Raw genomic sequence first — 178,065 nt, 5'->3', positions numbered from 1 at the left:
CGGCGGCCCGTCTCCGCGTGGGGGGCACACGTGGCCGTCACCAAACCCCACCTGGAATCCGTTCGGCCCCGAAAGAGCAGTGGCCGCCCGCGACGTCGCGGGCGGCCACCGATCATCACGTGTCCCGGGTCAGAAGACGCGCATCTTCCCCGGTGACCAGAACCCGGAGCGGGTCACCACGTGGGTGTCGACCTGCGCGGGCTTGGGGAACTTGGCCTTGGCCGGGTCGGACGGATCCGGATAGAACGGCTCGTACTGCTCCAGGGAGCCCCAGTCGCGGGCGTAGTTGTCCTTCAGATAGGTCGGCACCGTCTTGGAGGCCGACAGCATCTCCGCCCAGCCCAGCGGACCGCCGAATTCCTCGGCCTGCCAGGTATTGGTGGAGCTGATGGCCAGCGGACGGTCGGGCAGGATGCGGTACTTGGGCGCTGCGTCCACCACACCGTTGCGGTGGTCGAACTGGTGCTGGCACGGGAACTGCAGACCCACGGCCCAGTCCAGCAGGATGGGCTGGGTGGAGCCCAGATAGCTGTTGAGCGACACCAGCTTCGGCACCCGAGGCGGGGTGAAGGCCAGCCACTGGTCGCCGATCAGGATCGGGTCGCGGGCGTAGATGCGGACCGCGTCGGCATTGTCGGGCAGCGCCGAGCGCGGGATGCGCAGGTTGCGCCAGGACGGGGCCGGTCCGACGTCGAGCGGGCGGTACTTGTCGAGGAAGGTGACGGTGCCGTCCGGGTTGTGGTGGCCGTACTCCAGGAAGATGTCCTGGCCGTAGGTCATATTGCCGGTGTCGTCGAACGACATCACGCGTCCGGCCGCCGAGATCACGATCAGCGGTGAGTCGTCCGAGCGCGGCGGCAGCTGGTACCAGCTGGAGGTGAGCTCGGCCGGCTGCTGCACGCCGTCCTGGTAGCTGCCCATGACCGGGGTGGTGGCCGGGTCCAGGCCGAAGGGCAGGGCCACGGTGGACCCGTTCACGCCCTGCGCGCCCTTGCCGCCGCCGGTGCCCGCGTTCTGGCCCTTCTCGAAGGCCGGGCCGACGGTCTGGGTGGAGGTGTTGCCGGTGCCCGGCTTCACCTCGACGCTGTCGGCGTCCAGCTTGTCGGCGACGCCGTTGGGGGAGAAGCCGACCGGGCTCTCACCGGCCAGCGGGTCGCCGTTCTGCGGCGGGTGGGCCGGATCGATGATGGGGGTCAGGTTGCCGCTGTTGACATTTCCCTCGACCAGCACGTCATTGGCGAGCCCGCAGGTGTTGCCGGTGACCGCGTCGATGTTCGAGCGCGCCAGCGAGTACGCCGGGTACTGCTGCACCGCGCCCTTGAGCAGCGACACCACTTCGAAAAGCACCATGAGCGCGGCGACCACGGTGAGCGGGATGGCGGCGAACTTGCGGATCCGCCGGCCGCGCTTGGTCTTGCCGCTCGCCATCGGCTTGGCGTAGCCCTCGCGCAGCGACTGCCAGGCCACCACGGCCAGCGCCAGCCCGAACAGCACCAGCATCAGGGTGTTGGACTGGAAGCCGTGCAGGGAGACGGTCTTGTCGAACCACGGCACGCCGTAGCTGGAGACGTACCAGTAGCCGTTGATGCCGGAGAAGGCGACGGCGAGGGTGAAGAGCAGCCCGGCCAGGAACACCGACCGGTTCTTCCGGGAGCGAAGTGCGGTGGCGGACACGGCGACCGCCGTCACCGCCGCCAGCGAACCCGCGATGCCCGCGTACGAGCCGAAGTGGTGGGTCCACTTGGTCGGGTTGAACATCATGAAGAAGATGGTTCCGAAGACCACGCCCATGAGCCGCCAGGTCGGCGCGCTCGCGATGCCCGGCACCTGCCGCCGGCGCAGCAGCACCAGCATGGTGGTGATCAGGCACAGGATCATGAGCAGGAAGGCGAAGCGTCGCGCCAGCGAGCCGTCCACGGTCTCGACGAACAGGTAGTAGTAGCGCAGGTAGTCCTCGTACCAGGCCAGATTCGGCCCGGTCACCTGCCGCACCCGGTTCGCCTCCATGATTCCGGCGAAGGTCTGATCGGCGAAAACTGCCACCAGCACCAGGAATCCGGCCGCCGCGATGGGGGCGAGCAGGGCCAGATCGCCGAACTGCTTGCGCCGCCGCACCACGATCCGCATCAGCGGCCGGATGCCGGCGAGCAGCGCCGCCACACACATCAGACCGGTCGGCGCCGCCGCCAGCGTGAACGCCGCCACCAGCACCGCGACCGCGGCGGGCAGCAGGCGTGAGGTGGCGATGGCCCGCTCGATGGAGACCCAGGTCAGCAGCGCGCCCAGGGCCACGATCGGCTCGGAGCGCAGGCCGTTGTCGTAGGGCAGCCAGAAGGCCAGGAACACCAGACCGCCGGTCCACAGCGCGACCTGGGACTTCGCCACCGCATTGCCCAGTCGCGGCACCACCTCGCGGCTGATGACCAGCCAGCACAGGATTCCGCAGAGCAGCGCGGGAATCCGCACCCACGGGCTGGCGGTGGAGACCTCGGCGAAGGCCTGGATGACGTAGTAGTACCAGCCGAACGGCGCCTCGGGCACGCCGAACCAGCGGAAGTAGTTGGCCAGGTAGCCCGCGTGCGGGGCCGCCCGCACCATGGTCAGGATGTAGCCGTCGTCGGAGGTGTTGGCGCCCACGAAGTGCCACAGCAGCAGGGTGCCGATGATGCCGCCGTCCGCCCAGGTCGGCTTCAGCCAGTGCGCCGGCAGGATGCGCCGGTGCCCGCGGCCGTCACTGGTGTCCAGCACCGCCAGCGCGCCCATGGCCAGCAGGGTGAGCAGGACCGCGGCGATGATGGCCACCAGCTTGATGACCGTCGGCGAGGAGGAGAACCGGGAGTCCACGGTCATGTGGAACGAAAGGCCCGCCGGCACGCCGCCTTTCATATCGGTGAACACGCCCACCACCTGGGGGCGCAGATCGCCGAGCAGGCGGCCGTCCACGGGCACGGTGACCAGTTCCCGTCCGCCGTCCGCGGTGGGCTTCTCGACGGTGCGGGTGACGCCCTCGAAACTGGCGTAGGTCTGGGTGCTGTCGGAGGTGATGACCAGCTGCGAGCACTGGCTCATCTCGGCGCGGGTGGCGCTGGCCACCACGGCATTCCGGTCCAGCACGTCCACGCTCTCGCCGGAGACGCGGACGAACAGGGCCTCCAGGTCCGCGCCCTTGCCCTGCGGCGGCGCCGTTGCCAGCAGGATGCCGCCGCGCGGATCCAGTTGCTGGACCGCGGAACACGGGATGGTGGCGTTCGCGTCTATGGGCACCTGCGACATCAGTGCCGCCTGCACCGGATCGAGCGAGCCGCCCTGTGGCCAGCTCACCTCGGCCTGGGTCTGCTGTACCGGCAGGAACGGCGTCGCCAGCGCGAACAGCGCCCCGAGCATGCCCGCGACGATCGCTATGAGCTTCGCGAAGCGATAGTCGCGCGGCGTCGCGGGGGCGGTCGCCGGGGGATTCGGCTTTGTCAGTACAGCGGAGGCGTCTGGCACGGTTGCTGATGGTATCTGTCCCCGCTGAGAGTGGCGCTGTTCACTGCGGCAGTGCCGCACGCATACTCGAGATCATCGGAAATGCCCGCCCGAAGCAGTGCTTCGATCGGGCATTTCCGGTGGTTGCTACTTGACCTTGATGGGCGAATCCTTGGCCAGGCCGGAGCGGGACCGGACGGTGACGTCCAGGGTCGGCTCGAAGTTCGCATCCGGGACATAGGGGGTGAACTTCTCGAGCGAGCCCCAGTCCCGGCTCCAGTCGTGATTCAGGTACGACGGCCGGGTCTCGGACTTGAGCAGCAATCCCGTCCAGCCCAGCGGGCCGCCGCCGATGTCGTCCTGCCAGGCATTGGAGGCGTCCTGGCCGACGCGGTCCGGCAGAATGCGCCATTCGGGCACCTCGGCCACGCCGTCGTGGTGATCGAAGGGGCGCTGGCACGGGAAGGCGAGGCCGACGTGCCAGTCCTCCAGCACCGGAGCGCTGTCGCCGACAAGGGAATTCAGGGTCTGCAGCCGGGGCAGCCGGGGCGGGGTGACGGCCAGCCACTGGCGCGGGGTGATGTCGGCGTCATTGAGCACCAGGCGAATCGCATTGGCGCCCGCGGGAATCTGGTCCAGCGGGACGCGCAGGTTGCGCCAGGACGGGCTGGGGCCGATATCGATCGGCCGGATTCGCCCGGTGTTCGTGACAGCGCCCTGGGCGTCGCGGGTGCCGTACTCGACGAACAGGTCCTGCCCGTAGGTCTCCACACCGTCCTTGTTGAAGGACCGGATGCGCCCCGCGGCCGTCACGACCAGCACCTTGTAGGCGGGATAATTGCGGAGAGTGCTCAGCTTCTCCGCGTTGTACCACTGGGTGGTGAGCTTCGAAACCTGCTGCTCGCCATCGGAGTAACTGCCCTCGACCGGGGTCTTGGCCGGGTCCAGGCCGAAGGGCAGGGCGACGGAGCTGCCGTTGATGCCGGTCTCTTCGCTCTTGCCGCCGCCGGTGCCCGCGCCGGTGGTCTTGGACGTCTTGTTGCCGGACTTCTCGTTCACCGAGTTGGCCCCGCCGGTGACCGTCTCCTCCGCGTCCGCGGTGAGGTCGGAGGCGACGCCGTTGGGCGTGAATCCGGTGCTCTCGGCGGACAGGCCGTCGGCGTCGGATCCGGTCCACGGGTGCAGCAGCGAATCGGCGGTATCGGTCTCCACCAGCACCTCGTTGGCCAGTGCGCACGAATCACCCTGCAGCGAACGCAGATTCGACTCCGCGATGGAGTAGGCCGGGTACTGGCCGACGGCCGCCTTGGCCAGCGACAGCACCTCGAACAGCACCAGCACGGCCGCCGCGATGGTGAGCGGCATGCTGGCGAACTTGTCGAAGCCGCGCGCCGGTTTCGGCTGCGTGTACGGCTCGCGGAAGTGCTGGTATGCGGCGATGAGCAGGCACAGCACCGCCAGGCCCAGGAACAGCGTGGAGAAGCCCTTGCCGGCGATGAGCGGCGCCTTGTCGAACCATGGCACGCCGTAGCTGGACACGTACCACCAGCCGTTGGGCCCGGTGAAGGTCATGGCCAGCAGGAAGAACACCGCGGCGGTGAACAGCGTCCGGTTGCGCGGCGAGCGAATACCGTTGAGCCCCACCGCGACCGCGGCCAGCGCTGCCACCGAGCCGGCCAGTCCGGCATACACGCCGAAGTGGTGGGTCCACTTGGTGGGCGTGAACATCATCAGGAACAGCGACATGAAGATGATGCCCAGGATCCGCGCCGACGGCCCGCGCGAGGTCCCGGGGATGCGGCCGTTCTTGCGCAGCATCACCATCACGCATACGCCCAGGCACAGCAGCATGGCCAGGATGCCGAAGCGGCGGGCCAGCGAGCCGTCGGGGGAGAGCATGAGCAGCGCGTCCCAGCGGGTGCGCTCGTCGAACCAGGCCACATTGGGGCCGATGAGTTTGCGTACCCGGGTCGCCTCCATGACCGAGGCGAGGGTCTGATCGCCGAAAACCACCACCAGCACCAGGGTTCCGGCGGCCACGCCGGGCGCCAGCAGCGCGCCGTAACGCACCAGCCACGATCCCCGGCCCTTGGCGCGCTTGATGACGACCATGAGCACCGGCCGCGCGCCCGCGATGAGCGCCGCGATGCAGATGAGCCCGGTCGGCCCGGCGGCCAGCGAGAAGGCCGCGATCAGCACGCCCACGGCGGCGGGCAGCAAACGCCCGGTGGCAACGGCCCTTTCGATGGAGCACCAGGTCAGCAGCGCGCCCGCGGCGATGAGCGGCTCCGGGCGCAGGCCGTTGTCGTAGGGCATCCAGGCGGCCAGGAACACCAGTCCCGCGGTCCAGATGGCGATGGTGTCGCGTCGCACCCGTGAACCCAGGCGCGGCAGCACTTCCCGGCTGATGACCAGCCAGCACACGATGCCGGCCAGCAGTGCGGGCAGGCGCATCCACGGGCTGGAATCGCTGATCTGGGTCATCCAGGCCAGCACCTCGTACGGCCAGCCGAAGGGCGCCTCGGCCACCCCGAACCAGCGGTAGTAGTTGGCCATGTAGCCCGAAACCTTCGAGGCCCGAGCCATATTCAGGATGTAGCCGTCATCGGAGGTATTGGCGCCGATGATGTGCCACACCACCAGCGTGCCCAGCACCGCGACGTCGGCGAGCCGCACCCGCCACCAGTGCGCGGGCAGGAATCGGCGCGGCTTACGGCCGTCGGAGGTGTCCAGCAGGTGCAGCGCGTAGAGGGCGAGCAGGGTGAACAGCACCGCCCCGAGCGTCGCGATGCGCTTGAGCCAGGTCGGGCTGGAGGTGAAGCGCGCGTCGATATCCACGGTGGCGGAGGCGCTCCCGAGCTGATCCCGCTTCAGATCGGTGAACAGGCCCACCACCTGCGGCCGGGTGTCCCCGCCGACCCGGCCGGCGAAGGGCGTGCCGTCCTGGCGGTGCACCCCGGCGAATTCGACCCGGGTCTCGGCGGCGTCCGAGTGCACGGTGATCGCCGTGCAGTCCTGGATCTCCGCCGCCGGCGCACTGAGCAGCGGAATCAGCCGCACCAGCACCGATACCGTGCGTCCCTTGCCGGGCTCGTCGGTGACCTTGACGACCAGGCCCTTCGACTCGGCCTGCCCCGAGGCCGCGGGCACGGTCGAGAACAGCGTGCCGGTCGGCAGTTCCCGCAGCACCTGGCACGGCAGGCTCACGTCCAGGCTCAACGGCACGTACGACACCAGCGGCGCCGCGACGTCGGCCGTATCCCCTTGCGGCCAATGCAGTGTCGGCCGGTCCTGGTTCACCGGCAGGATCGGCGTGATCACCGCCAGCAGGAATCCGAGTAACCCGGACACCAGGGCGAGGATGCGGGTGCGGTGGAACGCTCGGGAGTCTGCGTGCACGAGCACCGACTCTATCCATCGCGCGCGCGGCGGCTGCACATCTCCCGGCGTTCCGGCCGCCTCGAACGGGCTGACCTGTAGCCGAATCGGCGGATGTCCGTCAGGATGGTTGTTATCCGAACTGGGCGTGGGGCCGGGCCGGAAGACGAAGAGGAAGCATGACCGAGCTGCGACCTGGCGAAATCATCGCCGGGTATGTGATCGCGCGGCGAATCGGGGCCGGGGGTTCGGGCGTCGTCTACGCGGCGCGGCATCCGCGGTTACCCCGGCTGACGGCCCTCAAGATCTTGAAGCGGGACGATGTCGCCGAGGACGACGAGGTCTGGCGGCGTTTCGAGCGCGAGGCCGATATCGCGGCCCACTTCGACCACCCCAATATCGTGCAGGTCTACGACCGCGGCGTCGCCGAGAACCAGTTCTGGATCTCCATGCAGTACATCGACGGTGTGGATGCGGCTGAACTGCACCATGTTTCGCCGGATCGGGGCCTGCGCATCGGTGCCGAGATCGCTGCCGCACTGGATTACGCGCACGGCAAGGGTGTCCTGCACCGGGATGTGAAGCCCTCCAACATCCTCATCGCCGATCCCGACAGCGGCCGCCCCGAGCGCGCCCTGCTCACCGACTTCGGCATCGCCCGGCTGCGCGACGAGACCACCAAACACACCCATACCGGAAATATCTCCGCCACTTTCGCTTTCGCATCACCGGAGCAGGTGAGCGGTCTGCCGGTGGGCCCGCGCTCGGACCAATACTCGCTGGCCTGCACACTTTTCGTGCTGCTCACCGACCGCCGGCCCTTCCGTGCCGACAATCCGCTGGGCTGGGTGCACGCCCACACCCGGGAGCGGCCGCTGCGCCCGAGCGAGGTGAATCCCGAGCTGCCGGCGGCCCTGGACGAGGTCTTCGACCGGGCCCTGGCCAAGGATCCGGAGGACCGCTTCGACAGCTGCGCGGATTTCGCCTACGCCGCCACCCAGGCGTACTACTCCGATCCGGCCCTGGCGGTGACCGCCGCGGCCGGTCTGCTGCCGCATCCGCCGCCCCGGCACCTCCGGAGCTGGGGCCGGAAACCGCTGTGGCAGCGCGTCTTACACCGGCGCCTCCTGGTCCCGGTGGCGGTGGCCGCGGTGACGGCCGCGGGCGTGGGTTTCGCACTGCACCAGGGCGATTCGCCACCGGCCCGATCCGGGCCGGGCCTGGTGCCGGACACGTTCGTGGGCACCTGGCTGGCCACCGAGGGGCAGACCAACTACCGGCTGACCGTGCAGCAGGCCAAGATCGGCGATCCGGTGCTGTCCAATCGCGTCGACGGCGTGCTGCCCGACGGTGCACCGTTCCATTGTGAATTCTCCGCGCCACTGGACCGGGTGCCGCACGAGGGCGACCGCCTCATCATCGGCACCTCCGAGATCGTGGTCCGGGAGCCGGCCAATGCCTGCCGCGCCAACGGTCCCACCACCCTCACCCTGCTGCCCGACGGGCGGATCAGCCGCAAAACCGATGTGAGCGGGCTGATCACGTACAGCAGTGCGGATACGCTGGTCTCGTCCTGGGGGCGCGACGACGCCGCCATCGCCCGCGCCTTCCCCAGCCTGGTCGGGCAGCTCGCCTCCACCGGCACCGCGGTGGGCTGGCAGGGCGGATCCTGCCGGCCCCGGGATCCGGGTCCGGGCGAGGCGGCCCAGGGCGCGCATCGCGTGCTGTGCAATGGCGACGACGGCACCGGCCAGGTGCACTTCGACGTCTTCGACTTCGACACCCGGCCGGGCAGTTCCGTCGCCGCGATCTTCTTCGGCAACAACGCCCACGTCACCACCCGCACCCACGAGGACGTGGCGGGTGCATTGACCGTCACCACGGCTGCCGGCGTGGATCCGGCCGCCACCCAGGACACCGACGCCCATCGCGCGCTCGCCGCCGTCTCCTTTCCCGACGGTGATCCGAGATCGCGCTTCGTCATGGTGCTGCGCTGGCCCGGGCACACGGTGAACAGCCTCCTGACCGACTGGCTCGAAAGGGCTCCCCTGAAGTAGGTAGGTGCGCGACCATGGCCGATCTGAAGCCGGGCGAGGAGATCGCCGGATACGTCATCGAACGCTGGATCGGGGCCGGGGGTTCGGGCACCGTCTATGCCGCGCGGCATCCCCGGCTACCGCGCCTGGCCGCCCTCAAGGTCTTCAACCGGGACGAGGTGACCGCCGACGCCGAGGGCTGGCGGCGTTTCGAGCGGGAGGCCGACATCACCGCCCGCTTCGACCATCCGAACATCGTGTCGGTGTACGACCGCGGCCTCGACGACGGACGCCTGTGGATCGCCATGCAGTTCGTGGAAGGCCCTGATGCGGACAGTCTTTCGGGCCTGGCCCCCGAGCGGGCGCTGCGCGTCGGCGGCGGCATCGCCTCCGCGCTGGACTACGCGCACGGCAAGGGCGTGCTGCACCGGGATGTGAAGCCGTCGAACATCATGCTCTCCCCGGCCGAGGACGGCCGTCCGGAACGGGCCCTGCTGACCGATTTCGGCATTGCCCGGCTGCGTGACGAGACCACCCACGTCACCAAGACCGGGGATATCTCCGCGACCTTCGCCTTCGCCTCGCCGGAGCAGGTGTCGGGCCGCTTCCTGGATCCGCGCACCGATCAATACTCGCTGGCCTGCACGCTTTTCGTGCTGCTCACCGGATCCCGGCCGTTCCTGGCCACCGATCTGGCGGGGCTGATCTACGCGCACACCAGCACGCCGCCCCTGCACGTCACGCAGGTACGCCCCGATCTGTCGGCGGGCTTCGACGCCGTCTTCGACCGTGCGCTGGCCAAGCATCCGGACGAAAGGTTCCCCAGCTGTATGGATTTCGCCGAGGCCGCCTGGGCGGCGTGGCGAGTGGCGACCACACCTACCGTGCTGACCGCGCCGCCGACCGTGCTGACCACGCCGCCGATCGGCTTCGTCACCGATCCGGCCGCGCTGCGTTCGCCCCGCACGGATCCGACGGTGCTGCGTTCCCCGCACACCGATCCGGCCCTGCTGCGTTCGCCCCGCACCGATCCGACCGTGCTCGGTCCCGGGCGCTACTACACCGAGCCCGGCGCACCCGCGTACGGCGTGGCCTACGGTGCGAGCACCGGATCGTTCGAAGACGCCGCGCCACACCGGCATCGGGTCCCGGAACCGGCGCGGACCGGGTCCGGGGTGGGCCGCGGCGTGCTCACCGGGCTGCTGGCGGTGCTGGCCGCGACCGTGATCGCGGGTGGCGCGATCCTGGTGACGGTGGATCTGGAGAGCCACGGAAGAACAAGTGGCGCACCGGTGTCCGCGTCGGTGCCGACCGTGGCGACCGCGGTGCCCACCGGCGGGCAGACCCCGGTCGCCGCCGTGCCGCCCTCGACTCTCGCGGGCCGGGTGCCGGGCGACTTCATCGGTCAATGGGCGGGCACCAGCGACGCCAATGCCGACGACTACCGCCTGGTCATCCGGCAGGGCAACCTGAACGACGATGTGGTGACCTCCACGGTGCTGCGCGACAATCGGCCGATCTGCGTCTTCGACTATCGCCTGCTGGGCGTTCCCGGCACCGGCGACATCACGGTCGGCGCCGGCACCCTCGTCTCCGGCGGCTCCGGCTGCAACCCGCAGAGCACCCACGAATTGCTGCTGAGCAATGGCAGGATCACGCGCGCGCTCTCGACCAGCGGCTACGTCACCTACACCCGCGTCGGCTGACTACGCCGGAGCGCTCGCACCCACCAGGTCGCGCACGTCCCAGAGCCAGACGCCGTCGACGTATCGGGCGGGGAAGCCGATCAGCTGGTCGACGGTCAGGCGCAATGTGTCGCTGTTGTCGGTGGGCGGCAGCACCACCACGTCGGCCCGCCAGTAGCGCAGATCGGCCAGCGCCTGCGCCCGGGCGGCGTCGTTCACCACCGGAATCGTGTTGGACCGCTGCGCCTTCATCAGCAGGCTCGCGGTGGGCCGGTCGTCCGGGCCGTAGCGGCCCTTCTTCGAGGTGCCGGTCGGGCCGACGAAATAGCCTCCCGCGAGCGGGAATTCGAAGCCGGAGTCGGCCTGCCAGTGCAGCGCGCGGGCGTCCGGCGGGGTCGGCGGCGGCGCGACCACCACCGAACCGTGCGAAACGTATTGGCGCACCGTGCCGTCCGCGAAGAAGTCCGGGGTGGGCGGGCGCTGCACCGCGGGCAGGATGGTCGGGGTGAGCGGCAGCAGGGCGAAGGCCAGCGCGCCGAACAGCGCCAGCGGCCGCCAGTCGGTCGCCGAGACCTTCCAGTAGTCCAGGGCGCGCTGGGTGGCCAGCGCCAGGATCAGGGCGATGGCCGGAATCGCGGCCATGGTGAAGCGCGACTCCAGCACCGAATTCAGCAGCGGCACATCCTCGAGCCGCTTCCACGGCAGGGTGATGCCGGTGTTGTGATGGCCGATCATCAGGGTCGCGCCCAGCGACAGCACGGTGAACGCCACGATCACCGCGGCGGCCGCGCGCACCGCCCGCTCCCGCCACATGAGCGCCACGGCCACCGTGACCACGATCCACAGCGGCCAGCCGAAGTACGAATTCTCCTCGGTCGGATTGATGGCCACGTTCTGCCCGTGCGAGAACATCCGGCCCAGCGACTCGGACGGGAACTGGAACAGCGCCTCGAGATCGTTGTTCATCGGCCCGTGCTCGATGGACCGGTAGGACTGCGGTCCGAAGAACTGCCACCACAGCGGAATCTCGGTGAGCGCCACCGTGATCAGCGCGGCCAGCAGCACCGTCGGGGTGATGGCGCGCAGCGCGCGCCACCCGGTGCGCGGGGTGTGCAGGTGGTAGACGAGTGCGAAGACGCCGAAGGACAGCGCGAAGATGAGCAGCGGCTCCTCGCCCAGGGCGATCTGGAGGGCGACCAGCAGGCCCAGCATGACGGCGTCGCGATTGCGCCGCGCCTTGCGTACCTCGCGGGTGAGCTCCGCGCGCCGGGCCATCCGGATCAGCTGCAGCACGATCAGCGGAAGCAGCGCCAGCACCACGAAATTCGGGTGTGCGTTGGCGTGCGAGATCATGGCCGGGGCGAAGCCGCAGAACAGACCGCCCACGGCCGCCGCGAATTTCGACGCCACCAGTTCCCGCGAGAACAGCCAGTACCAGGCGAACGCGGTCCCGAACAGGCCCACGGTGAGCACCAGCACGAAGGTGACGGTCGGCCCGAACATCAGGGTGACCGGGGTGAGCGGCACGCCGACGCCGAACATGGCGGTATTGGCCATCATGTTCACGCCGTCGGGATAGTTCTGCAGCAGGGAGCCCAGCGGGTTCTCCAGATGCGCGACATTGTGGGCGGTGACCGCGAAGAACCACTCCCACATGGTCTGATCCTGGCCGCTCTTGATCAGGTAGCCGCGATCGGTGTGCAGCCACTGACCCGACAGCACCAGCACCGCCAGCGACAGATAGGCCGCGGCGACGATCAGATCGGCGCGGGCCAGCCGGATGCGGCGGGCGACGCGCTGTGGCCGAGAAAGCTTGGGGCGAGCCGTTTCCGGGGCGGCGTGGTCGAGAACCGCTACCGCCGAACCGCCGTCGTCCCCCGGGCTGGATGCCCACCCCTGTGTCACGCGCAAACTCCTCGGTGCCTTGCAACGCAAACTCTTGGGTGCCTTGCAATCAGCGGCCCACGCTACCGCGTTCGACTGAGATTGCACCGGCAAGTCATGCAGTTATCCACAGAAACCGGTGTTTATCCACAGAAACCGGAGGGTTTCTGTGGATAAGTGATCCTGGTCTCGCACAGGTGTTCAGACACGCACAACCAGGGTGAACGGACCGATATTGGTGATCCGATAGTGCGCGTCGTCGAACAGCGCTTTGGGGAAGGACACTGTGAACCGCTTCACATTCGGGTCGTTCGGGTACACGTCCTGCGAGAGCCGCAGCGTGTAGTCGTCGCCCGAACGCCGGAACAGGAAGGCATCCGGCGCACGCCAGCGGCACTGGTTCAGCGCGTCGGTCAGCTCCTGCGGCGTCTTCAGCGTGCTCCAGCGCTGGATTTCGGCGGTGCGCGCCGCGAAGTCGGCCAGCGGGTTCGCGTAATGCGAAGTGAGAGCCTGGAATCCGTAGTACGGGTAGATGGCCAGGAAGCTGGTGTCCGCGGTGAGCACCACGCTGGCGTCACGCGGCCGGCCGGTCTGCTCCAGCAGTGTCGCGTCGACCTCGCGGTAGTTCGACACCGCCGACGGCGGCCGCGTGTCGGCGCGGAAACCATTGCCGTCGGTATCGGTGTAGGCGGTGGTGATCTCCGCCGCCAGCACCGTCGGAATGCCCTGGCTGAACCCGATCGCACCGGCCACCGCGACCGCCGCCGCGGCGATCCGGAACCGCCCGGGCTCGTTCAGCGCCTGGTAGATCGCCCGCGCGCCCTCGGCGAAGGCGAACACGCCGGCGGCCGACAGCAGTGCCAGGAGCGGGGATTCGAGCCGGAACGACAGCAGCGTGGTCCCGGCCGCAGTGGCGGCCATGGACAGCAGACACCACAGATAGATGGCGACGACGCCGATGCCGAGCGCCTGTGCACGACGCGAACTCGCCGCCCGCAGCACCAGCCAGATGGTCCCGGCCAGACAGAAGACGCCGAGCAGATTGAATTCGGTCATCGGCAGCGGCAGCCGTGAGCCCGTCTCGGGCAGGTAGTGGAAGGCGGAGCCCGAGCCGAGAGATGCTTTGCCGGACAGGAACTTCAGCAGGAACGGCGTCCACACGGTGAGCGCCAGCAGGCCCGCAACCGCGCCGATTCCGATGAGCCGTACCAGGATCGGCATGATCGCCCGCCAGGTGTGCCGTGCCCGGATCGAGAGTCCCGCGGCGATCACCGCCATGAGGCACACCGCGAATACCGCGACACCGAAGTACAGGCTGTAGAAGCTGGCGGCGAGCCCGAGGAACAGGCCGGTACCCAGCACCGCTCCCCACCCGCCCGCGGTCGGTTCCGCCGCATCGCCGCCGACCTCGGCGGGCCGGTGCAGCGCACCCCAGGCCAGCACCAGCGCGGGTCCGAGCAGCAAGGTGAGCACCGCGCTGTACGCCTCGGGAGAGCCGTAGGCGAGGGTCACCGCGGTGGTCGCGGCGGCGACAGCCACCGCCCAGTCCGCCCGGATCAGGTTGGACCACAGCACAAGAGCGACAACCGCCGCCACTGCCAGGCCGATGATCGCGAAGGGCTTGAACGCCTCCCACCCGGCCATCCCGGTCAGACTGGCGAACCGGCCCCCGATCCAGAACCAGCCCGCGGGGTAGAACGGCGGCAGGTCGATGTAGTTCATGTCGTGCAGTGCCGCGCTGTCGGTCAGCCGCGTCAGATACTGCGTCCGGAACTCCTGGTCCACGGACATCCCGAACAGGTACAGCTTCGTCGCGGCCAGCGGCATGCCCAGCGTCACGGTCACGAAGGCCGAAAGCCCGGCCCAGGACAGCACTTTCGCCAGCCGGAGCCACCTGTGCAACCGCAGCAGTACCACTGCGACCACCAGCACGGCCAGGGCGACCACCTGCCCCACGGTGGTGAGCGCGCGAGTCACATTGGAGGAGTTGAAGGCCGGCCAGTGCACGGTCGCGAACGCCTCGAGCCCGACCGCAGCCACCACGCCCGCCACCACCGCGGCGAGCACCGCCTCGCCGACAGCCCCACCGGCCTGCCGCGCCAGCACCCCCATCCGTCCGCTCGCCCGCTCGCTCATCCGAACCCTGCCTCCGCATTCGTGTCCATGGACCGCGCGCCAGCCTAGCCAGTGCGGTGCACGCGAACCCGACCGCCGGGCCCAACCACCGATGTCCGGGGTCTTCGGGCCGGAACGGCGCATGCCGCGCCCGGGTGCCGGACGCGGCATGCGTATCGGTGCGAGAACGTGTCGCCTAGATGGGGAGGCGGCGGAAGATCGGGCGCGGCACGTGGCGCAGGATCATCATGACGTAGCGGAAAACGCCCGGGGCCCAGACGATTTCCTTGCCCTTCTCGGAGGCGGCGACCGCGAGGAGGGCGACGTCCTCCTTGTTCACGGTGAGCCCGTTCTCCTTGGCGTGCGCGGAGAGCCGGGTGCGCACCATGCCGGGGCGGATGACCGTGACCCGCGGACCGAACTTCGCGACCGCCTCGCCGAGACCCAGGTAGAAGCCGTCCAGGCCGGCCTTGGTGGAGCCGTAGACGAAGTTGAACCGGCGCACGCGCTCACCGGCGACCGAGGACATGGCCAGGATGCGGCCGAAGCCCTGCGCCTTCATCTTCTCGCCGAGCAGCACGCCGACGGAAACCGCCGCCGTGTAGTTGATCTCGGCCATCATGACGGCCTTGCGCTGGTCCTGCCAGAAGATCTCGCCGTCACCGTCGATGCCGAACGCGACGATGGCCACGTCGACGTCACCGTCCGCCCACGCCGCGTCGATCACGGCCGGGTGGCTGTCGGTGTCGAGCGCGTCGAAGTCGATGACCTGCACTTCGGAGGCGCCGGCGGCCTTCATCTGCGACACGGCGTCCTCGCGCAGCGGGTCACCGGGCAGGGCGGCCAGGATGATGCGCGCGGGACCCTTCTTCAGGTACTCGGCGCAGATCGCCAAGCCGATCTCCGAGGTGCCGCCCAGCAGCAGAATGGATTGCGGGTTCCCTACCGCATTGATCACTGAAGCTCCAGCCTTCTCGCCATATCGGACATGAAAACGCCTGTGGGATCCACACTTCGGCGGATCTTGATCCACTCGTCGATCCGCGGGTACATCTTGTGGAAGGTCTCCGCGTCGGTCCGTGAATCCTTGGCAGTGTAGATACGGCCACCGAACTCGAGGACGCGGCGGTCGAGTTCACGCACCAGTTCATTGAGGCCCGGTCGAATCGGGAAGTCGAAGCAGGTGTTCCAGCCCTCCATCGGAAAGCTGAGCGGAGCCTGGTTCCCGGGGCCGAAGAACTTCAGCACATTGAGCGCGGAATGATGGCCGGACGCCTGGATATCGATGATGATCTTGGTGAATTCGTCGAGGGCCTCGGGCGGCACCACGAACTGGTACTGCAGGAATCCCTTCGAGCCGTAGGCCCGATTCCACTCCGAGATCACATCCAGCATGTGGTAGAACTGCGTCAAGTTCATCAGCTTGCCGGTGTAGTTGCCGCCGAGCGCGTAATACGCCTCGCCGACCATGCCCAGCGTGAACTTGTTCACCGCGAAACTCGGGAAGATATCCGGCACCGTCAGCAGATTCGGCGCATCGAACTTCAGCGGATTCTTGCGCAGCTTCTTCGGCAGCTCATCGAGCTTCGCCAGCCGTCCGCGAGACACATTGGCGCGTCCCAGTTTCGGCGGCCCGGAGATCACATCGAACCAGGTGGAGGAGTAGGTGTAGTTGGCCTCGGACCCGTCCTTGTGGACCGCGATCGTCTCGTCCAAGTCGACGGTCTTGATGCCGTCGGAGATGAAATAGGCCGTCTCGGTCGGCGTCATCTCGATGGTGGCACGCAGCACGATGCCGGTCAGGCCATTGCCGCCGACAGTGGCCCAGAACAGCTTGGCGTTCTTCTTCGGCCCGATGGTCTGCACCTTGCCGTCGGCGGTGAGCAGATCGATGGACCGCACGTGATTGCCGAAGCTGCCCGCGCTGTGGTGGTTCTTGCCGTGGATGTCCGAGCCGATGGCCCCGCCCACGGTCACCTGCCGGGTGCCCGGCAGCACCGGAACCCAGAGGCCGAACGGCAGCGCCGCCTTCATCAGCTGGTCGAGGCTGACGCCCGCGTCCACGTCCACCAGCCGGGAGTCCCGGTCGATGCGGTGGATGCGGTTGAGTGCGGTCATGTCGACGACCAGGCCACCCGCGTTCTGGGCGTGATCACCGTACGAACGGCCGAGGCCGCGGGCGATGACGCCGCGACGCAGGTGCGCGGGCTTGGAGTCGTTGTCCTCCGCGACCATGGCGACCGCCTTGGCGATCAGCTCCGGGTCATCGGTGGAGAGCACTTCCGACGTGGTGGCTGCGGTGCGACCCCACCCGGTCAGGCGCCGGGTCTGCGTCGGCAGGTCGAACGAACCCGGTGACGCCGTGCCCGCTGTGTCTTTGCCTACGACGGGGCCCTCGCCTGCCGAGCTGGGCTCGGGGGCGGCCGCGGTGGTGGTCTGAGCTTTCGTGGACATCGGCATAGAGGCTACAGGCATAACCGTCTCGAGGCTTGTGTCCTTTGTCCCGGGCATTACTCTTCTGCGTTGTGACCGCGGAACCCCATCTGCCCCTGCCGCCCGAGCTGCCCCTCGTCGATGAACCGGGTGGTACGGAGGTTGATCTCAAGACGCAGATCATCCGATTCGCGGTCACCGGTGGCCTGTCCGCCATCGTCGACTTCGGCCTGTACACGCTGCTGTTCAAGCTGGTCGGACTGCCGCTGCCGGTGGCCAAGTCGATCAGCTTCATCGCGGGCACGACCACGGCCTACCTGATCAACCGGCGCTGGACCTTCCAGGCCGAGCCGAGCCGCAAGCGCTTCATCGCGGTGGTGCTGCTGTACGCGGTGACCTTCGCGCTGCAGGTCGGCATCAACCAGCTCTGCTATTACGCGCTGCCCGATGCGTGGTGGCGGATCTGGCTCGCCTTCTGCGTCGCGCAGGGCACCGCCACCGTGATCAACTTCATTGTCCAGCGCGCGGTGATCTTCAAGATCAACTAGGCAGCGCTGAGGTCAAGACTCGACCAGGGCGTTGGTCTCTTCCTTCGCCCGGAAGTAGTCGCCGCCCTTGGCGCGCACATTGTCGGTACCCCACTGGCGCTGCTCGCGCTGGGCCGGGACCAGGTGCGGAATGTGCTTGCGGCAGTGGATGTAGGCCTCCTCCACATCCACCACCACCCAGCGCTCCGGAATGCGGCCCCGGGTATCGGCCGGCAGGTCGGGGACGCAGCGGCGCATGAGCGCGTCGTCCACGATGCGCGCGGTGCCATTGAGGTGCAGGCCGATCAGGTCGTGCACGAAATCGATCATGAGAATGCCGACGTGGGGGTTCTCGAGAATATTGCCGAGGCTGGCCATGACGCCGTTGCCGCGGTATTCGGGATAGGCGACGGTGCGCTCGTCGATCACGTGCAGGAAGCCCGCTTTGCCGGCGCGGAAGCTGGCATCGCATTCACCGTGCTTGTCGGAGGTGGCGATGAAGGCCATGTCCATGCGCCGGATGAAATCGATCATGTGGGTATTGAGCCGATCTCGCACCTGATCGGAGTAGAAGCGTTGTGCCCGTTCCTCGGTACCGTATCGCTCCTGCAGTTCCCGTTCGCCGTCGCTGCCGTTTCTGATACCGGGCATCGTGCGCCCCCTTTGGTAGCTGAATACCGGATGGAAGAGGCTCGGCCACGAACTTCGGCCATCCGAAATCCTATACGGTTTAACTATTTTCGTGTGGCAAATGCGTGAACCGGCGTATCTGCCCTGGTGGGGCTTCCTCGACTGTTGCCGGACAAACCTTCCCGGGGGAGGATCCTCCCGGATGAAAGGGCCCACAAGGGACCTTCGGCCCTTAGCTGCGGGGATGCTGCTCGTCGTTCCGGACCGCAGGAATGCGAGATCCCCAGGGGGCGAGGGGATTTCGCATTCCTGATTTGTCCATTTCGCAGAGCTTCCGGGGTGTGGTGCGGCCGTCATCCCCCTAGGTGGCGCCGATCTTCGGTGCTCGAAATATAAATACCGAGGGGTCTTTCAGGGCACACCGGCTCCGGTCGCAACGCACGGTGTGGTCCGGCTCCGCCTCACACCCGGGTGAGCGTCACCGGCACGCCATTGAACACGGCGTTCCCGGACGGGGCGTCCACCAGTGAATCATCGGTCAGCACATTGGCATTCACCCCGGCGTGCTCACGCGCGACGGTCTGCGTGCTGTCCCCGTGTCCCCAGCCGTGCGGCAGGCTGACCACGCCGGGCATGATGTCCTCGGTCGGCTCCACGTCCACGGTCAGCGTGCCCGCCGCCGATTTCACCACGGCCTGTCCGTTCAACCCCAGCCGCGCCGCGTCCTCGGGATGAATGTGCAGCGTGCAGCGATTCGACCCGCCCACCAGTGGCGGCACATTGTGCAGCCAGCTGTTGTTGGATCGCAGCTGCCGCCGCCCCACCAGCACCATCTCCGGCCGCTCGACCCCCAGCCGGGCCCGCAGCCGGTCCAGGTCGGCCAGCAGTTCGGCGGGCGCCAGCTCGACCCGGCGAGAGGCCGTCCGCAGCACACCCGGCAGCCGGGGCTCCAGCGGACCCAGGTCGATGCCGTGCGGATTGTCCAGCAGCACTTGCAGATTCAGCTTGCCGCGCCATTCGTTCTCGTCGTCCGGCGTGGTGGACCATTCGCCGAAGGGACCCAGGCGCAGCATCAGGTCCAGCCGCTGCTCGGTGGTGTCGGTGCCGAGCAGTTCGCCGCGGCGCTCGGCCAGGCCGGCCTTGTGCAGGGTCCCGGCGATGACGATCTCGTCGACCGCACCCAGCGGATCCAGCCCGGGCTGGGCGTCCTGGCCCGAGACGGCCAGGGCCAGCCGGGCCAGCACCTCGGCCTCGGACAGCTCGTTCGCGCCGAGCGGCACCAGCGGCCGCGAGTAGCGGGCGTAGTTGTGGACCGCGAAATTGAGCAGCGCGAAATCATAGTGCGGCGACTGCAGGATGCGCGGGGGCGGCAGGATGACGTCCGCGTGCCGGGTGGTCTCGTTGAGGTAGCGGTCCACACTCACCATGAATTCCAGTCCGGCGAAGGCGGTGTCGAGGCGCGCGCCGCTGGGCGCGGACAGCACCGGATTGCCCGCCACCGTCACCATGGCCCGGATCTGCCCGTCTCCGGGCGTGCGGATCTCGTCCGCCAGCGTGGCCACCGGCAGTTCACCCATGGCCTCGGGCAATTCGCGCACCCGGCTGGCCCAGCGCGCGAGGCGGAACGGCCGCGACCGCACGATGCCCAGCGCCGCCCTCGTCGCGAACATGGCCCCGCCGGGCGAGTCGAAGTTGCCGGTGAGCACATTGACGACATCCACCAGCCACTGTGTCAGCGTGCCGAATTCCGCCGTGCAGGTGCCGATCCGGGCGTAGACGGCGGCCGTCGGCGCGGCGGCCAGCTCGCGCGCGATCCGCACGATGGTCTCGGCGGGCACCCCGGTGCGCCCGGACACCAGCTCCGGCGTGAATTCGGCTGCCGCGGCCCGCACCTCGTCCAGCCCGTTCACCTCGACCCGGACGTCGGTCAGACCCTCCGCGAACAATGTGTGGACGATCCCGAACAGCAGGTAGGCGTCACTGCCCGGCCGCACGAACACGTGCTCGTCGGCCAGCTTGGCGGTGCGCGTGCGCCGCGGATCCACCACCACCAGCCGCCCGCCGCGCTGCCGCAGCGCCTTCAACCGGCCCGGGAAGTCCGGTGCGGTGCACAGCGATCCATTGGACTCCAGCGGATTCGCGCCCAGCATCAGCAGATAGTCGGTGCGGTCCAGGTCCGGCACCGCCACGGTGAGCGGATCACCGAACATGAGCCCGCTCGACACCTGCTTGGGCATCTGGTCGGCGGTGCTGGCGGAGAACAGGTTCCGGGTGCCCAGCGCCCGGATCAGCAGCGGCACGTACAGCGCCCCGGCCACGGTGTGGGCATTGGGATTGCCCAGGTACAGCCCCACCGCCTGATTGCCGTGCGCGGCCGTCACCTGCGGCAGGCGTTCCCGGATCACTCCGAAGGCCTCGTCCCAGCTCGCCTCCCGCCAGGTGTCGGTGGCGCGGTCGCGAATCATGGGCGCGGTCAGCCGATCCGGATCGGCGTCGAGATGTCCGAGGGTGGCGCCCTTGGGGCAGATGAAGCCCCGGCTGAAGGGATCGGCGTGGTCACCGCGCACCGAGACGATGTGATCGGTGCTGTCCAGGGTGAGCTCGAGGCCGCACACCGCTTCACAGAGCGGGCAGGTGCGCAGCAATGTCCGGGGGCTGTCCGTGACGTGGGTCATACCTCATGATCGCCCGGAAACGTACCGGGCGGAACACCTCTGGCCGCCGGGAATGCCGGACGCGGGCTCCCGGCGGCCGCCAATGCCGGAGCCTCGGATTATGTCCGTTATCGCTTAATTTGCAACGTTCGTATACGGATACGGCAAAACCCGCGAGCGCCGGGGTGCACTCGCGGGTTTCGTGTAGTTGTGAGAGCCGGTGGCGTCAGGAGGCGATACGGGCCGCCTGCGGCGCTCCCTTGGCGGCGGCACGGACACCGGCGGCGATGGCGACCACCGGCGGGATCCAGCGGGCCTCGTGCGGGGCGACGCCCCAGCAGGCCGCACCGGCGGACAGCTTGGTCGGCGGCAACGGGATGCCCGCGCCGTCGGCGTAGACGACCACGCCGGACTCGCGCAGGGCCTCGATGGCGCGTTCGGCCTTGCGCAGGCCGGTGACGAGGTGGATCTCGCGGCGCTCGGCGCCCGGGATCTCGATGACCGGGCCGGTCAGGTCATTGGCCCGCAGGTAGCGGCGCACGAAGGCGGCGGTGTCGCCGGTGACCTCGATGCCCGCGATGTTCTCGTCGGTGACCAGGCACACGCCATTGGCGGTTTCGGCGACCGTCCAGCCGCGCTGGATGTAGTCCTGCGCGGATTCCGCAACGGCTGACGAAAACGTCGTACGCACTGGTTTCTCCATTCCCCGGTAGTTCTGATTCCTGCTCTGTGCCTCGTATCGGAGCGGGGGGTTCGTGGTGTTACACCTTCTTTTTCAACTCGGGTCCGGTTGTGTCCCGCAGGGGCATTCGTCCGGTTTGCTCCGACCCGATGGTGACCATGGCCCAGCTGCGACACGACCTCGAGGTAGCGGCGCTGCCTGCGGCAACACCCTCGAGGTGGCTGTCGTCGGATCCGGCGCCCAGCGCCCGCCCGTGAGCGTGACGTGTTCTACACCACACTGGCTCGTCCTGCGGCACCCCGGCGTTACCGGAGACACTGAGTCGGCCGAAAAGGTCTGCGGGAGAGGAGATCGTCGGCATGACCGATCAATCGGGCGGGAACACGGCCGAACTCGAGGAATACGACGAGTTCGACGAGATCATCACCGAGGGGCGCTGGGCCGCCTTCAAGGAGTCCGCCACCCGGCGCATGTCCCGGCGGCTGGCCGCGGACGAGGAGGCCGAGGAGCCGGTCGAACCCTTCGCCAGCCCAGGGGCTTTCGGCTCCTGGAGCGTGGACGCCGCCCGCGCCCTGCTGGACCTGCAGTTCCAGCGCGCCGCCACCCGCACGCTGCTGCCCCTGGCGTATCTGCTCGGCCTGGCGAGCGCCGTCGCCATCCCGATCGTGGGAACCATAGGGCTGTGGCGAATCTCGGCCTGGCTGGGCATCGTGTTCGCGGTGGTGTTCGCGGTCCCGCTGGGCCTGGTGATCGCCGCGGTGGTGCGCCTGCTGCTGGAGTTCGTGCTCAATGCCTCCCGGCTGGCGGCCCGGGTCGCCCACATCTCCGATATGGCCGACGATCTGTTCCAGGCCCTCTCGGATGTGGCCGAACCGGTCAATCAGCTGTCCAAAGATGTTCAGGCAGTTCAGTTCTGGCGCTTCCGCCGGCGCTCGTCCCGGAAGTAGGCCGGTCGGCGGCCGCTATCCTGGCCACGGGGCGGTGCTAAATCTGCGCCCCTGGCCGCGTCCCGCGTCCATGGATCGCTGAGTTTTCCTGTGCAACAATGCGATCGCAACACTGGTTTAGGGGGACGAATGGCTCTACCGCAGGGGATTACCGGATCGACCGTGCCGCGCCGCCAGCTCGGCCGGCACCTGCGCGACCTGCGCAATCGCGCGCGCATGACGACCCGGGTGGCCGCGCAGCGCTTGGAATGGTCCGAGGCCAAGATCTGGCGAATCGAAACCGGACAGACGTCTTTGCGCAGTCTGGATGTCGAGGCCATGTGCCGCATCTACGGTGCTCCGGAGGACGCCATCGAACCGCTCACCACGCTGGCCCGGGAGACCAAGGCCCGCGGCTGGTGGACCGAGTTCAGTGACGTGATCGACGAGGGCTACGAGGTCTACATCGGGCTCGAGGAGGCGGCGAGCCGGCTCACCAGCTATGAGAACGAGCTGGTACCAGGGCTTTTGCAGACCGAGCAGTACTACCGGGCGGTGCTGGCCGGAGCCTACCCGGGCATCTCCGCCGAACAGCTGGACCGCCGGGTCCGGGTGCGCACCGCGCGCCAGTCGCTGCTCACCCGCGCGGAATCGCCGCTGCAACTGGATGTGGTGATCGCCGAGGCGGTGCTCTGGCATCGCATCGGCGGCGACGACGTGACCCGCGGCCAGTTGGACCGGCTGCGCAAACTCACCGAACTGCCCAATGTCCGGCTGCGGCTGCTGCCCGCCGAGTGCGGCTATCACCACGGCATGGACGCGGGCCGCTTCGTGCTGCTCGAGTTCCCGACCGCCGCGGGCGAACCCACCGAGCCGCCGGTGGTGTACGTGGAAGCCCTCACCGGCTCCTCGTATCTGGACAAGGAGCACGAGGTCGAGCGCTACCGCGAAGCCTTCGCGGCGGTGAGTTCCATTGCGGTGGACGCGCTTCCGGTCATCGAGACGTTGCGCGCGGCGGTCTAGCCCAGATTCTGGGCCAGCACCTCGCGGTGCGTGGGCGCGGCCTGCCGATGCAGTTCGCGCCCTTTTTCCGTGACGCAGACGAAGATCGCGCGGCGATCCTCGGTACACAGCGTGCGGTCGACCAGTCCGTCGCGCTCGAGTCTCGCCACCGTGCGGGAGAGCGCGCTCTGACTGAGATAGATGTCATTGGCCAGATCGCTCATCTTGCAGCTGTCGCTGCCGGATTCGACGAGGCGGTCCAGGGTTTCGAATTCGCTGAGCCCGATGTGGTGGCGGCCTTGCAGTTCCTTTTCCAGAGCGCACGAGGTCGTCGCGTGCCGGGCCAGCAGATCGCGCCACTCACCCACCAGCCCTGACGCCTCCACCGGCGTGATGACGGGCCGGTCGACGGGCGCTGTCGGCTTCGGCATGCGGTCATCCTAGTCTGTCCATCGAAAGCATGCAATCGCATTAAATGCTTGTGCATTTGATGCACACGCATGTACTGTCGCTTCTCGTGACTTCCACCGAGACCCGCCCCGCAGTGAGCACCGCGGCCGACACCACGCAGTGGACCGCCCGGCTCTGGGGCATGCTCATCACCCTGTGCATCGTGCTGTTCCTGGACGGCCTCGACGTGTCGATGATCGGCGTCGCGCTGCCGTCGATCGGCACCGAACTCGACATTCAGACCTCCACCCTGCAGTGGCTGGTCAGCGGTTACGTGCTGGGCTACGGCGGCCTGCTGCTGCTGGGCGGCCGCACCGCCGACCTGCTGGGCCGCCGCAAGGTCTTCCTGATCGCCCTGGCCGTCTTCGCATTGGCCTCGCTCGCAGGCGCTCTGGTGAGCTCGCCGGCGCTGCTCATCCTGACCCGCTTCGTGAAGGGCCTGGCCGCCGCGTTCACCGCGCCGACCGGTCTGTCCATCATCACCACGAATTTCCACGAGGGACCGGCCCGTAACAAGGCGCTGTCCATCTACACAGTCTTCGGCGCCGGTGGCTACTCCATGGGCCTGCTGTTCGGCGGCCTGATGACCGGTCTCGGCTGGCGCTGGACCTTCCTGCTCCCGGTTCCGGTGGCCCTCGCCGCCCTGGCCTCCGCGTATTTCCTCGTCCCCAAGGACAAGCCCGCCGAGGAGGGCGGACACGACCTGATCGGCGCGCTGCTGTCCACCGCCACCATGCTGCTGCTCGTCTACACCGTGGTCTCCGCGCCGCAGGCGGGCTGGGGCTCGGCCCGCACCATCGGATCGTTCGTCGCGGTGGCCGTGCTGGGTGCGGCGTTCGTCTACGCCGAGAGCAAGGTGCGTTACCCGCTGGTGCGCCTCGGCATCCTGCGCAAGCCCACCCTGGTCCGGGCCAGCCTGGCCATCATCGCGGTCGCCGGTTCGTACTTCAGCTGGCAGTTCATCACCACGCTGTACCTGCAGGACGCCCTGGGCTGGTCGCCGCTGAAGCTCTCGATGGCGCTGCTGCCGGTCGGCCTGCTGGTGGTCGCCTCGGCCTTCGTCTCCGACAAGCTGGTCGACCGCTTCGGCACCGGCCCGATCATCGCGATCACCATGGTGATCATGGCCGTCGGCTACCTGCTGTACCTGCGCATCGACACCGCACCGTCCTACCTGACCGTGCTGCTGCCCGCGGTGCTGCTGGTCGGCATCGGCTGGGTCGGGTTCCCGGCCATCAATATCCAGGCCACCAGCGGCATCGACGATGACGAGCAGGGCCTGGCGGCCGGTGTGCTGCAGACCGCCATGCAGGTCGGCGCGGCCATCGTGCTCGCGGTGACCACCGCCATCGTCACCTCGAGCGTGCCGAGCAACCCGACCCCCGCGGCCATGCTCGACACCTACCGTCCCGGCCTGGAATTCGCCGCCGGCGTCTCCATCGTCGGCGCCCTGGTCGCCCTCACGGTCTTCCTCCCGAGGCTGCGGGCCCGCCGCCAGGAGGCCCGTGACCTGGAGGTCGAACTGGTTGGTTGATACGAGAGGGTGCCGCTCGCAGCTCACACGGGCGTCGCCTTCGAAAATCACCGGGGCGCACCGCATTACGCGGTGCGCCCCGGTGACGTAACAACTGATTTCGTAAGGATCCGGGTAACGCGTCGGGGACGTCCGGAGTCGGGTCGGCACCCGACCGCCGGCACGGGTGTGGGACGGGTGACGGCTCTCAGCCGTCCGCTGAAGTTCCGGGGAGGCGGGACAGCAGCTTCAGATCCGCGAGTCGCGGGGCCGCGGCGTCCTTGTCCGAGCGGACGAAGGTGAGCGGTTCGCCGTTACGGCCGACGGCCGGCCACTCGATGGCCAGGTCCGGGTCGAAAGCGTCCAGGTCCCGGTCGAATTCGGGGGAGTACTCCAGCGAGCACAGGTAGTTGACGGTGGAGTCGTCCTCCAGCGACAGCAGCGCGTGCCCCAGGCCCTCGGCCAGGAACACCGACTTGCGCTCCACATCGTCGATGACGACCGCGTCCCAGCGGCCGAAGGTGGGGGAGTCGCGGCGCAGGTCCACCACCACGTCCAGGAAAGCCCCGCGCACACAGGTCACGTATTTGGCCTGCCCGGGCGGATTCTCGGTGTAGTGGATGCCGCGCAGCACACCCGCCGCGGAGGTGGAGATATTGACCTGCAGCAGGTCGAAGGGCCGCCCCACCGCCTTCTCGAATTCCGAGGCCTTGAACGACTCGTAGAAGACGCCGCGCTCGTCTCCGTGCGGCCGGGGCGTGAACTCCCACGCGCCCGGCACCGACAGTTCCCGAATCCGCATGCCTACTCCCAGCTTCGCCCGTGGTCCAGCAGGCCCAGCAGGTACTTTCCATAGCCCGAGCGCACCAGGGGTTCGGCCAGCCGGGTGAGTTCATCGTCGCCGATGAAGCCGAGCCGCCAGGCCACCTCCTCCGGCACGCCGATCTTGAGGCCCTGGCGCTCCTCGATGGTGCGCACGTAATTGGCGGCGTCCAGCAGGGAGTCGAAGGTACCGGTGTCGAGCCAGGCGGTGCCGCGGGCCAGCACCTGCACGTGCAGCCGGCCCTGCTCCAGATAGGTGCGGTTGATATCGGTGATCTCGTATTCGCCGCGGTCCGACGGCTTCAGATCGCGCGCGATGGCGAGCACATCGTTGTCGTAGAAGTAGAGCCCCGGAATCGCGTAGTTGGAGCGCGGCGCCTTGGGCTTCTCCTCGATGGAAATGGCCCGGCCCTCGGCGAATTCGACCACGCCGTAGGCCGTGGGGTCGGAGACCCGGTAGGCGAAGACCGCGCCGCCGTCCAGGTCGTGGAAGTTCTGCAGCTGGGTGCCCAGGCCCGGGCCGTGGAAGATGTTGTCGCCCAGCACCAGCGCGGCTTTCTCGGTGCCGATGTGGTCGGCGCCCAGCACGAAGGCGCGGGCCAGCCCGTCCGGTTTCGGCTGCACCACATAGGAGATGGACACGCCGAACCGGCTGCCGTCGCCGAGCAGCCGGGCGAAGGCGTCGGCGTCCTCGGGAGTGGTGATCACCAGGATGTCCCGGATCCCCGCCAGCATGAGGGTGGACAGGGGGTAGTACACCATCGGTTTGTCGTACACCGGGACCAGCTGTTTGCTCACCCCGCGCGTGATCGGGTGCAACCGCGATCCGGTGCCCCCGGCCAGGATGATTCCGCGCATGTCACGACAGTCTGCCAGCTCGATGGCGGAGCGCGGCGGTCAGGTTCCGACTGGACTTCGAATCGATCACGGCCGTTTACGTACGCGCGGATACGGCGATATCTGTTGCGTAGGTCACGTTCTCATGGTGTTCTGAAATGACGCTATGTGAGATGTCAGCGCCGACTCTCGCGCGCCGGGTGCCGAGCCAACGTATCGGTCGCTCCGGACGAACGGCTCGGCGCGCCAACAACGAGGTAGGTGCGCGATGGCTCACGAACGGCCTGTCAGCGAAACGGCCCACGAGGACGTCCCCGTCCAGAACCCGAACCGGACCAGTGCCGCCGCCCGTGCGCTGACAGTGGTGGCTCGCACCATGATCCGTCCGGCCGGCGAGCTGGTGCCCGTCACCGTCGCATCCATGCCGGTGGCCAGCACCGTGATCAACAGCCTGGCCAAGCTGCGCCCGGCTCCGCGGGGAGTGGAGCGGGAACAGGTACGGCTCAATGGCTTCCGCATGGAGATCGTCCGGCCCGCCGGGGCCCGCAAGGCGTTGCGCGACGGCGCGGTCCTGTACATGCACGGCGGTGGCTTCTTTCTGTGCGGGCTCGACACCCACCGCCCCGTGGTCGCGGCCATCGCCCGGCGCACCGGGCTGCCGGTGGTGAGCGTGGAGTACCGGCAGCTGCCCGAGACCGATATCGCCGGATCCGTCACCGACTGCCTGACCGCCTACAAATGGTTGCTGGCGCACGGCGTCCCGGCCTCGAAGGTGGTGTTCGCCGGTGACTCCGCGGGCGGCTACATGACCTTCGCCACCGCCCTGCGCGCCCGCGACGCCGGACTGCCCGTCCCCGCCGGACTGGTCGGGCTGTGCCCCGCACTGGACCTGGACTGCACCGAGAAGCGCGCCCACCCCAACTACCGCCGCGACGCGCTGATCCCGCTGTCCGCGCTGGAGTCCGTGATCAAGCTGGGCGCCGAGGTGAACGGCCGCCTGGATCCGCGGCTGTCGCCGGTCAACAATGTGCTGGCCGGCCTGCCGCCCGCGCTGCTCATCGTCGCCGAGGACGAGGTGCTGCGTCGCGACAGCGAGATCATGGCCCAGCGCCTGGCCCAGTCCGGCGTGCCCGCCACGCTCGAGATCTGGCGCGGCCAGGTGCACGCCTTCATGGCCATCTTCCCCGCCATGCCGGAGAGCCGGGCCGCCCTGGCCCACGTGGCCCGCTTCGTCCGCGACCGCATCGAGGCCGGGCAGGTCGCCCGCACGGCGTGATCGGATGGGTGCGGCCCGATCGATTCGGGTGGGGTGCAGCCTGATTGATGATGTGGGGCTCGGGGCGCCGATCTCGGGCCCCACATCTGTTCCGCCGCCGCTGTTCCCGGAGACGGCGAAACCCCCGCCCGGATGCTCCGGGCGGGGGTTTCGTGATGCAGCGGACCGCTTACTTGGACTGGATGTGCGGCTCGTTGATGGTGGAGAAGTACTGGATCGCGGCGGCGATGGCGACCGGCGCGGTCACGAACAGCTGACCCGCCAGGGTGCCCAGGAAGCCGACGGCGGCAGCGCCACCGAGGCAACCGACGATCGGGCCGGCACCGAACAGAGCCGCGACCGGAGCGGTGGCGACGCCCGCGAGGCCGAAGCCGAGGACGCAACCGACGGCCGCGCCGCCGAGACCGCCGACCAGGGTGCCGATGGTGGCGCCGGTGGCGATGGTGTCCTTCATGCGGTTCCAGGCGGCCTGCTCACGGTCGTAGTCCGACTTCCACGGAGCCTGGTCCTCGTACGGCAGCGCGACGTCCTTGACGTTGCCCGGCGTGTAGACCGCGTGGTCCATGTCGTACTGCGGGGTCAGGGTCGCGGTGTGGTCCGAGATCTCCGCGGCGATCGGGAAGGTGAAGTCGTCCACCTGGACCTTCAGCGGCATACCGGCGACGATGTTGCCGTTGGCGGCCTTGATCTCGAAGTTGCCGTCCTCGACGACCATGGAACCGGCATCCGTGCGGATGACGGTGTTGGTTCCGGAGTTGGTGGCGGTGTAGTTGATCGGCGCGTCGTTGGCGGCCGGCGCGGCGTTCACGGTGCCGGCGGTGATGGCCACGGCCGCTACGGCCAGCGCCGCGGTGGCGGCGAATTTCCTCATCAGCATTTGTAGAAACCTCATCGGAGAGCTCGGGGGGACACGTCGAATCGAAATGGAGAACAGCTAACGAGCGGTGAACCCATCGTGTCCGTCCGTTCAAATTTTGTTCACCAAGACGATCGCGCGGTCTGCAAGGTAGTGGAAACACGCTGCAAGGGAAAGGTTTTAGCGCAGATATACGATCCGCCTGATCGTTACCCGGAGCAGTCCGTGTGATGAAGCTCACACGCGTCGTGTGGAAAGTCGTGACGCTGGTCGCACGAATATCGCGGCAGGACCGTGGAATTCCGACATTTCGACCGAGTGGCCGCGTTTCAATTACGTGCGTTTGTTTCAACCGGATGTCCGATTCCGCGCACAACGACCGCCCGGCTGGTGTAAAGGAAGCAACTTCCCGTACCCATCGCGGGCCTTCGCCCCGGCCGACGTAGTGTTTCCCTGTGCGACTGCTCGTAACCGGCGGCGCCGGGTTCATCGGCGCGAACTTCGTTCACCAGACCGTGACTGCGCGTCCCGGCGTGCAAGTCACCGTGCTGGACAAACTCACCTATGCGGGCAACCGCGCCTCACTCGACCCGGTTGCGGACCGAATCGAGTTCGTGCACGGCGACATCGCCGACACCGCGCTGGTGGATCGCCTGGTGGGCGGCGTGGACGCGGTGGTGCATTTCGCCGCCGAATCGCACAACGACAATTCGCTGGCCGACCCGTGGCCGTTTGTCCAGACCAATATCGTCGGCACCTATTCGCTGCTCCAGGCGGTGCGCCGCCATCAGGTGCGCTATCACCACATCTCCACCGACGAGGTGTACGGCGATCTGGAACTCGACGACCCCTCGGCATTCGGCGAGAACACCCCCTACAACCCGTCGAGTCCGTACTCGGCCAGCAAGGCCTCCAGCGACATGCTGGTCCGCGCCTGGGTGCGATCGTTCGGGGTGCGGGCCACAATCTCCAACTGCTCCAACAACTATGGGCCCTACCAGCATGTGGAGAAGTTCATCCCGCGGCAGATCACCAATCTCATCGACGGTGTCCGCCCCCGCCTCTACGGCGCGGGTCACCAGGTGCGCGACTGGATCCACGTGGACGATCACAACAGCGCGGTCTGGGAAATCCTGGAGCGCGGGCGCATCGGCCAGACCTATCTGATCGGCGCGGACGGCGAGCGGGACAACAAGTCCGTGGTGGAGCTGATTCTGGAGGCATTCGGCCGTGCCCCAGACGATTTCGATCACGTCACCGACCGTCCCGGCCACGATCTGCGCTATGCCATCGACGCCTCCCTGCTGCGCACCGAACTCGGCTGGGAGCCGCGGTACCACGATTTCCGTCAGGGCCTGGCGGCCACCATCGACTGGTACCGCGACAACGAATCCTGGTGGCGCCCACAGAAGGCCGGGACCGAATCCGCCTACGTCGCCGCGGGTGAAAAGGTCATCTAGCCGCTGAGGACGGCGGACTGGGCCCAGTCCTGCCGGTAGTCGGCCCAATCCTGTTGAGTGGCCGCGAAATCCACGTAGAGCGCGACCCCGAACGTCCGGCGGTCGCGCGCGGTGCGGCCCAGCCCCAGGCGCACGCCGCGCAGCGCGGCGGCGACGGTTTCGGCCGCACCGTGATGGGCCGCGTTCTCGGCCCGGAAAGCGGGCAGTCCCATGAGCAGATCCGTGCCGGGCGGCGTGACCTGCAGGGCCAGACCGGTCTGCTGCGCGACATATCCGCCGTACAGTGCGCGGGTCGGCATGGCGGTGTCATAGGACATCACGGCGATTTGATCCACGCGCCGGGCCACCTCCGCGAAATAGGCTTGCGACCACCATTTCCCGTGATCGAACAAGGCCACGCCGAGCGAATGCAATCCGGGTAGCGGATCGATAACCGGAGCGGAGACCGACAGCAGCGCGTGCCGGGCCGAAGTGACGGCGTGGACCCGATCCAGGATGGTGATGTAGCCGCCCGATCCCGAGCGCACCGGTTCGAAATCGAAGTGAATACCGTCGAATCCGAGATCGAGTACCTGCGACGATGTCGTGACGACATGATCGCGAGTCCCCGGATCATCGGTATTCAGACCGTCGAATTCGGGAGTGAGCACATCTCCGAGCCACGCCTGTACACGAATTCCGGGCAGCGTCCGATGTACGGCCTCGAGGAACCAGCGGGCCTGTGGATAGAGCTGGGGAGACAGCGTGCCGTCATTGTCGAGCGGCCCGGTGTGCACGTAGAGATCCTTGATTCCGGTCCCGGCCAGCAGCATTCCCAGCTGGGCGATATCGGCGTCGGATTTGCGGCCGTCGACCCAGGCGTGCCCCAGCCAGACGGCGTCGTGGCCGCGGGTGCGGGCATCGCCGCGCAGGGTGCCGGCGTCCTGCAGGCGCAGGAACACTGCGGCCGCCGCAACGGGAGTCAGCAGGATGGCGACAATGATCAGCAACACCATGGCAATTCGCCGCGCCCGTGACCATCGACGCCATCGGACTCCCCAGCGGGTCATCCCCAGACGATAGTCGAATACTTGATCACCGCAGCGATGAGCGCCACCGAGGTGGCCGCCACCACCGTGATCGCCGCGCCGCGCACCGGGACCCGGCCCGCGGCGCCGGTGAGCCGCAGCGGCATCCAGCGCAGCACCACCGCCAGGCCCAGTACCGCGAGTGGCACGAAGTAGCGGCCCTGCACTCCGTCGATGATGAAGTAGCCGACCGGCGTGAAGGACATGTACAGCGTCACGTAGATCATGGCCACGCTGGCCGCGATGGTCAGCAGCACCAGCCAGGTGCGCGTGCGGTCCGCGCCGCGCGCCGGGAAGCGCTCGGCCGCACCGATGCTCATGGTGAAGGCCAGCATGCTCGCCAGGATGGTGAGCGCGGGCACCTCGACGTAGGAGAAGCCGAGCTCGCCGAAGAACTGGGTGAACCAGTGCTGGTCGCGGCGGGCGATGCTGTCGCCGAATATCCGCAGGAAGTGCAACGGGTCGGTGAGGATGCCGTGCAGCTGGTCGCCCGGACGCACGGTGCCCCACTGCTTCTCGGGCCGCATCAGGCTCATGCCGTCACCGGTCGGGGCGGCGATCTTCATCCACACCGCGAACGAGATCGCGCCGACGCCCGCGGCCGCCCACGGCAGCACCCGCTGCCACACGGCGATCCGCTCGGCGCCGCCGAAGCCGAAGCGGCGCACGGGGATCAGCACGGTGAGCATGGCGATCAGGACGTAGGTCGGCTTGCACACCGGCAGCAGCACGGTGGTGGCCAGCGCGGCCACCGTCTCCGGCCGGGTCAGTCGCTCACCGAGGAACAGGCCCTTCACCACCAGCGCCGACACCAGCAGCGCCAGCGCATTGGTGACGGTGTCCGCGGTGACGGTCCCGGCCTGGAACAGCGCGATGGGCAGCACCGCGACGGTGAAGGCCAGCCACTGCACGCGGTGGCCGCGCAGCACGCGCAGCGCGAAACCGACGATCACCAGGTAGGCGATCAGCCCGGCCCAGCGGGTGGCCAGCACCATGCCGCCGACACTGAGGTCGAAGGTCTCGGCGATGCGGATGCCCGCGGCGGGCGGCAGATACGGAACCGGGGAGTAGGCCGCGGTATTGGTGAACCACACCTGCTTGGTCTGATCGGAGACCGCGGCCCCGCCCAGCTGGTCGTAGACGTGCGGATCCTCGACCATGGGCTCCGGCTCATCCGGGTTGTCCTGATAGTCGTTGAAGGCGTAGCTCATCAGCGCGTCGATGCTGACCGGCACGTCGCCGCCCCACGCCGGCCCGCGATCGTCATGGATCTTCTCGGGCAGGAAGCCGCCGTGCGCGACCTGGTAGGCCCGGCCGAACTGGGTGATCTCGTCGTGGCCCCAGAACGGGGGCGTCAGCACCGACCACACCGCACCGAAGATGCCGGCGATCAGCACGAAAACCACGGCGGCCGAACCGAACCGCCGCTCGATGCCGATCACCGCACGCCGCAGCCCGGCCGTCTTCGGCGCGGGAGCGGCCGGGGCCGATGCCGGGGCTGGGATGGTCGTGCTGTCGTTCACTTCGGTTACCACGGTGTCCGATTCTGCTTTGCCGTCGGGATTCTGCCCGGCAAGCCGCACCGTCATCGCAGCGAACCGCCCGGCCGGGCATCGGGGCCGGTCTCGCCGACCGCCGAATAACGCAGGTACATCAGGCGGGCGGCCTCGTGCCGGGAGCGGCGGATGCCGTCCAGGATCAGGCCGGCGGTCCAGGCCAGGCTGCCGAGCAGCAGCAGCGTGAAGCCCAGGAACAGCGTCGGGAACCGCGGGACCTGGTGAATCTCATAGAACTCGATCACGATCGGCGTGATGAGGATGACCGAGACGATCCAGGCCAGCGTGCCGAACAAGCCGTAGAAGGCGACCGGCCGCTCGTGCCGGGCCAGGCCGATGATCAGGCGCAGGATCTTGAAGCCGTCGCTGTAGGTGCGCAGCTTGGACTCGCTGCCCGCGGGACGATCACGGAATCCGACCGGAACCGCCGTTTGCGGGACCCTCAGGTGCTGCGAGTGCACGGTCAGCTCGGTCTCGATCTCGAACTCCCGCGACACCGCCGGGAACGACTTCACGAATCGGCGCGAGAAGACCCGGTAGCCGCTGAGCATGTCCTCGACGTTCTCACCGAAGACCTTGCCCACCACGCCATTGAGGATCTTGTTGCCGGTCTCGTGCCCGGCCCGGTACGCCGAACCGGCCTCGACCTCGCGGCGCACGCCCAGCACGTGGTCGTACGGGCCCGCCAGCAGGGTGCGGATCATCTCGGGGGCCGCGGCGGCGTCGTAGGTGTCGTCGCCGTCGACCATCAGGTACACATCGGCCTCGATGTCGGCGAAGGCCCGCCGCACCACATTGCCCTTGCCCTTGCGGTTCTCGGTCCGCACGATCGCCCCGGCCGCGCGCGCCTTGTCGGCGGTGGCGTCCGTGCTCAGGTTGTCGTAGACGTAGACGACTATGCCCGGGACGGCGGCCTTGAGGTCGGTGACGACCTTCGCGACGGCGGCCTCTTCGTTGTGGCACGGCACAATGGCGGCAATACGAAGCTCGGTGGAGTCCACCCGGTCAATCCTCTGATCGGAGGCGAATATGAACACCGGGAGGGTACCCGACCTTCACAGGCATAGGGGTGCGGCGGGTTGCGGTACCGTCGGCCGGTGCCTGCGAACGAGTCCACGGCGGTGGATGAACCCACCCCGAACGCCTCTCTGACCGGCAAGGTCCGGGCCCTGCTGCAGCGGGGCGGGGCATTTCTGGTGGTCGGCGCGATCGGCTTCGTGGTCGATGCGGGCACCTACAACCTGCTGGTCTTCGTCGGCGGCGAGGGCCCGCTGTTCCACGCCCCGCTGGTCGCCAAGATCATCTCGATCGGGGTGGCCACGGTGGTCACCTATTTCGGCAACAAGTGGTGGACCTACTCCGACCATCGGGGCGATACCGGGGCGCGGCACATCCTCGTCTACGCGCTGCTGAATGTGTTGGCCATCGGCCTGCAGCTGGGGTGTCTCGGATTTTCACGCTACGTTCTCGGACTGGACAGTCCGTTGGCGGACAACGTTTCCGGGACACTCATCGGCCAGGCGGTGGCCATGGGTTTCCGATTCTGGGCCTATGGGAAATTCGTCTTCACCGGAACACGCGAGGACGCCCGTTAGCGCGGGTTCGCGCTGCCGCGGCGAATGGCGATTGATATTCTCGCCCCGCCGAGCAAGACAGTGACAGTGGCGGTGCGACCACGTCGGATGAGCCGGTGTCTTAAGTATTCAAAGGATGTCGAGGGATTCATGGATGCGTCGGCTGGGCAGGCCGTGACCGAAACCGAGGACCGGGAGAACGCTGAGGAGGCTCCCACCACCCTGCGCGCGGAACACACCGCGCCGGAGCGACTGGTGCTGGCCCGCGGCATCTTCTGCGGACCCGCGCCGAAGATCAGCGACGACCTGTACGCGGTGGCCAAGGGCAAGGTCACCCGCGAGCGGCAGATGCTACGCCTGGAAAAGGGTGCGTCGGTCAACACCAACACCTACTTCGGGCGCTTCGCCGCCGCCTACTGGCAGCGCTGGACCAAGGTCACCGAGGTCGAGGTGGGCATGACCCTCGAGGCGACCGGCAAGGTACGGATCCGGCTGGCCGCCTCCGATATCGCCGGGCACCGCCGGGTGGTCGACACCGCCGTGGTCAAGGAGACCGGACGGGTGGTGCTGCGCGCACCGCTGGACATGTACATCGACGGCGGCGCGCTGTGGCTGGAGATCGAGGCCCTCGGCGGCGAGGCCGTGATCACCGATCTGGAGTGGACCGCGGCCGCGCCCGAGCAGGTGCGCCCGGTGGCCATCGCCATCTGCACCTTCAACCGCGCCGCGGACTGCGCCGATACCGTTGCGGCCCTGGCCTCCGACCCGACCGTGCTGTCGCTCATCGACGCCGTCTACGTGGTCGACCAGGGCACCGACCTGGTGCAGGACCAGACGCTGTTCACCGAGACCCGGCCGAAGTTCGGCGACAAGCTGCGCTACATCCGGCAGCCGAATCTCGGTGGCGCGGGCGGCTTCACGCGCGGCCTCTACGAGGTGTCGGGCGCCAACGAGCACGCCGACGTCATCCTCATGGACGACGACATCCTGTGCGAGCCGGAAACGGTGCTGCGACTCAACGCCTTCGCCAACCTGACCGTGGAGCCCACCCTGGTGGGCGCGCAGATGCTGTTCCTGTTCAACCCCGACTACCTGAATGTCGGTGCGGAGGAGACGAATCTGGACAAGCTGCGCCACGGCCAGAAGGTGGCCAAGGCGCTGCGCAACACCAGCATGCTCAAGAAGCACCAGGAACGCCGCGTGGACGCCGGCTACCAGGCCTGGTGGACCTGCCTGATCCCGGCCGAGGTGGTCAAGAAGATCGGGCTGCCGGTGCCGATCTTCTTCCAGTGGGACGACGTGGAATACGGCCTCCGCGCGCGGGAGAACGGTTTCGTCACCGTCACCCTGCCCAACGCCGCGGTGTGGCACGCCGACTTCTACTGGAAGGACTTCGATGACTGGGCGCGCTACTTCTCCTCGCGCAACTCGCTCATCGTCTCCTCGCTGCACCACGACCTGGACGGGAAATCCATTACCCGCCAGCTGCTCCGGGAGATCGGTGAGTACCTGGTCGGCATGCAGTACGGCCTGGCGCACACCACCCTGCAGGGCATCGAGGACTACCTGCGGGGTCCGGAGATCCTGCGCGACGGCGGTATCGAGGCGCTGGCCAAGGCCCGCGGCTCGCGCTCGGACTACCCGGAGACGGTCAAGCATCCGGCCGCCACCTCCCCGGTCCCGAACGCGCACCTGCACGTTCGCCGCGCCGGCGGCGAGCCGAGTCACCCGCTGCTGGTGCTCTACAAGCGCGCCCTCAACCAGTGGACCGGCCGCGTCATCCCCGGCCCGGTCGCGGTCACCCGCGAGGACGCGCACTGGTGGCACGTCGGCCTGTTCAACCACGTGGTCGTCACCGACGCCTCCCAGTCCGGCATCCGGGTCCGCGTGCGCGACAAGGAAACCGCCCGCCGCCTGCTGCTCCGCACCGTCCGCGTGCTCCGGCAGCTCCGCAAGGACCTCCCCGACCTGCAGCGCCGCTGGCGAGCCGCCATGCCGGAACTCACCAGCCGCGAGAACTGGGAACGTCTCTACGGAATCGACTAGCGGCCAGGATATTCGCCTGACCATGGCCCGGGACCCCGTGTCCCGGGCCGTGTTTCGTCTCAGCGGCGGCCGGGCTGCTCCGGACCGCCATCCTCGGTGGCAGCCCAGCCGATCACCACCCGATGCTGGACGAGCTGCCCCGCGAAGGCCGGATTCACCGGATCCACCAGCAGCGACACCACATCCACCGCCGCCGCCTCGGGCGGCTGCGCCTGCGACATATCGGTGAACCACGGCCGCGAGGCCTCGGTATCCACCAAACCCGGACAGGCCGCGCCGATGAAGACATCGCGGCCCGCCTCCCGGGCGAAGATCCGGACCGCGGCGACCTGGCCGATCTTGGACGGGTAGTTGACGGACTCCGGCCAGCCCGCCGTGCGGTCCTTGCCGTTCTCGACCAGCTCGGCGTACTCGAGCATGACCCGATCGAGGTCGTCGAGGGTCATGACGTCGGTGTCGAACAGGTGGTGCAGGCTCGGATCCAGATAGCGCAGGCTGCCGAAAGCGCTCGCCACGACCAGGAATCGCCCGCCGGGCCGCAGCAGCGGTCCGAACTCGCGGACCATGCGGGTGGCGCCGAGGTTATTGGTGTTCACGAACTCGCGAATCGTCTCGGCGTCACTGCGTTCCGCGGTGCGCCGCGCCGCCGCGTTGGACACCACGATGTCGATTCCGCCGTGCCGCTCCCGGACCAGCCGGGCCGCGGCCGCCACACTCTCGTCATCGCCGACATCCAGCACCAGCGGCGCCGCACCGGGAATCCCGGCCGCCGCCTCCGCGACCCGCTCGGCGTTGCGTCCGGTGACATAGATGGTGGATCCGGCTTCGAGCCGCTCGGCCAGCAGAGCCGCGACGGCCCGCCCCAGCCCTTGGTTCGCACCTGTTACGAGGGCAATGCTCATGTGTCCGGTCAACCACGCACGATCGCACGTATTCCCTTGTGCGCCAGCCGACCTCGGCTGAGCGAGCTCAGCCGAGGCCGCCGATCGAGGTCAGAGGAACAGGTCGGTGGTGAGCGGGCCGTCGCCGGGCACCACCCGGTACTTGTCGAGATCCGTGATCCCGTGCGAGGCAAGGACCTCGTCGTCGATGAAGAAGTTGCCGGTGGTGTCCTTGGCGGGCGAGGTGAGTACCAGGTAGGCGGCGTCGGCGTAGATGTCCGGCGTGCGGGAGGTGGCGACCATCTCCTCGCCGCCGAGCAGGTTCTTCACCGCCGCGGTGGCAATGGTGGTGCGCGGCCACAGCGAGTTCACGCCGATCCCGTACTTGTGCAGTTCCTCGCTCAAACCCAGTGTGGTGAGCGACATTCCGTACTTGGCGATGGTGTAGCCCAGCGCCGTGCCCGCCCACTTCGGATCCAGGTTCAGCGGCGGTGACAGGGTGAGGATGTGCGGATTGCGACCTGCCTCGGCGGATTCCCGCAGCGCCGGGATGCTGAGCTTGGACAGCAGGAAACTGCCGCGGCAGTTGATGTCCTGCATGAGGTCGTACTTCTTCATCGGCAGGGACTCGGTGGGGGACAGATCGATGGCCGAGGCATTGTTCACCACCATGTCGATGCCGCCGAAGCGCTCGACGGTCTGCTGGACCGCGTCCGCCACCGCCTCGTCGTCGCGCACATCGCCGAGGTACTTCAGCACGGTGCCGCCCGCCTGCTCCAGCTCGGCCGCCGCGGTATGGATGGTGCCGGGCAATTTCGGATGTGGCGCATCGGTTTTCGCGATGATGGTGATGTTCGCGCCGTCGGCCGCCGCCCGCTTGGCGATCTCCAGCCCGATGCCGCGACTCCCGCCCGACATGATCATGGTCCGGCCCGCCAGCTGCTTCGATGCGTCGGTCATAGTCCGCTCCCGTCTGCTGTGTGTCGCCCCGGGTTCGATCATCCGCGTCTCGGAGGCCGAGTGGGGCGGAAATTCTCCCAACTCGAACAGTAGGTGAGAAATAACCTATATGCAACAAGGTGCATATAGGTAGCGCTGGCACCACCTCCGCCGCGGTACCGGGCGCGACCTCGATCCGGGTGCGCGGGGCATGGGCCGCCGGCCCCCGCGTTCCTAGGCTCGAACAGGCCGGAGAACCCGGCCTGAACAGGAGGAATGCCTTCCATGAGCGCATTGCGGCGGCCGCGCGGCCGAGTCGTGCTGGCCGGTTTCGGAGTGCTGGCGGTACTCGCGGCCCAAGCGTGCGGCACCGAATCCGGCAGTGGTGAGCCGGCGCGCAAGGAGCTGTACCGCACCGTCACGCAGGCCCTCGACGCCGTGATCCGCAGCGGCTTCCCGGGCGCCCAGGTCGTCATCGACGGCCCCGACGGCCATCACGTCCTCACCGCCGGCGCCGGCGACCTGGAGACCGGCGCACCCATCCCCGACAATGCCCGGGTCCGGATCGGCAGCAATACCAAGACCTTCGTCGCCACCGTGGTGCTGCAACTGGCCGGCGAGGGCAAGGTCGAACTGGACGCCCCGATCGAGCGCTACCTGCCGGGCGTGGTGCGGGGCAATGGCAATGACGGCAACCGCGTCACGGTCCGCCAGCTGCTGCAGCACACCAGCGGCCTGCCCGACTACCTGGCGGGCGGCCGACCCGAGCCGACCCCCGTGCCCGGCTCCCCGCAGCTGACGGCCGACACCGAGGGAATCCGCTGGGGCCATTACGAACCCGCGGACCTGGTGCGCATCGCCATGACCATGCCGCCGCGCTTCGAGCCCGGCGCGCGCTCGGTCTACACCAACACCAACTACATCGTGCTGGGCATGCTGATCGAAAAGGTCACCGGTCGCCCGGCGGCCGCCGAGATCGGCAGCCGCATCCTGGAACCGCTGGGTCTGCGCGACACCTACTTCCCGGACGCGCGGGAGACCGGCATCCGGGGCCCGCATTCGCGGGGGTATCAGGAAACCGACGGCAAGCGTATCGATTTCACCGATCTGGACCCGTCCTGGGCCGACACCGCGGGCGCGATGGTCGCCACCCCCGCCGACCTGAACCGATTCTTCACCGCCCTGCTCGCCGGGAAACTGCTGCCCGCGGCCCTCTTGGACGAGATGAAACAGACCGTCCCCTGGGACCGTGGCGAACCCGGGTCCGGCTACGGACTCGGCCTGATCCACCACCCGGTCTCCTGCGGCAAGCAGGTGTGGGGCCACGGCGGCAGCATTCCCGGCTTCGGCACCCGCAATGGCGTGGCATCCGACGGCACCGCCGTCGTGGTGACCGTCAATCAGCTCGCGGCCGATGATGCCGGCTCCGACGCGGTGTCGCAGCTGTTCGATGCCGCCATCTGCGATCGCGCCACCGCGGCCGAGCCCTTGGACAGCTACTACCACCAGACGCTCACCTGGAAGTCCTGCGATGCGCCGGGCCTGGACGAGATGGGCGCGCAGTGTGCCGATGTCACCGTGCCGCTGAATTATGCCGAGCCGCAAGGCCGCACGATCACCGTCGCCATCTCGCGCATCCCCGCCACCGATCCGGCCCAGCGGCGCGGTGTCATATTGTCCAACCCGGGCGGTCCCGGCGGCGCGGGCCTGGACTACTTCGTGGAGACGAGCAAGGCCATGACCCCCGAGGTCCGCGCCCGCTACGACCTGATCGGGATGGACCCGCGCGGTGTCGGCCGCTCCTCGGCGGTGAACTGCCACTGGCCGCACGGTTTCGGCCTGCAGTTCGCCGGTATCGATGCCAAGGGGTTCGCCGAATCCGTCGCCGACCAAGCCGATCTGGCGGCGCGCTGCGCCACGGCGGAAGGAGAGCGCCTGCCGCACTTCACGACTCGCAATACCGCTCGGGACATGGACGTGATTCGTACGGTGCTCGGCGAAACCAAGATCAGCTATGTGGGCACCTCCTACGGCACCTACCTGGGTGCGGTGTACATGCAGATGTTCCCGGATCGTTCCGACCGAATGGTGCTGGACGGCAGCGTGGACCCGGACCGCTACGGTGCGGTCGGCATGGTGCAGGACATGGGCTCGCCCAACGAGGCCGCACTGGATGCCTGGGCGACCTGGACCGCACAACGCGACGACGAATATCACCTCGGCACCACCGGCGCGGCCGTGCGTGGCCTGGTCGAGCGGCTGATCGAACACGCTGCCGCCCAGCCGATCCGGATCGGCGACTACGACGTCGACGCGCATTCCCTGCCACTTGTGCTGTACATCGCCTTCAATTCACCGCACGACTACGGTCTTGCCGCGCAGCAGATCCGGGAGCTGGCCGACGCCGCCGACGGGAAACCGGTGCGGCCGGACGAGGATCTGGCGGGCAAGCTGGCCATGATGCTGCGCGCGCAGCCGCGCGACATGTCACCCCAGATGGCCATCCTCTGCGGAGATGTCGGCGCACCCCGCGACCCCGACTGGTACCGGCGCAATATCGAAGCCTCCCGCACCACCCAGCCGGTCTTCGGCGCGATGGCGAACAACATCACGCCGTGCGCGTTCTGGGCCCCGCCCGCCGAATCCCCCACCGCGCTGGGCAATTCGGTGCCGAATCTGATCATCCAGGCCACCGGCGACACCCGCACCAACTACGGCGGAGCACTTGCCATGCACCGGGCGCTCACCGGCTCTCGCATGGTCACGTTGCAGGACGTCGCCATCCACTCGATCCTCGGCCGCTACCCGAATTCCTGCGTGTACGACGCCGTGAACGCCTATCTGGCCGACGGCACCCTGCCCGCCGCCGACCTCACCTGTCGCGACGAGTGATCATCCGGCATTCAGATAGGTGAGCACGGCCAGCACCCGCCGGTGGCCCACCTCGTCGGCGAACAGCCCCAGCTTGGCGAAGATGCTCCGAATGTGTTTGAGCACAGCACCTTCGGTGACCACGAGGCGCTCGGCAATGGTCGCGTTGTCGAGCCCCTCGGCCATGAGCGCCAGCACCTCGCGTTCCCGCGGGGTCAGCGCTGCCAGTGGATCGTCGGTCTTGCGCCGCACCAGCAGCTGCGAGATCACTTCCGGATCCATGGCGGTCCCACCCTCGGCGACCCGCCGCAGCGAATCCAGGAACCGATCCACCTTCCCGACCCGCTCCTTGAGCAGGTATCCGATCCCGCCGGCCCCATCGCCGAGCAGTTCGGCGGCATAGCTGTCCTCGACCCAGGCCGAGAGCACCAGCACCGGCAGGCCGGGGTGAATCTCGCGGGCCCGCACCGCGGCTCGCAATCCGTCATCGGTGAAGGTGGGCGGCAGCCGCACATCCACGACCACGGCATCGGGCCGATCGGCGGTCACCACCGCGAGAAAATCGTCCGCATTGTCGACCGCGGCGACCACCTCGATCCCCGCCGTCTGCAGCAGCAGCGCCAGCCCCTCCCGCAGCAGGGCATCATCCTCGGCGATCACGACCCGCACGGCAGCTCCACCCGCACCACAGTAGGACCGCCCGCCGGACTGCTGAGCAGCATCCGCCCGTCCAGCGCCTCGGCCCGCCGCCGGATCCCGGCCAGCCCGCCGCCCTCGGTCTCCCGCGCCCCGCCGACCCCGTCGTCCAGGACCTCGACGGCCAGCAGCCCGGCATCGCCTCCGAGGGAAACCCGAAGATGTTCGGCCCCGGAATGTTTGGTCGCATTGGTGATCGTCTCGGAGATGACGAAATACGCGGCCGCCTCGACGGCCGCGGGCCACCGTGGTCCCGATCTGCTCGAATCCGCTATCTCGGTCGTACCCGGGCGCAGCGCGACAGTACCGCCGAGAGCGAGTTCGACGGGAATCGGGGAGCGCGCGGCCAGCGCCGAAATCGCGCTCGCCAGACCACGATCCGCGAGCACCGGCGGATACACCGTCCGCACCACGTCTCGGAGTTCGGCCAACGCGGCCTCGGCGGTGTCCTGCGCCTTGCGTACCAGGTCGGACGATGCGGCCGGATCCCGTTCGCGCAGTTGGTCGGCCAGCCCGAGCTGCATGATGACCGCCGCGATCCGCGCCTGCGCGCCATCGTGCAGATCGCGTTCGATGCGCCGCAGTTCCGCCCCGTGCGCGTCGAGCGCGGCGGCCCGGGTGGCGGTCAACTCCGCCACCCGCACCGCGAGCTCGGTGCCCGGCGCCGGACCGAGCAGCGTCCGTGCCAGCAGCGCCTGCCAGCGGGCCACCGTGGGCAGCCGGAGCACCAGGGCCGCCAGGGGGATCGCGATGAGGGCGCTGAGCCCGGCCAGCGGCCAGGAATCGACCACGAAGCCGAAGCTGTCGACGGTGCCCGGCGGCACGAGCTGCCAATACACCGGAATCGCCAGCTGATTCAGCACACCCCACGGCAGTCCGATCGAGAACAACGCCACCACCATGCCGGGCACCCCGTGCACGCACAGCCACGCGATGTCCCGGCCGTTCGCCGGATCCCGGAAGGCGCCGGCCAGCCGTTGCCGGAGCCCGCCGGTCATCGGCCGGTAGGTCACCGCGATCGGCGCGCCCAGCCGCTTGCCCGCCCGCCGCCGTTCGAACTCGGTCAGTGGGCGGATCAGCCGCAGGTATTCGGGAATCGCCGGAATGCCCACTCCGCCGAGGCTGGTGGCCGCCACCACGAGCAAACCGACCGTGGCGAATGTGGCCGCCACGCCGGTAGCGCCGCCGACCAGCAAATAGCCGATGGTCCCCGGCAGCGCCCGCAGCCGACCCGCGACCCACCGCCGCACGGCCACGGGACCGCGCTCCGGGATGGGGTCGGCACTCATGCCACCAAACCTACTGATCCGGTCAGCGCTGCTTGCCGCCGCGCTCCTTGTACATGCGGCGCTGGTCCTTGTTGATCTGCTTCCAGATCTTCGTGCGCTCGGCGCGCATGCGCGCGTCGCTGCGGGCGGCCAGCCATTCGTTCTCGCGGCTCAGCTTGCGGTAGCTGTCCAGGCGACGCCGGGGCAGCGCGCCGGATTCGATGGCCGCCAGCACCGCGCACCCCGGCTCGCTCTCGTGCGAGCAGTCGGTGAAACGGCATTGCCCGGACAGGGATTCGATATCGCTGAAGGTCCGCCCGAGCCCCTCGGCGGCATCCCAGAGCCCGACCGACCGCAACCCCGGGGTATCGATGAGGGTGCCGCCGCCGGGCAGTGGCCGCAGTTCGCGGTGCACGGTGGTGTGGCGGCCGCGCTTGTCGCCCTCGCGAACCGCGTTGGTGGCGAAGACTTCCGCGCCGAGCAGCGCGTTGGCGAGGGTGGATTTGCCCGCGCCCGAGGGCCCGATCAATGCGACCGTGCCGGAGAGCAGCGAGGTCAGCACATCCATGCCGACACCACCGGTGGCGCTGACCGCCACCACGGTGACGCCCGGCGCGGCGGCTCGGACGTCCTCGATCGGAATATCGTGCGCCAGATCGGCTTTGGTGAGCACTACGGTCGGCTGGGCACCGGATCCCCAGGCCAGCGCGAGCAGCCGTTCGATGCGCCCGAGATCGACATCCCCGTCGCCGGCGGTGCACACCAGCACGGTGTCCACATTCGCGGCCAGCACCTGATCGGCCGATTTCGCGCGGGTATCGGGCTGCCCGGACACGGCGGCCCGGACGATGGCGGTGCGGCGTGGCAGCAGGGCGCGCACGGTGCGCCCGGCGTCGATGGCCACCCAGTCGCCGGTGCACAGCCCGCTGACCTCGGAATCCGAGCGGGGGAGCCGGGCCCGCACCACGGCGGCCGCCAGGCGGCTCCGGTAGTCGGCGGTGGGAAGGGGTGCGGCGATATCGCATTCACTGCGATCCATGCGGATCACGCGGGCCGGAATCAGATCGTCACCCAGCAGCGGCCGGTAGTCGGCGGCGAGGGCGGCGTTCCAGCCATAGGGAACGAGCAGGTCGAAATCGACCGAAGCCATGTGTGGAGTCCTTTGACGGGCCGAGCCCGAATCACGGACTCAGCGAGAGGAATTCGAGGTGGATGCGCGTGGGGCGAACACTCGCCCGGGCACGGCAATCCGCACTGCCGTCGTCACGTAACTCCACCTCCCATCTCTCCTCATGCCGTCACCGTGGTGACCGCGCCGAACAAGAACGGGGACAACCTTGTCAGGCTGTCCCCGTCGGCGCAACGTATTTTTCCGGTCAGGATTTCGGCTTGTCGAACTGCTCGCGACGGCCCATCCGCTGCAGGCGCAGCCACTCCATCAGCCCGGCCGGATCCTTCTGCTGGACCAGGAAGAACCATCCGAATCGGGCGACCTCCTGCGGCAACAGTTTTCGCATGCCCGGCTGCGCCATCAGGTAGCCGCGGTTGCGGTAGGTGAAGTGCCGCTTGATCGGATCGTCCGGGTACTGGGTGTGCATGCGCCCGCCCAGGATCGGCTTGAATTCGGCCGACCCGTTCGGGTGCAGGTACGCGGTCTGCAGGCAGGTGCCGAACGGCAGCCCCGAGCGCACCAGCCGCCGGTGCACCTCCACCTCGTCGCCGCGCACGAACAGCCGAAGATCCGGCACGCCGATCTTGTCCACGGCCTCGGCCGAGATCAGCGCACCGTTGAACAGCGAGGCGATCCCGGGTAGGAAGTCCTCGTCACCCAGCTCCGACCGCAGCCGCCGCCACACCACGCCCCGGCGCAGCGGGAAGGCGAGCCGATCCGGGTCGTCGATATCGGCCACCACCGGCGACACCTCGACCAGCTCGTGCCGCTTGGCGCAATCGAACAGCTTGGCGAGCACGTCCGGTCCCTCGGGGCGGCCGTCGTCATCGGCCAGCCACACCCAGTCCGCGCCCATGGTGAGCGCGTGCAGCATGCCGAGCGCGAACCCGCCCGCGCCGCCCAGATTGTGTTCCGAACCGACGTAGGTGGTTTCCATGGGCTGCTGCTTCACCAGCTCGCCGACCTCGGCCTCATTGCCGTTGTCCACCACGATCAGGTGGTCGATCTGCCGGGTCTGGCTGCCCAGCACCTTCAGCGACTCGGCCAGCTGCTCCCGGCGTTTATGGGTGACCACGATGGCGACGATGCGCGCATCATCGCCGTACACGGGGGTGGACTGTTCACTCATGCGGGATTCCGTTCCGGTTCACGTTCACGTTCCAGATCCCGCAGCACCTGCGCCACGTGATCACCCGCCTCCGGGCCCTCGTAGGCGCGCACGACATCCTCGATGCCGCCCTGCATGCGAATCTGCCCGTGATCGATCCACATCGCGGAATCGCACAGCTGGGCCAGGAATTCATTGGAGTGGCTGGCGAAGACGAGAATGCCCGAGCGCGAGACCAATTCCTGCAGCCGGATCCGGGCCTTCTTCATGAACTCCGCGTCGACCGCGCCGATACCCTCGTCGAGCAGCAGGATCTCCGGATCGATGGAGGTGACCACGCCCATGGCCAGGCGCACGCGCATACCCGTCGAGTAGGTGCGCAGCGGCATCGCCAGATAGTCACCCAATTCGGTGAACTCGGCGATCTCGTCGATCTTGGCGAGCATCTGCTTGCGGGTCTGCCCGAGGAACAGGCCGCGAATGACGATGTTGTCGTAGCCGGAGATCTCCGGGTCCATGCCCACGCCCAGATCGAAGACCGGAGCCACCCGCCCGCGGATGCGCGCGCTGCCGCGGGTCGGTTCGTAGATGCCCGAAAGCAGCCGCAGCAGTGTGGATTTGCCCGCGCCATTGTGGCCGACCAGGCCCACGCGATCGCCTTCCTTCAGCGACAGCGTGATGTCCCGCAGCGCCTCGACGACCACCACATCGGATTGATTGCGCCCGATGGCACCGCCGGCCGAACCGAGCACCGCCTTCTTCAGCGATCGGGATTTGGCGTCGAAGATCGGGAATTCCACCCACGCGTTCTGGGTCTCGATACTCACATGGTCGGTCATTGAGCCTTCACACCCAGTAGGGGACTCGGGAACGGAACTTCTTCATAGCCAGTATCGCGACTATCCAGCCGACGATGGTGATCGACAGCACCACCACCCAGCTGCGCAGGTGGATCGGGTCGCCCAGCAGGGGCGCGCGCACGATCTCCAGATAGTGGAAGGTGGGGACGAGCTCGGCCAGCTTGGCGCGATCGCTCGCGGCGCCCGACAGCGCCGAGGTCTTCCACATGACCGGGGTGAGGACGAACAGCATGAGCGTGGTGCTGCCCAGGATCGGCGCCAGATCGCGGTAGCGGGTGCTGAAGATGCCGAACACGATCGTCACCCAGATGGCATTGAGGAACAGCAGCAGCAGACCCGGAATCGCGAGCAGGGCCGACCAGTGCAGGTGCCGCCAGATGCTGAAGGCGGCCACCATCAGCACGTAGATGATCAGGTTGTGGGCGAAGAACAGGAACTGCCGCCACACCAGGCGATACACGTGCACGCTCAGTGCCGACGGCAGCTGCTTGATCAGGCCCTCATTGGCGATGAAGACATCCGAGCCCTCGAGAATGCTGGCATTGATCACATTCCAGACGATCAAGCCGACGGTCACATAGGGCAGATAGGAACTCAGCGACTGCCCGAAGAGGGTGGCGTAGAGGACACCCATCGCGGCCGCCTGCAAACCGGTGGCGATGGTGATCCAGAACGGACCCAGCACCGAGCGCCGGTACCGCTGCTTGATGTCCTGCCAGCCCAGCGCCAGCCACAGTTCACGCTGGGAGAATCCGTCGCGGAAATCCTTGAATGCGCGACCGAAGGACTGGGAGTCCGACACGAGCGGCACCGGTTCATTGTCCGGGCGCACGTCGGTCATCGCCGAGTCGGGGGGAGCAGCAGCAGGCACAGCACCCGACCTTATCTAATTGCTATCGCATTGCGCGCAGAACCTGCCGCCGACGCGGACATCTCGGCGGCAGGGGTGCCCACGGCCACCCGTCAGAGGTACTGGCCGCCGCCCGGATGCTGCTGCCCGCGGGCGTCGCCGTGGCTCATGCCCGGGGGCAGGGCCTGGCGCATCTGCTCGAGCTGGGCGCGCGCGGCCATCTGCTGAGCGAACAGCGCGGTCTGGATGCCGTGGAACAGGCCCTCCAGCCAGCCCACCAGCTGGGCCTGGGCAATGCGCAGTTCCGCGTCGGAGGGGACGGTGTCGTCGGTGAAGGGCAGCGCCAGCCGCTCCAGCTCCTCGCGGAGTTCGGGGGCCAGGCCGGTTTCCAGCTCGCGGATGGAGGTGCGGTGGATCTCGCGCAGCCGGGTGCGGGAGGCGTCGTCCAGCGGTGCGTGCCGGACCTCCTCGAGCAGCTGCTTGATCATGGTGCCGATGCGCATGACCTTCGCGGGCTGCTCCACCATGTCGGCGAGCGACTCCTCTTTGTCGTGCGCGTCGCCCGACCCGTCCGAAAGATCCTCACCGACAACCTGTCCGGTGATCTCCAGCGGTTCCCCGCCGATCTGCGCCGCCGCTGGGATGAACAGCGGCTTTCCCTCGGGACCGATCACGACGATGGATTCCGGAACCCCATCCGATTGCGTCATGCCCCCATCCTGCCCAACTTCCCCCGAACCCGCTAAGCGCCACCCCAAGTTCGTAACACGCCGAATAAACGACACGAAGGGACAAATCGAGATGGTTCGCGGCCGTCTCGATTCTGGACTGCGGCTGGAATAGACCTCCGCCTTGGAGCGGGGGAGCGAAGCGGAGGAGCGGAGGAGGGAAGAATCGAGACCTCGGGGCCGCGAACCCGCCCCGTAGCGAAGCGGAGGGGCAAAACAAGCACAGCCCGTCCAGTTTGTACGGTAGGCGCTGGTCGTCCTGGTCCTCGTAGGTTGCTTCCCTCCCTACCGTTACCTTGTTGTGCCCTCTCCCTTTAGAGTGGCCACCATGACTTACGACGTCGCAAGGGTGCGGGGCCTCATACCGTCCCTGGGCGACGGCTGGATCCACCTCGACCCGCAAGCGGGCATGCTGGTCCCGGATTCGGTATCCCGGGCCGTCTCAACAGGTTTCCGGACCTCCGCCTTCTCGCACAGCAATCGGCACGGCGCCGCCAAGCGCAGCGCCGCGATCCTGGAGGCCGCGCGCGAGGCCGTCGCCGATCTCGTCGGCGGCGATCCGGCGGGCGTGGTGCTCGGACCCGATCGCGCGGTGCTGCTGGCCTGGCTGGCCGAATCGCTGAGCTCCCGGCTGGGTCTGGGCACCGGGATCGTGCTGTCGCGTCTGGATGACGAGGCGAATGTGGCGCCGTGGCTGCGGATAGCGAATCGCTATGGCGCGCACGTGCGCTGGGCGGAAGTGGAGATCGAGACCTGCGAGATGCCGGCCTGGCAGTTCGAAGAGCTCATCGGACCCACCGCCCGGCTGGTGGCGCTGACCGCCGCCTCACCCATCGTCGGCTCCGCGCCCTCGGTGCGGGTGGCCGCGGACCGCGTGCACGAGGTCGGCGGGCTGCTGGTCGCCGACTGCTTCGGCGCCGCGCCCTACGCGCTCCTCGACATCGACGAACTCAATGCCGACGTGATCGCACTGAGCGCCCCGGCCTGGGGCGGTCCGCAGATCGGCGCGCTGGTCTTCCGCGATCCTGCGTTCCTGGACCGGATCCCGTCCATGTCGCTGAACCCCTACGCCAAGGGCGCGGAACGGCTCGAGGTGGGCGGCCACCAGTACGCCCTGCTGGCCGGCCTCACCACCTCCATCGACTACCTGGCCTCGCTCGACGAGCGCGCCGAGGGCACCCGGCGCGAGCGCCTGGAAATGTCGATCACGTCCCTGCAGGACTATCACGACCATCTCTTCGAGCACCTGATGTCCGTGCTCGACACCATCCCCAACCTGACTGTCATCGGCCGGGCCTCCACCCGCATCCCGACGGTGAGCTTCACCATCTCGGGCATGCAGGCGGAGAAGGTCTCGGCCAAGCTGGCCGATGCCCGCATCGGCACGCTGAGCGGCTCCCACGGCGGCAGCCGCCTGCTCGACGCGCTGGGCGTCAATGACGAAGGCGGCGCCGTGACCATCGGACTCGCGCCCTACACAACGAAATTCGAGATCGACCAGCTGGGCCGCGCGCTGGTGGCGCTGGACACCTAGAGCTCGCGAATCTGCAGGATCACCTTGCCGACCGTCTCGGCGGAGTCCAGCAGGCGGTGGGCCTCGGCGGCGTCGGTGACCGGCACCTCCGCCGACACCACCGGCACGACGGTCCCGTCGGAGATGAGCGGCCACAGGTGGCGGCGCAGCTCGGTGATGATCTCCGACTTCGATCCGCGCCCGGTCTCGGGGCGCCGCCGCAGATTGGTGGCGTGAATCGATCCCCGCTTGCCCAGCAGCGTGCCCAGATTCAATTCCGCGGTGACCCCGCCCTGCATGCCGATCACCACCAGGTGCCCGTCCTCGGCGAGCGCCTGGACATTCCGCTCCAGATACGCCGCGCCCATATTGTCGAGAATGATGTCCGCGCCCGGATATTCACTGTGCAGCGTGGTCACGAAATCGTGCTCGCGGTAATTGATCAGCAGCGTCGCGCCCAATTCCGCGCACCGGTCCAGCTTGTACTGCGAACCCGCCGTGACCGCGACCCGCGCGCCCAGCGCCCGCGCCACCTGGATGGCGTGGGTGCCGATTCCGCTGCCGCCCCCGTGAATCAGCAGCAACTGCCCGCTGTGCAGGCCCGCGGTCATCACCAGGTTGGACCACACCGTGGCCGCCACCTCCGGCAGCGCCGCCGCCGCGGCCACATCCAGTCCCTCCGGCACGGGCAGCAGCTGGGTCGCGGGCGCGACCACCCGCTCGGCGTAGCCGCCGCCGGACAGCAGCGCGCACACCGGATCGCCGGCCCGCCAATCCCGCACGCCCGGACCGACTTCCGCGACCATCCCGGACACTTCGAGGCCCAGAATCTCGCTGGCTCCCGGCGGCGGCGGATAGAAACCTCGCCGCTGCAGCAGGTCGGCGCGATTCACCCCCGCGGCCACCACATCGATCGAAACCTCGCCCGGTCCGGGCGCGGGCAGGTCGTCCACCTGCGCCCATTTCATGACCTCGGGCCCACCGAAACCGTCGAGCGTCACCGCATACATGAAAACGAGCGTACGGCCGGAGCTCACCGATTACTGTCAGGCCGTCCTCGGCGTGGGCCCAGCATCTTCTCAGCATCGGCCGTCACCGTGGAGTGGAGGGATTCGAAAGGAGATTCCATGATCACCACCCTGGCCGTCCTCGGCGGCATGGTCATCCTGGCGGCTATGGCGATGTCCGGATTCATCGCGACCGATGCACCGCGTGCTCTGGTCCGTATCCGCAAGCGCTGAACCGGGGCGCTGCGTAAACCCTGATAACGCGGCACGTCCGGGCCGGAAAGGTTACGCCCGGGGAAAGTAACTTCGACCCCCTCCACGCCGGGGTGGAAGGTACTAGCGTTCCGGGGCATGAGCAGTTTCGTCGATTTCCAGAACGAGATCTATCTCTCCGGCCTCGCGGGCATCGTCCCGGCGCTACCCATGACGGCGGCGGGCCTGGAGGAGAAGGCTCGGGAGGTGCTGGATCCGGCGGCCTTCGCTTATGTGGCGGGCAGTGCGTCCACCGAACGCACCGCGCACGCCAATCTCTCCGCCTTCGAGCGATACCGGCTGCTGCCGCGCGTACTGCGCGGCGCCACCGGGCCCGGGGCGCGCGACCTGTCGGTGGATGTGCTCGGAACCCGTTTGGCCGCACCGATTCTCACCGCGCCGATCGGCGTGCTGGGGTTGCTGCACGAGCGCGGCGAGACCCTGGTCGCCGAGGTAACCCGGGAACTGGGCATCGGCATGTGCCTGTCCACCGCGGCCTCCTCCACCATCGAGGAGGTCGGGGCGCGGGCGGGCAACTGGTGGTATCAGCTGTACTGGCCCAACGACATGGAGCTGGCCCGGTCCTTCGTCGAGCGCGCCGAGGAGTCCGGCGCCAAGGCCATCGTCGTCACCGCCGACACCCCCAGCCTGGGCTGGCGGCCGCGCGACCTGCAGCTCGGGCACCTGCCATTCCTGCAGGGCAAGGGCATTGCCAACTATCTGTCCGATCCGGTCTTCCGCGCCAAGCTCAGCGCCCCGCCGGAGGAGAGTGAGGAGGCGATGCGGGCCGCCGTACTCACCTGGATCGGACTGTTCGGCAACCACGGTCTGCGCCCGGCCGACATCGCCCGGCTGCGGGACTGGACCGAACTGCCCATCGCGGTGAAGGGCGTGCTGCACCCCGACGACGCCCGGCAGGTGGTCGACGCGGGCGCGGACGCGGTGGTGGTGAGCAATCACGGCGGCCGCCAGGTGGACGGGGCGGTTGGTGCGCTGGACGCGCTGCCGACCATCGTGGCCACCGTCGGCGATCGCGCGGATGTGCTGTTCGACTCCGGCATCCGCACCGGCTCCGATGTCATGATCGCGCTCTCGCTGGGCGCCAAGGCCGTCCTCTACGGCCGCCCCTGGGCGTACGGCCTCGGCCTGGCCGGCGCCGACGGCGTGCGCCACGCGCTGCGCTGCCTGCTCGCGGATTTCGATGCGGCCATGGGACTTTCGGGCTGCACCAGCCTGCACGACCTGAGCCGGACCATGATCTCCACCTATCGCGTTTAGGCCTTCCGAGCGGAAGGCATCCTGCTGTGGGAACGCGTTCGTCCGGGCCGCGAGCTGAGGAGGAGCGATCAAACGCCGTCACAACAACGAGCCGGTGGCCGAGTCCGGAGGCCGGGCCACGGCCGAACGGCGGTGGCTCACCCCGGACCAGCAGCGCGCCTGGCGGGCCTACATGGACGGCAGCCAGCGGCTCATGACCGACCTCAACCGGCAGCTGCAACGCGACTGCGACCTGTCCTTCGCCGACTACCGCATCCTGGTGAAGCTGTCCGAGGCGCCCGGCCGCTCGCTGCGCATGAGTGACCTCGCCGACGGCGTGCTCTCCTCCCGCAGCCGGCTCACCCACCAGATCCGCCGCATGGAGGCGCAGCAAATGGTCCGCCGCATCGCCTGCGAGGACGACGGCCGCGGCGTGCTGGCCCAGCTCACCGAGGAGGGCCTGCGGCGCCTGCGGGCCGCCGCTCCCGGCCATGTCGCCGCGGTGCGCCGCTTCTTCGTGGACCTGCTCACCCCGCAGCAGCTGGCCGCCGTGGCCGCCGCCCTGGACCTGGTCAACCTGGCCGCCGACCACCGCGCCGGCGCCCGCGCGACAGCCGATCTCGACTGACCGGTCCACCCGAATCGGAAGTGGGAGGCAGACCGCACACGCCATCAGTTAGGATCGATCGCCTGGAAGCGTGGCAGAGCGGCCGAATGCACTCGCCTTGAAAGCGAGCGTCGTGAAAGCGACCGGGGGTTCAAATCCCTCCGCTTCCGCTGAGAACCCGCAGGTGGATAAGGTCTTTCGAGCCTGATAACGCCTGCGTGGTCAACGTCGTCGACGGATGAGGGTGGGTGTCGGCCCGGGTATCACGGCCTACACCCCCGGCCTGCGGGACACCTTCGACGCCGATCACATCGCCGCCATCGACAACACCACGCGAAAGCTGGTGGCGGACTGCCGAATCTGGTTTCCCTCGTGGGGAACGCGATCTCACCGCGGAGTGACGGTTCCCGGCGAATGTGGACCGACGTTGTCTGCTGAACGCTGACCGACGGTTTCTGGTAAATGTGGCGGGGTGGCCAGCCGTCGCATCGCGAGTCGCTTGTTCGGTGCCTTCGCGAGCGCTGCCCTACTGGCCGGCGCGGCGACCGTCGACGCCCCACTCGCCGTGACCGATCCACCCGTGGAGACCGGCTCCAATGAGGAGTCCGCGCCCGGCCTCGATCCGGTCCACCCCGCGCAGGCTCGCATCGAACGGGTCGAGACCGTGGCCGGGAACCTGCTCGCCGTCTTCGTCGCCTCCCCGGCCATGGGCCGCACCGTCGAGGTGCAGGTGCTGCTCCCCGCGCACCGTGACAGCCCCCGTCCGACCGTCTACATGCTCGACGGACGCAGCGCCGCACCCGATGTCAACAACTGGACCGCCCGCGGCGGCGCGCTGCCCTTCTTCGCCGACAAGAACGTGAATGTGGTCTTCACCCTCGGCGGCCCCGCCAGCTACTACACCGACTGGCAACGCAGCGATCCCAAGCTCGGCACCAATCGCTGGGAGACCTTCCTGACCCGCGAGCTGCCGCCGCTCATCGACACCCGCTTCGGCGGGGACGGCATGAACGGCCTGGAGGGCGTCTCCATGGGCGCGGAGGCGGCCATGATGCTGGCCACCCGCAACCCGGGCCTGTATCGCGCGGTGGCGGCGCACAGCGGTTGCTACGCAATGAGTTCCGACTTCGGGCAGGCGCAGGCCCGGGCCGTGGTCGGGACGTTCGGCGGGGATCCGGACAATATGTTCGGCCCGTCCGGCGATCCCCAGTGGGCCGACCACGACGTGCTGGCCCGAGCGGAAGCCTTGCGCGGCAAGGCGATCTACCTGTCGTCCGGTAGCGGGCTGCCCGGGGAGCACGACACCCCGGGCAATCCGGACCTGCGCAATGCCGTGCTGTTCGGTGGGCCCATCGAGGCGGGCGCCGACATGTGCACCCGCCAATTGGCCGACCGGCTGGCGCAATTGGCGATCCCGGCCACGGTCGACCGCCGGCCCACCGGAACGCACTCCTGGCCCTACTGGGCCGACGAACTGCCCCGCTCCTGGCCGACCATGGCCGCGGGACTGGGCATCGGGTAGCGGGCCGTTCAGCCGACGAAACGGGCGACGATCTCCGGATCCGTGGCGAAGCGCAGGAAGGCGTCGTTCTCGTGCGGGTCGCCCGCAGTGATGCGGACGCCGTCGGCGCCGTAGGGCCGGATGATGACCCCCGCCTCGGTGCTCGCCGCGCCGTACTCGGCACTGCGGTCGCCCAGCGGCAGCCAGACGAAGTTGGAGTGGCTCACCGGCACCCGGTAGCCCGCCGCGAGCAGCGCCTCCCGCATGCGATCGCGTTCGGCCACAACGGCATCGGTGCGCTCCAGCAGTTCGTGCCGCGCCTCCAGCGAGGCGATGGCCGCCGCCTGCGCCACCCGGCTGACGCTGAACGGGATGTGCACCTTCATGAGCGCGGTGATCACCTCGGGCGCGCCGACCGCGTACCCGACCCGCAGGCCCGCCAGGCCGTACGCCTTCGAAAACGTGCGCAGCACCAGCACATTCGGCCGGGTGCGCCCCAGCTCGACGCCATCGGGGAAGTCCTCGGCGGGCATCCGCAGGTACTCGAAGTACGCCTCGTCCAGCACCACCAGCACGTCGGCGGGCACCCGGTCGAGGAACTCGACGATCTCCGCCTTGCCGCGGGCGGTGCCGGTCGGGTTGTTCGGGTTGCAGACGAAGACCACCCGGGTGTTCGGGGTGATGGCTGCCGCCAAAGCGTCCAGATCATGGGTGAATTCGCCGTCCAGCGGCACCTGCACCGCCTTGGCGCCCGCCACCTGGGCGACGATCGGGTACGCCTCGAACGAGCGCCACGCGAACAGCACCTCGTCCTCGGGATGGCGGCAGGTGATCTGCACCAGCTCCTGGCACAGCGCCACGCTGCCGCAGCCGGCCGCCACGTTCTCGAGCTCCACACCCAGGAAATCCGCGAGGGCGCCACGCAATTCGATGGCGTGGTTGTCCGGGTACCGGTTCGACAGCTCGACCGCCTCGGCAATGGCCTTGGTCACCGACGGCAGCGGCGGGAAGGTGGTCTCGTTGCTGGCCAGCTTCAACGCGCCGGGGTGCGTCTTGCCGGCGACGTACGCCGGGATGGCATCGAGGTCCGGGCGAATGTGCGCGCTCACCCCTCCACCCTATGTCCCGGTCGCTCGCGGCCGCTCCGGGGTGCCGACTGGTCTGCACGATCGGGAGTCGCGTGGGACCGAATGGAACTCGGCCGGAATATCTCCGGGATATCGGACCCTGGGAAAGATTTATCTCGTTTTTACCTAGCGCAACTACAGTGGCCCTATGTCGGGCATCTATCGAGATCTCGCCCCTGTGCACGACACGACCACGGTTCCGCTCACTGTGCTAGAACCCGAGGGGCATGCGCGCGGCGGCATCGTGGTGTTGCACGAATCACGTGAATTCACCGAGCCATTGCTGGAACTCATGCGCGCGCTCGCCGCCGACGGGTGGACCGTCCTGGCCCCCGACCTCTTCCACCGCCCCGCCAACGGCAGCACCCACCCGATCTTCGGCGAGGACCTGTTCGCCGCCTTCGACGCCTGCTTCGAGTGGCTCACCGGACACGGCGTCTTCCAGGACTGCATCGGCGTGCTCGGCTTCGACTCGGCCGGTACCGCCGCCGCGCTGGTCGCCACCAATCGCCGCATCGGCGCGGCCGTGAGCGTCGCGGCGCCCGGCATCGAAACCCCGCTCACCCCGCAGGCCGTCGCGCTGCTCACCGCCGCCCCCGCCTTCCAGGCCCCCTGGCTCGGCCTCTTCGGCGAGGACGACCCGCTGACCCCGCCCGACCAGGTCGACCGCCTGCGCGAGGCTGCCGCCCACGCCGACGTCGCCACCCTCGTGGTCACCTACCCCGGTCTCCACCACCGCCCCGACCACCCCGGCTTCGACCCCGCCGCCCTCGACGACGTCTCGGTCCTCGACGCGCAAACCAGAATCTACGAATGGTTCGACTCGCACCTACGCTGACCAGCCGATTTGGCCTATTGGTCACCCGCTGTGTAATCTTCTGTCCCGGCGGTTCGAAAGGAACCGGCGCCCTCGAAGAGGGGCACCAGGAGGCGTGCCAGAGCGGCCGAATGGGACTCACTGCTAATGAGTTGTCCCTTCACGGGGACCGGAGGTTCAAATCCTCTCGCCTCCGCCACCGCCCGGTACGCCGGGTGCACATTTGAATAGCCATGCGCCCGTAGCTCAACGGATAGAGCATCTGACTACGGATCAGAAGGTTGGGAGTTCGAGTCTCTCCGGGCGCGCTTCAGCTCAGCGGCCCCACACCAGAAGGTGTGGGGCCGTTGGCTTTTGTTGCGTGACGCCGGCGGTTAGAGGCCGAGGGTCTTCAGGATGCCGCCGATGACCGGAATCGAGTCGGCGCTACCGGTACCTGCCGCAGGGGCGGTGGTCACCTGGATGTCCAGCGGACCCAGTATCGGTCCCTGTGCGGAAACAAGCATGGCGACTGCCGTGATGTGGTGTGTTCCTGTGGTCGTAGGGGTCCACTGGACCGTGGCTGCGCCATTCTTGGGCAGTACTCCGGGCGAGTCCTGCCCGGGCGGAGTGATGGCCTTGTCCGTGTCGTAGAACCACACCATCCAGCAACCCGGTACAGCGCTGACATCGGCGGTGAGCGTGTACGGCTGGCTGACATAGTGCGAATTGCCGGCAACCGAAATGCTATTGCTCGACAGGTCGGCCGATGCCGCCGGTGCTCCGGCGATCACCGCCGCCATCGCCGCGAATCCGGTAACTCCGATGCCCGCCCGACGGATTCGAGTGTTCTTCACGTAGCTTCCCCTTCGATCGAAAAGCGCCTGTTGATCGGCGCTGTCCGCGAAGCTACAACGCCCCACCGACAGTGTGAAACAAGATCATTCACAACCTTTGTCGCACGCACGCGGCCGACCGGAGGCATCCATTGCTGATGAGGCCGGCGTCTGCACTGCGTGGTCGGCCCCAGTTGGAGGCACAGCGAGTGCTGCCCGCCTGGCGTGACCAGCTGACCCAGAAGCTCCCCGCCGGGACGCGGTCCGATCCGGCCGCCGCACCGCTGACGAGATTCTGGCCCGATGACCGGCATCAACATGACCGATATCGGCATGAGCGATGCCGGCGCGGCGAGTGTCGAGATCTCTTCTGCCGGAACCGGTTTCGCGGACCTCCGGCACAACCGGGCGACCGAAGGGCGCCGAACTCGCCCACGGCAACCCGACTCGTCCGGTTACTTCCAGGCGGCGAGGTCGGGGAGGTCGCCGGTGAGGTCGGTGCCGGGGGAGCGGCCGATCAGCCAGGCGGCGAGGGCGGCGGTGGGCCCGGTGATGGTCGCGGTCGGGACGCCGACGGTGCCGGTGTAGTCGGAATCGGTGGCGGTGACCGTGAAGCCGGTGCCTTCGGCGGGCTCGACCTCGGTGATGGACTGGGCCAGGAGGCGGGCGGCGAAGTCGGCCGGCCAGTCGGCGGGGGTATAGCCGATATCGAGGTCTACGTGGTGGATCTCGACTTCCAGCAGGCGCATCCACGGGATGCGGGTGGCGGGGATCTCGCCGCCCTGGCGGTTGCGGACGAGGGTGGGCCAGCGGTCGGCGGGCATGACCCGGGCCAGGTCCAGCCACCGTTCGGCGGAGGCGGTGAAGTCCTCGAGCTGGTCGCGCAGCGGGCGGGGGGCGCCCGCCTCGATGTCGGCCTCGCGGAGGAATTGGCTTGCGTACTGCGGGGTTTCGATACCGGTGCGGGCCCACAGCAGCAGATTGACCAGGCTGTCGGCATTGCGGGAGAGGTGGGCGAGCACGTGGCCGCGGGTCCAGCCGGGCAGCAGTGAGGGTTCCACCAGGTCGGCGTCGCCGAGGGCGGCGATCGCGGGGAGCAGGCGCTCGGTCGCGGCGGCGACGGTGTCGAGCAGGGCTGCGGTGTCGGCGAGTTGCGCATCGCTGGTCACGAGTCCGACCCTACCCAGTCGGAGCGGTCAGTGACCGGATGAGCCCGTGGTGTGCCGCCGCCGGGCCGGGATTCCGGAATCCCGTTCGGCCACAACGATTTGCACCGCCAGCGCCACCAGCCACAGCGACATGGCCCCGACCTGGATGCGCTGTGCGATGCCCAGGCCGTAGTTGCCGGGCAGATTGTCGGCGATCAGCATCCACGCCGTCACCGCCGAACCGACGATCAGAATCCACAGTCCGGTGTGCCGCAGAATCGGCCAGCGCCGGTATTTGAAGGCGGCCACGGTGAACGCGATCATCGCGATGTAGATGGAGAACACCGCCAGCGTGCTGGTCAGCGCATGGATCTGGTGCAACTGCGGGAACAGGCCGGTGTCCACATACCGTTTGGGCCCGTTCGGATCGTCCGGCACGATGGGCCATTGCGCGTCCGCGATGGTGGACGCGCCGAAGCAGGCCAGCGCCGCCCAGCCGATGGTGGAGTACCGCCGCCGCGAGAACAGCAGCAGGCCGCCCAGTCCCGCCACCACCAGCAGCGCGCCGGACCCGGTGTCGCCGGTGGTGAACACCCAGCTGAACGGTGCGCCCTTCTCGGCCAGCTGGCTCAGGAAGGTGTTGGTGGGATTGCTCTGGATCGGGAGGATGAATTCCAGGACCCAGGAGGAATAGCCGAGTCCGGCGACCGCGATCAAGATCGCGATGAACCACCGCAGCACCCGTCGCCATCGCGGCTGGAGGGTGTCCTCCACGGGGGCCGCCTCGGCTAGTTTCTGCTCGGTTGGCATCACCGCGCTCGCTTTCGCTGGCCTCGCTTACTCGTACTGCCCTGCCCGCAGCTTCCGATCTGCCCGAACTGGTCGGCTGGTCCGGTCGTAGGACCATTGTCTCCCATGCGCCGGCGCGGATGTCAGACGCCGCGCGCCAAAGCCCGCATCACCAGGTCGGCCGCCGAATCCGCGGCCTCGTGTTCCCAGACCCGCACCACGGTCCAGCCCGCCGCGGCCAGCCGGGCATCGGTGTCGCGATCGCGCGCCACATTGCCCGCCAGTTTGTCGGCCCACCACTGGGCGTTGTTCTTCGGGCGTGTCGCGTGCTGCGGGCAGCTGTGCCAGAAGCATCCGTCCACATAGACCGCCACCTTCCGCCGCGGGAACACGAGATCGGCCCGCCGCCGCAGCCCCGGCAGCGGAGCCCGGTCCACGAAGAAGCGTTTTCCGCGCCGATGCAATTCCCGCCGCAGGGCCAGCTCCGGCTTCGTCCCCACGCGCCGCTGCCTGGCCATGCGCGCGCTGGTGGCCGCATCGGTGCCCGGTCGTCGCGCATCCGCCATCGGGCCATCCTCGCCGCGCCCGGCACCGCCGGCAAGGTGCCCCGGAGCTGTCATGCGGCCTCGCGCGGTGCGCCCCCCATGCGCTCGAGATGGTTCTCCACATCGTCGAGGAAGCCCTCGGGGAAGCGCAGCGAACCCATTCGGGTGCGACGCAGGAAGCCCGCGGTCGCCCGTGCGGACAGCAGCCGGGAGTCGTCGAGGAACCAGCGCAGATCCTCGTACGGCGCGTGAACGGGCCAGGTGGACACCGGAACCCGATACACCTCGCCGCGATGCCCCCAGGCCGCCGTCGGCCAGCTGCGGCGGGTCAGCGGTGCGCCGTCCGGGATCGGGTCGTCGGACGGGTTGGTGACGCGCTCGGCGATCCAGGACGCCATGCGCACGCTCACCGCATTGCCGACCAGTTTCCAGCGATGTCCCGGCCGCACCCCGGGCACGGCGAGAGCGGCTGTGGTCCAATCCCGGTCGAAGCCCTGCAGCCGCTCGGCGTCGGTGATGCCGGGCGTGACCAGTTCACCCGAGGGCAGCCGCACCGCGGGCGGGCTCGCAATGCCCAGGGCCGAACCGCCTTTCAGGGTGGGCACGGCATTCACCGCCCAGCCCAGGCCGCGGGTGCCCTCGGTCCAGTAGAAGCCGCACGGATCGTGCGCCGGGTCGCCCACCTCGCGGGGCCCGGCGTCCGTGCCGAACAGGATCGGCCGCGGATCCTCGGTGCGGGAGGCCAGCATCAGCACCCGCTCCCGCCGCTGCGGCAGCCCGAAGGCGCGGGCGTCCACCACCCGGTAGGCCCAGGTGTAGCCGAGGTCGGTGAGCGCGGCGGTGATGTGCCGCATCGCCGCTCCGCCGCCGAGCTGCAGCATGAACGGCACATTCTCGATGAGCAGCCAGCGCGGGCCCTTCTTGCGCTTGACCAGCCGGAACACCTCGTCCACCAAACCCGAACGGGCCCCGGTGATTCCGGCCGTCCGCCCGGCCTGCGACAAATCCTGGCAGGGGAAGCCCGCCGCTACCAGCTCCGTCCCCGACGGCAGCGCGCGCAGCCTGGTCACATCGGAATGCAGTGGCACATCCGGGAAATGCGCGGCCAGCACCGCCTGCGCTCCGGAGTCGATCTCGCACAGCAGTTCACTGCGCCATCCGTGCGCCGCGAGCCCGAGCTCCAGCCCGCCGATGCCGGCGAACAGGCCGACCATCCGCGCGCCCGTCACAACAGTCCCTTTCACCCCGGAGTCCCCCGTGCCCCAGAGCACGTTACTCGAGTCCCCGCACCCCCACCGTGACCAACACCCCTGCCCACCGCCGGTCCAGAGCCCCTCGCTATGACTCGGGCGGGTGAGCGTTAGTCGATGTCGTGCGCAAACAGCGAGAACCGGTCGGCACCATTGCATGTTGATCACGATGTGCCGCCGGGGCGGTGATACCGGCCGGGGATCGCGGGTGCGCGGGCGCGGGGAACTACGGTTATAGGCGTGACGGATAACGGGAGTGAGGAAGCCAACCCGGCTGCGCCGCGGTGGCCGGCCATTCTCACCTGGCGGGCGCACAACGCGTCGCGCATGGAGTCGGTGCGGGTGGTGCTGAGCGGCAACCGGATTCGCGCCGCGGGCCGCATCATCGCCGGCGACTGCGAGGACCACCCGGCCTTCAGCGCGTCCTACGACCTGGTCACCGACGAATCCGGGGTCACCAAGCGGCTGTCGCTGCGCAGCACCCTCGCTTCGGGCGAACGCCACGCCTCCATCGCCCGCGACGAGGAGAACTACTGGCTCATCGACGCCGGAAACACCCACGTGCGCTCCACCTTCGGCGGCGCGCTGGATGTGGACGTGGTGCTGAGCCCGTTCTTCAACACCCTGCCCATCCGCCGCTACGGGCTGGCCCATGCCAGTGAGGACGTGCAGGTTCCCGTCGTCTACGTGCGCCTGCCCGATCTCCTCGTGCAGGAAGCCGGCCTCGTCTACAGCAGCGGCCCCGACGGCATCCACGTGCTCTCGCCCGTCTCCAGCGCGACCGTCACCGTCGACGAGGACGGCTTCCTGCTCGACTACCCCGGCCTGGCCGAACGGATCTAGCCGGGGCCGGGCGCGCCTAGTCCAGGGTGGTCAGGACACCGCCGGAGCGGCCCGCGTCGATGAGCTTGGTGAGCCAGTTGTGGTCGCCGGGGCGGACATCGGTGATGACCCAGCGCTCGTTGTCCTCGTAGTCGTTGCGGGCGTCGTGCCCGGCTTCGGTGAGTTCGGCGATGGTGCCGTTCGCGCGCAGGCTGTCCCGGGCCTGGGTGAGGACCTCGAGGGTGTCGTCGAGCACGTCCAGCAGCGCGGCGGCGTTCGGTTCGCAGATGGCGCGGACCAGGTCGGGGGCGGTGGCGGCGACGCGGGTGCCGTCGCGGAAGGAACCGGCCGCGAGTCCGAGGGCCAGCGGGCCACCGTTGGAGCCCTCGATGGCGAGGGCCTCGGCGAGGACGTGGGGCAGGTGCGAGATGCGCGCGACCGCACGATCGTGTTCCACCGCCAGCACCGGGACCACCACCGCGCCGCAGTCCAGCGCGAGCTGCGCGACACGCCGGAAGGGGTCGGCGTGTACACCCGGATCGACGCTCACCGCCCACGCCGCGTTCTTGAACAGGTCGGGAGAGGATGCGGCCCAACCGGATTCACTGGTCCCGGCCATCGGGTGGCCGCCGACGTAGCGGGCGCCCAGTTCGTGACGCTGCACGGCCGCCGCGACCGGCGCCTTCACGCTCACCACATCGGTCAGTACGCAGTCGGGAGCAAAGGTCTTCACATCCGAGAGCACGGCGTCGATAGCGGGCATGGGCACGCCGATCACCACCAGCGCATCGCGATCGGCCGCCCGCGTGAGCACCGCCTCCACATCGCTGATCACGTCGTGTCCGTCCAAGCGTGCGGCCTTCGCGCCGACCTCGGACCGGTTGTAGCCGAACGCCTCGTACCCGGCGACGGCGGCGGCGCGCAGCACCGAACCGCCGATCAAACCGGTACCCAGGACGCAGACAGCTGGTTTCGGAGTGCCCGTCATGCGATCAGATTCGCATACGACTTCAACATTTCCCCCGAAGCGGACTACCGTTGCGGCCATGGCAGCACAGCGCTCGAGCACGAACAGGGCGGCGTCGGATGAGTTCGACGACGTGGAAGGGTTCGCAGTGGCGGTTGTCCGCGAGGAAGCCAACTGGAAAGTGACGCCCCTGAGCGACGCCTCACTGTCCAGTCTGTCCGCGGCCGAGCACGAGTTGCGGGCATTGCGAAGTTCCGGCGCGGTGTTCGGCCTGCTCGATGTCGACGACGAATTCTTCATCATCCTGCGCCCGGGTCCGACCGGCAGCCGCATCCTGCTGTCCGACGCCACGGCCGCCATCGACTACGACATCGCGGCCGACGTGCTCGAGGAACTCAATATCGAGATTCCCGACATCGACCCGGACGAGATCGACGACGTCGAGCCCTGGGAGGAGGGCGACCTGGCCGTCCTCGCCGATCTCGGCCTGCCCGAGCCGGTGCTGGCGGTCATCCTCGCCGAGACCGACCTGTACCCGGACGAGCAGCTCGGCATGATCGCCCAGCGCCTCGGCTTTGCCAACGAATTCTCCGCGGTCCTGGACAAGCTCCCGCGTTGATCGGCTCGCTCGTCTCGGACGAGGCGATGATGCGGGCCGCCATCGCCGCGGCAGCTGCCGCCGATCCGCGCGATGTCCCCGTCGGCGCGGTCGTCTTCGATGCCCAGGGCCGGGAACTGGCGCGCGCCGCCAATGCCCGTGAGGCCCTGGGCGATCCGACCGCCCACGCCGAGGTCCTGGCCCTGCGCGCCGCCGCCCGGGTGCTGGGCGACGGCTGGCGCCTCGAGGGCGCGACCCTGGTCGTCACCCTCGAACCGTGCACCATGTGCGCCGGCGCCCTGGTCCTCTCCCGTATCGGCCGCCTGGTCTTCGGCGCCTGGGAACCCAAGACCGGTGCCGTCGGCTCCCTCTGGGACGTGGTCCGTGACCGACGTCTCAATCACCGCCCCCAGGTCCGCGCCGGCGTCCTCGAATCCGAATGCGCCGCTCTCCTCGCCGATTTCTTCGATTCCCACCGCCCCTAGCCCTCTCTCCAGGCGATTTCAGGATCCGGCGGGTGCTCAGGTAAAGTCACCAGCGGTGGCGTGTCCGAGCGGCCTAAGGAGCACGCCTCGAAAGCGTGTGAGGGGTAACCCCCCTCCGAGGGTTCAAATCCCTCCGCCACCGCTGAGGAGCCCCTCACCTGTTCCAACAGGTGAGGGGCTCTTTCCATGTCCCCCATACACACGATCACCCTTTATTCGGACGACAAAACTCGGTTGAGGTCGGCCGCCCCGGATTCCTTGCGGCGCGGGACTTTCCGCGCGAGCCGCTTCTGATCCAGATCGCTGGGGATCCAGCAGAAACCCCCGCACCGGGAAACCGGTTCGGGGCTTTGTTTTTCAGGGGCGGAGGCCGTCGAGGAGAAGGTCGAGGACGCGGTTGATCGCGGCGGGGTAGGGCTCGGTGGGGGCGGCGTAGATCTGCAGGGTCATCAGGCGGGCGATGTCTTCGGGGGTGACGTCGGGGCGGAGGGCGCCTTCGGTGTGGGCCCTCGCGGTCAGTTCCGCGATGCGGTCCGTGATGGTGGTGCGGACTTCGGTGAGGGCGGGGTCGGACTTGATGTCGGCGTGGAGGGTGGGTTCGATGGCGGCGGCCAGGGCGCCCAGGCGGAGTTCGGCGCATTCGCGGAGGATGTGGGTGAGGGCTTGCCAGGCGGTGGGGGATTCGCGGTCGGCGGTGGCGGCCAGGTCGGCGAGGGCCGAGAGGTAGGAGTGGGCGGCGGCGGTGATGAGGGCGCCGCGGTCGGGGAAGCGGCGGTAGAGGGTGCCCACACCCACACCGGCGGCGTCGGCGATGTCTTTCATCGAGACGCTGACGCCCTGCTCGCGGAAGACCTGTTGGGCCGCGGTCAGGATCTGGTCGCGATTGCTACGGGCGTCGGCTCTGAGCTCGGCCGTTGTCCTCACCTCCGATAAAACTGGACGAAAATCTTCCGGTTAGCGTACCTTTTTGGAAGTGGACGAAAATCGTCCATTTGAATCGAGGGTGATGACGATGAGCAGGACGGTGCTGATCTCCGGGGCGGGCATCGCGGGATCGACCCTGGCGTACTGGCTGGGGCGCGACGGCTTCGACGTGACCGTGGTGGAGCGGGCGGGGGCGCAGCGGTCCAGCGGTAACCCGATCGACGTGAAGGGACCGGCTGTCGATGTGGCCGAGGGTATGGGCGTGATGCCGCGGCTGCGGGCGGCCGCGTCGCGGGTGGAGCGAATGAGCTTCGTCGATGCGGCGGGGCGGGAGCGATCGAGGTTGCGGCTCAGCGCTTTTCAGGGTGGCGCTGGTGACCGCGAGATCGAGCTCGCGCGCGCCGATCTGGCTGCCATTCTCCTCGACGCGGCTCGCGACCATGCCGAAATCCGCTGGGCCGATTCGATTTCCGGGATCACGCAGGATTCGGACGGCGTGGATGTCGTCTTCGAGAACGGCGCAGGTGGGCGCTATGACTACCTGATCGGGGCCGATGGCCTGCACTCGAATGTTCGTCGGCTCGTCTTCGGCGCGGAGGCCGAATTCCTCCGCCACCTGGGCATGTACGTGGCGACCCTGCCGGTGGACCGGGCCTTCGGCGACGAGCGCGAGGTGGTCATGTTCAACCGCCCGGGACAGGCCATCACCGTGCACCCTTCGAAGGGAAAGGCGGCGGCGGCCTTCATGTTCCGCCATGACGCGATCCCGGGCCTCGGCCACCGCGATCTGGACGGGCACAAGCGGCTCATCGCCGACACCTTCGCCGGGCCGATCGGCATCTTCGGCGGCCTGCTCGACCAGCTGAAGGCCGCCGACGACCTCTATTTCGACTCGGTGAGCCGAGTCCGGTTGCCGCGCTGGTCCGATGGTCGCGTCGCCCTGCTCGGCGACGCCGGATCCTGCCTCTCCCTCTTCGGTGACGGCTCCACCCTCGCCATCGCGGGCGCCCACACCCTCGCTGAGGAATTGACCCGCACTCCCGGTCGCCCGCACACCGCCTTCGCCGCCTACGAACAGCGGCACCGGAAACTGGTCGAGCCCAAGCAGCGCGGTATGCGCGCCGCATCGGCGCTCATGGTGCCCGCTACTTCCGCGGGCATCGTGGTCCGCAATGCCGTCACCCGCTTCATGCGATGAAATGAGCGGTGACACAAAAGAACTCGGCGCCCACCCGGGGAATCGGGTGGGCGCCGAGTGGATTTCGTGCGGAGGTCAGCCGACCGTGACGGGCTGCTTGTCCTCGACGGGGGTGGCCGACTGCTTCAGCTCGGCGAGCTTGGCGCCTTCCACGTCGATGTCGGGGAGGATGCGGTCCAGCCACTTCGGGAGCCACCAGGCCCACTTGCCCAGCAGGGCGAGCAGGGACGGGATGAGGACCATGCGGACGATGAAGGCGTCGAAGAAGACACCCGCCGCCATGGCGAAGCCCATGGACTTGGCCACCACGTTGTCGTCGAGCATGAAGGCGCTGAACACCGAGATCATGATGATGGCGGCGGAGGTCACCACGCGGGCGCCGTGGTGGTAGCCGCTGATCATGGCGTCCTTGGCGGACTTGCCGTGCACGTACTCCTCACGCATGCGCGTGACCAGGAAGACCTGGTAGTCCATGGCGAGACCGAAGACCAGGCCGATCAGCATGATCGGCAGGAAGCTCACCAGCGGGTGCGCCTCCACCAGGCCGAAGTGGCCCTCCTGGAAGATCAGCACGGTCGCGCCGAAGGTGGCCGCCATGGAGAGCAGGAAGCCCAACGCGGCGGTCAGCGGCACCAGGATGGAGCGGAACACCAGGAGCAGCAGGATGAATGCCGCGCCGGCCACGATCGCCAGGTACGGAATGATCTTGTTCAGCAGCGCCTGCGAGACATCCGCGTAGATGGCCGTGGTACCGGTGATGCCGTACTCCATGCCGTACCGGTCATGGAACTCGGACTCGGCATTGCGGGCGTTCTTGACCAGGTCCTTGGTCTCCTGGTTGTTCGGCCCGGACTTGGGCACGCCCATGAACATGGCGGCCTGCTTGTCCTCGCTGGGCCGGGCCAGGGTCAGGTAGTCCATGCCCGGGTAGGAGGCCAGCTTGGAGCGCAGCGCGTCGAGGGCCTCGGTGCGCTGGTTCTCCGGCGTCTTGCTGAGGTCGACGGCCACCAGCAGGGTGCCGTTGGCGCCCTCGCCGAAGCCCGCGGTCTGCAGGTCGTACGCCTTGCGGACGGTGGTGTGCTCGGGCATGGAGTCGCCGCCGGGCAGACCCAGCTGCAGGTTCACCGCGGGCGCGGCCAGCAGGCCCAGCAGCACGATGGAAATGCCCAGCGTCAGCGCGGGCGCCTTGCCGATGAGGCGGGCGAAGCGCATGCCGTTGGTGACCGAGTTCTCGTCCTCGGGATCGTGCTTGGCGACCAGCGGCAGCTTCGGCTTGAACAGGAAGCGGCCGAACGCGCCCATCAGCGCCGGCATCAGGGTGACGGCCACCAGCACCGCCATCGCGGCCGAGACCGCGCCGAAGATGCCCATGTAGGTGAGGAAGCTGACACCCACGAAGCTCAGGCCCGCCAGCGCGATGATGACGGTCAGACCCGCGAAGATGACGGCCGAACCCGCGGTGCCGACCGCGGTGCCCGCGGCCTCCTCCGGCGAATTCGACACGGCCAGTTCGTGTTTGTAGCGCGAGACGATGAACATGGCGTAGTCGATGGACAGCGCCAGGCCGATCATGGAGGCCAGGATCGGGGTGAAGGTCGGCACGGTCAGGAAGTGGGTGCCGAACATGATGATGGAGATGGCGGTGCCGACACCGACGAGCGCGGTGAGGATCGGCACGAAGGCCGCCACGATCGCGCCGAACGCGATCACCATGACCACCAGCGCCACCGCGATGCCGATCAGCTCGGAGGAGCCGTTCGAGCCGCCCGGATCCTGCGCGATCGAACCGGTGAGCTCGACCTGCAGCCCGGCCGCGCGCGCCTCGTCGCCCACCTTGTAGGCGGCGTCGCGGTCGGCCTGCTTGATGTCGGAGAACTTCGCGATGGTGAACTTGGCCTGGACCGTCGCCACCGAATCCGGGTTGGTCTTGTTCAGCACGTTCAGCGGCGCGCTGGAGCAGATCGCGGAGAAGTTCGGGTTGGAACGGTCGCTGCCGAGGCAGTCGATGCCGGCCTGCTGACCGATCTTCTCGGTGGTGTCGATGGGGTTCATCAGCGGCGACGACTTGTCCACGATGGGCAGGTCACCGAGCTTGGTCAGGAACTGCGACAGCGCGGCCTGCGGCCCGGGATCGGTCAGCTTCTGACCCTCCGGCGCGGCGATCACATAGGTGGCGCTGACGGCATTGGGGTCGAACTCCTTGGATGCCCCCGGGAAATGCGCGTCGAGGATTTCCGTGGCCCGCTCCGAAGGCAGGTTCGGCATGGTGAAGGAGTCCTGGAACGGCTTGGCGAGGGCCCCGCCGAGTCCGCCGATGACGAGTAGCGCGGCGATCCACGCCGTGATGACTATCCATTTCCGGCGGAAGGCGAACTTTCCCCACCGATAGAGGTATACGGACACGAGGGGTTCTCCTGGGCGATGGTTTGTGCGGGCGAAAACAGGGTGCTGGTGTGCGAGCGCGTAGACAGCACTGCCGCCGGGAGCTCTGCGGGCTCCCCGCCTCCACGAAACTAAAATCTGCCTACCGTGCGGTAGGTAGACTACCGAGCGGATAAGCGGAGGAACAACCTCGACTCTAGGTGGCGTTGATCGCACACCGAGCGCGGGTGAGAGGATGAGAACATGGGTGGCCAGGTCGGTTCCGGAACAATTGTCGCAGGTAGAAGCACCAAGGACGCGATCCGGGACGCCGCTCTACAGCTGTTTTCGACCAAGGGGTTCGATCACAGCAGCCTGCGCGAGGTCGCCGATGCGGTGGGAATCACAAAAGCCTCGCTCTACTATCACTACGCCTCGAAGGTCGATCTTCTGGTAGCGATCATCGAGCCGATGTTCGACGAAGTGCGCGATCAGGTCGAAGGGCTCGATGACATTCCGCACACTCCCGAGAACGTGCGCGAGATGATCCGCCGGCGCCTGCAGTCGACGCTGGCCAACCGTCAGGTCGGCGTGCTCTGCATGCGGGACACCGTCGCGATCGTGAATGCCCTCGGCAACCGCTATCCCGACATGATCGAACTGCATCACCGCATGTGCCGCTGGATGGCCGGGCCCGATGCCGACGATGACACCCTGCTGCGCGCCGCCGCGGCCATGCAGGTGCTCAGCACCGCGATGATGTCCCAGGAGATCGTGCCCGGCGCCGATGCCGATCACGTCGAGACGACATTGTTGAATGCCGCACTCAGCGTGCTGAATCCGGCGCGATAGGGTTCTCGCTCACCACCGATCTGTCTCAGGAGTTCTCGTGCACATCACCGCGAAGGTCGATTACGCGGTGCGCACCCTTGTGGAAATCGCGAAGGCACAACCGGATTCGGTGAAGGCCGACGCCATTGTGGCCGCCCAGGACATTCCGCCCAAGGTGCTGGAATCGGTGGTGGCGGATCTGCGCAAGGGCGAACTGGTGGTCAGCCGCCGCGGTCCCGACGGCGGTTATCGCCTGGCCCGCCCGGCCGCCGAGATCAGCATCGCGGATGTGATTCGCGCGGTGGAGGGTCCGCTGGCCTCGGTGCGCGGGCAGCGGCCGGAGGATGTCAGCTACCCGGGTGCGGCCGAACCGCTGCAGCGGGTGTGGATCGGGCTGCGGGTGAACATCCGCTCGGTGCTCGAGCGGATCACCGTCGCCGATATCGCCCACGATCTGCTGCCGTCCTTCCTGGACGAGCTGCTGCACGATCCGGATGCCTGGACCCGCCGTCCCCGTCCCGCGGGCGGACCGGTCGCGGCCGGATCGGCGTCCAATGGCGGATCGCCGAGCGCGCCCGCGGCGGGCGGGTGGCGAGATCTGGATCAGCCCGACATCTGAGCGAACCTGCCGAGAGCGGCCGATCCGCGCCGTGACCCGGGCCGTTGCCCGGCAGTGCCGCAAAACGTCGCGGCGAGCTCCGGAGGATGACGGTAGCCTGCCACCATCATGTTGATCCGACTTCTACGCACCTTCCTCTGGCCCTACCGCAAGCAGTTGGCGGGGGTCGTCGTGCTCCAGCTGATCTCGGTCATCGCCATGCTGTACCTGCCCACGCTGAACGCCGACATCATCGACAACGGCGTCACCAAGGGCGATATCGGCTATATCTGGTCCACCGGCGGGTGGATGCTGCTGGTGACGGGCATCCAGATCGTCGCTCAGGCCGTCTCGGTGTACCTGGGCGCGCAAGCGGCCATGGGCGCGGGCCGCGATATGCGCGCGGCGCTGCTGCACCGGGTCGGCACCTTCTCCGCGCGGGAGGTCGGCGTGTTCGGCGCGCCGTCGCTGATCACCCGCAATACCAATGACGTCGGCCAGGTGCAGCTGCTCGTGCTGATGAGCGCCACCATCCTGGTGATGGCGCCGATCATGTGCATCGGCGGCATCTTCATGGCGCTGCGCGAGAGCTTGCAGCTGTCGTGGCTGCTGCTGATCGCGGTGCCGGCGCTGGGCCTGTCGATGGCCTTCATCATCAGCCGCATGGTGCCGGGCTTCCGGCGCATGCAGGAGCGCATCGACGCGGTGAACCGGGTACTGCGCGAACAGATCACGGGCATCCGTGTAGTGCGGGCCTTCGTGCGGGAGCGGCAGGAGACCTGGCGCTTCGGGGTCGCCAATACCGAGCTGACCGAGCAGTCGCTCTATGTCGGCAAGTACATGGCCCTCATGTTCCCGGCCGTCATGCTCATCTCGAACATCACCACGGTCGGCGTCATCTGGTTCGGCGGCCACGCGATCGACAACGGGGAGATGCAGATCGGCTCGCTCACCGCGATGCTGGCCTACATCATGCAGATCCTGATGGCGGTCATGATGGCGTCCTTCCTGGCCATGATGGCCCCGCGCGCCGCCGTCTCGGCCGAGCGCATCGGCGGGGTGCTGGACACCGAGTCCTCGGTGTCGGAACCGCGTCTGCCGCAGCCGTTCAAGGGCGATCCGGGCACGGTGGACCTGGCCTTCGCGGAGTTCAAGTTCCCGGGCGCCGAGAAGCCGGTGCTGCGGGCCATCCGGTTCGATACCCGGCCGGGCACCACCACCGCCATCGTGGGCGCGACCGGTGCCGGAAAGACCACGCTGATCAACCTGATTCCGCGGCTGATCGATGTCACCGACGGCGCGGTCTACGTGGGCGGCACCGACGTCCGGCACCTGCCCCTGGAGACACTGCGCTCCGAGATCGGCCTGGTGCCGCAGAAGGCGTACCTGTTCTCCGGCACCGTGGCCTCCAATCTGCGCTACGGCAAGCCGGACGCCACCGATGCGGAGCTCTGGCACGCGCTCGAGATCGCGCAGGCCGCCGATTTCGTGCGCGAGATGCCGCAGGGCCTGGAAACGCCTGTGGCACAGGGTGGTACGACCGTCTCCGGTGGTCAGCGCCAGCGCCTGGCCATTGCCCGCGCGCTGGTGCGCAAGCCGCGCATCTACCTGTTCGACGACTGCTTCTCCGCCCTCGACGTCGCCACCGACATGCGGGTGCGCGAGGCGCTGCGGCCGGAGACCTCGGACGCGTCGGTCATCATTGTGGCGCAACGGATCTCGACGATCCGCGACGCCGATCAGATCGTGGTGCTGGAGGACGGCGCGATGGCCGGCATCGGCACCCACGAGCAATTGCTGCGCGACTGTCCCGAATACCGCGAGATCGTGGAATCGCAGTTCAGCGCGGAGGAGGTGCGATGAGGCCCGGAGCCGTCAATCCCGGTGCGCCGGATGCCAAGGCGAAGTCCTTCGGCCCGTCGCTGAAGCGCCTGCTGCGCATGCTCGCGCCCGACCGGATCTATCTGGTCGTGGTCTTCCTGCTGGCCGTGGGTTCGGTGGTGCTCAACACCCTGGGCCCGCAGATCCTCGGCAAGGCCACCAACCTCATCTTCGACGGTGTGGTCGGCAAGCAGCTGCCCCCCGGGCAGAGCAAGGACCAGCTGGTCGAGGGGCTGCGCGCGAACGGCAACAACACCTTCGCGGACATGCTGGCCAGCATGAACGTGATTCCCGGTACGGGAATCGATTTCACCGCGGTCGGCCATGTGCTGGCCTGGGTGCTGGCGCTCTATATCGGCGCCTCGGTGTTCGGCTGGCTCGAAGCCCAACTGCTGATCATCGTGATCAACCGGACCGTGAAGCGGTTGCGCGCGCAGATCGAGGAGAAGATCCACCGGCTGCCGCTGCGCTACTTCGACTCGATGCCGCGCGGCGATGTGCTCTCCCGCGTCACCAATGACGTCGACAATGTGGCGCAGACGCTGCAGCAGACCATGTCCCAGCTGATCATCAATGTGCTGTCGGTGATCGGCATCCTGATCATGATGTTCTGGATCTCATGGCTGCTGGCCCTGATCGCGCTGCTGACGGTGCCGCTGGCGGTCATCGTGACCGCGCAGATCGCCAAGCGCTCCAAGCCGCACTTCGTGGATCAGTGGAAGCTCACCGGCGAGGTCAACGCTCAGGTCGAGGAGGCGTTCACCGGGCACGAGGTGGTCAGCGCCTTCGGCCGGGTGCGGGAGGTCGGCGAGAAGTTCGACGAGACCAACGACAAGCTCTACAACTCCTCGTTCAAGTCCCAGTTCATCTCCGGCCTGATCATGCCCGCCATCATGTTCCTGGGGAATCTGAACTACGTGCTGATCGCCGTGGTCGGTGGTCTGCGGGTGGCGTCGGGCAATCTGTCGCTGGGTGAGGTGCAGGCGTTCATCCAGTACTCGCGCGGATTCACGCAGCCGCTCACCCAGATCGGCTCGATGATGAACCTGCTGCAGTCGGGTGTGGCCTCGGCGGAGCGGATCTTCGAGATCCTCGACGCCGAGGAGCAGTCGGCGGACCCGGATCCGGAGGATTCGCGGCCGGTGGACCGCGGCCGGGTGGCGTTCGAGGACGTGTCCTTCCGCTACGAGCCGGAGACGCCGATCATCGAGGATCTCTCGCTGGTGGCCGAGCCCGGGCACGTGGTCGCCATCGTCGGCCCGACCGGCGCGGGCAAAACCACGCTGGTCAATCTGCTCATGCGGTTCTACGAGGTGGATTCCGGCGCCATCACCATCGACGGCGTCGATATCACCCGCATCACCCGCGACCATCTGCGGTCGCGCATGGGTATGGTGCTGCAGGACACCTGGCTGTTCGGCGGCACCATCCGGGAGAACATCGCCTACGGCAATCCCAGCGCCACCGAGGAGGAGATCCTCGAGGCCGCCCGGGCCGCCTACGTGGACCGGTTCGTGCACGCGTTGCCGCACGGGTACGACACCGTCATCGACGAGGAGGGCTCCGGCGTCAGCGCCGGTGAGAAGCAGCTCATCACCATTGCCCGCGCCTTCCTGGCCAAGCCGTCCATCCTGATCCTGGACGAGGCCACCAGCTCGGTCGACACCCGCACCGAGCTGCTGGTGCAGCACGCCATGGCGGCGCTGCGCCGGGATCGCACGAGTTTCGTGATCGCGCACCGGCTTTCGACGATCCGCGATGCCGACACCATCGTGGTGATGGAGAAGGGCAGGATCGTCGAGCAGGGGACGCACGAGACGCTGCTGCGGTCCCGGGGCGCGTACTCCCGGCTCTACAACGCGCAGTTCGCCGCGGCCCTCACCGATGGCGAGGGCAACAATGTGGACGATCCGGAACCCGATGCCGTGGTGCTCAGCAAGAGCTGACGGCTCGATCGTCCGCTGAGGACGGTCCCTCGCCCGGCCTGGCCCGCACCCAATGGTGCGGGCCAGGCCATTTTTCGCCGGGTGAGAGGATGGCTTGCGTGTCTGCTGCTTCGGAGTTCTCGTTCAAGGTCGGTGCGCGCCTGGAAGGGCGGCACGGCCGAACCGGTGTGATCAGCACTCCGCACGGTGACATCGCGACTCCCGCCTTCATCCCGGTCGGTACCAAGGCCACGGTCAAGGCGGTGCTGCCCGAGACCATGAAGGAGCTCGGCTCGCAGGCCCTGCTGGCGAACGCCTATCACCTCTACCTCCAGCCCGGCCCCGACATCGTGGACGAGGCCGGCGGTGTGGCCGAGTTCATGAACTGGCACGGCCCGACCTTCACCGACTCCGGCGGCTTCCAGGTCATGTCGCTGGGTGTCGGCTTCAAGAAGGTGCTGGCCATGGAGTCGGTCGGCGTGCAGAACGACGATGTGATCGCCAAGGGCAAGGAGCGGCTGGCGCACGTCGACGACGACGGCGTCACCTTCCGCTCGCACCTGGACGGCTCCAGGCACCGCTTCACGCCCGAGGTGTCCATGGGCATCCAGCATCGGCTGGGCGCGGACGTCATGATGGCCTTCGACGAGCTCACCACGCTCATGAACACCCGTGGCTACCAGGAGGAATCGCTGGAGCGCACGCGGCTGTGGGCCCAGCGCTGCCTCGACGAGCACGAGCGGCTCACCGCGGCCCGCTCGCACCGGCCGTACCAGGCGCTGTTCGGCGTCATCCAGGGCGCGCAGTACGAGGACCTGCGCCGCAAGGCATGTCGCGATCTGGAGGACCTGCGCGGCGCGGCCGGAACGGGATTCGACGGCTACGGCATCGGCGGCGCACTGGAGAAGCACAATCTGGGCACCATTGTTGGCTGGTGCTGTGACGAGCTGCCCGAGGGCAAGCCGCGGCACCTGCTCGGCATCAGCGAGCCGGAGGACATCTTCACCGCGGTGGAGAACGGCGCGGACACCTTCGACTGCGTGAATCCCTCACGCGTGGCCCGCAATGCGGCGCTGTACACCGACGAGGGCCGCTTCAATATCAATACGGCCCGGTTCAAGCGGGACTTCACGCCCGTCGATGCGACCTGCGACTGCTACACCTGCGCCAACTACAGCCGCGCCTACATCCACCACCTGTTCAAGGCGAAGGAGATGCTCGCCTCGACGCTGTGCACCATCCACAACGAGCGGTTCACGGTGCGGCTGGTGGATCGGGTGCGGGAGAGCATCGACGGCGGGTATTTCGACGACTACAAGAACGAGTTCCTCGGCCGTTGGCGCGGCCGCATCAAAGCCCCTGGCCTGTAGGGGAATTCGATCCGGCCGCGCCGAAAGCCGGTCGCGTCACTCGTAGATGGCGGAGCGTTCACGCGGGCGGTACGAGGGCTCGCGCTTCTTCAGGAAGGCGATGCAGCGGTAGCTGATCGGCAGCACCATCATCTCGACGAGGGTCTTCCAGATGAAGCCCACCAGGGTGTAGTTGATGTAGTCGCCCCAGGTGTGGATGCCGATGGCGGTGGCGGCGATGGAGCAGAACACGAAGGTGTCGCCGAATTCGCCCGCCACGGTGGAGCCCAGCAGCCGCGCCCACAGGTGCTTCTCCTTGGTGCGCTCCTTGATGAGCACCAGGGTGACGGAGTTGAGGAACTGACCCACGAAGTAGCCCGCGATGCCGGCGAACGCCAGCTGCGGAGTGTGGCCGAGCACGTCCCCGAACGCCGAACCGTTCTGATCCAGGTCTCCGGTCGGCAGCTTGATGACGATCTGGAAGCAGACGATCATCAGCAGCAGCGCGCCGAACCCGTAGTAGACGATGCGGCGGGTCGCGCGGAACCCGTAGACCTCGCTGAGGACGTCGCCGATGACGTAGGCGAGCGGGAAGAGGAAGAATGCGCCGTCCATGGTGAGCGGCAGCACGGTGATGGGGCCGAAGGACACATGGTGTCCGGTGAAGAATTGGACGCCTTTGGCGACACAGACGTTCGAGATCAGCAGGACAGCGGTGAAGGCCACCGCCACCGGTGTGAAATATCCCCCCGCCGCGTCCGCGAATGCCGCGTGTTCGGGCGTGGGGTGCCCAGATCGGTCGGTGTCGACCTTTTTCTCGATGTCACTCTTTTCGATTTCACTCACGCTGAAAAGTATCCCTGCCTCGACCGATGGGTATGGACCGATGGGTTGCCCTAGGCTGAGCGAATGACGAATCCCGGCGATTCCGACGAGTGGTGGAAGCAGTACGGCGGTGAGGGCGTGACGCCCGAGACCCCGCCCGCAACGCCACAGCAGCCGGCGCCGCCCCCGGCCGGCTACACCTCAGCTCCGCAGTACCAGAATCCGCCGCTGACCCCGCCGCCGCAGCCGGTGTATCCGAATTATCCGCCGCCGCAGGCGAATCCGACGCCGTCCTATCCGGCCGCCGGGCAGCAACCCCCGGCCTACGGGTATCCGGGCTATCAGCCCTACGGCTACGGTCCGCCGGTGCAGCAGACCAATTCGCTGGCCATCGCCTCGCTGGTGGTGTCGATCATCGGCGTGCCGGCCATGTTCTTCTGCGCTTTCCTGCCGGTCGTCTCGATCGTCGGCCTGGTGCTCGGCATCGTGGCGCTGAACCAGCTCAAGAACACGCAGCAGCAGGGCCGCGGGCTGGCGCTGGGTGGCGTCTGGGTGGGCGCCATCAGCATCGTGATCGGCCTCGCGCTGTTCCTGATCCTGATCATCGCGGGATCGACCGGGTCGTCCTGACGAAAGGCTTTGCGCAGCAATGAATAAGGACTGTGCGCAGCAATGAATAAGGACTGTGCGCAGCAATGAAAAAGAGCTGTGCGCGGCAATGAAAATGGGGACGCATCCGTCGGGATGCGTCCCCATTTCGCGCTCAGCGGAGCCGGGCTCAGCCCTTCAGCACCTGGGTGCCGCCCGCGAACTTGTCGTGCCAGCCCTGCTTGTTCGGGTCCTGCTCGATGGTGACGGCGATGTAGATCGCCATGCCGAGACCGATCAGCCAGCCCAGGCACGGGATCAGCTGGACGACCACGTACAGGTTGCGCTTGGCCGAGGTGGCCGGGTCGAGCGGGCCGCCGCCGGGGCCGACCACGCGCAGGCCCAGCAGCTTCTTGCCGAGCGTCTGGCCGCCCTGCTGGGTCTCCATCAGGATGAAGTAGCCGAACAGGATGATCGGCAGCAGCACGTCCCAGGCCCAGGCGATGCTGTTGGGCAGCAGCGCCGCGATGATGCCGCCCGGGATACCGATGATCAGGCCGTCGATGATGCGGGCGGCGAACCGGATCCACAGGTCACCCGGCTGCGCGCCACCGAAACCGCCGGCGCCGAACCCGGGCTGGCCGCCGCCCGGGTAGGGCTGGTACGGCTGCTGGCCATAGGGCTGCTGCTGGCCATAGGCGTCGGACGGACCGAACGACTGCGGCTGCTGCCCGTACGGGTCGGGCTGCTGTCCGTAGGGCTGCTGGCCGTAGGGCTGCTGCGGCTGCTGGCCGTAGGGGTCGGACTGCTGTCCGTACGGCTGCTGCGGCTGCTGGCCGTAGGGGTCGGACTGCTGTCCGTACGGCTGCTGCGGCTGCTGGCCGTAGGGATCGGACTGCTGTCCGTAGGGCTGCTGCCCGTACGGCTGCTGGGGCTGATGCGGCTGCCCGTACGGCTGGCCACCCTGCGGATACTGGTTGGGGTCGTACCCACCGCTCGTCATTGTTTCGCCGTCCTCGTCGAATTCGTTCGGGATCTGGTCGAGTGCGTACGTTACGGATACGAACTGGGTTGCAACAACCCGTCGGGGTCGAGTGTCCACGGTTCACGTGGGAGGTTTTCCGGATCGAATTGTGCCAGCGAGGCGGACGGCGTAGTTGCGCCCGAGTAGCCCAATGACGCCGCGAGCAGTCCCAGCACGTGTTGCGGGGATTCGCCGAGGGCCATCCGGTCGCGCAGGGTGACGGCGCCGTCGCGTTTCGCGAGCCGTTGCCCGGAAGTGTTGAATACCAAGGGGACATGGGCGTATTCGGGTACGGGCAGCCCGAGCAGGGTCGCCAGATACGCCTGTCGTGGTGTGGAGGGCAGCAGGTCGTCGCCGCGCACCACCTGGTCGATGCCCTGCTCGGCGTCGTCGACCACCACCGCGAGGTTGTAGGCGGGGGTGCCGTCGCCGCGCCGCAGCACCAGATCGTCCACCGCGCCACGGTATTCGCCGAGCAGGCGGTCGGTGACGGTGAATTCGCCGACCTCGGCGCGCAGCCGCAGCGCGGCGGGCCGGCCCGCGTCGCGCCGGCGCTGTTTCTCGTGCTCGGTGAGGTCGCGGCAGGTCCCCGGGTAGGCGCCCATCGGGCCGTGCGGGGCGGTCACCGCCTGCTGGATCTCCTTGCGGGTGCAGAAGCATTCATAGGTGTGGCCGGCGGCGGTCAGGCGCTCGATGGCGGCGGCGTAGAGCGGTAGCCGCCGCGACTGCCACACCACCGGCGGATCCCAGTCCAGCCCGATGGCCGCCAGATCCTCCAGCTGTCGCTGTGCCGCACCCTTTTTCACCCGATCCAGGTCTTCCACCCGCATGAGGAATCCGCGGCCGGTGGAGCGGGCGAAGAGCCAGGCCAGCAGTCCGGTGCGGAGGTTGCCCAGGTGCAGGTCGCCGGACGGGCTGGGCGCGAAGCGGCCCACGCCGCGCGTGGTCGGACCGTGGCCGGGGTGGGGATCCCGACGGTCGGTTGTTGCTGTGGCGGGGTCGGTGGGCACGGTTGTCGATGGTAGTTCGCATACTTTGCAGCGCCGCTGGTCCTTCGCCTTCTTGCGGGCGCACATACCGGGTGCGGTGTGGCAGCGGGCTTGTGAATTCAGTGTGGGATTGTGAGCCGGGGCCGAAGATCGTTGTCGGAGATGGGTTTTCCCTGGTCGAGCGCGGTGAGCAGGGCGTGCGCGCGGGCCTCCAGGCCGGGTGTGTCGATGTCGTAGGGCGCGGGTCCGTATGCGGCGAGCCGCTGTGCCGCGCGCTCGAGCAGGGTGCGCGCGCCCTTCGGATTCCCGCGCTGAATGTGGGTCAGGCCAACGGCAAACTGCGCGAGACCCTGCCACAGCGATTTCTCGGCGAACGGACCGCTCTTCCAGGCGGCCTCGAGGACCTCATGGGCGTTGAAGGCCAGGCCGTCGTCGAGCAGGCGCTGGGCGTAGTCGAGGGTTTCGAGGGGCGGCAGGTCGAGATCATCGGGTATGCGGGGGATGCCGGCGCTGCCGAATGGGAGGGGTCGCCCAAAACGGTCACGAGGTCGGGCATTCCGGGCGCGTCCGTTCTCGTCGCGGTCCCGTCCGGTGTCGTCCTGGGTCGGCTGGGGCATACACTCCATGATTCCCCATGGCCGGTGCCGGCGGCGCGCGCGGAGTTTGCCTGCGGGTGCGCGAATGGCTGGGTAACGGAATTCGGACTTCTGAAATTGAATAGCCTCAAATTAAAGCAAATTCTGTGCAAATAATTAGCTGGCTAACCTTGCTGCAAATTTGCTGGTTGAAAACGAAAGAATGCGATCTCCCTATGACGAACCCTGCTAGGGTTTAGCGCGGGAACGGCCATCGGGGGTGCATTCCCATCGCGAAGTGCAGAGAACGGGTTGTACGGAGCGTTTGCGTGCGACCCGAAGCACACCTGGGATTCGTGATCAGGGATGGATCCCGAGGTCGCCAAGATCGATGCCAGCAAGATTCCAAGCTTGACGCAGAAAAGGAGCTAGTACCGTGAAGGTGGATTTCACCGGCGCCGTGTGGCGCAAGAGCAAACACAGCGGGCCCAACGGCAACTGCGTGGAGGTCGCTTTCCTCGGAGACGGCAATGTCGCGGTCCGCGACAGCAAGGACCACGGTGGCGGGCCGATCCTGGCCTTCACCCCCGGTGAATGGGATGCCTTCGTGGCGGGCGTCTCCGATGGCGAGTTCAAGCGGGCCTGACCGCTGCACCACCGGGAAAAAATTGAAGCCCCCGAGTCCCGGAGACTCGGGGGCTTCGCTCGGTGTTCAATTTGCCCTCCGCTTCGCTCCGGGCGGTTTCAGTGGGCGCGGTCTTGGACCTTGCGCAGCACCGTCAGCTGCGCGTGCTCGGCCGCATGATCGTTGGCGGCGTTGAGTTCGCGTTCCTCGGGCGCATCGGCCCAGAAGAACGCGCCGGTGCCGGGGCGGCCGGCGATCCCGAGTTCGTTCATCTTCCGGGGTACCCGGGCGCCCTGATACGCCAGGGGAATCGGGTGGCCGTGCTCGTCCGCCGGCCCCAGCGGCTGGTGCACCTCGATGTACTCGCCGTGCGGAAGTCGTCGCACCACACCGGTTTCGATGCCGTGCTCGAGCACGCCGCGGTCGGCGCGCTGCAGACCCAGGCACAGCCGGTAGGCAATGGTGTAGGCCAGCGGCGGTACGGTCAGCAGCGCGATGCGGAAGGCCCAGGTGGTGGCATTGAGCGAGATGTCGAACTTGAAGGCGATGATGTCGTTGACGCAGGCCAGGGTGAGGATCAGGTAGAAGCTCAGCGACATGGCCCCGATGGCGGTGCGCACCGGCACGTCGCGCGGCCGCTGCAGCAGGTTGTGCCGGGCCCGATCGCCGCTGAGCCGCTTCTCGATCCACGGGTAGGTGATGATCAGCGTGAAGATGAGCGGCATGAACAGCGCCACCGAGAACGCGCCCGGGACGGTGTGCCCGAAGGGATAGGCCTCCCAGGCCGGGAACAGGCGCAGGAAGCCGTCGGTCCACATCATGTAGAAGTCGGGCTGGGTGCCGGCGGAGACCTGAGAGGGGTTGTAGGGCCCCAGGTTCCAGATCGGATTGATCTGCAGCAGCCCGCCCATGAGCGCCAGCACGCCGAGGGTGAAGGCGAAGTACGCGCCCTGGTCCAGCGAGAAGACCGGCACGATGCGGGTGCCGATGACGTTCTTCTCGGTGCGGCCCGGGCCCGGGTACTGGGTGTGCTTCTGATACCAGACCAGCGCGATGTGAACTCCGATGAGCGCCAGCATGATTCCGGGCAGCAGCAGCACGTGCGCGATGTAGAGGCGCGGGATGATGATGCTGCCGGGGAAGTCCCCGCCGAACATGAGCCAGTGCAGCCAGGTGCCGATCACCGGGCTGCCCAGGGTGATTCCGGCGAAGGCGGCGCGCAGGCCGGTGCCGGAGAGCAGGTCGTCGGGCAGCGAGTAGCCGAAGAACCCCTCGAACATGGCCATGATGAACAGCAGTGCGCCGATCACCCAGTTGGCCTCGCGGGGCTTGCGGAAGGCGCCGGTGAAGAAGACCCGGCACATGTGGATGATCATGGCCGCGGTGAACAGCAGTGCGGCCCAATGGTGCACCTGCCGGACGAAGAGTCCGCCGCGGACGTCGAAGGAGATGTTCAGCGCGCTCTCGTAGGCGCGCGACATGGTGACCCCGCGCAGCGGCTGATAGGCGCCGTTGTAGGTGACGTCCTGCATGGACGGGTCGAAATACAAGGTCAAATAGACGCCGGACAGCAGCAGAATGATGAAGCTGTACAGCGCTATTTCACCGAGCAGGAACGACCAGTGTGTCGGAAATACCTTGTTGATAGATCTTTTGAGGAATGCGGCGCCTTTGTAGCGCTCGTCCATGCCATCGGCTTGTTGCGCAAGTCGACCGGCGAGCCTGCTGGTGGTTGCCATCGCGGTCACCCCGCCCCCGGGAGAATGGTAAGGCTTCTACTACAAACGGTAGCACCCGGAGCCACTGCGCCGTACGGGGTTTCGTTATGGTCATCGGGTGAAATCCCTGGCCGCCCGGGACGCCACCATGTACTGGCTGTCCGCGCGTACCCGCAACGACCTGTTCCTGCTCTACTGCTTCGCCGACACCGGCCGCGAGGCCGGCGAGCTGCGGGCGGCCGTCGCGAGCCAGGTGGTCCACATTCCGGATTTGCTGATACATGTGCTGGATACCCCTGCAAATATTGCGTATCCGATTTGGGCGACTTGCGAATTCACGAACGAGCAGTTCGTCGACCATCATCTCTCCGACGCCACGTGGGTGAATGTCACCGCCGCCGTGGGTGATCTGCTCGGCGCGGGCCTGAATGCGAACGACCGCCCGTGGCGACTGCACGTGTTCCGAAATGTCCGGGACGCCCCGGGATTCGCTACCGGTGAGTCCGCCCTGGTAGTGCTGCTCCAGCTATCCCACGCCCTGGCCGACGGCCGCCGCGCCGCCGCCATCGCGCGAGCGTTGTTCAGCAGCAGTGAATTTCCGGCATCTACCTCCGGAGTTCGCTCGGGCCGGCCCGTCGATCGGTTCCTGCCGCGCAGCCTTCGTGATGCGGTGACGAGCGCCCTCGCCGCTTCTGTTGCGCTGCCCGGCATCCCGATCGGTATGGCGCGCACCGTCGTTCGCGGTCTGGCCGCCGCCCGCGCCCAGCGCCGGCTGGCCGAGCTCACGGCGGCCGGGGAACTGCCGCCACCCGCACCCGATACCGAACCGACGGCCTTGAACGGCACCGGCGCACCGCCTGACGCGCATATCGTGCGCATGCTGGTGTGCGACAAGAATCGGCTGCGGGTACCGGACCACTCGATAACGGTGGTGACGCTCACCGCCATTTCCCTCGCGTTGGAGACCTATCTCTCGGAGCGCGGCGCCGCGGTCGCCGAGCTGCGCGCCCAGGTCCCCATGGCGATCGCCACCGCAGCAGACGGCCGCAACGGCTACCGCGACCTGTCGGTGGATCTGGCCGTCGCCGCACCCCTGCCGCGCACCCGCGCCGACCGCATCGCCGCCGACCTCGCTGCGCGCCGCACGCGCGCCGCACATCCACTCCAGGACGCGCAGGATTCGGTGACCGCCGTCCTCCCCGCCCCGCTGCTGCACCATGACGTGATGCACGCCCCGATAGACGTGCTCCCCGAACGAGTTTCGGGTCATACCGTCGTCTCCAGCGTCGACCGCGGTCCGGCGGACCTCCGATTCGGCGGCGGCGCAGCCCGATTCACGGCCGGCTTCCCAGCCCTCGGCACGGTCATGCACCTGACCCACGGCATCCACGGCCTCGGCGACACGGTCACCGTCTCCATCCACGCGGACCCCGCGGTAATCCCCGACGTGGACCGCTACAGCGCCCTGTTGGATTCGGCGATCGACGAGATCACCTGCGCATTGCGGGAATCCGGCGCCACGGGCTGACCGGAGCTGGATATGTCGCGGGGCTGGATATGCGGAAGGCTCCGGCCGGACCGAGTCCGGCCGGAGCCTTGCGGGCCCAGCAATGCTGCCTGTTTGCCCGGATCACCTCTGATGCTTTCGATCAAGCGAATGGATCGTCGAGTTCAACGGCGGATCAGACCATACCGTTGACCAGCGGATGCTCCGAGACGCCCTCGGGGACGCCCCACTGACTATGTGCTAGTGCTTCGAAAACGCAGATCAACAACAATTTTCGGGCGCGATGCCCGGAATTGACTTCGGATTCGACACCGGATTCCTGGCTGCGCATACTGACCACCGGGCCGCGCCGCGGTCCGGGCTCGGACAGCATCCAGAACAGTTCCGGCCCCATCAGTGTCGAACGTCCGCCCGTCTCGCTGAACCACCGACCGGAGTATTCGATCATCAGATCGGTGAATGCTTCGACGTTGCCGACTGCGTCGGTGAACTGTGTCATCGCACCCGATCGGTCCAGACTGTTCTGGATGATCGAAGCCAGCCGGCTCGCGATTTCCCGGAACTGATCTACTCCTTGGTCCTGCCACATGGTCATCGCCATTCTTCGCTCCAGAGAGGGTTCAGAGGTGACTGAGGGGTCGATCGAGCTGCATCCGCCATTACATTTGCGCGGCGGTCATCGAGACCTGGGGTCGTTCGACGGCGTCCGGCGCAGCTGACCTGTGCTGTGCGCCGATGCCTGCGGTCTGCCCTCGGGAATATCCGGGCCCGATGGATTCGAGCGGGTAGAGCCTGGGCTGACGCGCTGCAGAGGGTTCCGCGGAGCGCTCCAGATCAGGTGAGGCGAACGACTCGGCCTCGAGCTCGGTGGCCTCGAGGCCGGCTTCGGGCTCGACGGCCTCGAGGTCGGGCTCGCGCTCGGTGGCTCCAAGCCCGGTGGCTCCAAGCCCGGTGGCTCCAAGCCCGGTGGCCTCGAGCTCGGCTGCGAGCTCGGCTGCGAGCTCGGCCGCGACCTGCTTGCCGCGTTGCCAGAGCATCAACGTGAGGTGCACCGCGAACAGCATGGTCAGTGGCATGCCGGCGTAAATGAACATGGCCACGACACCGCCACCGATCTCGTGGGCGTACTGGATATTCCCGGCAATCGAGAGCATGGTCGAAAGAACGAACAACACGGTCGAATACCACCAGCCCACGCTCCATTGCCGGAACGAGGCGGTGGCGATGATCGAACCGATCACGAGGCCGTCGATGGCGATCGGCACATTCGAGGCCAGGTCGGGCGGCACCAGATTGCGTATCGAGAGTTGGTGCAGGGCGGCGAAAGACATTTGAAATGACTTGACTGCTACTACGCCCGCGACAATTAGCGAAGCATGTGCCAACCGGGGTCTGAACGAACTCAGTCGTCCCATGACGCCCCCCGCCCTGTGCAGCGCGGGCGCTTGCACGTCGCCATCTGTGGATCTCGCGGATGTGATCTCCATCATGGCGGCGAGGGTACTGTGCGGCCGGTCCCCGGATTGTGCACCGCGCCAGTTTCAGATTCGGTGCTGCGCGGACGCGCACAATCGTGCTCTCGACGGTTAGCCGTCGATTAACTCGAATCCCAAGGGCGGCAACACATCACGCCTGACCGCACCAATCGGGCCGGCGCAAGTACCCAACCAATAGGTGTTTCGTGCCAATCATCCGTTTTGGTCGGTCATCTCGTCGCGCCCTGACGAGAACCCAACTGCAACTTGGCCAAAGCCCATCGCATGATCTCCACCGGCGTGCCCCCGGGAGGGGCGTGCCACCACCGACACCACGAAAGTCATTGTGCCCGCGATGAACAGCGCTGATGTGGGCACGATCAGCCCCGGACACCGGCCAGTGCGGGCCCGCGATCCGTGCGAGCCGGCCGTTGAGACCCATAGCCGCGACCAGGGCGTGCCGCTGGTCCACGCTCACCAGATCTGGCACCAGAGCGCGAGGAAGGATCGAAGACCGCGGCCAGCACGCCGAGCAGCGCCGCGGCGCCAAGCATGGCGGCAATGCCGCCGACACCATGAACGGCACCGGTTCAGCGATGGCGACCGTACCCACGACCGCCGGGCCGGGATATGCGGGAGGCCCCGGCCGGACTAAGTCCGGCCGGGGCCTTCGAAGCGGAGGATAGGGGATTTGAACCCCTGAGGGCTGTTAACCCAACCCGCGTTCCAGGCGAGCGCCATAGGCCACTAGGCGAATCCTCCGCCGAGCAATATACCGGGTGCCCCCCTGGTGGAAGCAAATGCCGTGGTCGGCGGCTACTTCTTCTTCAGATTGTTGAGGGCTTTCTGGGCCTGGTCCTTGCAGACCTGGGCGATCTCGTCCTTGCTGACGTCCTGGCCCTTGGCCATGCGCAGGCGGATGTTGACCTTGACGGAGGCGTTGTCGTCCTTGACCGCGACCGTGTAGTCGGTGGTGGTCCAGTAGGTCCAGTCGTCGACCTTGGCCGACCAGTAGCCCGCCTCGCCGATGCCGTTCACGTCGCCGGCGGTGCGGCCGCTGCCGGTGGTGCCGGTGTCGGACGTCTTCCAGGTGTCGTATTCGGGCTTGTTGTAGGCCGTCGACGCGCCGCTCAGGAAGGACACGTCGAGGGTGAGGTCGGCGGTGTTGGTGGTGTACTTGTCGGTCTTGCTGGCCTCTTCGTTGCCGGCGCGGCATTCGAAGCGCCCGCCCGAGTAGTCGGTGGGCTTGGTCTCGGAGTGCTCGGGGGTGCCCTTGGAGGTGGGCACCCACTTGCTGAGCACCGAGGTGTCGATCACGCTGCAGCCGTTGGTGACACCGTCCATCGTGTACTTGCCGGCGTTCTTCTTCTTGTCGTCGCTCAGCGGCGAGGGGCCGTCGCCGCCGGAGAGGGCGACCGCGCCGATGATGACGCCGACGATCACCACCAGGCCGATGACACCGCCGACGATCCAGCCGGTCTTGTTGCCGCCCGAGCGGGGCGGCTGCGCCGGGTAGCCGTAGGCGGGCGCGATCGGCGGGGTCGGAGGCGGCGGGGCGTACTGCTGCTGGGGGAAGCCGCCGGACATCGGTTGCTGCGCATAGCCCCCGGAGGCCGGCTGCTGCGGGTAACCTCCCGGCACCGCCTGCTGCGGGAATCCTCCCGACATCGCCTGCTGCGGGAATCCACCCGACACCGCCGGGTAGCCGCCTGAGGGCTGGCCGGGCGAAAGCGGCTGGGCGGGCGGCGTGTATGGCGGGATGCCGCCGGCGTTGTAGTTCAGCATGGTCGGGTCCGTGCCCTGGACCGGTTGGCCGGCGTCGGTTCCGCTGGGCGGGGTGGCCCACCACTGCGCGGTTTCCTGGGCCTTCGCCGGGTCGTGCGGCCCACCCGATCCTGGATCGGAACTCGTCATCTCGTCTTTCCCCTCCGGAATTTCGCGGGTGACCCCGCATATCGCAGGCATCGTATCGACCCGATGGCGCACGGGGCGCGGTGAGCCGCTACACTGGCCGACGGATCCAGCGCGGCGCGCATCCTGTGAACTCCCCCAGGGCCGGAAGGCAGCAAGGGTCAACGGGCTCTGCCGGGTGCGCTGGGTCCCCTTTCATTTTCGGGGCCCGATCGGGTGGCGGCGGAACTGTATATATCCCTGCCGAATCGGAGCGGCCGCCTAGTAACGTGGTCGGTTGGGTTCGCGGTGCGCGCAACCCTGGACAAACATCCCACGCCATTGGAAAGGCTGTCAGATGCCTCGGCAGACGCAATTCGGTTTGATGAGCCATGCGGAACTCGTGACGGAACACGAGACGCAGACCGCGAACTACGCGAAGCTCAAGACCGAGAAGCTGACGCTGGACATTACGAGGGGAAAGCCCTCGCCCGAGCAGCTGGACCTCTCGCAGGAACTCCTCGAGCTGCCGGGCACCGCCGACTACCGCGACGCCAACGGCACCGATGTGCGCAATTACGGTGGCCTGCACGGCCTGCCGGAGCTGCGCGCCATCTTCGGTGAGCTGCTCGGCATTCCGGTGTCGAATCTGCTCGCCGGCAACAACGCCAGCCTGGAGATCATGCACGACCTGCTGGTGTTCTCGATGCTGCACGGCACCGCCGATTCGGTGCGCCGCTGGGCCGACGAGCCGGTGCTCAAGTTCCTGTGCCCGGTGCCGGGGTACGACCGGCACTTCGCCATCACCGAGTCGCTGGGCTTCGAGATGATCCCGATCCCGATGAAGGGTGACGGCCCGGACACCCACCTGATCGCGGAGCTGGTGGCGTCCGACCCCAGCATCAAGGGTCTGTGGGCGGTGCCGAACTACTCCAACCCGACCGGCGTCACCTTCTCCGAAGCCGTTACCCGCGAACTGGTTTCGATGCCGACGGCCGCGCCGGACTTCCGCCTGTTCTGGGACAACGCCTACGCGGTGCACCCGCTCACCGACACCGCGGAGCCGGTGCTGGACGTGCTGGGCCTGGCCGCGGCGGCGGGGCACCCGAACCGCCCGTTCGTGCTGGCCTCCACCTCGAAGATCACCTTCGCGGGTGCGGGCGTGAGCTTCTTCGGCTCGTCGACCGCCAACCTGGAGTGGTACCTGAAGCACCTGGGCAAGAAGACCATCGGCCCGGACAAGGTGAACCAGCTGCGGCACCTGCGCTTCTTCGGGGACGCCGAGGGCGTGCGGGAGCACATGCAGAAGCACCGCGCCATCCTGGAGCCGAAATTCAAACTGGTGCTACGGATTCTGGAGGACCGGCTGGGCGCCTCGAAGGTGGCGTCCTGGACCGAGCCCAAGGGCGGCTACTTCATCAGCCTGGATGTGCTGGAGGGCACCGCGAGCAAGGTGGTGGCGCTGGCCAAGGACGCGGGCATCGCGCTGACCCCCGCCGGATCGTCCTATCCGCACGGAAAGGACCCGGAGGACAAGAACATTCGCATCGCGCCCAGCTTCCCGTCCGAGGGTGAGCTGGAGCAGGCGATGGAGGGCCTGGCCACCTGCGTGCTGCTGGCCGCATCCGAGAAGCTCATGAATCTCTGAGGCGCACAACGAAACGAGCGGCGCGCACCCCGAAACGGTGCGCGCCGCTCGTGTTTCCGGTCAGTGCGGCTTGTGGGCCAGCACCGCGAAGATGGTCACCGACAGGTGGATGTCGCCGCTGGCGGCGCCGGCCTCCAGGTCGGCGAGCAGCTGGTCGCGCTGGCGCTCGGAAATGGCGCTGCGCGCGACGGCCCGGTCCGCCACCCGGGCGAGGAGCGCACCCGCACCGACGCGGCCGTCCTGCACCAGCGCGTGCGAGCCGATGTCGTCGACGACCAGCCCGGCCTTGGTGAGCTGACCCGCCAGGCGGCGGCCCGCGTAGGGATTCGTGGTGCCCGCGATCATGGTCTCGATGACCTCGTGCACCACGTGCCGGTCGCCCGGATGCACGATGGCCGTGCCCCAGTCGCTGTCCATGACCACCACGCGCCCGCCGGGGCGCAGCACCCGGGCGATCTCCCCGGCGGCCCGGGCGGGTGCGGTGAGGTGCTGGAAGACGCGCTCGCACAGCGCCACGTCGAAGCTCTCGCTGCCGACGGGCAGACCGTAGGCGTCACCGCTGACGAATTTGGCGGCGGATCCGGCCTGGGCGGCGCGGCGTTCGGCGGCGCTGCGCAGGTGCGGGTCGGGTTCGACGCCGAGCGCGGTCCCGGTGGGGCCGACCAGGTCGGCGAAGGCCAGCACCTCCGACCCGGAGCCGGACCCGATGTCGACGGCGCTCTCGCCGGGCCGGGTGGCCAGGGCCTCGTGGGCCCAGGTGCGCAGGCTCCGGATGCCCGGCAGCGCTGCCTGTAGATCGTGAACGTCGACGAGCTGGTCTTGTCCATCGCGGTCGAAACGGTCCGGTCGCAGTCCGGACCCAGCGGCAGGGTGCGCCGCGGCTCGCACTGAAGAATCAGCCATGGTGTCGGGCATGGCCGCAGCCTAGTCCTTCTGCGGGCACAGCGTGACCCGCGTCACCGCGACCCGGGATGAATGGGATGATCGATGCATGGTGAGCCGCACGCTGTGTATTGCGCAGGAATCCGATGCCGACGAGCTGCTTTCGACCGATGATTTCGCGCTGTTGGTCGGAATGATGCTGGATCAGCAGTTTCCGATGGAGCACGCATTCCGCGGCCCGTGGAAGCTCGCCGACCGCATGGGCGGGTTCGATATCCACAAGATCGCCGCCGCCGATCCCGAGGAATTCGAGGAGCTGGCCGCGACCCCGCCGGCCATCCACCGCTACGGCCGGTCCATGGGCCGGCGCGTCCAGGAGCTGGCTCGATTCGTCGTGGAGAACTACGACGGCACGACCGCGGCGCTCTGGACCGAGGGTGATCCGGACGGCAAGGAAATCCTGAAGCGGCTGAAGAAGCTGCCGGGTTTCGGCGATCAGAAGGCGCGGATCTTCCTGGCGCTCTTGGGTAAACAGCGCGGGCTGACCGCAAACGGCTGGCGCGAGGCCGCGGGCGCGTACGGCGAGGACGGTTCCCGCCGCTCGGTCGCCGATGTCACCGATGCCGAATCCCTCACTCAGGTGCGGGAATTCAAGAAACAGGCGAAGGCCGCCGCCAAGGCGAAGTAACCGGTGTCCGATTCGCCCGGATCGAATCAAGCTGGTTTTTAACCTCCAGAAACCTGGGAGGTTGCTTAATGCTTGCCGCCGACAGTTCAGTTCGCGGCAGTGGGAAGCAGTACCAGCATGAAGATGAGGAAATTCGCCGGAATCGCGGCATTGACGATCGCGGCGACCGGCGTGACCGCCGGAACCGCCTACGCCGGTCCGGCCAAGACCGATGACGGCGCGATCAGCTACACGGCCCAGACCACCGATGCCGGCACGGTCATCCGGACCGACGCCGGTTCGATCGTGGTCGAGGACGGCGCGCTGAAGATCAAGGCCGCCAATGGGACCACCGTCGCGGGCACGGAATTGAAATTCCGCGTCGACGACTTCGAGTTCCCGATCGCGGCGCAGGTCAGCGACCGCACGGCCACCCTGACGCCGCAGCTCGACGTGGACCACGCGGTCTACAAGCCGGTCGCGCTGCCCTATGAGGACCAGGCCCCCTGGAAAACCCAGTACGACCGTGAGCAGGCCGCCTGGAACCGCCTGCGCGACACCATCAGCCTGGGCGCGACCGTGGGCACGCTGGTCGGCGGCCTCGGCGGCGCGGCGCTGGGCTGCATCGCGGGCATCGGCGTCGGCCTGGTAGCCACCGGTGCGCTGGCCACGCTGTTCGGCGCGGGTCCGCTCGCGGGCTGCGTGGTGGGTGCGGCCACCGTCGGCTTCCTGGGTACCATCGCCGGTCAGTTGTTCGTCACGGCTCCGGTCGCGATTGCCGCTGCGGTGCAATACTTCACGACTATCAATCAGCCGTTCACGCCTGCCAAGTAGGCAATTTCGGCAACCGATGGGCAAAGGTTCACCGGCAAGGAACCGACGTGCCACGTTGCGTTTGAAGAGGTCGGTTTCCATCACAGCGTCCCAGGGCTACACCTGACCTTGTTGCCCTGGGGCGCATCCGCTCATCTGAAGAGGAATTCCAGAACACATGCGTCTCAAGAAATTCGCCGCGGTGTCCGCGCTGGTCGTCGCCGCCCTCGGCGTCACCGCCGGTACCGTGAACGCCGCGCCGGCCGCCGACGACAACGCGCCGATCAACTACACCGCCACCAACTCCGAGACCAACACCGTCATCCGCACGGATGCCGGTTCCATGGTCGTCGAGGACGGCAACTTCGAGATCAAGGCCGCCAACGGCAACATCGTCGCCGGCATGCCGCTGAAGGTCCAGGTGGACGACTTCACCTTCCCGATCGCCGCGGAGATCTCGGACCACACCGCGACCCTGACCCCGCAGTACGACATGGACCACGCGGTCTACACGCCGGGCAACGTCAAGGACGTCGCGCTGCCGTACGAGGACCAGGCTCCGTGGAAGTCGGACTACGACCGCGAGCAGGCCGCCTGGAACCGCATGAAGGACACCATCTCCACCGGTGCCACCATCGGCACCCTGGTCGGCGGTCTCGGCGGCGCGGCCGTCGGCTGTGTCCTCGGCTTCGGTGCCGCCGGTCTGGTCTCGATTCCGCTGGCCACCCTGTTCGGCGCGGGCCCGATCATCGGCTGCCTCGTCGGCGCTTCGACCGTTGGCTTCCTGGGCACCCTGGCGGGTCAGCTGTTCGTGACCGCGCCGGTCGCCATCGCCGCCGCGATCCAGTACTTCTCCACCATCAACGGGCCGCACATCACCGCTCCGGCTCCGGCCAAGTAAGAGCGCGGTTCTATAAGAGCGAGGGGCTCCATAGGCATCAGCAAATACCTCATCGGGACAGCCCGCTCGGCCGTATGGCCGGGCGGGTTTCCCATTTCAACTGTTCACCGCGCCAGCATCCCGGATCCATATCTCGTTCGGGTCGGCCCGTTTCGATCATTCGGTCCACACCTGCGGACTGTCTGATGAGGAAACGAAGGAAAATGCGCTTCAAGAATTTCGCCGCGACCGCGGCGCTGGTCATCGCCGCCATGGGCGTCACCGCCGGCACCGTCAATGCGGCCCCGGCTGCCGACAATGGCGTGATCGATTACGCGGCAACGACTTCCGACACCAACACCATCATCCACACCGATGGTGGCTCGATGGTGGTCGAGGACGGCACCTTCAAGATCAAGGCTGCCAATGGCACCGTGCTGGCCGGCCTGCCGCTGAACTTCCGGGTCGACGACTTCGAGTTCCCGATCGCCGCCGAGATCGCCGACCACACCGCGACCCTGACCCCGCAGTACGACACGGATCACGCGGTCTACAAGCCGATCAACCTGCCCTACGAGGACCAGGCTCCGTGGAAGTCGGACTACGACCGTGAGCAGGCTGCCTTCAACCGCCTGAAGGACACCATCTCCACCGGCGCCACCATCGGCACCCTGGTCGGCGGTCTCGGCGGCGCGGCCGTCGGCTGCATCGCCGGCATCGGTGTGGGTCTGGTCGCCACCGGCGCCCTGGCCACCCTGTTCGGCCTCGGCCCGCTCGGCGGCTGCATCCTGGGCGCGGCCACCGTCGGCTTCCTGGGCACCATCGCCGGTCAGCTGTTCGTGACCGCGCCGGTCGCCATCGCCGCCGCCTACAACTACTTCGTCACCATCAACCAGCCGCACATCGAGGCGCCGAAGTAACCATCGCGAGGATCTCCGACCCCTGTCCGGCGCCTGCCGGGCGGGGGTTTCGCATTGTCCCGCAACGGGACCGCGGCCGCGGACTTGCAATCGAGGTGAATGCAATCCTGTGGTGGCGCGTACGGCGGTGCTGAAGTGGGGTAATGGGCGAGCTGACCTCGATTCACGGCGCGGCTGCCGCGCTCACTCCGGTCGACGGGACCGATCTGCGGCGGGCCTTTTCGCATTTTCCCAGCGGGGTGGTGGCCGTGTGCGCACGCATCGGCGGGATACCGTACGGCCTGGTGGCGAGCACCTTCGTGCCGGTCTCCCTGGACCCGCCGCTGGTGTCGATCTGCATTCAGTATTCGTCGGAGACCTGGCCGCGGCTGGAGCAGGCGAGCCGTTTGGGCCTGAGTCTGCTCAGCAGCGAGCAGGAGCCGGCGGCGCGCGGGCTGAGCTCGCGGCGGGGAGACCGCTTCCGCAATGTCGACCTGCACCCCGGGAACGGGAACGCGGCGTTCGTCGCCGGGGCCACGGCGTGGCTGGAAACCTCGGTGCACGAACAGGTTCCGGCCGGTGATCACGCGGTGGTGCTGCTGCGGGTGCACCGGCTCGGCACGTACCCCGATTCGGAGCCGCTGGTCTTCCACCGCAGCGGTTTCCGCGCCCTCTACGACCCGTCCCCGGAGCGCGACGAGGCCGCGGGCTGATTTCCCCGTTTCCACCGGAATTCCGGAAAGCGACTGTCATGCAATTGAATTCACGTTGATCGGGACCGGCGACATGCGCCGTCGGAATTCGTAGTGTCGTCTACACCATCCAGAGCGATCGAGAGACCCGGCTCGCAGACATCGCAGCAACCCCCGCGCACGTGGTGCGGGTGCTTCCGCCGGGACCGATGGAGGACGAATCCATGAGTACGCTGGCGGCGCCCACGCAGGCGGAGCCCGAAGCCGAACACCACGACGGGGATCTGCCGATCGTCCGCGCCCGCCACCCGTGGCGCTGGGTCACCGCGGCGATCGCGCTGGTGCTGGTCGCGCAGTTCGCGCACGGGCTGATCACCAACCCGGGCTGGGACTGGGGAACCTTCGCGCAGTATGTCACCGCGAAGTCGGTGTTGTCGGCGCTGAAGGTGACGCTGGAGCTGACCTTCTGGGGCACCCTGCTGGGCTTCTTCCTCGGTGTCTGGCTGGCCGTGGGCCGATTGTCGAAGAACCCGGTGCTGCAGGCGATCTCGTGGACCTATGTCTGGACCTTCCGGTCGATCCCGCTGATCGTGCAGTTGCTGTTCTGGTTCAATCTGGCCTACCTGTACAAGACGCTGTCGCTGGGCATTCCGTTCGGGCCGGAGTTCGCGCGGTTCCAGACCAATGGCGTGATCAGCGGATTCACCGCGGCCGTCATCGGTTTGGCGCTGCATCAGGCCGCGTATTCGGCGGAGATCATCCGGGCCGGGATCATCTCGGTCGACGAGGGCCAGTGGGAGGCGGCCCGGTCGCTGGGCCTGCCGTGGCGGCGGCAGTTCTTCACGATCGTGGCGCCCCAGGCGATGCGCGGAATTCTGCCGAATGCCGCCAATGAGGTGATCAGCCTTTTCAAGGGCACCTCGATCGTGTCGACCATGGCGATTGCCGAGCTGTTCTATCAGGTGCAGGTCATCTACGGCCGCAATGGCCGGGTGGTGCCGCTGCTCATGGTGGCCACGGTCTGGTACATCCTGCTGACCACCGTGCTGACCGTCATTCAGTTCTATATCGAGCGGCACTTCTCGAAGAGCCGTCGTTCGAAGGCCGGTGATCGGCGATGACCGAGTTCGCGATCGAATTGCGCGGCATCCGAAAGTCCTTCGGCCGCAATGAAGTCCTCTCGGGCATCGACTTGGCGGTGCGCCCCGGCGAGGTGACGGTGATCCTGGGCCCGTCGGGTTCGGGCAAGTCGACGCTGCTGCGCACGATCAACCACCTCGAGCAGGTGGACGGTGGCACCGTGCGGGTCGGCGGCGAGCTGGTCGGCTACCGGCGCAGGGGCGGCAAGCTGCACGAGCTGCCCGAACGCGAGATCCTGCGGCAGCGGGCACGCATCGGATTCGTGTTCCAGAACTTCAATCTCTTTCCGCACCTGACAGTTCGGGAGAATGTGGCGCTCGCGCCGGTGGCCGCGCAGCGCCGCTCCAAGGCCGAGGTGAACGCCGAGGCGCTGGAGTTGCTGGCGCGGGTCGGCCTGGCGGACAAGGCGGACGAGTATCCGAGCCGGTTGTCGGGTGGGCAGCAGCAGCGCGTGGCCATCGCGCGGGCGCTGGCCCTGCGGCCGGAGGTGGTGCTGTTCGACGAGCCCACGTCCGCGCTGGATCCCGAGCTGGTCGGTGAAGTCCTCGATGTCCTCGAGGATCTGGCGCGCGGTGGTTCGACCCTGGTGATCGTCACCCACGAGGTCGGTTTCGCCCGCAAGGTCGCCGACACCGTGGTGCTGATGGACGCCGGCCGCATCGTCGAGCAGGGTCCGCCTGCGCAGCTGCTGGACAACCCGTCGCACCCGCGCACCAAAGCCTTTCTCGCGCACGTCCTCTGACGTGTTCCCACTAGGTAAGGAAAAGCCCATGTCCCTGGCGAGCCGTCGCAGACGGACCAGAGTCCTGATCGCCGTCACGCTGCTCGGTCTGCTGGTGGGCGGCTGTGGCAATGGTGATGGCGGCACCAGCGACACGCGCAGCGTGAACGGCCTTACCTATGACCTCTCACCGGAGCAGAAGGGGCGCATTCACGCCGGCCAGGTGGATTCGATTGCCGCGCAGGTCCCGCAGGCCATTCGCGACCGCGGCACGCTGGTGGTCACCGGCACTGTCGGCGCGACGCCGCCGCTCGGCTTCTACGCCACCGACGATCGGACCGTCATCGGCTCGGAGGTGGATGTCGCCACGCTGATCGCCGACATTCTCGGCCTGAAGCTGGAGCGCCGGAACGGGGACTGGTCACAGAACTTCGTGAAGATCGACTCGGGCGAGGTCGACCTGTTCGTCAGCAATGTCACGGTCACCGAGGAGCGCAAGGAGAAGTACGACTTCGCCACCTACCGCAAGGACAATATCGCGCTGGAGGTGCCCAAGGATTCGACCTGGACCTATCAAGACCGGAAGTCGCTGGCGGGCAAGAAGATCGGCGTCGGCTCAGGCACCAATCAGGAGCAGCTGCTGGTCGCCTGGAACGACCGGAACGTGGCCGAGGGGCTGCCCGAACTGGAACTCGCCTACTACCAGCAATCCTCGGACTACTACCTGGCGCTGTCCTCCGGCCGGATCGACGGCTATGTGGGCCCCAACCCGGCGGCGCAGTATCACTCCGCGACGACCGGCAACAAGGTGCTCACCACCTGGTCCGGCGCGGGAGACGCACTGCAGGCCGAGATCGCGGCACTCACCCGCAAGGACAACGGGCTCATCGGCCCCGTGCAGCAGGCCATCCAGTACGCCATCGACCACGGGACCTACAAACAGGTCCTCGACCGCTGGGGCCTCGGTAACGAGGCCGTGCAGCAGTCGCGGATCAATCCGCCCGGACTACCCAAGAAGAAGGGATGAGCGTGTCGCGCACCGTATTCCACGTCGCACAGCACGATCCGCTGGCCGCGCCGCTGCTGGCGGAGCTGGCCATCGAATACAGCAGCCGCTACGGCCGCACCCCGGGTGAGATACACGCGGATCTGACCGGCTATTCGGTCAGTCATTTCGCGCCGCCGCACGGCGATCTGCTGATCGTGGTGGAGGACGGCGAACCGGTGGCGGGCGGCGCCTTCCAGCGCTTCGACGCGGAAACCGCGGAGCTGAAACGGATCTGGACGTCGAGCGCGCACCGCCGCCGGGGGCTGGGCCGGTTCGTGCTCGAGCAGCTGGAGGCCGAGATCGCCCGGCGCGGTTACCGGCGCATCTACCTGACCACCGGTCCGCGCCAGCCGGAGGCCGTGGCGCTGTACACGGCCGCGGGCTACACCGCGCTGCCGCGCGACATCGTGAAGGAGGTCGGGCACGTGCACCCGTTCGAGAAGTACGTCCCCGCCGGCCGGCGCTCCGGCGACACCGAGGCGGTCCCGGCATGAAATTCCTGCTCCTGACCCTGATCACGCACACCCCGGACCCGGTGACCGGCGCTGCCGAGACGCCCCGCCGGCGGTTGCGCCGCGTGGTCGACAGCGCCCGGCTGGCCGAGGATCTCGGGTACGACGGCTTCGCGGTGGGGGAGCGGCACGAGGATCCGTTCATCTCCGCCGCCCCGCCGGTGGTGCTGAGCCATATCGCCGCGGTCACCTCGCGCCTGGCCCTGTTCACCGCTGTCACCACGCTGAGCCTGCTGGATCCGGTGCGCGCGTTCGAGGACTACTCCACCCTGGACAACCTCTCCGACGGGCGCCTGGAACTGATCATCGGCAAGGGCAATGGCGCGGCGCAGGCCAAGCTGTTCCACGTCACCACCGATGACCAGTGGGATCGCAATCGCGAGGGCTACGAGCTGTTCCGCAAGCTCTGGGACAGCGACAACGTCACCTGGTCCGGCCGCTTCCGGCCGGCGCTCACCGAGGCCAAGGCGCTGCCCCGGCCGCTGCAGCCGCGGCTGCGCATCTGGCACGGCAGCGCGACCAGCCGGGAATCCGCGGATTACGCGGCGCTCCACGGGGATCCGCTGTTCTCGGCGAATGTCACCTATCCGATCGAGCCGTACGCGGAACTGGTGGACCACTACCGGGAACGCTGGGCGGCCTACGGGCACGATCCGGCCGAGGCGCTGGTGGGCGCGGGTACGGCGGGCTTTCTGGTGACCCGGACCTCGCAGCAGGCCGTGGACCGGTATCGCCCGGTCTTCGAGGCCCGTCAGGCCGTGGCCCGGAAGTTCGGCGTACCCATCGTCTTCGAGACGGTGGAGGACTTCGTCGAACGCTCCTCCGCGCTCATCGGCAGCCCGGAACAGGTGCTGGACAAGGTGAGCCGCTATCACGAGCGGTTCGGCCACGAGGTGATCCACCTGAGCGCCGACGCCGACGGCCGCACCGAGGCCCAGCATCGCGAGAGCCTCGAGCTGTTCCAGGCCGAGGTCGCATCCGAACTGCGCCAACGTATTCCGAGCCGCCCGCTGGGCGGCGATCGCTACCTGTCCGGAGACCCCGCATGAATCACCCCCTCGCCGCCCGCGCGACCCATACCCTGGCGCTCGCGGGCGCGCTGGGCGCCACCCTCGCGCTGACCGCGTGCGGTGGCGGCGGTACCGCCGGTGGCAATGGCGAGCCGTCGGGCCCGCCGCAGCCGGGCGGCACCCTGCGCTACGGTCTGTCGCTGGCCCCGACCTGCTCGGATCCCGCGCAGTCGGCGACGAATCAGACCATCTACGTGACCCGGCAGATCGTCGACTCGCTGGTCGATCAGGACCCGGAATCCGGTGCGCTGAAGCCGTGGCTGGCGGACACCTGGACCGTCTCGGCGGACGCCAAGTCGTTCACCTTCCATCTCAAGGACGGGATCACCTTCAGCGACGGCACCCCGCTCACCGCGGACTCGGTGCGCAAGAACTTCGATTCGATCGTCGCCCTCGGCGGGGCAAAGGCGCCGCTGGCCGCGAGCTACCTGGCCGGATACACCGGCAGCACGGTGGTGGATCCGCGCACGGTGCGGGTGGACTTCGCGGCGCCGAATGCCCAGTTCCTGCAGGCGACATCGACGCCGCAGCTGGGGATCCAGTCCGACGCCACGGTCGCCAAGCCCGCCGACGACCGCTGCCTGGGCGCGAATATCGGCAGCGGCCCGTTCACCTATGCGGAATGGAAGCAGAACTCCTCGGCCACGCTGGCCAAGCGCGCCGGATATGCCTGGGGCTCTGCGGTTTTCGCCGGTCAGGGTGAGGCGTACCTGGACAAGATCGTATTCACCGTGGTTCCGGAGTCCGGGGTCCGCACCGGCAGTCTCGCCTCCGGTCAGCTCGATGCCATCAGTGACGCCCTGCCGCAGGATGTTTCGCAGATCGAAGCGGGTGGTGGCCGGGTGCAGTTCACCGCGAATCCGGGCGTGCCGTTCGGCCTCCAGGTGAATGTCACCCGCGGACCGCTGCGGGACCCGGCGGTGCGGGCGGCGCTGGTGCCCGCCCTCGACCGCAAGGAGCTGGTGGACACCGTGCTGGGCCCGCAGTTCAAACCGGCCACCAGCGTGCTCGCCTCGAAAACCCCGGGGTATGTGGATCTTTCATCCCGCGTGAAGTACGACCCGGACGCGGCGAAGAAGCTCCTCGACCAGGCCGGATGGGTGCCCGGCGCGGACGGGATCCGGGTCAAGGACGGCCAGCGGCTCGCCGCGGGCGTCATCTTCTCCGCGGTCTTCGCGGGTAATCAGGCCATCCTCGAACTGACCCAGCAGCAATTGAAGGCGGTCGGATTCGATCTCCGCTTGGAGCCGCTGTCGGTGGCGGAATCGAATGTGCGCCAGAACAACAAGGACTTCGACTTCGACTACTACAACTCCACCCGTGCCGACGGCGACATCCTGCGCACCACCTTCGCGGTGGACCAGCGCAACCTGAACGCCCGCGGCCCGGCCGAGCCGCTGGACTCCCTGCTCGCCCAGCAGCTGTCGGCCACCGACCCGGCCGCGCGGGTCCGCATCATCGGCGATGCCCAGTCCGCGGTGCTGGATCAGGGCCTGTGGATTCCGACCATCGAACTGTCCCAGGCCATCGGCGTGGGCAAGGGCGTGGCCGGGGTGAAGTTCGAGGCGTCGGCCCGGTTGCAGTTCCACGACACCTGGCTGCGGCGGTAATCCCATGGGCCGCTACGTGATCGGACGGGTACTCCAGGCGGTGGGCGTGCTGTGGGCGGCATTCACGCTGTCGTTCGTGGTGCTCTATCTGCTGCCGGGAGATCCGGTGGACATGGCCGCCAACGCCGCCACCGGCACCCCCGTGGACGCGGCGGCCGTCGCCGAAATGCGGGCCAGATACGGCCTGGACCAGCCGCTCTGGGCGCAGTACCGGACCGCTCTCACCCACGCGGTGCGCGGCGATCTCGGTCATTCGATCTTCAGCGGCCAGACCGTCACCGGCGCACTGGCCGAGGCGCTGCCCCCGACGCTGGCGCTGGCCGGGCTCGGCCTGCTGCTGGCGCTGCTGGGCGGTACCGGGCTCGCCCTGGCCGCCGCCTACACCGAGCGGCCGTGGCTACGTGGTCTGCTCACCGCACTACCGCCGATCGGGGCGTCCATGCCCGGGTTCTGGGTGGGATTGCTGCTGCTGCAGCTGTTCTCGTTCCGGCTGCGGCTGGTGCCGGCGATCGGCGGGACCGGATTCAGCGGCACCATTCTGCCCGCCGTCACCCTGGCCATCCCGGTGGGCGCGGTGATCGCCCAGGTGCTCTACAGCAGCCTGGTCACCACCTGGCGGCAGCCGTACGTGGCGGTCGCCTTCGCCAAGGGCGCGTCGCGCTGGTGGGTGCAGCTGCGCCACGTGCTGCGGCCCGCCGCGACCCCCGCGTTCACGGTGGCGGGCCTGTGGGTCGGCCAGCTGCTGGCGGGCTCGGTCGTCACCGAGACCGTGTTCTCCCGGCCGGGACTGGGCCGCCTCACCCAGGAATCGGTGCTGAACCAGGACATTCCGGTGGTGCAGGGCATCGTCGTGTTCGCCGCGCTGGTCTTCGTCACGGTCAACCTCCTCATCGATCTCGCCTATCCACTCTTGGATCCCCGTGTGGCGTACCGGGATACCCGCAAGGAGCGCGCCCATGTCTGACCTCCTGCCCGCTCACCTGATCCGGAACCTGCGCGACCACCTGCGCGTCCCCTCCGGCCCGCGCTCCCGGCTGCGAGTCATCACCCTGACCCACCCGCTCCTCGATCCCGGCATCGCCTACTGGGTCGGAGAAGAGGAGGCGTCCGATGCGTGAGGATCTGGTGCCGTGGCCGGCATCTGCCGCGTGGGTGCGCGGAAATCTCGGACTGTTGGCGGCGGGTGCTGTGGTGCTCTTGGTGCTGGCATGGGCGGTCGCCCCGGCTGCTTTCGCCGGTAGCGATCCCCTGCACGGAGTGCCGGCGCAGAAGCTGCACGGGCCCAGCGCGGGGCACTGGTTCGGCACCGACAATCTCGGCCGGGACCTGTACGCACGCGTGGTGCACGGAACCGGTCTCTCGGTGAGCGCGACCGTGTTCGCGGTGCTGCTCGGGCTGATCGCGGGCTCGCTACTGGGGTTGGTGGCGGGCACGGCGGGCGGCGCGGTGGACACCGCGATCATGCGGGTGGTCGACGTGTTGCTGTCCATACCGGATCTGCTGGTCGCGCTCGCCATGATCACCGTGCTGGGGCTGGGCACCCGCAATGTGGCCATCGCCGTGGGTGTTTCGCTCATCGCCCGGTTCGCGCGGGTGATGCGGGGCGAGGTGCTGCGGGTGCGGCGGGCCCCGTATGTGGAGGCGGCCTTCGCCTCCGGGGTGCGCTGGCACACGGTGCTCTTCCGTCATGTGCTGCGCAATGCCTACGGTCCGGTGGCGGCGCTGGCGGCGGTGGACTTCGGGGTCGCGGTGCTGTTCGTCGCCTCACTGAGCTTCCTCGGCTACGGCGCGGTGCCGCCGACGCCGGAATGGGGATCGCTGGTGTCCGACGGCCGCGGGTTCCTGGCCACCGCGTGGTGGCTGACGACCATGCCCGGGCTGGTGATCGTCGTACTGGTGTTGTCCACTCAGCGGATTGCCCGCGTACTGCAGCAGGACGGTGCCCGATGACCGATCTGCTGTTGAGTATCGAAGGGCTGCAGGTCGAATACCGGGGCAGTACCGGGACGACGGCTGCCGTGCGCGGCGTCTCGCTGGAGGTGCGGCGCGGTGAGACGGTCGCGCTGGTGGGCGAATCCGGTTCGGGCAAGTCGACTCTCGCGCACGCGGTGATCGGGCTGCTGAACGGCGGCCGGATCACGGCGGGTGCGATCGGCTTCGCCGGGGAGCGCCTCGAGCACGCCTCGCAGCGGGCGCTGCAACGGATCCGGGGTGCGCGCATCGGCCTGGTCCCCCAGGACCCGGGCACCTCGCTGAATCCGGTGCTGCGCATCGGCGATCAGGTGGGGGAGGTGCTGCGCATTCACGGCCGGGCGGATCGCCGCAGCGCTCGGATCGAGGCGGTGCGGATTCTGGAGCAGGCCGGACTGGATCGGCCGGAGGTGCGGGCCGGGCAATATCCCCAGGATCTGTCCGGCGGCCAGCGCCAGCGCGTGCTGATCGGCATCGCCCTGGCCTGTGGCCCCGAACTGGTGATCGCCGACGAGCCGACCAGCGCTCTCGACGTCACCGTGCAGCGCCGCATTCTCGACCACCTCGCGCAGCGCACCGCGGAATCCGGTACGGCGGTCCTGCTCATCACCCACGACCTGGCGGTGGCCGCAGAACGCGCGGACCGCATCGCGGTCATGCAGAACGGACTGATCGTCGAAACGGGCACGGCGGCAGAGGTACTGGGCAATCCACAGCACGAGTACACGAAGCGGTTGATCGCCGCCGCACCCACCCTCGACCGGGATCGGCATCCGCGACCCGTCCGCGAACACGCGATGCCGCTGGTGTCGGCGACCGGGCTGCGCAAATCCTTCCGTGTCACCAGGGATTTCACCGTCACCGCGGTCGACGACGTCTCCTTGGAGATCAATCGCGGCGAGACCCTGGCCGTGGTCGGCGAATCCGGTTCGGGCAAGTCCACCACCGCCCGCATCATCGCCCGGCTGGCCGCACCGGACGCGGGCACCGTGACCTTCGACGGGCAGGACATCACCGCGCTGCAAGGGGCCGGGCTGCGTGCGCTGCGACGCCGCGTCCAGGTCGTCTATCAGAACCCGTACGTGTCGCTGAACCCCAGGCTGAGCATCGGCACGATCGTGTCGGAACCCTTGCAGGCGTTCGGAATCGGCGATCGGCGGTCCCGCCGCGCGACGGCAGCCGAACTCCTGGACCAGGTCGCGCTACCGGCCGCCTACCGGGATCGCCGCCCCGCCGAACTCTCCGGCGGCCAGCGGCAGCGCGTCGCCATCGCCCGCGCCCTGGCCCTGCGTCCGGACCTGCTCGTCCTCGACGAACCGGTGTCGGCCCTGGACGTCTCGGTGCAGGCCCAGATCCTGGATCTGCTCGAACGGCTGCAGACCGACCTGGACCTGGCCTACCTGTTCATCTCCCATGACCTGGCCGTGGTCCGCCGCCTGGCCGACCGCGTGGCCGTCATGCGCCAGGGGTGTGTGGTCGAAACCGCCACCACTGCCGAGCTTTTCGGCAATCCGCAGAACGACTACACCCGCGAGCTGCTCGCGGCCGTCCCCCGGGCGACCCCGCCCGAGGTCCCCCTTCCGCTCGAAAGGACAGCCTGATGCCGCATCTCACTCCGCTGCTGCTGGGCCTGGAACTGTTCGGCACCGGCGTGCACCCGGCCTCCTGGCGGCGCGCCGACTCCCGCGCCGAGGACCTCTTCGATGCCCGCTACTGGGTGGGCGCACTGCGGGCCGCCGAGGACGCGGGCCTCGATCTCGCATTCCTGCCCGACGGATTCACCCTGCAACCGGCGGGTGCGATCGGCCGCCTGGACGCCGTGGCGGTGGCCGCGCGCGCCGCCGCGCAGACCCGGCGCATCGGCCTGATCCCGCAGGCATCGGTCACCCACACCGAGCCCTTCCACCTCTCCAAAGCCATTGCAAGCCTGGACTTCGCCACGAAGGGCCGGGCGGGCTGGGAGGTCACGGTGTCGGCGGGGGAGGCGGCCCTGTTCGGCCGCAAGCCGGAGCAGGACGACCGCTCCCGCTGGCGGGAGGCGGACGAGGCCGTCGAGGTGGTGTCGCGGTTGTGGGACAGCTGGGAGGACGACGCCGAGATCCGCGATACGTCCACCGGCCGCTTCATCGACCGCGACAAGGTGCACTACATCGACTTCGCCGGTGAGCACTTCTCGGTGAAGGGCCCGTCCATCACCCCGCGTCCGCCGCAGGGGCAGCCGCCGATGGTGGTGCGCGCGGCCGATCCGCACAGCACCCGGGTGGCCGTGCACCGCGCCGACCTGATCCGCATTGCCGCACCGGATCTCGCGGCCGCCGCCGCCCTCCGCTCCGAACTCCGCTCCGCGGTCGCCGCCGCCGGGCGTGACCCCAACCGGGTCCGGGTGCTGCTCGATATCGACATCCAGCTGGCGGACACCGTGGACGCGGCCGCCGCCGACGTCGCCCAGCTGGAGGACTGGATCGCCACCCCGGCCCCGGCGACGGTGTTCCACATCGGCACCACCGCCGAACTCCGTGACCTGCTGCGCGGCGTCGAAAGCGACTGCGCGGCAGACGGCGTGGTGCTGCGCCCGCTGGCGCTGGCCGCCGCCCTGCCGCACCTGCCCGCTCTCACCCCGTCCCTGCGCGAGCGTCTGGGCCTGCCGCGTCCGGCCGGCCGCTACGCCGGTGGCGCGCACGTCACCGCCCACGCCTGAGGAGCCAGCATGCCGGATCAGCGGATACGCAAGCAGATTCACCTGGCCGCCCACTTCCCGGGCGTCAATCACCACACCGTCTGGACCGACCCGGACTCGGGCAGCCAGATCGACTTCGACTCGTTCGCGCACCTGGCGCGCACCGCCGAGCGCGGCCTGTTCGACTTCTTCTTCCTGGCCGAGGGCCTGCGCCTGCGCGAACACCGCGACCGCATTCACGACCTGGACGTGGTGGGCCGCCCCGACACCTTCACGGTGCTCAATGCGCTGGCCGCGGTCACCGACCGGCTGGGCCTGGCCGGAACCATCAACACCACGTACAACGAACCCTTCGAGCTGGCAAAGCAATTCGGGACGCTGGATCACCTGTCCGGCGGGCGCGCCGCCTGGAACGCGGTGACCTCCTCGGACGCCTTCACCGGTGAGAACTTCCGGCGCGGCGGCTATCTGGAGCACGCCGAGCGCTACACCCGCGCGCACGAGGTGGTCGACGCCACCCGCGCGCTGTGGGACAGCTGGCCCGCCGACGCCCTCGTGATCGACCGGGAGCGAGGGTTTTTCGCCCGGCCGGTGCCCGAGGTGCACTTCAGCAGCGATCAGTTCGAGATCGACGGCCGGTTCGTGCTGCCGCGCAGTCCGCAGGGCCATCCGGTGCAGATCCAGGCCGGCGACTCCGACGAGGGCCGCGAATTCGCCGCCGCCAAGGCCGATGTCATCTTCAGTGCGCACGGCGAGCTCGAGGACGGGCAGCGGTTCTACCGGGATGTGAAGGACCGGCTCGCCAAGTACGGCCGCGGTCGCGACGATCTGAAGATCCTGCCCGCGGCCGGGTTCGTGCTCGGTGACACCACGGCCGACGCGGCCGAACGCGCCGACCACATCCGCCGGCAGCAGGTGACGCCGCAGACCGCCATCGCCTTCCTCGAACAGGTCTGGGGCCGTGACCTTTCCGCCTACGACCCGGACGGCCCGCTGCCGGACATCGATCCGGCCGAGGATGTGAACATCACCCGGGGCAGGGTCCGGCACGCTCGCGATCCGCGCGCCATCGCCGAGGCGTGGCGGGCCAGGGCCGAGGCCGAGAATCTCTCCATTCGCGAGCTCATCATCGCCACCAGCGCCCGCCAGCAGTTCGTGGGCACGCCCCGGCAGGTGGCCGCCGAGATCGACCACCACGTCCAGTCCGACGCCGCCGACGGTTTCGTGCTGGTCCCGCATCTCACACCGACCGGTCTCGACGAGTTCGTCGAGAAGGTCGTTCCGGAACTGCAGTCCCTGGGCAGCTTCCGCACCGAGTACACCGGCGCGACCCTGCGTGACCACCTGAGTCTGCGCCACCCCCACCACGGCACCGAAGGAGTCCGCGCCTCATGACCGCCACCACCACCGAATTCGACCAGCAGTGGGCCACGTTCCGCGCCGAACGAGCCGCCTGGGCCCGCCAACCGCTGGGCTGGCTCAGCCTGACCGGCCTGTACTGGCTCGGGGAACACGACGAGACCGTCGACGGCCTGCCCGGCCGCTGGCGCGCCGACGGCGAGAACGTCCATGTGACAGTGGAATCCGAGGAGGCCGGGCAGCTACTGCTGAACGGCGCGGCACTCGCCGGTTCGGCGGTGCTCACCGGGCGAGGGCGCCCCGGGGCTCGAGGTCCGCACCGGTGACCGTGTCATCGAGGTGATCCGCCGGACCGGGCAGTTCGCGCTGCGCGTCCACGATCCGGCGTCGCCGGCCCTGGCGGCCTTCACCGAGATCCCGGTCTACCGGCCGGATCCGGCCTGGGTCGTGACCGGCCGGTTCGAACCCTTCGAGGTGGCCCGGGTGGTCACCACGGGTGCGGTGGTCGAGGGCCTCGAACACCACCACACCGCCACCGGAACCGTGACCGTCGAACTGGACGGCGAGCAGCGGCAGCTCGTCGTTTTCGGCAACCAGACGCGCGGCCTGCACGTGCTCTTCACCGACGCCACCAGCGGCGTCACCACCTACGGCGGGGTGCGGCGGCTGGATCTGTCCCGGCCCGCCGCCGACGGCACCGTGGTCCTCGACTTCAATCGCGCGGTCAATCTGCCCTGCGCGTTCACCGACTACGCCACCTGCCCGGTCGCTCCGGCCGAGAACCGGCTCCCGCTGGCCGTCGAAGCGGGCGAGCAGGATCCGCGGAAGGAGCACACCGCATGACCATTCCGCTATCCGTCCTGGATCTGGCCCCGATCAGCGCGGGCTCCACGCCGCAGCAGGCGGTGCGCAACAGCATCGACCTGGCTCGGCAGGCCGAACGCCTGGGCTACCACCGGTTCTGGGTCGCCGAGCATCACTTCGTGAAGGTGGCCGGCGCCGCGCCGACCACCCTCATCGGATTGATCGCCGCCGCAACCGAATCCATTCGCGTCGGGTCGGCGGCCGTGCAGCTCGGGCACCACACCTCGATCTCGGTGGTGGAGGCCTTCGGCACCATCGACGCCCTCTACCCGGGCCGCCTGGACCTGGGGCTGGGGCGCTCCGGTCACCGTGCGGACCAGGTGCGGTCGGCGGGTGTGCCGCCGGTGCCCGCGCCGGATCGCCCCACCGAGGTCCGCGACGGCGTGGTCATCCCGCCCCCGTTCTTCCCCGGCCAGCTGCTCGACTTCTCCAGGGTGCGAGCCGGTTTGGGCGCGCTGCACCTGCCGGGCGCGCAACCGCTGCGCTACACCGAACAGATCGCGGAGATTCTCGCGCTGCTCGACGGCACCTATGTCACGCCCGACGGCGTCGAGCTGCACGCCGTCCCCGGCGAGGGCGCCGACGTGCAGCCCTGGCTGTTCGGCAGCAGCGGCGGCGAAAGTGCCCAGCTGGCAGGGCGATTAGGGCTGCCGTTCGCGGCGAACTATCACGTCTCGCCGGGCACCGTCGTGGAGACCGTCGAGGCCTACCGCGCGGCCTTCCGCCCGTCCGCCCGCTTCCCACGCCCGTACCTGGTGGTGTCCGCCGATGTGGTGGTCGCCGCGGACGACGCCACCGCCCAGCACCTGGCCGCCACCTACGGCCACTGGGTCTACAGCATTCGCAGCGGTGCGGGCGCGGCGGAATACCTCGATCCCGACACCGCGCCGCCGCTGTCCGACCAGCAGCGCCGCCTGGTCGACGACCGGGTCACCACCCAGTTCGTCGGCTCCCCGGCCACCGTCGCCGAACGCCTGCGCGCCTTGCAACGGCTCACGGGGGCGGACGAAATCCTGGTCACCAGCGTGACTTTCGACCATCAGAACCGGGTGAACTCCCACCGCCTGCTGGCTCGCGAGTGGGGACTGTCCCCGCAGGTGCGCGCCGCCTGAGACCACCGCCGCCCGCCCGGAAGGGGACTCCGGGGCGGGCGGCGGGGAAACCCGCAGTGCGCGCAAGGGCCTCGCGTGCTTGCGGGACCGGGGGCCGGGCCGGACGTGGACCGTCCGGCCCGACCCCCTTCGGCCACAAGGAAATCCCCGCCGGGCGCACCGGCGGGGATTTCGTCGTATCGGGCTAGCGGGCCCGGGTGGCCCGGCGCATGGCCGACAGCGGATCGGCGTAGAACACGCTCACCGACGTCACCGCCGCCGCGAATTCCTGCACCCGTCCGCCGAATCGGCTGATCCGCAGATCCGCCGCGGGCAGCGTGGTCGACTCCGCGAAGGCCTTGGCGACCCGCTCCATGCCGGGCCGCCAGCCGGTGAACGCTTGACCGCCCAGCACCACCCGGTCCGGATTGAACATGTCGCGCACCAGAGCCGCGGTGCGGCCCAGGATTTCGGCCCGCTCGATGAGCAGGTCACGGGCGGCGGCATTGCCCGAGTCCGCGGCCCGGTACAGATCGGTGATCGCCGGGCGGCGCGGGGCCTCCGGCTTGGGCAGCACGCCCTTGCGCACCGCGCGCTCCAGCAGGGCGCGCTCACCGATGGCGGCCTCCAAGCAGCCGCGCCGGCCGCAGGTGCAATCCACCTCCGAGCCGGTCGGCAGATGCGCGATCGAGCCGGGGCCGTTGGCGGGCGTGTGCACCCGATCGTGCAATGTCACTGCCACACCGGCGGTTTCGCGGGCGTAGACGAACAGGCTGCTGCCCGGTCGCGCCTCCTCACCCGGCTCGCGCGGGGTGAGCAGCAGCTCCGCCGCCGCCATCGCCTCGACGTGCGCGGACACCGAGACCGGCAGATCCAGCACGCTGCTGAAGACCGCCGCCACCGGCGCGGCCTGCCAGCCCAGGCGGGGATGGTCCACCACGCCCGCGGCGGGATCCACCCGCCCGGCCAGCGCCACACCGGTCCACAGCGGCCGCCGCCGCGGCAACCGGTCCAGGAACGCCTTGGCGCTGCGGGCCACTATGGTCAGCGCCGCGTCCTGACCCGTTTGGGGCGTGGCGATTTCGAGTCCGCCCAGAATGCGGCCGGACAGGTCCGCGGCCACGATGCGGGTGACGGTGAAGCCGATGTGCACACCCAGCGTCACGTAGGTGTCGGTGTCGACCTCGAACGGCACCCGCGGGCGGCCCACCGCGCCGGACGCGGTCAGATCGGCGCGCTCGCGCAACAGTCCGGCCGAAAGCAGCGCGGACACTTGGCGATTCACGGTGGCGATGCTCAGACCCGTGGCCTGTGCGGCGATATCGCGGAAGATGGGTCCGCGGGTGGCGGCGCGCAGCACGGCGGCCGCCGGATTGTCGGTGATGCGCAGCTCCGGCGGCACCGCCGGGCGGGCCGGAGCCAGCCGTGCGGTCGCGGTGGAGACGGCGGTATGGGGACGTTCGAGCGTGGGGCTGGACACTTTTCGCAATCCTTGCTGCGGTCCCGCCTGCCGACAGGGGGACGAATGCCTACATGGAGGAATCAGCGGTGCAGCGAGGAACCCGGATCCGGGTGGGCGATGATGCTTGAACGATCCGGGTCAGAACTCGGCTGCGCGACGGCAGGGACAACACAGTTCCCGTTGCCGCGGCAGCCGAACGCCCAGCGCGATGGTCACGTAGGTGACCCGCGGCGCGGAGAGAGGGCGACTGGCAGACATAGGATCAAAGTATCATTCCGATCACGACGAATGGAAGGCGCGCGCGTCCGTCCCGGCAGCCCCGGGCCTGTCGGCCCGCCTCGGCTGCAAACCCTCCGAACAACCTCCCGTGCGGCCGAATCTTTTGTACCGGTTGATATTTCACGCCACCGACCCGGTCGTGCAGAGCCGACGGAAAATGTGGTGCACGCCACGTCGCCGTCCCGCATCTCGAGAAAGCGGGCCTGTCCCGACCCCACTCCGGACCCGGGTCCGGTGCACGCATTCCGCTCAGCGTGATTCCAAGTCCCCCAACCCGGGTCGCGGTGGCGCAATAGCTCGAATCACCGGCATTTCGGCAGGCCGCGCGCACGGCCCGGCGGCGTAGAAACGCATCGCCCGCGCGGCCCTCCGGTGAGTGCCCCGGTGCCCTCCCGTACCGCCTCTACAGTTCTGAAACCACAGGTCAAGGGCGTCGAGAGGAGTCGAGGTGTCGCCGGAACCGGTACCGCTGCGCGCACCCCTGCGCCGGGCCGATCGTGCCCGTCAGGTGGCGGATGTGCTGCGTCAGCAGATTCACGCGGGCTCGTTCGAGGGGGCGCTGTCCCCGGAACACGAGCTGGCCGCCGAATTCGCGGTGTCGCGGAACACGATTCGCGACGCCCTCACCCTGCTCAAGGACGAGGGCCTGATCGAACGCGCCCCGAAGATCGGCACCCATGTCGCCCAGCGCAAGTACGACCACGGACTCGACGCCCTGCTCGGTCTGAAGGAGACACTGCGCGGGCACGGCGAGGTTCGCAATGAGGTGCGTGCGGCTCGGCGGCTCCTGCCGCCGCCCGCGGTCGCCCGCAAGCTGCGGCTCGAACCCGGCGAACAGGCTGTGTATATCGAGCGTCTGCGATATCTCGGCGACCTGCCGCTGAGCCTGGACCTCACCTATCTGGCCCCCGACATCGGCGACGAGGTCGTCACCCGCGATCTCGAGAGCAATGACGTTTTCGCCCTCATCGAGCAGATCAGCGGCGGCCCACTCGGATCCGCCGATCTCGCGCTCGAGGCCATCACCGCCGACGCCCACTCGGCCATGACCCTGCAGATGCCGGAGGGCGGCGCGCTGCTGCTGCTCGAGCGGCTCACCAAACTCGAGGACGGCCGCCCGGTCGACCTGGAATACATCCGCATGCGCGGAGACCGGATCACCATGCGCGGCAGCCTGATCCGGCCACCGGAGCGCTCACCGGGTGCCGAAGCGGGCACCGACTGGAGGTTGATCTAGATGGCTGTGGTCGAGCACCGGGCCGACGTGCCCGTGACCATCGACGAATCGCTGTGCATCCAGGGCTGCACGCTGTGCGTGGAGATCTGCCCGCTGGACTCGCTGGCGATCAACCCGGACAACGGCAAGGCGTACATGCACGTCGACGAGTGCTGGTACTGCGGCCCCTGCGCGGCCCGCTGTCCCACCGGCGCCGTCACCGTCAACATGCCCTACCTGCTGCGTTGAGGAAAGCCCATGAAGTACCGCCCCGCTCTGGCCGCCCTGGCCGCCGCCCTCGCCCTGACCGCGTCCGGTTGCTCGCTCGCGAGCACCGGCGACGGTGACACCGTCAAGGTCGTCATCGGCTACCAGTCCAAGACGATCAATACCGTCACCGCCGGAACCCTGTTGAAGGCCAAGGGCTTTCTGGAACAGCGCCTGAACGCCCTGAGCGCCGCGGGCGGCAAGAAGTACGCGGTGGAATGGCAGGACTACGACACCGGCGCGCCCATCACCGCGCAGATGGTGGCGGAGAAGATCGACATCGGCTCGATGGGCGACTATCCGCTGCTCATCAATGGCTCCCGCACCCAGGCGAGCGAGCGATCGAAGACCGAGCTGGTCTCGATCACCGGGTACAACCCCAAGGGCGCGCTCAACATGGTGGTGGTCGCGCCCGACTCCAAGGCGCAATCCCTGAACGACCTGGCCGGTCAGAAGATCTCGGCCAGCGTGGGCTCCGCCGGGCACGGCACCCTGGTGCAGGCGCTGACCCGCGCGGGCATCGACCCCAAGTCCGGAGTCGAGGTGCTCAATCAACAGCCCCAGATCGGTTCCTCCGCACTGGAATCCGGGCAGGTGGCGGCGCTGTCGCAGTTCGTGGCCTGGCCCGGGCTGCTGGTCTTCCAGAACAAGGCCAGGCTGCTCTACGACGGCGCGGAACTGAACGTCCCGACCTTCCACGGCGTGGTCGCCCGCCGCGACTACGCCGCGCAGCATCCCGAGGTGCTCGATGCCTTCCTGCAGGCCCAGCTGGACGTCACCGATTTCATCCACCAGCGCCCCCTGGAAGCGGCGCAGGTGGTCGCCGACAACGCCGGGCTGGCCCCGGAGGTCGTGTACCTATACAACGGGCCGGGCGGCACCTCCTTCGACACCACGCTGAAGCCCTCGCTCATCGCCGCGTTCAAAGGTGATGTGCCGTACCTGAAGTCGATCGGCGACTTCGCCGACCTCGACATCGACAGGTTCGTCGACCCGGCCGCGCTGAAGCAGGCGTTCGCGGAGCGGGGCCTGAGCTACGACGCGGAGCTGGCGAGGACCACCAACCCGGCGCCCGTCGCCGGCACCGATCCGGTGGCCAACCGGGCTGCCGACAATCCGGCGCTGGCCGGCGAGATCTGGCTGACCGGCCAGGACGTCACCCAGCCCGCCGCCGACCCCACCAGTCTGCTCCGCGCGATCAAACAGGCGCGGGCACAGGGGAAGACGGTCCGCGCCGCCTACGTGCCGGATGCCGAACTCGGCACCCGCTGGTTCGCCGACAAGGCGCTGTGGGTCCGCGACGGGGACACCTACCTGCCCTTCACGACCGCGTCGGCCGTACAGCGCTACCTGGGCCGGCACCCGTCGGGTGTGACGGTGTCCTACGACCAGGCCGTCAGCGAGGTCCGGCCGTGAGCGCCCGGCGCAGGGGAGCCGGACGATGACCGTCACGACAGCAGTGGACGCTGCTCCTGCAACCCGGCCGGCGTCGCCCGCCGGTGTGGTGGCGGCGGCTCGCTCGCGCACCGGCCGGACGGTATGGCAGGGCCGCCTGGTGCGCGCGCTATCGGTGCTGGTCGCCATCGGCGTCTGGGAATGCCTGACCGCCAACCACATTCGGCTCTGGGTGCGATTCGATACGCTGCCGACCGTCACCCAGATCGTGCGGGCCTTCCACAACCAGCTCGGCACCGGCACCTACTACCTGGACCTCGGCCAATCGCTGATCCGGATTCTCTCCGGGTTCGGGCTGGCCGCGGTGGCGGGCGTGACGATCGGTGTGGCACTGGGCCGTTCCCGCTGGTTCGCCGACATCGTGGGGCCGCTCACCGAACTGGCCCGGCCGATTCCGGCCATCGCCATCGTGCCGGTGGCCATCCTGCTCTTCCCCGACGACGAGGCCGGGATCGTGTTCATCACCTTCCTGGCCGCCTTCTTCCCGATCATGGTCGCCACCCGGCACGCCGTGCGGGCGCTGCCGACCATCTGGGAGGAATCGGTGCGCACCCAGGGCGGCAGCCGCTGGGACGTGCTGTGGCGGGTGGTGCTGCCGGGCAGCCTGCCCGGCGTCTTCGGCGGGCTCTCCGTCGGCATCGGCGTGGCCTGGATCTGCGTGGTCTCGGCCGAGATGATCTCGGGCCGGCTGGGCGTCGGCTACCGCACCTGGCAGGCGTACACCATCGTCGACTACCCGGGCGTCTTCGTCGGCATCATCACCATCGGCGTGCTCGGCTACACCACCTCCGCCGCCGTGGAACTGCTCGGGCGGCGCGTCACGCACTGGCTGCCCCGAGGTGAGGAGTCCGTGAAATGAGCACCGCCGGAATCGATCTGACCCTGGACCGCGTCGGGCTGTCGTACACGGGCGCGCCGGTGATCAGCGACCTGTCGCTGACGGTGCGGCCGGGCGAGATCCTGATCCTGACCGGACCCTCCGGCTGCGGGAAGTCCACGGTGCTGCGCGCCCTGGCGGGCCTGCTGCGGCCGGACATCGGCCGGGTGCTGGCCGACGGGCTCGAGGTGACCGGCACCGATCGCGACCGCGCCGTCGTCTTCCAGGACAATGCCCTGCTGCCCTGGAAGTCCGTGCGCGCCAATATCGAACTGGCCCTGAAACTACGGGGCGAACCCCGGGCCGGACGACGCGCGCTGGCCGACCGCTGGATCGCCGAGATCGGGCTCACCGGCTTCGCCGACTTCCTGCCCAAATCGCTGTCCGGCGGCATGCGCCAGCGCGTACAGCTGGCCCGTGGACTGGCGGGCGCGCCCCGCGCGGTCATGATGGACGAGCCCTTCGGCGCGCTGGACGCCCAGACCCGGAACACCATGCAGCGCCTGCTGATCGACACCTGGCGCGAGCATCCCGCCACCCTCGTCTTCGTCACCCACGACGTGGACGAGGCCCTGCTGCTCGGCGACCGCATCGCGGTGCTCGGCCGCGCCGGCGAACCCCTGCGCGCGCTGCTGGAGGTCCCGCGCCCGCGCGAAACCGGGGTCGACCGCACTGCGCTACGCACCGACATCATTGCCGCCCTGGATCATTCGGGCGACCTCACGGAGGCAACCAAGTAATGGACATCCCCGATCTCGCCGACACCACCCGTCTCGACTGCGACGTGCTGGTGATCGGTGGCGGCACTGCCGGCACCATGGCCGCGCTCACCGCCGCCGAAGCCGGCGCGAACGTACTGCTGCTGGAGAAGGCGCACGTCCGCCACTCCGGCGCGCTGGCCATGGGCATGGACGGCGTCAACAATGCCGTCATCCCCGGCAAGGCCGAGCCCGAGGACTACGTCGCCGAGATCACCCGCGCCAATGACGGCATCGTCAACCAGCGCACCATCTATCAGACCGCCACCCGCGGCTTCGCCATGGTGCAGCGGCTGGAGCGCTACGGCGTGAAGTTCGAGAAGGACGCCTACGGCGAATACGCCGTGCGCCGGGTGCACCGGTCCGGGTCGTACGTGCTGCCCATGCCGGAGGGCAAGGACGTGAAGAAGGCGCTGTACCGCGTGCTGCGGCAGCGGAAGATGCGCGAGCGCATCGGCATCGAGAACCGGCTGATGCCCGTGCGGGTGCTCACCGAGAACGGGCGTGCCGTCGGCGCGGCCGCCTTGAACACGCGCACCGGTGAATTCGTCGCGGTCGGCGCGAAGGCCGTCATTCTGGCCACCGGCCCGTGCGGCCGCCTCGGACTGCCTGCCTCCGGGTACCTCTACGGCACCTACGAGAATCCGACCAATGCCGGTGACGGCTACGCCATGGCCTACCACGCGGGCGCGGAGCTCTCGGGCATCGAATGCTTCCAGATCAACCCGCTCATCAAGGATTACAACGGCCCGGCCTGCGCGTATGTGGCCAATCCGTTCGGCGGGTACCAGGTGAACGCACTCGGCGAGCGCTTCGTGGACTCCGACTACTGGTCCGGCCAGATGATGTCCGAGGTCAAGCGGGAGATCGAATCCGCCCGCGGCCCCATCTATCTCAAGGTCTCACACCTGCCGGAGGAGACCCTGGACGCCCTCGAAGGCATCCTGCACACCACCGAACGCCCCACCCGCGGCACCTTCCACGCCAATCGCGGCCACGACTACCGCACCCACGACATCGAGATGCACATCTCCGAAATCGGTTTGTGCAGTGGTCATTCCGCCTCCGGCGTCTGGGTCGACGAACACGCCCGCACCACCGTGCCCGGCCTCTACGCCGCCGGTGACCTGGCCTGCGTACCGCACAACTACATGATCGGCGCGTTCGTCTACGGCGACCTGGCCGGCGCGCACGCCGCATCCACCCTGAGCGAGGTCACCGCTCCCGGCGAGCTGCCCGCCGGCCAGCTAGCCGCCGCCCACGAACTCGTCTACCGCCCGCTGCGCAATCCCGACGGGCCGCCGCAGCAGCAGGTCGAATACAAGCTGCGGCGGTTCGTGAACGACTATGTGGCCCCGCCCAAGACGGCCACCAAACTCTCCCTCGCCATCGAGACCTTCGATCGCATGCTGGACGACCTCACCGCCATGGGCGCGCGCACCCCGCACGAGCTCATGCGCTGCGCCGAGGTCACCTTCATTCGCGACTGCGCCGACATGGCCGCCCGGTCCTCACTCACCCGCACCGAATCCCGCTGGGGCCTCTACCACGAGCGCGCCGACCTCCCGGAACGCGACGACGTCGAATGGCGGTACCACCTCAACCTGCGCAAGACCGCCGACGGCCGGATGGAATTCCTGAAGCGACCGGTCGCACCGTATTTCGTTCCGGTGCCCGGGCTGGACGATCTGCCCGGCACCGACGACACCGTCGTCCCGGTGGACCAGCCCGCCCTCATCGGCACCCCGCCCAACCTCGGGGCGCAGGTGCGCTCCCACGCACCCGCCTTTGGCGTCGTGACGAAAGACATTGTGGCACCCAGGATTGCGCTACTGCTGAGCCTGGACGCGCCCGGTATCCCGGAGTTGCTGCCGTTTCTCTCCGATGCGGATCCCCGGGTCCGCGCCACCGCCCTGGCGGTCCTCACCGAGCACACGCCGGACGGCTTCGCCGACCAACTGATCGCGGCGCTCGCGGACGAGGACGCGGAAGTGCGGTCGGCTGCCGTGTCCGGCCTGCGGGAACTCGCCGAAATCCTGCCCGCCGCAACCGGTCTCGTCCAGCACGCCGATTCCCCGGATCCGATCGTGCGCGCCGCGGTGGTGGACCTGCTGCGCGCCCTGCGGTCCGGCTCGGCGGAGCTCTTCGCCAAGGCCGCCGTCGACGCCGACCACCGCGTCCGCATCCAGGCCGTGCACGCCCTGGTCTCCCTGGACGACTGGACCGCCCTGACCGCCGCCGCCCACGACGACAATCGCGAGGTCAGGATTGCCGCCGCCCGCGGTCTGGCCACCATCGGACTCGGCGGCGCCGACACCGTCCGCGCCCTCACCGCGGACCGCGACCCACTGGTCCGCGCGGCCGCGTTCACCGCGCTGTCGCGACTGGGCGCCGACTCCGACGCCACGGCACTGACCGCCGCACTGGGTGATTCGGCATGGCAGATCCGGGAGGGGGCAGCGCGCGGCCTGGCCGCGGTCGGACCGGATCGAGCGGTCGAACCACTGAGCCGGGCCCTCGCCGATATCCATCCCGATATCCGCAAGGCCGCGGTGCTGACCCTCAGCACCTGGCCGGAATCCGCCGCCGCCCTGGCCGCCCTCGAATCCGCCCGCGCGGACAGCGATGCCGATGTGCGCGCCTACGCCCGACGTGCGCTGGCGGTACACGCCGGCGGCTAGGCCGTCATACGGGTCAGCGCTGGTCGGCGGTCCGGAACAACCCTTCGACGGCCGTGATGAAGTACGGGAAATGCGCGCCGAAACGCTGCAGCGCGCGATCGCCCTCGAAGCCGCCGAACCAGTACAGGCCGGGGCTCCCGTCCGCCGTCGGATCCAGCTCGCGGAAGGTGCGCACCCACTGGTCCCCGCGGTGCGCGGCCACCAGGAACGGCAGCGCCCGGGAGAACACCAGCTCCTGATCGGCGGCCGGAATGCGCTGCGGCGCAATCGCGTCCAGCCCGCGCTGCATGGCCTGGACCCGACCGGTGAGCTCCCGGCCCAGCGCCGTGCGGGCGGGCAGATAGCGCGGCAGCAGCAGCGCCGCCACCCCGCCGAGCGCGATGGCGGCCCCGACCAGGGCGTGCCGCTGCGGGCCGAAAGCCAGTGCCACGGTCGCGATGACCCCGAGCAGGATCAGCCCGGCCCCGAGCCAGAACTCGAAACCCCGGCGGGTCCGGTCGATGAACACCCCGGCGGCCACGGCATCCCCGATCAGTGCCGCCCGCACCGCGCTCGCATCCACCCGGCCCTTGCGCTCGGACAGCAGCACCGACTCGACGCCCTCCGGAATCAGCGCCGCGTACACCGCGCGCTCGTAGGCCGTCAGCTGCTCGTCGGGCGGATTCACCCGGGAGAAACGCCAATTCGAATCGCCGACAGCGCTCACCCACAGATAGTTGCGGACCGCCAGATCCACCACGGTCGACGCCATATCCGGTACGTCGGCGTGGCCGTCGAGCAGCAGCCCGGCCGTGCTCGGCAGCATCCCGTCGGGCGAGGTGAACTGGACGTGGTCGCCCGCGCGCACCAGCGGATCGAGCACCTCGGTGCCCGCCGGCGCCGACCGGCGCGACCACACCACATACCCGGCCGCCGCCGCCAGCGCCGCCAGCAGCACGCCGAACGCGGCGAACACCGGACCGGTCAGCGAGAAGGCGCCGGGCGCATTGTCGTCGCGCACATCGGCGTTCGCCTTGACCGTGCTCGGCGGCAGCTGCAAGGTCACATCCAGGATGTCGCCCTTGTGCAGATCCGTCTTCTCCAGATGCGCGAACCCGTCCGGTTCCACGCGAATATCCGCGCAGTCCTGCGGATTTCCGGGCGGGCCCACCGTGCACTTGGTGATGCCCATGCGGAAGCTCGGGCTCGACACCGTCGCATTGATCGACGCCACATCGGTATTCAGCACGCCGGTCCACTGGAACACCTGCGCGCCCGAAGCGTCACTGACGGTGTTGTGCACGGTGTACTTGAAGGTGGCCGAACCCGGCCGGGCCTCGATGGTGAACCGGTCGTCGGCGACCTTGGCATCGCCGTCCCCGTCGGCGGACACGTCGGTCACCTGGAAATCGCGCTGCACGCCCGCGCCCACCTGCACCCGCAGCGGCAGCACCTGCCGAAACTCGCCGCCCTCGGGCACTTTCACGGTTTCGGTGACCCGCAGCAGACCGTCGTCGCCCAGATTCACCTCGGCGGTGATATCCACACCGGCCGGCTGCGCCACCGCGGCCGGCGCCGCCACACCCGCCACCGCGAGCAGCAGCGCGACCAGGGCGGCCCCCCGAAAAATCTGCATGACTGGCTACTCTAGCCAGCTTGCTATCCTTCCTCAGCGGCAAGTCGCAGGTCTATGGAGCCGGCAGGTTATCTCTGAGGAACGAGGGGGTGCGGGGGAGATGACTCGCCCACCGTCCGAGCACGGACCGACACCCCCGGGCCGGCGTCCCGTGCCACCGCGCGGAACCCCGCCGCCGGGCGGGTCGCAGCAGCCGCCCGGATACCAACGGCCGCCGGGATATTCGCCGCCGCCGGGCCGGCCCACTCCGCCGCCGCCCGGGTATCCATCCCCGCGCCCGGCATATCCGCCCCCGCCCGCTGCGGGTGCGCCCCGGCCGGGATATCCACCGCACCAAGGCTTTCCGCCGCCCGGCTACGGCCAGCCGCCCGGCTACCCGGCCCGGCCCGCCTACCGCGCGCCCATGCCGCCGCCCACCGCCGCCCCGCCGACCGGCGCGATCCCGATGACCCGGCCCGCGCCGCCGCGCCGCGGCCGGGTCGGTGTGCTGGTGGTAATCCTGGTCCTGCTGGTGACCGGTGTGCTACTGCGCACCGCCATCACCACCGGCCTGAATTCCATCAATGCCGGCTCGACCGTCAAGACCAGCTACTCGGGGGATGCCGGCGAGAATCACGGCGTCGCGGCCACGGCCGACAACCCGCTGCTCACCAATGCCGATTACACGCTGCTGCCGGCCAAGTGCGCCTACACGCCGTGGGGCACCCAGGTCGAGGTGGCGCGCAAGTTCTTCGAAACCGCGGCGGACTGCCTGCACTCCACGTGGAAACCGTTGTTCGACAAGATCAATCTGCCGTTCGAGGCGCCCAAGCTGAACGTGTCCGCCGACACCACCGGAATCACCACCCTGTGCACCGGGAACAGCACCAATTTCGCGGCCTTCTACTGCTCGGCGGACATGACCATCTACATGCCGATCAGCCAGCTGCAAACCGATCTCTTCGGCAACAACTGGGTCGTCTACCTGTCCGTCTTCGCCCATGAATACGGCCACCACGTCCAGGCCCAGTCCGGCATTCTCGGCAAGGTGCACCAGCAGCGCCGTGACGCCGGTTCCCGCAGCGACACCGGCCTGGAACTGTCCCGCCGCACCGAATTGCAGGCCCAGTGCTTCGACGGCATGTACCTGTCGTCCTCCAGCAATGGCGGCTCGCTGACCAGCGCCCAGATCGGCGTGGCCCGCAATGACGCCTACCACCGCGGCGACGGACCCGGCGACATGCGCGACCACGGCACCGCCCAGAACATGGGCGGCTGGTTCGAGACCGGGTACGACAAGGACCGCACCCTCCAGTGCAATACCTTCAGCGTCCCCGCGAGCAAGGTGAACTGAACCGGACCGCAGAGCATTCGAGCCCCGCTGCGCGACGCAGTGGGGCTCGAAATGTCTGATGGCTCAGTGCCCGATATTTCGCACAGCTCAGTGCCCGAAATATCGCACAGCTCAGTGCCCGTGCGGCTTACCGATCCGGCTCGGCGCGTGCCCGTGCACGCCCTCGGCGTAGGCGGTCTCCGCGTGCAGCGCGAAGTCGATGCCGCCGATCTCGTCCTCCTTGGTGATCCGGAAGCCGATCAGCTTGTCCAGCACCTTGCCCAGCAGGAAGGTCACCCCGAAGGCGAAGGCCGCCACGGTCAGCACGCCCACGGCCTGCTTACCCAGCTGACCCGGTCCGCCGCCGTAGAACAGGCCCTTCGGCCCACCGGTCATGACCGCCGAGGCCAGGAAGCCGATGAGCAGCGTGCCCACGATGCCGCCCACGAAGTGCACGCCCACCACGTCCAGCGAATCGTCGTAGTTGCCCTTGAACTTCCAGCTCACCGCGAACGAACACACCACGCCCGCAACCAGACCCACGATCACCGCGCCGATGGTGTTCACCTCGCCGCAGGACGGCGTGATCGCGACCAGACCGGCCACCGCGCCCGAGGCCGCGCCGAAGGTGGTCGGCTTGCCGTCGCGCCGCGCCTCGACCACCAGCCAGCCCAGCATGCCCAGACAGCCCGCCACCAGCGTGTTCAGGAACACCGCGGCGGCAATGCCATTGGCCGTCAGGGCCGAACCCGCATTGAAGCCGAACCAGCCGAACCACAGCAGGCCCGCGCCCAGCAGGACGAACGGCAGATTGTGCGGCCGCATGGCATCGGTCTTGAAGCCCACCCGCGGTCCCAGCACCAGTGCCATGGCCAATGCCGAAGCGCCCGAGGCGATCTCGACCACCAGACCGCCCGCGTAATCGAGCGCGCCCAGCTTGGCCAGCCAGCCGTCCGGCGTCCACACCCAGTGCGCGATCGGCGCGTACACGATCAGCGCCCAGGCCGGCACGAAGATCATCCAGGCCGAGAACTTGGCGCGGTCGGCGATCGCGCCGCTGATCAGCGCCACGGTCAGGATCGCGAAGGTCAGCTGGAAGGTGACGAACAACAGCTCCGGCACCGCCGCCCCGCTCTTGTTGTCCACCACGTGCAGCGTGTTCGGATCGATTCCGGCCAGCCCGAAATGCCCGAGATCGCCGATGATCCCGCCGCCCGCGTCATCCCCGAAGGCCAGGCTGTACCCGAACAGCAGCCACGCCACCGCGACCAGCGGAATCGAGATGAAGCTCATCATCAGCATGTTGAGCACACCGCTGGACCGCACCATGCCGCCGTAGAAGATCGCCAGTCCGGGTGTCATCAGCAGCACCAGCGCCGTGGCGGCCAGCAGCCAGGCCGTCGCCGCCGGGTCGAGATGAGGTGTCATGCGGTAACTCCTTCCACGCGGTGATCGCGTTGCGTGGAAGTTACCGAATCCTCACGTTAAGGCGCTGTTACAAAAATGAGGCTTCGGATACCTGCCGTTAACAGCCCTAGCTGCGACGATCCTTGACCTTTTTGGTCAGCGCGCGCAATCCGCGCGGGCCGGGGACCGGATTGCCGTCGTCGAGCGCCATCCATTCGGCGGTCACGAGCCACTGCTGCTGGGCCCGGGCGTCGGCTGTGTCGTTGAACACGCGCCGCCCCCGATCGTCGCGCAATTCGTAGGCCAGCACCGACCAGCGCGGCGGGCGGCCCTGCTCGGCCACCTGGTCCCGCAGATACGCCGCCACCAGCGTGCCGATGGTGTTCACCGGCCGCAGCGACACCCGGTTGCCGTACCGGGCGGCATGGTAGCGCCTTCCGGCACACAGGGATCGGGGCGAGGCGTTGTAGGCGATCCAGCCCGCGCGCTGGGCGCGCTCGATCAGCCACAGATGCTTGATGGCGGTCGGCGGGATATCGCCCACCCGCTCGCGGATCAGGGCGATCGCCGGTTCGGAGAGCAGAATGTCGCGCCGGGTCGGACCCGTGCCGTGCGCGATCCAATAGTTGTCGGTGAGTTTCGCCAGCACCCGTCCGAAATCGTCGATGCTGCGCTGCGCTCGCCGGCCCAGCCGCTCGATGCGGTCGGCCTCGGCCCGCATGTCGTTCTGCACGATGAGGGTGTGGATCGCCGCCAGGGTCGGCACCTGGCCGCGCTGCAGCAGTTCCAGAATCGCGCCCGCGGTAGTCGGATCTGCGGCGGCGGACACGGGTAGGGAGTCGCGCCGGATGTCGTAATCGTGCGGGCTGATGGCCCGGCTGAGCAGTCCGACCGCGGCGGAATCGCCGGCGAATTCGGTACTGGAGAGCCAGGCTGCGGCAATCTCGTCACACGACTGCACGAGGCATGTCCTCCGGGGGATTTGGTTGTGCTCCGGCCGGGATGAGGGACCGGCCGGGGCGACCAACCTGATGAAGGTTTGGCTACCGAAGTTGCCGTCGTCCACGGTAGCCAAGCGATTGCGATCTTGCCGCATCGATTGACTGGATCGTTATGTCGGATCTCTGGAGTGGAAACAGAACGTAAGTCTGTATCTGGTGACATAGCAGGTCCGGGGTCTTGGACAAATGGCCGCTATGGACACGCTGAGAATTTGCTGTGGGAATTGTCGAGATATCCGTTCGGGACGGTCGGTTCTGATCGGGCCTCAGGAATGAGTGTGATCTACGCCATAGTTTGAGCGGACGGCCGGACACAAGTGGCGTACCGGACGACCGGCTCGGCGGCGCGGCACCGCCTGTCGGTGCGCCCCGGTAACCTCTCCCCGTGGCTCTGTACCGGAAGTACCGACCGGCAACGTTCGCTGAAGTGGTGGGTCAGGAGCACGTCACCGATCCCCTGAGTATCGCGCTCGACACCGGGCGGATCAGTCATGCCTATCTCTTCTCGGGGCCGCGCGGTTGTGGCAAGACCTCCTCCGCGCGCATCCTCGCGCGCTCGCTGAACTGCGTACAGGGCCCGACCTCCAAGCCGTGCGGCGTCTGCTCCTCCTGCGTGGCGCTCGGCCCGGGCGGATCCGGCAATCTCGACGTCATCGAGCTCGACGCCGCCAGCCACGGCGGTGTGGACGACACCCGCGAACTGCGCGACCGCGCCTTCTACGCCCCGGCCGAATCCCGGTACCGCGTCTTCATCGTCGACGAGGCGCACATGGTCACCACCGCGGGCTTCAACGCGCTGCTCAAGATCGTGGAGGAGCCGCCCGCCCACCTGATCTTCGTCTTCGCCACCACCGAGCCGGACAAGGTGCTGCCCACCATCCGCTCGCGCACCCACCACTACCCCTTCCGGCTGCTCCCGCCCGCCACCATGCGCGGACTGCTCGGCAAGATCTGTGACCAGGAGGGGGTGCAGGTCGAAGAGTCGGTGTACCCCTTGGTGATTCGCGCCGGCGGCGGCTCCCCGCGCGACAGCCTCAGCGTGCTGGACCAGCTGCTGGCGGGCGCGGGCCCCGACGGCGTCACCTATCCGCGTGCGGTCTCACTGCTCGGCGTCACCGATGTCGCCCTGATCGACGACGCCATCGAGGCACTTGCCGTCTCCGACGGCGCGGCCCTGTTCGGCACCATCGACCGCGTGGTGGAGGCGGGCCACGACCCCCGCCGCTTCGCCACCGACCTGCTCGAGCGGCTGCGCGACCTGATCCTGCTCCGCGCCGTCCCCGACGCCACCGACCGCAACCTGGTCACCGGCCCCGGCGACGTCATCGACCGCATGCGCTCCCAGGCCGAGCGCCTCGGCGCCGCCACCCTGGCCCGGCACGCCGAACTCCTGCACGAGGGCCTCGGCGACATGCGTGGCGCCACCAACCCCCGCCTGCTGCTCGAAGTCATCAGCGCCCGCATGCTTCTTCCGGCGGCCTCGGATGCCGAAACCGCCACCCTCCAGCGCCTCGAGCTGCTGGAGCGCCGAATGGCAAGCGGCGCAATCCCCGCCGCCCCGCAGCAGGCGCAGGCCGCCCCGGCTGCCCAGGCCGCGGCCTCGTCCGCCGCTCCCGGCGTGCCCCCGGCCGACGGCGACAACCGCCGGCGCGGAGCCGCAGCCCTGGCCGCGCTGCGCGCCGAAAAGTCCGGCACACCGGCAGCTTCCGCCGCCGAGACGGCGTCCGCGCCGGCGCAGGCCGCCGATCCCGCACCGCAGACCGTCACCGGTGGCACCGCGGTCCGGCCGCCTGAGCTGAGCCCGGTGGGCAGCGCTGCGCCGCAGGTTGCGGCCACGCCGGTAGCGGAAAGCCCTGCGCCGCAGCCGGTTCCGGTCGCTGCTGACCCCATGCCCGCACCGGTGGCGGTCGAATCCGTTGCGCCGGTTGCCGATCCGATCGCGGCCGCGCCGGTCGCGGAGCCGGTGGCCGAGGCCGAGCCGGTCGTGACTCCCGCGCCGGAGCCGGTTCCCGAGCCCGAGCCGGTCGCGGCACCGGCCGAGGTCGCTGCTCCGGCGGCCGCCGCGCCCGTGGGTGACGCCGTGCTGCAGGAGGTCGAGGCGGCATGGGCGGATATCCGGGCCAAGGTGCGGGACTTCGGTGCCGCGGTGCAGGCCCTGCTGACCGGCGCCAGTGTGGCGCGGGTCGAAGGGGAGACGATCGTTTTCGCGCATCTGCACGCGCCGCTGGCGCAGCGGTTGTCGCAGCCGCAGAACCTGGACGCGGTGCGGTCGGCGGTCCGGGCCGTGCTGGGTCGCGACCATGATGTGCGGTGGGAGGTCGGGGGACCGGCCGCCGGTGGCGGATCGGCGGCCAAGGTGGCGGGGCGGGCCCCGGCGGGCGGGCAGCCCGCGCCCAAGAAGGCCGCGCCGAAGTTCTCGCGCCCGAGTCAGGCCAAGGCGGCCGCGGCCGCACCGGTCGCCGAACCCGCGGCGGCCGCTGGGTGGGGGAGCACTGCGGCACCCGCGGCGCCCGCCGCTCCGGCGCCGGCGGATCCGGGTCCGGCGGGCGGGGATCCGTTCGATGCGAGCAGTGCCCGGTTCGCGCCGCCGGAGGACGATATTCCGCTGCCTGACGGGCCGGATCTTCCGGACGATCCGGGGCCGGGGGACTACTCGCCGGTAGGTTATGACGGCGTCCCACCTGCTACTACGCCGGAGGAGGAGCGGGAGATGCTGGAGGAGTCGGCGAAGCCGGTGCCTCCGGAGGAGCGCCGCGACCCGGATGAGGTGGCGCTAGCGCTGCTGCGGTCGGAGTTGGGGGCCACATCTCTCGAGGGTTGACAGTTCCCCTGCGGGGCAACTTAAGTTAACCGGAGTTCGCATAGTTCGGTATTATGATCGGGTGGCCGTGAGTATCGGTTTCGCGAGGTTCTAAGGTATGCCCGGGCGTACGGGCTTCCGGAGCGTCAACGAGCCTGCTCGGGACGCTGTTTGTACAGCGTCTAGGCGATCGGTCGTGGGGCCGGTCGGCGAGGTTATAGCCATGGCACTGCCCGCACAACGCGGTGACGGCGCACCCAAGAGAGGAAAACTCCGATATGACCACAGAGGCCTACATTTACGAGGCCATCCGCACCCCGCGCGGCAAGAACCGGAAGGGCTCGCTGCACTCGGTCAAGCCGATCGACCTGACCACCGGTCTGGTCGAGGAGCTGCGGAACCGGTTCCCGAATCTGGACGAGGACCGCATCTCGGACATCATCCTGGGCGTCGTCTCCCCGGTCGGTGATCAGGGCGCCGACATCGCCCGCACCACCGTGCTCACCGCGAACCTGCCCGACACCGTCGGCGGCGTGCAGATCAACCGCTTCTGCGCCTCCGGCCTCGAGGCCGTCAACATGGCCGCCCAGAAGGTCCGCTCGGGCTTCGATGACCTGGTGCTGGCCGGTGGCGTGGAGTCCATGTCCCGCGTGCCGATGGGCTCCGACGGCGGCGCCATGTTCATGGACCCGTGGACCAGCTACAACGCTTACATTGTGCCGCAGGGTATTTCGGCCGACCTGATCGCCACCATCGAGGGCTTCTCCCGCGACGACGTGGACGCCTACGCGGTCCGCTCGCAGAACCTGGCCGAGCAGGCCTGGAAGAACGGCTACTTCTCGCGCTCCGTCGTCCCGGTCAAGGACATCAACGGCCTGACCGTCCTGGACAACGACGAGCACATGCGTCCCGGCACCACCGCCGCCGACCTGGGCAAGCTGAACCCGGCCTTCGCCGGCATCGGTGACATGGGCGGCTTCGACGCCGTCGCCATGCAGCGCTACACCTACGTCGAGAAGATCGACCACGTCCACACCGGTGGTAACTCCTCCGGCATCGTCGACGGCGCCGCGCTGGTGCTGGTCGGCTCCGAGGAGGCCGGCGCCGCTTCGGGTCTGACCCCGCGCGCCCGCATCGTCGCCACCGCCACCTCCGGCGCCGACGCCACCATCATGCTGACCGGTCCGACCCCGGCCGCGCACAAGGCGCTGGCCAAGGCGGGCCTGACGGTCGATGACATCGACCTGTTCGAGATCAACGAGGCCTTCGCCTCCGTCGTCCTGAAGTTCCAGAAGGACCTGAACATCCCGGACGAGAAGCTGAACGTCAACGGTGGCGCGATCGCCATGGGCCACCCGCTGGGCGCCACCGGCGCCATGATCACCGGCACCATGGTCGACGAGCTGCACCGCCGCAACGCGCGCTACGCGCTGGTCACCCTCTGCATCGGCGGCGGCATGGGTGTCGCCACCATCATCGAGCGCGTCTGACGCCCACCGACTTTCATCTTCAGGAGAATCGAAAACAATGACCGAGAACATGATCGGCTGGGAAAAGGACGCCGACGGCATCGTCGTGCTGACCATGGACGACCCGAACCAGGGCGCCAACACCATGAACCAGCTCTACAAGGACTCCATGCGGGCCACGGTGGACCGCCTGGTCGCCGAGAAGGACGACATCACCGGTGTCGTCATCACCTCCGCGAAGAAGACCTTCTTCGCCGGCGGTGACCTCAAGAACATGATGCAGACCACCCCGGCGGACGCCGCGGCCATCATGGAGGAACTGACCTTCATCAAGGACGACCTGCGTCGTCTGGAAACCCTTGGCAAGCCGGTGGTTTCGGCCATCAACGGCGCTGCCCTGGGTGGCGGCCTGGAAATCACCCTGGCCACCCACCACCGCATCGCGGCCGACATCAAGGCCGTGCAGCTGGGCCTGCCCGAGGTCTCCCTGGGCCTGCTCCCGGCCGGTGGCGGCGTCACCCGCATCACCCGCATGCTCGGCATCGCGAACGGCCTGATGGGCGTGCTGCTGCAGGGCCAGAAGTTCAACGCGCAGAAGGCCAAGGCCACCGGCCTCATTCACGAGACCGTCGCCTCCGTCGAGGAACTGGTCCCGGCCGCCAAGGCGTGGATCAAGGCCAACCCCGAGGCGGGCGTGCAGCCGTGGGACGTCAAGGGCTACAAGATCCCGGGCGGCACCCCCTCCACCCCGTCGCTGGCCGCCAACCTGCCGGCCTTCCCGGCCAACCTGCGCAAGCAGCTCAAGGGCCAGAACATGCCCGCCCCCAAGGCGATCATGTCCGCCGCCATCGAGGGCGCGCAGGTCGACTTCGACTCCGCCTCGCTGATCGAGTCGCGCTACTTCGTGTCCCTGCTGACCGGTCCGGTCGCCAAGAACATGATCCAGGCGTTCTTCTTCGACCTGCAGCACATCAACAACGGCGGTTCGCGTCCGAAGGACGTGCCGAAGCGTGAGATCAAGAAGGTCGGCGTGATCGGCGCGGGCATGATGGGCGCGGGCATCGCGTACGTCACCGCCAAGGCCGGCATCGACGTCGTCCTGAAGGACGTCACCATCGAGGCCGCCAACAAGGGCAAGGACTACTCGGTCAAGCTCGAGGAGAAGGCGCTCTCGCGTGGCAAGACCACCGAGGAGAAGTCGAAGACCCTGCTCGACCGCATCAAGCCGACCGCCGACGCGGCCGACTTCGCGGGCGTGGACTTCGTCATCGAGGCCGTGTTCGAGAACCCGGAGCTCAAGGCGAAGGTCTTCGGCGAGATCGAGGACATCGTGGACGCCGACGCGCTGCTCGGCTCCAACACCTCGACCCTGCCGATCACCCTGCTGGCCAATGGCGTGAAGCGGGCCGAGGACTTCATCGGCATCCACTTCTTCTCGCCGGTCGACAAGATGCCGCTGGTCGAGATCATCAAGGGCGAGAAGACCTCCGACGAGGCGCTGGCCCGGGTGTACGACTACACCCTCGCCATCCGCAAGACCCCGATCGTGGTGAACGACTCGCGCGGCTTCTACACCTCGCGCGTGATCGGCAAGTTCATCAACGAGGCCATCATGATGCTCGGTGAGGGCGTCGACCCGCAGACCATCGAGCAGGCCGGTCTGCAGGCGGGCTACCCGGCGGCGCCGCTGAAGCTGTCGGACGAGCTGAACTTCACCACCATGCAGAAGATCTACAAGGAGACCGCCGAGGCGATCATCGCCGCCGGCGGCGAGATCGACGCCGCCTCGGGCGCGACCGCGCAGATCCTCGACAAGCTGGTGGGCGAGTTCGACCGCAAGGGCAAGGCCGGCGGCGCGGGCTTCTACGACTACGTCGACGGCAAGGCCACCGGTCTGTGGTCGGAGCTGCGCTCCACCTTCAAGACCTCGACCGAGCTCCCCGAGGGTGTCACCCTGCAGGACCTCGAGGACCGCATGCTGTTCGCCGAGGCCATCGAGACCCAGAAGTGCTTCGACGAGAACGTGCTGACCTCGACCGCCGACGCCAACATCGGCTCGATCTTCGGCATCGGCTTCCCGGCCTGGACCGGTGGCACCCACCAGTTCATCGTGGGCTACCCGGGTGGACAGCAGGCCTTCGTGGCCCGCGCCGACGAGCTGGCCGCCAAGTTCGGCAGCCGCTTCGAGGTTCCGGCTTCGCTGCGCAAGTAACAACGGCGCTCCAGCGCTGAAACACCCGGCCCGGGTCGCGAATACGCGGCCCGGGCCGGGTGTTTTACAGGTGTGTGAAGAGGACCGGACGGGACGCCCGGAGCTGAGTGAAAGGTCCACACGCCCGTGCGGTCCGCGCTACGTTGGAAGATGCGCGGGAGAACACCGGAGGCAGGTCCAGATGAATCCACAGGCGCGCCCGGGCGGCTCGCGGAGTGAGCAGGCCCCTCCCGAAGACTCCACGCAGTCCTACCTTCCCATGACCCTCGACGACGAGCTCGAGGCCATGGGCCTGTTCGACGCGGAGGAGATCGGCCGGGGCGGTTTCGGGGTGGTGTACCGCTGTGCCCAGCGCGCCCTGGACCGGGTGGTGGCGGTCAAGGTGCTCTCCACCGAGATCGACGACGAGAGCCGGGAGCGGTTCCTGCGTGAGGAACACGCCATGGGCCGGCTGTCGGGGCATCCGAACATCGTCGACATCCTGCAGGTGGACGTCACGCCCCGCGGGCGGCCCTTCATCGTGATGCCCTATGCCACCCGTGGTTCCCTGGAACAGGTGGTGCGGGACAGCGGGCCGCTGTCCTGGACGGATTCGGTGCGGGTCGGGGTGAAGCTGGCGGGGGCCATCGAGACCGCGCACCGGGCCGAAGTGCTGCACCGGGACGTGAAACCGGCGAATGTGCTGCTGAGCCGCTACGGGGAACCGCAGCTCACCGACTTCGGAATCGCCCGTATCCCAGGGGGTTTCCGCACCTCGACGAGTCTGATCACCGGTTCGCCCGCGTTCACCGCGCCCGAGGTGCTCAAGGGTGACGAGCCGACCGTGCGCTCGGATGTGTACGGGCTGGGATCCACCCTCTTCGCGCTGCTGACCGGTCACGCCGCCTTCGAACGGCAGGCCGGGGAGAAGATCGTGGCGCAGTTCCTGCGCATCACCAGCCAGCCGGTGCCGGATCTGCGGGAGCTCGAGATTCCGCCCGATGTGGCGGCGGCCATCGAGGCGGCCATGTCGCCGGATCCGCGTGATCGGCCCGGCAGCGCCGTGGAATTCGGGGAGCTGCTGCGGACCGTGCAGGGCGAGCACGGGCAGGTCCCGGACGAGATGGCGCTGCTCGAGGGTGAACAGCCCGGGGTGGACGGCACGGATTCCGCTGCCACCCGGACATATTCGCGCCGGCGCACGCACACCGTGGTCACCGCCCCGCGTACCCGCTCGCTGACGCTGCGGCCGCAGGGCAATCCCAGCGCCGTGTTCGCGGCCTCCGGCACCACCGAGTTCGGGGCCGTCGGCAATACGCTGCCGCCCACGGCCGCAACGAAATTCCTGCCCCCGACCCCGGCCCGCGAGCCGGTACCACGCCCCCGGCTGCTGGAACCGCTGCGCGCGGGCGGTCGCCGCCGGCTGGCAGTGATCCACGCCCCGGCCGGATTCGGCAAGCGCACCCTCGCCGCGCAGTGGTGCGCCGAACTCACCGATCGCGGGGTGGCGGTGGCCTGGATCGGCATCGACCGCGACGACGACAACGAGGTATGGCTGCTGGCCCACATCATCGCCGCCATCCGCAAGGTGCGGCCGGAGATCGGCGCGGGGCTCGAGCAGCTGCTGGAGGAGCGGCCCGCCGAGGCGGTGCCGTACGCGGTGTCGGCGCTGATCGACGAGGTGCACGCGAGCGGGAGCCCGGTGGTCGTGGTGGTGGACGACTGGCATCGGATCACCGACGCGGGGGCGCAGCGAGTGATGGAGTCGTTGCTCGACAACTGTTCGCACGACCTGCGTTTCGTCATCACCAGCCGGGAGCGGGCCGGGCTGCCGCTGAGCCGCCTGCAGGTGGCCGACGAACTGGTGGAGATCGGATCCGGTCAGCTGCGGCTGACCGAGGCGGAGACCCGGCAGATCCTGGTCGAGCGCATGGGGCTGGAACTGAGCGAGCGGCAGGTGGAGCAGATCCACACCGCCACCGACGGCTGGCCCGCCGCGATCCAGCTGGCGGGGCTCTCGCTGCGGTCGGCCGATCACGACGTGGACCGGTTGATCACCGGACTCTCCGGCGACAACAAGGCGATTCGCGAGTACCTCGCCGAGAACGTGCTCGACACCATCGAGCCGCGCATGCTCGAATTCCTCAGTGCCATAGCGGTTCCCGAACGCGTGAACGCCTCGCTGGCCGAGGCGCTGTCCGGCGCGAAGGACGCTGCCGATCTGCTGGATCAGGCCGAGCGGCGGGAACTGTTCGTGCACCGGCTCGCCGACGATCCGAGCTGGTACCAGATGCAGCCGATGGTGGCCGAGCACCTGCGTGCCCGCCTGGACCGGGCCCAGCCCGGGCAGCTGAAGAAGCTGCACGGCAAGGCTTCCCGCTGGTTCGCCGAGCACAATCTGATCAAGCAGTCGGTCGATCACGCGCTGGCCGCCACCGATCTGAAGTACGCGCTGGACCTGGTCGAGAAGGGCGGCATGGACCTGATCGACAGCTCCCGGCTGGCGACCCTGTTCGGCACGGTGTCGAAACTGCCGGTGCAGCAGGTGACTTCGCGTAGCAAGCTGCTGATGGCGCTGGCCCGGGCCAATGTGAACCTGCAGCAGTCCGGTGCGGCCCGGACCGCGCTGGGGCGGTTGTCGAACATGCTGGCGCGCAGTGGCACCGACGACGCCGAGGCGGTGAACCAGCGCTGTCAGGCGGCGGTGCTGGCCGCGGCCGATCAGGTGGCCCGCGACCGCACCGAGGGTGTGCTCGACAAGATCACCGAATGCCTGAAGCTGGCCGACGACCTCCCGGCGTGGACGGTGTCGACGGCCGCGAATCTGGCCTCCTTCGTGCGCCTGTGCGACTTCGACTTCGAGGGCGCCCGGGACATGCAGGAGTGGGCCGCGCCCTATCACGTGCGGTCGGCCGATCCGCTGGGTGAGGTGTTCGGCCGCTGCGCGCAGGGCGACGCCGCCTACGAGCAGCTCGATATCGACACCGCCACCCGGTGTTTCGAGCAGGCGTGGCAGATCGCCCGCGACCGCGCGGGGTCCCGCTCGAACTCGGCGCGGGTGGCGGCCGCGCTGCTGGGCGAGGTGGCCTACCGGCGCGGTGACCTCGACAGCGCCGAGCGGCTGCTGGATCAGAGCCACGAACTGACCGCCCGGGTCGGCCCGGTGGACTTCCTGGTCACCATCTTCGTGAGCGGAGCCCGGGTGAAGGCGGTCCGCGGTGACCTGCAGACCGCCGCGGCGCGCCTGGACGAGGGCGCGCGCATCGCGGCCGACCGCCGGCTCACCCGCCTGGCCGCCCAGGTCCGGGCCGAGCGCCTGCGGCTGGGCCTGCCCGCCGATGCACTGACCGCGGGCCTGGTCACCGATCCGATGGCCCGCGCGCTGCGGCACGCCACCGGCGCGGCGGCGCTGGCCGCCGAGGCGGAGGAGATCGCCACCATCCGTGCCCTGCTGGCCCGGCACTACCGCGGCGAGGACCGCGCCACCGACGACCTGGCCCCGCTCGGCGCCGACGACACCGCGGTCAAGCGCGCCCGCGCCCTGTATTCGCGCATCCGCGAACAGCACCGGCCGCGCGCCGAACTCGACGCGGCGCTGCTGCTGGCCGAATGCCTGTCGGTCTCCGGCTGGCTCGGGGAGTCCATCGCGGTGCTCACCCCGGTGGTGGTCCGCTGCGCCGGGCTGGGCTGGTCCCGGCCGCTGCTCGATGCCGGGCCGGGCGTGGTGAACATCCTGCGCACCATGCGCCACGAGATGCCGCTGGACGCCGATACCGAGGCGCCGGAGCTGCCCCGCCGATTTCTCGACTCGCTGCTCTGAACAGCGGATTCGGCGGTACGACCGGCGAATTCGGGCGAGCTCGCCCAGTGTCCAGCCTTCATGCAGCCTATTCACAGGGTTTCTCGAGGAATGGTGTCGAGAATCGCCGACGTGCCTGTGACGACGATGCTGCAGTCCCCGCCCGCCGTGCCTCCGGCACCGCAGTTGCCCGCACAGACCCGGACCGGGTTCGGGGGCGGCTTCCACCACGGTGTTTCACTGCTGCACGGCTGGCTGCCCCAGGTGATCACCTTCGTCGCAATCTTCCTGCTGGTGGTGGCGTTCGCGCGATTCACCCGCCGGTGGTGGCTGCTGTGGGTGCCGGTCTGCGTGGTGTTCGCGCTCGGGGTGGTGTGGGCCTCCTGGATGTACACCAACGACGAGGGGCTGGCGTCGGATCCGGCGCCGGTGCTGCTGTGGGTCGCGATCGGCCTGGCGGGGGCGGCGCTCGCCGCCGCCGTGGTCGGCATCCGAACCGGTGGCTGGTGGCAGCGGATCGTAGCCGTGCTGGCGGTGCCGGCGGCGCTGCTGAACGTGGGTGTCGTGCTGAATCAGTGGGTGGGGTACTACCCGACCGCGAACGCGGCGTGGGCTGCCATGACGGCGGAACCGCTGCCGCATCAGACCAGCCTGGATTCGCTGGCGTCGCTGCGGAACACGAATGTGGGAACCGGGCGGATCGTGCCGGTGGACATTCCGGAATCGGGTAGCCACTTCAATCACCGCACCGAATACGTGTACCTGCCGCCGGCCTGGTTCCAGGGCGACAAGCCGCCCACCCTGCCGGTGGTCATGATGATCGGCGGCGAGTTCAACACCCCCGCGGACTGGGTGCGCAGCGGTCAGATCATGCCCGGCGTGGACGATTTCGCGAAGTCCAACAACGGCCGGACGCCGATCCTGGTGTTCGTCGATTCCGGTGGCAGCTTCAACAACGACACCGAATGCGTGAACGGCCCGCGCGGCGACGCGGCCGACCACCTCACCGATGATGTTCCCGCCTATGTGGAATCGACCTTCGGCGCGTCCGCGGATCCCGCGAAGTGGGGGATCGTCGGGTGGTCCATGGGCGGGACCTGCGCGGTGGATCTGGCGACCATGCATCCGGAACTGTTCGGCACCTTCGTGGATATCGCGGGCGATCTCGGTCCGGCCGCGGGCAACAGGGAGCAGACCGTCAAGCGGCTCTTCGGCGGCAGCGAGCAGGCCTGGGCGGCCTTCGATCCCACGACCGTGATGCAGAAGCACGGCCCGTATGCCGATACCGTCGGCCTGTTCGACGATCTGACGCCGCCCGCGTGGCAGAAGAAGATGGCCTCCGATCCCAAGGTGAAGGCCTACATGCAGCAGTCGATCGACGAGAGCAAGGTCGGCATGGGCGGCAAGGACGGCGTCTACGACACCGGCGAGGTCGGCGCGGCCGAGGCGCTCTGTGCCCAGGGGCAGCAGGTCAATATCAACTGCACGGTGCACACCACCGAGGGCGGGCACACCTGGCAGTTCGCGGCGGCGGCCTTCACCTCGTCATTCCCGTGGATGACCGCGCGGCTGGGAATTCCGGTGGCGGGCCTATCTTCGTAGAAACGAAAGCAGGCGTGCGGCGAAAGCCGCACGCCTGCTTCGTCTTACGAGGGTTCCTACGCCTTCCACCAGGGGCGCAGCGGCACGGTCCAGGCCTGGTCCGCGCCCAGCTTGACGCCCAGGATCTGGTGCAGCTGCACCACATTGCGCTCGAAGCCGAGCTGACAGCCGGCCATGTAGAGCCCCCACACCTTGGCCGTGCCCTCGCCGACCTCCTCGACGGCGGCATCCCAGTTCTTCACCAGGTTGTCGCACCATTCGGCGAGGGTGAGGGCGTAGTGCCGGCGCAGGTTCTCCTCGTGCAGCACCTCGAGGCCGACGTTCTGGACCTCGGAGATGATGCGGCCGGAGCCGGCCAGTTCGCCGTCGGGGAAGACGTAGCGGTCGATGAAGTCGCCCGCCTTGGTGATGCGGGTGTTGTCCGGCCGGGTGATGGAGTGGTTCAGGAACAGGCCGCCGACCTTCAGCTTCGACTTGATGAATTCGAAGTAGGCGGGGTAGTTGTGCACGCCGATGTGCTCGGTGAGCCCGATGGAGGAGACCGCGTCGAACTCGCCCTCGCGCACGTCGCGATAGTCGCTGTGGCGCACCTCGGCGAGGTCGGACAGGCCCTCCTCGGCGATCTTGGCCTGCGCCCACTCGGCCTGCTCGGCCGACAGGGTGGCGCCGATGACCCGTACGCCGCGCTTGGCGGCGTAGCGCACCATGCCGCCCCAGCCGCAGCCGATGTCGAGCAGCCGGTCGCCGGGCTTCAGGTTCAGCTTTTCGAAGACCAAGCGGTACTTGTTCTCCTGGGCCTGCTCCAGCGTCCAGGCCGGGTCCTCGTAGGCCGCGCAGGTGTAGGTCATGGACGGGCCCAGCACGTACTCGTAGAACGTGTTGGAGACGTCGTAGTGGTGGTGGATGGCCTCGGCGTCACGAATCTTGCTGTGCCGCAGGCCTTCCAGCGCGATGCGCCGCCAGCGCGGCATGGCCTCCTGCGGCGGCGGGGGCACCGGCTTGAGCAGTTCCCAGCCCAGCGAGCGGGCGATGACCACCAGCTGCAGGGCGGTGGGGCGGCGGAACTTCATGCCCGCCATGGCCTTCAGCAGCTCGTAGGGGTCGCCGGGTTCGACGCCGTGGGCGATCAGGTCGCCGGAGATGTAGGCGCGGGCCATGCCCAGGTCGCCGGGCGCGGTGGCGATGAAGTTGACGCCGCGCGGGGTGGTGATCTCCAGGCCGAACTCCGAGTCCTCCGGTCCGGCGCTACTGCCGTCGTAACAGGTCAGGCGGATCGGCACCGGGCCGTCGAGGAGGGTCTCGAAGATCTCGGCAATGCTGAGTTTGGTTCCCAGCTCGGCGAATACGTCGGAACGGTCCTTGTACGTGGTCATTTGCGTTGCACCGCCTTCGAATACAGATCCAGCAGACGAGAATCCGGGTCGTAGCGTTTCTTGAGGGTGGAGTACGTATCGCCGCCGTAGTAGAGGGAGGCGAATTCATCCTGGCCGTAGTAGGAGTCCGAATACAGGGATTTGTGACCGTCCAGTTCGGACACCTTGCGCTCGATGGCACGGTTGGCCGCGCCGTCGGGCTGTCCCGGCACGGTCGGCACGGCCGACCAGAAACCGACATTGACATAGGTGCGGCCGGGCTCCAGCGGATAGAGCGGCCAGGGGCGTTCGGCTACGTCCTGCGCTTCCGCGGGGTTGTCGCGCAAGCGCAAGGGGCACAACCAGATCGGCTCGATGGGGATCTCGCGCAGGAACCACTCCATGAAATCCGCGGTGTGCTCGATGGGCACCTCGATGTCCTGCACCACCCGTTCGCGCGGCGGATTCCCGTGCCGCGCCTCGATCTTGTCGCCGATCGCATACCGGTGATCCAGCGCGATCAGCTTCCAGTAGAAGCTGGAGCGCCGGTACTGCTGGGGCCAGAAGCGCCGGATCCGCGGGTTCTGCGCCCCGAATGCCCGTGAGCACCAGAACCAGTCGGTATCCCAGCGCCACAGGTAGTCGTGGATGGTCAGCCGGTCGCGCTTGGGCCGCGCCGAATCGTGCTGGATGGATCGGTAGTAGATGTCCATGCCGGTGTAGTCGCTGACCGGGCCGGGCTCGTCGGTCTGGCGGCCCAGGATGAGGTAGCTCTCGTCGGCGGTGAAGACCACTCCGTCGAGGTAGTCGACCGGTTCGCCGTCGTGGGAGCGGTCCGCGATGATCTGTGTCATCGTCGCCTCCAGCTCCCGCAGATCGTGGAACCGTATGTGCCGCAATGCCACGTAGGGCAGCACCGGTTCGAGTTCTATCTTCAGCCGGGTCGAGTACCCCAGCGTGCCGTAGGAATTCGGGAATCCGCGGAACAGATCCGCGTGTTCGCCGGCCCGGGTGGCGGTGACGATCTCACCGGCGCCGGTCAGCACGTCGATCTCGAGCAGGGATTCGTGCGGGAGACCATTGCGGAACGAGGTGGACTCGATGCCCAGTCCGGTGACCGCGCCGCCCAGGGTGATGGTCTTCAGCTGCGGCACCACGAACGGGGCCAGCCCGTAGCGCAGGGTGGTGGCGACCAGGTCCTCGTAGGTGGTCATGCCGGCCACGTCGGCCGTGCGGGCCGCCGAGTCCACCGCGATGACCTGCGTCAATCCGGAGACATCGAGGCCGGGCGCGGTGCTGCGCGCCCGGGCCCGGAAGAGGTTGGACGTCTTCTTGGCCAGCCGTACGTTCGCATCCGGCGGGATGGCGCGGTACGAGGCCAGGAGGCGATCGACTCCGGCCCGATGCGCGGCGAAACCTGATTCGTGTGCGGCCGGTGCGCGGCCGGCCTTCCCCAACAGACTCACTGCCACCTTCGGAAACCTAGCGTGCACCGACCGGTACGGCCAGCAGGGGAGCACCGGCGGGGCGGGTTTTCACACACAGTTTGCATGCGTGTCGGCGGGTGCGACCTGCCGTGTAGCGAGGGTATTCCCGTCCCCGGCGTGATGATTGTTACTTCAGCTAACAATTGGGTTACGGTGCGGCCGAGCCCTTTACAGCGGGTCGTCGAGCTCCATCTGCCGGATCTGCGGCAGATACGGATCCAGTTCGCCCGCCTCGAAACGGCACAATCCGATCACGTGCCAGAACTGGCCCGCCGTCAGGCCCTCGGTCTTGTAGCGGCCGTCCGGTGTGAAGGCCACCCAGCCCTCGGGCAGCCCGAGCAGGGTGCCGCGCGGCTGCGGAGCCGCGGCCGGATCCGTCAGCGACCACAGCATGATCGAACCGTCGTTCCCGGCGCTGGCCAGCAGCCGGCCCGACGGGGCGAAAGCCAAGGACCGCACCCGGTTCCGATGGCCGTGCGTATTCCACGATCTCGATGACGTCGTCGTCGGTATACACGGTGGGCAGGGGTAGGGCGAGGCTTTCCAGCAGCCTGCGCACCTGCCCGATCGTCGGCTCGCTCGGCGGCCGCAGATCGGCATCGCGACTGAGCTGCACCGGCTGGGCCTGTTTGAAACTCACCGCCAATTCCCGGGTGAAATCCGAATACTGGGACTTGCCGCGCTCGAACAGCAGCGCCGGGGTTTTCGAGCCGCGCTGATTCATGATCACCACGTTGTCCGACATGTCCCAGCGGTAGGTCGACAGCGTCGACGACAGCCCGAGTTCGACGGTCAGGAACTCCGACTGCTGCCGATACCAGGCGCAGGCCAGCGCCGTGGCGTAGGACTGCTTGCGAATGCGGTCGGCCGTCCACGGTCGCCCGCTGGCATCGCCCTGCGGCTGGAGCGAATGGCGGTACTGCGCGTCCGCCAGGCACAGCTGCTCATTGCCCGGGTCCAGGACCTCCACCCGCAGATTCAGCAGGTGGCTCTCGTCCCGCGCCCGCCCGAGGAAATACGGCAGTGTCACCGCGCGCAGGTAGGTTCCGGTGCCGCCCTTGTAGATCCAGTTGTCGGTGTCCCGCCGGGCCTGCGCGTGCGCCTGATCGATCTCCGCGCCGTGCAGCAGCCGGACCGCCGCCAGTTCCCGGACCAGCCGGGAGGTCCGATTGCGGTCGCGCAGCAGGGTGAGCGCGAGCAGGCTCAGCACGAGCAGTGTCGCGCCGCTTACTGCGTTCAGATTGGCGAACTTGTCGAAGGCCTCGACCACAATGGCCGTGGCCGCCACGACCAGCGTCACGACACCGTCGATATTGAGCCGGATCCAGGTCACGAACCGCGTCATCACCGCGTCCTCCCCCGCAGTAGTGCACCCAGGATAGGTGGCCGACCCGACACCGCGCAGCGAACCGGCGCACCCGGATGCGGCGTAACATGACCGAGCGGTAACAGGGCAGAGTGCCGGTCGGCCCGCGCAATCACTAAGGAGCACATGGTGGGACAGGTCAGCGCCTCCAGTTCGATCGTCGTCGCAGCGGATCCGAAGCGCACCCTCGACGCGATCGCCGATTACGAGACAGTGCGGCCCAAGATCCTCTCCGCGCACTACCGCGACTACAAGGTGGTCGAGGGCGGCCAGGGCGCCGGCACCGTCGCCGAGTGGACACTACAGGCCACCGAGAAGCGCTCCCGCAATGTGCGCGCCGCCATCTCGGTCTCCGATTCCATGGTGACGGAACGGGATTCGAACTCCTCCATGGTCACCGCCTGGACCGTGACCCCCTCGGGCACCGGCTCGCTGGTCACCGTGCGTACCACCTGGAAGGGTGCGGGCGGCATCGGCGGGATCTTCGAGGGCATCTTCGCGCCGCTCGGCCTGAAGAAGATCCAGGCCGAGGTGCTCGAGAACCTGAAGCGCGAGCTCGCCTAGCGAGCGGGGGTCAGCCCTCGCCGCCGATATCGAAGAGGTTGCCCTCCGGGTCCGCCAGCGTCGCCCACTTCACGCCGTATTCGTCGAAGTCCGCGAGATGTTTGGCCCCGAGGGCAACCGCGCGCTCGACCTCGGTGGGCAGGGCGCTGCCCGCAGTCAGGTCGACGTGCACGACGTTCTTGCCCGGGTTCTTGTCCGGCACCTGGACGAACATGAACGTCGGGGTCGCGGCGGCGTTGTCGATGGTCGCGAAATGCTCGTTCGCGCCCTCGTCGACCGGGCGGTCCAGCAGCTGCGCGTAGAAGCCCGCGAGCGCGGCGGCGTCGTGGCAGTCGAAAACGACGTTGCCGAGGGACAGTGCCATGGATTCTCTCCTTCTTCAGAGCCGGCCGATGGGCCAGCAGACTTCGGTGCGGTAGTCGGCGGGCTCGGCGTCACCGGGCCCGACCAGGTAGATCTCGCGCACGGGTTCGGCGAGCGCGGTGTCGTGTTCGGCCACATGGCTGCCCAGCGCGCCATAGGTGCGGTCGAATTCGGTGAACGGGCCCGCGTGGACGGCGATGGCGAACCGGCGGGCGGGCAGGTCGAGGACGGTCCCGGCGTCGACACGGTCCCGGTGCCGCTCGTCGATGGGCACGAAGGTGACGACTTCGCCCCGGTCGTATTCGAAGAACTCCGGCGCGTAGGTGGCGCCGCCCGGTCCGGCGGGTGCGAGGTTCGCGGCGGCCAGTTGCGCGTACATGGTTCCGTAGCTGTGCTCACACCACGCATCGCAGTCCTCGCGCGCCACCTCAGCCGTCATGGCCAGCGCCGGATAGCTTGCGACGGAACGGTATTCGACGCTGATCCCGGTTGACGGCAGCAGCAGCGCCCGGAGCGAGGCCACCACGTCTCGGGTGCGCACCAGCTCGGCCTCCATCCGCTCGAGATGCGCCCGGATGGCCGCGTCCCGCGCCGCCTGATCCGGGGCGGCCATCACCGCCTTGATCTCCGGCAACGGCATGTTCAGCTCGCGCAGCCGCTTGATCAGGTGCGCCTGGTCCACCTGCTCGGTCGAATAGAACCGGTAGCCGGAGCCCGGGTCGATCGCGACCGGGGCCAGCAGGTCGATCTCGTGGTAGTACCGCAGCGTCTTGATGGTCAGGTAGGTGAGCCGGGAGAACTCGCCGATCGGAACCGTTGCCGTCATGCCCTTAGCGAACACCCTCCAGCGAGGGGAGAGTCAAGCAGCGCGGCACGCGTCGCCGACTAGGCTGGGGAGCGATCACCATCCCCCAGGAAGGACGCGCCGTGCAGCCCGGTGAAGGTTTCGATTTCCAGCAGTTGATGGCCCAGGCCCAGCAGATGCAGCAGGCCGTCATGGCCGCGCAGCAGGAGATCGCGGAGTCGGAGGTCGAGGGCGAGGCGGGCGGTGGCCTGGTGCGCGCCCGGATCCGCGCCACCGGCGAGGTGCTGGCGCTGACCATCGACCCGAAGGTGGTCGATCCCGAGGATGTGGACACGCTGCAGGATCTGATCATCGGCGCGCTCAACGACGCCATGGGGACCGCGCAGAACCTGGCCGCCGAGCGGCTGGGCCCGCTGGCCGGCGGTCTCGGCGGCGGCGCGCTGCCCGGACTCTGATCGGGGCTGGGTAGGTGTACGAGGGTCCGGTTCAGGATCTCATCGACGAGTTGGGCAAGCTGCCCGGCGTCGGCCCGAAGAGCGCGCAGCGCATCGCGTTTCATCTCCTCTCGGTGGAGCCGCCGGAGATCGACCGGCTGCAGGCGGCCCTGCAGAAGGTGCGGGACGGCGTGCGGTTCTGCGCCGTCTGCGGCACCGTCTCCGACGGTGAACTGTGCCGTATCTGCGCCGATCCGCGCCGCGACCGCACCATGATCTGCGTGGTCGAGGAGCCCAAGGATGTGCAGGCCATCGAGCGGACCCGGGAATTCCGCGGCCGCTATCACGTGCTCGGCGGTGCGCTCGACCCGCTGTCGGGTATCGGACCGGACCAGTTGCGCATCCGGGAATTGCTGACCCGCATCGGAAATCAGGACGACGGCGTGGATGTCACCGAGGTGATCATTGCCACCGATCCGAATACCGAGGGCGAGGCGACGGCCACCTATCTGGTCCGCATGCTGCGCGATTTCCCGGGACTGAGCGTGACGCGCCTGGCCTCGGGCCTGCCCATGGGCGGCGATCTGGAATTCGCCGACGAATTGACCCTGGGCCGCGCCCTTTCCGGGCGTCGCGCCCTGTAAGTGGTGTACCGGGATCTGGTTATGTCCAGGTCGGCGGCGCGGGGAGCGCCGCCGGCTGCGGGCAGGGAATGTGTTGAACGTTCCTGGGGATATCGGCTCCGGCACCGCTGGCGTGCAATGCCACGGCGATAGCGAAAGTAGCCGCCAAACCGGCCACGACTGCCAAGCCCTTACGCAAGGTCCCGTTCTTCAAGGATGGGCGTAGCTTCGACGGTCGTAGCTTCATGTTTCGCTCCTCGCCTCGGTGAGTAATGCGTACAAGCTCGGAAACACCGCGTGCAATTAGCGAAATGCTAGCTTTCCTGCGCGTGCGCAGCCTTCATTCCGGGGGGTTGGAAGTGGAAATTGAAATCTGTCCGTTATTCGAGGGTCAGAACGTGAGACGCTGCCAATCCAGTGCGGCGAATCCCGAACGATCTCCGGTGGCCCAGCCCCAGATGAGATCGGCCACAATTCGCGGGTCGTTCGCGGTGGCGGCGAAATGCTTGTCGGCGGACCCGTCCCGGTATTCCAGGTCGTAATGCCCGTCCTGATGCCGATAGGTCTGGATGTAGATCTGATCTCCGGTTTCCACGATCAGATACGGACCGGGCTGTCCGAGCTCCGGAATCCACAGTTCCACCAGTTGCCGTGTCAGGTACGGGAATTCGCCCGCCCCGCCGTGCGTGACGGCGGCGGTGACCGATTCGGCCGGATCCACCAGCCAGGCCAGCTGCGGGTCCCACAGCGCGTAGTCGTGCGGGGTACCCAGCTCGAACAGCAGCCCGCGCACATGGCCGATGGCGTCGTAGGGGGTGGAGACGAACAGGGCGTCGCCGAGCACGCCGTCGCCGGCGGGTGAGCCCAGGAAGCTGTCCGCCTCGGGCAGTTCGCCATTGCGCTCGTCCAGCTCGGCCGCGATCTCGGTGACGGCGTCACCGGCCGGTCTGCCGTCCTGCGCGGTCAGATACGTGTCCACCTCGGCGGGGGACACGGCGGCTCCGGAGGGCAGCAGAACGAGGTCGTAGCTCACCCGGCCAGGCTAGTGGCTGGCCGGTGCGGGTCCGCCGCCCGGTCTCCGCCGCGGCGGCGCGGGCACAGCCGCCCGGCCGGGTGCGACATCTGCGGGAGCTCACCGCGTGTCGGCCGAACTGTCGGAAAAACTCCAGCGTGCCCCGGCCTTCGCGTGGTGAACTGGACGGATGGGGATCAAGGTTTCCCTCGAACACCGCACCACCTATTCCTTCGACCATCCCGTGCGCGTCCATCCGCACGTGGTCCGCCTGCGACCCGCCCCGCACACCCGCACCGCCATCGAGGCGTACTCGATGCGGGTGAGCCCCGGGAACCACTGGGTGAACTGGCAGCAGGACGCGTTCGGGAATTTCCTGGCGCGCTTGATCTTCCACGAGCCCACGCCGGAACTGTCCATCGTGGTCGGGCTGATCGCCGATATGGACGCCATCAATCCCTTCGATTTCTTCGTCGAGGAGCACGCCGAGCATTTCCCGTTCGGTTACTCGCCGCAGTTGTCCGCGGACCTCGAGCCCTATCTGCGGCCGGTGGACGAGGGCGAATCCGGTTCCGGGCCCGGCGCTTCGGTACGGGACTGGGTGCGCCGCCACACGCCCGCGGATCGGCCGCGCACCATCGACTTCCTGATCGCGGTGAATCAGGCGTTGCGCCACGATGTCGCCTACACCGTCCGGATGGAGCCGGGCGTGCAGTCGCCGGATCGCACGCTGCGCGCCGCCCTCGGCTCGTGCCGGGATTCGGCGTGGCTGCTGGTGTCCATCCTGCGGGAGTTCGGGCTGGCCGCCCGCTTCGTCTCCGGGTATCTCATTCAATTGGCCCAGGACGTACCGTCTCTGGACGGACCCTCCGGGCCGCTCGCCGATTTCACCGACCTGCACGCCTGGACCGAGGTGTACCTGCCCGGCGCGGGCTGGGTGGGCCTGGACCCCACCTCCGGCCTGTTCGCCGGGGAGGGCCACATCCCGTTGGCCGCCACCCCGCATCCGGTCTCGTCGGCGCCGATCACCGGATCCACCGACCCGGTCGCCGCCAGCCTCGACTTCTCCAATACCGTGCGCCGGATCCACGAGGATCCGCGAGTCACCCTGCCCTACACCGATTCCCAGTGGGAGCGCATCCGGGCCGCGGGCGCGGTCGTGGACGCCCGGACCGAGGCCGCCGGGATCGGCCTGACCATCGGCGGTGAACCCACCTTCGTCTCCCTCGACGATCAGACCGGTCCGGAATGGACCACCGAGGCCGACGGCCCGCGCAAGCGCGAACGCGCCGCCGACCTGGCCGAGCGCCTGCGCCGCATCTACGCGCCGACCGGCCTGGTGCAATACCGCCAGGGCAAGTGGTATCCGGGAGAACCCCTGCCGCGCTGGGAAATCGCCATGCTGTGGCGCGACGACAACGAACCGCTCTGGCGGCACCCCGACCTGCTCGCGCATCCCTGGCTTCCGCAGGCCGGCGACGTGGGTGAGGCCGCCGCGGGGACACCCGGCGCGACCGAACAGCGGCGGACCGCACCGGGCGGTGAACCGCGATCGCATCGCCCGGACGTCCGGGCCGCGCGGGCGGTGATCGCCCACATCGCGCGGGGCCTGGGCCTGCCGGACGGTCAGGTGCGGCCCGCCTACGAGGATTCGCTGCTCCGGATGGCCGCCAAGGCCGCTGTGCCACAGGGTGATCCGGTCGGTGCCGGCGAGGATCTGGACAGTGGCGGGGATTCGCCGTCGGCGCGCAGCGCGCTGCTGGCTCGGCTGGATGCTGCCGTCGGCGAGCCCGCCGCCTACGTGCTGTCGCTCTATCGCCGGGACGACGAGGCCGGGTGGGCGAGCGCCGACTGGAAGTTGCGGCGCGGTCGAATCGTCTTGACGGAGGGCGATTCCCCGGCCGGACTGCGGTTGCCGCTGCGGTCCGTCACCTGGAACGCGCCACCGCCGCGACCCGAGGCGGACCCGTTCGCGCCGCGCCCGCCGCTGGCCGCGGATGAGCCGCCCGCGGTGGTGGAGTCCGCCGAGCGCGCGCCGATCACCGCGCTGGTCGCCGAGGTCCGCGACGGCCGGCTGTTCGTATTCCTGCCTCCCGTCGAGGAATTCGGCGCGTTCTGCGATCTGGTGCGCCGGGTCGAGGAGGCCGTCGCCACGGTCGGCCGGCCGGTCGTACTGGAGGGTTATCCGGCCCCGGTGGACGGCCGGTTGCATACCTTGTCCCTGGCACCCGACCCGGGCGTGATCGAGGTGAACGTCCAGCCCACCACCGGTTTCGCCGAGCAGTCGCGGCTGCTGGAGACGCTCTACGAGCAGGCCCGGCTGGCGCGGCTGAGCACCGAATCCTTCGATGTGGACGGCACCGATCGCGGCACCGGCGGCGGCAATCACATCACGCTCGGCGGCCGCACCCCGGCGCGCTCGCCCCTGCTGCGCCGCCCGGACCTGCTGGTGTCGCTGCTCACCTACTGGCAGCGGCATCCGGCGCTGTCCTATCTGTTCTCGGGCCGCTTCATCGGTCCGACCTCCCAGGCGCCCCGCGTCGACGAGGGCCGTGAGGACGCGCTCTACGAACTGGAGATCGCCTTCGCCGAGATCGCCCGCCTGAGCCGGGCCGCCGCGGCCGCCGATCCCGGCGAGCCGGCCGCGCCGCCCTGGGCGGTCGATCGCGCGCTGCGCCACCTGCTCACCGACCTCACCGGCAATACCCACCGCGCCGAATTCTGCATCGACAAGCTCTACAGCCCGGATTCGGCGCGCGGCCGCCTCGGACTGGTGGAATTGCGCGGCTTCGAGATGCCGCCGCACTTCCGCATGGCCATGGTGCAGTCGCTGCTGGTGCGGGCGCTGGTGTTGCGGTTCTGGGAGCACCCCTACACCGCGCCGCTGCTCCGGCACGGCGCCAACCTGCGCGGGCGCTACCTGCTGCCGCATTTCCTGCAGGCCGATATCGCCGAGGTGGCGGCCGATCTGCGCGCGCACGACATCGAATTCGACACCAGCTGGCTGGATCCGTTCTCGGAGTTCCGTTTTCCCCGCTTCGGCACGGTGGTACTCGGGGATATGGAAGTGGAACTGCGCGGGGCGATCGAGCCGTGGAACACCCTCGGGGAACAGACCACCGCCTCCGGGACCGCGCGATACGTGGACTCCTCGGTCGAGCGCCTGCAGGTCCGGGTGACCGGGGCGGACCGGGACCGGTATGCGGTGACCTGCAACGGTTTCCCGCTGCCTCTCATCCCGGCCGGGCGGGCGGATGTGCAGGTCGCGGGCGTGCGGTATCGGGCGTGGCAGCCGCCGGAGTCCCTGCACCCGACGATCACGGTGGACGCGCCGCTGGTCTTCGACGTGGTCGAGCTGCAGACCGGCCTGTCCCGCGGCGGCTGCACGTATCACGTGAGCCACCCGGGCGGCATGTTCTATGCCGGGCCGCCGGTGAATTCGGTGGTGGCGCAATCCCGGCGCAATCGGCGATTCGAATCCTCCGGGCACACTCCGGGCCCGGTGGATATCGCCGATTTGCGTGCCAAAATGGCCATACAGGCAACAGACGTCGGTGCGCCCGGAATACTCGATCTGCGCCGGGCGCGGACCGTGTGGGGCGTCGTCGGCGATCGATAGGCATACCCGGGGATGTGGTAGCGGTGACAGTGCTCGACGCAGTGCCACCCGGCGAGGAGTTCGCGAATTACCGTGCCGCCGCGGCCGATACCGGCGCCCGCGACGCCTGCGGTCTGGCCACCGGCGGCTTCTACGACGAACTCGTCGATCACGAGGGCCGCCTGCGCGGTCTGTGGGCCGACCTGTCCGCCGACTTCCTGGACCAGGGCCGGGCCGGACTGCACCGCATCGACGGCCGGGTCCGGCGGCTGATCGAGGACGACGGCATCACCTACACCGAACTGACCGGCTCCGAGGGGGCCGCGACGCCCTCGCCGTGGCGGCTGGACCCGATTCCGCTGCTGCTCTCCGACACCGAGTGGGCGGCGCTGGAATCCGGTGTGGTGCAACGTTCCCGGCTGCTCGACGCGGTGCTCACCGACGTGTACGGCCCGCGCCGCACCCTCACCGAGGGGCTGCTGCCACCGCAGGTGGTCTTCGCGCACCGCGGCTATGTCCGTGCCGCGCACGGTATTTCACTGCCGGGACGGCATCAGCTGTTCCTGCACGCCTGCGATGTCAGCCGCTGGAGCGACGGCGGCTTCCGGGTGCTCGCCGACTGGGCGCAGGCCCCCTCCGGCGCGGGCTACGCGCTGGCCGACCGACGCGTGGTGTCCGCCGCCATTCCCGAGGCCTTCGAGCTGGCCGGCCCGCGTCCGCTCACCCCGTTCGTGCGGGCCATGCGGCTCATGCTCATCGAGGCCGCGCCGCAGGGCGCCGACGAGGACCCGGTGGTCGTGGTGCTGAGCCCGGGCGTGCACTCCGAAACCGCCTTCGATCAGGCGTATCTGGCCTCCGTGCTGGGCTTCCCGCTGGTGGAGAGCGCCGACCTGGTGGTGCGCGACGGCCGGCTGTGGATGCGCTCGCTGGGCACGCTCGAACGGGTCGACGTGGTGCTGCGCCGTGTGGACGCCGAGTTCTCCGATCCCCTGGACCTGCGGCCGGATTCGCGCCTGGGCGTGGTGGGCCTGGTCGAGGTGCTGCGGCGCGGCGCGGTCACCGTGGTCAACACCCTGGGCAGCGGACTGCTGGAGAATCCGGCGCTGGCCGCGTTCCTGCCCCGCCTGTCACGGCGGCTGCTGGACGAGGAACTCACCCTGCCGAGCATCGGATCCTACTGGGGCGGAGACGATTCCGAACACTCCCACCTGACGGCCAACCTGCACCGCCTGATCCTGCGCTCCACCGTGGACGGCACCACGGTCTTCGGCCCCATCCTCACCGCCGTGCAGCGCGTGCAGTGGCGGGCCCGCATCGAGACCGAGGGCTGGAAGTGGGTCGGCCAGGAACCGGCCCGCTTCTCGGTCGCCCCCGCGGTCGACGGCTCCGGGGGACTCGCCGCCGCTCCCGTCGCCGTCCGCCTGTTCTCCCTGGCCGGACGGGTCGGATACCGCATCATGCCGGGCGGATTGGGGCAGCTGCATCAGCACGGCGGACCCGAGGGCATGGTGGGGAAGGCCGCCGCCAAGGACGTCTGGGTGCGCGCCGCGCCCGCCGCCGTCCCGGCGGCGCCCGCGGCTACCGCCGAGGTACCCGAGGAGCGCGAGCGCCGGGTCGTAGCGGTCGCCCCGATGGACGTGGTCAGCTCACCGCGCGTGCTCAACGACCTGTTCTGGCTGGGCCGCTACGGCGAGCGCGCCGAGGTCACCGTGCGCCTGCTCAGCGCCATCCACGAACGCCACCAGGACTACCGCTACCGGCCGTGGCTGGAGGGCGCGGAGGCCATGCCCATCCTGATGGCCGCCCTCGCCCGCATGACCGGCACGACCCCGGCCGAGCCGAAGCTGCCTGCCGTGCCGAAACCGACTGCTGTGCACACTGATTCGCCGGAACGTCGGCGCAGGCGCCGCCAGCCCGAGGCGCAGTCCGCTGCGCGGACCCGCTCCGGATCGCAGCCGCCACGGCGTCGCGAGTACTCCGACGAGCCGACCGTCCCGATCGCGCTGCCCGGCGCGTCCCGCCGCGACCACGACTACCTGGTCTCCCTCACCGTCGACCGCGAGGTTCCCGGCTCGGTCGCGTTCTCCGTGGAGCGCTACGCGAAAGCCGCACGCGCCGTGCGTGATCAGCTCTCACCCGACACCTGGATGGTGCTCGGCTCCATCGATCGTGCCCTGTCGGAGTACCGGGCCGTCCGCGGCGACCGTGGCGCGGCGCTGTCGGCCGTGCACTCCCGCGCCCTGTCCGCCCTGCTGTCGCTGACCGGCATCGACGCGGAATCGACCGTGCGGGACACGGGGTGGCACGTCATGGACATCGGGCGCCGCATCGAGCGCGCGCTGGCGCTGTCGGCCCTGCTGACCGCCGCCCTCACCGACGCCTACCCGCCGGAGGCCGGCCGGGTGGTGACCGACGCGGTCCTGCAGGCCACCGTCTCCGCGGTGAGTTACCGCCGCCGCCACGGTGATTCGGTCCGCATCGCCGCCGTCGCCGGACTGCTGCTGTTCGACGGGCACAACCCGCGCTCGCTGGCCTACCAGCTGGAACGCCTCGAGGCCGACTTCCCGGCGCTGCCCGGGGCCTCCGGATCCTCACGCCCGCAACGACTCCTGGCCGATGCCCAGCGCATGCTGCGCCGCGTCGACCCGGCCGAGCTGGAGACCGTCGCCGACGGCCGCCGCACCGAGTTGGCCGAGCTGCTCGACGGCGTCCACCTGCGGCTGCGCAAACTCTCCGAATCCTTCGAGGCGAGCCGGCTGTCGGTGCCGCGCGAGATCCAGCCGCTGTGGGGCTCCGCCCGGGTGGTGGGCTGATGCGCCGCTACCGGGTGCTGCACCGCACCGTCTACCTGTACTCGGACGTGGTCAGCAGCTCCTACGGACGCGCCTACCTGACACCGCGCGAGTTTCCGGGACAGCGGTTGCTGTCCCACGACATTCGCGTCGATCCCCTCCCGTCGGATCGATCGGTCGGCACCGACGTCTACGACAACACCACCCTCTACTTCCACGTCACCGCCGAACACCGCCGGCTGGAGGTGACCGGCGAATCCCTCGTCGAAGTCGGCGCGCCCGCCGCGCCCGCCGCGCAGCCGGCCTGGGAGCAGGCCCGCCCGACCGCCGAAAACGGCCCGCTCGCGGTGGAATTCACCCTCGACCTGACCCCGCCCGAGATCATCCCCGAGGTCGCCGCCTATGCCGCCGAATCCTTCCCGCCCGGCCGCCCGCTGCTGGACGCGGTGCGGGAACTGACCACGCGCATCCATACCGACTTCGCCTATGAATCCGGTTCCACCACCGTCAGCACCAGCGTCGCCGACGTCTTCGCCGCCCGCCACGGCGTCTGCCAGGACTTCGCCCGCCTCGGTATCGCCTGCCTGCGCTCCCAGGGTCTGGCCGCCCGCTATGTCTCGGGCTACCTGTCCACCGATCCGCCCCCCGGCAAGGAACGCATGGTCGGCGCGGACGCCACCCACGCCTGGGCCGCGGTCTGGCTCCCGGGCGCCGCCGGGCACTGGATCGGCTTCGACCCCACCAACGACCAGTTCGCCGACGACCGCTACGTCACCGTCGCCTGGGGTCGCGACTACGCCGACGTGCCGCCCCTGCGCGGCATCATCTATACCGATGCCAAGGAATCGACCATCACCGTGTCGGTCGATGTGGCACCGATCGCCGCCGATGAGTGAGACGCCCGGGCTGTGGCGCCCGCCTCCCCTGCTTCCGGGCATCTATTGCGCCCCTGTAAACTCGTCGCCATCATGCAGCGGGCACTTCTCCTCGGCCGCCGCGACGGGGTCTGATTCGGACCGGCTCCCGTCGCGGGGATCTGCCGTGCCGGTCTACCCCATACCTGGGATCCAGCCACACCCTCGGAGATAAATCGCCATGTCAGCCGCTGACGCTTTCGTATCCGGTACCCGGTCCATCACCGCGCCGTCCAAGCCCGCGCCCGCCGACCAGCCGGCCTGGAACACACAGAAGAACTCCTCCATGCCGGTCTTCCGGTATCGGCCCTTCGCCGAGGAGGTCGAGCCGGTCACCCTCCCCGACCGCACCTGGCCGGACAAGATCATCGACCGCGCGCCCGGCTGGTGTGCGGTGGACCTGCGCGACGGCAACCAGGCGCTGATCGACCCGATGAGCCCCGCCCGCAAGCGTCGCATGTTCGACCTGCTGGTGCGCATGGGCTACAAGGAGATCGAGGTCGGCTTCCCGTCCGCCTCGCAGACCGACTTCGACTTCGTCCGCGAGATCATCGACGACGGCGCGATTCCGGCCGATGTCACCATCCAGGTGCTGACCCAGTCCCGGCCCGAGCTGATCGAGCGCACCTTCGAGGCCTGCGCCGGCGCCGCCAATGTGATCGTGCACTTCTACAACTCGACCTCGATCCTGCAGCGCCGTGTGGTCTTCCGTGCCGACCGCGACGCCGTCAAGAAGATCGCCACCGACGCCGCGAAGCTGTGCCTGGAGGTCGAGAAGCGCTACCCGGACACCAACTGGCGCTACGAGTACAGCCCGGAGTCCTACACCGGCACCGAGCTGGACTACGCCCGCGAGGTGTGCGACGCGGTCTCCGAGATCATCGCGCCGACCCCGCAGAAGCCGCTGATCATCAACCTGCCCGCGACCGTGGAGATGGCGACGCCCAACGTCTACGCCGACTCCATCGAGTGGATGCACCGCAACCTGGCCCGCCGCGACTCCATCGTGCTGTCGCTGCACCCGCACAACGACCGCGGCACCGCCGTGGCCGCCGCGGAACTGGGCTACCAGGCCGGCGCCGACCGCATCGAGGGCTGCCTGTTCGGCAATGGCGAGCGCACCGGCAATGTCTGCCTGGTGACGCTGGGCATGAACATGTTCTCGCGCGGCATCGACCCGCAGATCGACTTCTCCAACATCGACGAGATCCGCCGCACGGTCGAGTACTGCAACCAGCTGCCCGTCGCCGAGCGCCACCCCTACGGCGGCGACCTGGTCTACACGGCCTTCTCCGGCTCGCACCAGGACGCCATCAACAAGGGCCTGGACGCCATGAAGGCCGCCGCCGACGCGCAGGGCGCCGACGTGGACGACATCGTGTGGGAGGTCCCGTACCTGCCCATCGACCCGAAGGACGTCGGCCGCACCTACGAGGCCGTGATCCGGGTGAACTCGCAGTCCGGCAAGGGCGGCGTGGCCTACATCATGAAGACCGATCACGGGCTGGTGCTGCCGCGCCGGCTGCAGATCGAGTTCTCGCAGGCCGTGCAGAAGATCACCGACGGCGAGGGCGGCGAGGTCACCCCGAAGGAGATGTGGGACGTCTTCTCCGAGGAGTACCTGACCCCGATCCTGCCGCTGGAGCGCATGCGCCAGAAGGTCACCGCCGCCGAGACCGACGGCGGCGTCGACCACATCGAGGCCGTGGTCAAGGTGGACGGCGTCGAGCACGCCGTCTCCGGTGAGGGCAACGGCCCGCTGGCCGCGTTCGTCGACGCGCTGGCCACCATCGACTACGACGTGCGCGTGCTGGACTACAGCGAGCACGCCATGTCCTCCGGCGACGACGCCCAGGCCGCCGCCTATGTCGAATGCGCCATCGGCGATCAGGTCACCTGGGGTGTCGGCATCGCCACCTCCATCACGACCGCCTCGCTGCGCGCGGTCGTCTCCGCGGTCAATCGCGCTGCCCGTAGGGCCTGAGGGATTGTTCCCGATCCTCGCGAACGTGACGACTGATTTCGCGAGGATCGGGGTAACTCACCGGGTACGTCCAGAATCGGTTCGGCACCCGACGCAGGCACGCATGCAGGAGAGATAACGGCACTCGGCCGGGCGCCGAAGCTGCGGGGAGGCGGCTCTGCCTCGCCGCGTCCGGACGGGTCAACAATGCTAGCGTTGGGACGCATTAGCGCCGAGCTCTCTGTTCGAGCCGTCGAGCAGATGGGGGACACGTGACCACGAAAGATCAGAATTCGACCTCGAAGCCTGTGCAGGGCAAGGGGGTTACCGACGACGCCGTCGAGGTGGCCGATGTCGAGGCCGAGCAGGACGCGGTGAAGGCCGACGGACTGGCCGAGAACAACGGCGCGGCGAGCGATTCCGAGGAGCAGGTGGCCGGATTCTTCCCGCCGGTGCCGGATTCGATCGACCAGGCCCTGCCGCACCCGGGTGAGGGGCCCAACTCCTTCGCACCGCCCAACGCCCCCTTCCCGGGGCCCTACGGTGCGCCGGACGGCCACAATCCGTTCGCGGGCGATGGCCACAATCCGTTCGCGCCGGGCGGTCCCGGACCGTACGGACAGCCGGGCTTCCCGCCCGCCGGCGCGTTCCCGCCGCCGGATGCCGGGCAGTTCGCGCCGCCGCCGAATCCTGGTGTGCCGGGCGGTTTTCCGCCGCCCGGTGCACCGCTGGGCGAGGTGCGCGATCAGACGCCCTACGGCGAGATCCGGCAGGAGATCGGCAGCGACGGCATGGTGCGCCGGGTGTTCGCCGAGCCGCCGGGCGTGCCGGGTAACGGTGAGAAGCCCGGGGAGCCGGGACATTTCGGTGGTCCGGGCCAGCCGGGGCAGTTCGCGCCGTCCAATGATCAACCGGGCGGGCCGATCTACAGCTGGTCGCCGCCCCCGGCCGCGCCGCCGCAGACCCAGCTATCCCAGCCGCAGCCCCAGGTGGGTTTCCAGCCCGGCTGGAATCCGCAGCCGCAGCAGGGTTTTCCGCAGCAGCAGGGTGGTTTCGGGCAGCAGTTCGGGCAGCAGCCGATGCCCCCGGGGCATTCGGTCAATGATCTGAACCTGTTGAAGCGGGCCAAGCGGGCGCCGCGCAGCGGGTGGCGGCGGGCCGTGCACAAGGCGTCCGGCGGTGCCATCAACCCGGGCGAGTCGGCTGCGGACGTGGTGTATCGGCAGCTGGTGGACCGGGTGAACCAGCCGGTCCGCGGGGACTACCGGATCGCGATCCTGTCGCTCAAGGGCGGCGTCGGAAAGACCACCACCACGGTCGGTCTGGGCTCCACCTTCGCCTCGTTGCGCGGTGACCGGGTGATCGCCATCGACGCCAACCCGGACCTCGGAACGCTGGCGCACCGCGTGCCCCGGCAGACGCGCTCCACGGTGCGAAACCTGTTGGAGGACGGGCACATCTCCCGGTATTCGGATGTGCGCGCTCACACCTCGCAGGCGCCGAGCCGACTGGAAGTGCTTGCCAGTGAACAGGATCCGGCGGTGTCGGAGGCGTTCTCCGAGGCGGACTACCGCAAGGCCATCGGCATCCTGCAGCAGTTCTACAACATCATCCTCACCGACTGCGGCACCGGCCTGATGCACTCGGCCATGTCCGGCGTGCTGGATATGGCCAGCTCGCTGGTGCTGGTGACCTCCCCGGCCATCGACGGCGCGCGCAGTGCCTCGGCCACCCTGGACTGGCTCGACCACCACGGCTACCACAAGCTGGTGGAGCGAACCGTGGTGGTGGTCAACGCCTCTCGCAAGGGTTCCTCCACGGTGGACCTGGACCAGCTGCGCAAGCTGTTCCTGGACCGCACCCGCGCGGTGCAGGTCGTCCCGTTCGACGACCACCTGGCCGAGGGCGCTGAGATCGACCTCGAACTGGTCGGCAAGCCGACGCGGCGGGCCCTGCTGGAACTGGCCGCCATGGTGGCCGACGATTTCGGCTATCAGGCTGCGCAGCAAGGGTTCCCGCCGCAGGGCGGCTTCCAGCAGCCCCCGCCGGGCGGATTCGCGCCGCCGCAGGGCGGCGGTTACCCGCCGCAGGGCGACGGCGGCTATCCGCCACAGGGTGACGGTTTCCGGCCGCAGGGCTGATCCGGTATCGAACGACGAAATGCCCCGCAGTTCAATTGAACCGCGGGGCATTTCCTATGAGTCGGCCTCGGAAAGGGGAGCGGGTCAGCCCCGGACCAGGGGAGCCAGGGCGCGACCGGCGAGTTCGACCGCGCCGGCCTCGTGGCCGTTGGTGACCATGTTCACGATGATGCCGTCGATGCCCTGGTCGAGCACCCGGGACTGGATCTGCTCGGCGACCTGATCCGGGGTGCCGACGAACTGGCGGTCCGCCGGGGTGTTGCGCAGCGCCTCGTTGGGCAGTGCGCCCAGATCGGTGATGCCGATGCGGGCGAGCATCTCGGCCTGGGTCTTGCGGGCGCGGTCGCCGTCCTCGTCCACGATGACGAACGCCAGGAAGCTGGTCTCCAGGGTCTTCGGGTCGCGGCCCGCCTCGTCCAGGCGCGCGTGCAGGGCCTCGAGCTTGCGCGGGATCTCCGAGGCATTGCAGATGATGTTGAGGTGGTCGGCGAAGCGGGCGGCCAGGCCGAAGGTCTTCTTCTCGCCGCCGCCGCCGAGCAGGATCGGCAGGTCGTCACGCACGCGCGGCTCGTTCATGGCGTTGTTCGTGCGGTACCACTTGCCGTCGAAGGTGGAGTGCTGCCCGCGCAGCATCGGGGTGATGATCTCGAGGGCCTCCTCGAGCTTCTCGAACCGCTCGGTGAAGGTGCCGAAGTCGAAGCCGTAGGCCTGGTGCTCGAGCTCGAACCAGCCCGCGCCGATGCCCAGCACGGCCCGGCCGCGGCTCACCACGTCCAGGGTGGTGACGGTCTTGGCGGTGAGCGCCGGATTACGGTAGGTGTTGCCGGTCACCAAGGCGGACAACTGGATTCGCTCGGTCGAGGCGGCCAGGCCGGACAGCGCGCTGTACGCCTCCAGCATGGGCTCCTCGGGCGCGCCGAGCAGCGGCAACTGGTAGAAGTGGTCCATGACGAAGGCCGCGTCGAAGCCGGCCGCCTCGGCCTCCCGTGCCTGTGCCACCACCGCCGGGAACAGGTCCCGCGGCGCGACCCCGTAGCTGAAGTTCGGCATCTGATACCCGAGTCGAATGCTCATGCCGCAAAGGTAGGACCTGGAGTGCGCTCCAAGTCAACCGCTGATTTCCGATTCCCGGTCGCGCGGTGTGGCCGGGCTATTCGGTCCCGGTGGCGCGGCGGGCGGCGGCCTGGAACGCGGCGATGACCATGGCGACGGCCGGGCGCTTGTCGGCATGCGGGCGGGTGGCCAGGTCGTAGACGCGGGCGGCGCGGACGCCGGCCAGGCGGAGCATGACCAGGTCGGGGTGACGGACCGCGTGGCGGGGCATGAGGGCGACGCCGTAGCCGGTGGCCACCAGCGCCTCGATGACGCTGAACTCGTTGAGCCGCTGTGCGATTCGCGGCTGCACGCCGGTGACGGTCGCGATCGAGCGCAGCACGTCGTCGACCGGGAAGCCGGTGCGGACGCTGATCCAGGTCTCGTCGGACAGTTCCGCCGGAACCACCGCGCCCTGCCGGGCCAGCCGGTGATCGGGCGCGACCACCACGTCGATCGGCTCGCGCATGAGCACCCGCGAGGACACCCGCGGCCCGCTGAGCGAGGGCGCCCGCTCGTCGCGATGGGTGAGCACCACGTCGTAATCGGCCAGCAAACGCGGCACCTCGCTGGGCGGCACGTCCTCGTCGCGCGCCACCATCTCCACCCCGCTGTCCGCCAGCTCGGCCAGCACATGCGGCAGCAGCAGCGCCGCCCCCGACGGGAACAAGGCCACCCGCACCCGCCCGCGTGGCGACCCGCGATACTCCGCCATCTCGCTGACCGCCCGTTCCATGGCCTCGAGCACCTCATCGGCCCGCACCACCAGCGCCCGCCCCGCATCGGTCAGCCGCACCCGCCGCCCATCCGGCTCCAGCAGCGCCACCCCCGCCTCCCGCGCCAGCACCTTCAACTGCTGCGACACCGCCGACGGCGTCATGGACAACGCCTCCGCCACCGCGGCAACCGTCCCGCGATCGGCCAATTCTCGTAGCACCCGCAGTCTTTCGAGTGACATGAGCGGCCCCTCGGGCCGTGCCACGCCGGACCCATCGAGCTGCGCCTCGCGGACCTCCGCGGCGTCGCCCGTGCCTCGGCCGCCCTCGTGGACCCGGGCCGCGTCGGGAGGGCCCGGTTTGACGCGTCGCGCCCGCGTAGGGGCGGGGCCGGGTTGGGCTGCGGTAGCCGGGGCGTCCGGGGTGGCATCGGCGCGGGTGTCGCGGGGGATGCGGCGTGGGGGTGGGACGGAGCGGGGTGGGTCGGGCTGGGGCATAGTTAAGTAGTACTACATTGTTGTTGCAGAATTATTCGATTGTTCTTATCTATTAGCGTCAGCAAGATTTTCGGCATGACCAATCGCGATCGACTGCTCGGGCTCACCGTCGTGGTGCTGTGGGGGTTGAACTTCCTGGCCATCCACGTGGGGCTGGAGCACTTCCCGCCGTTCTTCTTCGCGGGGCTGCGGTTCGCCGTGATCGCGATTCCGGTGCTGCTGTTCGTGCCGCGGCCCGGCGTGCCGTGGAAGTGGTTGCTGCTGTACGGGATCGGGTTCGGGATTCTGCAGTTCGCGTTTCTGTTCACCGCCATGCGGGCGGGGATGCCGACAGGCCTGTCCTCGCTGGTGCTGCAGTCGTCCGCGCCGTTCACGGTGCTGCTGGGCGCGGTGTTCCTGCGGGAGCGGCTGCGCGGCATTCAGCTGGCGGGGATCGCGGTGGCCATGGCGGGTATGGCGGTGATCGGGTGGGACCGTTCGCACCACGCGGCGCTGCTGCCGCTGGTGCTGACCCTGCTGGGCGGACTGGGCTGGGCCTTCGGCAATATCGGGTCCCGGCTGGCCGCGGCCTCGTCCGAGCAGGTGAAACCGCTGCACCTGACCCTGTGGATGGCCGTGGTGCCGCCGATCCCCATGTTCGTGCTGTCCGCGCTCACCGAGGGCCCGGCCACCGGCTGGAACGACCTGATCGACTCCTGCTCGGCGACCGGCTGGCCCGCCTACGCGGCTCTGGCCTACATCGTCGCGCTGGGAACGATCGCGGGATCGGGGCTGTGGACCTATCTGATGAGCCGCTATCCGGCGGGCACGGTGGCGCCGCTGTCGCTGGCCGTGCCGGTGGTGGGGATCGCCGCCTCCTGGGCGTTCCTGCACGAGACTCCGTCCGCGTTGTCCCTGTTCGGGGCTGTCATCGTGATCGCCGGCGCCTTCACGGCCACCTCGGCGGGCCGCCGCGTCCGGGTGCCGGAGGCAGCGCTCGACACGCCCGGACCCATCCGACCCGCCGAGCCGACACGCCGGTCAGAACTGGACCCGAATCTCGTCGAGGCCTAGCTGAGCAGTCCGATTTGCTGTAGTTCGCCCATCTTTCGGGTCTTCGGGATGAAATTTTCTACCCCAACCGACCATCTGTCTGCGACAGCTCCATAGGATGCGGACCAGGCGTGGGAGGTAACGGGTATGGCAGGACGACGTTTGTCCGTCACGCGGCGATCAGTGCTGCGTGGAGCGGTCGCAGCCGGGGCAATGGCGGGAGCGGTGGCGGCGGGGGCCGCCCGCCCCACCGCCGCCGGGGCCGAGGCCGGACGGCGGGTCGCGGTGCTGGGCGGTGGGGTCGCGGGTCTGACCGCGGCACACGAACTGGCCGAACGCGGCTTCGAGGTGACCGTCTACGAGCGGCGGGCCCTGGGCGGCAAGGCACGCAGCATCGCGGTCCCGGGCAGCGGCAAGGAGGGGCGGCCGGAGCTGTGGGGCGAGCACGGATTCCGGTTCTTTCCCGGCTTCTACCGCCACCTACCCGACACCATGCGGCGAATCCCGTTCGCGGGCAACGCCAATGGTGTGTGGGACAACCTGATCGCCGCCCCCGAGGCGCGGTTCTCGCGCAAGGACGCGGACGACACCATCATTCCGATGGGCAAGTTCGGCAAGCCCTGGTCGAGTCCGGACGACTTCCGCGAGACCGTCGGGTCGGCCATTACGACCTCCACGAAAATGGGCACCAGCGACGCCCTCTATTTCGCGAGTCGCCTGCTGGTCTTCAACACCAGCTGCGACGCCCGCCGCTACGGGCAGTGGGACAACATGGCCTGGCGGGATTTCGTGGGCGCGGGCAGGCGCTCCAACGAATTCCGCATGCTGCTCTCGCGCACGCTCACCACGCTGCTGGTGGCCGCGCGGGAGGACAAGGCCAGCACCCTCACCATCGGCACCATGGGCGAGCAGTTCCTGGGCAATCCGCTCGAGGTCGGCAATGACGGCGCGCTGGACCGGCTGTTGAACGGGGCCACCAACGAGGCATGGATCGATCCCTGGGTGAACCGCCTCCGGGATCTCGGCGTCACCTTCGTCAACGCCGAGATCCGGGGTCTGGATCTGGAGGGCGCGCGCATTTCCGGTGCGCGCGTGGTGGATTCGTCGGGCGCGGCCCAGACGGTCACTGCCGACCATTTCGTGAGCGCACTGCCCGTGGAGGTGGCCCGCACCCTGTGGACGCCCGAAATCCTATCGCTGCGACCGGAATTGGCGGGCATGAGCCAGCTGACGGTGGACTGGATGACCGGCATCCAGTTCTTCCTCCGCCGCCCCACCGATATCGCGCGCGGGCACACCGCCTACGTCGACTCCCCGTGGTCGCTGACCTCCATTGCGCAGGGCCAGTTCTGGAACCGCACCCCGGTCACCGGCATGGGCGACGGCACCGTGCAGGACTGCCTGTCGGTCGACATCTCCGACTGGAACACACCCGGCATGCTCTACGGCAAAACGGCCAAGGAGTGCACCCATGACGAGATCGCGCGCGAGGTGTGGGCGCAGCTGAAGGCACACCTCAACGATCGCGCCGACCTGCTGCGCGACGAGGATCTGCACTCCTGGTTCCTCGACACCGGCATCGCGTGGGACGCCGCGCAGCAGCGCAACACCAATGCCGATCCGCTGCTGATCAATACGGCGGGCTCCTGGGCGCTGCGCCCGGAATCGCATTCCGACTCGCTCCAGAACCTGTATCTGGCAGGCGATTACGTGCGCACCAATGTGGACCTGGCCACCATGGAGGGCGCGTGCGAGGCGGCCCGCGGCGCGGTGAACAAGCTGCTGGAGGTGGCGGGTTCGGATGCCCCGCGCTGCAAGCTGTTCACGCTCTACCGCGCGGAGGTGCTGGAGCCGTTCCGGCAGCTGGACATTCAGCGGTACGCGGCGGGACAGCCGAACATGTTCGACGCCTAGGGTGCTTCCTCGCACCGGCGAAAAAGGCTGGTGTGAGGCCCGCACCGCGCGTTGAATCGGGAGCATGAGCGAGATCACGGACCCGGTCGAACTACGTGAACTGCTGGGGGAGGTCGCGCCGCGGCCGCGGAACAAGGACCGGTACTCCCTGCATCACCGGGATCGGGAATGGATCGCCCGCTCACCGTTCGTGGTGCTGGCCACCAGCGATGCCGACGGCAACTGCGACGCCTCGCCGAAGGGCGATCCGGCGGGATTCGTGCAGGTGCTCGACGACAAGACGATCGCCATTCCCGAGCGGCCCGGCAATCGCCGCGCGGACGGCTACCTCAATATCCTGAGCAATCCGCACGTCGGCGTGCTGTTCCTGATTCCGGGCCGGGGCGACACCCTGCGGATCAACGGCCGCGCCCGGCTGCTCCGTGACGCACCCTATTTCGACGACATGGTGGTCAAGGGTCATCGCCCGATCCTGGCCATCGAGGTCGCCATCGAGCAGATCTTCTTCCACTGCTCCAAGGCGTTCATGCGCAGCGCGCTGTGGCAGCCGGAACAGTGGCCCGAGGACACGATGCCCAGCGTCGCGCGCCTGGTGAAGGATGTGCAGCCGGCCACCCCCGAGACCTTCGAGCAGCTCGAGGCGTACTACACGGGCGAGGGCTATCGAAAGATGCTCTACAACGGCTGAGTGCGGCGCGTATCACGCCGTGGGCCCCGATGCCGCCTGCACGTCCCGCCCGCCATCCCCATAAACTCGCGTCGTGGCAGACATCTCGATGCGCGGACAGCTGGCGCTGCGGGCGGCGACGGCGGCGTCGTGGGCCTCGCGGCGGGCCGGGCGGGGCAACGGCTCGATGATCGGCGGGCTGATCGCGCTGAAGATCGATCCCTCCCTCATGACCCAGCTGGGTCGCGGCAAGCGCACCGTGCTGGTGACCGGCACCAATGGCAAGTCCACCACCACCCGCATGACCGCCGCGGCGCTGCAGACCCTGGGCGGCGCCGATCGCCGCGGACTCAGCAGTGTCGCCACCCAGGCCGACGGCGCGAACATGGACGCCGGGATCGTGGCCGCGCTCACCGCGCACCGCAGCGCGCCGCTGGCCGCCATCGAGGTGGACGAACTGCATCTGCCGCATGTCGCCGACGCGCTGAACCCGTCGGTGGTGGTGCTGCTGAACCTCTCCCGGGACCAGCTGGACCGGGTCGGCGAGATCAATATGATCGAGCGCCGCCTGCGCGAGGGCATGGCGCGGCATCCCGCGGCCGTGCTCATCGCCAACTGCGACGACGTGCTGGTCACCTCCATCGCCTACGACCACCCGAACGTGGTGTGGGTGTCGGCCGGCAGCGGCTGGTCGGTGGACGCCACCAGCTGCCCGCGCAGCGGCGAGCCCATCGTGTGGGAGGGCGAGCACTGGTACAGCACGGGCGCGGACTTCCAGCGGCCCGTGCCGCAGTGGCGGGTCGGCGAGCACACGCTGTCCGGGCCGGACGGCCTGGAAATCCCGCTCGCCCTTGCCCTTCCGGGGCGCGCCAATCGCGGCAACGCCGCGCAGGCGGTGGCCGCCGCGGTGGCGCTGGGTGCGGATCCGGACGCGGCCGCGGCCGCCGCGGGCACCGTGCGCGAGATCGCGGGCCGCTATCGGACGGTCGAGGTCGACGGCCGCCGCACCCGCATGCTGCTGGCCAAGAATCCGGCCGGCTGGCAGGAGGCGCTGTCCATGATCGATCCGGCCGCAACGGGTCTGGTGATCGCGGTCAACGGCCAGGTGCCCGACGGCGAGGACCTGTCCTGGCTGTGGGACGTCCGCTTCGAGCACTTCGAGGGCACCCAGGTGGTGGCCGCCGGGGAGCGCGCCACCGATCTCGCGGTCCGGCTCACCTACGCCGGCGTCGAGCACATCACCGTCGCGGATCCGCTGGACGCCATCGCCTCCTGCCCGCCGGGACGGGTCGAGGTGCTGGCCAACTACACCGCGTTCCGCGACCTGAACCGCGACCTGGAGACTGGGGCCCGCGCATGAGTGAATCGACCGTCCGCATCGGCCTGGTCCTGCCCGACGTCATGGGCACCTACGGCGACGGCGGCAATGCCGTGGTGCTGCGCCAGCGCCTGCGCATGCGCGGCTACGACGCCGAGATCATCGAAATCCCGCTCACCGAGCCGGTTCCCAACTCGCTGGACGTCTACACCCTGGGCGGCGCGGAGGACTCGGCCCAGCGCCTGGCCACCCGCCACCTGCAGCGCCACCCGGGCCTGCAGGAGGCCGCCGAGCGCGGCGCTCCGGTGCTGGCCATCTGCGCCGCCATCCAGGTGCTCGGCCACTGGTACGAGACCTCCTCCGGGGAACGTGTGGACGGCGTCGGCCTGTTCGATGTCACCACCTCCCCGCAGGAGAAGCGCGCCATCGGCGAGGTGGCGACCCAGCCGCTCGTTCCGGGCCTCTCACAGCCCCTCACGGGCTTCGAGAACCACCGTGGCGGAACCAAACTCGGCGGCGACGCCAAACCGCTGGGGCGCGTCACCAAGGGCGTCGGCAACGGAGTGGGCGACGGCCTCGAGGGCGTCATCCAGGGTTCGGTGCTCGGCACCTACATGCACGGCCCGGCCCTGGCCCGTAACCCCGAGCTCGCCGACTATCTGCTGACCCGGGCGCTGGGCGTGGATTCGCTTCCGGCCCTGGATCTCCCGGAGGTCGACCAGCTCCGCCGCGAGCGCCTGCGGGCCTGACACCGGCCGGCCTCCGCTCGGTCCCGCGCCGCAGGTGAAGTGTGGAAACACATAGCCGGCCCGCATATCTCGGTGGTGATCTCTCACCAACCTGTTGAGGCGTTGCCGAGCGGCCGGTAATCTCGCGCGCGGCCATGCGTGATGAGGGAGGTGGCCGCTTGCGTAGGCGTGCCGTGTTGAAGGCTGCTGTTTCGGCGGCTCTGCTGGCAGGTGTCGGGATGGGTACCGCCGGTCGCGGCGCCGGACCGGCGTCGGCCAATCCGTTGTGGAACGCGCTGTACCAGGCGTGGGTACCGGAAATCTTTGCGCCGCTGCCGGATCCGCCGGAACACAGCGAGGCCATCGTCATCGGCTCCGGCTTCGGGGCCGCGGTGACCGCGCTGCGGCTGGCCGAGGCGGGCGTGCAGAACACCGTGCTCGAGCGCGGCTCGCGCTGGCCCAACGACCCGTGGCGGGAGATCTTCACCGGCGACGACCTGCCCGACGGGCGCGGCTTCTGGCATCGCACCAGCTTCACCGGCATCACCAAGGTGCCCTTGCCGTGCTCGGATTTCGGTGGCGTGCTGGACGTCACGGAGTATCCGGGCATCGACGTGTGGCGCGCGGCGGCGGTGGGCGGCGGGTCCATCGTGTTCAGCGGCGCCATGGTCGCGCCACCGCGGCACCTGTTCGACCAGGTCTTCGGGGGCGTGGTGAACTACGACGAACTCGATTCGGTCTACTACCCGCGCGTCCGCCAGATGCTGCGACTATCCACCATGCCGCAGGATGTGTACGACTCCGTGCCCTTCACCCATTCGCGGGTATGGGATCAGCAGGTGCGGGCCGCGGGTTACGAACCGCAGGCCAATGATTCGATCTTCAACTGGGATGTGATCCGCGCCGAGCTGGCGGGAGCGAGCCGGGCCTCGGCCACCGCGTCGCGCAGCAATCTCGGCAATTCCAATGGCGCCAAGTTCGATCTGAACCAGAACTACCTGCGCTACGCCGAGGGCACCGGCCGCTCGGCCATCTACCCGGGCCACCGGGTGGACGCCATCGGCCAGGACGGCAGCGGCAAGTACGTGGTCACGGTGACCAAGCTGGCCCCGACCGGCCAGGTGCTCGGCAGCCGCACCCTCACCTGCGACCGCCTGTTCCTCGGCGCGGGCTCGGTGGGCACCTCCGAACTGCTGGTGCGCGCCCAGGCCACCGGCGCCCTGCCCAACCTCAACGAGCATGTGGGCGACGGCTGGGGCACCAATGGCGATGTGGTGCTGGCCCGCAGCGTCAGCTCGCTGTCCATGACCGGCGGTGGCGTGCCCAGTGCCAGTCGCATCTTCGACGACTCGGGCATGCCGCTGCACCTCGAAAGCTGGTATGTGCCGGGCATTCCGGTGGACACGGGCGCCATCGGCTCGCTCGGCATCACGCTGGATCCGACCCGGGCCCGCTTCGGCTACGACGCCGGCCGCAACGCGGTGGGACTGAGCTGGCCCAGGGCGGCCCAGGATCAGGTGGTCGCCGCCTGCCGCGCGGTCGATCAACGGGTGGCGCAGGCCGACCGCTCGCTGGTGAACTACACGCCGATCGGCTTCGACGCGCAAGGCTTCTTCACCGCGCACCCGCTGGGCGGGGCGGTGCTGGGGCAGGCCACCGACGCCTACGGCCGGGTCATCGGGCATCCGGGCCTGTACGTCATGGACGGCGCGGGTATCCCGGGCAGCACCGCGACGGTGAACCCGTCGCTCACCATCACCGCTGTGGCGGAACGCAATATCGAGGCGATCATCCGGGCGGGGAAGTAGCCGGCCCGGCCGCCCGGCCCCTCGAAGCCCGCCGCGCGGTCGTTTGCGCCGACTACGCTGGCGGGACCGTTCGATGAGGAAGGGGACGTCGTGATCGAGCTCGGCGCAGCGGATGAGGATGAATTCCCCCACAAGCCTCCCACCCTGTGGACCGATTTCGTCATGCTCGGGCTCGCGGTGGTCTCGGTCGCGCTCGTCACCTGGGTGACCTTCTTCCCGGTCTCCGATCACACCTACCGCACGATCCGCATCACGGACTACAGCATCTGCGCGGTGTTCCTCGCCGAATTCCTGTGGCGCTGGCGGCGTGAGGGCTGGAGCTGGACCTTCCCCTTCATCTACTGGTACGAGGTCCTCGGCATGGTCCCGGTGACCAGTCCGTTCTTCCGCGGTTTCCGGCTGCTGCGCATCGTGGTGATCGCGGTGCGGGTGGGCCGGGTGGCCGACCGCGCGTTCGGCGACCGGATCACCGCGGCCGTGGTGAACCGCTCGATCGGCGCCATCGTCGAGGCCATCGAGCGCCCGATCACGGTGGCCGTGCTGGACGAGGTCGCCGAGGTTTTGCGGTGTGGCCGATACACCCGCAATATCGCGAATGCGCTGGAGGAGAACCGTTCCGAGATCGACCAGATGATCCTCGAGGTGATCCGCAGTGATCCCCAGCTGGGGAAGGTGCGCTATGTCCCGTTCCACGAGGAGATGATTCGCGGCATCGCCGACGCCAGTTTCCGCGTCGTGCTGCAGGTGCTCGCCGATCCGCGCACCGACGAGCTGGTGGCGGATGCCCTGCGCGAGAACATCAATCAGATCCGCGAGGCCGTGAACTCGGGGGAGCGGGTGCCGGAGGCCATCGACAATCGGCTCACCCCGCGGCCCTGAGCCGTCGCCGGCCGCGTGTTCGAGGGCCTCAGTCGAGCCCGTGCCGGATCAGATCGCGCGGCTGGGCATAGCGCACCACCTCGAACACGATGAGCGCCAGCAGGACCGCGCAGAGCATGCCGAGCGCGGCCAGTGCGGGCATCGCCGACGCCAGCGGGATCAGGGCCAGCAGCACCACCGCCGTCACCAGTCGCGGCACCAGCACCTTGCCGGTCGCGTAGTGCCGGAACCCGACCAGGGCGACCAGGTACGCGATCACACCGCCGTACAGCGCGAACAGCGGGATCCCGTGCAGCTCGTCGCTGAGCGAATGTCCTTGCGCCCCACCCACGTAGTTGAGCACCTTCTTCAAACCCAGTGCCATGGCCACGATTCCGGCGATCATCGGGAAGTGCCAGAAGGTGTAGCAGTTGCGCGCGATCTGGATGCGCCGCTCGCCGCCGGCGCGATGCATCGCGTGCTCCACGACCAGCGCGGCCACATCGAAGTACGCCCACCACAGCAGGCCCGCCACGCCCAGGCCCAGCATCGAGCCCACGGTGATGGACCAGGAGATCGGCAGCCCGGCCACGCCGACGCCGATGGACACGATGGATTCGCCCAGCGCGATGATGACGATCAGCCCGTACCGTTCGGCGAAGTGCGAGGGCGAGTAGAGCCGCCACTCGTTGCCCGCGAAGAACGTCCAGCCCATGTCCCAGACCAGCGCCGCCAGCCACAGCCCCAGCTGCGCGGTCCCGGTGGTGAGCGCGCCGGCCACCAGCAGCACGCTGGCCACGCTGAGTGAGCCTGCGGCCCAGCGGATCACCTGCCGGCGTAGCTGGGCGTCGTGACTGCTGGCCATCCAGAACACGGTCAGATGGACCAGCCGGACGGCCAGATACGCGATGACGAACACCAGTGGCCCGTACCAGCCGCCCGGCAGATCGTGGAAGGACTCGGGAATGGTGAGCGCGATCATGAACGCCGCGCCCATGGCCACGAACATGGCCACCCGGGCGATGCCCTCATCGGCCTTGACCACATTGCCGAGCCAGGAGTAGCCGATCCAGCCCCACCACAGCATGGCCAGAATGAGCAGTGCGCGCAGCAGATTGACCGCGGTGGTCTCGTGCGCGGCGAAGTCGGTGACCATGGTGAAGGCGAAGACGATCACCAGGTCGAAGAACAGTTCCAGCTGCGTCACCGAGGCGTCCTCGGCGACGGGCATCATGCGGGTGCGTACGGGACCGGGCATGAGGGACATCCTGCCCAATGCGCGGCTCGAAAGGCAGTGCCGATCACGACTGTTCGCTGTTCGCGATCAGCCGCGAGTGTTCGGGGCCGGCCTAGGCGGTGCCGAAGCCGGGCTCGAAATTGCGGCCGTAGTCCAGGCGCTGCGCGTAGCCCGGCTGGGCGTACCCGGGCTGGGCCTGACCGGGCTGCTCGAAGGCGGCCGATTCGGTGTAGGACGCTTCGTCCACCTCGCCGAGTCCTTGGACGCCGGTGACGGATTCGACGAATGCGATGAAGTTGCTGATCATCGCGTCGCCCTCGCGGCGGGCGGTGCGCTTGAGCAGCATGCCGGGCGCGGGAATCGGCAGGTAGACCTCGGAGTGGTACCAGACCTCGGTGGCGCCGTCCTCGGTTTCGCCGAGGTCGAACCAGCCCTTGCCGCCGGCGCCGGCGCTGGATTCGGAAACCCGCCATTCGACGCGGTTCTCGGTGCAGGTGTACTCGACGACCTGCCGGTCGGGGCGGCCCATGAGATTGGCCGACACGTAGACGCGCTTGGGGCGGCCGCGCTTGTCGCGGGTGGCGACCCGGACGTCCTGATGGGAGGGGGACCAGTCGGGCATTTGCTCGACCATGAGCAACGCATCCATCACCTGTCCGGGATCGATGTCGATGACGAACCGGTGATCAGTCTTCGTTCTCATATCTACCCTTCCATTCGGGCACCGATTGTGACCAGGGTCGCTCGGAGAGTCAACTGTGCTACCCCTCGCTTCTGACCGACTGGTCGGTCTGGTAAGTCCCGATTTCCCTGCTCGGCAGGGCTATCCGGTCACGCCGGGGCGTGATCGGAAAATCTTGGGCTAACGCGGCCGAAACGGGTTGTGACCGGGTGTCGTCAGCCCGGCTCCACCACGGAGTCCGGGCCCGGGAACACCAGGCTCGTACGGCCGTCGGCAAACCGCACCACGTAGGGCGGCTCACCTTCCGCGCCGCGCACTTCGACGATTTCCGCGGTGTGATCGGGGAGTCCGACATTGCGCCCATGGATGACCAGATGATCACCGACACTTGCATGCATACCTGGGATTATTCGCCCCTGGTGATGCTCGTCACAAGGTCGGAATGGCACGTTCCACCGCCATGCGCACCAACCGGGCCGCCTCCTCGTCGGTGAAGATGTCCGGCAGTGTGAGTCGTTCGACGATCAGCCAGTTCAGGGCCAGGTAGAGCAGCGTCACCGAGTCGGCGTCGCCGGGCAGGCCGGAGTCCAGATGGTTGCGGACATTGAAATCGAGGTCCGCGCGCACCCGCTCGGCGAGGATCGCCTGCAGCTCCGGGCGGCGGGTGGCCTCGAGTCGGAGTTCCAGCAGGGCGAGGTAGCCGGTGCGGAACCCGGTGATGCGGGTGACGGTCTCCGCCATCAGTTCCGCGATGGTCTCGCGGGTGCGCGGGCCGGTGAAGAGATGGTCCATCGTCTCCTTGCTGGGTTGTAGCCGCTCGTAGAAACGGTGCCCGGCCTGGATCAGGAGTTCGTCGCGATTGGCGAAGTAGTTCGAGGCGGTGCCCGCGGGCACCCGGGCCTCCTTGTCGACCGCGCGGAAGGTGAGTCCGCGCGCGCCGTCGCGGGCCAGGACCTCGATGGCCGCGTCGATCAGGGCATTGCGTCGTTCCGGATTCGTTCGAACCATTGACACCACTCCATGTGTAGTACTACGTTCGTAATCACTACGGACATAGTACTACGAACAAGGCGGTAAACAATGCGAAAGCTCGTCTACTACGTGGCGGTCTCCCTCGACGGCTACATCGCCGGTCCGCAGGGGGAATACGACTTCTATCCGACCGGCGACGACCTGATGGCCTGGTTCGGCGAGGCCATGCCGGAGACGGTCCCGACCCACCTTCGCGAACTGGTCGGTCTGCCGGTCGATACGCCGAACCGGCAGATCGACACGGTCCTCATGGGTCGCGGCAGTTACGAACCCGGCCTGGCCGCCGGCACCGACAGCCCGTACAACCACCTGAAGCAGTACGTCTTCTCGACCACCCTTGCGCCGGTGGACAATCCGCAGGTGGAGATCGTCTCGGGTGATCCGGTCGAACTGGTCCGGCGCCTGAAAAAGGAAGAGGGCCTGGACATCTGGCTCTGCGGCGGCGCGAATCTGGCAGGACAGCTGATCGGCGAGATCGACCGTTTGATCCTCAAGAGCTACCCGGTCATCGCGGGTGCGGGCCTGCCCATGATCATCGGCAACTTCAGCCCGTCCCGGTTCGAGGTCACCCAGCGCCGGGAATTCGGCAACGGCACGCAGGTCACCTGGCTCGACCGGGCCTGAGTCCCGTTCGTGCTCAATCGCTTTCGCGGAGCCGGGTGGTGACGTCCATCGAGGTCTCGTGCAGCCGGTTGAAGATCTCGAGCAGTAGCTCCAACTGCTCGTCCGAATAATCGCGGGCGATCTTGGCGAATTCCGTTGCCAGGAACTCGTAGTGCGGTGCGATCTCGTCGATGCGGTCTTCCAGGGCGGTGATGATCACCCGGCGCCGATCCTTCGAATCGTGTTCGCGCCGTACGAATCCGCCCTTCAGCAGCCGGTCGATCATCCGGGTGATGGCCCCGGTGGTGAGGCCGGTGCGCTGGGCCAGTTCGCCCGCGGTGGCCGGGCCGCCGATGCGCAGCATATTGAGACAGCGCAGGTCGGTGACGTGCAGGCCGAGCTTGTCGGCCATGGCCCCGTGCAGCATCACGGCGTCGGTGGCGCTGCGTTGGGCGGCGAAGGTGAGGGCGGCGCCCAGCTCGTCGTGTTTCTCGCTCATCCCTTGACAGCTTAGTCTCACTCGGACAATATCTGAATGAGTCAACTACTTCTCAAGTCAGTTGATGACTCGTTCAGATATCTTCGGGAGAGATGTCATGACTGTTCAGCAGATCACCGACGAAACCGCCGTTCGCGCGCTGTTCGACCGGTCGAATCAGGCATGGGCGGACGGGGATGCCGCCGCCTACGCCGAGGTCTTCACGCCGGACGCCGACTACGTCACCTGGTTCGGCGCCCGGCTGCGGGGGCGCGAGGCGATCCGGGCCTCGCACGAACCGCTGTTCGCGAAGTACATGAAGGGCACCCGCCTCGACGGTGAGATCACCGGTCTGCGGTTCGTCACCCCGGATGTCGCGGTCGTGCACGGCCGTGGCGCGGTGGTGAAGGGCAAGCGCCGCCGGAACCGCTTCAACACCAAGGTGAACGTGTACGTCGCGGTGCGGCGGGACGGCGAGTGGGGCTTCGCCGCCTTCCACAACACCAAGTACAGCTGGCTGTTCAACACCCTTGTCGCCAAGCATGATCCGGGCGTGCGGATGTCGGCGCCGGAATAGCTGCCGGGTGACTGGAATCCGTGGACGGGAGGTGGGACGAAAAGTCGTGGACCTGGGCCGGTAGTCTTGTGGGTCGGTAGCAGCAGTTTGTCGATCTTGGAGGATTTCCGCCGTGGCTCTCGTCGTCCAGAAGTACGGAGGATCCTCGGTCGCCACCGCCGAGCGCATCCGGAGGGTCGCCGAGCGGATCGTCGAGACCAAGAAGCTCGGCCACGATGTGGTCGTCGTGTGTTCCGCCATGGGCGACACCACCGACGAACTGCTGGATCTGGCCCAGCAGGTCGCGCCGGCCGCTCCGGCCCGCGAGATGGACATGCTCCTCACCTCGGGTGAGCGCATCTCCAATGCGTTGGTCGCCATGGCCATTCACTCGCTGGGCGCCGAGGCTCGTTCGTTCACCGGCTCGCAGGCCGGTGTCATCACCACGGGCACGCACGGCAATGCCAAGATCATCGACGTGGCCCCGGGCCGGGTGCAGCAGGCGCTCGGGCAGGGCACCATCGTGCTGGTCGCGGGCTTCCAGGGTGTGAGCCAGGACAGCAAGGACGTGACCACGCTGGGCCGCGGTGGTTCCGACACCACCGCCGTCGCGCTGGCCGCCGCGCTCAATGCCGATGTCTGCGAGATCTACACCGATGTGGACGGCGTCTTCTCCGCCGACCCGCGCATCGTCTCCGACGCCCAGAAGCTGGACACCGTCTCCTACGAGGAAATGCTGGAGATGGCCGCCTGCGGCTCGAAAGTTCTCATGCTGCGTTGCGTCGAGTACGCGCGCCGCTACAACGTGCCCGTTCACGTGCGGTCCTCGTACACCGACAAGACGGGCACCATGATTACCGGATCGATGGAGGACATCCCCTTGGAGCAAGCAATCCTCACGGGCGTCGCGCACGACCGCAGCGAGGCCAAGGTGACCGTGGTCGGCATTCCGGACGAGCCCGGCTACGCCGCCAAGGTGTTCCGCGCGGTCGCCGATGCCGAGATCAATATCGACATGGTGCTGCAGAACATCTCCAAGGTGGAGACGGGTAAGACCGACATCACCTTCACCCTGCCCAAGCTGGAGGGCCCGCGCGCCGTCGAGCTGCTCACCAGGCGGCAGGGCGACATCGGCTTCTCCCAGGTCGTGTACGACGACCACATCGGCAAGGTGTCGCTGGTCGGCGCGGGCATGAAGTCGCACCCGGGCGTGACCGCCACCTTCTGCGAGTCGCTGGCCGACGCGGGCATCAACATCGACCTGATCTCCACCTCGGAGATCCGGATCTCGGTGCTGGTCAAGGACACCGACCTGGACGAGGCCGTGAAGGTGCTGCACTCGTCGTTCGATCTGGGCGGCGACGAGGTCGCGGTCGTGCACGGCGGAACGGGACGGTAGCGGCATGGGTGTGCGTGTAGGCGTCGTCGGCGCGACCGGTCAGGTCGGCGCGGTCATGCGAAAGCTGCTGGAGGAGCGCAACTTCCCGGCCGACGAGGTGCGGTTCTTCGCATCCGCGCGTTCGGCGGGCAAGACGTTGCCGTTCCGCGGCCGCGACATCGTGGTCGAGGACACCGAGACCGCCGACCCGAGCGGACTGGACATCGCGCTGTTCTCGGCCGGCGCCACCATGTCCCGGGTGCAGGCGCCGCGTTTCGCGGCCGCCGGTGTCACCGTCATCGACAACTCCTCGGCCTGGCGCAAGGACCCCGAGGTGCCGCTGGTCGTCTCCGAGGTGAACCCGGAGGCCACCCGCAACCTGGTCAAGGGCATCATCGCCAACCCGAACTGCACCACCATGGCCGCCATGCCGGTGCTCAAGGTGCTGCACGACGAGGCCGGGCTGCAGCGGCTGATCGTCTCCAGCTACCAGGCGGTGTCGGGCTCCGGCCTGGCCGGTGTGGAGGAGCTGGCCTCGCAGGTGCGCGCCGTCATCGGCGATGCCGAGAAGCTGGTGCACGACGGTTCGGCCGTGGCATTCCCGGCGCCGAACAAGTACGTGGCCCCGATCGCCTTCGACGTGATCCCGCTGGCGGGTTCGCTGGTGGACGACGGCAGCGGCGAGACCGACGAGGATCAGAAGCTGCGCAACGAGTCCCGCAAGATCCTGGGTCTGCCGGATCTGCTGGTGAGCGGCACCTGTGTGCGCGTCCCGGTCTTCACCGGCCACTCGCTGTCGATCAATGCCGAATTCGCGCAGCCGCTTTCGGTGGAGCGCGCCGAGGAGCTGCTGGCGAAGGCGCCGGGTGTGAAGCTCACCGACGTCCCCACCCCGCTGGCCGCCGCCGGTATCGACGAGTCGCTGGTGGGCCGCATCCGCCAGGATCCGGGTGTGCCGGACGGCCGCGGTCTGGCGCTGTTCATCTCCGGCGACAACCTGCGTAAGGGCGCCGCGCTCAACACGATTCAGATCGCGGAAGTTCTTTTGAACAACTGATCAGATCTATCCGTTACGGACCGTGCACAAGAAAGTGCACGGTCCGTTTTCGGATATTGTCCAGGCGTCAATGCGATAGGCTCCCTGGAGTCGGTCAATCCGCCCAAAGTTCGGCACAGGGGAGCGGCGGTAGTCGATCGGTCCGGAGCCCGTCGATCACGACTTCTATGCGATGCGGGCGCAAATGCGCAGCGAGGCGTTCGGCAATTGCGCGTTCCGCGCGGTAATCCAAGATCATTCCTCCGGGAAACCGCAGGCGCACATGGACTTCGCCGGTTTTCGGCACGGCGGTCATCTCGATGGTGCCCGATGCGAGGCTGGTTGACCTTTCATCGAGCGCGAGTTCCGGATACCCTCGCGTTCGAGGCGCGCGGTGATGCTTTGCACCGTCGCCCCGTCGGCAGTGGAGGAATACTTGGTGGCCGCAAGGGCGCACGCCGCGAACCACATTGCCGCGCCGCCGATTCCGGCTCCGAGTAGGAAGAAGAGAAGTTCGCCGGGCATGACCACCTCTTGTCGTCCGATTGGTTCGACGGGTCCTCTTCAAACGTTAAACACAGAAAAATTGCGGTGCAATAAGAAAAATCCATGTTCCATACTGTGCGCCGTAAGCTCGGTCGGTCTGGAATCCTTGTCGACAGATCCCCCCTCTGGATGGAAAGGGCGGAAGGAGAAGGGCATGGTAGACATCGGCGAAACAAGCGGGCGGTGACGGCCGGGAAAGCCGATCAGGCAGAAGGAGTTTGACCCGGTGGCCGAAAGTACCCTTGGGGCACGGGTAGCGGAGTTGCGCCGGCGGCGGGGACTATCGCAGAAAGAGTTGGGAGCGGCGATTCGGCGCTCGGAAAGCTGGGTGTCGCAGGTCGAGCGAGACGTGCTGCCTGTTGAGCGACTGTCCGTTCTGCAAAGACTGGCGGACGTGCTCGGAGTGGCGGTACGCGATCTGCGTCCCGAAGCGGCCGAACCGATTGCCGCAGACCGCGGTGACGGGCATCGGCCCGGCTCGGCGGTGTTCGAGCAGCTGCGGCTGCTGCTCACCGGGCATCCCGCGCTGGAACAGCTCTTCGGAGACGAGGCCGATCGCAGTCTCGAGCTGAGCACTGCGGCCGCGAAACTGCCGGAGCTGCAACAGCGAGTGGACCTGGCCTGGCAGCTGGCGCACGAATCCCGGCTGGTCGAGGTGGGCAGCAGTCTGCTGGAACTGATTCCGGATCTCGAGCACGCCGCGCGGGCGGATGCCACGCGGCGGCCGGAGGTGCTGACCCTGCTCTCGCGCGCCTATCAGGTGGCCGCGACCGCGTTCACCCGCCAGGAAGAGGTCGACGCGGCGTGGGTCGCGGCCGATCGCGCACTGTCCGCGGCCGAGGAATCCGGTGACGCGCTGAGCGTGGTGGCCGGAACCTATCGCATGGCACAGGCTTTCCTGCGTCTGCAACGCCTGGAACAGGCCGAGCAGGCGGCGCGAGTGTCGGTGGCCGCGCTGGCCGCGCAGGTCGCGGCCGAGCAGCCGCGGCCGGAAGTGCTGTCGCTCTACGGATCTCTGCAGCTGATGCTGGCGGTGATCGCGGCGACGGACGGGAATCGCACGGCTGCCCGCACCGGGCTGGCAGCGGCGCGCGCCGCCGCCGACCGGCTGGGCGAGGGCCGCAACGATTTCGACACCGAGTTCGGTCCGACCGGGGTCGCCGTGCACGCGGTGGCCGTGGCGGTTGAACTGGGCGACGCCGGCGAGGCGCTCGATACCGCGCGCACCGTCGACGCCTCGATCCTGTCTCCGGAGCGGCAGGCGCGCTTCCTGGTCGATGTGGCCCGCGCGCACGCGCAGCGGCGGCAGGCGAGCGAGGCATTGGAAGCGTTGCTCAATGCCGAGCGACTAACCCCCGAACTGGTGCACACCGATCATCGCGCCCGCGAAGTGGTGCGTGATCTGCTGCAGTTCGCCGGTCGCCGACCGGCCGACGAACTACGGGAGCTGGCGGGCCGCGCCGCGGTCACCCCCTGAGCGAACCAGGGGTGGCGGCCGGTCAGCGAATCCCGGTGTGCGCGAGCCGGGTCCGACGCATGCCGCTCGGGCGAACCCGGAAAGTTGAAGCCGACGCCCAACAAGCGCCTCTCGGCGAGTGGTCGCTCGTAGCGACGAAGGGTGCGGCCCGGGGCTGTTCCGACGCCGGCAAGGGGGATCAACCCGGGGTCCGCCGGATCTATTCCGGGGTGGGCACTGTGATCTGGGCAACGGTGCCGCGATGGTGTCCGGTGTCACCCTGAGGTGCGGATCAGCGTGATCGAGCTGCTGGCCGCGCGTGGCCGGCACGCCGAGGCGCTGACCCCGCCCCGATGGACCTCGGGCGTCCCCCGGCCGCCGAACCATCCGCCGACAGCGCCACCCGTGGTCCCGCGATAATCCTTCGCTCGATATTTGCCGAACCTGCGCGTCCGGACTGTATATACCTTTGTTTACTCACCGCCCTGCGGACTTTTCTTGACTAGTTCCAGAAAACTCGGCACGCTCGAAAACATGACCAAGGCGACCACCACCAATACCGGCGCCCCGGTGCCCAGCGACAACGAATCGCTCACCGCGGGCACACAGGGCCCGATCCTGCTGCACGATCACTACCTGATCGAGAAGCTCGCCCACTTCAACCGGGAGCGGGTGCCCGAGCGCGTGGTGCACGCCAAGGGTTCGGGCGCGTTCGGCGAACTGGTGGTTACCGGTGATGTCAGCCGCTACACCAAGGCCGCGCTGTTCCAGCCTGGCACCCGCACCGAGTCGCTGGTGCGTTTCTCCACCGTCGCCGGTGAGCAGGGCAGCCCCGACACCTGGCGCGACCCGCGCGGTTTCGCGGTGAAGTTCTACACCACCGAGGGCAACTACGACATCGTCGGCAACAACACCCCGGTGTTCTTCATCAAGGACCCGATCAAGTTCCCCGACTTCATCCACTCGCAGAAGCGCCTGCCCGGCTCCGGCCTGCGCGACGCGAACATGCAGTGGGACTTCTGGACCCTGCGCCCGGAGACCGCCCACCAGGTCACCTGGCTCATGGGCGACCGCGGCATCCCGGCCACCCTGCGCCACATGGACGGCTTCGGCTCGCACACCTACCAGTGGATCAACGAGGCCGGCGAGCGCTTCTGGGTGAAGTACCACTTCAAGACCGACCAGGGCATCAAGAACCTGACCCAGGCCGAGGCCGACGAGCTCGCCGGTAAGGACGCCGACTTCCACCGTCGCGACCTGTACCAGGCCATCGAGCGCGGCGACTTCCCGAGCTGGACCCTGAAGGTCCAGATCATGCCGGTCGCCGAGGCGGACAACTACCGCTTCAACCCGTTCGACCTGACCAAGGTCTGGTCGCAGCAGGACTACCCGCTCATCGAGGTCGGCCGCTGGACCCTGAACCGCAACCCCGCGAACTTCTTCGTGGACATCGAGCAGGCCGCTTTCGCGCCCTCGAATGTGGTTCCCGGCATTGCCTTCTCGCCCGACAAGATGCTGCTGGGCCGCGTCTTCGCCTACGCCGACGCGCACCGCTACCGCATCGGCGCGAACCACGAGCAGCTGCCGCCGAACCGGGCCAAGGCCGCGCCGGTGAACTCCTACTCGCAGGACGGCGCCATGCGCTTCGCGCACAATGCCGCGAGCGTTCCGGTGTACGCGCCCAACTCCTTCGGCGGCCCGCACGCCGATCCGGCGCGCGCCATCGACGACGGCGCCTGGGCGTTCGACCCGGCCATGGTCCGGGCCGGCTACCTCCAGCACCGCGAGGGCAACGACTTCGCGCAGGCCGGCACCCTGGTCCGCGAGGTCATGAACGACGCCGAGCGGGATCGCCTGGTGGGCAATGTCGTCGGCCACATCCTGGGCGGCGTGCGCGAGCCGATCCTGAGCCGGGTCTTCGACTACTGGAAGAGTGTCGACGCCGAGCTCGGCAAGCGCATCGAGATCGGCGTCCGCGAGCAGCTCTGACCCGAATCCCGGGACAGTCCGGGGCTTCCCCGGACCCCGCACGAGGCCCGCGTCGCGAATTGTGGCGCGGGCCTTCGTCATATCCGCGCAGCGGATAGCTGCGGTGTCCATAACGCGGCTATCTATGATGGTGGCTCGGTGGGCAAGCCCCGCGCGGCGACGAGGAGGTCCGATGCGAATCGGGGAGCTGAGCAAGGCCAGTGGCGTGTCCACCCCGACGATCAAGTACTACCTGCGGGAAGGCCTGCTGCCCAAGGGCGAGGCGACCGGCCACAATCAGGCGCAGTACGACGACGCGCATCTGCGCCGCCTGCGGCTGATCCGGGCGCTCGTCGAGGTCGGCGGGCTCTCCATCGCCTCGGCGCGCGAGGTGATCGCGGCCCTGGACGATCCGGATCTCGGCACCCACAAGATCCTCGGCGTCGCCCAGCACACCGCCGCCCGCAGCATCGCCTTCTGCGACGAGGAATCTCGGACCGCCGCCCGCGCCGAGGTGGAGGCCATGCTCGATCGCCTGGGCTGGCGCGTCGGTCGCGACAATCCGGCGGTGTCGGCCGCCGCCGAGGTGGTCGGCGCGCTGCGCCAGCTCGGCCACGGCGATATCGCGGACCGCCTCGACGACTACGCCCACGCCCTGGAGTCGATCGCCGAACTGGATATGGCCGTGCTGACCTCGCGCGGCGATATCGACAGCATGGCCGAGACGGTCGTGGTCGGAAACGTGCTCGGTGACGAGCTCATCGCCGCGCTGCGGCATCTGGCACAGACCGATCGCTCGGCCGAATTCTTCAGCGGCCGGCCAGCATCGAGTCGGTGAGCCGTTCGGCGAGCGCGTCGTCCAGGGGCGCGTGGCCGAGGATGAAGCGGTACCAGAACACCCCGTAGAACTGGTCGACCAGCAGATCGAGATCGGCGCCGGCGGGCAGTTCGCCGCGTAGCCGCCCGCGCTCGAGCACGGCCCGCACCGCTGCCCGGCGCTGCGCGGTGAAGGTCTGCAACAGCTCCGCGAGATGCGGGTCGTGTGCCGCCTCGCGCACCAGCGTGCGCAGCGCGGGTGCGGTCGAACTGCTCTGTGCGCCACGGAAAGTCGCTTCCATGAGGGTGCGCAGGTCGGTGCGCAGCGAGCCGCTGTCCGGAGGCGGCACCTCGAGCGCCGACCGTTCGGTGAGCGCGTCCAGCAGGACCGCGCCCTTGGACGGCCACCACCGGTACACGGTCTGCTTTCCGACGCCGGCCGCCCGCGCGATGGCGTCGATGGTGACCGGTGCGCCGTCGGATTCGCCGAGCAGCCGCAGCGAGGCATCGAGGATGGCCTGCCGGGTGGCTTCGTTGCGCCGTCGCCCGGTGTGTGGTCGCGCCGGATTGGGCTGTGCCGCCGTGCTTTCCATGATCGCCCTCCTGTGACGCACCTCACCGCTTTGTCGAGACTAAAAGTCTCGCCAACAGTGTTGTCGAGACTGTCAGTTCCGTAAGAATAGACGGACAGCGACAGAGAGGGTTTCCGACAATGACCACAACACCGCGCGTCGTCGTCATGGGTGGCAGCTCCGGCATCGGCGAGGCCACCGCCACCGCCTTCGCGGCCGACGGCGCCGAGGTCGTCATCACCGGTCGCGGGCGGGACAAGCTCGACGCGGCCGTCGCGCGTATCGGCGGCAAGACCACCGGCTACGCCCTGGACGCCACCGGCCAGGCCGATATCGACGCCTTCTTCGCCCAGGCCGGGACCATCGACCACCTGGTCATCTCGGTGAGCGGCTCGGCCGGCAGCGGTCCCTTCGCCGACCTCGATCTGGACCAGCTGGCCGCCGGCTTCGACGGCAAGTTCTGGCCGCAGGTGCGCATCCTGAAAGCCGCGCTCCCGCACCTGGACTCGCAGGGCTCGGTCACCCTGGTGACCGCGGGCTCGTCCCGCTCGGCCTTCCCCGGCACCGCGGGCCTGGCCGCCATCAACGGCGCGCTCGACGCCATGGTGCCGCCGCTCGCCGTCGAACTCGCCCCACTGCGCATCAATGCCGTCTCCCCGGGCGTCATCGACACCCCGTGGTGGGACCGGGTTCCCGAGGCGCAGCGCACCGCTCTGTTCGACGGCCTGGTGGCGACCACCCCGGTCGGCCGCGTCGGCCGCCCCGAGGACATCGCCCGCGCCATCCACATGCTGGCCATCAACGGATTCATCACCGGCGTCGTGCTCGACGCCAATGGCGGCACCAGTCTCGCGACGGGTCGCTGACCGGCCAGTAGTTTGGTCGGCATGCTCGAAAGCTCCGCCGCCGCACCGGAAACCACCACACCGCGCCGGGCCACCTGGTTCGAATGTTTCGGGGATCTGGTGTTCGCCGCGGCGGTCGGCCAGATCACGCATCGGGTGGGCGCGCACCCCGATGCCGGATCGGTGGCCGCGGCGGCCGGACTGTTCGTGCCGCTGTGGTGGGCCTGGGTCCTGTACGCGGTGCACGCCAATCGGGCCGATCGGGATACCGCGGCCCACCGCCTGCTCACCAGTTTCGGGCTGACCGGCATCGTGGGCATGGCGGTGTTCGCGGGTGCGGTCGGCCAGAGCCGGGGCGTGGACGCGGGATTCGTCCTCGCGTACCTGGTGGCCCGGGCCGGTGTCGCCCTGCTGTACGCCTGGGATTCCCGGCGGAATCCGGCACTGCGGGCCGTGTTCCGTTCGTTCACACTGGGTTCGGCCGTGAGCGCGGTGGGCTGGCTCGGCGGCCTCGCCTGCGACGCCGGCCCGCTGCGCTACGGCGCCTGGACGCTGGCCATGCTCATGGAGCTGGCCCTGCCGCTGGTGGTGACCCGGCGGCTGGCCGGCGTCGAGCAGGAGACCGACCATCTGCGAGAACGCTTCGGGCTCTTCACCATTGTGATCCTGGGCGAATCCGTGCTGGGCTTCACCAATGGCCTCGCGGCGGTACACACCGCCGGCTGGGCGGCGGTGACCGCGGCCGCTGCCTTCGCGCTCACCGTGGGCCTGTGGTGGTCCTACTTCAATGGCAGCGGAATACGCCCGGGGTCGCACACCGAGCTGGCGCGCACCGGAAAACTGCTGCACCTCTACACCTTCGGGCACCTGCCGCTGCTGCTCGGTCTGGCCTTGGCCGGCGCGTCGATGGGCATCGCGGTGACCGGCGGCAGCGCGCATTCGAATGCCACCGCCGCGGACTGTGTCGTCGGCGGCGTGATCGTGTACCTGGTCTCGGTAGCGCTGACCCGGGCCGCCTTCACCGGAATTCGCGAGAGCGTCGTGGTGATCCGGTTGCTCACCGCCGTGCTGGTGGCGGGGCTGCTGCCGATCGCGACCCGCATTCCGGTGGCGGGATTGCTCGGCGTGCTGGCCGGATTGGTGATCGGCTCGGTGGTGGTGGAGACTCCGGCCCAGCGCCGTCGGCTGGCGACGTTGGGCTGAATCACCGCCCGCCGCAGCTCATTTGGCGCGGTCGCGTCGAAACTCCAGTCCGTCCAGGATGAGTCCGAGCTCGGAGTCGAAGAAGTCGTTCCTGGACTGCGTGGGGTCGAGTTCCCGGTAGACGCCGTACCGTTTGGCGACGTGGGGGTAACCGCGTACCGCCTGTTCGGACGCGGCCATCATCTTGGCGAACCATTCCTGTTCACTGAGCCCGCTGCGGGAGACGCTGGTGAGCATGGCGGTTTCGGTGCCGGCGGAGCCGAGGACGAAGGCCCAGAAGGCATTCGAGGCCCGGTCCGCCTCCGCGTCGTCGAAGCCCGCCGCTTCGAGGGTCGCGAGCATGGCGTTCGACAGGCGCATGAGATTGGGGCCGAGGTAGGCGAGTCCGGCTCCGGTGATGGCGGTGCTCATCCAGGGGTGGCGCAGGACGGCGTCGCGCACATCGCGACCCAGAGCGAGTAGATCGGCGCGCCAGTTCTCCGGTGCGATGGTGGCGGGCTCGTGGACCTCGCCGAACGCCTCGTCGATCACCAGTTCCAGGATCTCGTCCTTGTTCGTGACATGGGTGTAGAGCGAAGTGGCTCCGGCATTGAGGCGGGAACCGAGCTTGCGCATGCTGAGCGCGTCGTAGCCCTCGGTATCGAGCAGCGCGAGAGCTTCGGACACGATCTGTTCCCGGCTCAGTGCGGGCTGATCTCGCCGCTGTCGCTGCGGGCGGGTCCACACCGACGAGAACTCCTGTGCCTTGGCCGCCATGGCTCTTCCTCCTTCATCTGTGGAACAGCATAACCCCAGCTAGAACGCCGTTCGTTCGACCGTACACCGTTCCCTATTGCGAACAGTGTA

The 178,065-nt window shown here is 68.5% G+C and carries 147 protein-coding genes, 5 tRNA genes, 1 other RNA gene, 2 pseudogenes and 1 riboswitch; of the genes and pseudogenes, 91 read left to right on the top strand and 64 right to left on the bottom strand.

Features of this window, described 5'->3' with window-relative positions:
* Positions 1-129: 129 nt before the first annotated feature.
* Together ACFXIV_RS08465 and ACFXIV_RS08460 are read right to left on the bottom strand one after the other, a co-directional pair.
* The gene (locus tag ACFXIV_RS08465) at positions 130-3,489 is read right to left on the bottom strand and encodes an arabinosyltransferase domain-containing protein (RefSeq protein ID WP_379393115.1); all 3,360 of its coding nucleotides are present in this window, start codon (positions 3,487-3,489) and stop codon (positions 130-132) included.
* Between the two features lie 126 nt (positions 3,490-3,615).
* Positions 3,616-6,882, bottom strand: coding sequence for an arabinosyltransferase domain-containing protein (locus ACFXIV_RS08460; protein ID WP_379393602.1), 3,267 nt, complete (start codon positions 6,880-6,882; stop codon positions 3,616-3,618).
* 143 nt (positions 6,883-7,025) lie between these two features.
* On the opposite strand from ACFXIV_RS08460, the gene ACFXIV_RS08455 reads away from it, so the two are divergent.
* Positions 7,026-8,903 carry a serine/threonine-protein kinase gene (locus ACFXIV_RS08455; RefSeq protein WP_379393116.1) on the top strand — a complete coding sequence of 626 codons (1,878 nt, stop codon included), beginning with the start codon at positions 7,026-7,028 and terminating at the stop codon, positions 8,901-8,903.
* Positions 8,904-8,917: 14 nt separating this feature from the next.
* Complete coding sequence (locus ACFXIV_RS08450) at positions 8,918-10,588, top strand: protein kinase (RefSeq protein ID WP_379393117.1); 1,671 nt, start codon at positions 8,918-8,920, stop codon at positions 10,586-10,588.
* Here the strand turns inward: ACFXIV_RS08450 and ACFXIV_RS08445 are convergent, their stop codons facing one another.
* From ACFXIV_RS08445 to ACFXIV_RS08430, 4 genes are all read right to left on the bottom strand, one after another.
* On the bottom strand, positions 10,589-12,472 hold the full coding sequence (locus tag ACFXIV_RS08445; protein ID WP_379393118.1) for a DUF6541 family protein: 1,884 nt from the start codon (positions 12,470-12,472) through the stop codon (positions 10,589-10,591).
* A gap of 180 nt (positions 12,473-12,652) precedes the next feature.
* On the bottom strand, positions 12,653-14,587 hold the full coding sequence (locus ACFXIV_RS08440; RefSeq protein WP_379393120.1) for a galactan 5-O-arabinofuranosyltransferase: 1,935 nt from the start codon (positions 14,585-14,587) through the stop codon (positions 12,653-12,655).
* A gap of 175 nt (positions 14,588-14,762) precedes the next feature.
* Positions 14,763-15,524, bottom strand: a complete 762-nt coding sequence (locus ACFXIV_RS08435) for a decaprenylphospho-beta-D-erythro-pentofuranosid-2-ulose 2-reductase (protein ID WP_354838564.1) — start codon at positions 15,522-15,524, stop codon at positions 14,763-14,765.
* Positions 15,521-17,026: an FAD-binding protein gene (locus ACFXIV_RS08430; RefSeq protein ID WP_379393604.1), complete on the bottom strand. Its 1,506-nt coding sequence runs from the start codon at positions 17,024-17,026 to the stop codon at positions 15,521-15,523. The genes ACFXIV_RS08435 and ACFXIV_RS08430 overlap by 4 nt, the downstream gene beginning before the upstream one ends.
* A 65-nt stretch (positions 17,027-17,091) precedes the next feature.
* On the opposite strand from ACFXIV_RS08430, the gene ACFXIV_RS08425 reads away from it, so the two are divergent.
* Positions 17,092-17,547, top strand: coding sequence for a GtrA family protein (locus ACFXIV_RS08425; RefSeq protein ID WP_379393122.1), 456 nt, complete (start codon positions 17,092-17,094; stop codon positions 17,545-17,547).
* A gap of 12 nt (positions 17,548-17,559) precedes the next feature.
* Here the strand turns inward: ACFXIV_RS08425 and ACFXIV_RS08420 are convergent, their stop codons facing one another.
* The 3 genes from ACFXIV_RS08420 to ACFXIV_RS08410 form a co-directional block, all read right to left on the bottom strand.
* On the bottom strand, positions 17,560-18,177 hold the full coding sequence (locus ACFXIV_RS08420; RefSeq protein ID WP_364608660.1) for a pyridoxamine 5'-phosphate oxidase family protein: 618 nt from the start codon (positions 18,175-18,177) through the stop codon (positions 17,560-17,562).
* 440 nt (positions 18,178-18,617) lie between these two features.
* Positions 18,618-20,831, bottom strand: a complete 2,214-nt coding sequence (locus ACFXIV_RS08415; RefSeq protein WP_379393124.1) for a molybdopterin-dependent oxidoreductase — start codon at positions 20,829-20,831, stop codon at positions 18,618-18,620.
* 205 nt (positions 20,832-21,036) lie between these two features.
* Complete coding sequence (locus ACFXIV_RS08410) at positions 21,037-21,501, bottom strand: hypothetical protein (RefSeq protein ID WP_379393126.1); 465 nt, start codon at positions 21,499-21,501, stop codon at positions 21,037-21,039.
* A 350-nt stretch (positions 21,502-21,851) separates the two neighbouring features.
* Here ACFXIV_RS08410 and ACFXIV_RS08405 point away from each other — a divergent pair, with 350 nt between their 5' ends.
* Together ACFXIV_RS08405 and ACFXIV_RS08400 are read left to right on the top strand one after the other, a co-directional pair.
* Entirely contained in the window at positions 21,852-22,439 is a 588-nt protein-coding gene (locus ACFXIV_RS08405) for a DUF4282 domain-containing protein (protein WP_354838582.1), read from the top strand.
* 129 nt (positions 22,440-22,568) lie between these two features.
* Entirely contained in the window at positions 22,569-23,441 is an 873-nt protein-coding gene (locus ACFXIV_RS08400) for a helix-turn-helix domain-containing protein (protein WP_379393128.1), read from the top strand.
* Here the strand turns inward: ACFXIV_RS08400 and ACFXIV_RS08395 are convergent.
* Entirely contained in the window at positions 23,438-23,851 is a 414-nt protein-coding gene (locus tag ACFXIV_RS08395) for a MarR family transcriptional regulator (RefSeq protein WP_379393130.1), read from the bottom strand. The genes ACFXIV_RS08400 and ACFXIV_RS08395 overlap by 4 nt on opposite strands.
* A 44-nt stretch (positions 23,852-23,895) precedes the next feature.
* Here ACFXIV_RS08395 and ACFXIV_RS08390 point away from each other — a divergent pair, with 44 nt between their 5' ends.
* Positions 23,896-25,404, top strand: a complete 1,509-nt coding sequence (locus ACFXIV_RS08390; RefSeq protein ID WP_379421225.1) for an MFS transporter — start codon at positions 23,896-23,898, stop codon at positions 25,402-25,404.
* A 187-nt stretch (positions 25,405-25,591) separates the two neighbouring features.
* On the opposite strand, the gene ACFXIV_RS08385 is transcribed toward ACFXIV_RS08390, so the two are convergent.
* A complete protein-coding gene (locus tag ACFXIV_RS08385) occupies positions 25,592-26,185 on the bottom strand; it encodes a dTDP-4-dehydrorhamnose 3,5-epimerase family protein (RefSeq protein WP_379393134.1) in 594 nt (197 codons plus the stop codon).
* A 2-nt stretch (positions 26,186-26,187) separates the two neighbouring features.
* Positions 26,188-27,063, bottom strand: a complete 876-nt coding sequence (rfbA, locus tag ACFXIV_RS08380) for a glucose-1-phosphate thymidylyltransferase RfbA (protein ID WP_379393136.1) — start codon at positions 27,061-27,063, stop codon at positions 26,188-26,190.
* A 247-nt stretch (positions 27,064-27,310) separates the two neighbouring features.
* Here rfbA and ACFXIV_RS08375 point away from each other — a divergent pair, with 247 nt between their 5' ends.
* On the top strand, positions 27,311-28,318 hold the full coding sequence (locus ACFXIV_RS08375; RefSeq protein ID WP_379393138.1) for an alpha/beta hydrolase: 1,008 nt from the start codon (positions 27,311-27,313) through the stop codon (positions 28,316-28,318).
* Between the two features lie 169 nt (positions 28,319-28,487).
* Here the strand turns inward: ACFXIV_RS08375 and ACFXIV_RS08370 are convergent, their stop codons facing one another.
* The gene (locus ACFXIV_RS08370; RefSeq protein ID WP_379393140.1) at positions 28,488-29,195 is read right to left on the bottom strand and encodes a hypothetical protein; all 708 of its coding nucleotides are present in this window, start codon (positions 29,193-29,195) and stop codon (positions 28,488-28,490) included.
* A gap of 434 nt (positions 29,196-29,629) precedes the next feature.
* On the opposite strand from ACFXIV_RS08370, the gene rfbB reads away from it, so the two are divergent.
* The gene (gene rfbB / locus ACFXIV_RS08365) at positions 29,630-30,634 is read left to right on the top strand and encodes a dTDP-glucose 4,6-dehydratase (protein ID WP_379393142.1); all 1,005 of its coding nucleotides are present in this window, start codon (positions 29,630-29,632) and stop codon (positions 30,632-30,634) included.
* Here the strand turns inward: rfbB and ACFXIV_RS08360 are convergent.
* The 3 genes from ACFXIV_RS08360 to ACFXIV_RS08350 form a co-directional block, all read right to left on the bottom strand.
* A complete protein-coding gene (locus tag ACFXIV_RS08360; protein WP_379393144.1) occupies positions 30,631-31,683 on the bottom strand; it encodes a hypothetical protein in 1,053 nt (350 codons plus the stop codon). The two genes, rfbB and ACFXIV_RS08360, sit on opposite strands and share 4 nt — an antisense overlap.
* On the bottom strand, positions 31,680-33,224 hold the full coding sequence (locus ACFXIV_RS08355; RefSeq protein ID WP_379393146.1) for a DUF2142 domain-containing protein: 1,545 nt from the start codon (positions 33,222-33,224) through the stop codon (positions 31,680-31,682). Before ACFXIV_RS08355 ends, ACFXIV_RS08360 begins: the two co-directional genes overlap by 4 nt.
* A gap of 62 nt (positions 33,225-33,286) precedes the next feature.
* Positions 33,287-34,258, bottom strand: coding sequence for a glycosyltransferase (locus ACFXIV_RS08350; RefSeq protein WP_379393148.1), 972 nt, complete (start codon positions 34,256-34,258; stop codon positions 33,287-33,289).
* Positions 34,259-34,354: 96 nt separating this feature from the next.
* Here ACFXIV_RS08350 and ACFXIV_RS08345 point away from each other — a divergent pair, with 96 nt between their 5' ends.
* Together ACFXIV_RS08345 and ACFXIV_RS08340 are read left to right on the top strand one after the other, a co-directional pair.
* Positions 34,355-34,852, top strand: coding sequence for a GtrA family protein (locus tag ACFXIV_RS08345; RefSeq protein ID WP_379393150.1), 498 nt, complete (start codon positions 34,355-34,357; stop codon positions 34,850-34,852).
* A 129-nt stretch (positions 34,853-34,981) separates the two neighbouring features.
* On the top strand, positions 34,982-36,877 hold the full coding sequence (locus tag ACFXIV_RS08340; protein WP_379393152.1) for a glycosyltransferase: 1,896 nt from the start codon (positions 34,982-34,984) through the stop codon (positions 36,875-36,877).
* Positions 36,878-36,936: 59 nt separating this feature from the next.
* On the opposite strand, the gene ACFXIV_RS08335 is transcribed toward ACFXIV_RS08340, so the two are convergent.
* Both ACFXIV_RS08335 and ACFXIV_RS08330 read right to left on the bottom strand, forming a co-directional pair.
* A complete protein-coding gene (locus ACFXIV_RS08335) occupies positions 36,937-37,779 on the bottom strand; it encodes an SDR family NAD(P)-dependent oxidoreductase (RefSeq protein WP_379393154.1) in 843 nt (280 codons plus the stop codon).
* Positions 37,780-37,869: 90 nt separating this feature from the next.
* On the bottom strand, positions 37,870-38,718 hold the full coding sequence (locus ACFXIV_RS08330; protein WP_379393156.1) for an SDR family oxidoreductase: 849 nt from the start codon (positions 38,716-38,718) through the stop codon (positions 37,870-37,872).
* 264 nt (positions 38,719-38,982) lie between these two features.
* On the opposite strand from ACFXIV_RS08330, the gene ACFXIV_RS08325 reads away from it, so the two are divergent.
* Positions 38,983-41,589, top strand: coding sequence for an alpha/beta fold hydrolase (locus ACFXIV_RS08325; RefSeq protein WP_379393158.1), 2,607 nt, complete (start codon positions 38,983-38,985; stop codon positions 41,587-41,589).
* Here the strand turns inward: ACFXIV_RS08325 and ACFXIV_RS08320 are convergent, their stop codons facing one another.
* The 7 genes from ACFXIV_RS08320 to ACFXIV_RS08290 form a co-directional block, all read right to left on the bottom strand.
* The gene (locus ACFXIV_RS08320; RefSeq protein WP_379393160.1) at positions 41,590-42,237 is read right to left on the bottom strand and encodes a response regulator; all 648 of its coding nucleotides are present in this window, start codon (positions 42,235-42,237) and stop codon (positions 41,590-41,592) included. It lies immediately after the preceding gene.
* A complete protein-coding gene (locus ACFXIV_RS08315; protein WP_379393162.1) occupies positions 42,225-43,553 on the bottom strand; it encodes a sensor histidine kinase in 1,329 nt (442 codons plus the stop codon). Before ACFXIV_RS08315 ends, ACFXIV_RS08320 begins: the two co-directional genes overlap by 13 nt.
* Positions 43,554-43,575: 22 nt before the next feature.
* Positions 43,576-44,682, bottom strand: coding sequence for a ribosome small subunit-dependent GTPase A (rsgA, locus tag ACFXIV_RS08310; RefSeq protein WP_379393164.1), 1,107 nt, complete (start codon positions 44,680-44,682; stop codon positions 43,576-43,578).
* Between the two features lie 226 nt (positions 44,683-44,908).
* Positions 44,909-45,832, bottom strand: coding sequence for a glycosyltransferase (locus tag ACFXIV_RS08305; protein WP_379393166.1), 924 nt, complete (start codon positions 45,830-45,832; stop codon positions 44,909-44,911).
* A complete protein-coding gene (locus ACFXIV_RS08300) occupies positions 45,829-46,650 on the bottom strand; it encodes an ABC transporter ATP-binding protein (protein ID WP_364624829.1) in 822 nt (273 codons plus the stop codon). The genes ACFXIV_RS08305 and ACFXIV_RS08300 overlap by 4 nt, the downstream gene beginning before the upstream one ends.
* A 7-nt stretch (positions 46,651-46,657) precedes the next feature.
* The gene (locus tag ACFXIV_RS08295; RefSeq protein ID WP_379393168.1) at positions 46,658-47,512 is read right to left on the bottom strand and encodes an ABC transporter permease; all 855 of its coding nucleotides are present in this window, start codon (positions 47,510-47,512) and stop codon (positions 46,658-46,660) included.
* 122 nt (positions 47,513-47,634) lie between these two features.
* A complete protein-coding gene (locus ACFXIV_RS08290; protein WP_379393170.1) occupies positions 47,635-48,231 on the bottom strand; it encodes a bacterial proteasome activator family protein in 597 nt (198 codons plus the stop codon).
* 346 nt (positions 48,232-48,577) lie between these two features.
* Here ACFXIV_RS08290 and ACFXIV_RS08285 point away from each other — a divergent pair, with 346 nt between their 5' ends.
* Positions 48,578-49,783 carry a cysteine desulfurase-like protein gene (locus ACFXIV_RS08285; RefSeq protein ID WP_379393172.1) on the top strand — a complete coding sequence of 402 codons (1,206 nt, stop codon included), beginning with the start codon at positions 48,578-48,580 and terminating at the stop codon, positions 49,781-49,783.
* Here the strand turns inward: ACFXIV_RS08285 and ACFXIV_RS08280 are convergent.
* Positions 49,780-50,772 carry an NAD(P)H-quinone oxidoreductase gene (locus tag ACFXIV_RS08280; RefSeq protein WP_379393174.1) on the bottom strand — a complete coding sequence of 331 codons (993 nt, stop codon included), beginning with the start codon at positions 50,770-50,772 and terminating at the stop codon, positions 49,780-49,782. The two genes, ACFXIV_RS08285 and ACFXIV_RS08280, sit on opposite strands and share 4 nt — an antisense overlap.
* 348 nt (positions 50,773-51,120) lie before the next feature.
* Here ACFXIV_RS08280 and ACFXIV_RS08275 point away from each other — a divergent pair, with 348 nt between their 5' ends.
* The 5 genes and pseudogenes from ACFXIV_RS08275 (at position 51,121) to ACFXIV_RS08255 (ending at position 54,407) form a co-directional block, all read left to right on the top strand.
* Complete coding sequence (locus ACFXIV_RS08275) at positions 51,121-52,299, top strand: lactate 2-monooxygenase (protein ID WP_379393176.1); 1,179 nt, start codon at positions 51,121-51,123, stop codon at positions 52,297-52,299.
* 172 nt (positions 52,300-52,471) lie between these two features.
* Positions 52,472-52,906 (top strand): MarR family winged helix-turn-helix transcriptional regulator, encoded by a 435-nt coding sequence (locus ACFXIV_RS08270; RefSeq protein WP_379393606.1) that lies wholly within the window; start codon positions 52,472-52,474, stop codon positions 52,904-52,906.
* A 64-nt stretch (positions 52,907-52,970) separates the two neighbouring features.
* Positions 52,971-53,055: transfer RNA gene (locus ACFXIV_RS08265), tRNA-Ser, on the top strand.
* A 77-nt stretch (positions 53,056-53,132) separates the two neighbouring features.
* Positions 53,133-53,237: pseudogene (locus ACFXIV_RS08260) on the top strand (HoxN/HupN/NixA family nickel/cobalt transporter); the annotation flags it as partial.
* A 120-nt stretch (positions 53,238-53,357) separates the two neighbouring features.
* Entirely contained in the window at positions 53,358-54,407 is a 1,050-nt protein-coding gene (locus ACFXIV_RS08255) for an alpha/beta hydrolase (RefSeq protein ID WP_379393178.1), read from the top strand.
* A gap of 8 nt (positions 54,408-54,415) precedes the next feature.
* On the opposite strand, the gene hisC is transcribed toward ACFXIV_RS08255, so the two are convergent.
* A complete protein-coding gene (gene hisC, locus ACFXIV_RS08250; RefSeq protein WP_379393180.1) occupies positions 54,416-55,495 on the bottom strand; it encodes a histidinol-phosphate transaminase in 1,080 nt (359 codons plus the stop codon).
* Between the two features lie 166 nt (positions 55,496-55,661).
* On the opposite strand from hisC, the gene ACFXIV_RS08245 reads away from it, so the two are divergent.
* The 3 genes from ACFXIV_RS08245 to ACFXIV_RS08235 all read left to right on the top strand — a co-directional run bounded on the left by ACFXIV_RS08245 (position 55,662) and on the right by ACFXIV_RS08235 (position 56,638).
* Entirely contained in the window at positions 55,662-56,351 is a 690-nt protein-coding gene (locus tag ACFXIV_RS08245; protein WP_379393182.1) for a dienelactone hydrolase family protein, read from the top strand.
* 88 nt (positions 56,352-56,439) lie between these two features.
* Positions 56,440-56,529, top strand: a tRNA-Ser gene (locus ACFXIV_RS08240).
* 36 nt (positions 56,530-56,565) lie between these two features.
* Positions 56,566-56,638: transfer RNA gene (locus ACFXIV_RS08235), tRNA-Arg, on the top strand.
* A 66-nt stretch (positions 56,639-56,704) separates the two neighbouring features.
* On the opposite strand, the gene ACFXIV_RS08230 is transcribed toward ACFXIV_RS08235, so the two are convergent.
* The 5 genes from ACFXIV_RS08230 to ACFXIV_RS08210 form a co-directional block, all read right to left on the bottom strand.
* Positions 56,705-57,166 carry a hypothetical protein gene (locus tag ACFXIV_RS08230; protein WP_379393184.1) on the bottom strand — a complete coding sequence of 154 codons (462 nt, stop codon included), beginning with the start codon at positions 57,164-57,166 and terminating at the stop codon, positions 56,705-56,707.
* A gap of 434 nt (positions 57,167-57,600) precedes the next feature.
* A complete protein-coding gene (locus ACFXIV_RS08225) occupies positions 57,601-58,314 on the bottom strand; it encodes a maleylpyruvate isomerase family mycothiol-dependent enzyme (protein ID WP_379393186.1) in 714 nt (237 codons plus the stop codon).
* A 27-nt stretch (positions 58,315-58,341) separates the two neighbouring features.
* The gene (locus ACFXIV_RS08220) at positions 58,342-59,103 is read right to left on the bottom strand and encodes a DUF998 domain-containing protein (protein ID WP_379393188.1); all 762 of its coding nucleotides are present in this window, start codon (positions 59,101-59,103) and stop codon (positions 58,342-58,344) included.
* A 122-nt stretch (positions 59,104-59,225) separates the two neighbouring features.
* Positions 59,226-59,648, bottom strand: a complete 423-nt coding sequence (locus ACFXIV_RS08215) for a very short patch repair endonuclease (protein ID WP_379387570.1) — start codon at positions 59,646-59,648, stop codon at positions 59,226-59,228.
* Between the two features lie 50 nt (positions 59,649-59,698).
* Positions 59,699-60,841: a DNA cytosine methyltransferase gene (locus tag ACFXIV_RS08210; RefSeq protein ID WP_379393608.1), complete on the bottom strand. Its 1,143-nt coding sequence runs from the start codon at positions 60,839-60,841 to the stop codon at positions 59,699-59,701.
* Positions 60,842-61,117: 276 nt separating this feature from the next.
* Here ACFXIV_RS08210 and ACFXIV_RS08205 point away from each other — a divergent pair, with 276 nt between their 5' ends.
* Positions 61,118-61,720 (top strand): putative glycolipid-binding domain-containing protein, encoded by a 603-nt coding sequence (locus ACFXIV_RS08205; RefSeq protein WP_379393190.1) that lies wholly within the window; start codon positions 61,118-61,120, stop codon positions 61,718-61,720.
* A 16-nt stretch (positions 61,721-61,736) separates the two neighbouring features.
* On the opposite strand, the gene ACFXIV_RS08200 is transcribed toward ACFXIV_RS08205, so the two are convergent.
* Complete coding sequence (locus ACFXIV_RS08200; RefSeq protein ID WP_379393192.1) at positions 61,737-62,687, bottom strand: prephenate dehydrogenase; 951 nt, start codon at positions 62,685-62,687, stop codon at positions 61,737-61,739.
* Between the two features lie 58 nt (positions 62,688-62,745).
* Here ACFXIV_RS08200 and ACFXIV_RS08195 point away from each other — a divergent pair, with 58 nt between their 5' ends.
* The 3 genes from ACFXIV_RS08195 to ACFXIV_RS08185 all read left to right on the top strand — a co-directional run bounded on the left by ACFXIV_RS08195 (position 62,746) and on the right by ACFXIV_RS08185 (position 63,891).
* Positions 62,746-63,285 (top strand): tRNA adenosine deaminase-associated protein, encoded by a 540-nt coding sequence (locus ACFXIV_RS08195; protein ID WP_379393194.1) that lies wholly within the window; start codon positions 62,746-62,748, stop codon positions 63,283-63,285.
* Positions 63,286-63,311: 26 nt separating this feature from the next.
* Positions 63,312-63,749, top strand: a complete 438-nt coding sequence (locus ACFXIV_RS08190) for a nucleoside deaminase (RefSeq protein WP_379393610.1) — start codon at positions 63,312-63,314, stop codon at positions 63,747-63,749.
* 54 nt (positions 63,750-63,803) lie between these two features.
* Positions 63,804-63,891: transfer RNA gene (locus tag ACFXIV_RS08185), tRNA-Ser, on the top strand.
* A 215-nt stretch (positions 63,892-64,106) separates the two neighbouring features.
* Here ACFXIV_RS08185 and ACFXIV_RS08180 read toward each other — a convergent pair.
* Positions 64,107-64,673, bottom strand: a complete 567-nt coding sequence (locus ACFXIV_RS08180; RefSeq protein WP_379393195.1) for a TetR/AcrR family transcriptional regulator — start codon at positions 64,671-64,673, stop codon at positions 64,107-64,109.
* Between the two features lie 88 nt (positions 64,674-64,761).
* On the opposite strand from ACFXIV_RS08180, the gene ACFXIV_RS08175 reads away from it, so the two are divergent.
* Positions 64,762-65,871: an FAD-dependent monooxygenase gene (locus tag ACFXIV_RS08175; RefSeq protein ID WP_379393197.1), complete on the top strand. Its 1,110-nt coding sequence runs from the start codon at positions 64,762-64,764 to the stop codon at positions 65,869-65,871.
* Between the two features lie 75 nt (positions 65,872-65,946).
* On the opposite strand, the gene ACFXIV_RS08170 is transcribed toward ACFXIV_RS08175, so the two are convergent.
* Positions 65,947-68,274, bottom strand: a complete 2,328-nt coding sequence (locus ACFXIV_RS08170; RefSeq protein WP_379393199.1) for an MMPL family transporter — start codon at positions 68,272-68,274, stop codon at positions 65,947-65,949.
* Positions 68,275-68,496: 222 nt separating this feature from the next.
* Here ACFXIV_RS08170 and ACFXIV_RS08165 point away from each other — a divergent pair, with 222 nt between their 5' ends.
* The 5 genes from ACFXIV_RS08165 to tgt all read left to right on the top strand — a co-directional run bounded on the left by ACFXIV_RS08165 (position 68,497) and on the right by tgt (position 74,837).
* Positions 68,497-69,084 carry a TetR/AcrR family transcriptional regulator gene (locus ACFXIV_RS08165; protein ID WP_379393201.1) on the top strand — a complete coding sequence of 196 codons (588 nt, stop codon included), beginning with the start codon at positions 68,497-68,499 and terminating at the stop codon, positions 69,082-69,084.
* A 37-nt stretch (positions 69,085-69,121) separates the two neighbouring features.
* Positions 69,122-69,682 carry an RrF2 family transcriptional regulator gene (locus ACFXIV_RS08160; RefSeq protein ID WP_379393203.1) on the top strand — a complete coding sequence of 187 codons (561 nt, stop codon included), beginning with the start codon at positions 69,122-69,124 and terminating at the stop codon, positions 69,680-69,682.
* A 108-nt stretch (positions 69,683-69,790) separates the two neighbouring features.
* A complete protein-coding gene (locus ACFXIV_RS08155) occupies positions 69,791-71,524 on the top strand; it encodes an ABC transporter ATP-binding protein (protein WP_379393205.1) in 1,734 nt (577 codons plus the stop codon).
* Positions 71,521-73,488, top strand: coding sequence for an ABC transporter ATP-binding protein (locus ACFXIV_RS08150; protein WP_379393207.1), 1,968 nt, complete (start codon positions 71,521-71,523; stop codon positions 73,486-73,488). Before ACFXIV_RS08155 ends, ACFXIV_RS08150 begins: the two co-directional genes overlap by 4 nt.
* A 98-nt stretch (positions 73,489-73,586) precedes the next feature.
* Positions 73,587-74,837: a tRNA guanosine(34) transglycosylase Tgt gene (gene tgt, locus ACFXIV_RS08145; RefSeq protein ID WP_379421224.1), complete on the top strand. Its 1,251-nt coding sequence runs from the start codon at positions 73,587-73,589 to the stop codon at positions 74,835-74,837.
* Between the two features lie 36 nt (positions 74,838-74,873).
* Here the strand turns inward: tgt and ACFXIV_RS08140 are convergent, their stop codons facing one another.
* Entirely contained in the window at positions 74,874-75,638 is a 765-nt protein-coding gene (locus ACFXIV_RS08140) for a queuosine precursor transporter (protein ID WP_379393612.1), read from the bottom strand.
* A gap of 87 nt (positions 75,639-75,725) precedes the next feature.
* Here ACFXIV_RS08140 and ACFXIV_RS08135 point away from each other — a divergent pair, with 87 nt between their 5' ends.
* Positions 75,726-76,271 carry a DUF4190 domain-containing protein gene (locus ACFXIV_RS08135; protein WP_379393211.1) on the top strand — a complete coding sequence of 182 codons (546 nt, stop codon included), beginning with the start codon at positions 75,726-75,728 and terminating at the stop codon, positions 76,269-76,271.
* Positions 76,272-76,419: 148 nt separating this feature from the next.
* On the opposite strand, the gene ACFXIV_RS08130 is transcribed toward ACFXIV_RS08135, so the two are convergent.
* The 3 genes from ACFXIV_RS08130 to ACFXIV_RS08120 all read right to left on the bottom strand — a co-directional run bounded on the left by ACFXIV_RS08130 (position 76,420) and on the right by ACFXIV_RS08120 (position 78,859).
* On the bottom strand, positions 76,420-77,232 hold the full coding sequence (locus ACFXIV_RS08130; RefSeq protein ID WP_379393213.1) for an RDD family protein: 813 nt from the start codon (positions 77,230-77,232) through the stop codon (positions 76,420-76,422).
* Between the two features lie 50 nt (positions 77,233-77,282).
* Entirely contained in the window at positions 77,283-78,188 is a 906-nt protein-coding gene (gene gluQRS / locus ACFXIV_RS08125; protein ID WP_379393614.1) for a tRNA glutamyl-Q(34) synthetase GluQRS, read from the bottom strand.
* 173 nt (positions 78,189-78,361) lie between these two features.
* Entirely contained in the window at positions 78,362-78,859 is a 498-nt protein-coding gene (locus tag ACFXIV_RS08120; protein WP_379393215.1) for a DUF309 domain-containing protein, read from the bottom strand.
* A 394-nt stretch (positions 78,860-79,253) separates the two neighbouring features.
* On the opposite strand from ACFXIV_RS08120, the gene ACFXIV_RS08115 reads away from it, so the two are divergent.
* Complete coding sequence (locus tag ACFXIV_RS08115; protein WP_354838731.1) at positions 79,254-79,463, top strand: DUF397 domain-containing protein; 210 nt, start codon at positions 79,254-79,256, stop codon at positions 79,461-79,463.
* A 98-nt stretch (positions 79,464-79,561) separates the two neighbouring features.
* Here ACFXIV_RS08115 and ACFXIV_RS08110 read toward each other — a convergent pair whose 3' ends face one another.
* Positions 79,562-81,181, bottom strand: a complete 1,620-nt coding sequence (locus ACFXIV_RS08110; RefSeq protein WP_379393217.1) for a cytochrome bc complex cytochrome b subunit — start codon at positions 81,179-81,181, stop codon at positions 79,562-79,564.
* A 97-nt stretch (positions 81,182-81,278) separates the two neighbouring features.
* Between ACFXIV_RS08110 and ACFXIV_RS08105 the strand changes: the two genes are divergently transcribed.
* Positions 81,279-82,688 (top strand): wax ester/triacylglycerol synthase domain-containing protein, encoded by a 1,410-nt coding sequence (locus ACFXIV_RS08105; protein WP_379393219.1) that lies wholly within the window; start codon positions 81,279-81,281, stop codon positions 82,686-82,688.
* Between the two features lie 154 nt (positions 82,689-82,842).
* On the opposite strand, the gene ACFXIV_RS08100 is transcribed toward ACFXIV_RS08105, so the two are convergent.
* The 4 genes from ACFXIV_RS08100 to ACFXIV_RS08085 form a co-directional block, all read right to left on the bottom strand.
* Positions 82,843-83,268 (bottom strand): hypothetical protein, encoded by a 426-nt coding sequence (locus ACFXIV_RS08100; RefSeq protein WP_379387585.1) that lies wholly within the window; start codon positions 83,266-83,268, stop codon positions 82,843-82,845.
* A 58-nt stretch (positions 83,269-83,326) separates the two neighbouring features.
* Positions 83,327-84,082, bottom strand: a complete 756-nt coding sequence (locus ACFXIV_RS08095; protein WP_379421227.1) for a DUF2637 domain-containing protein — start codon at positions 84,080-84,082, stop codon at positions 83,327-83,329.
* Between the two features lie 736 nt (positions 84,083-84,818).
* Positions 84,819-84,904 (bottom strand) — tRNA-Ser (locus tag ACFXIV_RS08090).
* Between the two features lie 54 nt (positions 84,905-84,958).
* Positions 84,959-86,056: a hypothetical protein gene (locus tag ACFXIV_RS08085; protein ID WP_379393224.1), complete on the bottom strand. Its 1,098-nt coding sequence runs from the start codon at positions 86,054-86,056 to the stop codon at positions 84,959-84,961.
* Positions 86,057-86,155: 99 nt separating this feature from the next.
* Here ACFXIV_RS08085 and ffs point away from each other — a divergent pair.
* Together ffs and ACFXIV_RS08075 are read left to right on the top strand one after the other, a co-directional pair.
* Positions 86,156-86,250, top strand: an RNA gene (gene ffs, locus ACFXIV_RS08080) — signal recognition particle sRNA small type.
* 140 nt (positions 86,251-86,390) lie between these two features.
* Positions 86,391-87,680 (top strand): aminotransferase class I/II-fold pyridoxal phosphate-dependent enzyme, encoded by a 1,290-nt coding sequence (locus ACFXIV_RS08075; protein ID WP_379393226.1) that lies wholly within the window; start codon positions 86,391-86,393, stop codon positions 87,678-87,680.
* Positions 87,681-87,740: 60 nt separating this feature from the next.
* On the opposite strand, the gene ACFXIV_RS08070 is transcribed toward ACFXIV_RS08075, so the two are convergent.
* Positions 87,741-88,595, bottom strand: a complete 855-nt coding sequence (locus ACFXIV_RS08070) for a methyltransferase domain-containing protein (protein WP_379393228.1) — start codon at positions 88,593-88,595, stop codon at positions 87,741-87,743.
* Positions 88,596-88,674: 79 nt separating this feature from the next.
* On the opposite strand from ACFXIV_RS08070, the gene ACFXIV_RS08065 reads away from it, so the two are divergent.
* From ACFXIV_RS08065 to ACFXIV_RS07975, 19 genes and pseudogenes are all read left to right on the top strand, one after another.
* A complete protein-coding gene (locus ACFXIV_RS08065) occupies positions 88,675-89,250 on the top strand; it encodes an HhH-GPD-type base excision DNA repair protein (RefSeq protein WP_379393616.1) in 576 nt (191 codons plus the stop codon).
* A 117-nt stretch (positions 89,251-89,367) separates the two neighbouring features.
* Complete coding sequence (locus ACFXIV_RS08060; protein WP_379393230.1) at positions 89,368-90,063, top strand: hypothetical protein; 696 nt, start codon at positions 89,368-89,370, stop codon at positions 90,061-90,063.
* Between the two features lie 157 nt (positions 90,064-90,220).
* A complete protein-coding gene (locus ACFXIV_RS08055; protein ID WP_379393232.1) occupies positions 90,221-90,943 on the top strand; it encodes a hypothetical protein in 723 nt (240 codons plus the stop codon).
* A gap of 203 nt (positions 90,944-91,146) precedes the next feature.
* The gene (locus ACFXIV_RS08050; protein WP_379393234.1) at positions 91,147-91,842 is read left to right on the top strand and encodes a hypothetical protein; all 696 of its coding nucleotides are present in this window, start codon (positions 91,147-91,149) and stop codon (positions 91,840-91,842) included.
* A 143-nt stretch (positions 91,843-91,985) separates the two neighbouring features.
* Positions 91,986-92,534 (top strand): flavin reductase family protein, encoded by a 549-nt coding sequence (locus ACFXIV_RS08045; protein WP_379393236.1) that lies wholly within the window; start codon positions 91,986-91,988, stop codon positions 92,532-92,534.
* 102 nt (positions 92,535-92,636) lie between these two features.
* A riboswitch (SAM riboswitch) is annotated at positions 92,637-92,729 on the top strand.
* A 17-nt stretch (positions 92,730-92,746) separates the two neighbouring features.
* Complete coding sequence (locus ACFXIV_RS08040; RefSeq protein ID WP_379393618.1) at positions 92,747-93,634, top strand: amino acid ABC transporter permease; 888 nt, start codon at positions 92,747-92,749, stop codon at positions 93,632-93,634.
* Positions 93,631-94,395: an amino acid ABC transporter ATP-binding protein gene (locus tag ACFXIV_RS08035; RefSeq protein WP_379393238.1), complete on the top strand. Its 765-nt coding sequence runs from the start codon at positions 93,631-93,633 to the stop codon at positions 94,393-94,395. Before ACFXIV_RS08040 ends, ACFXIV_RS08035 begins: the two co-directional genes overlap by 4 nt.
* Before the next feature lie 28 nt (positions 94,396-94,423).
* Entirely contained in the window at positions 94,424-95,401 is a 978-nt protein-coding gene (locus ACFXIV_RS08030) for an ABC transporter substrate-binding protein (RefSeq protein WP_379393240.1), read from the top strand.
* Complete coding sequence (locus tag ACFXIV_RS08025) at positions 95,398-95,916, top strand: GNAT family N-acetyltransferase (RefSeq protein WP_379393242.1); 519 nt, start codon at positions 95,398-95,400, stop codon at positions 95,914-95,916. The genes ACFXIV_RS08030 and ACFXIV_RS08025 overlap by 4 nt, the downstream gene beginning before the upstream one ends.
* Entirely contained in the window at positions 95,913-96,983 is a 1,071-nt protein-coding gene (locus tag ACFXIV_RS08020) for an LLM class flavin-dependent oxidoreductase (protein ID WP_379393244.1), read from the top strand. Before ACFXIV_RS08025 ends, ACFXIV_RS08020 begins: the two co-directional genes overlap by 4 nt.
* Positions 96,980-98,614 (top strand): ABC transporter substrate-binding protein, encoded by a 1,635-nt coding sequence (locus ACFXIV_RS08015; protein WP_379393246.1) that lies wholly within the window; start codon positions 96,980-96,982, stop codon positions 98,612-98,614. Before ACFXIV_RS08020 ends, ACFXIV_RS08015 begins: the two co-directional genes overlap by 4 nt.
* A 4-nt stretch (positions 98,615-98,618) precedes the next feature.
* Entirely contained in the window at positions 98,619-99,578 is a 960-nt protein-coding gene (locus tag ACFXIV_RS08010) for an ABC transporter permease (RefSeq protein WP_379393248.1), read from the top strand.
* A complete protein-coding gene (locus ACFXIV_RS08005) occupies positions 99,571-99,732 on the top strand; it encodes a hypothetical protein (RefSeq protein WP_379393250.1) in 162 nt (53 codons plus the stop codon). The genes ACFXIV_RS08010 and ACFXIV_RS08005 overlap by 8 nt, the downstream gene beginning before the upstream one ends.
* On the top strand, positions 99,725-100,564 hold the full coding sequence (locus tag ACFXIV_RS08000) for an ABC transporter permease (RefSeq protein WP_379393252.1): 840 nt from the start codon (positions 99,725-99,727) through the stop codon (positions 100,562-100,564). Before ACFXIV_RS08005 ends, ACFXIV_RS08000 begins: the two co-directional genes overlap by 8 nt.
* Entirely contained in the window at positions 100,561-102,186 is a 1,626-nt protein-coding gene (locus ACFXIV_RS07995) for a dipeptide ABC transporter ATP-binding protein (RefSeq protein WP_379393254.1), read from the top strand. The genes ACFXIV_RS08000 and ACFXIV_RS07995 overlap by 4 nt, the downstream gene beginning before the upstream one ends.
* Positions 102,186-103,283 (top strand): LLM class flavin-dependent oxidoreductase, encoded by a 1,098-nt coding sequence (locus ACFXIV_RS07990; protein WP_379393256.1) that lies wholly within the window; start codon positions 102,186-102,188, stop codon positions 103,281-103,283. Before ACFXIV_RS07995 ends, ACFXIV_RS07990 begins: the two co-directional genes overlap by 1 nt.
* A gap of 9 nt (positions 103,284-103,292) precedes the next feature.
* The gene (locus tag ACFXIV_RS07985) at positions 103,293-104,657 is read left to right on the top strand and encodes an NtaA/DmoA family FMN-dependent monooxygenase (protein ID WP_379393258.1); all 1,365 of its coding nucleotides are present in this window, start codon (positions 103,293-103,295) and stop codon (positions 104,655-104,657) included.
* A pseudogene (locus tag ACFXIV_RS07980) lies at positions 104,654-105,464 on the top strand (DUF1684 domain-containing protein). Before ACFXIV_RS07985 ends, ACFXIV_RS07980 begins: the two are co-directional and overlap by 4 nt.
* A complete protein-coding gene (locus ACFXIV_RS07975) occupies positions 105,461-106,597 on the top strand; it encodes an LLM class flavin-dependent oxidoreductase (RefSeq protein WP_379393259.1) in 1,137 nt (378 codons plus the stop codon). Before ACFXIV_RS07980 ends, ACFXIV_RS07975 begins: the two are co-directional and overlap by 4 nt.
* A gap of 184 nt (positions 106,598-106,781) precedes the next feature.
* Here the strand turns inward: ACFXIV_RS07975 and ACFXIV_RS07970 are convergent, their stop codons facing one another.
* A complete protein-coding gene (locus ACFXIV_RS07970) occupies positions 106,782-108,056 on the bottom strand; it encodes an ROK family protein (RefSeq protein WP_379393261.1) in 1,275 nt (424 codons plus the stop codon).
* Positions 108,057-108,765: 709 nt separating this feature from the next.
* Here ACFXIV_RS07970 and ACFXIV_RS07965 point away from each other — a divergent pair.
* From ACFXIV_RS07965 to ACFXIV_RS07940, 6 genes are read left to right on the top strand one after another with little or no spacing between them, the layout of a single operon-like run.
* Positions 108,766-109,554 (top strand): GntR family transcriptional regulator, encoded by a 789-nt coding sequence (locus ACFXIV_RS07965; protein WP_379393263.1) that lies wholly within the window; start codon positions 108,766-108,768, stop codon positions 109,552-109,554.
* Positions 109,555-109,782 carry a ferredoxin family protein gene (locus tag ACFXIV_RS07960; protein ID WP_040853885.1) on the top strand — a complete coding sequence of 76 codons (228 nt, stop codon included), beginning with the start codon at positions 109,555-109,557 and terminating at the stop codon, positions 109,780-109,782.
* A 9-nt stretch (positions 109,783-109,791) separates the two neighbouring features.
* Positions 109,792-111,216, top strand: coding sequence for an ABC transporter substrate-binding protein (locus ACFXIV_RS07955; RefSeq protein ID WP_379393265.1), 1,425 nt, complete (start codon positions 109,792-109,794; stop codon positions 111,214-111,216).
* A 25-nt stretch (positions 111,217-111,241) separates the two neighbouring features.
* Complete coding sequence (locus ACFXIV_RS07950) at positions 111,242-112,114, top strand: ABC transporter permease (RefSeq protein ID WP_379393267.1); 873 nt, start codon at positions 111,242-111,244, stop codon at positions 112,112-112,114.
* Positions 112,111-112,872: an ABC transporter ATP-binding protein gene (locus ACFXIV_RS07945; protein ID WP_379393269.1), complete on the top strand. Its 762-nt coding sequence runs from the start codon at positions 112,111-112,113 to the stop codon at positions 112,870-112,872. Before ACFXIV_RS07950 ends, ACFXIV_RS07945 begins: the two co-directional genes overlap by 4 nt.
* Entirely contained in the window at positions 112,872-115,571 is a 2,700-nt protein-coding gene (locus ACFXIV_RS07940) for a fumarate reductase/succinate dehydrogenase flavoprotein subunit (RefSeq protein WP_379393270.1), read from the top strand. The genes ACFXIV_RS07945 and ACFXIV_RS07940 overlap by 1 nt, the downstream gene beginning before the upstream one ends.
* A 13-nt stretch (positions 115,572-115,584) precedes the next feature.
* Here the strand turns inward: ACFXIV_RS07940 and ACFXIV_RS07935 are convergent, their stop codons facing one another.
* Positions 115,585-117,186 carry a DUF2207 family protein gene (locus ACFXIV_RS07935; protein ID WP_379393272.1) on the bottom strand — a complete coding sequence of 534 codons (1,602 nt, stop codon included), beginning with the start codon at positions 117,184-117,186 and terminating at the stop codon, positions 115,585-115,587.
* 403 nt (positions 117,187-117,589) lie between these two features.
* Between ACFXIV_RS07935 and ACFXIV_RS07930 the strand changes: the two genes are divergently transcribed.
* A complete protein-coding gene (locus ACFXIV_RS07930; RefSeq protein WP_379393274.1) occupies positions 117,590-118,519 on the top strand; it encodes a neutral zinc metallopeptidase in 930 nt (309 codons plus the stop codon).
* Positions 118,520-118,630: 111 nt separating this feature from the next.
* Here ACFXIV_RS07930 and ACFXIV_RS07925 read toward each other — a convergent pair whose 3' ends face one another.
* Both ACFXIV_RS07925 and ACFXIV_RS07920 read right to left on the bottom strand, forming a co-directional pair.
* Positions 118,631-119,926: an ammonium transporter gene (locus ACFXIV_RS07925; RefSeq protein WP_379393276.1), complete on the bottom strand. Its 1,296-nt coding sequence runs from the start codon at positions 119,924-119,926 to the stop codon at positions 118,631-118,633.
* Positions 119,927-120,032: 106 nt separating this feature from the next.
* Positions 120,033-120,866: a hypothetical protein gene (locus tag ACFXIV_RS07920; protein ID WP_379393278.1), complete on the bottom strand. Its 834-nt coding sequence runs from the start codon at positions 120,864-120,866 to the stop codon at positions 120,033-120,035.
* Between the two features lie 425 nt (positions 120,867-121,291).
* On the opposite strand from ACFXIV_RS07920, the gene ACFXIV_RS07915 reads away from it, so the two are divergent.
* From ACFXIV_RS07915 to ACFXIV_RS07895, 5 genes are all read left to right on the top strand, one after another.
* Positions 121,292-123,727, top strand: a complete 2,436-nt coding sequence (locus ACFXIV_RS07915) for a DNA polymerase III subunit gamma and tau (RefSeq protein WP_379393280.1) — start codon at positions 121,292-121,294, stop codon at positions 123,725-123,727.
* A gap of 257 nt (positions 123,728-123,984) precedes the next feature.
* Entirely contained in the window at positions 123,985-125,196 is a 1,212-nt protein-coding gene (locus ACFXIV_RS07910; RefSeq protein WP_364621314.1) for an acetyl-CoA C-acetyltransferase, read from the top strand.
* 37 nt (positions 125,197-125,233) lie between these two features.
* Positions 125,234-127,387, top strand: coding sequence for a 3-hydroxyacyl-CoA dehydrogenase NAD-binding domain-containing protein (locus ACFXIV_RS07905; protein WP_379393282.1), 2,154 nt, complete (start codon positions 125,234-125,236; stop codon positions 127,385-127,387).
* 181 nt (positions 127,388-127,568) lie between these two features.
* Complete coding sequence (locus ACFXIV_RS07900) at positions 127,569-131,186, top strand: protein kinase (RefSeq protein ID WP_379421223.1); 3,618 nt, start codon at positions 127,569-127,571, stop codon at positions 131,184-131,186.
* A 111-nt stretch (positions 131,187-131,297) separates the two neighbouring features.
* Positions 131,298-132,767, top strand: coding sequence for an alpha/beta hydrolase (locus tag ACFXIV_RS07895; RefSeq protein WP_379393286.1), 1,470 nt, complete (start codon positions 131,298-131,300; stop codon positions 132,765-132,767).
* A gap of 56 nt (positions 132,768-132,823) precedes the next feature.
* On the opposite strand, the gene ACFXIV_RS07890 is transcribed toward ACFXIV_RS07895, so the two are convergent.
* The 3 genes from ACFXIV_RS07890 to ACFXIV_RS07880 all read right to left on the bottom strand — a co-directional run bounded on the left by ACFXIV_RS07890 (position 132,824) and on the right by ACFXIV_RS07880 (position 136,206).
* Positions 132,824-134,140 carry a class I SAM-dependent methyltransferase gene (locus tag ACFXIV_RS07890; RefSeq protein WP_379393288.1) on the bottom strand — a complete coding sequence of 439 codons (1,317 nt, stop codon included), beginning with the start codon at positions 134,138-134,140 and terminating at the stop codon, positions 132,824-132,826.
* Positions 134,137-135,585, bottom strand: coding sequence for an FAD-binding oxidoreductase (locus tag ACFXIV_RS07885; protein WP_379393290.1), 1,449 nt, complete (start codon positions 135,583-135,585; stop codon positions 134,137-134,139). The genes ACFXIV_RS07890 and ACFXIV_RS07885 overlap by 4 nt, the downstream gene beginning before the upstream one ends.
* 189 nt (positions 135,586-135,774) lie before the next feature.
* Positions 135,775-136,206, bottom strand: a complete 432-nt coding sequence (locus tag ACFXIV_RS07880) for a WD40 repeat domain-containing protein (RefSeq protein WP_379393292.1) — start codon at positions 136,204-136,206, stop codon at positions 135,775-135,777.
* 310 nt (positions 136,207-136,516) lie between these two features.
* Between ACFXIV_RS07880 and ACFXIV_RS07875 the strand changes: the two genes are divergently transcribed.
* Positions 136,517-137,044: a hypothetical protein gene (locus ACFXIV_RS07875; RefSeq protein ID WP_379393294.1), complete on the top strand. Its 528-nt coding sequence runs from the start codon at positions 136,517-136,519 to the stop codon at positions 137,042-137,044.
* Between the two features lie 57 nt (positions 137,045-137,101).
* Positions 137,102-137,536, top strand: coding sequence for an SRPBCC family protein (locus ACFXIV_RS07870; protein ID WP_354838852.1), 435 nt, complete (start codon positions 137,102-137,104; stop codon positions 137,534-137,536).
* A 10-nt stretch (positions 137,537-137,546) separates the two neighbouring features.
* Here ACFXIV_RS07870 and ACFXIV_RS07865 read toward each other — a convergent pair whose 3' ends face one another.
* On the bottom strand, positions 137,547-137,900 hold the full coding sequence (locus ACFXIV_RS07865; protein ID WP_379393296.1) for a VOC family protein: 354 nt from the start codon (positions 137,898-137,900) through the stop codon (positions 137,547-137,549).
* A gap of 15 nt (positions 137,901-137,915) precedes the next feature.
* Positions 137,916-138,725 carry a MerR family transcriptional regulator gene (locus tag ACFXIV_RS07860; RefSeq protein WP_379393298.1) on the bottom strand — a complete coding sequence of 270 codons (810 nt, stop codon included), beginning with the start codon at positions 138,723-138,725 and terminating at the stop codon, positions 137,916-137,918.
* A gap of 101 nt (positions 138,726-138,826) precedes the next feature.
* Between ACFXIV_RS07860 and ACFXIV_RS07855 the strand changes: the two genes are divergently transcribed.
* On the top strand, positions 138,827-139,159 hold the full coding sequence (locus ACFXIV_RS07855; RefSeq protein WP_379393300.1) for a YbaB/EbfC family nucleoid-associated protein: 333 nt from the start codon (positions 138,827-138,829) through the stop codon (positions 139,157-139,159).
* A 14-nt stretch (positions 139,160-139,173) separates the two neighbouring features.
* Positions 139,174-139,782, top strand: a complete 609-nt coding sequence (gene recR / locus ACFXIV_RS07850) for a recombination mediator RecR (RefSeq protein ID WP_033090831.1) — start codon at positions 139,174-139,176, stop codon at positions 139,780-139,782.
* Between the two features lie 370 nt (positions 139,783-140,152).
* Here the strand turns inward: recR and ACFXIV_RS07845 are convergent, their stop codons facing one another.
* Positions 140,153-140,794 carry a hypothetical protein gene (locus ACFXIV_RS07845; protein WP_379393302.1) on the bottom strand — a complete coding sequence of 214 codons (642 nt, stop codon included), beginning with the start codon at positions 140,792-140,794 and terminating at the stop codon, positions 140,153-140,155.
* A gap of 169 nt (positions 140,795-140,963) precedes the next feature.
* Between ACFXIV_RS07845 and ACFXIV_RS07840 the strand changes: the two genes are divergently transcribed.
* The 5 genes from ACFXIV_RS07840 to ACFXIV_RS07820 all read left to right on the top strand — a co-directional run bounded on the left by ACFXIV_RS07840 (position 140,964) and on the right by ACFXIV_RS07820 (position 152,181).
* Entirely contained in the window at positions 140,964-144,392 is a 3,429-nt protein-coding gene (locus tag ACFXIV_RS07840) for a DUF2126 domain-containing protein (protein WP_379393304.1), read from the top strand.
* Between the two features lie 23 nt (positions 144,393-144,415).
* Positions 144,416-147,184 carry a circularly permuted type 2 ATP-grasp protein gene (locus ACFXIV_RS07835; RefSeq protein WP_379393306.1) on the top strand — a complete coding sequence of 923 codons (2,769 nt, stop codon included), beginning with the start codon at positions 144,416-144,418 and terminating at the stop codon, positions 147,182-147,184.
* Entirely contained in the window at positions 147,184-148,059 is an 876-nt protein-coding gene (locus ACFXIV_RS07830) for a transglutaminase family protein (RefSeq protein ID WP_354838874.1), read from the top strand. The genes ACFXIV_RS07835 and ACFXIV_RS07830 overlap by 1 nt, the downstream gene beginning before the upstream one ends.
* Positions 148,060-148,258: 199 nt before the next feature.
* On the top strand, positions 148,259-150,061 hold the full coding sequence (gene leuA / locus ACFXIV_RS07825; RefSeq protein ID WP_379393308.1) for a 2-isopropylmalate synthase: 1,803 nt from the start codon (positions 148,259-148,261) through the stop codon (positions 150,059-150,061).
* Between the two features lie 251 nt (positions 150,062-150,312).
* Positions 150,313-152,181, top strand: coding sequence for an AAA family ATPase (locus ACFXIV_RS07820; RefSeq protein WP_379393310.1), 1,869 nt, complete (start codon positions 150,313-150,315; stop codon positions 152,179-152,181).
* An 84-nt stretch (positions 152,182-152,265) separates the two neighbouring features.
* Here the strand turns inward: ACFXIV_RS07820 and ACFXIV_RS07815 are convergent, their stop codons facing one another.
* A complete protein-coding gene (locus ACFXIV_RS07815; protein ID WP_364621359.1) occupies positions 152,266-153,255 on the bottom strand; it encodes an LLM class F420-dependent oxidoreductase in 990 nt (329 codons plus the stop codon).
* 76 nt (positions 153,256-153,331) lie between these two features.
* Positions 153,332-154,231: a LysR family transcriptional regulator gene (locus tag ACFXIV_RS07810; RefSeq protein WP_379393620.1), complete on the bottom strand. Its 900-nt coding sequence runs from the start codon at positions 154,229-154,231 to the stop codon at positions 153,332-153,334.
* 330 nt (positions 154,232-154,561) lie between these two features.
* On the opposite strand from ACFXIV_RS07810, the gene ACFXIV_RS07805 reads away from it, so the two are divergent.
* The 7 genes from ACFXIV_RS07805 (at position 154,562) to ACFXIV_RS07775 (ending at position 162,832) form a co-directional block, all read left to right on the top strand.
* The gene (locus tag ACFXIV_RS07805) at positions 154,562-155,539 is read left to right on the top strand and encodes an EamA family transporter (RefSeq protein WP_379393312.1); all 978 of its coding nucleotides are present in this window, start codon (positions 154,562-154,564) and stop codon (positions 155,537-155,539) included.
* Between the two features lie 126 nt (positions 155,540-155,665).
* Positions 155,666-157,432, top strand: a complete 1,767-nt coding sequence (locus ACFXIV_RS07800; protein ID WP_379393314.1) for an FAD-dependent oxidoreductase — start codon at positions 155,666-155,668, stop codon at positions 157,430-157,432.
* Between the two features lie 64 nt (positions 157,433-157,496).
* A complete protein-coding gene (locus ACFXIV_RS07795; protein ID WP_379393316.1) occupies positions 157,497-158,120 on the top strand; it encodes a pyridoxamine 5'-phosphate oxidase family protein in 624 nt (207 codons plus the stop codon).
* A gap of 88 nt (positions 158,121-158,208) precedes the next feature.
* Positions 158,209-159,459 carry a MurT ligase domain-containing protein gene (locus tag ACFXIV_RS07790; RefSeq protein WP_379393622.1) on the top strand — a complete coding sequence of 417 codons (1,251 nt, stop codon included), beginning with the start codon at positions 158,209-158,211 and terminating at the stop codon, positions 159,457-159,459.
* Positions 159,456-160,166, top strand: coding sequence for a type 1 glutamine amidotransferase (locus ACFXIV_RS07785; RefSeq protein ID WP_379393318.1), 711 nt, complete (start codon positions 159,456-159,458; stop codon positions 160,164-160,166). Before ACFXIV_RS07790 ends, ACFXIV_RS07785 begins: the two co-directional genes overlap by 4 nt.
* Before the next feature lie 218 nt (positions 160,167-160,384).
* Positions 160,385-161,953, top strand: coding sequence for a GMC oxidoreductase (locus ACFXIV_RS07780; protein ID WP_379393320.1), 1,569 nt, complete (start codon positions 160,385-160,387; stop codon positions 161,951-161,953).
* 90 nt (positions 161,954-162,043) lie between these two features.
* Positions 162,044-162,832: an ion transporter gene (locus ACFXIV_RS07775; RefSeq protein ID WP_379393322.1), complete on the top strand. Its 789-nt coding sequence runs from the start codon at positions 162,044-162,046 to the stop codon at positions 162,830-162,832.
* 28 nt (positions 162,833-162,860) lie between these two features.
* Here the strand turns inward: ACFXIV_RS07775 and ACFXIV_RS07770 are convergent, their stop codons facing one another.
* The 4 genes from ACFXIV_RS07770 to ACFXIV_RS07755 all read right to left on the bottom strand — a co-directional run bounded on the left by ACFXIV_RS07770 (position 162,861) and on the right by ACFXIV_RS07755 (position 165,738).
* A complete protein-coding gene (locus ACFXIV_RS07770) occupies positions 162,861-164,069 on the bottom strand; it encodes a low temperature requirement protein A (RefSeq protein WP_379393324.1) in 1,209 nt (402 codons plus the stop codon).
* A gap of 91 nt (positions 164,070-164,160) precedes the next feature.
* The gene (locus ACFXIV_RS07765; RefSeq protein ID WP_379393326.1) at positions 164,161-164,751 is read right to left on the bottom strand and encodes an SRPBCC family protein; all 591 of its coding nucleotides are present in this window, start codon (positions 164,749-164,751) and stop codon (positions 164,161-164,163) included.
* Between the two features lie 194 nt (positions 164,752-164,945).
* Complete coding sequence (locus ACFXIV_RS07760; protein ID WP_354838910.1) at positions 164,946-165,128, bottom strand: DUF1918 domain-containing protein; 183 nt, start codon at positions 165,126-165,128, stop codon at positions 164,946-164,948.
* A gap of 31 nt (positions 165,129-165,159) precedes the next feature.
* Entirely contained in the window at positions 165,160-165,738 is a 579-nt protein-coding gene (locus ACFXIV_RS07755; protein WP_379393328.1) for a TetR/AcrR family transcriptional regulator, read from the bottom strand.
* Between the two features lie 72 nt (positions 165,739-165,810).
* On the opposite strand from ACFXIV_RS07755, the gene ACFXIV_RS07750 reads away from it, so the two are divergent.
* Positions 165,811-166,386: a dihydrofolate reductase family protein gene (locus tag ACFXIV_RS07750; protein WP_379393330.1), complete on the top strand. Its 576-nt coding sequence runs from the start codon at positions 165,811-165,813 to the stop codon at positions 166,384-166,386.
* Positions 166,387-166,399: 13 nt separating this feature from the next.
* On the opposite strand, the gene ACFXIV_RS07745 is transcribed toward ACFXIV_RS07750, so the two are convergent.
* Positions 166,400-166,864, bottom strand: a complete 465-nt coding sequence (locus ACFXIV_RS07745) for a MarR family winged helix-turn-helix transcriptional regulator (protein WP_379393332.1) — start codon at positions 166,862-166,864, stop codon at positions 166,400-166,402.
* A 97-nt stretch (positions 166,865-166,961) separates the two neighbouring features.
* Here ACFXIV_RS07745 and ACFXIV_RS07740 point away from each other — a divergent pair, with 97 nt between their 5' ends.
* From ACFXIV_RS07740 to ACFXIV_RS07715, 6 genes are all read left to right on the top strand, one after another.
* Positions 166,962-167,420 carry an SgcJ/EcaC family oxidoreductase gene (locus ACFXIV_RS07740; protein ID WP_379393334.1) on the top strand — a complete coding sequence of 153 codons (459 nt, stop codon included), beginning with the start codon at positions 166,962-166,964 and terminating at the stop codon, positions 167,418-167,420.
* 112 nt (positions 167,421-167,532) lie between these two features.
* Positions 167,533-168,798 carry an aspartate kinase gene (locus tag ACFXIV_RS07735; protein WP_354838925.1) on the top strand — a complete coding sequence of 422 codons (1,266 nt, stop codon included), beginning with the start codon at positions 167,533-167,535 and terminating at the stop codon, positions 168,796-168,798.
* A gap of 4 nt (positions 168,799-168,802) precedes the next feature.
* The gene (locus tag ACFXIV_RS07730) at positions 168,803-169,834 is read left to right on the top strand and encodes an aspartate-semialdehyde dehydrogenase (RefSeq protein ID WP_364621396.1); all 1,032 of its coding nucleotides are present in this window, start codon (positions 168,803-168,805) and stop codon (positions 169,832-169,834) included.
* Between the two features lie 751 nt (positions 169,835-170,585).
* Positions 170,586-171,836: a helix-turn-helix domain-containing protein gene (locus ACFXIV_RS07725; RefSeq protein WP_379393336.1), complete on the top strand. Its 1,251-nt coding sequence runs from the start codon at positions 170,586-170,588 to the stop codon at positions 171,834-171,836.
* Positions 171,837-172,349: 513 nt separating this feature from the next.
* The gene (locus ACFXIV_RS07720) at positions 172,350-173,804 is read left to right on the top strand and encodes a catalase (protein WP_379393338.1); all 1,455 of its coding nucleotides are present in this window, start codon (positions 172,350-172,352) and stop codon (positions 173,802-173,804) included.
* A gap of 172 nt (positions 173,805-173,976) precedes the next feature.
* Positions 173,977-174,621 (top strand): MerR family transcriptional regulator, encoded by a 645-nt coding sequence (locus ACFXIV_RS07715; protein WP_379393340.1) that lies wholly within the window; start codon positions 173,977-173,979, stop codon positions 174,619-174,621.
* Here the strand turns inward: ACFXIV_RS07715 and ACFXIV_RS07710 are convergent.
* Positions 174,593-175,192, bottom strand: a complete 600-nt coding sequence (locus tag ACFXIV_RS07710) for a TetR/AcrR family transcriptional regulator (protein ID WP_379393342.1) — start codon at positions 175,190-175,192, stop codon at positions 174,593-174,595. The genes ACFXIV_RS07715 and ACFXIV_RS07710 overlap by 29 nt on opposite strands.
* Positions 175,193-175,311: 119 nt before the next feature.
* On the opposite strand from ACFXIV_RS07710, the gene ACFXIV_RS07705 reads away from it, so the two are divergent.
* Both ACFXIV_RS07705 and ACFXIV_RS07700 read left to right on the top strand, forming a co-directional pair.
* Positions 175,312-176,037 carry an SDR family oxidoreductase gene (locus ACFXIV_RS07705; protein WP_379393344.1) on the top strand — a complete coding sequence of 242 codons (726 nt, stop codon included), beginning with the start codon at positions 175,312-175,314 and terminating at the stop codon, positions 176,035-176,037.
* A 21-nt stretch (positions 176,038-176,058) separates the two neighbouring features.
* Positions 176,059-177,219: a low temperature requirement protein A gene (locus tag ACFXIV_RS07700; protein ID WP_379393346.1), complete on the top strand. Its 1,161-nt coding sequence runs from the start codon at positions 176,059-176,061 to the stop codon at positions 177,217-177,219.
* Positions 177,220-177,237: 18 nt separating this feature from the next.
* Here the strand turns inward: ACFXIV_RS07700 and ACFXIV_RS07695 are convergent, their stop codons facing one another.
* Entirely contained in the window at positions 177,238-177,975 is a 738-nt protein-coding gene (locus ACFXIV_RS07695) for a TetR/AcrR family transcriptional regulator (protein ID WP_379393348.1), read from the bottom strand.
* Positions 177,976-178,065 lie beyond the last annotated feature (90 nt).

This window comes from Nocardia sp. NPDC059236 (assembly GCF_042754085.1).
Classification (GTDB): Bacteria; Actinomycetota; Actinomycetes; order Mycobacteriales; family Mycobacteriaceae; genus Nocardia.
Note: the sequence above shows the minus strand (reverse complement) of the source record. Positions and strands in the feature narration are given on the sequence as shown.

Excerpts from the sequence above, each read along its gene's own strand:
- ACFXIV_RS08455 (WP_379393116.1), top strand. The coding sequence starts at position 7,026 with ATGACCGAGCTGCGACCTGGCGAAATCATCGCCGGGTATGTGATCGCG.
- ACFXIV_RS08450 (WP_379393117.1), top strand. The coding sequence starts at position 8,918 with ATGGCCGATCTGAAGCCGGGCGAGGAGATCGCCGGATACGTCATCGAA.
- ACFXIV_RS08440 (WP_379393120.1), bottom strand. The coding sequence starts at position 14,587 with ATGAGCGAGCGGGCGAGCGGACGGATGGGGGTGCTGGCGCGGCAGGCC.
- ACFXIV_RS08430 (WP_379393604.1), bottom strand. The coding sequence starts at position 17,026 with ATGCCGATGTCCACGAAAGCTCAGACCACCACCGCGGCCGCCCCCGAG.
- ACFXIV_RS08420 (WP_364608660.1), bottom strand. The coding sequence starts at position 18,177 with ATGCCCGGTATCAGAAACGGCAGCGACGGCGAACGGGAACTGCAGGAG.
- ACFXIV_RS08415 (WP_379393124.1), bottom strand. The coding sequence starts at position 20,831 with ATGACCCACGTCACGGACAGCCCCCGGACATTGCTGCGCACCTGCCCG.
- ACFXIV_RS08405 (WP_354838582.1), top strand. The coding sequence starts at position 21,852 with ATGACCGATCAATCGGGCGGGAACACGGCCGAACTCGAGGAATACGAC.
- ACFXIV_RS08400 (WP_379393128.1), top strand. The coding sequence starts at position 22,569 with ATGGCTCTACCGCAGGGGATTACCGGATCGACCGTGCCGCGCCGCCAG.
- ACFXIV_RS08395 (WP_379393130.1), bottom strand. The coding sequence starts at position 23,851 with ATGCCGAAGCCGACAGCGCCCGTCGACCGGCCCGTCATCACGCCGGTG.
- ACFXIV_RS08390 (WP_379421225.1), top strand. The coding sequence starts at position 23,896 with ATGCTTGTGCATTTGATGCACACGCATGTACTGTCGCTTCTCGTGACT.
- ACFXIV_RS08385 (WP_379393134.1), bottom strand. The coding sequence starts at position 26,185 with ATGCGGATTCGGGAACTGTCGGTGCCGGGCGCGTGGGAGTTCACGCCC.
- rfbA (WP_379393136.1), bottom strand. The coding sequence starts at position 27,063 with ATGCGCGGAATCATCCTGGCCGGGGGCACCGGATCGCGGTTGCACCCG.
- ACFXIV_RS08375 (WP_379393138.1), top strand. The coding sequence starts at position 27,311 with ATGGCTCACGAACGGCCTGTCAGCGAAACGGCCCACGAGGACGTCCCC.
- ACFXIV_RS08370 (WP_379393140.1), bottom strand. The coding sequence starts at position 29,195 with ATGCTGATGAGGAAATTCGCCGCCACCGCGGCGCTGGCCGTAGCGGCC.
- ACFXIV_RS08360 (WP_379393144.1), bottom strand. The coding sequence starts at position 31,683 with ATGACCCGCTGGGGAGTCCGATGGCGTCGATGGTCACGGGCGCGGCGA.
- ACFXIV_RS08340 (WP_379393152.1), top strand. The coding sequence starts at position 34,982 with ATGGATGCGTCGGCTGGGCAGGCCGTGACCGAAACCGAGGACCGGGAG.
- ACFXIV_RS08335 (WP_379393154.1), bottom strand. The coding sequence starts at position 37,779 with ATGAGCATTGCCCTCGTAACAGGTGCGAACCAAGGGCTGGGGCGGGCC.
- ACFXIV_RS08330 (WP_379393156.1), bottom strand. The coding sequence starts at position 38,718 with ATGACCGACGCATCGAAGCAGCTGGCGGGCCGGACCATGATCATGTCG.
- ACFXIV_RS08325 (WP_379393158.1), top strand. The coding sequence starts at position 38,983 with ATGAGCGCATTGCGGCGGCCGCGCGGCCGAGTCGTGCTGGCCGGTTTC.
- ACFXIV_RS08315 (WP_379393162.1), bottom strand. The coding sequence starts at position 43,553 with ATGAGTGCCGACCCCATCCCGGAGCGCGGTCCCGTGGCCGTGCGGCGG.
- rsgA (WP_379393164.1), bottom strand. The coding sequence starts at position 44,682 with ATGGCTTCGGTCGATTTCGACCTGCTCGTTCCCTATGGCTGGAACGCC.
- ACFXIV_RS08305 (WP_379393166.1), bottom strand. The coding sequence starts at position 45,832 with ATGAGTGAACAGTCCACCCCCGTGTACGGCGATGATGCGCGCATCGTC.
- ACFXIV_RS08300 (WP_364624829.1), bottom strand. The coding sequence starts at position 46,650 with ATGACCGACCATGTGAGTATCGAGACCCAGAACGCGTGGGTGGAATTC.
- ACFXIV_RS08295 (WP_379393168.1), bottom strand. The coding sequence starts at position 47,512 with ATGACCGACGTGCGCCCGGACAATGAACCGGTGCCGCTCGTGTCGGAC.
- ACFXIV_RS08290 (WP_379393170.1), bottom strand. The coding sequence starts at position 48,231 with ATGACGCAATCGGATGGGGTTCCGGAATCCATCGTCGTGATCGGTCCC.
- ACFXIV_RS08285 (WP_379393172.1), top strand. The coding sequence starts at position 48,578 with ATGACTTACGACGTCGCAAGGGTGCGGGGCCTCATACCGTCCCTGGGC.
- ACFXIV_RS08280 (WP_379393174.1), bottom strand. The coding sequence starts at position 50,772 with ATGTATGCGGTGACGCTCGACGGTTTCGGTGGGCCCGAGGTCATGAAA.
- ACFXIV_RS08275 (WP_379393176.1), top strand. The coding sequence starts at position 51,121 with ATGAGCAGTTTCGTCGATTTCCAGAACGAGATCTATCTCTCCGGCCTC.
- ACFXIV_RS08270 (WP_379393606.1), top strand. The coding sequence starts at position 52,472 with ATGGACGGCAGCCAGCGGCTCATGACCGACCTCAACCGGCAGCTGCAA.
- ACFXIV_RS08245 (WP_379393182.1), top strand. The coding sequence starts at position 55,662 with ATGTCGGGCATCTATCGAGATCTCGCCCCTGTGCACGACACGACCACG.
- ACFXIV_RS08220 (WP_379393188.1), bottom strand. The coding sequence starts at position 59,103 with ATGCCAACCGAGCAGAAACTAGCCGAGGCGGCCCCCGTGGAGGACACC.
- ACFXIV_RS08215 (WP_379387570.1), bottom strand. The coding sequence starts at position 59,648 with ATGGCGGATGCGCGACGACCGGGCACCGATGCGGCCACCAGCGCGCGC.
- ACFXIV_RS08210 (WP_379393608.1), bottom strand. The coding sequence starts at position 60,841 with ATGGTCGGCCTGTTCGCCGGCATCGGCGGGCTGGAGCTCGGGCTCGCG.
- ACFXIV_RS08200 (WP_379393192.1), bottom strand. The coding sequence starts at position 62,687 with ATGACGGGCACTCCGAAACCAGCTGTCTGCGTCCTGGGTACCGGTTTG.
- ACFXIV_RS08195 (WP_379393194.1), top strand. The coding sequence starts at position 62,746 with ATGGCAGCACAGCGCTCGAGCACGAACAGGGCGGCGTCGGATGAGTTC.
- ACFXIV_RS08190 (WP_379393610.1), top strand. The coding sequence starts at position 63,312 with ATGATGCGGGCCGCCATCGCCGCGGCAGCTGCCGCCGATCCGCGCGAT.
- ACFXIV_RS08175 (WP_379393197.1), top strand. The coding sequence starts at position 64,762 with ATGAGCAGGACGGTGCTGATCTCCGGGGCGGGCATCGCGGGATCGACC.
- ACFXIV_RS08165 (WP_379393201.1), top strand. The coding sequence starts at position 68,497 with ATGGGTGGCCAGGTCGGTTCCGGAACAATTGTCGCAGGTAGAAGCACC.
- ACFXIV_RS08155 (WP_379393205.1), top strand. The coding sequence starts at position 69,791 with ATGTTGATCCGACTTCTACGCACCTTCCTCTGGCCCTACCGCAAGCAG.
- ACFXIV_RS08150 (WP_379393207.1), top strand. The coding sequence starts at position 71,521 with ATGAGGCCCGGAGCCGTCAATCCCGGTGCGCCGGATGCCAAGGCGAAG.
- ACFXIV_RS08135 (WP_379393211.1), top strand. The coding sequence starts at position 75,726 with ATGACGAATCCCGGCGATTCCGACGAGTGGTGGAAGCAGTACGGCGGT.
- ACFXIV_RS08130 (WP_379393213.1), bottom strand. The coding sequence starts at position 77,232 with ATGACGAGCGGTGGGTACGACCCCAACCAGTATCCGCAGGGTGGCCAG.
- ACFXIV_RS08120 (WP_379393215.1), bottom strand. The coding sequence starts at position 78,859 with ATGCCCCAGCCGACCCAGGACGACACCGGACGGGACCGCGACGAGAAC.
- ACFXIV_RS08110 (WP_379393217.1), bottom strand. The coding sequence starts at position 81,181 with ATGGCAACCACCAGCAGGCTCGCCGGTCGACTTGCGCAACAAGCCGAT.
- ACFXIV_RS08100 (WP_379387585.1), bottom strand. The coding sequence starts at position 83,268 with ATGGCGATGACCATGTGGCAGGACCAAGGAGTAGATCAGTTCCGGGAA.
- ACFXIV_RS08095 (WP_379421227.1), bottom strand. The coding sequence starts at position 84,082 with ATGGGACGACTGAGTTCGTTCAGACCCCGGTTGGCACATGCTTCGCTA.
- ACFXIV_RS08085 (WP_379393224.1), bottom strand. The coding sequence starts at position 86,056 with ATGACGAGTTCCGATCCAGGATCGGGTGGGCCGCACGACCCGGCGAAG.
- ACFXIV_RS08075 (WP_379393226.1), top strand. The coding sequence starts at position 86,391 with ATGCCTCGGCAGACGCAATTCGGTTTGATGAGCCATGCGGAACTCGTG.
- ACFXIV_RS08070 (WP_379393228.1), bottom strand. The coding sequence starts at position 88,595 with ATGCCCGACACCATGGCTGATTCTTCAGTGCGAGCCGCGGCGCACCCT.
- ACFXIV_RS08060 (WP_379393230.1), top strand. The coding sequence starts at position 89,368 with ATGAAGATGAGGAAATTCGCCGGAATCGCGGCATTGACGATCGCGGCG.
- ACFXIV_RS08055 (WP_379393232.1), top strand. The coding sequence starts at position 90,221 with ATGCGTCTCAAGAAATTCGCCGCGGTGTCCGCGCTGGTCGTCGCCGCC.
- ACFXIV_RS08050 (WP_379393234.1), top strand. The coding sequence starts at position 91,147 with ATGCGCTTCAAGAATTTCGCCGCGACCGCGGCGCTGGTCATCGCCGCC.
- ACFXIV_RS08045 (WP_379393236.1), top strand. The coding sequence starts at position 91,986 with ATGGGCGAGCTGACCTCGATTCACGGCGCGGCTGCCGCGCTCACTCCG.
- ACFXIV_RS08035 (WP_379393238.1), top strand. The coding sequence starts at position 93,631 with ATGACCGAGTTCGCGATCGAATTGCGCGGCATCCGAAAGTCCTTCGGC.
- ACFXIV_RS08030 (WP_379393240.1), top strand. The coding sequence starts at position 94,424 with ATGTCCCTGGCGAGCCGTCGCAGACGGACCAGAGTCCTGATCGCCGTC.
- ACFXIV_RS08025 (WP_379393242.1), top strand. The coding sequence starts at position 95,398 with ATGAGCGTGTCGCGCACCGTATTCCACGTCGCACAGCACGATCCGCTG.
- ACFXIV_RS08020 (WP_379393244.1), top strand. The coding sequence starts at position 95,913 with ATGAAATTCCTGCTCCTGACCCTGATCACGCACACCCCGGACCCGGTG.
- ACFXIV_RS08015 (WP_379393246.1), top strand. The coding sequence starts at position 96,980 with ATGAATCACCCCCTCGCCGCCCGCGCGACCCATACCCTGGCGCTCGCG.
- ACFXIV_RS08010 (WP_379393248.1), top strand. The coding sequence starts at position 98,619 with ATGGGCCGCTACGTGATCGGACGGGTACTCCAGGCGGTGGGCGTGCTG.
- ACFXIV_RS08005 (WP_379393250.1), top strand. The coding sequence starts at position 99,571 with ATGTCTGACCTCCTGCCCGCTCACCTGATCCGGAACCTGCGCGACCAC.
- ACFXIV_RS08000 (WP_379393252.1), top strand. The coding sequence starts at position 99,725 with ATGCGTGAGGATCTGGTGCCGTGGCCGGCATCTGCCGCGTGGGTGCGC.
- ACFXIV_RS07995 (WP_379393254.1), top strand. The coding sequence starts at position 100,561 with ATGACCGATCTGCTGTTGAGTATCGAAGGGCTGCAGGTCGAATACCGG.
- ACFXIV_RS07990 (WP_379393256.1), top strand. The coding sequence starts at position 102,186 with ATGCCGCATCTCACTCCGCTGCTGCTGGGCCTGGAACTGTTCGGCACC.
- ACFXIV_RS07985 (WP_379393258.1), top strand. The coding sequence starts at position 103,293 with ATGCCGGATCAGCGGATACGCAAGCAGATTCACCTGGCCGCCCACTTC.
- ACFXIV_RS07975 (WP_379393259.1), top strand. The coding sequence starts at position 105,461 with ATGACCATTCCGCTATCCGTCCTGGATCTGGCCCCGATCAGCGCGGGC.
- ACFXIV_RS07960 (WP_040853885.1), top strand. The coding sequence starts at position 109,555 with ATGGCTGTGGTCGAGCACCGGGCCGACGTGCCCGTGACCATCGACGAA.
- ACFXIV_RS07955 (WP_379393265.1), top strand. The coding sequence starts at position 109,792 with ATGAAGTACCGCCCCGCTCTGGCCGCCCTGGCCGCCGCCCTCGCCCTG.
- ACFXIV_RS07950 (WP_379393267.1), top strand. The coding sequence starts at position 111,242 with ATGACCGTCACGACAGCAGTGGACGCTGCTCCTGCAACCCGGCCGGCG.
- ACFXIV_RS07945 (WP_379393269.1), top strand. The coding sequence starts at position 112,111 with ATGAGCACCGCCGGAATCGATCTGACCCTGGACCGCGTCGGGCTGTCG.
- ACFXIV_RS07940 (WP_379393270.1), top strand. The coding sequence starts at position 112,872 with ATGGACATCCCCGATCTCGCCGACACCACCCGTCTCGACTGCGACGTG.
- ACFXIV_RS07935 (WP_379393272.1), bottom strand. The coding sequence starts at position 117,186 with ATGCAGATTTTTCGGGGGGCCGCCCTGGTCGCGCTGCTGCTCGCGGTG.
- ACFXIV_RS07930 (WP_379393274.1), top strand. The coding sequence starts at position 117,590 with ATGCCGCCGCCCACCGCCGCCCCGCCGACCGGCGCGATCCCGATGACC.
- ACFXIV_RS07925 (WP_379393276.1), bottom strand. The coding sequence starts at position 119,926 with ATGACACCTCATCTCGACCCGGCGGCGACGGCCTGGCTGCTGGCCGCC.
- ACFXIV_RS07910 (WP_364621314.1), top strand. The coding sequence starts at position 123,985 with ATGACCACAGAGGCCTACATTTACGAGGCCATCCGCACCCCGCGCGGC.
- ACFXIV_RS07905 (WP_379393282.1), top strand. The coding sequence starts at position 125,234 with ATGACCGAGAACATGATCGGCTGGGAAAAGGACGCCGACGGCATCGTC.
- ACFXIV_RS07900 (WP_379421223.1), top strand. The coding sequence starts at position 127,569 with ATGAATCCACAGGCGCGCCCGGGCGGCTCGCGGAGTGAGCAGGCCCCT.
- ACFXIV_RS07890 (WP_379393288.1), bottom strand. The coding sequence starts at position 134,140 with ATGACCACGTACAAGGACCGTTCCGACGTATTCGCCGAGCTGGGAACC.
- ACFXIV_RS07880 (WP_379393292.1), bottom strand. The coding sequence starts at position 136,206 with ATGCCGATCTGCGGCCGCCGAGCGAGCCGACGATCGGGCAGGTGCGCA.
- ACFXIV_RS07875 (WP_379393294.1), top strand. The coding sequence starts at position 136,517 with ATGGCGGTACTGCGCGTCCGCCAGGCACAGCTGCTCATTGCCCGGGTC.
- ACFXIV_RS07865 (WP_379393296.1), bottom strand. The coding sequence starts at position 137,900 with ATGGCACTGTCCCTCGGCAACGTCGTTTTCGACTGCCACGACGCCGCC.
- ACFXIV_RS07860 (WP_379393298.1), bottom strand. The coding sequence starts at position 138,725 with ATGACGGCAACGGTTCCGATCGGCGAGTTCTCCCGGCTCACCTACCTG.
- ACFXIV_RS07840 (WP_379393304.1), top strand. The coding sequence starts at position 140,964 with ATGGGGATCAAGGTTTCCCTCGAACACCGCACCACCTATTCCTTCGAC.
- ACFXIV_RS07830 (WP_354838874.1), top strand. The coding sequence starts at position 147,184 with ATGCGCCGCTACCGGGTGCTGCACCGCACCGTCTACCTGTACTCGGAC.
- leuA (WP_379393308.1), top strand. The coding sequence starts at position 148,259 with ATGTCAGCCGCTGACGCTTTCGTATCCGGTACCCGGTCCATCACCGCG.
- ACFXIV_RS07815 (WP_364621359.1), bottom strand. The coding sequence starts at position 153,255 with ATGAGCATTCGACTCGGGTATCAGATGCCGAACTTCAGCTACGGGGTC.
- ACFXIV_RS07810 (WP_379393620.1), bottom strand. The coding sequence starts at position 154,231 with ATGTCACTCGAAAGACTGCGGGTGCTACGAGAATTGGCCGATCGCGGG.
- ACFXIV_RS07805 (WP_379393312.1), top strand. The coding sequence starts at position 154,562 with ATGACCAATCGCGATCGACTGCTCGGGCTCACCGTCGTGGTGCTGTGG.
- ACFXIV_RS07800 (WP_379393314.1), top strand. The coding sequence starts at position 155,666 with ATGGCAGGACGACGTTTGTCCGTCACGCGGCGATCAGTGCTGCGTGGA.
- ACFXIV_RS07795 (WP_379393316.1), top strand. The coding sequence starts at position 157,497 with ATGAGCGAGATCACGGACCCGGTCGAACTACGTGAACTGCTGGGGGAG.
- ACFXIV_RS07790 (WP_379393622.1), top strand. The coding sequence starts at position 158,209 with ATGCGCGGACAGCTGGCGCTGCGGGCGGCGACGGCGGCGTCGTGGGCC.
- ACFXIV_RS07785 (WP_379393318.1), top strand. The coding sequence starts at position 159,456 with ATGAGTGAATCGACCGTCCGCATCGGCCTGGTCCTGCCCGACGTCATG.
- ACFXIV_RS07780 (WP_379393320.1), top strand. The coding sequence starts at position 160,385 with ATGGGTACCGCCGGTCGCGGCGCCGGACCGGCGTCGGCCAATCCGTTG.
- ACFXIV_RS07770 (WP_379393324.1), bottom strand. The coding sequence starts at position 164,069 with ATGCCCGGTCCCGTACGCACCCGCATGATGCCCGTCGCCGAGGACGCC.
- ACFXIV_RS07765 (WP_379393326.1), bottom strand. The coding sequence starts at position 164,751 with ATGAGAACGAAGACTGATCACCGGTTCGTCATCGACATCGATCCCGGA.
- ACFXIV_RS07760 (WP_354838910.1), bottom strand. The coding sequence starts at position 165,128 with ATGCATGCAAGTGTCGGTGATCATCTGGTCATCCATGGGCGCAATGTC.
- ACFXIV_RS07755 (WP_379393328.1), bottom strand. The coding sequence starts at position 165,738 with ATGGTTCGAACGAATCCGGAACGACGCAATGCCCTGATCGACGCGGCC.
- ACFXIV_RS07750 (WP_379393330.1), top strand. The coding sequence starts at position 165,811 with ATGCGAAAGCTCGTCTACTACGTGGCGGTCTCCCTCGACGGCTACATC.
- ACFXIV_RS07745 (WP_379393332.1), bottom strand. The coding sequence starts at position 166,864 with ATGAGCGAGAAACACGACGAGCTGGGCGCCGCCCTCACCTTCGCCGCC.
- ACFXIV_RS07740 (WP_379393334.1), top strand. The coding sequence starts at position 166,962 with ATGACTGTTCAGCAGATCACCGACGAAACCGCCGTTCGCGCGCTGTTC.
- ACFXIV_RS07730 (WP_364621396.1), top strand. The coding sequence starts at position 168,803 with ATGGGTGTGCGTGTAGGCGTCGTCGGCGCGACCGGTCAGGTCGGCGCG.
- ACFXIV_RS07720 (WP_379393338.1), top strand. The coding sequence starts at position 172,350 with ATGACCAAGGCGACCACCACCAATACCGGCGCCCCGGTGCCCAGCGAC.
- ACFXIV_RS07715 (WP_379393340.1), top strand. The coding sequence starts at position 173,977 with ATGCGAATCGGGGAGCTGAGCAAGGCCAGTGGCGTGTCCACCCCGACG.
- ACFXIV_RS07710 (WP_379393342.1), bottom strand. The coding sequence starts at position 175,192 with ATGGAAAGCACGGCGGCACAGCCCAATCCGGCGCGACCACACACCGGG.
- ACFXIV_RS07705 (WP_379393344.1), top strand. The coding sequence starts at position 175,312 with ATGACCACAACACCGCGCGTCGTCGTCATGGGTGGCAGCTCCGGCATC.
- ACFXIV_RS07700 (WP_379393346.1), top strand. The coding sequence starts at position 176,059 with ATGCTCGAAAGCTCCGCCGCCGCACCGGAAACCACCACACCGCGCCGG.
- ACFXIV_RS07695 (WP_379393348.1), bottom strand. The coding sequence starts at position 177,975 with ATGGCGGCCAAGGCACAGGAGTTCTCGTCGGTGTGGACCCGCCCGCAG.